This is a genomic window from Sphingobium sp. B10D7B (genome assembly GCF_025961955.1).
In the GTDB taxonomy this organism is placed as follows: domain Bacteria; phylum Pseudomonadota; class Alphaproteobacteria; order Sphingomonadales; family Sphingomonadaceae; genus Sphingobium.
On sequence record NZ_JAOQOQ010000001.1, the window covers coordinates 3,230,961 to 3,457,542 of the forward strand.

Genomic DNA, 226,582 nt, shown 5'->3' on the forward strand with positions numbered 1-226,582 from the left:
GCTCCGCCGTGGCGGGCTGGGTTGGGAGCGCTGCGGCCTGAGGCTTTTGCGTGGAGGGCGGCGGGGAAAGCGCCTGTCCGCTTTGCGATGTCGAACCCGCCAGCGACGAGGCAGGCTTGGCGCTGCCGGACAGTCGCTCGAGCGTCTGGGCGAGCCGGCGGACTTCCTCGCTCAGTCTCTCCAGCCGAACGCCCTCCCCGTCCCCGGCGATATCGCGCATCGTCGCAGGCCCGGACGTCATTGGGCGCAGCCCGGCTGAGACGAGCATCGTGACGATGTCCGCAAGGCTGGGATCGCACAAGACCTCGGCCTCGACGCCTTCGAGAAGCGCAAAAGCGCGCTCGAGGGAAGCCAGATCGACGAGCACACAGACCCGGCGCCCCTTCAGCATGACTTGTGGCGCCAAGGAATGCTCCAGCCAGTCGTGGGCCTCCTCACCCCTTAGATCGAGCAGCAGCAGGTCGGGCACGGTCGAGACCGCCGACCAAAGAAGGGCTGTCAGGCTTGTAGACCCGATGCATTGCAGTCCCGCCCGCTCTGCAGCCCGCGACAAAAAGTCATTTGCCGGGCGATCCCCTCCCAACAGAATCGTCGGCTGCCCCAACGCTTCGCACAGCATCTGGTCGAGCCGGGGCGCAAAGCTTGCATCATAACGCGGGTTGTCATCGAAGCCTGTTAACATTTGGAGCCTCAATTGCTTGATCTGACACCAATATGCGCCATTCGATTAACCTTTTGAACCAGTTTTGTTCCATTTTGGATGAATTGGTTGTCCCGCCACCAATCCAGTTCTATCCGCACCGAGCCGGGGCGCCACGTCCGCGCTCTGATTGGCCCGGCCCGCGCTCGCGCTCCCGTTGACAGGTCGCATTGAACCGTTATGGCCCAACCGATCAAAACGCCCTGCGCTGCGACCGCACTGAACGGCTAGAACCATGCGGAGTGCCAGCCACTGATATTTTTCGAGGAGACCCGCTGATGACCGCGATCGGACAGGATACGCTTGGCACGCGCGACACACTGGATGTCGGTGGCAAGCGCTATGGCTATTACTCGCTGGCGAAGGCCGCCGCGAAGCTCGGCGATTGCTCGCGCCTTCCCTTCTCGATGAAGGTGCTGCTGGAGAACATGCTCCGCTTCGAGGATGGCGTCACCGTCACCACCAGCGATGCGCAGGCGGTCATCGACTGGCTCAAGAACCCCACGGCCTCCAGCAACGAGATCCAGTATCGCCCCGCGCGCGTGCTGATGCAGGATTTCACCGGCGTGCCCTGCGTGGTCGACCTCGCCGCGATGCGCGACGCGATGAACGCGCTCGGCGCGGACGCCAGCAAGATCAACCCGCAGGTGCCTGTCCACCTCGTCATCGATCACTCGGTGATGGTCGACGAGTTCGGCACGCCCAAGGCGTTCGAGGACAATGTCGCGCTGGAATATCAGCGCAACGCCGAGCGCTATGACTTCCTCAAATGGGGCTCGAAGAGCCTCGACAACTTCAAGGTCGTTCCTCCCGGCACCGGCATCTGCCACCAGGTCAATCTGGAGCATGTCGCACAGGCCGTGTGGACCTCGGTCGACGCCAATGGCGAAACGGTGGCCTATCCGGACACCTGCGTCGGCACAGACAGCCACACGACGATGATCAATGGCCTGGGCGTGCTCGGCTGGGGCGTCGGCGGCATTGAGGCCGAGGCCGCGATGCTCGGCCAGCCGGTTTCCATGCTCATCCCTGAGGTCGTCGGCTTCAAGCTGACCGGCACGCTGGCCGAAGGCATCACCGCCACCGACCTCGTGCTCACAGTCACGCAGATGCTGCGCGCCAAGGGCGTGGTGGGCCGCTTCGTCGAGTTCTACGGTCCCGGCGTTTCGGCGCTCAGCCTCGCCGACCGTGCGACCATCGCCAACATGGCGCCGGAATATGGCGCGACCTGTGGCTTCTTCCCGATCGACGGCAAGACGCTCGATTACATGCGCCTCACCGGCCGTGACGAAGACCAGATCGCGCTGGTCGAGGCCTATGCCAAGGTGCAGGGCTTCTGGCTCGACCCCGAAGCTGCCGACCCCATCTTCACCGACACGCTGGAGCTGGACATGGGCTCGGTCGTGCCCAGCCTCGCCGGCCCCAAGCGCCCGCAGGACAAGGTGATCCTCACGCAGGTGGACGAGGTGTTCAACGCCGACCTCGCCAAGGTCTACAAGAAGGATGCCGCCGTGCGCGTGCCCGTCGAGGGCGCGGCGCATGACATTGGTGACGGCGACGTTGTGATCGCCGCGATCACCAGCTGCACCAACACCTCCAACCCGAGCGTACTCGTCGCCGCCGGTCTGGTCGCCAAGAAGGCCACCGAAAAGGGCCTCAAGCCCAAGCCATGGGTGAAGACCAGCCTCGCCCCCGGCTCGCAGGTGGTCACCGACTATCTCGAGAAGGCGGGTCTCCAGACCTATCTGGATGCCGTCGGCTTCAATCTCGTCGGCTATGGCTGCACGACCTGTATAGGCAACAGCGGACCGCTCGCCGATCCGATCAGCAAGGCGATCAACGGCAACGACATCGTCGCGGCGTCGGTCCTCTCGGGCAACCGCAACTTCGAAGGCCGCGTGAGCCCGGATGTGCGCGCCAACTTCCTGGCCTCCCCGCCCCTCGTGGTAGCCTATGCGCTCAAGGGCACGGTCACGACCGATTTCGTCGAGACGCCGATCGGCCAGGGCAGCGATGGCACGGATGTCTATCTCAAGGACATCTGGCCCTCGAACGAGGAAGTCCGCTCGGTAATGGAAGGCGCGCTCACCCGCGACATGTTCCAGAGCCGCTATGCCGCCGTCTTCACCGGTGATGAGCGCTGGCAGGCGATCGACGTGACCGGCTCGGACACCTATGCGTGGCGCGCCGGCAGCACCTATGTCGCCAACCCGCCCTATTTCGAGGGCATGGAGATGACGCCCGCGCCGGTCGCAGACATCATCGACGCCAAGCCGCTCGCCATCTTCGGCGATTCGATCACCACCGACCACATCTCTCCGGCCGGCTCGATCAAGGCGGCCAGCCCGGCCGGCCAGTGGCTGCAGGAACGGCAGGTCGCCCCTGCCGACTTCAACAGCTACGGCTCGCGTCGCGGCCATCATGAGGTGATGATGCGCGGCACCTTCGCCAACATCCGCATCAAGAACCTGATGCTGGACGGCGTGGAAGGCGGCATGACCAGCTATGCCGGCGAAGTGATGCCGATCTATGACGCAGCCATGAAGCATGAGGCCGACGGCACGCCGCTCGTCGTCATCGCCGGCAAGGAATATGGCACCGGCTCCTCGCGTGACTGGGCGGCCAAGGGTACGCGCCTGCTCGGCGTGCGTGCGGTCGTCGCCGAGAGCTTCGAGCGCATCCACCGCTCCAACCTTGTCGGCATGGGCGTGCTGCCGCTGCAGTTCCCCGAGGGCACGAACCGCGAGACGCTGGGCCTCAAGGGCGACGAGAGCTTCACCATCCGCAACGTCGCCGGCCTCAAGCCGCGCCAGACGGTGACGGTGGAAGCGCGCCGCGCGGACGGCACCAGCTTCACCTTCGAGGCGCTGTGCCGCATCGATACGGTGAACGAGCTGGATTACTTCCTCAACGGCGGCATCCTGCCCTACGTGCTGCGCAAGCTCGCTGCCTGAGGTTCAAGGGACCGGGCACGCTGACCCGATCGATATCGAGAAGGGGGCGATGGACGGTGGTCTGTCGCCCCTTCTTCATGTGCCAGAGGCGGCGGTAGACCGCCCTCGCCGGGGTTGTGCTCCCCCTCCCCTCCGCTACATTCGTCGCAATCAGGAGAGACCATGACCCGCACCCTCAGAATAGACTTCGTATCCGATATCGCCTGCCCCTGGTGCGTGCTGGGCCTGCTCGGACTTGAAGAGGCGATCGGTCGCCTGGCAGGGGACGTCGATGTCGATCTGCATTTCCAACCGTTCGAGCTCAGCCCAGATATGGCGCCGGAGGGACGCACTGTCGTCGATCATCTTGCGCAGGCTTATGGATCAACGCCCGACGAGATCCTCCAGCGCCGCGCCGTGGTGAGCGATCGCGCCGCCGCTTTGGGCTTCGACATGAAGACCTCGCTGGAGACGCGCGTCTACAACAGCTTCAACGCCCACCGCCTGATGCATTGGGCAGGGCTGCAGGGCCGGCAGCCGGCCCTCGCGCGCGCCTTGTTCGAGGCTTATCACAGCCGCAACGAGAATATCGCGACCGCTGACGTGCTCCTCGACGCCGCCGAGCAAGCCGGGCTGGACCGGGATTCAGCAAGCGCGGTTCTCGGCTCGGACCAATATGCCAATGATGTGCGCCAGGCCGAATATCTCTGGCAGACCCGCGGCGTGACAGGCGTGCCGGCAGCGATCATCGACGGTCGCTACCTGATCTCCGGCGCGCAGCCCGCCGAGGCCTATGAGCAGGCGTTACGCCAGATCGCCGCACAGCCGCAATCGGACGGCAACCCGCCCGCCCCCGCGTAAAAGCGCAGGGCCGAGCCGCTTAGCCGGGCTTGCGGAACCGCAACGTCATGCGGTCGCTTTCACCCACCGCCAGATATTTGTCCCGATCGACCGCGCCATTGCGCAGCGTCGGCGGCAGCGTCCAGACGCCGGTGGCCCAATCGGCCGTGTCGCGCGGATTGGCGTTCACGTCGGAACTTGCCTCCAGAACGAAGCCGGCATCTTCAGCCAACTTGCGGACCGTCGAGACTTTCAGATAGCCGCTCGTCTTCTCGGCCGCGGTGTCGCGGTCTTCGGGCAGGCGATGATCGACCACGCCCAGCACGCCACCGGGCTTGAGCATCCGGAAGAACTGGCCGAAAATCTCGCCACCATTGCCGCGCATGACCATATTGTGGACATTGCGGAAGGTGAGCACAGTATCCGCCGCGCCATCTGGCACCTCGGTCAGCTCGACCAGCTTCACCCCGCCATAGAGCGCGGAATTGGATGCGATCAGCTTCTCTGTGGACTGGCGCCCCTGCCCGCCGGGCTGGACGCCATAATAGGTGCCGCCGCCCTTGGCCGCCAGAGGCGCAAGAATCTCAAGATACCAGCCACCGGAGGGGAAATATTCAACGACGGTCTGATTACCGCTCACGCCGAAGAAGCTCAGCGTCTCCGCCGGATGACGATATTTGTCGCGCGCGACATTGCTGGCTGTGCGGGTCGGCGCAGCCACGGCAGCGGCGATGTCCGGCTTGATGGCGACGGCTGCCTCGGTAGCCGCCAGTACCGGAGCGGTGGCGACGGCACCGCCAGCGAGCAGAAACGCACCGGCGAGCATGAGGGATGTCCTGAAAGGCATGGCGTGTCTCTCCGTGAGGGGGCGTTATGCGGCAAGATGTCGCAAGGCCGGACGGAGCGCAACCCAATGACGGACGAACGCGCTGCCCTTAGAGGCAGGCTTCCAGCAGCGCCTGATCGAAGCCGAAGCCCCGCGCCTTCTCCAGCGTATAGGGGCGCAGGCCCATCGAGCGATATTCGCCGATGATCCGCCCGTCCGCATCTTCATCCAGATACTCGAACTTGAACAGCTCCTGGGTGACGATCACGTCGCCTTCCATGCCGATCACCTCGGTGACGTTCGTGACGCGCCGCGAGCCGTCGCGCAGGCGCTTCACCTGCACGATCAGGTCCACCGAATCGGCGATCTGCTTGGAGATCGCTTCCTTGGGGATCTTGATGTCCCCCATCAATATCATGTTCTCCATGCGGCCCAGGCACTCGCGCGGGCTGTTGGAGTGGAGCGTACACATGGAGCCATCATGGCCGGTGTTCATCGCCGCGAGCAGATCGAAGCATTCCGCGCCACGAATTTCGCCCAGGATGATGCGGTCCGGCCGCATACGCAGGGCGTTCTTGACCAGGTCGCCGATAGTGATCGCCCCCTGCCCTTCCAGATTCGGTGGCCGGGTTTCGAGCGGCAGCCAATGCGGCTGCTGGAGACGCAGTTCCGCCGCGTCCTCGATGGTGATCACGCGCTCGCCCGGATCGATCATCTTGGAGAGCGCGTTGAGCATCGTCGTCTTGCCCGATCCGGTGCCGCCCGAAATGACGATGTTGAACCGGCAGGCCCCGGCGATCTTGAGCGCCGTCGCCATCTTGTCGGACATCGAGTCGCCCCGCGCCATGATGTCCAGCGTGATCGGCTTGGCGGCGAACTTACGAATCGAGATCGCCGTACCGCGCAACGAGAGCGGCGGCACGATCACGTTGACGCGGCTGCCATCCGGCAGGCGGGCGTCGGCCAGCGGCGTGGTCTGATCGACCCGGCGGCCGACCTGATTCACGATGCGCTGGGCGATCTGAAACAGATGCTCCTCATCGCGGAAATGAATCTGCGCGAGCTGCAGCTTGCCCTTCTTCTCGATGTAGGTCTGCGCCGGACCGTTGACCATGATGTCGCTGATATCCGGGTCCGCCAGCAATTCCTCGAGCGGCCCGAACCCGAGCAGCTCATCAACCAGCACCTTCTCCAGGGCAAACTGCTCGCGCCGGTTGAGCGTGAGCTTGAGCTGCGCCAGCACCTCCATGATGATCGGCCGGAATTCCTCGGCCAGCTCATCCTTGGTCAGCGTCGCGGCCGCTTCCGGGTCCACCCGCTCCAACAAGCGCGGCAGCACCTGCTCCTTGATGCGATGGACGTTGGCCTCGAATCCCTGCGAATGATCGGTCTGCGCATGCTCCGAATTCATCCGCTCATTGAGGCGCCCGAGGGCATCGGCGTGACGATCGGGGGTGGGGTTGGCCGGAAGATCGGGGGCAATAGGCTCCGCTGCTGGAGATGGACTTGTCGGGGCTGCTCCCGGTCCATGCATCGGCCGCGCCACCCCGAAGGATGGCTTGCCGCCCAAACCGTTCTTTCGTCCAAATGCGTTCATCATCGAACCACAGAATTGCGTAGAATCACCGCAACCACTTAGCCGCCATAGGTTGCGAAAGATTAAAGTCGGAACATCGCCGAGGCACTTCGCCTATCCGACGGTAAGCAGCAAACAGGCGGGTGCCTGCCTCCTCTCGATAATGAGCCCTGAGAAAGGCGGCGATGGATTGGTCAGATGCAAAGAAGGACTGGACGTTGAAGTACCGTCTGGGAACCCCGTAGCTGTGTTCCATTCGCTCGACGAGGATTAACGCTGGCGGACGACAGCGCAAATCGCGATCGGTTTGAAGCAATATCGTGGCGGCCAAAGAACGGATCAGCCCAGGATCAGACGGATGTACCGCGACATTCCCGATCGCAGGGAGCATCCAATAAGAATAGAGGTGAAGCGGCCACTCCAACCCTAGCCGCTCAATTGCAGGCCATTGGAACATTGGGTCGGCGGCCAAAACCGCCACTGGTTGTCCTTTTGGAACACTGCCAAGCAGCGCGCCCGTCTCTCGTTCCAACCAGTTTTGATAAGGCCCCTGCGCAATCCCGATATAGACAGCAAACCCGATAACAGCCGCGCCGAGTGGATAACGAGGGACTGCCCAAACGCCTTGAGACGTAATGCGAACGGCTACGGCAGCAAGCAAAGCGCCAGTAACCGGCAGAGCATGATATTGCCATCCTTTGAGTTGTACGAAATAGGCGAAACCGAATCCTACGGCAACGAGAGCAAATGCTGTGTCTATTGGTTTATCGGGGTCAGCAAGCCTTCTGTTCATCACGAAGGCCAGCCCACCGATCAGCCACACGATTTGCGCAGGCTCATCTATCATCAGCAAGAATGGAACTTCGTAGCCGTGATAGGCAGCGCGTACCATTGGCACCATGCGCGTCAGGAAGTCAGGCGCCAGCACTATGACCGCCGCAGCGTAGAGCCCTGCCATGACCGCTAGCACTGCTGTTTCGGGTCGCACGGGTGACCACCGGCGGCGCAACGAAAGGAAGAGCCAAGCCTCCAAAAGAACTGGAATAGCCAGGAAATAGTGCTTTAACGCGAAGCCGTAGGAGGCTGCCAGACCAATAGCGACTGCCAAACATGGCACAACTTCGTGCCCCGACTGTCGCCTAGATATCAGAGCAGCATAAGGCAGCGCGCAGATCAAAGCGAGCTGCTCGCGTTGTCCGAAATCGAACAGCGGCAACGGGACCATGAACCAGTAGCAAAAAAGCATGACTGCACAGCGGCGCGGAGCGGTTCCGAAGTCGCCGAGAGCACCGATCGCAAGCGCAGATGCCGTTCCCATAGCAACAACGGTGGCCACGAGCAGGTAGCGTGGGGCAACGCCAATTATATCTGAGAACTGTACGATGGGGATGGCAGACCAGAACCAAATCGGGGGGTTTAGCTCCCAGATATCCTTGTAAAGTACCGCCCCTTGGATAATTTGCCGGGCGATCCAGATCTGCCAAACAACGTCATGGGTTAGGGGAATTGTTGTGAGGACAATTGCAGTTATGGCACCTGCAAAGCAAATGCTGATTTCCGGCCACCAAGAGCGCATCGCATATTTCGCTGCGGAGAAATCAAATTCTTCGCGGAATACGTAAAATCGTGACATAATGAAAAATACCGTCGTGTATAACACCATGCCAGGTATTTGCAGTATAATCCCATTAAACTGGCCAGCCGCGCGCAGGGATAGTAGAATGCAGACGTTAGTGCTGTATGCGACTGCGAACGCGAATAGGAAGCGAAGCCCTTCCTGCAGCGCAGCTTCCCCCGTCCGACGAAACGTCCAAACACGGTTAGCAAAAAACGAGAATGAAAGGCCGCCTGCATAACCCACGACGTTCGCTGTCAGGTCACTACAACCTGCCGCGAGCATAGCTGCGATAATCAGGAGACTGAGCGCAGTGTTGACGGCGCCCACGGTTCCAAACCGAGCAGCTGACGAAAGGAGTTCGCTCATGCTACGTCCGAGAGGCGGGCCCGCAAACCTTGGTCAATATTGTGCACCGGATTAGCCGACGGCACCGGCAAAGCGACTATCTCTTTGATAAGAAAGAGAGGACGGCGCTTGGTTTCCATGTACATTCTGCCCAGATATTCTCCGAACACTCCTAAAATAAGGAGCTGAATGCTTCCGAGCACTAGGATCAGAGCGGCGAGACTTGTCCAGCCCGCGACCGTTCCTGACACAGCATAAGCATACCCCACCCAGCCGAGCGCAAGCACGCCGGCGAGAGCAAATAACAGGCCCAAGTAGGAAGCAAAACGGAGGGGCAACACGGAGAAGCTCGTCGCAGCGTCAAGGGCAAACGCAATCATCTTTCGCAGGGGGTAGTGGGTAGACCCAGCGAATCGCGGATCACGCTCATATGGGAGCGCACATTGATTGTAACCAAGCCAGCTCACCATTCCGCGAACAAACCTATAGCGTTCTGGCATTGCATTGAGGTGGGCAAGCACCTGCCGTGTCATTAACCGGAAATCGCCAGTGTCGGCCGGGATGTCAACTTCAACGATTTTACCCATCAAACGGTAGAAAATGCTGGCCGTTACCTTTTTGAATACGCCCTCGCCATGACGCGCAACCCGCTGGCCGTAGACGACGTCATAACCATCCCTTATCCGTTTGAGCATATCTGGGAGGAGTTCAGGCGGATCCTGTAGGTCTGCGTCCAGAATGAAGATCAACTCACCTCGACTCTGGTGTAGCCCGGCTGTTAGCGCAAGTTGATGGCCGTGGTTGCGCGCCAAATTCACACCGGTGACACGCCGACCCGCATTGACCGCCTTCATGATTTCTGACCACGTGGCGTCGGTCGATCCGTCGTTGACTAGGATGATCTCATAGCTACTCTCAAACGCAGCCTCGCAGACAACCGTCACCCGCCGGACCAGCTCCTCTATTCCGCCGTCCTCATTGTAGCAGGGTACGACTACCGATAGAGCGACTGACCCTATCTCGATCGCGTGTTCGCCAACCATCTGCTGCCCCTTCCAATCTGGAGCCGCACATAAAGGCCAGGCGTTGAGATTCTATAAAGGCTATTTTCCGAAGGCTCCTCGGCCCTCAGCCAGCCTTCTCAGCAAGCACCGTCAGGCCAGCTTCGCTCACTTCCGCAAAGCCCCCTTCGACCATGATCACGCGTGGCTCAGCGCCGTCGCGGTCGTAGACCTTGAGGGCGCCGTCCTTGACGGTGGACATGAAGGGCGCGTGGCCTTCCAGCACGCCGAATTCGCCCTCGGTGCCGGGCACGACGACCATGTGGACGTCCTGCGAGAGGACGAGCTTCTCAGGGGTCACGAGTTCGAAGTGCAGTGCCATGGTCTTCTCTCCCCCCTCACATCGGAGGGGTAAAGGGTGGAATGGTCGCGCCGGCTGAACATGCCCGGCGCCGACCCTGTTTCGATTACACCCCGCGAAAGGGTGCCGGCGCCTCCCGCCATCGGCGAAAGGCGCTTCAAGCCGTCAGATCAGGCTGCTTCCGCTGCCAGCTTCTTGCCCTTCTCGATGGCTTCGTCGATGCCGCCGACCATGTAGAAGGCAGCCTCGGGCAGATGGTCGTATTCACCATCGACGACGGCCTTGAAGCTCTTCACCGTGTCTTCGATCTGGACGAACTTGCCCGGAATGCCGGTGAACACCTCGGCGACGTGGAAGGGCTGCGAGAGGAAGCGCTGGATCTTGCGCGCACGGGCAACGGTCAGCTTATCCTCTTCCGACAGTTCGTCCATGCCCAGGATCGCGATGATGTCCTGCAGCGACTTGTACTTCTGCAGCGTCTCCTGAACGCGGCGGGCCGTGTCGTAATGCTCCTGGCCCACGACGGCGGCGGTCAGCACGCGGCTGGTCGAGTCGAGCGGGTCCACGGCCGGGTAGATGCCCAGCTCCGAGATCGCGCGGTTAAGCACGGTCGTGGCGTCAAGGTGCGCGAAGCTGGTCGCCGGTGCCGGGTCGGTCAAGTCGTCTGCCGGCACGTAAATGGCCTGCACCGAGGTGATCGAACCCTTGTTGGTGGAGGTGATGCGCTCCTGCAGCGCGCCCATGTCGGTCGCGAGCGTCGGCTGATAGCCCACGGCCGAAGGAATACGTCCGAGCAGAGCGGACACTTCCGAGCCGGCCTGGGTGAAGCGGAAGATGTTATCGACGAAGAAGAGCACGTCCTGCCCTTCCTGGTCGCGGAAATATTCGGCGATCGTCAGGCCGGAAAGCGCAACGCGCGCGCGGGCGCCCGGCGGCTCGTTCATCTGGCCGAACACCAGCGCCACCTTGGAGCCTTCCGGCGTCGGGTTGCCGTCGGCATCCTTGGCGATAACGCCGGCATCCAGGAACTCGTGATAGAGATCGTTGCCCTCACGAGTCCGCTCGCCAACGCCAGCGAACACCGAGGTGCCGCCATGGCCCTTCGCGATGTTGTTGATCAGCTCCTGAATGAGCACGGTCTTGCCCACGCCGGCACCGCCGAACAAGCCGATCTTGCCGCCCTTGGCATAAGGCGCGAGCAGATCGATGACCTTGATGCCCGTCGCCAGAATGCTGGTCTCGGTCGACTGGTCGACGAACTCCGGAGCCTTCGCGTGGATCGGCGCGGTGGTCGCGGCATTCACCGGGCCACGCTCGTCGATCGGCTCGCCAATCACGTTGAGAATGCGGCCGAGCGTCATCGGGCCGACCGGCACCGAGATCTGCGCGCCGGTGTCGACCACGTCCTGACCGCGGGTCAGACCGTCGGTGGCGTCCATGGCAATCGTGCGCACGGTGTTCTCGCCCAGATGCTGCGCCACTTCGAGCACCAGCCGCTGGCCGTTATTGTCCGTCTCGAGCGCCGAGAGAATCGCCGGGAGCCGATCCTCGAAGATCACGTCGACGACGGCGCCGATCACCTGGCTGATCTTGCCGACATTGTTGGTGGCTGCCATGTCTCTGCTTCCTTGCCTGCTTGTCCGTTAAAGCGCTTCTGCGCCCGAAATGATTTCCACCAGCTCGGTGGTGATCGCGGCCTGACGGCTGCGGTTGTACTCGATCGTCAGACGATTGATGAGATCGCCAGCGTTGCGCGTCGCATTGTCCATCGCGGTCATCGATGCGCCCTGCTCGCTGGCCATGTTCTCCAGCAGCGCCTTGAAGATCTGGATGGTAATATTGCGCGGCAGAAGATCCGCGAGAATCGCTTCCTCATCCGGCTCATATTCGACTGCGGCGCCTGAAGAGGCAGGCGCGTCCGCCGGCACAGCGACCGGAATGATCTGCTGCTCGGTTGGCGTCTGCACCAGCGGCGAGCGGAACGCGGCATAGAAGAGATGTGCCACGTCGAACTCGCCGGCGAAGAAGCGCTCTGAGATGTCCTGCGCCACGGCCTGTGCTTCGTCGAAACCGGGCGTGCGAACGTCCGTCGTATCGAACTGACCGGCGATGAGGCCGGGGAAGGTGCGCGCGATCACCGCGCGACCCTTGCGGCCGATGAGGTAGAACTTCACCGTCTTGCCCTGTGCGATCAGCACCCGCGCCTTGGCGACAGCCGCCTTGACGATGTTGGCGTTGAAGGCACCCGCCAGACCCTTGTCGCCATTGGCCACAACGAGCAGATGCACGTCGTCCTTGCCCGTGCCCGCAAGCAGACGCGGTGCGCTGTCGCCGGTCACCTTGCCGGCAAGACTGGCAACGACCTTCTCGAGCCGCTGGGCATAGGGGCGCCCGGCTTCGGCCGCCGCCTGCGCCTTGCGCAGCTTGGCCGCAGCGACCATCTGCTTGGCCTTGGTGATCTTCTGGGTCGACTTGACCGAGGCGATCCGACCCTTGAGTTCCTTGAGCGAAGCCACTGGCTCAACCTACCTTTTCATCGTCGTGCCGGTCATGCCGGCATCAGGTCCCCACCGGCTAGGCCGATGGGGATGCGAACCATCTCAGGCGAACGTCTTGCCGAACGCGTCCAGCACGTCCTTGACCTTGGCCTTCACGTCGTCGCCGAGGTCACGGCTGTCGCGAATCGCGGCCAGGATATCGGCATGGTGGGCGCGCATATGGGCCAGCATCGCCGCCTCGTAGCGGGTGACGTCGCTGGTCGCGATGCCATCGAGATAGCCATTGGTGCCGGCGAAGATCGACACGGTCTGCTCCTCGAAGGGCAGCGGCGAGAACTGCGGCTGCTTGAGCAGCTCAGTCAGGCGCGCGCCGCGGTTCAGCAGCTTCTGCGTCGAGGCGTCGAGGTCCGAGCCGAACTGGGCGAACGCCGCCATTTCGCGATACTGGGCCAGCTCCAGCTTGATCGAGCCGGACACCTTCTTCATCGCCTTGGTCTGCGCCGCCGAACCCACGCGAGACACCGAGAGACCCACGTTAATGGCAGGACGGATGCCCTGATAGAACAGGTTCGTTTCGAGGAAGATCTGACCGTCGGTGATCGAAATCACATTGGTCGGAATGTAGGCGGACACGTCGCCGGCCTGCGTCTCGATGATCGGCAGCGCGGTGAGCGAACCGGCGCCATTGGCGTCGTTCATCTTGGCGGCACGCTCGAGCAGACGGCTGTGCAGATAGAACACGTCGCCCGGATAGGCTTCGCGGCCCGGAGGACGACGCAGCAGCAGCGACATCTGGCGATAGGCGACGGCCTGCTTGGAAAGGTCGTCGAACACGATCACGGCGTGCATGCCATTGTCGCGGAAATACTCGCCCATCGCGGCGCCGGTATAGGGCGCGAGGAACTGCAGCGGCGCCGGCTCGGAAGCAGTCGCGGCAATGACGATGGAATATTCCATTGCGCCATTCTCTTCGAGCTGACGGACGATCTGCGCAACGGTCGAGCGCTTCTGGCCGACGGCGACATAGATGCAATAGAGCTTCTTGCTCTCGTCGGTGCCGGCGTTCGGGCCCTTCTGGTTGATGAAGGTATCGATCGCGACAGCGGTCTTGCCGGTCTGACGGTCACCAATGATCAGCTCGCGCTGACCACGGCCGATCGGCACCAGCGCGTCAATGGCCTTGAGGCCGGTCTGCACCGGCTCATGCACCGACTTGCGGGGAATGATGCCCGGCGCCTTCACCTCGACGCGCGAACGCAGGTCCGACTGGATCGGGCCCTTGCCGTCAATGGGGTTGCCGAGGCCGTCGACCACGCGGCCGAGCAAGCCCTTGCCGACCGGAACGTCCACGATGGTGCCGGTCCGCTTGACGACGTCACCTTCCTTGATCTCGGCGTCCGAGCCGAAGATCACGACGCCGACATTGTCGGCTTCCAGGTTGAGGGCCATGCCCTGCACGCCGTTGGAGAACTCGACCATCTCACCGGCCTGAACCTTGTCGAGGCCGTGGATGCGCGCGATGCCGTCACCGACGCTGAGCACGGTGCCGACTTCGCTGACTTCCGCTTCGGCGCCGAAGTTGGCGATCTGGTCCTTGATGACCTTGGAGATTTCTGCGGCGTTGATATCCATGTTCAGCCTTTCATCGGATTCTTTGGCGCGTTAGCCGCGCATCGCCTGGGCGAGCTTGTTCAGTCGGGTACGGAGCGAGCTGTCGATCATCTGGCTGCCCATCTTGACGACGAGGCCACCCATGATTTCGGGATCGACGGTAAGATCAAGAGCCATGTCGCGGCCCGTGCGCGCCTTGAGCTGCCTGGCCAGCGCATTCTGCTGGTCCTGGGTCAGCGGGAAGGCGGAGGTCACTTCTGCACGCGTCTCGCCACGATGGGCAGAGAGCAGCGTGGAGAATGCCCGAATCACGGCAGGAATCTTCGAGAGGCGGCGATTCTGCGCCAGTACGCCCAGCGTCCGCTCCGTCAGCGAATCGAGCCCGAGGCTCTGCGCCACGGCCTTGATCGCCTTGGCGGCATTGTCGCGGCCGACCAGCGGGCTCTGCGTCAACGCCTTGAGATCGTTCGACTCGGCCAGCGCGGCCTTGAGAGTCTCGAGGCTTGCCGCCACCGAATCGAGCGCCCCCTTGTCCCGCGCCAGCTCAAAAAGCGCGAGCGCATAACGCCCCGCCAAGCTAGCCTGAATACCGCTGGAATGCTCCACGCGCGCCTTGCCTCTTGTCCGAATTGAATCGCGCCAGAAAAGGGGAGGTACGGCTGCACCCCCCTTGACACGGGGGGGCGGTTAGCAGGGGTCGCCCTGCGATGCAAGTCGGGAGGGACAGGCCGGGCACGGATGCGCCGGAAGGCGTGGCGTCAGTGCAAAATGCGGTACAAACGCGCGCCCGGCAGTTGCAGGCGATCGTCGGGGACAAGCCAGGCCGGCACCTGCCCATGCGTCAGACTGGCAGCAAGGCCGTGAGGCGCGGCCTTGAGATAATTGCGCGCCTCCGGCGCGGTCGGACACAGCAGCAGATATTGGGCAGGAGTCGCCAGGACGATCGCGCGCGCCTCGTCCGGCTCGGCCGTGAAGGCGCGAATGACTGTCGCCATCGCGGCGCTGTTCCGATGATAGCCCGCTGCGACGATCGAGAGATTGGTGCGATAGAGAATCAGCGGCCCCATATCGATCGGAGCGAAGATCTGGTCCGCACCCAGAGCCTTGAACATCGGGCTGTCGATGGCGGTCGGGCAGTCGCCATCCGTCCGCGCGTCGGTGCTGCCGTCATCTGGCGGGAACAGCATCTGGCCGAGCCCATAGGCCGGGAGTGCCGTCGAGAGGAGGAGGGTGCCCGCCATGGTGAGGCTCCAGCCGATTCGCGGCCGAAAACGATGGCGCTGGCCGGCGAGCAGCATGATGGCGGCGGCCATGCCGGGCAGCGCATAAAGCTCTGCCACCGCTGTGGCCCGCATCACGGTCATGCCGAGCAGCCAGGCGAAGGCGGCCGCCAGCGCCAAGCCCAGCCACATCATCGCATGGGGCAACCTGCGACAAGCCCAAGCCCGCAAAATGGCGGCGATGACGCCGGGGAGAGGGGCCAGAATCATCAAGGTCGCGAACGCGCCGCCCTGTCGCCAGAAGGGCAGGCCCTCGCGGACGCTATAATACCAGTAATCGCGCACCAGAGGATCCAGCCCGGCAAATGGCCCCGCGAGACAAGCGGGCGCGATCAGCGCGACCGCGGCCGCAGCACCAGCCCCACCGACAATGAGCGGGACGAGGCGCATCGTTGGATTGGCAGGACGAAGCAGGCGGTCGACCAGGAAGAGCATTGCGCCCGCAATGAACAGCGCGGCGATGTAGGGCGCGGAGATCGCGTCGCAATGGCTCTCCACAATCAGGCCAGCGCCGCGGGTGCCGAGAATCAGCAACAGGCTCGCGCCGATCAGCGCCGCCATGAACAGATGGATGCGCCGATCGCCGGTGCGCACAAACGCCAGCGCATAGAGGCCGGCGAACAGCGCCGCATAAGGCAGGCCCTCAATGGATACATGCATCCAGACCGCACAAGCCAGCGCACATCCAACCGCAGCCCAGCGGCCGGGCCGGGTCCACGCCAGCAGGGCGCACGCCGCCATCAGCAATTGCCAGCCATGATGATCGACCCGCATCGGCGCGAACTGCAGCCCGACCATGAGGCAGGCGGGCAACAGGGCGAGCATCAGCAACGCGACCTCCCGCCCGGCGATATCCCGGAGCAGCCGGCCCATGACGAGCATCAGGGCGAGACAGAGCAGGGCCGGCACCGCCACCAATGCGACGACTTCGGCCATGGGCTGGCCGACAAGGGGCCGAAGCAGCACGATCATCAAAGCGATCGGCAGGTCCACCAGCCGGGACCAGTGCAGGTCCCCACCGGTCGGCAGATTCATGCGATATTGCGTGACGTCACTCCACGCCTGGCCGTTCAGCCAGTCGCGCACTTGGACCATGCGCATGTAATTGTCCGGATCGCCGAGCGAACCCGCCCTTGTCTCGGTCCAATTGGGTATGGCGAGAAGGGCCATGGCGAAGAGCCAGATGAGCGGCACGTAACGGTAAAAGGGCTGGGTGCGTCCCATGCGCTGGCCCGAGACATCCCCGGCAGTCATGCGAAAACGATCGCCTTGCGCAGCATATAGGTCGCCTGGAAACTGACAGCGACCGCCAGCGCCTTGGCGAGCAGGGGCATCAGCCCGAGCATCGCGCCGAGCGCGACGATACCGGTCGTCAGCGCCAGACCGATCAGCGCAGACCCCACGAACAGCGCCTTCTGACGAACGCGATCCGCGCCGCTCGCAGCGACGCCTTGCGCGAAGACCACACGCGAGGAGATCAGCCAGTGCATGAGGATTCCGGCCACATAGCCAAAAGCCGCCGCGGCGGCAGGGGCCATGCCTAAGTGCAGGCCAGCCATGAATAGCCCGACGTCGCCAGCCAGCGCGACGAGGCTGGCAAGACCATAACGCAGATAGGTGTGGCCGAGCAGCCCGGCCAGGAACGCGCTCATCACCCGATCATGCCACCATGCGGTGCCCGGCGGGCACGGCGCGCTGGCTCTCCAGCGCCGCACGCTCTCCCGCGCTCAGGGCACCCTCATGGCCCGCTTCATGATATTCGGCATCCTCATTGACGCCCCAAATATCGAACACCCGCTTGCCGGCGATGATGTTGCGCACGGTCAGCATGGCCGTCATCATCGCGTGATCCTGATTGTTATAGCGATGCATCCCATTGCGCCCGATCAGGTGCAGCGTGGGATATTTGTCTTCCAGCTCGGCGCGAATGGCCGCGACATTCGCCGCATAAGCCTCGTCATAGACGGGATAGGCTTTCTCCTGACGCACCACAGCGCCGCCGACAACCTGATCGGCGCTGATGAGGCCCATCAGAACCATCTCCTCGGTCGCCAGCGCGATCAGCTCGTCATCGCTGGATGACCAGAGCCCGTCGCCCTCGAAGCAGAAATATTCCAGGCCCACGCAAGCGATATCGGGATCGGGCACCATTTCGGGCGACCAGCTGCGGAAATTCTGCACCCGGCCCACCTTCACGCGCGGATCGTGGATGTAGATCCAGTTGTCCGGAAACAGGTCCTCCGAGCGGATCATCAGCGCGACCGTCAGAAAATCGCGATAGTTGAGCGCCAGTGCGTGCCCGAGCGTGTTGGGTACCGGATGGATGCGACTCGCCAGCTCGCGCATCGGCGCGGAGCTGATCACATGGTCGGCACTGATCGCGACCGTATCGCCGGCCGCCCGCGTCGCGGTAACGCGCCACCGGCCTGTAACCTGATCGCGGTGAATCTGCTTAAGGGCATGGCCCATCAGCACATGATTGCCGCCTTCGACCACGCGATCGCGCGCCGCATCCCACATCATCCCGGGCCCGAGGCGCGGGTAGCGGAAATTCTCGAGCAGGGTCTTGGCACCCATGCCGTTGTTTGGCTTTTTGTTGAGGCCAAGGCTGCGCTTGAGGCCGTCCAGCACCGCCTTGCCCAGGCTCAGGCCCTTGATGCGCTGCGCCGCCCAGTCGGCGGACATGGTATCGCACGGCATCCCCCACACCTTCTCGGTGTAGGTCTTGAAGAAGATGGAATAGAGCTTGCGACCGAACTGGTTGACCACCCAGTCCTCGAAGCTGCGCACCGGCTTGATCGGCGCGATCTTGGCCTTGGCGTAGCTCAGCATGCAAAGGGTCGAGCGGATGATGCCGAGATTGCGCAGCGCCTCGAAGGCACGCAGCGGATAGCTGTAGAAGCGGCCCTGATAATAGATGCGGCTCATGCGGGGCCGCTCGATGAAATCGTGGGGCAGAATCTCGTTCCACAGATCGACCACCTCCTGCGATTTCGAGAAGAAGCGGTGGCCGCCGATATCGAAGCGGAATCCCTCATGCTCGACCGTGCGGCTGATGCCACCGACCTGCGCGGTATCCTTCTCGATCACCGTCACCCGCAGCCCCGCCTTGGTCAGCAGATAGGCAGCGGTCAGCCCGGCCGGGCCAGCACCAATGATGGCCACATCAACGGAATGGGCGGAATTCGACATTCAGGCAGGTCCCCGGAACCGAACAGGTCGACTCCGGGAGTGAAGGATCTTGCCTAATATTCCATTAATCCACGCCGCTCGGTACCTCAGCGCGCCGGGCGCTGCCGGTTGGCGACGAGATGATCCACCACGGCCGGGTCTGCCAGCGTGGAGGTGTCGCCAAGCTGATCCACCGCGTCCTCGGCAATCTTGCGAAGAATCCTGCGCATGATCTTGCCCGAGCGGGTCTTAGGCAGGGCAGGGGCGAACTGGATCGCATCGGGCGTGGCGATCGGGCCGATCTCGTGGCGCACCCATTGCACCAGCGCCTTGCGCAGGTCGTTATCGCCCTCAATGCCGACATTCAGTGTGACATAGGCGTAGATGCCCTGTCCCTTGATGTCATGCGGCATGCCTACCACGGCCGCCTCGGCCACCTTGGCATGCGCAACCAGTGCCGATTCGATCTCGGCCGTACCCATGCGGTGGCCCGAGACGTTGATGACGTCATCGACCCGGCCCGTGATCCAGTAATAGCCGTCCTCATCGCGCCGGCAGCCATCGCCGGTGAAATATTTGCCGGGATAGGTGCTGAAATAGGTTTGGAAGAAGCGCTCATGATCGCCCCACACGGTGCGCATCTGGCCCGGCCAGCTCTCGGCAATCACCAGATTGCCCTCGCACGGGCCTTCGAGGATCTTGCCTTCGGTATCGACGATCTGCGGCACCACGCCGAAGAACGGCTTGGTGGCACTGCCGGGCTTGAGGTCGATCGCGCCGGGAAGGGGCGTGATCATGTGGCCGCCGGTTTCGGTCTGCCACCAGGTGTCCATGATCGGGCAGCGCCCGTCGCCGACGACGCGGTGATACCAGTCCCACGCCTCGGGGTTGATCGGCTCCCCGACTGAACCGAGGATGCGCAGGCTCTTGCGGCTGGTCTTTTCCACCCAGGCATCGCCCTCGCGCATCAAGGCGCGGATCGCGGTCGGCGCGGCATAGAAGGTGCTCACGTTGAACTGATCGACCACCTGCCAGAACCGGCTGAAATCGGGATAATGCGGCACGCCCTCGAACATCACCGTCGTCGCGCCGTTGGCGAGCGGGCCGTAGACGATATAGCTGTGGCCGGTGACCCAGCCGATATCGGCGGCGCACCAATAGATATCGCCGGGGCGGTAATCGAACACATAATGATGCGTCATCGCCGCCCAGAGCAGATAGCCTGCGCTGGTGTGCAGCACGCCCTTGGGCTTGCCGGTGGAGCCGGAGGTGTAGAGGATGAACAGCGGATCCTCGGCGCCGATTTCCTCGGCCGGGCAATCGTCCGAGACGCTGTCGCGCAGCACGTCATACCAATGATCGCGGCCGTCTGTCATCGTAACGGCATTGCCGGTCCGGCGCACCACAATCACGGATTCCACGCAGGTGCAGTCGTCCAGCGCTTCATCCACATTGGCCTTGAGCGGGATGGTCTTGCCCCCGCGCACGCCCTCGTCGGCCGTGATCACCACCGAGGAATCGCAATCGGTGATGCGCCCCGCGAGACTGTCGGGCGAGAAGCCACCGAACACCACCGAGTGGATGGCGCCGATGCGGGCACAGGCGAGCATCGCCATCGCCGCTTCCGGGATCATCGGCATGTAGATGGTGACCCGGTCGCCCTTGCGGACGCCCTGCGCCTTCAGCACATTTGCAAAGCGGCAAACTTCCCCGTGCAATTCGCGATAGGTGATCGTGCGGCTCTCATCGGGATTGTCACCAGCCCAGAGGATCGCCGGGACATCGCCACGCTCCGCCAGATGCCGGTCGAGGCAATTGGCCGCGATGTTGAGCGTGCCGTCCGCAAACCATCTGATACCAAAATTGGCTTCATGGAAGCTGGCGTCCTTGACCTGGGTGAAGTCCTTGATCCAGTCGAGCCGCGCCGCCTCCTTGCGCCAGAAGCTGTCCGGCTCTGCAATCGATTGCGTATAAAGGCGTGAATAATCGTCACCGGTCACATAGGCGCGCTCGCGCCAATTCGCAGGCACAGGGTAGAGGGGCTGGCTCACGCACTTCTCCAAAGACTGTTATGCGCCAACCTTAGCCGTTTTGCCGGCCATGCCAAGTCCATCGCGAACGGCACGGAACGGCGGTCCCAGAAGCCGGGACCAGTCTCAGGCGTCGTTGCTCCACAGCAATTGGCCGTCCGGATCGGTGATCTGGGTCAGCCGGCGCGCCGCCCGGCGTGCAAGCCGCTGCACTTCGACCTTGCGCCGCGCGGGCGCCAGAGGCTCGCTGGGCGCGGGGCGAAGGATCTCGGCATCATATTGGTCGGCGACGATAAGGCCCGTGCGCCCTGGCCACAGCGCCTCGGACTCGAACAGCGTCAAATCAAAGCCGGCAGGCACGGCCCAGAAATAGCGATCGCAATAATCGAAATAGTCCGGCCATTTGCCGTCCCCGAGCAGGTCGGCACGGCTGCATTTGATTTCCACGGCAATGATCTGGCCGCGGGCATCCACGGCCATGATGTCCAGCCGCCGACCATTGGGGAGCGGCACTTCGGAAATGCCGAAAATATCGTGGCGCGCAAAGAGACGCAGCACTCCTCGCGTGACGGCCAGCGCCGTTCCATCGGTCAATGCAGGATCGCAGGCGATCACAGGTTCAGGCGCAGGTTCAGGATGTGAGGCCATGTGGCGGGATTAGAACACAATGGGAACAACTGCAAGCCAAGCTCAAACGAGACGGGCCGGCCCAGCGCTCTGCTGGCCCGGCCCGGCTGGTGACTGATTGGTTGGCTCAGCGGTAGAAGATATGACCGCCAATGCGCGTGAGGCGATCATGCTTCCAGTTCGGCGACACGCGCGCGGAATGGAAGAACAGGGCGCCTTCGACCGGGTTGTCCCAGCTTCCATCCAGAGCGATCTGGGCGATTGCGCGCGCCGTGCGCCACTGACCGGCATGGGTCGGCGTAGGCAGCTGGCCCTGACGAACGAAACTGAACTGACCCGGCTGCGTGACGACGCCGCACAGGCTGGTGGGGAAACGCCCGGACCGCGCCCGCTCAAGCACGACATTGGCGACGGCGAGCTGGCCGGTCAGGCTCTCGCTGCGCGCTTCATAGTAAATGGTGGTGGCGAGACATTTCGCATCAGCGTCGGAAATCTCTTCGACATTGGCCTGCTGGACCAATTCGGCCAGCGAATCGACAGAGTCGGCAGAAGCGGCTTCGTTCGGAGCCGTCTCGGCATCGGGTTCAACCGTTGCGGGAGTCGTCAGGCTTGCAGCGACGACGGCGGGAACCTCGAGCATGGTCGAGAAACCTTGGCGGGCTGTCCCCTCAGGAGCAGCAGCCAGAGCGATTGTGGACGAGAGAAGTCCAACGGTCGCCACGATGGCGACCACGACACGATTGGGCATTCATTCTCAGTACTGTGCGGTGGGTCGGAGATCGGAATGCAGGTCGCATCTATCGTGCGACGCTCAGCGCTCCGGTCCGCCCCCCGTCTGCGTGTTTGCGATGACCTGTCCCCATGACGGCCACACGCAACCTGCGCGAGTTGGTGGGGCCTTTGGCCGCTCAGCCGGGAACTGTCAACTCGTGCACAGTATCTCAACGGCGAGCCGTTCCCCGTCTGCGACATCCAGTTCCACGAACCAGATATCGGGGTCCACCCGGGTTCTTCTGTCTATATATTGTGATATTTCAGAGTCTTGGGTTAAATCCCGTGGTCCGCAGGGCGTAAGAGAAAGAGTCCCGTCAAGGGACGTAACACGCTCAAAAAGCCCGATTGTCCGGCCGCGATCCACCGCCTGCACGACGATGGTTCCGCTCAACGGCTCCCCCTTGTGAAGCACGGTGCCATGCCCCCCTTGCGCTTGGACACGGCGCAACAGAACCCCGATGAGGATCTGACTCGTCAGACGCGCGGTCACTGGTCTCCTGCTTCCGGGCGCACATAACCCGGCAGGCCAACCAGCGGGATGGTGGAGCGCATGAACGTGCCAGTACCGCGACCGACTTCCTCACCCTCGGCATCAATAAGGCGCGCCTCGGCGACAAAAACGCGCCGCTTGCCGCTCAGCCATTTCCCTTCCGCTACGATCGGCCCAGCCTTGAACGGGCGGGTGAACAGCAGGTTGAATGCGGTGGTGAGGAGGAAGCGATCCGTGACGAGGCTGTTGGCGGCATAAAAAGCCGCATCGTCCAGCATCTTGAAATACAGCGTGCCATGGGTGGCGCCTGCGGCATGGAAATAGTCCGGCGTCACGTCGATGACGATGCGCGCCTCGCCGGGGGCCGAGATATCTAGCCTTGAGGGGAATAATCCGTTGATCGGCGCCGAGGCATAGAGCCGTTCGAGCGCCCGGAAATGCGCGGCCTCGCCGGATGGCGGCGTGCCGTCAGGCTGCGTCACGCGACTCGCCGCCGGCGAGCAGGGCATAGAGCGCGGCGTCCGAGCCGACGCCCCGAATGCGCGCAAGATGGCGCTCGTTGCGCAGCAGGCGCGAGACGCGGGCCAGGGTCTTGAGATGCTCGGCGCCGCTATCCTGCGGAGAGAGCAGCATGAATACGACATCCACGGGCACATCATCGATCGCATCGAACGGGATCGGCTCGGCCAGCAGCACCACGGCGCCGTGGACGCTCTCAAGGCCTTCCAGCTTGGCGTGTGGAATCGCGATTCCGCCACCAAAGCCCGTCGAGCCAAGGCGTTCCCGCTCGGTGATGCGCTCGACAACCTCGGCGGCATCGAGCCCATAGGCATCGGCCGCCAACTGACCCAGCTTCAGGAAAAGCTGTTTCTTGTTAGGAAGGGCCACCGCGGACGAAACAGCGTTCGCCGCGAGCAAGTCGCTGAAATTATCCATGTTCAACCCGTGTCCTGCGGCCGACCTGGGGATTTCTGCGCCGGGGTGAAGTCCACCCATCATGGCCGCCTGGAAAAAACTTGGCCGGCTGATAGGCGCAAAGGCCATTCGGGTCAACCGGTTGCCGGGGACGGGGTGGGGAAGGGGAGGGGGAGGGCTGCGCATCGCGCGCAGCCCTCGAGCGCATTCAGGCGCGGGGCGGCTCTACCCAGCCGATGGTCCCGTCAGTGCGACGATAGACCATGTTGAAGGTGGCCGTGCTGCTGTTGAGGAACATGAGCGCATTGGTATTGCGCAGATCGAGCATCATCACCGCATCGGATACGCTGGCGCGCGGAATATCCACGCGCATCTCCGCGATCACCACCGGTGCGTCGACATCCACTTCCTCTTCCGCTTCGCTGGATTGGAAGACCACATAATTGGCATCGTCGATGCCCGGCGCGTCACGCTGCGCTTCGGCGGCGAGCGCCTGGCTGTGGCGATCCTTCAGCCGCCGCATGTACCGGCGCAGCTGCTTTTCGATACGTTCCGCGGCCTGATCGAAGCAGACATGGGCATCATGGGCCTCGCCCGCGCCCTTGAGGATCAGCCCTGCCATCACATGGCAGACGATGTCGCAGCGAAAGGCGCCATGAGGCGCGTTGCTGAACGTCACGCTGGAGGAGATGGTGCGCGAGAAATACTTGTCGGCGATCGCCTGCATCCGCTCGGCAACATGCGCCTGAAGCGCCTCGCCAGTGTCGACCTGATGACCCGATACGCGGATTTCCATCTGATTTCTCCTTCTTGTTGGACCTGATGGTCTATGAACGTGGCGCGCCCCCTAGTGAGGATAATCCTCAGACCGGGCGATCGAGCCACAAAGGGTGATCGATCTTTTCCAGAAACGCGGCATGACGCGCCAGTTCCTGCGGGCTCGGCGAAAACAGACGGGCCGGGCGGAACGGACGGGCAGCCGGAATGGCCATGGATTGTGTGGTCGTCACGGTGACGGTGATCTGTTCTTCCGCCATCAAGGTGAGGCCGATCTGACGCCCGCCGGTCAGTTCGATATAGAGCTGCGCCAGCAATTCCGCGTCCAGCAACGCGCCATGCTTGATGCGGTGGCTACGGTCGATCCCGTAGCGGCTGCACAGGGCATCAAGACTGTGCTTGGCACCGGGATGAAGAGTCCGGGCAATCGTCAGGCTGTCGATCATCCGCCCCATGTCGACGGTGGGATGGCCGCACCGCTCCAGCTCGGCATTGAGAAAGCCGAAATCGAACCGCGCATTGTGCGCGACCAGCATGGAATCGCCGAGAAACTCGAGCAACTCTGCGGCCTTACTGCCGAACAAAGGCTTGTCGGAGAGAAAGCGCGCGGACAGCCCGTGAACCGCCTCGGCCGAGGCCGGCATATCGCGCTGGGGATTGAAATAGGCGTGGTAGGTGTCGCCGGTCGGGATGCGATTGATCAGCTCGACACAGCCGATTTCGACAAGACGGTCACCGCTGAGCGGATCGAAGCCGGTGGTTTCAGTATCGAAGACGATTTCACGCATCGTGGCATTTCACTCGTTGGGGAGGCATTATCGGACCAGCGCCGTGCGAAGGCAAGCAACGAGACGAAAAATCCGCGCTCTCATCCGCCATTTTGGCTGTGCCGTATCCAGCACCAGGTCGGCATGGCGTCGCTTGAGGTGATCGGGAAGCTGACTGGCCTTGATGGCTTCAAACCGCTTTACCGTCATGCCGGGCCGGCGAAGCACGCGCCGCCGCTGGAGAGACGGCGCGGCGGAAACAACGACGACCATGTCCATTTGCCGCTCGCCCCGCGTTTCGAACAGCAGCGGGATATCGAGAACGACCATCGGCCGGCTGCGGTGGCGGCGCAGAAAGGCGGCGCGTGCCCCGGCAACGGCGGGATGCACGATCCGTTCCAGGGCCCGCATTTCCTCCGGCTGGCCGATCACCCAGGCACCAAGCATCCGGCGATCGACGCCGGCAGCGCTGGTGGTGCCGGGAAAGCGCGCTTCAATCGCGCCAAGCAAGGCGCCGCCCGGCCCCTGCAATTGATGGACTGCGGCATCGGCATCGAACACCGACACGCCCGCTGCGCGAAACATGGCGGCGGCGGTCGATTTGCCCATGCCGATCGATCCGGTCAGTCCGATGCGGAATGGACGATGTCTCACGCGCAGACCCGACAAGCGGCGGTCAGGCAGGCACGAGCAGGCGTTCGCGCAGCTGCGCATCCAGCTCGCGCGGCGGCTGGGCATCGAAGAAGATGTCAAAGGCAAGCGCAGCCTGGCCGATCAGCATCTCCAGCCCGTCAATACACATGAGGTCGCGCTTGCGCGCTTGCGCCAGCAGCGGCGTTTCCAGCGGGGCATAGACGATGTCGTAGACCATTGCCTTATCCGGCAACGGTGACAGATCGGGCGTCCATGCCGGCTGCCCGACCATTCCGAGCGAGGTGGAATTGGCCAGCAGATCAGCTGCCGGCAGTGCCGCATCGAAGCCCTGCACGCGGCCAGCCAAACCCAGTCGATCCAGCAAAGCCTTCCCCTTGGCGGCATCGCGTGCCACGATCGTCAGGTCGGTCACGCCCACAGAGCGCAGGGCGAAGCCGATTGCCTGCGCCGCACCGCCGGTTCCGGCAAGAATCGCGCTGGTGCCGCTCCAGCCGCGTGCCAGCAAGGGTTGCAGAAAACCGCCCGCGTCGGTGTTGGTGCCGATCAGCGGCCCGCCGGTTTCGCAGGCCACCGTGTTGATGGCGCCGATGCGATCGCGCACGCCGCCGGGATCATCGACATAATCCAGCGCCGCGATCTTGTGCGGAATAGTGATGTTGCAGCCCAGCCAGTCCGGATCGGCCCGGCGCCTGAGGAAATAGCCGGCCAGTTCCTCCGGCGCGACCCGGGTCTTGCGATACTCCGCGTCGATGCCCAGCTCTTCCAGCCAGAAATTGTGGATGACCGGCGACTTGCTGTGCGCGATGGGGTCGCCGATCACCTCGGCATATGGTTTTCCCTGACTCATGCCGGCAAGATAGAGCGCACGCGCAAATAGTCGAGCAAAGGAAGCAGGGGCAGGCCCTGCACGGCAAAGAGGCTGCCGGAAATGCGCGAGAAAAGCTGCGCGCCCGGCCCCTCGATCCGATAGCAGCCGACACACCAGCGGCACTGCTCCCAGTCGAGGTCCAGATAATGGTCGATGAAAGCCGCGCTGAGCGGACGCATCTGGAGCGTGACGCTCTCGATCTGGCGCCATTGCGCCTGCCCGGCCTGCGCGATCACGGCCGCGCTGTGGAGCTTGTGCGCCCGGCCGCTCATCCGCGCGAGCAGATCGGCCGCGGCTTCCCGTGTCTCAACCTTGTCGATCAGGCTGCCATCATCCAGCTCCAGCGTCTGGTCGCAGCCCAGCACGAACGCGTCCGGATGTCGCATCGACGGGCGACGGCATTTCCATTCCGCCAGTGCGTCTGCCAGATCGCGGGCGTTCAGGCCTTCGCCGACCAGACTGGCCTTGATCGCATCCTCGTCGACACCGGCTGGAACCGTCTCAAATGGCACGGCAGCGTCGGCGAGCAGCCGCCGGCGACTCTCGCTTTGCGAGGCGAGCAGGAGCGGGGGCGTGGTCATACCGGCCCAAGCCCCGGCAGGCCGCTGCTGCTCTTCAGTCGTTCCTGATACAGGTTGACGATGGCTGCGGCGGTTTCTTCGATGGAACGGCGCGTGACATCGATGACCGGCCAACCCTGATCGGCAAACATGCGGCGGGCGTGCGCCACCTCGCCATTCACGCGTTCGAGATCCACATAGGCGGTTTCCGGCGCCTGATTGAGCGAGAGCAGCCGATTGCGCCGCACCTGCACCAACCGCTCGGCGCCGGCGGTCAGGCCGACGACCATCGGATGCCGCAATTTGAACAGGCTTGGGGGAGGCGGGGATTCCAGCACCAGCGGGATATTGGCCGTCTTGTAGCCGCGATTGGCGAGATAAATGCTGGTCGGCGTCTTCGACGTGCGGGAGACGCCGGCAAGGACGATATCCGCCTCTTCCCAATTCTCCCAGCCGACCCCATCATCATGGGCTATGGTGAACTGGATGGCGTCAATTCGCGCGAAATAGGCTTCGTCCAGCACATGCTTGCGACCGGGACGATTGCGCATTTCTTGGCCCAGCAGATTGGACATGGCATCGGTCACCGGATCGAGCGGCGCGACATAGGGAATGCCGATGGCCCGGCAGCCATTTTCCAGTCGGCGACGCAAGGTGGGGTTGGCCAGGGTGAACAGCACCATGCCCGGATTGCGCGCCACTTCTTCCAAGATGCGCTCAAGATGCTGCTCGGAGCGCACCATCGGCCAGAAATGGCGGATTGTCTCGACATTCTCGAACTGGGCGAGCGCCGCCTTTCCGATATGCTCGAGCGTTTCGCCGGTGGAATCCGAAAGCAGATGCAGGTTCAGGCGGTCCATATCCACCGTTCATGTGGAACATTGCGGGATAACACAAGGGACAGAACTGTGGATAACCGCCCCTCCTCATTTCATGCGCACTCACCCTGTCGGAACCCGATCATCTATCCACAGGCCCACAGGCTTGCCCACAGGCTGTGAATCATGGGGATGAGCCTGATGACTCGTCGCGCCTTCATGGATCCGTTCAGGTCAAGCTGTTGGCAAAAGGGTGATGAGCGAATAATGCCCGTTGTCCACTCCCCAACAGAATCCAACAACCTTCTCTTTTATATAAATAGGATATTGGTCTGTGCATGACTCGTCCGTGATCGATCCCGGTGTGACGGCACCGCTGCTGAGCGTCCTGCTCGGCGCTGTCCCGGCGCGTCCGCCCCTCTGGCTGATGCGTCAGGCCGGGCGATATCTGCCGGAATATCGGGCTTTGCGCGCCGAGAAGGGCGGTTTCCTCGATCTTTGCTATGACAGCGAGTCCGCGGCCGAAGTCACCTTGCAGCCCATTCGCCGCTTCGGGTTCGATGGCGCGATCCTGTTTTCCGATATTCTGGTGGTCCCCCATGCTCTGGGTCAGGATCTCTGGTTTGAGGCCGGGGAAGGACCGCGCCTTGCCCCGCCGCTGGTCGAGGGCGAGCTGACAAGTCTCGTACCGGCACCGCAGCGGCTGGCGCCTGTCATTGACACGGTCAGGCGCGTGAGGGCCGCGCTGGCCCCGCAGACGACGTTTCTGGGCTTTGCGGGCAGTCCCTGGACGGTGGCGACCTATATGGTCGCCGGGCAGGGCAGCAAGGATCACGCGGCCGCCCGTCGCATGGCCTATCAGCAGCCGGCGAAGTTCGGCGCCATCATCGATGCCGTTATCGAAACGACGGTCGATTATCTCTCCGACCAGATCGCGGCCGGCGTGGATGCCGTGCAGCTTTTCGATAGCTGGGCCGGTTCGCTTAGCCCGGCACAGTTCCGCCAATGGGTGATCGCGCCCAACGCGCGTATCGTCAAAGCCTTGAAGCTGCGCCATCCCGATACGCCGATCATCGGCTTTCCAAAGGGGGCAGGGGCCAAACTCGTCGACTATGCGCAGGAAACCGGCGTCGATGCGCTGGGTCTCGATGAGACGCTCGATCCGGCCTGGGCGGCGCGTGAATTGCCCGCCCATCTGCCGCTGCAAGGCAATCTCGATCCGCTGGCGCTGATCGCGGGCGGCGAGACGCTGGATCGGGCGGTGGACGCCATTCTCGAGGCTCTGTCCGGCCGGCCGCACATCTTCAACCTGGGTCATGGCATCTTGCCAGACACGCCGATTGCCCATGTCGAGCAACTGGTGGCGCGCGTTCGCGGGTGATCGGCGGCTCTTGGAAAACGCAAACCAGCGCCTCGCACCCCGTTCCAATTCCTGGCTGGCTGGCCTAGAAGGCTTGGCGATCGCGCGCGGTTGTTGAAGCACGACGAAGAGGTTCAGTCTCCATGTCCATCCTGCCCGGCATCGGCTTTCTTGGCGCTGCTTATCCGTGGGTTCTTGCCGCACATGTGATCTTCGTCATCTTCCTGATGGCTAGCCTGTTCATGATCCCGCGCTACTTCATCTACCATCATCAGACCGAGCCCGGCTCGGCCGAGGATCAGGCGTGGATCGAGCGTGAGACGCGAATGAAGCGCATCATCATGAACCCCTCGATCATACTGGTCTGGGTGCTGGGCCTGCTGCTGGCCTTTCAGACGGGGGCCTGGAGCGAGGGCTGGTTCCATGCCAAGCTGCTGCTGGTGATCATCCTGTCGGGCTTTCACGGCTGGATCGTCGGCTATTCCAAGAAGCTCGCGCGAGGCTTGCGTCCCTGGCCGGAAAAGCGCCTGCGCATGATCAACGAGGTGCCGGCGCTGCTCGTGACCCTGATCGTCATTCTGGTGATCGTCCGCCCGTTCTGAACGGACCTTGCGAGCGGTGAGACGGCCATCGCTCTGCGCTTGACTTGGAATCGGCCAGTGCGTAATTCGGGGCGTTCCCTTTACAGGCGCTGACCTATGCGCCTGATTGCCCTCTCCAGGCATTCCGGCACAGTCATATTCCCTTTATTTTCACTCCCGCCGTCGGACCCAATCCATGCATCTTAAAGATTTGAAGCGCAAAGCCCCGGCCGAGCTGGTCGCCATGGCCGAGGAACTCGGCGTCGAGGGTGCCTCGACGCTGCGCAAGCAGGACCTCATGTTTGCCATCCTCAAGGAGCAGGCGGAAAATGGCGAGCAGATCATGGGTCTGGGCACCATTGAGGTGCTGGCCGATGGCTTCGGCTTCCTGCGCAGCCCTGAGGCGAATTATCTGGCCGGCCCGGACGACATCTATGTCTCGCCCAATCAGGTCCGCAAATTCGGCCTGCGCACCGGTGATACGGTGGAAGGCGAGATCCGCGCGCCCAAGGATGGCGAGCGCTATTTCGCGCTGACCAAGCTCGTCTCGGTCAACTTCGACGATCCCGATGTGGTCCGTCACCGCGTCAATTTTGACAATCTGACACCGCTTTATCCCGACGAAAAGCTGCGGCTCGACACGCTTGATCCCACGATCAAGGACAAGTCGGCCCGTGTCATCGACATTATTGCGCCGCAGGGCAAGGGCCAGCGCGCGCTCATCGTGGCGCCGCCGCGGACCGGCAAGACCGTGCTGCTGCAGAACATCGCCAAGGCGATCACCGACAATCATCCCGAGGTCTTCCTGCTGGTGCTGCTCATCGACGAGCGGCCGGAGGAAGTCACGGACATGCAGCGCAGCGTGAAGGGCGAGGTGGTTTCCTCGACCTTCGACGAGCCCGCTACGCGCCACGTTCAGGTCGCCGAGATGGTGATCGAGAAGGCCAAGCGCCTTGTCGAGCACAAGAAGGATGTCGTCATCCTGCTCGATTCCATCACGCGCTTGGGCCGCGCCTACAACACCGTCGTTCCCAGCTCCGGCAAGGTGCTGACCGGCGGTGTCGATGCCAACGCCCTGCAGCGCCCGAAGCGCTTTTTCGGCGCAGCGCGGAACATCGAGGAGGGTGGCTCGTTGTCGATCATCGCCACGGCACTCATCGATACGGGTAGCCGCATGGACGAAGTGATCTTCGAGGAGTTCAAGGGCACCGGTAACTCGGAAATCGTCCTGGATCGCAAGGTCTCGGACAAGCGCATCTTCCCGGCGCTGGATGTCGGCAAATCCGGCACCCGTAAGGAAGAGCTGCTGGTCGAGAAGGACAAGCTCTCAAAGATGTGGGTGCTGCGTCGTATTCTCATGCAGATGGGCACGATCGACGCGATGGAATTCCTGCTCGACAAGATGAAGGATTCCAAGACCAACGAAGACTTCTTCGCCACGATGAACCAGTAACGCATTTCAACAGGGGTTACGCGCTGCCATGGCTGAAATCTGGTCACATATCGTCTCGGACGTCTCCACGCTGTTCTCGGGCGATATCAGCGCCTGGTCCGCGTTCGTCAAAGTTCTGTTGATCGACGTCGTCCTGGCCGGGGACAATGCCATCGTCATCGGCGCGCTGGCGGCGGGATTGCCGGCGCATCAGCGCCGGATGGTCATCTTCATCGGTATCATTGCCGCGCTGGTGCTGCGCATCGCCTTTGCGCTCGTGGTCACGCAGCTCATGCAGATCATCGGGCTGATTTTTGCCGGCGGCATCCTGCTCCTGTGGGTATCCTGGAAGATGTACCGCGAGATCGTGCAGGGGGCAGGACACAATGCCGGCTCGCCTGAGGTCGAGGGTGACGAGCATTCCGGGCTTCGTCCCGCGAAGAGCTTCATCGGCGCGGCTTGGGCTGTGGCGGTTGCAGACGTCTCCATGAGCCTCGACAATGTGCTGGCGGTGGCCGGTGCAGCCCGCGAGCACCCCGGCATTTTGATGATCGGCCTGGTCTTCGCGGTCGCTCTGATGGGCATCGCTGCGAATATCATCGCGAAATATATCGAGCGCTATCGTTGGATTGCCTGGATCGGATTGCTGGTCATTCTCTATGTGGCCGCGACGATGATCTACACCGGCATCACAGACAAGGATATCGGGCTGCTCCAGCTCTTCGCCTGAGCCGAGAGGCAAATCGCTAAACAGGAACCGGCAGCGCTCAGCAAAAGGAGCGCTGCCGGTTTCCTTGTTTCTGGCTCACCAGTGCCGGGAGATAATCGCCGGCCGAGGGCAATTTGCTAGCGAAATGAGCTCCGATGCGGCATGTCAGACCCACCCTATCTGGCGCGGAGCTCTGCCATCATGAAGTTCAAGGTCGATGTTGAGTGCACCCCGGAAGAGGCACGGTCGTTTCTCGGTCTGCCTGATCTGAAGCCGATCCATGATCTTTATATTCAGGCGGTACTCGATACGATGAGCGGCCAGACCAACCTTGAGCAGATGGAGCGGATGTTCCGCAGCATGTCGCCGCTGGGTGATGCAGGCATGAAATTGTTTTCCAGCCTCATGGATATTGGCATGGGCGCGGCGGGCGCTGGCTCTCCTTCAAAATCCAAGAATGACGGCTGAGTTTTCCACGTGGTTTGACGGTCGATGACGGATCGGGATACGATTTTTGCGCTCTCCAGCGGGCAGCTGCCCGCGGCAATTGCGATCATCCGGGTATCTGGGCCTCTTGCTCTTGAAGCTGCTCACGCCATAACTGGCCGGGACGCACCAGCGGCTCGGCAAGCGACGTTGCGGCGATTTTTCGATCCGGCGAATGGCGACTTGCTCGATGAAGGTTTGCTGATTTGCTTTCCCGGGCCAAATACAGAGACCGGCGAAGACATGGCCGAATTCCAATGCCATGGCTCCCATGCGGTGGTGCGGGCGTTGGAAGCCGCTCTGGCTGCCATGCCGGGCTTTCGGCGGGCAGAGGCGGGCGAGTTTACCCGGCGCGCCTTTCTGAGCGGCAAGATGGATCTCGCCGGCATCGAAGGTCTGGGCGATCTGATTGCGGCCGAGACGGCGCTGCAACGTCGCGCTGCCATGGCGATGATGGGCGGAGCGTTCTCGCGCAAGATCGAATCCTGGACGACAGACCTTCGACTGCTCGCCGCACAGATCGAGGCTCAGCTCGATTTTTCCGATGAAGGGGACGTATCGGGCGCGGACCTCGCGCGCATCGCAGCCGCAGCGATTGAGATCAGCGCAGACATGCGTAAGGAACTGCAGCGTCCCTCCGCGGACCGATTACGCGATGGTATTCGCGTCGCCATCAGCGGTCCGCCCAATGCTGGCAAGTCGTCCCTGTTCAACCAGCTGGTTGGACGCGATGCTGCGATTGTCTCCCCTCATGCGGGAACGACCCGCGATGTGATCGAGGCGTCAGTCGCCCTCAATGGCATCGCATTCGTGTTGTCTGACTCGGCGGGGCTGCGCGAAGCCGGTGACGAGATCGAGCAGATCGGCATCGGCCGCGCGGAAGCCCTTTTGGCCGAGGCCGACATCGTGCTGTGGCTAGGGCGGCCTGAACAGGCGCCCCCAGGTCGAGGGGAATTGGTACAGGTCGCACCGAAAGCCGATCTTGCTCTCGCAGATCGCGAGGCATCGAGCCTGCACGTGTCGAGCGTGACAGGGGAGGGGATTGATTCTCTCGTTGAGGAACTGTGTGCGCTGGCCGGCAGCATGCTGCCGGCGCCCGGCGATTATGCGCTGTCACAGCGGCAACGAGCTGTCATAAAACGAGCGGGTGATGCTTTGGATGCCTGCACAGGTGAGCCAGACGAAATCCTGGTTGCAGAAAATCTTCGTCAGGTGCTGGCCGCTCTGGATGAATTGACCGGACGCACCACGACTGAGCTTGTACTGGACGAGGTGTTTCGCGGCTTCTGCATCGGCAAATAGGGGGTGTTTGTTCCACGTGGAACATCGGCCGGCCCCGCAATGCTTTGACGCTCTTTGATGTGGCCGCTAGGGGCTGGGACATGAGCAAGCATGCGCAAGCCATGTTCAATGTCATCGTTGTCGGCGGTGGCCATGCCGGCACGGAAGCTGCGGCCGCTGCCGCGCGCCGAGGCGCGCGTGTCGCTCTGGTAACGGCCGATCCGATCCGCATCGGGGAAATGTCCTGCAATCCTTCCATCGGCGGGTTGGGCAAGGGCCACCTCGTACGTGAAGTGGATGCATTGGATGGGTTGATGGCGCGCGCCGCAGACAGCGCCGCGATCCATCGCCGAATGCTCAATGCCAGCAAGGGCGCCGCTGTTCGCGGCCCGCGTGTCCAGGCCGACCGCCGGAAGTACCGCGCAGCCATTCAGAGTATGATTGCGGCGCAACCGGGCCTCTCGGTCATTGGCGGTGAAGTGGCGGCATTGGATGTCGGTTCTGCCGGGGCTTTGAGCGGGGTTGTGCTCGCGGATGGACAGAAGCTGGGCGGACAGGCCGTTGTCCTCACGACCGGAACATTTCTGGGCGGCCTGATGTTCAGGGGCGCGGAGCGAGTTGTCGGTGGGCGGATCGGTGAGCATGCCGCGAGTGCCTTGGCTCAGCAGTTGCGAGACCTCGATCTACCAATGGGCCGCCTCAAGACGGGGACACCGGCCCGTCTGAATGGACGCACGATTGATTGGGCCCGGCTGGAAGAGCAGCCGTCAGATCTCGACGCCTGGTCGATGTCCTATTTAGGTCTGGTTGAACGCGAACAGCTGCCGCAACTTCGCTGCGCCATCACCCGGACCAACGGCGAAACGCATCGCATCATTCGCGATAACCTCGGCCTCTCACCCTTGTTCTCTGGCGATATTGAGGGGAGGGGACCACGCTATTGTCCCTCAATCGAGGACAAGATTGTCCGCTTCGGAGACCGGGAGGGCCATCAGGTCTTCCTCGAGCCCGAGGGTCTGGATGATCATCTTGTCTATCCCAATGGCCTGAGCTCGTCCCTGCCGACGGATGTGCAGATTGCATTCCTCCGGTCCATGGAAGGGCTGGAGCAAGTCGAGGTCGCCGTTCCCGGCTACGCGGTCGAGTATGACCATATCGACCCGCGCGCCTTGGATCGGACCCTTTCGCTCCGTGAGATGCCTGCGCTCTTTCTGGCCGGTCAGATCAATGGCACCACCGGCTATGAGGAGGCTGCGGCACAGGGGCTTGTGGCTGGCGCGAACGCTGCCGCTCATGCCTTGGGTCTTGATCCTTTACTGCTTGACCGGGCAGAAAGCTATATTGGCGTTCTTATTGACGATCTCTGCCTGCAGGGGATCACCGAACCCTACCGAATGCTGACCGCGCGCGCCGAGTTCCGGCTGCGACTGCGTGCGGACAACGCTGCAACGCGCCTCACGCCGACGGCCGTTCGGCTTGGCTTGGCAAGCGCTACCCGAATGACTTGTTGGCACGAGCGGGAGGAAGCACGCGCGGCGCTCGCTAACGTGTTGGAGAAGCAAGTGTCCGGCACTGATTTACGCGCGGCAGGGGCAAATGTTCGCGACGACGGTGTCCGCAGATCCCTCGCTGAGTGGGCTCGTTTCCCGGCAGTGGCGCGCGGGCATCTCGCCAAATATGCGCCGGCCCTGGAAACGGGAGAAGACGGCCTTGTCGAAGAGCTTTTGCAGGACGCGATCTATGCGCCTTACGTCGAAAGGCAGGACGCGGAAGTGAGGGCCCTCCGCGCCAATGACGCCATTGCGCTGCCCGCCGACCTCGATTTTTCTGCGGTCGGCGGTTTGAGCACAGAGATGGTCGAACGGTTGACCCTTGCGCGCCCCGAGACGCTTGGTGGTGCCGCCCGGATCAGGGGAATTACGCCGGCAGCTTTGGCCGCGCTGCTCGTCGCAGCGCGGACGGGCCGCGCCGCATGACGGAGGAAGAGGCGCAAGCGTGGCTCTCCGATCAAGGCTGGTGGGATGGTCCAACCGGGGATAGGCTGCGGACTTTTGTGGACCTCGTACTGGAAGAGGCCGGCCGGCAGAACCTCATTTCTGTTGGGACCAAGGCATCCATTTGGGCGCGGCATATTGTAGACTCCGCCCAGTTGCTAACTCATGCGGTATCCGATCAAACGCCCGCCGATGGACTGTGGCTGGACCTCGGAACCGGCGCTGGGTTTCCGGGCCTGGTTATCGGCTGCTTGCGCGAGGCGCCGATTCGTCTCGTAGAGGTCCGTCCCTTACGAGTCGCTTTCCTCAAACGCTGTGCCGAAGCTCTCGATCTTGGTCACGTGGAGGTGGTTCAATCCAAGGTGGAATCGGCCGGATTTGATCGGCCCGCCGCGGTGATCAGTGCTCGCGCTTATGCGCCTTTGGATCGACTGCTCGCCACAGCGCATCATTTGGCGGACGAAAACACAATCTGGCTGCTTCCCAAGGGCCGGAGCAGTGAGAAGGAACTGGAAATTGTCCAACCGGACTGGCAAGCTGTGTTTCACGTGGAACAAAGCGTCACGGACGCCGAAAGCGCCATTCTAACAGTCCGCCAGCTGAAAAAACGTGTCCCGGTCAGAGCGACCGATAAAAAGCCGGTCAGTTCGAGACGGAATGGCAAGAGGCGCAAAGCGGCAGCGACGTCGGCGAGGCCAAAAGGACAGTCATGATCAGCATTGCAATCGCGAACCAGAAAGGCGGCGTTGGCAAAACCACCACGGCGATCAATCTCGCTACTGGCTTGGCTGCCACTGGTCACCGCACCCTGCTGATCGATCTTGATCCGCAGGGCAATGCCTCCACGGGGATGGGGGTCACGACGAAGGATCGCGCGCGGTCGAGCTACGATCTTCTGATGGGGGACTGTGAGCTTGACGATGCGGTGATTCGCACGGTCGTGCCGGGCCTAGACCTCATTCCTGCCACACAGGATCTCTCTGGGGCTGAGATCGAACTGATCGATGTCGAGCAAAGGACCCATCGTCTTGCCAACGCTTTAAACAATACGGAGGCCGGTCGTTGGGAGGTCTGCCTGATTGACTGCCCGCCGTCGCTAGGGCTGTTGACGGTCAATGCCATGGTCGCGGTGCAGTCGATCCTTGTGCCGCTGCAATGCGAGTTCTTTGCCCTTGAGGGCCTGTCGCAGCTGCTGCAGACCTTCGAGCGCATTCGGGCGCGGTTCAATCCGGACCTGTCAATCCTCGGCGTGGCGCTAACGATGTACGATCGCCGGAATCGGCTGACCGATCAGGTCGCGGACGATGTGCGGGCCTGTCTCGGCGACCTCGTGTTCAAGACGGTCATCCCGCGCAACGTGCGCCTCTCGGAAGCCCCCAGCCACGGGCTGCCCGCCCTTATCTACGACATGCGCTGTGCCGGATCGGAAGCCTATATGGCGCTCGCGCGCGAACTGATCGAGAAGCTTCCCAAGGAGACCGTAGCGGCATGAGCGACGCAGATGTATCCGGCAAGCCGCGTCGTTTGGGGCGTGGTCTTTCTGCCCTGCTCGGTGAAGCCGAACGCGACGTATCGGTTTCCGAGGAGGGCCGGGCTGGGGCGGATAGCGGGACAAGCGATGCGGACCGGCCCAAGGCCGTGCGCTTCCTTGAAATCGTGCGCGTGTCGCCTCATCCCGATCAGCCGCGGCGACATTTTGATGAAGGTGCGCTCTCTGAACTCGCAGACAGCATCCGCGAGCGGGGAATCATCCAGCCCATCGTTGTGCGACCGCTTGGGAATGATCGCTATCAGATCGTCGCGGGTGAGCGGCGCTGGCGGGCCGCGCAGAAGGCGCAGCTTCACCAGATCCCCGCGATCGTCCGCGACTTCACCGAGGCGGAGACGCTTGAGATCGCGCTGGTTGAGAACATCCAGCGCGAGGAGCTGAATCCGATCGAGGAGGCGCAGGCCTATCAGCGCCTGATCAATCAGTTTCACCACACCCAGGACGCGCTGGCCCGGATCGTCGGCAAGTCGCGCAGCCATATTGCGAACCTGATCAGGTTGCTGGATCTGCCGGAGCCTGTTCAGGAGTTGGTGATGACCGGGGCCCTGTCCATGGGGCACGGGCGCGCCCTTATCGGCTCCGCCGATTGCGCGGACCTGGCGAAAGATGTTGCGTCAAAGGGCCTTTCCGTCCGCGAAACCGAGCGCTTAGTTCGCTTGGCACGTGAAGGAAAATCGGCGCCACGTGCTGAGGCGCGGCCCGCGTTGGGCCGTGATCCCGATCTGATCGCCATGGAACAGCATCTGTCTGATCTGCTCGGCCTGCGCGTCGGCATCAATCATGAGGGCGGGAAAGGCACGCTGACCCTGCAATATTCCAGCCTCGAACAGCTGGACATGATCTGCCAGAAGCTGACCGGCGGCGGCTTCTAATCGCTTCCTTCGGGCGTCAGCGCCGCTTGGCCAGCGCGTCGAACGCCTGAAGGTCGCGCAGAAGCGCTGGCAGGTCGCGCAACGGCACCATGTTCGGGCCGTCGCTCGGCGCGCGGTCAGGGTCTTCATGCGTTTCGATGAATATGGCCGCGACGCCGATTGCAACCGCAGCGCGCGCCAGCACGGGCACGAAGCGTCGTTCGCCGCCTGAGCTTTCTCCTCGTCCGCCCGGCTGCTGGACACTGTGGGTGGCATCGAACACGACCGGGCAGCCGGTTTCTGCCAGAAGGGGGAGCGCCCGCATGTCGCTGACCAATGTGTTATAGCCAAAGCTCGCGCCGCGTTCGGTCAGCATGACCAGATCGTTTCCGGCACTGCGCAGCTTGCGCACGACATTCGCCATGTCCCAAGGGGCCAGAAACTGCCCCTTCTTGACGTTGACGACGCGGCCGGTTGCGGCAGCAGCCAGCAAGAGATCGGTCTGGCGGCAGAGGAAGGCCGGAATCTGGAGGACATCCACCACCTCAGCGACTGGCGCGCATTGCGCCGCATCATGCACATCAGTGATCACCGGGCAGCCGAACTGCGCTTTCACCTCTGCAAACACATCCAGCGCTTGGGCTAGGCCGATGCCGCGCGGCGCATCCACGGAGGTGCGGTTCGCCTTGTCGAAGCTGCTCTTGTAGATGAGCGGCATTCCAAGCGCGCTGGTCATCTCGACAAGGGCCTGCGCCGTCTCCAGCGCATGCGCCCGCGATTCCATCGCGCATGGCCCGGCGATCAAGGCGAGAGGGCGGTCATTTGCGATGCGCATCTGCCCTATGGTGATGCTGCGCGGTGCTGTCTGTGTCATGCATTCCGCATAGCTGGACTGCGCGATCCCGCAAAGCCTGCGCAGCGCCCACGCATCACAGGGGAGGCTGGCCGTTTATCCCTTCTGCTCCCAGACAGGCGGCGAGACCCCTGCGATAATCTGGAAACCGCGGCTCCCAGCCGAGCAGGCGTTTCGCCTTGCCATTCGCGACACGCCGGTTCTCGCTATAGAAAGCCCGTGCGGCCGGAGACAGGCCCGCATCTTCCAAAGATTGCATGGGCGGGACAGGAAGGCCGAGGAGGGCACAGCCGAACACAATGACGTCATTCTGCGAACAGGGCATGTCGTCGGCGAGATTATAAACGCCTGAGCGCCCGGCCATGCCGGCCAATATGCCAGACACGATATCCTCCACGTGGATTCGGCTAAATATCTGATCAGGGAGATCTATTTTGCGGGCCCGGCCCTCGCGAACACGATCCAGGGCACTGCGCCCCGGGCCGTAAATGCCGGGCAACCGAAACACCCGAACGCGCGCGCCAAGATTCTGCCACGCTAGATCAGCAGCGGCTCGAGCATTGCGCCGGCCTTTGCCGACGGGTGCACTTTCATCCACCCATGCGCCGCCGGTATCCCCATAGACCCCGGTCGACGACAGATAGCCGATCCAACCGGCAGGTGCTTCTTCCAGCAAGGCACCATAGTGCTGCAGCACTGGATCGCCTTCGTCCGTTGGAGGAACAGAGGACAGGATGTGGGTCGCCCGGCGCATGGCGTTTGTAACCGCCGCGTCGTCATCGAATGCGATCGTGCCGGCACGCCCGGTCGCCTCGACCGTCCAACCGCGCGATCGGAGCGCCTCGGCGAGCCGTGTAGCGGTGTAACCAAGTCCAAAGATCAGCATGTGGGGCATCAGGTCGAGTTCCGCATATGGCTGCCCCTAATGGGCAGCCCCCCAGCTCGATCCGGTGCCAATTTCCACGCCAAGCGGCACGGTGAGCGTAACGAGTGGCTCTGCGGCGCTGGCCATGACAGACCGGATGATCGGCGTGGCGGCCGCCACATCGTCTTCCGGCAGCTCAAACACCAGCTCGTCATGGACCTGCAGCAGCATCTTCACCCGGTCCAGCCCGGCATCCCGAAGAGCCGGACCCATGCGCACCATTGCGCGCTTGATGATGTCCGCGCTGGTTCCCTGAATAGGGGCGTTGATCGCGGCGCGCTCCGCCCCCTGACGGACGTGCTGCACCGGCGACTTGATCTGGTTGAACCAGGTCTTGCGGCCGAACAGCGTGGTCGTGTGCCCCGTGGAACGCACCTTCTCCAGTGTCTCGTTGATATAGGCCGAGATGCCGGGGAAGCGGTCGAAATAGCGGCTGATCATGGCCTGGGCTTCGTCCGCGTCGATCTCCAGACGGGCCGCCAACCCCCAGCGTGAGATGCCGTAGAGAATGGCGAAGTTGATCGTTTTGGCCCGCGCACGCGTCTCGCGGGTCATCTCGCCGAACAGCTCCTGGGCGGTCGCGGCATGAATATCCTCGCCGCGCAGGAAGGCGTCCCGCAACTGGGGCACGTCGGCCATGTGCGCCGCAAGGCGAAGCTCGATCTGGCTGTAGTCCGCAGCCAAGATCACATTGCCCTGTTCGGCAATGAAGGCATCGCGAATCTGGCGACCGGTTTCGGTGCGGATGGGGATGTTTTGCAGGTTTGGGTCGGTCGAGGAGAGGCGGCCGGTCTGCGCGCCGGTCAGCGAGTAGCTGGTGTGGACACGTCCGGTATCGCGGTTGATCTGGGCCTGCAGGGCGTCGGTATACGTCGATTTGAGCTTCGAAAGCTGGCGCCAGTCCAGCACCAGGCCGGCGATCTTGACGCCATCCGCCTTCATCCGCTCGAGCACGGTCACGTCCGTGGAATAAGCGCCGGACTTGCCTTTCTTGCCGCCCTTGAGGCCCATTTTCTCGAACAGGATCGCGCCCAGCTGCTGGGTCGATCCGATGGCGAAGGGCTGGCCGGCCTCAGCGTGAATCTCTTCTTCCAGCCGTGCCATTTCCTGCGCGAACCGGCCGGAGAGCCGGGAGAGATGATCGCGATCCACCTTGATGCCGCTGCGCTCCATGCCGGCGACCACCGGAATGAGCGGGCGGTCCACCAGCTCATAGACCCGGGTCGCGCCTTCTTGGGCGAGGCGGGGCTTGAACCGCGTCCACAGCCGCCAGGTCACGTCCGCATCCTCGCCGCCATAGCGTGTGGCGGCATCGAGCGGCACCTGCGCAAAGCTGATCGCCTTCTTGCCGGTGCCGGTGACGTCCTTGAAGCTGATGCACGTATGCTCAAGCACCGCGTGCGCAACCTCATCCATGCCGTGGCCGGCAAGGGACTGCCCGGCATCGAGATCGAAGCTCATCACCAGCGTGTCGTCGAAGGGCGTGACAGACAGCCCATGCCGCGCCAGCACGTTGAGATCATATTTGATGTTGTGGCCGATCTTCAGCACGCTCGCGTCGGCAAACAACGGGCGAAGGCGGGCGATGGCGTCCGCCATGGGAATCTGTGGCGGCGCTTCGGCGAACATGTCGTCGCCGCTGCGGTGGTCCAGCGGAATATAACAGGCCGTGCCGGGGGCGGTGGCGAGGCAGATGCCCACCAGATTGGCAGCCATGCTGTCGAGGGAATCCGTCTCCGTGTCGATGGCGATGATGCCGCTGGCGTAGGACTGCGCAATCCACGCATCCAGCCGCTCCAGCGTCGTCACCGTCTCGTAGCTCTCGCAGTTGATCGGGGGCAGGGGGATGAAATCCGGCGTCGTCGGGTCGAGCGCGGCGTCCACGACCGCCTCGGCGACGGGATCCGCCGTCTGCCGGCCCGGCGCATGGCTGGCCATGCGGGCCAGCAGCGCCTTGAAGCCCTGATCCTCAAGAAAGGCGCGCAGCGGCTCGGCGGGGATGCCATCCAGCTTGAGATCATCGAGCGCGTGCGGCAGCGGCACTTCGCAGTGGAGCGTAACCAGTTCGCGCGAGAGGCGGGCGAGCTCGGCATGCTCGATCAGCCGTTCCTTGAGCTTGGATGGCTTCATGTCCGGCGCTGCGGCGAGCACCGCATCCAGGTCGCCATATTCCCCGATGAGCTTCGCAGCGGTCTTCGCGCCGACGCCGGGCACGCCGGGGACATTGTCGACGCTGTCGCCCATCAGGGCCAGCACATCGCGCAACTGCTCGGGCGCGACGCCGAACTTGTCCTGCACATAATCCGGCCCGCGCCGCTCGTTCTTCATGGTGTCGAGCATGTCCACGCCGGGCTGGATGAGCTGGGCCAGATCCTTGTCGGAGGAGACGATCGTCACGTCCCAGCCCTGCGCCACCGCCTGGCAGGTGTAGGTGGCGATGATATCGTCGGCTTCGAATCCGGCTTCCTCGATGCAGGGCAGCGAAAAGGCGCGGGTCGCCTCGCGGATCAGCGGAAACTGCGGGATCAGGTCTTCCGGCGGCGGCGGCCGGTGGGCCTTGTACTGATCGTAAAGATCGTTGCGGAAGGTGTGCGAGCCCTTGTCCAAAATCACTGCGAGATGGGTCGGCCCCTCCTCCTTGTCCAGCGCGTCGGCGAGCTTCCATAGCATCGCCGTATAACCATATACCGCGCCGGCGGGTGTGCCATGGCGGTTGGTGAGCGGTGGAAGCTGGTGATAGGCGCGAAAGATGTAACTCGAGCCATCGACGAGATAGAGATGATTGCGGGAAGCCATGCGGAGCGGGATAGCGCGGCCACGGGCGGGAGGCCAGCGCCGATCAGGCTCCATCCACGGCGAGGCGCCCCAGAGCCGGGTCATCGGTGAAGAAGCCATCCACCCCAAGCGACAGGTAGCGCCGGATCTCTGCCACCGAGCCGCCCTCATGTCGGGCATTCTCGCCACCGGGACCGCGCAGATCGCTGGGCAAGAAGCGGTTCTCGGGCCGGAAGGTGTACAGATAGACGCGCAGCCCGGCGGCATGGGCATCGGCCACAAGGCGGGTCGGCTGGGCGAGGCGGCCTTCGGCGTCCAGCGGCATGACCGAGCGCGAGGAGGGGCCGACGGCATCGGCATAGCCGGCAATGGCGGCGAGCCCGGCTGGCGATGCCATATCGCCATAAGTTGTCTTCAGCCCGGCGAGGGCGGCATCGGCGGGCTGGCGATCGAATGTCTCGAACAACTGGAGCAGCTGGATGTTCGTCGGCCGACCGATTTTCTGCCGAATGGCGCGCAGATTGGTGGTTTCGAACGACTGAATCACGATCGGGCAGCGGCGCGTATAATCGTGGCCGGCCAGCGCCCTGAGCAGGACGTCTTCAGGCGGCAGGCCGATGCTGGCGAAGTATGTGGAGTGCTTGATTTCCGGAATCAGGCCGATCGTCCTGCCTTGCGTGCCCGCCTGCGCCGCGACGAAGGCGATGATCTCGTCCAGCGTCGGGATGGGGAACTGGCCGTCGTAGCTTTGGCTTTCCGGGCGGATGGCACCCAATCGCTCCACGGCACGCAGGGTCTTGAGTTCCGCGAGCGAAAAATCCTCGGTGAACCAGCCGGTGACCGCCTCGCCATCGATCTGCTTTGTGGTCCGGCGGTCTGCAAATTCTGGGCGCTTTGCCACATCGGTGGTGCCGCCGATCTCGTTTTCATGTCGCGCAACGAGCACGCCGTCGCGCGTCATCACCAGGTCCGGCTCGATGAGATCCGCGCCGTCCGCAATGGCCCGGCCATAAGATTCCAGCGTATGCTCGGGCCGCAGGGCGCTCGCGCCGCGGTGAGCGAATACGAGAGGCTGGTTGCCGTCGAGCGTCTGAGCGCGCCCCGTCTCTCCGCCGAGAGCAGGGGTCGCCAAGGCCGCGACGCCCAGACCGATGGCATCCCTTCGGGTCAACATTCCACCTCCATCGCGAGAGTCAGGACGGGCACGAGCCTATGCGTCGTGCTGGCGCATCTTCGTGACAGGACGATGGCGCTCATTTTGCCTCCTGCCCTCGCGCCCGTTGCCTGATTGGACTTGCCGCGATAGGAGGCCCCCAAGAAAAATCCGGATCACATAATCGAAGGAGCCGGCCGTGGCAGGCCATAGCAAATTCAAGAACATCATGCACCGCAAGGGCGCGCAGGACAAGAAGCGCTCGGCCATGTTCTCCAAGCTCTCGCGCGAGATCACCGTCGCGGCCAAGATGGGCGCGCCGGACCCGGACATGAATCCGCGTCTGCGTCTGGCCATCAACGCGGCCAAGGCGCAGTCCATGCCCAAGGACAACATCCAGCGCGCGATCGACAAGGCGAGCAAGGGTGACGCGGAGAATTACGAGGAAGTGCGCTATGAGGGTTACGGCCCGGGTGGCGTCGCGATCATCGTCGAGGCGCTGACCGACAACCGCAATCGCACCGCAACCAACGTTCGCACGGCTTTCTCCAAAAATGGCGGCAATCTGGGCGCGTCCGGCGCGGTGAGCCACGGGTTCGATCGCATGGGCCTGATCACCTATCCGGCCTCCGTCGGCGATCCGGACGCGATCTTCGAGGCTGCGCTGGAAGCGGGTGCGGACGATGTGTCGTCAAACGACGATGAACACGAGATCTGGACGGCCATGGATGCCCTGCACGAGGTCGCCAAGGCGCTGGAGGACAAGCTCGGCGCCGCAGCGAGCGCCAACCTCGCGTGGAAACCGCAGACCACTGTGGAACTGGACGAGAGCAATGCCGGCACGCTGCTCAAGCTCGTCGACGCGCTGGATGATGACGATGACGTTCAGACCGTCTGGGGCAATTACGAGGTTCCCGACGACGTGATGGAAAAGCTGGGGTGATCGCCCGCATCTTGCGGTCATGATCATTCTGGGTCTCGACCCCGGTCTCGGGACCACGGGCTGGGGCCTGATCCGTGCGCAGGGCAATCGCCTGTCTCATATTGCCAATGGCCAGATCCGCACGGCGGCGAGCGACGCCTTGCCTGCCCGGCTGGTCGCGCTGGATGCGGCGCTGGCGGCCCTCATCGCGGAACATCGGCCGGCGGAAGCGGCGGTCGAAGAGGTGTTCATCAACACCAACCCGCAATCGACGCTCAAGCTGGGGCAGGCGCGGGGCGTTATTTTGCTCGGCGCCGCGCGCACCGGCATACCGGTCGGCGAATATGCAGCCCGGCTCGTCAAAAAAGCCATTGTGGGCGTCGGCAATGCAAGCAAGGATCAGATCCACGCCATGGTGATGCGATTGCTGCCGGGAACGAGCGTGGTCGGTCCTGATGCAGCGGATGCACTTGCCGTCGCCATCACCCATGCGCATCTTCGCGCCAGTCGGCGGCTCGAACGAGGCGAGTGAGGTCGGGAAGCGGTCCCCGTGCGGGACGGGCGTCCGGTCGTTTTAGAAGGAGTTGGGCATGAAGTCGGCCCTCAGGCTTGGCGCAATGGCGATGATAGCGAGCGGCGTTGCGGCTGCACCCGCAGCGGCCGAACTGCCGCCATCGGTCAAGGCCATGCTGGATGCCGCCATCGCAAGCGGGGATGCCGGGGCGCTCGCCACCGTCGCGCGCTTTGCCAAGCAGACGCATCCCGACAATGCCGCGGAGATCGACGAGAAGATTCAGGCGCACAAGGCCGCCATTGATGCCGAGCGGGAAGCCCGGCTGAGGCAGGCGAGCTTCTTTCACGCCTGGTCAGGCAGTGGCGAACTGGGTGGCTTTATCACCACCGGCAATACCGAAAGCTCCGGCATCAGCGCAGGTCTCTCGCTTGAACGGCGTGGGATCGATTGGCTGCACAAGTTCCGCGCCAATGTCGACTATCAGCGCAGCGATGGCGTCACGACGCGCAACCAGTGGCTGGCAAGTTATGAGCCCAACTTCACCCTGAACGACGCGATCTACGCTTATGGGCTCGCGACATACGAGAAAGACCGGTTCCAGGGTTTTTCGGACCGCACCACGGCCTCGGGCGGCGTCGGTGTGCGGCTGGTGCGGCAGGCCGATTTCAGTCTGGACATCAAGGGCGGGCCGGCTTGGCGGCACACCGTCGGGATCGACGAGCCCGACACGACTGAACTGAACACGCTGGCCGCCGCCGATCTGCGCTGGCAGATTTCACGCGCCTTCGAGCTCAAAAACAATGCCCAGGCGGTGTGGAGCTCCGGCAATAGCAGCTATGCGAACACCACTGGCCTCACCGGCAAGCTCAACGGTTCGCTCTCCGCGCGCCTCTCTTATGCGGTGCGCCATGAGACGTCACCGCCCGCAGGCTCGGAGATGACGGATACGATTACGCGCGCGACGCTGGTCTACGATTTCTGACGCGCGCCCGGCGTCTACAGCGTCAGGCCTTGCCCCAGAACATGAAGACGACGGCGCCAATGAGGCAGGCCAGCGCGCCGAAATGGCGCCAGTGGAGCGGTTCACCCAGAAAGGTGACCATGAAGACGCCGAAAACGGTTAGCGCGATGACTTCCTGCGTGATCTTGAGCTGGCCCGCGCTCCAGCCGCTGGCGTAGCCGATGCGATTGGCTGGCACCGCAAAGCAATATTCGAAAAAGGCGATGCCCCAGCTGATCAGGATGACCAGGGTGAGCGGTTTGCTCATGCCGCCCTTGAGATGCCAGTACCAGGCCGTGGTCATCAGGATGTTGGATGCGAGCAGCAGCGCGATTGTGGGCATGAAGCTCAAATGGCAGGTTCGCCGCGGGAAGGCGATGGGGAAAATACGCCGCTCGACGGCGTGATTTTCCCCGGTGCGATTAGCGGGCGACCATCGTGCTGCGCGCGATCCGAACGACCAGCGGGACCATGCCGGGATAGTTGGCCCGATCATAGGTCGATCCCGCGCCCAGATGCTGCGCGATCCGGCGATGGGCCTCGCCCAGCGCATGATAGGGCACGCTCGGCAGCAAATGGTGGAGCGCGTGGTAGCGCAGGCCCACCGGCGCCCACAGCGCAGCCAGCGGTGCGGGCGGGGGGACGTTGACGGAATCGAGGAACTGGCCGGTCACCGTCATCGTCTCGCCCTCATTCTCCCAGAGGTGCGCGACCAGCGTGCGGAGCTGATTGGCCACCATCGCAACCGAGAGAATCGCAAGATAGGTGAGCAACGGGCGCCAGCCGAGCAGCGGCACGCTGGCGATGAGCGCCATCGACCACAGGCTGGTGCCGGCCTCCTGCCAGGCCCACATCCGCGCAAAATCACCCTCCGGTGCGCGGCGCCGATAATCGGGATTGATGGAGAGCGCCGAGTAGCGCGCGACGATGAAGCGGCGCAGCGGCGGAATGACGAGGCTGAGCGGTGCCAGCACGCCGAAGCGCACGATGAACGCCACCGGGGCCAAGGCGGCCACGAGGATGAACAGTGGCAGGCTCCACGGCTTCATCAGCGCAAGCGGCAGATATTCCGGGTCATCGATGGTGCCGTAGCGCGTCTTTGCATGATGCTGGGTGTGCACGCCTTCATAGAGGAAGGAGGGGAACAGCAAGGGAATGCCGATCAGCAGGTTCCACGTGAAACGAAAGCCCGGCAGCGCACCTGCCCGGATGTGCGTCAGTTCGTGAATGAAGCTCGTCGCTCGATACAGTGCCAGGGCGGAAATCAAGCCAGCGAGGGCCACCACCCAACCTTGCGAGGCCAGCATGGCGAGCGCCATAGCCGCGTAGCCGATCAGCGCGGAGGCCAGGAAATCGGGCCAGTAGATGCCGGGCCGCGCGGTCGCCAGATCGCGCGTCAAATCCACGGCGGCGCGGAGCATCGCCATGTCATCGGGCGTGGTTGCCAGCGCAGGGCCCGCTGCGGCGGGGGCCTTGCCGGCTGGCGCGGACGGCGCTGCGTCCAGTCTCTGGTCGATTGCGGTCATGCAAAGGGGTCCTATCGGTCGAATGAGCACAGATCATGGCAGCAATGTGATTTTGTTCTGCCGCCACGGCGCGCGGCTTGACAAATCCGCCGCCAGTTCCGCAGTGCTGTGCCCTCTCAGCAGCGCCTCATGGTCGAAGCGCGGGACAGGGGTATCGCCGTGACGTCAGCCGATTTAGTGATCACTCCCGTCTCCGGCAAGGCCGACATGGCGGCGTTCATCGATTTGGCATGGACCATCTATGCCGATGATCCCCATTGGGTGCCGCCGCTGAAGAGCGAAGTGCGCGGCCTGCTGACACCGGGCAAGAACCCGTTTCACGAACATGCCGAGCATCAGTATTTCCTCGCGCGGCGCGGTGGCAAGGTCGTCGGGCGCATCAGCGCGCATATCGATCATCTCGCCATTTCCATGCCTGCCGAGCAGGGCATGGGGCCGGGGACAGGCAATTTCGGCATGTTCGAAGCCATGGATGAAGCAACCGCGCACGCGCTGATCGCGACGGCGGAAGGCTGGCTGCGCGAGCGGGGGATGACCCGGGTGCTCGGCCCGATCTCGCTCTCCATCTGGGAGGAGCCGGGCCTTCTCGTGAAGGGCTTCGACCATTCCCCTACGGTGATGATGGGCCACAACAGGCCGGAATATCGCGCCTGGATCGAATCGGCTGGCTATGCCCATGCCAAGCAGCTCGATACTTATGAGCTCGACATCACGCAGGAATTTCCGCCGCTGATCCAGCGGATCGTCCAATCCGGCGAGCGTAACGAGCGCATTCGCATTCGCCATGTCGACAAGAGCGAGTTCGACCGGGATGCGGCAATCATCCTGCACATTCTCAACGATGCCTGGGGCCGCAACTGGGGCTTTGTGCCGATTACCGACCATGAGGTTGCGCATTTCGGCAAGGCGCTCAAGCCGCTGGTGTTCGAGGATCTGATTCGCATCGCTGAGCTGGATGGCGAGCCGGTGGCCTTCATGATGACGCTGCCGGACATGAACGAAGCGCTCGCCCGCCTTAACGGCACGCTCTTCCCCTTCGGCTGGGCAAAGCTGCTCTGGTGGCTGCGCAAGCCCAAGGTCCGCACCATGCGCGTGCCGCTGATGGGCGTGGTCCAGCGGCTCCAATCCTCGCGCATGGCGAGCCAGCTGGCCTTCATGATGATCGAATATATCCGCCGCGACGCCATCACCCATTATGGCGCGACGCGCGGGGAGATCGGCTGGATCCTCGATGATAATCAGGGCATGAAAGCCATTGCCCAGGCGATCGAGAGCCGCATCAACCGCAGCTATGTGATCTACCAGAAGGCGCTTTGACCACTTCGCAAATCCGTACCGGCAACCCCTCTCTTGCGCGCAGGGGACTGCCGGGCCTAGGGACGGGCAAGGCCCTTATCGGAGACGCGCCATGTTGCGGCAACTGACCCCATCCCTATTCGTCGCCCCGCAGATCGATGCGGATGTCGTGGCGCAGGCTGCGGCGATGGGCATCTCGCTCATCGTGAACAACCGACCCGAGGGTGAGTCCGCAGACCAGACCTCCGGCGACACGATCGAGGCGGCGGCGCGGGAGGCGGGGCTCGATTATGTCGCCATTCCCGTCTCGCATAGCGGCTTTGCGCCCTGGCAGCTCGATGCGCTGGATGAGGCACTCGCGAAGAATGGCGAGGGCAAGGCGCTCTGTTATTGCCGCTCCGGCACCCGCAGCACGCTGCTTTGGGCCTTGGCGCGGGCGCGGGCGGGCGATTCGCCCGATGTCCTGGCCGAGCAGGCGGCCGCGGCGGGCTATGATCTCTCGCCTATTCGCGAGATGATGCACGCACTGGCCAACCAGAGGGGCTGACGGCCCCCGCCAGCACTCCTGTTCAGAACGCGAGGCGTAGCGCCGGCCAGAGCAGCATCAGCACGCCGATCATGCTGATGCCGAATACCATCGTCCGCACCACGGGAACCCCTGCAGCATAAAGCGGCAGATACACGATGCGCGCGCCGAGCCAGAGCGCGGCGCCAATGGCCGTCCACCGATCGAACAGGCCGAGCTGCGCATCGATGAGGATGGCGATGGCGACGATCGGAAAGGTCTCGAAATAATTTGCCTGCGCTCGCGCCAGCCGCCCGACGAGGGGCTTGGGCTCGGGCAGCGACTGATCGCGCGCGCCGACATTCCAGGCGGTGCCATATTGCGCGGTCTTGGCCCGCACGGCAGCGAAGATGTGAACGAGGGCCAGCAGGCAGCCCCAGGCCAGAATGATCAGTTCAATCGGCATCGTTCAGTCTCCTCATCGGGCGTCTTTCGCCGGATGAGGAATAGGACGGTCAGGCACGAAATGGAATTGCCGTGTCCGGGAAGGCAATCGTCACCTTGCGGGAGCCCGAAAAAAAGGCCGGCGCTTTCACGCCGGCCCAGGGATGTTCGCAGGAGGAACAACGGACGGCGGGGACCTTTCGCCCCCGCCGAATTCGGATCAGTTGTAAGCGCGCTCGCCGTGCTCGCCGAGGTCGAGGCCTTCCTGCTCGACTTCGGTGCTCACCCGCAGGCCGGTGAGGGCCTTGGCGATGAACATGGCGATGACGGTGCCCACGGTGGCGATGACGATCGTGGCAAGCACGGCCGTGATCTGCGTGACCAGCTGGCCGCCCATCGCATAGTCGGCGCCACCAGGGCCGCCGAGCGAGGGCGAATAGACCACTGCGGTGCCGATGGCGCCGATGATGCCGCCCACGCCGTGGATGCCGAAGGCGTCCAGCGAGTCGTCATAACCCAGCGCCGGCTTCACCTTCGCGACGAAGAAGTAGCAGACGATGGAGGCAACGGCACCGAGAACGATGGCACCGAACGGACCGGAGTTGCCCGCAGCGGGTGTCACGGCGACGAGGCCGGCGATGATGCCCGAGCAGAAGCCGAGAGCCGAACCCTTGTGGCCCATCACGCGCTCGGTGAGCATCCAGAAGAGACCGGCCGAGGCGGTGGCGACGAAGGTGTTGATCATGGCGAGAGCCGCAGAGCCATTGGCCTCAAGCGCCGAACCGGCGTTGAAGCCGAACCAGCCGACCCACAGCAGGCCGGTGCCGACCATGGTCAGCGTCAGGCTGTGCGGGGGCATCGGCTCGCTGGGGAAGCCCTTGCGCTTGCCGAGGATGAGGGCGGCGACCAGTGCGGAAACGCCCGCATTGATGTGCACGACCGTACCGCCGGCGAAGTCCAGAGCACCCATGGCGAAGAACACGCCGCGCGCTTCCCAGACCATGTGGGCGACCGGGAAGTAGACGATGGTCAGCCAGACGATGGCAAAGACCATGATGGCCGAGAACTTCATGCGCTCGACGATGCCACCAAGCACGAGGGCGATGGTGATCGCGGCGAAGGTCATCTGGAAGCTGACGAACACATATTCCGAGATCACTTCAGACGTGAAGGTCGCGGCCGTCGAATCCGGCGTGATGCCAGCAAGGAAGAACTTGCCCCAGCTGATGAACTGATTGCCTTCAGGACCGAAGGCGAGGCCGTAGCCGTACATCACCCAGATGAGCATCGCGAGCGCCGCAACGGCGCCGATCTGCGTCATGGTGGCGATCATGTTCTTGGAGCGCGTCAGGCCGCCGTAGAACAGGGCGAGGCCGGGCAGGATCATGAGGAGAACGAGGACGGTGGACGTCATCATCCATGCGTTGTTACCCGGATTGGGAACGGCAGGCGCGGCTTCCGCTGCGGCCTCCTGCGCCCATGCGGGCAAGGCGGCGAAGAGCGAAAGGCCCAGAGCCCCCGCCGCGCCGCAGAATGTCTTGAAAGGTGTCATGCGTTACCCCCTTTAACTTACAGCGCGGTTTCGCCGGTTTCGCCGGTGCGGATGCGGATGGCCTGTCCCACGTCGAGGACGAAGATCTTGCCATCGCCGATGGCGCCGCTGTTGGCGGCCTGCTGCACGGCTTCCACAACACGCGGCGCGAGGGCATCGTCACAGACGACCTCGACCTTGATCTTCGGAACCATGTTGGTGGAATATTCCGCACCGCGGTAGATTTCGGTCTGGCCCTTCTGGCGGCCAAAACCCTTCACTTCACTTACTGTCATGCCAGCCACGCCCAGCGCAGAGAGAGCTTCACGCACCTCGTCCAGCTTGAACGGCTTGATGATTGCCATAATGAGTTTCATCTCTTGCGCCCCCATTGGTTGCAGGGGAATGCCAAGCAAGAGCTGTGCCAAATCATAAACGAGGCGTTAAAGCGGTTGGCAGTCGAGCCTCGTTGAGGCGATTGCCTCAAATTGAGGCGGCACGTGTGGGCAGTGCTTAAAAAGTACGCACAGATCGTTGGCAGTTATCAGGTAGATAGGGCATCGAGGCCCAGCGACGTCAGATCGAGCGGGAGCGGCCCTGCGGATAACTGCCCAGCAGACGGACCCATTTGCTGTGGAACGCGAGTTCCTCCAAAGCGCGATCAACAGCGGGGTCGCCGGGCATCCCCTCGATATCGGCGTAGAATTCCGTCGCCGAGAAGCTGGCGCCGCGCTGATAGCTCTCCAGCTTGGTCATATTGACCCCGTTGGTCGCAAAGCCGCCCATTGCCTTATAGAGCGCGGCGGGGATGTTTTTCACCTCGAAGAGGAAGCTCGTCATCACCGGCCCGTCGCGCGAGGGCATGATCGCATCGCGGCCCAGCACGACGAAGCGCGTCATGTTGTCGCTGCTGTCCTCAATCTTCTCATCATGGATCGTGAGGCCATAGAGTCGCGCGGCGAGCGAGGGCGCAATCGCCGCTGCGCCGGGCTCGCGGACCTCGGCGACCAGCGCGGCCGCGCCGGCGGTGTCGGCATAGACGATCGGGCGGATGCCACGGCTGCGCAGATATTTCCGGCACTGCCCCAGCGCCTGCACATGGCTGAGCGCGCTGACCGGCGGCGTCTCGTCCGCGCTCATCAGGCTGTGGTGGATCGGGAGGAAATATTCGTCGATGATCGACAGGCCGGATTCGGGCAGCAGAAAGTGCATGTCCGCAACCCGCCCATGCAGCGAATTCTCGATGGGAATCATCGCGCGGTCGGCACGGCCATCGCGCACGGCATCCAGCGCGTCTTCGAAGCTGAAGCAGGGCAGGGGCAGGCCGTCCGGCGCAAAATCCATCACCGCCAGATGCGAATTGGCGCCCGGCGCGCCCTGAAAGCTTATCGCACGCTCAGGCGCGCGCGCGGCGGCGTCCGTCATCTCGGCGACAAGGCGCTGCGCGGGGAGCGGGTAAGTGTCCATGATGGCCGCTGCGCTTAGGGCTTTGGGCCTTGCCGCGCAAGGCGCCGGCGCCTGTGTCGCGACACAGGCCTTCCGACAGGCTTGCACCCGCGCAATGCAGTCATTAAGGGGAGCGCCGACGGGCACCGGCAGCGCCGCGATTGAGGAGGTCGCGCGTCGGGTAGATTTCTGGAGATTGAGGGCGCATGAGCGATCGTTTCAATACCATTGCAGGCTGGGCACTGTTTGGCGGCATCATTGCGCTTGGCAGCGGCATTGTGAGCAGCAAGCTGTTTCACGCCGAGCGTCCCGAGCCGATGGGCTACGCGATCGAGGGCGTTGAGGCGGAAGGCGAGGGCGGTGCGTCAGGTCCTTCGCTGAACACGCTGCTCGCCTCGGCGGACGTGGCGGCTGGTGAGAAGGTCTTCGCCAAGTGCGTGGCCTGCCACACGGTCAATCAGGGGGGCGCCAATGGCATCGGCCCCAACCTCTGGGCCATCGTTGGCGACCCGATCGGCCATGGCCGTGGCGGCTTCGCTTTCTCGGATGCGCTCAAGAAGGTGGGCGGCAACTGGACCTTCGAGCAGCTGGATCACTGGCTGACCTCGCCGCGTTCGTTCGCCAACGGCACAAAGATGAGTTTCGCCGGTCTCAGCAAGCCTGAAGATCGCGCCAATCTGATCGCCTATCTCAACACGCAGGGCTCGAACCTGCCTCTCCCGGCTGCCGATGCACCGGCCGAGGCCCCTGCGGCAGAAGGTGGCGCCGACAATGCGGCTGCTGCAGACAATGCGGCGGAAGCGGGCGCCGAGGGCGCTGCCGCCAACGCTGCGACGCCGCACGAATAATCTCATTAGCCAGAGCCCAGGCTTGGGTTCGGTCAAATATTCAAGCAGGCGCGGGGCAACCCGCGCCGCTTTTGTTATCGGACCCGCTGGTATCAGCGAGCCGGACGGGCGCGGACCTCAGCAGCCCGGCTGGCTATCCGCATAAAAGCTCTCGACCACGGCCCAGCCTTCTTCAGCCGTTTCGACCCAGCTGATCAGATCGAGATCGCGTGGGCTGATCACGCCTTCCTCGGCCAACGCCTCGAAATTCACGACGCGTGTCCAGAAGTCCTTGCCGAACAGCAGGATGGGGATGCGCTTCATCTTGCCGGTCTGCACCAGGGTTAGCAGCTCGAAAAATTCGTCGAACGTGCCGAAACCACCGGGGAACACTGCGAGCGCGCGAGCGCGCAGGGTGAAGTGCATCTTGCGCAGCGCGAAATAGTGGAACTGGAAGGATAAATCGGGCGTCACATAGGGGTTGGGCGCCTGTTCGTGCGGCAGCACGATATTGAGCCCGATGGTTTGCGCGCCGACGTCCGCCGCGCCCCGATTGGCCGCCTCCATGATAGAGGGGCCGCCGCCCGAACACACGACGAAGTGATGGCAGCCAGCTTCGTTCGGCGGACATTGCGCCGCGATTCGCGCCAGCTTGCGGGCTTCCTCATAATAACGCGCCTTTTCGGCGAGACGCTCGGCGACTTTCCGGGCGCGCTCGTCGGGCGCGGCATCGATCAGCGCCTGCGTGGCCTCTGGCTCAGGAATGCGCGCCGAGCCATAGAAGACGAAGGTCGAGGCGATCTTCGCTTCATCGAGCAGCAGCTCGGGCTTCATCAACTCGAGCTGGAAGCGGACCGGCCGCAGGTCTTCCCGCAGCAGAAACTCGTTGTCCTGGAAGGCCAGCTTGTAGGATTTGCTTTCTGTCTGCGGGGTGGGGATGATCCGCTTGGCATCGATGGCTTCTTCGCGGGCACGGCGAAACTTGCTTTCGCGCACTGTAGGCTGGTCTGTCATCCAGTGGCGCTAGACGATTTCGGCGGAGAAGAAAACCGGCGGGTTCAGCGGCAAAAACTGCCCCGTCCGCCCATGTCGAAATGGAAATGGTCGCGGTGGGCGCTGTTATAGTCCGGGCCGAGCACTGTGCGGAATCGCTTGCACGCGCTCTGGTGGAGGACCCGCAGGAACTGGGCGTGGGTGCTCTCGCCCTGCCAATCGTTCACCAGGCTGATTCGGCGCCCGTCGGCCAGCACGAAGGCGGAAATGTCCACGGCATTGGCGTGCGCATGTTCGCTACGCTTGCCGGCGATGGTCCCGCCGGTGCCACGGACATCGCGGCAGGCATAAGTGCCGAAGGTCTCGACGCGCACCACTTCGCTGCGCAGATAGAGTCGCGCGGCGGGGCGCACCGCATATTGCACCCAGGCCGCGAAATTGGCGGCGAGGGGGCAGGTCATCGGCCCCAGATTGGCCACCGGCGTGCCGATCTCCAGCAGGCGGATGGTATCGATTGTCGTGCAGCCGCCGCCGCGATCCTGATTGGGCAGCGGCTCGAAGCGGACCTTCGCGGTCGAGAGGCGCGCCGCGCACATGCGATAGCTCTCGCTGTTCGGCATTGTGCGTTGTGCCGGCGCGGCAGCCACCGGCGCCCTTGCACCGGTGCGCGGGCTGGGGCGGTCGGCGCAGGCGGCAAGACTGGTGACCAGCAACAGGCCGACCAGCCTGCGCATTCCTGCCCCAAATCCCACCGATGACGCCCAATGGATCATGGCGCCGTTTATCACGCATCGCAGCTGAACAAAACCTAGACAGTGCAAGGGGATGCCTCGACCGCCGCGCGCGGTCTGGCGCATGTCCGCCCAAGGTCCGTTCAGCCCGGGCGAGGCACGCCGGCCCCGATCTTAGCCCGATCTTACATTGACACCCGTCTGCAAATCTCTATGGCCGCCGGCGGGCCACGCGGTCCCAACGCCGCGCGTGCTCTCTGCAAGGAGACGCATACCATGATTGACGTTACGAAGCCGGCGACCACGCCGGCCCGCCCCCATTTCTCGTCCGGCCCCTGCGCCAAGCCGCCCGGCTATGATCCGGCGAAGCTGGCCACCGAAGTGCTCGGACGCTCCCACCGCTCAAAGCTCGGCAAGGATCGCCTCGCTTATTGCATCGCCCTGATGCGCGAGCTGCTGAACCTGCCCGAGACGCACCGCATTGGCATCGTGCCCGGCTCCGACACTGGCGCCTTCGAGATGGCAATGTGGACGATGCTGGGCGCGCGCCCCGTGACGACGCTCGCTTGGGAGAGCTTCGGTGAAGGTTGGGTCACCGATGCCGCCAAGCAGCTCAAGCTCGATCCGACGGTTCTGCGCGCCGACTACGGGCAGATCCCTGGTCTGAATGCGGTCGACTGGTCGAATGACGTGCTCTTCACCTGGAATGGCACCACCTCGGGCGTGCGCGTGCCCAATGGCGACTGGATCGCGGACGACCGCGAGGGCCTCTCCTTCGCGGACGCGACCAGCGCCGTGTTCGCCTACGACCTGCCGTGGGACAAGATCGACGTCGCCACCTTCTCCTGGCAGAAGGTGCTGGGCGGTGAGGGCGGCCATGGCGTGCTGATCCTCGGCCCGCGTGCCGTCGAACGGCTTGAGCAGTACACGCCGAGCTGGCCGCTGCCCAAGGTGTTCCGCCTGATGTCCAAGGGCAAGCTCGCTGAGGGCGTGTTCAAGGGCGAGACGATCAACACGCCGTCCATGCTGGCGGTCGAAGATGCGATCTTCGCGCTCGAATGGTCCAAGACCATCGGTGGCGCCAAGGGCCTCATCGCCCGCGCGCAGGCCAATGCCGATGCGCTCAATGCCATTGTGGAATCGCGCGACTGGCTCGGGCATCTTGCCGCCGATCCGGCGACCCGCTCGATCACCAGCGTGTGCCTCACCGTCGAGGGCGCCGACGCCGACTTCATCAAGAAGATGGCCTCGCTGCTCGAGAAGGCGGATGCCGCCTATGACGTCGCGGGTTACCGCGACGCTCCGGCAGGCCTGCGCATCTGGTGCGGCGCCACGGTCGACACCGCGGACATCGAGGCGCTCGGCCCCTGGCTCGACTGGGCCTATGCCGAGACCAAGGCCGCGCTGAGCGCGACTGCCGCCTGACCCCGCTTCCGGTGCTCCTGTGAAAACAGGAGCCCAGGGCCCAGCAGCATTGCCATCCCGCCCTGGGCCCCTGCTTTCGCAGGGGCACTGTCTCTCTTTGAAGGACAGTAAAATGACCAAGCCCAAAGTTCTCATTTCCGACAAGATGGACCCGCAGGCCGCGCAGATTTTCCGCGAGCGCGGGTGCGAGGTGGACGAAATCACCGGACTGAAGCCCGACGAGCTCAAGGAAATCATCGGCAAATATGATGGTCTGGCGATCCGCTCGGCCACCAAGGTCACCAAGGAAATCATCGACGCCGCGACCAATCTCAAGGTCATCGGCCGCGCCGGCATCGGCGTCGACAATGTCGATATTCCTTACGCTTCGGCCAAGGGCATTGTGGTGATGAACACGCCCTTCGGCAACTCGATCACCACCGCCGAACACGCCATCGCCCTCATGTTCGCCCTCGCCCGCCAGCTGCCGGAGGCCGATGCCTCCACGCAGGCCGGCAAGTGGGAGAAGAACCGCTTCATGGGTGTCGAGGTCACCGGCAAGACGCTCGGCCTGATCGGTGCCGGCAATATCGGCTCCATCGTCGCCAGCCGCGCGCTGGGCCTCAAGATGAAGGTCGTCGCCTTCGACCCGTTCCTGACTCCTGAGCGCGCCATCGAAATGGGCGTGGAGAAGGCGGATCTGGACACGCTGCTGGCCAAGGCGGATTTCATCACGCTGCACACGCCGCTGACCGACCAGACCCGCAACATCCTCTCGGCCGAGAATCTGGCCAAGACCAAGAAGGGCGTGCGCATCATCAACTGTGCGCGCGGCGGCCTGGTCGACGAGGCGGCGCTGAAGGCCGGTCTCGACAGCGGGCACATCGGCGGCGCGGCGCTGGACGTGTTCCAGACCGAGCCGGCGACGGACAGCCCGCTGTTCGGCACGCCCAACTTCATCTCGACCCCGCACCTCGGCGCGTCCACCAGCGAAGCGCAGGTGAACGTGGCGCTGCAGGTCGCCGAGCAGCTCAGCGACTATCTGCTGAGCGGCGGCGTCACCAACGCGCTCAACATGCCGAGCCTGTCGGCTGAGGAAGCGCCCAAGCTCAAGCCCTATATGGCGCTGGCCGAGAAGCTGGGCAGCCTGGTTGGCCAGCTTTCGCGTGACGTCATCCCCCGGATCTCGATCCACAGCGAGGGCGCGGCGGCCGAACTCAACCAGAAACCGATCGTCTCGGCCGTTCTCGCCGGTTTCCTGCGCACGCAGACGGACACGGTGAACATGGTCAACGCGCCCTTCCTCGCCCGCGAGCGCGGCATCGAGGTGCGCGAGATCAAGACCGAGCGCGAGGGCGACTACAGCACCCTGATCCGCGTCTCGGTGAAGACCTCGCAGGGCGAGCGCTCGGTGGCCGGCACGCTGTTCGGCAACGGCGCGCCGCGTCTGGTCGAGCTGTTCGGCATCAAGGTCGAGGCCGATCTCGATGGCACCATGCTCTACATCGCCAATGTCGATGCGCCGGGCTTCATCGGTGGCGTCGGTGGCATTCTTGGCGAGGCCAAGATCAACATCGGCACCTTCCACCTTGGCCGTCGCGAGGCTGGTGGCGAGGCGATCCTGCTGCTCTCGGTCGACGAGACCGTGCCGCAGACGCTGGTCGACAAGATCTGCGCCCTGCCGAACGTGCATCGGGTCTGCCCGCTCAAGTTCTAAATCACGGCCTGGCCCGGCGTGTCATCACGTCGGGCCGGTCACGCTTGTAATTTATCCTCGCTTGGCGAGCGGAATCGGCTAAATGCCGCGCCATGACTGAAGCCATCGCTCCCGGATTGCTGCCCGAAGGGCTTGCCGATCGTCTGCCGCCCAAGGCGGAGGCCTCCGCCCGCCTCGTGCGCGAAGTGCTCGATACCGTCGCATCGCATGGTTATCGGCGCGTGATGCCGGCCCTGGCCGAGTTCGAGGAAACGCTGGTCGCGCGCCTGCAGTCGGCCCGCGCCGAAGATCTGCTCCGCGCCGTCGATCCGCTCTCCCAGCGCAGCCTGGCGATCCGTCCGGACATGACCGCCCAGATCGGCCGCATCGCCGCGACCCGCATGGCCGCGACCCCGCGTCCGCTGCGCCTGTGCTATGGCGGGCCGGTGATGAAGCTGCGGGCCGACCAGTTGCGGCCCGAGCGCGAGCGGATGCAGGTCGGCGCCGAGATCATCGGCACGGACAGCGTCGCGGCGGCAGTCGAGATCGTCAACGTAGCGATCGAAGCGCTGCAGCGCGCCGGCGTCAGCGGCATCACCATTGACTTCACCTTGCCCGATCTCGTGACGATGCTGGCCGATGGCCCGATGCCGCTCCCCCAGGGCGACGTCGAGGCGGTCCGTGACAGTCTCGACGCAAAGGATGCGGGCTCGCTGACAGCGCTGGGCGCAGCGGCGAAGCCCTATATGGCGCTTATAGAGGCGACAGGGCCTTTCCACCCCGCAATGGAACGGCTCGAGGCATTTGACGCGGGTCCGGCCAAAGGTGCGCTTCGCGAATTGATCGGCGCCTTGCGCGCGATTGCCAAGCCCATTGGCTGGGACATCACGCTGACGCTGGATCCGACCGAGCGCCACGGTTTCGAATATCAAAGCTGGTTCGGCTTCTCGGTTTTTGCCGAGGGCTTCATTGGCGAGATCGGGCGCGGGGGCAGCTACGCGGTCGCCCGCGCAGATGGCGGCAGCGAGCCGGCCATGGGCTTCTCGCTCTACCCTGATCCGCTCATCGACGCCGGGTTCGGCACCACCGCCGCGCAGCGGGCGTTCTTGCCGATCGGCCATGATGGTGCCCGGGCTGCGGCGCTCCGGGCGGAAGGCTGGGTGACCATCGCCGCGCTGGACGAGGCCGACGACCCGCTGGCGCTGGGTTGCGAAGCGATTCTGGACGGCACCGAGCTTCGGCGATTGTAAGGTCCCGGCTCGTCCGCATGGGCAGCGGACTGGAAACACAGCGATTTTCCCTGCTAGGGCGTCAATGGAATGACGCACGTGGCAGAGGAGCCGATCGCTTGACCAACAAGACCTACGCGGTTTCGCGCAACCCCCTCTGGGTCAGCTGGCGGGAACGCTCGATTGCGACGGTGGATCACGACGCAATCCTGCGGAGGATCGTCGAGGAATCCGGCTGGTCGCCGCGCTACGTCTTCATGACGGTCATATCCGCCGGTATCGCCATTCTCGGGCTGCTGCTGCCGTCCAGCGCGGTCCTCATCGGCGCCATGCTGCTGTCTCCGTTGATGATGCCGATCATAGGCCTGGGCTTTGCGCTTGCAACGCTGGATTTTGCCGAAATGCGCGCATCCGGCTTCGCGTTGGCGGTCGGCGCGGTGATTGCGATCGCGTTCACCGCGCTGTTCGTCCTGGTTTCACCGGTGCAGACCGTGACGACGGAAATCGCGGCCCGCACGCGGCCCAATCTCTTCGATCTTCTCGTCGCTTTCTTCTCGGCACTCGCGGGTGGTTATGCGCTTATTCGCGGGCGGGGCGAGACGGTCGTGGGCGTCGCCATCGCCATCGCCCTCATGCCGCCGCTCGCCGCCGTCGGCTTCGGCATCGCCACATGGAACTGGACCATCGCGGGCGGTGCTTTCCTGCTCTTCATGACCAACACGGTCACGATCACGCTCACGGCCGCATTCATGGCGCGGCTCTACGGCTTTGGCTCCCACCTCACGCCGGCGCATACCCGGCTGCAAAGCATCGTCATGGTGGTCTGCATGACGGCGCTCTCGGTGCCGCTGGCGCTCACCTTGCGACATATCGCCTGGGAGACGTTGGCCGCCCGCCAGGTGCGGGACGTGATCCAGCGCCAATTCCCTCAGACGGCACGCATCAGCGATCTGGAAACGGATTTCAATCGCCAGCCCATGCGGGTCGTCGCCACCGTGCTTACGCCCACTTATGCGAAGGATGCCGAGCGGGACACCGCGACCAGCCTGCGCGATGCGCTGCAGCGGGACCTGGATGTCACCATCGACCAGATCCAGGTGGGGGCGGGCAATAGCGAGGCGGCTCAGGTGGCCGCCGCCCAATCTCGCGAGCGCACGCAGAGCCTTGAGCGCTTTGCGACGACGGCGGTGGACCGACTGGCCCTCGTCGCTGGCGTGTCCAGCGATGCGGTGCTGGTGGACCGGGGTCGGCGCCAGGCCACCGTTGCAGCCGAGCCGCTGTCCGGCGCATCGCTCGATCTCTACCGCCAGCTGGAACGGCGCGCATCCGCCGGCCTCGATGGCTGGACGCTGGTTCTGACGCCGCCGCCCGCCCCGCTGCCGGTCATCGGCTTTTCGGGCGAGGCATTGACGCAGCAGGGCGCTGCCGATCTCGATCTGGCCGTGTGGGCGGCGCGGCGGGTGCCTTTGGGCATCACCATCACGGGGCAGGCCGCACGCGCCGAGATGGTGCGGGAGATCCTGCGCGCCCAACAAATTCCGGACCAGCGCCTGCTGATCGCGCCAAATGGCGATGCAGATGTCCGCCTGACTTGGCGCCTGCCGGACTGATGCCGATCCGCTGCGAGCGGCGGTGGGTTACCAGTCGCTGCCCTCCGCCACCGCCTCTTGCTCCTCGGGCCGGGTTTCCCGTCCAAGCGCCGCATTGCGATGCGGGAAGCGGCCGAAGCGGGCGATGATCTCGCGGTGGGCCTTGGCGAATTTCAGATTATGCTCGAAGCCCGGCGCGCTGAACAACGCCACGCACAAGTCCTGATCGGACAGGTCCTCGCTGTGCATGAACGGCATGTAGAAGAAGGCGCGGGCGCCCTCGACGAATGCTTTGTCGAAGCCACGCTGCAATGCCGTGCGGGCGATTTCGCGGGCGAGCGGATCGGTCGCGAAGGCGCGAGCCTCGCCCCGGAACATGTTGCGCGGAAACTGGTCGAACAGGATTAGCGCCGCCAGCGCCGTGTCGGCATCGGCCACGAACATATCGGCAGGCTTGTCGCGCTGCGCTTCCCAGAGCGAACGGAAGAGATGCGTCAGTCGCACATCCTCTTCCTCGCTCGAATCGAACCAGCCCTCCGGGCCGATCTCATTGAGCCAGTGATTGAGCACCGCCGGCACCCAGTCGGGATCGACATGCACCTGCGCCGGCTTGCGCTCGGGGAAATGGTCCTGCACGCGCAGCGGCAGGCCATCGATGCTTTGCGTCCGGGTTGAGATGCGCGCCAGCCGTTCCGGCGTTTCGTTCTGCTCATGATAACGAGAGAGCGTGTCGCGATCCTTCTCGTGCCGCATGAAGGGCACGCCCCAGCCGCAACTCTCCTGCACGCTCTCCACCGCGATCATGAAGATCTGCCTTGTACCGGGCAGGATTGTGAAGGGCCGCGAGGCGAAATCCCATTCATCATCCTGAGGCAGCACTGCCTTGCCGCGCCCATAGAGTCGCAGGATCAGCGGGGGCTGGTCGAACGCACAGAACATGATGGTGATGCGCCCGTCCGCTGAAAGATGGGCCTGGGTCTCGTTGCCGGATCCCCCCACATCCAGATAGCCGACCAGATTGGGCCCCAGCACGCGGAAGCTGTCCATGCCCTTGGGACTGAGGTTGATCCGCGCGCCGTCCGCAGCGGTGGCGACAAAGAAGACCGGCTGTTTCTCGATGAAACTGCGTTGCTTGTCGGAAATGGCAGTGAAGAATTCAGACATGGGCCTCAGGTCTTGCTGGTCGGATGCGCACATTGACGCGCATGGTTCATGCGCATAGCTTGCGCATATGAAGCTTGATCCTATCGCGTCCGGCAAGCGCAAGCCAGTCAATCTCTCGCTCGATACTGGCGTGGTGGAGGCCGCGCGGGAGGCCGGGATCAATCTCTCCCAGACTTGCGAAGCGGCCCTGCGCGCGGCGGCGAAGGCAGAGCGCGAGCGGCGCTGGCAGGAGGAGAACAAGGAGTGGGTCGAAGCCCACAACGCGTGGGTTGAGAAGAACGGCCTTCCCCTTGCCCGTTACCGCATGTTTTAATGGCCCAATATGATGTCGTTCGGCTGAGGTCGGGGCAGTATGTCGTAGACTGTCAGGCTGAGGTGCTGTCGGGCATCAACACACGGTTTGTCGTTCCGCTGGCTTACCCAAACGACGCGCCGCCGCCCCGGCCGGGCCTCAATCCCCGCTTTCGTATGCAGGGCGAAGACTGGGTGCTTGTCACCCAGTTTGCAGGTGCAGTGTCCGTGTCGGAAATCCAAGAAATCGCCGGCTCCCTCGCGCAAGAAGAATACCGGATCAAGAACGCGCTCGACATGCTGCTGACCGGGGTGTGAGGGCGTCGGCTGGTCGTTCCGACCGGCGCCTCAACCCCCGGTGCCGCCGACCGTCAGCCCTTCGAGCAGCAGCGTCGGCTGGCCCACGCCAGCGGGCACGCCTTGTCCCGCCTTGCCGCACATGCCGATGCCTTCATCGAGCGCGAGGTCGTTGCCGATGCCGACGATGCGGTGCAGCGCGGCGGGGCCATCGCCGATCAGCGTTGCGCCCTTGATCGGGTCGCCGATCCTGCCATTCTCCACCTTGTACGCCTCGGTGCAGGAGAAGACAAACTTGCCCGAGACGATGTCCACCTGCCCACCGCCAAAGCTGCGCGCGAAGATGCCGGTCTTCACGCGGCTGAGCAGCTCGGCGGGATCGTCGTTGCCCGCGCGCGCATAAGTGTTGGTCATGCGTGGCATCGGCGCATGGGCATAGCTTTCGCGCCGGCCGTTGCCAGTGGGTGCCACGCCCATCAGCCGCGCGTTGAGCCGGTCCTGCATGTAGCCGCGCAGAATGCCATCCTCGATCAGCACATTCACCTGCGTCGGGGTGCCTTCATCATCGATGCTGAGCGACCCGCGTCGCGCGTCCATCGCGCCATTGTCGACCACCGTCACGCCCGGCGCCGCCACGCGCTCGCCAATCTTGCCCGAGAAGGCGCTGGTGCCCTTGCGGTTGAAATCGCCTTCCAGGCCATGACCGACCGCCTCGTGCAGCATCACGCCCGGCCAGCCGGGGCCAAGCAGCACGGTCATCTCGCCCACCGGCGCGGGCACCGAGCGGAGGTTGACCTGCGCCTGTTTAAGCGCCTCGTCGATCGCGCGCTGCCAGGTCGCCTCCTCGAACAGAGAATCGTAGAGATAGCGCCCGCCAATGCCAAAATAGCCGGTTTCGCGCCGCCCATCCTCTTCCATGATGATCGAGACGTTGAGGCGGACGAGGGGACGCACGTCGGTTGCCACGAAGCCGTCCGGCCGCACGATCTCAACCACCGACCAACTACCGGCCAGCACCGCAGAGACCTGCACCACGCGCGGATCGCGGGCCCGCGCTGCTGCGTCGATCTTGGCCATCAGGTCCACCTTCTGCGCGAAGGGGACGAGATCGAGCGGATTGGCGTCGGTATAAAGATGCCGGTTGGTGCGCTGTGGCGCCGTTGTCATCGGCTGCCGCGCCGGGTCGAGCAGCTGGAGCGTCTGCGCTGCCTTGCGGATCGCCCGCTCGCTGATGTCATTGGCGTGCGCGAAGCCGGTCATCTCGCCAGAGACGCCGCGCAGGCCAAATCCGGCATCGGTGGAATAATCCGCTGTCTTCAGCCGCCCATCATCGAAGCCGAAGCTCTCGGTCGCGACATATTGCAAGTAAAGCTCGCCATCCTCGCAGCCGGTAAGCGCCTCGGCGGTGAGCCGGCGGGCGCTATCCGGGTCGAGAGACCCATCGCGATACAGGAAGGAACGCACGTCTGTGGTCTGGGGAGCAGCATCTGTCATGGCCATGATATAGGTCCTTTGGGGCACATCGCAAAGCCGCGCTGGAACCGGGACGTGCCGGTCGCCATTTAGAGGCCATGGCCGACTTCTCCTGGATTCGCGCAGAGGCGCATGGGCTGCATGTCGTGCCGGCCAAGGCGTGGGTCGATCCGGCCGATCCGGTGGAGACAGCCCTCGTCACGCACGGCCATGCCGATCATGCCCGGGGCGGCCATGGCCGCTGCATCGCGACGCCGGAGACGCTGGCCATCATGGACCTGCGGTACGGTCCGCCCGGCGCCGCGCAACCGGTGGCCTACGGCGAGACGATCAGCCTGCCGGGGAGCGTGCAGGCGACCTTCCTGCCGGCTGGGCATGTGCTCGGGTCCGCGCAGATCCTGTTTGAACATGCCGGCGAGCGGGTGATCGTCACTGGTGACTATAAGCGCCGGGCCGATCCGACATGCCCGCCTTTTCAGGTTACGCCCTGCGATGTCTTCATCACCGAAGCCACGTTCGGCCTGCCGGTCTTCCGTCACCCGGCCATCGGCGAGGAGATCGGCAAGCTGCTCAAGGCGCGCGAGGCCAATCCGGATCGCTGCATCCTTGTAGGCGCCTATGCGCTGGGCAAGGCGCAGCGCGTCATCGCCGAGCTGCGCCGGGAAGGCTATGCCGCGCCGATCTATCTGCACGGGGCGCTGGAGCGGATGTGCCGGCTGTATGAGGAGCTGGGCGTCGATCTTGGCGAGCTGCGATTGATCGCGGGGATGCCCAAGGGTGCGCTGGCCGGGCAGATCATCCTCTGCCCGCCTTCGGCCCTCAACGATCGCTGGAGCCGTCGCCTGCCCGATCCGGTCACGGCCATGGCAAGCGGTTGGATGAGGGTGCGGCAGCGCGCGCGGCAGCGCAATGTTGAGCTGCCCCTGGTGATCTCGGATCATGCCGACTGGGCGGAACTGACGACCACGATCGCGGAGGTGAATCCGGCGCAGACCTGGATCACTCATGGCCGGGAAGATGCGTTGCTGCGCTGGTGCGAGCTGCACCAGCGCCGTGCCCGCGCGCTCGCCCTTGTCGGCTATGAGGATGAGGACGACTGATGGAGGCCTTCGCCGCCCTGCTGGATGCGCTCGTCTACACCCGCTCGCGCAACGGCAAGCTTGCCCTTATCGCCGCCTATCTGCGCGAGACCCCCGACCCTGACCGGGGCTGGGCGCTGGCTGCGCTGACGGACGGCCTCGATTTTCCGGCGGTGAAGGCCGGCACGATCCGTGCCTTGCTGATGGACCGTGTGGACCCGGTTCTGTTCAAGCTCAGCCGGGATTTCGTCGGCGATACGGCGGAGACGGCAAGCCTGCTCTGGCCGGAAAATCCCGCCGCGCTCGATCCGCCGAGCCTGAGCGAAACGGTGGCCGCGCTGTCCGCCATGACCCGCCAATCCGTGGCGCCCGCGCTGGCAAACCTCATGGATCGGCTCGATGTGAATGGCCGCTATGCGCTCATCAAGATGGCGACGGGTGCGATGCGCATCGGCATTTCGGCGCGGCTCGCCAAGGTTGCCTTCGCGCAGGCGTTCGATGTGCCGGTGGACGATGTCGAGGAATATTGGCACGGCCAGACGCCGCCTTATGGCGCGCTGTTCGATTGGGCCGCCAAGGGTGGCCCTCCGCCGCGCGTCGACCATATCCCCACCTTCCGTCCCTTCATGCTGGCGCATCCGCTGGAGGATGATGTCATCGCGCGCGAAACGCTCGATATGGCCGACTATGGCGCCGAGTGGAAATGGGACGGCATCCGCGTGCAGATCGTCCATGTGCCGGAGTCGGATGGCGCGGGGCCGGGCGGGGACACGCGGCTCTTCTCACGCACCGGGGACGACATCACCGGCAGCTTCCCGGATATCGCGGCGGCATTTCGCGAGCCCGGCGTGCTCGATGGCGAACTGCTGGTGCGGGGCAGCCATCAGGGCGGCGAAGAGGGCGGCGCGGCGAGCTTCAACGCCTTGCAGCAGCGGCTGGGGCGCAAGACCGTCTCAAAGGCGATGCTCACCGATTTTCCCGCCTTCGTCCGCCTCTACGACGTCTTGCTCTCCGACGGCGAGGATCACCGCGCGCTCAGTTGGGAGCAGCGCCGCGCCGTGCTGGAGGCGCTGCTCCCCCGGCTCGACCCCACCCGCTTCGACATTTCGCCGCTGATCGAGGCTGCAAGCCTTGCCGATCTTGCCGCCATTCGCGAGCGCGCACGCGATGATGCCATTGAGGGCGTGATGCTCAAGCGGCGGGATAGCCCTTATGTCGCCGGCCGCCGCACGGGCCTGTGGTACAAGTGGAAGCGCGATCCCCTGCTCGCCGATTGCGTGCTGATGTATGCCCAGCGCGGCAGCGGCAAGCGCTCCTCCTTCTACAGCGATTTCACTTTCGGTTGTTGGGATGGCGATCCCGATGCCGGCGCCGAGCTGCTGCCTGTCGGCAAGGCCTATTTCGGCTTTACCGACGAGGAGCTGAAGTGGCTCGATTCTCATGTCCGCCGCCACACCCTCCATCGCTTCGGACCGGTGCGGGAGACGGATAAGAGCCTGGTCTTCGAAGTCGCGTTCGATTCGATCCATGAGAGCAAGCGCCACAAATCCGGCCTCGCCATGCGCTTCCCGCGCATCAGCCGCATCCGCAATGACAAGCCCGCCCATGAGGCCGACCGGATCGAAAGCTTGCGGGCGATGATCTCCGGCTAGGGGAGTCGGGAGGGCTTACCCGCCAATTTCGGCGATCAGTTTCTGCCCATCTTCCTCATCCCACTCCAGCGCACCGACGATGCGGGCGACTTCCTTGCCCGCGCCATCGTAGAGAATGGTCGTCGGCAGCGTGCCGGTGCCATAATGGAAGCCGAGCGCATTCTCCCGGTCCAGCCAGGTTTGCAGGGTGGAGAGCTTGCGCGCCGACCAGAAGGCGGGAACGCCATCCGGCTCCATGTCCTGAGAAACGGCGATCACTTTAACGCCCTTGCCCTCCGCAGCCTTGGCGGCGCGGTCGAGGGCAGGCAGTTCGGCCACGCAAGGCGCGCACCAGGTCGCCCAAAGATTGACCAGCATCGGCTTGCCCTGCGCAATGGCCTTGAGCGTCGTCGGTTTGCCCTCGATGGTGGTGAAGGGCTTGTCCGGCATCGCCTCGCCCTTGTGGCTGCGGTCAATGACATGGGAGAAGGTCTTGCCCGCGCTCCCCGGTGCGGCTTCGTCCGGGCTCACTTCATCGGGGGAGAGGGCATTGCCCACCGCGGCGGCGTTGCCGGCGCCTTGCGCGTTTTGAGCGGATTGCCTATCGCAGCCGCTCGCGGCCAGTGAGAGGCCGATCAGCATAGCAAGGGCAGAAATAGAGCGCATGGCAGACTCCGCAAGCAAGGGCGCGAACAGCATGTGGGGCGGTCGCTTCGCGGCCGGGCCGGCCGCCGTCATGCGCGAGATAAATGCCTCGCTTCCGTTCGACAAGCGCTTGTGGCGGCAGGACATTGCCGGCTCCATCGCGCACGCCCGGATGCTTGGCGCGCAAGGCATCCTTGCGCAGGACGAGGCGGCGACGATCATTGGCGGGCTGGAGGCGATCCAGGCCGAGTATGAAGCCGGTGATCTGCCCGAGGATCTCGACCTTGAGGACATTCATATGGCCACCGAGGCGCGGCTGGCCGAGAAGATCGGGCCGGTGGCGGGGCGGCTGCACACCGCACGTTCGCGCAACGATCAGGTGGCGACCGATTTCCGCCTCTTCGTGCGCGATGCCATTGATGAGGTCGATGCCAGCCTCAAGGCGCTGCAACGCGCGCTGATCGGTCGGGCGGGCGAGCATGCGCAGAGCGTCATGCCCGGGTTCACCCATTTGCAGAGCGCCCAGCCGGTGACGCTCGGCCATCACCTCATGGCCTATTATGAGATGATCGCGCGGGATCGTTCGCGCTTTGCCGATGCGCGCGCGCGGCTCAATCTCTCGCCACTCGGTGCGGCGGCGCTGGCGGGCACGGGCTTTCCGACCGATCGGCATATGACCGCGCAAGCGCTCGGCTTCGACGGGCCGACGCGCAACAGCCTCGACAGCGTTTCCGACCGGGATTTCGCGCTCGATTATCTCATGGCCGCCACCCAGTGCAGCCTGCACCTCTCGCGGCTGGCGGAAGAGTTCGTGATCTGGGCAAGCCAGCCCTTCGGCTTCATTTCGCTGCCCGATGCCTATTCCACCGGCAGCTCGATCATGCCGCAAAAGCGCAATCCCGATGCCGCCGAGCTGGTGCGCGGCCATGCCGGGCGGATCATGGGCTGCATGACGTCGCTGTGCGTCACCATGAAGGGCCTGCCGCTGGCTTATTCCAAGGACATGCAGGACGATAAGCCGCCTTTGTTCGAGGCGCATGATCTGCTCGGCCTCTCCATCACCGCGATGACCGGCATGGTGGAGACGACGACCTTCCGCACCGAACGGATGCGGGCGCTGGCCGAAAGCGGCTTCGCAACCGCAACCGACCTTGCCGACTGGCTGGTGCGGGAAGGCAATGTGCCGTTTCGCGAGGCGCATCACATCACCGGGCGTGCGGTCAAGGCAGCGGAAGAGGCGGGCGTGCAGCTTGCCGCGCTGCCGATCGAGACGCTCAAGGCTATCGACGCGCGGATCGACGAGCGCGTCTATGCGGTGCTGACGGTGGATGCCTCTGTCGCCAGTCGCAAGAGCTATGGGGGCACCGCACCCGATCAGGTGCGCGCGCGGATTGCCGAAGCGCAAGCCGCGCTGGATGGAGAGACTGGTCGATGAAAGCGATGAATCACAAGATGATCGCGCGCGCCGCTCTGACGCTGCTCGTGGCGGCTGGTCTTGCGGGCTGCGGCTCGGTGAAGGATCTGCGCCCCAAGGAGGGCATGGGCCAGGTGCCCAAGGCCGCCGCCGCGCCTGAGCGGGAGACGCCCAAGCAGCTCATGACGCCATCCACCCAGGCAAAGCCCGACCGGCAGGCAGATCTGCTCGACCGATCCATGGAGCGCGCGGAGGACCCGTTCGATTTGCCGCCCGGGCCGAACAACGGGCGGAGTGGGGACTAAATAGATTGCTGGTGCTCCGTTCGTGTCGAGCGAAGTCGAGACACCAAGGACAGCGCTAACGTGTCTCGACTTCGCTCGACACGAACGGGAACGTGGTGGTGGAGTTCTGGCCATCGGCGGCTTCCCCCGCTTGTGCCCCGCCTGATGCGGGCATAGGACTGGGACATGGATATTCAGACCACCCAAGCCGCCGCCACGCCGCCTGTCATCCGCCGCGAGGATTATCGTCCGCCGCTCTGGCAGGTGACGCAGATCGGCCTCGACTTCGATCTCGATGCCCGCGCCACCCGCGTCAAGGCTCGGCTTGAGGTCACCCGCGGCGGCGATCATGCCCAGCCGCTGCGACTGGATGGCGACGGACTGACGCCGCTGCGGGTCGCCGTGGATGGCCGCACGCTCGACTCCTCCGACTGGCGGCAGGAAGATGGCGCCCTGCTGATCCCACTGACCGGCGAGAGCCACGTCGTCGAGACCGAGGTCGAGATCAATCCTGCGGCCAATACGCAGTTGATGGGGCTCTACGCCTCTGGCGGCCTGCTCTGCACCCAGTGCGAGCCGGAGGGCTTCCGTCGCATCACCTTCTTCCCCGACCGGCCGGATGTGCTCTCGCGCTATGATGTGACGCTGCGCGCCGACAAGGCGACCTATCCCGTGCTGCTCGCCAATGGCGATCCGGTGGAGGCGGGCGATCTGGAGGACGGGCGGCATTGGGCGCGCTGGACCGATCCGTTCCCCAAGCCGAGCTACCTGTTCGCGCTGGTCGCGGGCAATCTCGCCTGCAATGCGGACAGTTTCACGACCATGAGCGGCCGGCCGGTGAAGCTCGGCATCTGGGTGGCGGAAAGCGATTTGCCTCGCACGGATCATGCCATGAAGGCGCTCAAGGATTCGATGGCGTGGGACGAGCGCGTCTATGGCCGCGAATATGATCTCGACGTTTTCAACATCGTGGCCGTGGCGGATTTCAACTTCGGCGCGATGGAGAACAAGGGCCTCAACATCTTCAACACGCGCTACATTCTGGCGGACCCGGAAACGGCGACCGACCCGGATTATGACGCCATTGAAGCGGTGGTGGCGCACGAATATTTCCACAACTGGTCCGGCGACCGGGTGACCTGCCGGGACTGGTTCCAGCTCTCCCTCAAGGAAGGCTTCACCGTCTACCGCGATCAGGAATTCTCTGCCGACATGGGCTCTGCGGCAGTCAAACGGATCGAGGATGTTCGGGTGCTGCGCGCGGCCCAGTTCCAGGAGGATGGCGGTCCGCTCGCCCATCCGGTGCGGCCAGAATCCTATATGGAGATCAGCAACTTCTACACGGCGACCGTCTATAACAAGGGCGCCGAGCTGATCCGCATGATGGCCCGGTTGCTGGGGCCGGAGCGGTTCCGCAAGGGCTCCGATCTCTATTTTGAGCGGCATGACGGGCAGGCGGCGACCTGCGAAGATTTCGTGCGGGCGATGGAAGATGGCGGCGGGATCGATCTTGCGCAGTTCCGGCTCTGGTACAGCCAGGCCGGCACCCCGCGCGTAACGGTCGAGGCTGCGCATGATGCGACAAGCGGCACGGTGACGCTCACCTTGCGCCAGACCGTGCCGCCGACGCCGGGGCAGGGCGAGAAGCAGCCCATGGCGATCCCATTCCTCTTCGCCTTGTTCGACCGGGAAAGGGGCGCCCATGCCGGCGAGGAGTTGGAGGTGCTGACGCAGGCGGAGACGGTCATCACGCGCACCGGCTTCGCGCAGCCGCCGGTGCTTTCGCTCAATCGCAGCTTCTCCGCGCCAATCGTGGTGGAAGCCGAGCAGAGCGCCCAGGATCTGGCCTTTCTCGCCGCGCGCGATGACGATGCGTTCAGCCGCTATGAGGCGCTGCAGCAGCTCATGATCAATGGCCTGCTCAGCCACATTGCGGGCGGACCGCTGGAGAGCGGCGTGATCATCGACTCGATCCGCCGGACGATCAGCGACGACACGCTGGACCGGGCGCTGATCGCCGAAGCGGTGAAGCTGCCAAGCGAGGCCTATCTCGGCGACCAGATGCAGGTCGTCGATCCCGACGCCATCCATGCGGCGCGCGAGGCGCTGCAGCACGAGATCGGCGCGCAACTGGAGCAGGACTGGCGCCGGCTCCATGCCGATTGCGCGCGCAATGGCTTCTCGCTCTCGGCGGACGCACGGGCGGCGCGCAAGCTGCGTGGGGTTGCGTTGAGCTATCTGGTCGCATCAGGCGCATCGGATGGCCCGGCGCTTGCCTTCGCCCAGTTCGAGCAGGCGGATAATATGACCGAGCGCCAGGCCGCGCTGGCTGTTCTCGCCAATGGCATGGCGGCAGAGCGGGACGCAGCACTGGCGGCGTTCCACGCGCGCTATGCGGGCAATGCGCTGGTCATCGACAAGTGGTTCCAGACCCAGGCTTTGGCCTTCCATCCGGAGACGGTCGATAATGTCGCGGCGCTGAGCAGCCACCCCGACTTTACCCTGGCCAACCCCAACCGCGCCCGCGCGCTTTATGGCGCGTTTGCCGCCAATCAATGGGCGTTCCACCGGGCGGACGGCAAGGGCTATGACATGGTGGCAGGCGCCATCATCGCGCTCGACAAGCTCAATCCGCAGACCGCCGCGCGGCTCGTGCCGCCACTTGGTCGCTGGCGCCGGTTCGATGCGCAGCGGGGTGCCGCGATGCGTGCGGCGCTGGAGCGGATCATCGCCGAACCCGGCCTCTCGCGGGACGTAATGGAGCAGGCGACGAAGAGCCTCGCCTGAGCGGGATAGGACTTCAGCCGGACGTCAGGTCCGGCTGGAGACCCAGGTCGCCACGGCATTGGCGACATCGTTGGCGGCAGCGCTGATCGCCGGGGCGACGCCATCTGCGTCGATGCGGCTCACCGGCGCGGAGGCGGTGAACCGCTGGCGCGTCACCGTCAGGCCGTCGGGCGAGAGCATGGTCGCATCGAACGTGACGACCGCTTCCCGGCGCGTCGCATCGATGCCGAATTCGACCAGATCGCCATTGAGGATGTAGCCAGTGCGGGCGAGATACTGGCCGGGGTCGAGCACGAGGATATTGCTGCGCGACCGGATCGTCTCGGACAGCAGCGACTGGAATTGCCGGGCCGGCGTGTCGACCCAGATCGCGTCTTTCACATAGGCAAAGCTCGTGCTGTTCTCGCGCACCGCCACGCGCGGAGTCGCGAGGGCTTTGGGCACGTTCGGCACGTCGATGAACAGGGCGGATTCACTGGCACTAGACGCCGATACCCCGGCCGGCACCGTCGCCGTGCTGGCAATGGCGAGCAGCCGGTCGGGCGGCTCGGCACCGAACTTCACGCACCCGGCCGCCGAGATTAGCAGACCCGTGATCAGGGCCGCCCGCGCTGCCTTGCGTATCGCTGCTCCGCTGGTCGCCGGGGTGGTCTGCACGTTCGCTCTGCTGTTCGTCATGGCTTGTAATCCGGCAATTTGGGCGAGCCGATCAAGGCGCCTGCACCCTGTTGTTCAACGGTATCCGTCACAGCCTGAAGCGAACGGGAGACCTGACGCAGATCGCGGACCAGCAGGCCGATTTGCGGCATGGTGTCGCGGGTAAAGGTCCGCATGCCCGGCTGTGCCTCCTTCAGGGTCGCATCCAGCGTTTCCAGCGTCGCGCCGGCATTGCGGATCGTTGTGCGCAGATCGCGGATGAGGGGACGACCCTCTTCGTTCACCAGCGCATTGGTGTTGTTCGCTGCCTGGGCGAGCGATTCGGCAGCCTTGGAGGCATTTTCGAGCGTCAGCTTGGCTTGTGTGATGGTATCAGCCAGTTCCGGCCCGCGCGCGGCGATGTCACCGGTCAGCTTGTCGAGATTCTGCAGGATGCCGGCAATATGCTTCTGGTTGCGATCATCCAGCAACTCAGTCAGGCGCTCGGTGAGCGTCGTCAGCCGCTCCAGCAGCATGGGTGCGCTGTTGAGAAGTTCGCCGAGGGCACCGGGCTTGGTCGGGATGACAGGCACGCCTTCCGGGCAGACCGACTGCGCATTGCGCTCCGGGCAGACGATCGGCGGTGCGCCGCGCACCGCGCCCTCAAGCTGAATTTCCGAGACGCCGGTAAAGCCCACGCCATTGATCGTCGCGGTCGTGCCCTGCAGGACGGGCGTCGTCCGGCTGACGACGATGCGCACGCGCACGAACTGGGGGTCGCGCTCCCAAAGCTCGATCGACTGGACCTGCCCCGAGGGCACGCCAGCATAAGTCACCGCCGATCCACGGGCGATGCCGCTCACCGACTGCTTGAAGAAGATGTCGTATTCCTTGCGATCGGATTCGCCGATGCGTGAGAACCAGAAGGCTGCCCCGACCGTCAAGGCCATCAGGAGCAGGACGACCGCGCCCACGAACACATTGTTGGATCGTGTTTCCATCTATTTCCTGCTTTCCCCCAACGGCTTTATGGCGCCGTGGTTCCACCCTGTCCATGTCTGCGGCCGATTGTGCATCACGCGCCTCTCTTCTTGGCGCTCTGGCCATGGGCAACGCGCCCGCGCGGCCCGTTGAAATATTCCTGGATCCAGGGATGATCGAGCGCAAGCAACTCGTCGATCGTGCCGACTGCGATGACCTTTTGATCGGCGAGCACGGCAACGCGGTCGCAAATGGCGTGGAGCGTGTCGAGATCATGGGTGATCAGGAACACGGTGAGGCCGAGCGTCTCCTGCAAGGCCCGCGTCTGCTCGTCGAATGCCGCAGCACCGATGGGGTCGAGCCCTGCAGTCGGCTCATCGAGGAATAGCAAGGCGGGATCGAGGGCCAGTGCGCGGGCGAGGCCGGCGCGCTTGCGCATCCCGCCGGAGAGCTCGGATGGGAATTTCGGCCCCGCATTATCCGGAAGGCCGGTCATCAGAATCTTGTAGGCGGCGATTTCCTCGCGCAGCTGAACCGGCAGATCGGGATAATATTCGCGCAGCGGCACCTGCACATTCTCGGAGACGGTCAGCGTGGAGAACAGCGCGCCGTTCTGGAACAGGATGCCCCAGCGCTTGCGGATTGCCAGCAATTCCGGGTCCGCAGGGTCGCGGTCCAGCATCTGTTCGCCGAACACCTCGATGGAGCCGTCATAAGGGCTTTGCAGTCCGATGATCGAGCGCATCAGCACCGACTTGCCGGTGCCTGATCCACCCACGACGCCGAGAATCTCGCCGCGCCGCACGTCGAGGTCCAGCCCGTCATGCACGGTCTGGTCGCCGAAGCGATTGGCCAGTCCGCGGATGGAGATGACCGGATCGTCGCTAGCGCTCATTTCCACCCCAGCCAGGTGAAGAACACCGCGAAGATGGCATCGAGCACGATGACGATGAAGATCGCCTGCACCACAGCGGCCGTGGTACGCAGGCCGACTTCCTCGGCATTGCCGCGCACCTGCAGGCCCTGGAAGCAGCCTGCGATCGCGATGATGAGGCCAAAGACCGGCGCCTTGATGAGGCCGATGTAAAGGTCGGTCAGCGGCACGACTTCACGCAGCCGCTGGAAGAAGGTGACGGGCGGAATGTCGAGCGAGACCGCGCACAGGAAGGCACCGCCGATCACCGCCATGACCGAGGCATAGAAGCCGAGCAGCGGCATCATGATGACCGCGGCCATGATGCGCGGCATGACCAGCGCTTCCATGGGCGAGACGCCGATGGTGCGCATCGCGTCCACTTCTTCATTGAGCTGCATAGTGCCGATCTGCGCGGCAAAGGCCGATCCCGAGCGGCCGGCGACCATGATGGCCGTCATCAGCACGCCCAGTTCGCGGAACGTCAGGCGCCCAACGAGATTGACGGTCAGCACTTCCATGCCGAACTGCTCGAGCTGCACCGATCCTTGCTGCGCGATCACGATGCCGACGAGGAAGCTCATCAGCCCGATGATGAAGAGCGCCGAAATACCGACGACCTCGATACGCTGGACGACCGCGATCAGACGGATGCGGGAGGGATGCCGCAGAAGCATGAACGATGTGATGACGACGGCGCCCAGAAAGCCGAGCAGGCCGATCATCGTGTTGAAGGTCATCCGGGTTGCAACACCCACTTCCTCAAGAATGCGCACGATCGGATGGGGCGGCACATTGCGCGTTTCCAGCGGTTGATCGTTGCGCGAGACGACGTCGATCAGGCGCATTGCGTCGTCACTGGCGCCGGTGATTTCCGCCTGCGTGCGTTTGGCGAGGCTGTGGACGATCCACGCGCCGATTGTGTCGATCTGGGTGACCTGCGTGAGGTCGATCCGGACGACATCGCCCTCTATCGCATCTGTGCGATTGGGCAGATCGCCGATCTGGGCGAGCGCAAGGCTGCCGGTGAAGGCAACCGTCCGGCCTGTTGCATCGTTGCTCTCGATGAGGTCGGCAGATTGCGTCATCTGAGCCACAGTGGGCCAGTTTGCGTTGCACGGCAAGCCGAATTGGACCATCTGGCGGGCCGCAGCCCGAGAGTACAGGGAGACATAGAGCGGTGCAGAGGATCGCGATCTACGACATGGACCGCACGATCACCGTGCGCGGCACCTATGCGGCGTTTCTCACGCACATGGCTCTCTCGCTGGCGCCGTGGCGGCTGATTTTCCTGCCTTTGGCGGGAATCGTCATGCTCGGTTACGTGCTGCGGCTGGTCGATCGTGGCCGGGCGAAGGAACTCAATCAGGCGCTGCTGATCGGGCGACGGGTCAATCGCGAGAGGATCCGCCCGGCCGTGGAGGCCTATGCCGACAAGGTGATTGCGCGCAACATCCGTGCCGGCGCGCTGGCCCAGATCGCGCAGGATCGCGCCTCCGGCTGCCGGTTGGTGATCGCTTCGGCATCCTTCCGGCTTTATGTCGAGCCGATTGCGAAGAGGCTGGGCTTCGATGATGTGATTGCTACCGATCATTTCAGCCAGGGTGTCGACTACATCCGGGCACGCATTGCAGGAGAGAACTGCTATGACGTCGCAAAGTTGCGGATGATCGAGGCGTGGATGTCCCGCGAAGGGATTGCCCGGGCCGATGCGCACGTCCGCGCCTATAGCGATCACGTCACCGATGCACCGCTGTTGGGCTTTGCGGACGAGGGCTATGCGGCCAATCCCCATCGCGCCTTGGCGTCACTGGCGGCGGAAGAGGGCTGGCCGGTTCTGCACTGGTGAAGTTGCGCGGCGCGACACAAGGCCGCGCTTAAGCCGGCAATCCGATCAGCGAAATCTGCCGCCCATAGCCGGGTTCTCCGGCATGGCAGGCGCGACGGTAGGAGAAGAAGCGCGCGGGCTGGCTGTACGTGTCCTCATCCAGCAAGGTGACCGTGCCGATGCCCGCCTGCGCCAGTCGCGCTCCGACATAGCCGGAGATGTCGAACTGCAGATGGCCAGAGCGGCCCTCGGCGAAAAAGCGCTCGTCATCCGGATCGCGTTCCAGGAACGGGCGCTCGAAACTGGCGCTTACCTCATAGCTCGCCTTGCCGATGCATGGGCCAATGGCGCAGGCGATGCTGGTGCGTGTCGCGCCCAAGGACGTCATGGCGTCAATGGTCGCTTCCGCCACGCCGTGGAGCGCGCCTTTCCACCCCGCATGGGCCGCCCCCACGACGCCATGGGTGGGATCGGCAAAGAGGATCGGCACGCAATCGGCGGTGAGGACGCCGAGCAGCAGCCCGGGGCGTGCCGTCACCAGCGCATCGGCTTCCGGTCGGGCGTCGAGCGGAAAGGCGTTGTCCGCAATGACGACGCGGGCGGAATGGACCTGATGAAGCGTTACCAGCTTCGATTCCGGCAGTACGGCTTCGCGCGCCAGATCGCGATTTGTCAGGACGGCATCGCGTTCGTCATCCGAACCCAAGCCGACATTCAATCCGGCGTGAATGCCGGTTGAGACGCCGCCCGTCCGTCCGAGAAAGCCATGGGGCACGTCGCCCAGCGCGCCGGCGCGCAGCACTTCGATGCTCATGCGAACCCCGCCGATGCCGGCCAGTCCGGGTGACGCAGGGCGAGGGCCTTGAACAGCGTACCCATCTGAGCGGGCTCAACCAGCCGGTCGCGCGCGGCGCGCAGATCCTCGGCACGCGCAGGATTTGCGCGGGTAAGCGTGGCTGCGCGCGCATCGATGCCCAGCGCCGTGAGCAGGGCGCCCTGCCCGATGCATGGTTGCGGCCGCAACCCGTGCGCCCGGCCGACGGCGGCAATCATGCCGAAGTCGACATGGGCGGTCAGGTCGCGGGTGCCCGGCGCATCAAGCGGATCGGCAAAGCGGTGCTGGCTCATCGCTTGCAGCGTATCGCCCGATGCCGGTCCCTCATAGCCATAATCGATGGTCAGCAGCGCACCGCCCTGTCGGCAGAACCGCTCTGCGAGATCGGCGACGATGGCTTCGGCCGCAAAATTGCGCTCGACCATGGATCCCAAAGGCGCATCGCCGAGCGCAAGGGGAATGTGCTGGCCGCAATCCTCACCGCCAAGGATGAAAGCAGCGGGCTCGCGCTGCACGAAGCGTTCGCGCCAGCCCGCGCCGGCGCGCTGGAACTGGCGGATCGGCAGGGCATCGAAAAACTCGTTGGCGATGACGATGAGCGGACGATCATCGGGCAGTGTCGCCACGCTGTCATGCCAGATCGCCCCCGGCACCGCAGCCTGCTGGTGTGCGCGCAGTGTGGGGCTGGTCTCGACGAGATGAACCGGCGGCGAGAGCCTGGCCTGGCCCATTGCTCGCAGGGCGTCGGCCGCGAGCGTACCGCGACCCGGTCCCAGCTCGACATAGGCGAACGAAGGGCCGACACCGGCGCGCAAGGCAAGATCGGCCATCCAAAGCCCGATCAGCTCGCCGAACATCTGGCTGATCTCCGGCGCGGTGATGAAGTCCCCGCGTGCGCCCAAGGGATCGCGCCCGGCATAATAAGCGGCATTGGCTGCCGCCATGAACTCGTGGAGCGAGAGGGTGTTGCGGCCCTGCCAGATGTCAGGCGACACTGTCCTGCCCGGCAATCGGCTCGACGCGGGTCCGGCGGCCCTTCGCGGTCACCACCAGATAAAGGCCCAGCACCAGCATCGGCAGGGTCAGCCACTGGCCCATATGAAGGCCGGTGCGTTCCGCGAACTCCATCAACTGGGAATCCGCCTCGCGGTAGAACTCGACGAAGAAGCGGGCGGCGCCGTAGCAGAGCGCGGCAATGCCGAACAGCTTGCCGGGTTCGTAGCGGGCTTTGGTTTTCCAGAAGAAGAAGGCGAGGATCGCGAACATCAGCGGCCCTTCCAGCAGCGCTTCATAAAGCTGGCTGGGATGCCGGGGCATGTCGCCTCCGCCGGGGAAAACGATACCCCATGGCACGGTGGTGACCTTGCCCCACAGTTCGCCATTCACGAAGTTGGCGAGACGGCCGAAGAACAACCCGAACGGCACGACGCAGGCGATATAGTCCGCCACCCGCAGGAAGGAGAGCTTCTCGCGCCGGGCCATCCACCAGATCGCGGCGATGACGCCTATGGTGCCGCCATGCAGCGACATGCCGCCTTCCCACAGCTTGAAGATGTCGATGGGGTTCTGGAGGATCGACGGCTGATAGAAGAGAATATAGCCGAGCCGTCCGCCCACGATGATGCCGAGCGTGGCATTGAAGATGAAATCGTCGGCATGGCGCCGTGCCATGGGCGCGCCGGGCTGGCGGAGCAGCACCGTCAGATACCAATAACCGATCAGGATGCCGGCGAGATAGGCCAGGCTATACCATTTGATCGCGAAGAAGCCGAGATCGAGGGCGACCGGATCGAGCCCGAGATTCTGGAAATAGATGGGCTGAGCAGCGGCCAGGACAGCAAGCGTCAAGTGTTTTCCCCGTCAGTTTTGCGCTGCATAGTGCAAGACGTCAGCAACACCAAGGCCGGAGAATGACAGGCCGCTGCAAGCCATATCCTCGGCAGGGAAAGCAGCCCTGGCGGCGAGAGCCTTCTACCGGCCCCGGGCATCGCGGATGCGGCCTGTATCCATGCCAGCGAGTTGTCGCTTGAGGTCTTCCGGCGCCGGCGCGATCAGGAAGCCGAAGCTCACATTGCCCTCGCGCGTTTCCACCACATGATGCAGGCGATGCGCTTGCACGATGCGCTTCATGTAAGGCGAGCGGGCCACGTAACGATGCTTCACCCGCTGGTGAACGATGATGTCGTGGAAGCCGAGGTAGATGGCGCCATAAGCGGCGATCCCGGCGCCGACGGCGGTCGCCCAGTTGCCCCAGCCCCATTGCACGCCGCCGAGCAACATCAGGATCGAGGGCAGGGCGAAGATCACGAAATAGAGATCGTTGAGCTCCCAATTGCCCTTTCGCGGCCGATGATGGCTGGCATGCAGAAACCAGCCGGGGCCGTGCATCACCCAGCGGTGCATCACATAGGCAAAGCCCTCCATCAGCGCGACGGTGAGGATGAAGAGAGCGACGAGTCTGAGGAACGACATGGTGCTCCCGCCTATAGGCTTGCGGGGACAGGCTGTGAAGCGAAAGGGCTGCCTTGTCTTGCGGGGAGAGCGCGGGTTAGCATGGCGTCATGATGATCCTCTCACGCCTTCGCCGGCTGACGATGCCCGTCGCCCTGGCCACCCTCTCGGCAACGGCGCTTGCCCCGGCCCACGCCCAGCGATCCGAAGCCGAGATTCAGGCGAAGATCGATGCCGAGCTGGAAGCGATCAACCGTGCCGAGGCCGCCGCGCGGGCGGCCGAAGCGGCCGCGGTCCAACGCAAGGCTGAGGAGGAGGCTGCCAAGGCGCGGGAGGTGGTCGAGACGCAGGTCTTTGAGACCGTGCCCGTCGTCCTGACGACCAGCGCCGGCGCCGTCACCCTTGCGATCGAGACAGAGCGTGCACCCGTGACTGCAGCCAATTTCCTCGCCTATGTCGATGGGAAGCGGCTCGATGGCACGTTCTTCTATCGCGCCTTCAAATGGGAGGACGGCACGCCCGGTGGATTCATCCAGGGCGGAACGCAGAACGATCCAAAGCGCATCCTGAAACCCGTGCCGCATGAGCCGACCAGCAAGACCGGGCTGAGCCATATCGAAGGCGTCATTTCCATGGCGCAAGGTGCGCCAGGGACGGCGACGGGCGATTTCTTTATCATCGTCGGCGACATGCGTGGCTTCGACGCGACGCAGGATCAGCCGGGTTTTGCCGCTTTCGGCCGGGTGATCGACGGCATGGATGTCATTCGCAGCATCTGGAACGCCCCGCGCAGCGCGACGAAGGGTGAAGGCGTGATGAAGGGGCAGATGCTCGAGCCTGCCATTCGCATCATCACGGCCCGGCGGGCCAAGGCCGACTGACCTGGTTCGAGGTCGGGTTGTAAGAGCGCGGCCGCTCCCTCGTCGCCCATAATAAAAAGGGGCCGCGACGGATGTCGCGACCCCTTTGTTCAGCCGTCTCCCCCCGGTGACGGCCGCACTTTATTCGATCAGAACGCTGCGCCGACCGAGAACACGACCGCTGCGTCGCTGCCGCGGATCTGGCCGGGCTCGTCGGTGTCGACATAGCGCACGCCGAAGGTCAGCTGCTTCCAGCTGGCGCTCACGCCAGCCGACCAGTCGAACACTTCGCCGTCAACGCCGCCGAGGAAGCTATCGCTCGTTGCGTAGCCGATGCTGCCGTCAACAGTGAACGGCGTGCCAGGGATGGCGAGCGACGGAGCGGCCTTGATGTAGAAGGCATCGTTCTTGCCGAGCGCGTCCTGCTTCCAGGCGTAGTTCGCCGTGACTGCCAGGCCGACCGGGCCAAGCGTGGTCTTGAGCGTCACATAAGGCTCGAAAAAGTCGGTCGCGACGTCGGTGACCGTGTCCTTCGGGTACAGATAATAGAGCAGACCGGCGTCGACCGTCACGCCCGGAGCCAGCTCCGTGGAGTAGCCGGCGAAGAAGTCGAGCTCAGCGGTCGCGCCATTGCCAGCGCCGTCGAGATCCGGGAAGTCGACGTTCGAACCCCAGGTGCCGAAGTAGAAACCGCTGTCGTGCGTGACGGTGATGCCGGCCTGGATGGCAGCATTCTGCTTCGTCTGCGAGAAGCCGCGGAAGCGGTAATCGGACACAACGGTGGCGGAGCCGGAAACCGTCAGGCCGCTGTCATCGTCCTGCGCGAGGGCAGGGGTGGCAGTAGCAAAAATAGCGAGGGCCGAGAGGCCCAGAATGGACTTACGCATGGGATTCCCCTTAACGAGATAAAAATGCGATCGTCCCTGCCTGCAGCGCCGGGCGATCGCTTCATTTTGGATCCGCATTTTGCTGCGGTTGAGCGGACTTGCCGGCAAGCCGCGATCCTGATGCCTCTGTCTTGTGCGACGCACAAGACAGAAACTGCACATATGTGTTGCGAACTCATGAAGTGTTGCAGCCGCGCCACGCTGGCTATTGACCGAAACCGTAGGGGAAGCAGGCGCATCTGGAGGTTTCGCCAGACTTGTTCAGGTGCGAAGTGCCCCCATCGGCGTTCAGCCAGGGTGCAGTGCAAGCAGCGGGCGACTCAAGGAGCGGCGTGGTGCTCCATCGCAAGGTGCCAACGCTGAAGCCCCTCTTCGAGGTCCGCGATGAGATCGTCAGGCTCTTCCAGCCCGACATTGATCCGCACCAGCAAACCCTTGGCCTCCCACTGTCGCGCCGTGCGCAGGCTGGCGGGATCGACCGGCAGGGCAAGGCTCTCGAACCCGCCCCAGCTATAGCCGATACCGAACAGCGTCAGCGCGTCGATTAAAGCCGCGCGGGCCGAGTCGTCGTTGCTCGCCAGTTCGAAAGCAAACAGGCCGGCGCTCCCGGCGAAATCGCGGCGCCACGCTTCATGACCGGGGCAGGATGCCAAAGCCGGGTGCAGCACGCGCGCGACCTCTGGCCGCGCTTCCAGCCAGCGGGCCAGCGCCAGCCCGCTTTCGCCCTGATGCTTGAGGCGCACGGCCAGCGTCCGCATGCCGCGCAGCACCAGCCAGGCATCGTCCGGGCTGACGGTCTGGCCCAGCATGTGGCCGCGCTTGTGGATGGCCGGCCACAGCGCCGCATTGGCGGTGACCGACCCCATCATGACGTCACTATGGCCGCAAAGATACTTTGTGCAGGCGAGGATCGACACATCAACCCCCAGGCTGAGGGCCGGCAGCAGCAAGGGTGTCGCCCAGGTGTTGTCGATCAGCGTGATGATCCCGCGCGCCTTTGCCACTGCGACAATGGCGGGCACGTCCTGCACCTCGAAGGTCAGGCTGCCGGGGCTTTCGAGGAAGATGGCTCGGGTATGCTCGGTGCAAAGCGCGGCGATATCGGCGCCGATGAGCGGATCATAATACATCGTCCGCACGCCGAACTCGCGCAGCATTCCATCGCACATCGCGCGAGTCGGGCCGTAGACGCTGTCGACCATCAGCAGTTCGTCGCCGGGCTTCAGCACTGCGAGCAAAGCGCCGGCAATGGCGGCGACGCCCGAGGGGTAGAGCATCGTGGCGGCCGCTTCCGGCTCCAACTGGGTGATGGCCTCAGTCAGCGACCAGCTCGTGGGCGCGCCACGCCGGCCATAATAGAGGCGGTGCGGATCGGCGGTCGTGGCGCTGCGCAGATGCGCTACATCCTCATACAATATGGTGGAAGCGCGCCAGACGGGTGGGTTGACGATCCCGCCGGGTTGCCCGGGCATCCCGGTCCATTCCGGGCGGCGACCAGCCTGGACCAGTCTTGTGCCCAGGCCAAGAGGTTTGCCGGTCTTTCCGTCGTCGCTGGTGCCGCTCATGCCGGACCGACCGCCTTGGGTGTCGCGGGATCGGCCCCCCATTCAGACCAGCTCCCGTCGTAGATTCGTACGTCCTCCTTGCCCAGTAGTGCCGCGCCGAACAGCAGATTGCAGGCGGTGACGCCGCTGCCACAGCTCATGATCAGGGGCTTGTCGAGGTCGACGCCTGCATCGTCAAAGGCTTGGCGCAGCTCATCGCCCTGCTTCCAGCGTCCCTGTTCGTCCAGCAACAGGTTCGACGGCAGATTGGCGGAACCTGGAATATGGCCTTCCGCCATGCCGGGGCGCGGCTCGGCGGCGTCACCCCGAAACCGGTCGGCGCTGCGGGCATCCACGACTTGCGCGGCGCAACTCTTCAAATTGGCGAGCACATCGGCCTTGCTGGCAATCGCGCTGTCGTCGCAGGCGGCGGTGAAGGCACCGTTGTTCGACCTGGCTGCCTCGCCTGCTTCGGTCGGGCGGCCTTCTGCCGTCCAGCGCGCCAACCCGCCATCCAAAATAGCAACCTGACGTGCGCCAAAGATGCGTAGCAGCCACCACGCCCGGCCCGCGCTGCTCAGCGGACTATTGTCGTAGATGACGATGCGGTCGTCCTGCCCGATGCCGAGGGCCGCCATCCGCTCGGCGAACTGGGCGTTGGTCGGCACCATCGCGGGGCGTGGATCGCTCGCGTCGTTGAGCGTCGAGAGATCGAGGAACAAAGCGCCGGGAATATGCTGCGCCAGATATTCCGCCTTGGGGTCACGCGGGGTGCCCGGCAAGAAGGCCGTGGCATCGAGGACCTTGAGGTCCGGCGCGCCGAGCGCCTTTGCGAGCCAATCGGTAGAAACCAGCATATCCATGGCGAAGCGTATCCTTGAGGTGGGATGGTTGGCGCAAGGGGTTCGCGCCGGCCACGAATCATATTAAGGCGCGTGGCATGACACTCAAGCATCTCGGTCAGACAAGCGGCCTTCCGGCAAGCCCGGAGGAGGCCGTTCTCGATTATGTGCCCAATCCCCGCAAGGGCCGGCCCTATCTGGTGCGCTTCACCGCGCCGGAGTTCACATCGCTTTGCCCCGTCACCGGCCAGCCCGATTTCGCGCATCTGGTCATCGATTATGTGCCGGGCGAGACGATTGTGGAATCCAAGTCGCTCAAGCTCTTCCTCGGCAGTTTCCGCAATCATGCCGGTTTCCACGAGGATTGCACGGTCGGCATCGGTGAACGGCTGACGGCCGAAATGCAGCCGCTCTGGCTGCGCATCGGCGGCTATTGGTATCCGCGTGGTGGCATTCCCATCGATGTATTCTGGCAGTCCGGTCCGCCCCTGGATGGCGTATGGCTCCCGGTTCAGGATGTCCCCGGCTATCGCGGCCGGGGCTAAGCGGGCGCCCGAGCGAACCGTTATTTGAGCAGTCCGCCCAACACGCCGCGCACGAGACGCCCGACCAGCCCGCCGCTGCTCTTGCGACTCGATCCACCGAGAATCGCCTTGCCGATCTCATTGGCGACCTGCCGGCCCACCGAAGAAGCGGCCGAGCGCGTCGCGGACTGGATGGCGCGGTCGAGATTGCTCGGCTTGGAAGCTTCCCGCGCCTGAGCGCGCGCTTCTGCCTCGCGCTGTTTGGCTTCCAACCTGGCCTGCTGCGCGGCTGCCTTGTCCGCCTCGGCCTGTGCCTTGGCTGCATCTGCGGCCGCGGCTGCGGCCTGCGTGCGGGCCAGCAGGATCTCCTCGGCTGATTCGCGGTTGATCGCCTCGTCATATTTGCCGTCGCAGGGCGAAATGGACTGGATGATCGCGCGCTCCTTCGCGTCCAGCACGCCCAGCCGCGAGCGGGGTGGCGCGATCAGCGTGCGCTGGACCATCGATGGCGCGCCATCTTCCTGCAGCAGGGAGACGAGTGCCTCGCCCACGCGCAGTTCGATGATCGCGGTTTCGACGTTCAGAGCGGGATTGGCGCGGAACGTCTCGGCGGCGGCCTTGATCGCCTTCTGCTCACGCGGGGTGAAGGCGCGCAGGGCATGTTGCACTCGGTTGCCGAGTTGCCCCGCCACATCCTCCGGCACGTCGATAGGGTTCTGCGTCACGAAATACACGCCCACGCCCTTGGAGCGGATCAGGCGCACGACCTGCTCGATCTTGTCGACCAGCGCCTTGGGGGCGTCGTCGAAAAGCAGATGCGCTTCATCGAAAAAGAAGACGAGCACGGGCTTTGCAGGGTCGCCGACTTCCGGCAGCGTTTCGAAGAGCTCGGACAGCAGCCAGAGCAGGAAGGTCGCATACAGCTTCGGGCTGCGCATCAGCTTGTCGGCGGCGAGGATGTTGATGAACCCGCGGCCCTTCTCATCGGTGCGGATCAGGTCGCTGATCTCCAGCGCGGGCTCGCCGAAGAATTTGTCGCCACCCTGCGATTCGAGCTGCAAAAGCTGGCGCTGGATGGCGCCCACGCTGGCCTTGGTCACATTTCCATAGCGGCTGGTGAGCATGTCGGCATTGTCAGCGCAATAAGCCAGCATCGCCTGCAGATCGCCCAGGTCGAGCAGGAGCAGCCCTTCATCATCCGCATAGCGGAAGGCGATGGTCAGCACGCCTTCCTGCGTTTCGTTCAGCCCCATCAGCCGGGCGAGCAGCAACGGCCCCATTTCGGAAATGGTGGCGCGGACCGGATGGCCCTGTTCGCCATAAAGATCCCAGAAGATCGCCGGATTATCCGAGAAGGCATAGTCAGCCATGCCGATTTCCTGCGCGCGGGCGATCAGCTTGTCGGCGTTCTTTGCCGTCGGCGAGCCAGCCATGGCGATGCCGGACAGATCGCCCTTCACATCGGCAAGAAAGACCGGAACGCCCTGCGCCGAAAAGCTCTCGGCCAGCCCCTGCAGTGTCACCGTCTTGCCGGTTCCGGTCGCGCCGGCAATCAGGCCGTGCCGGTTGGCGCGACGCAGGACCAGACGCTGCGGTTCGCCGTCGAGACTTTGGCCAATGAAGATGCTCGTGTCGTCGCTCATGCCCGTTCTCCAACCACGGGCCAGAGGTAGCTTGGCAAGGGGAGCAAGAAAAGCGGCACAAACAGAAAAGGGCGCGAGGTCATCGCGCCCTTTCACTCCGTCGGGGATGCCCGCTTTTACATGCCGCGCAGGCGGATGGGCACGAACGCCGGCGGCGATCCGCGGCGGACCACCTGCAGGAGCACGGCATTGCGGCCGGCATCCTTGGCGGCCTGCGCGGCCTTGCCCAGTTCTGCCTCGCTGGTGACCGGTTGGCCATTGGCCGTGGTAATGACGAAGCCGCGGCGCAGCCCCTTCTGTCCGGCATCGGTCGCGGGGTCGACAGCCGTCACCACCACGCCGCGCGTATCCGCCGGCACGCCGAGCTGGCGGGCGATGGCGGGCGTCAACGACTGGACGGCGATGCCGAGCAATTGCTGCGAGGCTTCCTTGGTGGCCTGGGCATCCTGGTCCGAGAAATCGTCCTCGGCCGGCTGGCTGAAGTTGGCGAGTTCCTCTTCTGCCGGACGCTCCTCGATCGTCGCGCGAATGGTCATGCGCTTGCCATTGCGAATCAGCTCGATCGGCACGCTGGAGCCGACTGGCAGATTGGCGACGATGTAGGACAGCGTCTCGTCCGGATTCACCTCGCGATTGTTAACCTTCACGATGACATCGCCAGCCTTGATGCCAGCCTTGTCGGCGGCGCGACCCGGCTCGACGCCATGCACAAACTCGCCGCGGTTGCGGGGCAGGCCAAGCGAATCGGCCATGTCTTCGGAAAGCTGGCCGATCTGGATGCCAAGATAGCCGCGCGTGATGGTCTGGCCCTTGCGCAGCGTCTCGATGATCGGGACAGCCTGCTCGGCCGGGATCGCGAAGCCGATGCCGATGTTGCCGCCGGTGGGCGAAAGGATCTGGCTGTTGATCCCGATCACATTGCCGTTCATGTCGAACATCGGGCCGCCGCTATTGCCCTGGTTGATCGAAGCGTCGGTCTGGATGAAGCGCTCGCCGCCACCGGTGTTGCGGTGGAGCGCCGAGATGATCCCGGCGGTGACCGTGCTGCCGATGCCGAAGGGATTGCCGATCGCGATCACCCAGTCACCCACGCGCGCCTGTGTCGAATCGCCGAACTTCACGAAGGGCAGCGGCTTGGTGGTGGAGATCTTGAGCACGGCAAGGTCAGAGCGCGGATCGGTGCCGATCAGCTTGGCCTCATATTCCGTGCGGTCGGGCAGGGTGACGGTGATCGAGTCGACCCGCGCGCCCCGCGCACCCGGCGCGATCACATGATTGTTGGTGACCACATAACCATCTGCCGAGATGATGAAGCCCGAGCCGAGCGACTGCGCCTGGCGGGTCTGCGGCTGGTCGCCCGAGCCGAACAGGGCGCCGAACGGCGTCCCCGCAAACGGGTTCTGCACCTGCACGCGCTGGCGGGTGGAAATATTCACCACGGCCGGCTGCAGGCGCTGCGCCATGTCGGCGAAGCTCATTGGCGCGCCGCGCGGCGCGGCTGCGGCCATATTCTCGTTCTGCGCGGTCTGCGCGACGACGGTGGATGAATTGGATGTCAGGGCAATGGCGGTGCCGCCGAGGAGGAGGGCTGCGGTAATAGCATAAGCGTAGCGCACGAAGATGTTCCTCTTCTCTTCATCTTTCGCCGGGTGTTCCGGAAGGGAAGGCCCGGAGCCGGGGAGTGACCCACCGGCCATGGAATCGCCCGGATGAACGGGCATTGAATGGTCAACGCGCGACGTAAAAACGCCGCGCCCTCAATCAGCCTTAGCGCCCCCGGAACTGGCGGAGATAGTCGTTGTCCGTGGACAGGACGGCGCTTGTCTCGCCCGGTGCGGTTTCGGCGAAGGTCGTCCGGTAGGACTGCATGGCGCGATAGAAATCGTAGAACTGCGCATCCTTGCCGAAGCTGGCCGCATACACCTTTGCTGCGGCGGCATCGGCATCGGCGCGGATCAGCTGGGCGCGCCGGGCGCCCTCTGCGCGGATGGTCAGCGCCTCCTGCTCGCGCGCGGTGCGCATCCGCTGGAACGCGCTCTGCAGCGGCGTGCCGTCGGGCAGGTCAGCGCGCATGATCCGCACGTCGATGATCTCCGCGCCATATTGCCGCGCGACCCGGTTCAGGCTGTTGGTGATGTTGTTCATCACCTCGCTGCGCTCGGGGCTGAGCAACAGGTCGAAGCGGCGGCGGCCCAGCTCGTTGCGCAGGGCCGAACCCAGGATGGGGCGCAGCGCGTCCTCGACCCGGGTTTCGCTACCGGCCGAGATGAACATGCGCCGGGGGTCGACGATGCGATAGCGCGCAAAAGCATCCACCTGAAGGCGCAGCTGATCGGTGGAGAGCACCTGCTGGCGCTCCATGGCGACCGACTGCACGCGCTTGTCGATCCAAACGACCTGGTCGACGAAGGGCAGCCGGACCTTGAGGCCGGCACCGGTGTTCCCGAACACCTCATTGGGTTTGTAGGCATTGTAGATGCGGACCGGTTCGCCGAAGCGCAGCACGACGGCCTGCTTGGTTTCCGGCACGATGGAGAAGGTGCTGGCCAGCAGGATCAGGCCGACTGTCGCCAGAACGGCCAGCAGGATGGGGTTGCGCAAGGAGAGGTTCATTGTGCGCCTCCCTGCTGCTGGGCTTGCGGCTGTGCAGGCGTCTCCACGCTCACATTCGCGCGGGGGCGAAGGGCTGGGAGCGGCAGATAGGGCGTCACACCGGGGGTTTCGACAATGGTCTTGTTCACGCCGGAGAGCACACTTTCCATGGTTTCATAATACATGCGGCGACGCGTCACGTCGGGTGCGAGGCGATACTCCTCATACACCTTGTCGAACGCGGCGGCCTCACCCTGCGAGCGGGCAGAGAGCTGCTGCGCATAAGCGCGGGCCTGATTGAGATAGGTTTCGGCAGCCTGCTGCGCAGCGCTGACTTCCTTGAATGCATCGTTCACGGCGGCTGGCGGATCGGCCTGCTTGATGGCGACGCCCTGAATGCGCACGCCCGCGCCGTAGCTGTCGAGAATCTGCTGCATCCGCTCCTGCACCTGCGCCTCGATCGCATTACGTCCGGCGCCGAGTGCGTCGGTCAGCGAGACCGTCGCCACCACTGCGCGCATGGCGGATTCGGAAACGGCGGTGATCGTTTCCTCAGGATTGGCGATCTGGAAGAGATATTGCTGCGGGTCGCGGATATTCCAGCGGACAGAATAGCCCAGATTGATGATGTTCTGGTCCCCGGTGAGCACCAGCTTCTCTGACTCATCGCCCGCCGAGCCGAGATCGACGGTGCGGATCTCTTCGACGTCGAGGATGGTCACATTTTCGAGCGGCGCCGGCAGCGACCAGTTGATGCCGGGGCCAAGGGTGCGGCTGTAGCTGCCCAGGATGGAGACGATGCCGCGCTCTTGCGGGCCGATCCTGTGAATGCTGGTGGTGGCAATCCACAGCACGACGATGGCGATGGCGGCATAGAACCAGATCGCGCGCCCACCGGGGCTGCGCGGCGTGCCGCCGCCCTGGCCGCCGAAGCTGTCCCGCGCGCGGCGCATCAACTCATCGATTGCGCTCGGGCCGCGCGAATCCGCGCCACCTCGGTCATCCCGGGGCGGTGGGGTCCACGGGTTGCGCGGACCTTCCTTGCCTTTGCCGGAAGACGGCTCCTCGCCCTGCGTGCCCCAAGGACCACCTTCGCTCATTGGCAAAGTCTGGCCGGGATTTTCCATCAATTCCTTACTCATGCCGTGGTTATAGGGACGGTCTTTGCGGAAATACAGGGCCGTGCTGCGATAATTGCCCCTTAGTGAGGGCGTATTCGGGCGCTCTTCGATTCACAAAACAGTCGGCATGTTCTAGAGCGCCCGCATGACTGACTCTCCGATCGATGATGCGTCCGCCCTTCCTCCCGCTCTGACCGCCCGGATCGAAGGCTTGGCTGCGGGCCGCGCCGGGGGACTTCGCCTGCGCGACAATGTCCTTAGCCTGGTGCTGGATGTGAGCGGAATGGACGCAGAGCAGCGTGATTCCCTTGCTGCGCAACTCGTTGCCGCGGGGACCAGCGAATTCGGTCTGGAGGATGTCCGGGTCGCGATGACGGCGGAACGCGCCGCGCGCCCTACGATCATCGCGGTGGGGTCGGGCAAGGGCGGGGTCGGCAAGTCGACGCTTTCGGTCAACCTCGCCGTTGCCCTCAAGGCGCTCGGCAAGCGTGTCGGCATGGTGGACGCGGACATTTATGGCCCCTCTCTGCCCCGTTTGCTGGATAGCGAGGATGCCAAACCCAAGGCGGAAGGCAACCGGCTGTTCCCGGTTCAGAACGCTTATGGCATCCCGATGCTCTCCATGGGCCACCTCGCCAAAAAGGGGCAGGCGATTGCCTGGCGTGGTCCGATGGCCGGCAATGCACTCGGGCAATTGCTGGATGCGGACTGGCAGGGCATCGACCTTCTGGTGGTCGATTTGCCGCCGGGCACAGGCGACGTGCAGCTCACCATGATCCAGCGCTACAAGCCGGCCGGGGCGGTGATCATCTCCACGCCGCAGGATCTGGCGCTGATCGATGCAACGCGCGCGGTCAGCTTCTTCGATCAGGCGAAGGTGCCGGTCATCGGCATGGTGGAGAATATGGCAGGCTATGTCTGCCCGCATTGCGGCGAGGTATCCGATCCGTTCGGGTCCGGCGGAGCAGAAGCGAGCGCCGCGCAAATGGGTCTACCGTTCCTCGGGCGCGTGCCGCTGGATATCGCAGTCCGCACCGCATCGGATGCCGGCAAACCGCCCGCTGCGGATGAGGGCGTGGCTGGCCAGCCGTTCCGCGCCATTGCCGAGCGCGTCGCCCGCTGGCTCGATCGAAACGGGTCGGGCGCTACGGCCGGTTGATGCGGACGCCGCGCAACAGGATGGGCAGCGGCGGCGGCGCAGAGAAGTCCGGCAAGGGGGTTCGTTCATCCATAAACCGCCGAACGCTCCTGATCGGGGCTGCGGCAGGCGGCGGACTGGCCCTGGCCTGGGGGCTCTGGCCGCGCGACTACGCGCAAACCGCGGATGCAACGGAGAGCGAGACCGCGTTCGGCGCGTTCCTGAAGATCGACCGGAATGGGCAGGTCATCGTCATGGTGCCGCAAGCGGAGCTGGGGCAGGGCGTCTTCACGCTGTTCGCGCAACTCGTTGCGGATGAACTCGGCGCTGACTGGCGCACCGTCGCGGTCCAGCCCGCCCCGCCCGGACCGCTTTACGCCAATCCCACGCTCCTGCGGCACTGGTTCTCCGGGCCGGTCACCGAGCAGTTCGGGGATCTGAGCGATCGGGCGATCGAGGAATATGCGCGTCGGTATAATCTGGTCCTGACGGGTGGGGCGACCTCGGTTGCCAATTTCCGCGACGCCTTGCGCGAGGCCGGTGCAACCGCGCGGGTGCTGCTCTGCATGGCGGCGGCCGATCGCTGGGGCGTCGGCTGGGAAAGCTGCGACATTGTCGCGGGGATTGTCAGCGATGGGACGAACAAGGCGCGGATCGGCGCGCTAGCCGAGGAGGCCGCCGCTTTCACGCCGCCCGAGCCGCTGCCCTTCCGGCCAGAAGGGCGCGAGGATGCCTTGATCGGCACCGAAGCGCCCCGGTTGGATGTGCCGGCGAAGATCGACGGATCGGCCAACTACGCGGCCGACATTCGGTTGCCGGACATGATCTACGCCTCGATTCGGCAGGGGCCAGTCAATGCCATCGCGCTCGAATCAATCAACGAGGCGGCGGCGCGCGCGGTGCCTGGCATGATCGACATCGTGCGGGAGGCAGGCTGGGTCGCGGTGACCGGCCGCACCTGGTGGGCGGCGAATCAGGCGTTGAGCCGGCTCGATCCCGTGTTCCGGCTCGATGGGCCGGAGCTGGACGATGCAGTCATCGATACCGCGCTGGAAGCCGCGTTCGAGAGCGGCCAGGGCGGGCGCTATTTCCACCGTGGCGATCTGGAGCCGGTCTTTGCCGGTGCGCAGGTCGTCAGCGCCACCTACGATGTGGCGCCGGCGCTGCATCTCGCGCTCGAACCCATGGCGGCGACCGCGCGCGTGCGGCCGGAGGGCGTGGAGCTTTGGATGCCTACCCAGGCCCCGACGCTGGCTCGCGATGCCGTGGCCAAGGCACTGGGCGTGTTAGCCCGGGACGTTACCATTTATCCCTTGTTCGCGGGCGGCTCCTTCGGGCTTAAGATGGAGGTCGATGCCGGCGTCCAGGCAGCGCTCATCGCCCGTGCCGCCAATGCCCCGGTGCAGCTCATGTGGTCCCGCGCGGAGGACATCATCCGCGATTATCCGCGGCCGCCGGCCCGCGCGCGGATGGTCGCCAAGCTGGGGCCGACCGGGCTGATCGAGGGCTGGTCCGCGAAGGTGGCTGCACCCGCCACGCTGGCCCAGCAGTGGCGGCGGATCGCGCATGGCCGCACTCGGGAGGAGGCGCGGGCCGACACGGCAGGCAAGGCCGATGCTCTGGCCGTCTCCGGCATGGACCTGCCCTATACGATCCCCAATTTCGCGGTGGATCATTTCCCTGCCGATCTCGCGCTGGCGACGGGTCGCTGGCGGGGCAATGCGGACAGCTATGGCTGCTTCTTTTCCGAGAGCTTCATCGACGAGCTGGCGGTGGTGTCGCAGATCGAGCCGCTCTCCTTCCGGATGCAGTTGCTCGGCAACAATCCCCGTCTGGCGCAATGCCTCACCGCCGTCACCGCGCTTGGCGATTGGCAGGGCGGCGTGCTGGGCAGCGGTCAGGGCATCGCCTGCCACAGCATGGCTGGCGGCCACATCGCGGTGCTGGTGGAGGCCGGCTTGTCGCAGGGACGGGTCGCGGTGAAGAAAATCTGCGCGGTCGCCGATTGCGGGAAGCTGATCAATCCGGGGATCGCCCGTCAGCAGATCGAAGGGGGACTGATCTTCGGCCTCGCCATGGCGCTCGGTGGCGCGCCGGCCTATGCCGGATCGTTGCCAGCCGGTCTGCAGCTTGGCGATTATGCCCTGCCACGCATGGCGGATGTGGGGGAGGTGAGCGTGGAATTCATCGACAGCAGCGCGGCCCAGTCCGGCCTTGGGGAAATCGGCGTGCCGGCGGTTGCGCCAGCGCTCGCCAGTGCGTTGGCGACGGTCACGGGGCGACGTTACCGTCGCTTGCCGGTCATGGGAGAGGATGGATGAACGAATCGCAGATGACGGGCGGCGCCATGGGCGCTCAAGGGGGCCGAGTGGCCGTGCTGGTCGTCAATCTCGGCACCCCTGATGCACCGACGCCGGCAGCGGTGAAGCGCTATCTGCGCGAGTTCCTGTCCGATCCCCGCGTCGTCGAGATTCCGCAGGCAGTCTGGCAGCCGATCTTGCGCGGTGTCGTGCTCAATGTGCGTCCGCGCAAGTCGGCGCATGCCTATCAGCAGGTGTGGACGGACGATGGCTCCCCACTGGCGATGCACACGCGGGATACGGCGCGGGGCCTGCGGGTCATCTGGGGGGATGCGATCACAGTCGATTGGGCGATGCGCTATGGCGCGCCATCCATCGCCGACCGTCTGACCGCGCTGAAAGAGAGCGGCCACGAGCGCATTCTCATCGCCCCGCTCTATCCCCAATATTGTGGCGCCACGACGGCGAGCGTGATGGATGCAGTCGGTCAGGCGTTGGAAGCGATGCGGTGGCAGCCCGCCATCCGCACCCTGCCGCCCTATTTTGACGATCCTGCCTATATCGAGGCATTGCGCGCCCGCATGCAAAGCCAGTTGGCGGCCCTGCCCTTCGCCCCGGATCGCCTGCTGGTGAGCTTCCACGGCATGCCCAAGCGCACCCGCGAACTGGGCGATCCTTATTATGCGCAGTGCGTGCAGACGGCCCGCCTGCTCGGCGAGGCGCTCGGGCGTGAGATCATCGTCACCTTCCAGTCCCGCTTCGGCCCCGCCAAATGGCTGGAGCCGGCGACGGACACCGTGCTTGAGGGACTGCCCGGCCAGGGCGTGCGCTCGGTCGCGGTGATGACGCCCGGCTTCTCGGCGGACTGCCTGGAGACGCTTGAGGAAATCGCCCTGCGCGGCAAGGAGAGCTTCGTCGCCGCGGGTGGCGAGCATTTCGCCTTTTTGCCCTGTCTTAACGCTCAGGCGGACGCTATTGCCATGTATCGGCAGCTTCTCGGGCGAGAACTTGCCGGCTGGGTGGAGCCGTCCAGCATTTGACCGAACCCTTGATGACGCGCAGGAGAGGCATTGAATGAGCAGAGTAGCGATCGTGACCGGCGGAACCCGCGGCATCGGCGAAGCAATCAGTCTGGCACTGCGCGAGAAGGGGTTTGAGGTCGCTGCCAACTATGCGGGCAATAGCGAGCGCGCCAAGGCCTTCACGGACAAGACCGGCATTCGGTCCTACGCGTGGGACGTGGGTGATCATCAGGCCTGCCTCGATGGCTGCGCCCAGGTCGCGTCCGACCTTGGTCCGATCGACGTTGTCGTGAACAACGCCGGCATCACGCGAGACGGCGTGCTCATGAAGATGAGCTTCGAGGACTGGAACGAGGTGATGCGCATCAACCTCGGCGGCTGCTTCAACATGGCCAAGGCCACCTTCCCCGGCATGCGCGAGCGGGGCTGGGGTCGCATCGTCAATATCGGGTCGATCAATGGGCAGGCCGGCCAATATGGCCAAGTGAACTATGCCGCCGCCAAGTCGGGCATCCACGGCTTCACCAAGGCGCTGGCTCAGGAAGGCGCCAAATATGGCGTCACCGTCAACGCGATCGCGCCGGGCTATATCGATACCGACATGGTCGCGGCCGTGCCGGCCGCAGTGCTGGAGAAGATCGTGGCGCGCATTCCCGTCGGGCGTCTGGGCCATGCGGAAGAAATCGCGCGCGGCGTGGCCTTCCTGTGCAGCGAGGATGCCGGGTTCGTGACCGGATCGACCCTGTCGATCAACGGCGGCCAGCACATGTATTGAGTCGGGCGGTGGAAGAGACGCCACCGCTTTATGCCGGCCCGGTCAAGCGCAGCATGACCATTGCCGGCCATACCACCTCGATCAGCCTGGAGCCCGTCTTCTGGCGGGCGCTGGAAAACAGCGCTCGCGCAGTGGACCTGCCGCTGAGCGCGCTCGTCGCCCGCATCGATGCCGAGCGGATTCAACAGAGCGAGCCGCCCAATCTCGCCAGCGCGATCCGGTGCTGGTTGCTGGTGCGCGCAGGATAAGCGCCGGGTGTTCCGGCGCCTGCCAAGCCTCAGGCGAGCAGCGCGCCGGCAAGTTCCTTGAGATCGGCCTCGGGCCGCGCGCCATAATGTGAGATGACCTCTGCAGCGGCGATGGCGCCGAGCGTGAGGCAGGTCGTCGGGTCCTGCCCACCCACATGGCCGGTCAGGAAGCCAGCGGCGAAGAGATCGCCCGCTCCGGTCGTGTCGATCACCCGCTCGACGGGCGCTGCCGCCACTTCATAGCGCGTGCCGTTCTGGATGGCGATGGCGCCCTTCTCGCTGCGGGTGACGATCAGCGTCGGCAGCTTGTCCGCAAAGCGTGCAATGGCCTTTTCGCAGTCCTGCGTTTGCGCCAGCGAGCAGATCTCGGTTTCGTTGGAGAAGAGGATGTCGATCATGCCGCCGTCGATCAGGTTGATGAAATCCTCGCGATGGCGCTCGATGACGAACGCGTCGGACAGCGTGAAGGCCACCTCGCGGCCCGCCTCGCGCGCGGCGGCGATGGCATCGCGCATGGCGGCGCGGGGCTGCTCGGGGTCCCACAGATAGCCCTCAAGATAGAGGATGCGGGCCGAGCGAATCATGTCGAGATCGAGCGCGGCCGCGGGCAGGAACTGGGATGCGCCAAGGAAGGTGTTCATCGTGCGCTGAGCGTCGGGCGTCACCATGATGAGGCAGCGCGCGGTGGGCGGGCCATCGCTCGCCACCTCGGTGTCATAGCGGATGCCCAGCGCGCGAATGTCGTGCGCGAAGATGCGGCCGAGCTGATCGTCGGCGACCTGGCCGATGAACCCGCATTTGCTGCCCAGTGCGGCCATGCCGGCCAGTGTATTGGCTGCCGACCCGCCGGAAATCTCAAGGCCGCTCGCCATATCGGCGTAGAGCGCCTCGGCCTGGTCGGCATCGATAAGCTGCATCCCGCCCTTGGTGAGCGCGCGGCTGGCGATGAAGGCATCGTTTTCCTGGGAAATCACATCGACAATGGCATTGCCGATGGCGACGACATCAAGAACAGCTTCGGACAAGAGGCATTCCTTCATGAAGGATGAGGCAGGGCAGGAGAAAGCCCGTCCTTATCCGCCTGATCTCGCCCCGGCAAGCAGCGTGGGGCAGGGCATGAGGAACGCCGGCCGCTTGACCGCCGCGCGTGCTCGGGCAAAATCTGTCCCATGGTGTTTCCCGCCTTGCTGCGCGCCCTCCCGCAAATCCTGTTGCCCGGCATTCGCGCGGTGCTCTGGCAGAGTCTCGCCATCACCGTGGCGATCTTTGCACTTATCGGCGCGGGCGTCTGGTTTGGATTGCGCCTGCTGCTGACCCGGACCGGCTGGCTGGATGCAGACGGTTTCGCCGGCGCAGCGCTCGCCGTCGCAATCGCGCTGGTCATCGGCTGGCTGCTGTTTCGCGCCGTGGCCATCGCCATCGTTGGACTCTATGCGGATCGCATCGTGGCGGTGGTCGAGCAGACGGACTATCCCACACGCCATGCGCAGGCGGCGGCCGTGCCTTTCGCCACCGAAATGCGGATCGCCTTGCGCTCGGCCGGCCGCGCGGTCGGCTGGAATCTGGCGGTGCTGCCGCTCTATGTAGCGCTGCTGGTCACAGGCGTCGGCGCGCCGATCCTGTTCCTCGTGCTCAATGCCTATCTGCTCGGCCGCGACCTTGCCGAACTCATCGAGGGGCGGCATCCCGGTCTTGCGGCGTTCACCGCTGGCCAGCGCTGGCAGCTGGGCCTCGTTTCGGCGCTTCTATTCCTGCCACCCGTCGTGAACCTGTTGGCGCCGATCTGGAGCGTGGCTATGGCCGCGCACATGTTCCACGCGCGGCGGAAGACCTGAACAGATGCTCTTGCGCTTTGGCTTTCCCCTGCTTGCCCTGTTCCTCTCCGGCTGCGGCGCGTCGCTGGTCCCGCAGACTGGCGGCCAGGCGCCCGCGGTCGGCTATGCGCCGGCCAAACGGCCCCAGCCGGGCGGCATCGTCGGGGCGGATGCGCGGGGCCTGCAACGGCTCTTCGGGGAGCCTCGGCTGGACATTCGCGATCCTGCGGTGCGCAAGCTGCAGTTCGCCAACGCCCAGTGCGTGCTGGATGCCTATCTCTATCCCCCGGCCGCGAATCGGGAGCCGGTTGTGACGCATGTCGATGCACGCAACAGCACGGGCGATGACATGGACGCCGCTGCCTGCGCGGGCCTGCTCCGCAGGCGCTAGGATGGCGCGCCGGGGCGCGTCGATTGACTTCCCGATCAGGCAATGACAGCTTGCAGCCATGACTGAGCATGTTGGCCAGCCTCGTTGCCCGTCGGGCAACCGATCTTATCGAGGTCAGATCCTCACGGGACGATAGCCCCGGGAGTCGGCGCGTCTCGCCCCGACTGTCGGGGTGAATTCGCGCATCTTGCCCAGCGTCCCCCAACAGGTGGCGCTGGCCCTCCATCTTGAAAGATCCTTCCATGACCAACACACAGGCGGGCCGCAGGCCGGCCATCCATATGATCGACACCGAAGCCGATCGCCTGACCGAACTGGCGCTCGGCGCCGAAGACCGGTTTCCCGAGGTCAGCGCCTTGTTGCTCGACGAAATCGGGCGCGCGACAGTGAAGACCGCCAGCCAGATCGGCCCCGATGTTGTGAGGATGCAATCCACGGTGTCGTTCATCGACGAAGAAAGCGGCGCCGAACGGTCTGTCCAACTCGTCTATCCCGGCGAGGCGGACATCAATGCCGGGCGCGTCTCCATCCTCACCCTGATCGGCGCGGCGCTGATCGGCCTGCGCGAGGGTCAGTCGATCAACTGGCCGGATCGCAGCGGCAAGCGGCGGCGGCTGCGCATCCAGTCCGTCAGCCACTGAAGCGCCATGTGGGCAGGCCGGGCGTCGGGACTTAGGGCGCTGTGCCTGGTCCCGCCGTCTACGGCACCTGTCGCTCGCAGTGATAGACGAGGCGCTCGTTCGGGCTGGATGGCAGACGCGCCTCGATCTCGCCCTGAATCTGCATCAGCTTGGCGAGCCGCTCTGGGTCGCTCGAGCAGCCGGACCAGCCGATCTTGTCCCGCAGCGCGCGCATCTCGGCGGCGCTCTGTGCGCTCACGAGATAGTTATCGGTGCGGTAGCGGCCGATAGCGGGGTCGAAGCGCCGCACCGAAACAGCGGCCTCGTCAGCCGGCACGAGGGCGCGGGACCAACCGGTCGCGCCGTTCTGGAACTGGGTGCGCCCGTCAAGGCACCCCTGCTGCGTCCAAGTAAAGCTCAGGTCCGCCGTTTCCGAGACGGTCACCCGGCTCAGCCCCGGTTCGAGCCGGCATAGCCAGCGACCGCTTTCGGCCGACGCCGCGCCGTCCGTCTCGTTGCCGACCGCATTGCCGGCATCCGGCAGCGGCTCGGCCGGTGCGTCGGCGCTGTCGAAACTCGGGCGCAGCGCAAAGGTCAGCACTGCAGCCAGCAGCAGCACGCCTGCCGCCCCACCAAAGCGCCGGGCGTGGCGGATGTTGCCGCGCGACTGGCCCAGTACGGCGGCACCACCGGTGAGAGCGGCAGCGGCGAGAAGCAGCGCGGCGATGGCGATCATGTTCTCGCGCCGGGCGATGACCTGCTGCTGGGCCTGCTCGCGCGCGGCGATGGCGCGTTCGCGGTCCTTCAGGGCGGCTTCGTTCTGCCGCCGCGCCGCCTCGGCCCGAGCGCGCTCGTCGGCGGCCTGCTGGGCGGCATCGATTTCCGCCATGGATCGGCAGGTTTCGCTGGATCGGCGTACCTGAACATTGGCCTGCCGCAGAAAGCTCGCAATCTCGCGCGTCGATACCGCAAAACCATATTCAGCATCGCTGCCGTCCGAGAGCGAGCCAAAGCTGTTGATGCCGATGACGCGGCCGCAATCGTCCACCAGCGGCCCGCCACTGTTTCCCGCCGCCAGTGGGGCGGTGTGCAGCACGGTGTCGAACTGGCGGGAGGCGCGCCCTGCCGAGACATTGCCAGAGGTGCGCACGGCGCTCATCGGGCGAATGATATCCTCAATGCTCATGCCCTGCGCGCGATCGACCGAGCCGGGATAGCCAATGGCGGTCACCCGCGTGCCGTCTTCCACCGGGCCGGCCAGAAAGGTCGCGATGGGGATCGACGGTGCATCGTCGACCGCCAGCAACGCCAGATCATTGCCCGGCGAATAGGCCAGGATGCGGCCGCCATAACTGTTCGTTCCCTCGGAGGGGATGATGCCGATGACGATGTTGGACTCGCTGCGGGCGAGTTCGACGACATGCGCATTGGTGAGAACGCGCCCCGGCGCGATCATGACGCCGCTGCCATGGCCCACGAAATAGGCATTCTGGCCGTCCGTTGCCACCAGCGCCACCCGCACGACGCTGCGCGAGGCGGCGGCGATGTCCTGCACATCTGCCCGTGCCGGCGTCAGGGCAAGAGGTAGCAGCAGCGCAAGGGCGAGATGGAGGACCGCTTTGAAGGAGCCGAACAGTCCGGTGCGAGGCTTGATCATGGGGAACCTTTAACGCGCCCTTCGAGCTCTCGACAGAGGTTTTCACGGTCCACGCGCTTTGAACGCAATTTACGGGAAGCTTACCGGCATTGCCGGTGCGACAAGGACCTGCGGCTGACCCCGCGCCTTGCGTGAGCACGACCGGCCCGCTTACATCGGATAGCCCGCGCTCGATTTCGGAAGAGACAGGAAAAACCGTTATGCCCGCCACCGCGCCGGCCATTGATGAAGAGACGGCATGGGCGGCCTTCGCGGCGCGCGACCGCCGTATGGACGGGCGTTTCGTCGTCGCGGTCAAGACGACCGGCATCTATTGCCGCCCGAGTTGCCCGGCGCGCCGTCCCCGGCCAGACCATGTCGCGATCCTGCCGGATGGCATGGCGGCGCGAGCGGCGGGTTATCGGGCATGTCTCCGCTGCCGGCCGGACGATGTCGCGCCGGATCGCGCTGCCATCACACGAGCGCTGGCATTGCTGGAAGCTGGTGACGTCATGCCGCCTCTGGCCGAATTGGCACGCGCCGTCGGCTATGCGCCCCACCATTTCCAGCGCCTGTTCAAGCGGGCCGTCGGAGTCTCGCCCGCGGCCTACTGGCGCGGTTTGCGGGCGGAGCGGCTGACGCGCGCGCTCCACAAGACTGAAAGGATCACAGATGCGATCTACGATGCCGGCTATGAAGCACCCAGCCGCGCTTATGCCGACGCGCGCGCGCGACTTGGCATGACACCGTCCGCCTGGCGCAACGGCGGCGCGGACGTGACGATTCGCTTCACGGTCACGGCGACCTCTCTGGGCGACATGCTGGTCGCGGCGACCGACAAGGGCCTGTGCCGGATCAGCTTCGATGAGGAGGAAAGCGACCTTCGGCGGCATTTCCCGCGCGCGACGATCGTCGCTGGTGATAACGATTTTGCAGCATTGGTGGCGCAGGTCGTGGCTTTGGTGGATGATCCCTCACGGGCGGTGGATCTGCCGGTCGATGTCGCCGGCACAGCATTCCAGCAGGCGGTATGGGCGGCCTTGCGGGCGATCCCCATCGGTGAAACGCGCACCTACACGCAGATCGCGGCTGCGGTCGGCAAGCCGGCTGCCGTCCGCGCGGCGGGGTCGGCCTGTGGTGATAACAAGCTGGCGGTGCTCATTCCCTGCCACCGGGTTCTGCGCAGCGATGGCGGATTGGGTGGTTATGCCTATGGGACGGATCGCAAGACGGTCCTGCTGGAGAAGGAAAAACGGCAGAAGTAGGACTTTACTGCGGGAACATGAGGATAGCGTCGGCCCCCAATAGATCAGTGGCGAAAAAACAACGAAAACTCATTAGCTTACGCGCCGGCCGCCAAGTAAATTTTGCGTTCAACTTGTCGCCATTGCCTAACAACTGGCCGGATTCAGCCGGGGGACGCGAAACCAGCAGGCATGTTCGGCGGTTTTTTCCTCACTATGACACGTAACCATGAAACCCCTCGTACAGCGCTGACCGCGATTGCCGCCGTCTTGGCGCTTGGCTCCACCTCGGCTCTGGCGCAGGAGGCCGGAACCGCTTCACCCGCGGTCGATCCCGCTGGTAGTGAGATCGTGATTCCGGATGCGCAGCGTGCGCCTACGGCGGTCCCGCTCCCGACAACCGCGCCGCCGCTGACGACCGTGGCTCCGATCGTCACGCAGAGCCCGGCAGCGCCTTCATCGAGCGCCTTAACGACCGCCCCCATCGTTGCTCCGGAAGCCACAACCGCGGGTACTGCTGATACCCCTTCCCAAGCGCGTCAGGCTGCCCCGACATCCTCGGAAACGACCTCAGCGCCTGCCGAGCGCACATCGAGTGCCCGCGCGGAATCGACGCGTCCGACTGCGGCGCGTGAACCTGCTCCGCAGCCGGTCGCCAGCGATACTGTTGCGCCGGCTGAAGCCCAGCCCCAGGCGGTTGAGGCAGCCCCTGCGACTACGGCGCCGATGGTCAGTGAGACGCCGCAACCCGCGCCGCTTGAAAACACCGGTGAGGCTGCTTCTAGCGATAACACCGCGATCATCATCGGTGGTGCTGGTGCGCTCGTGCTTCTCGGGGCCGGCTTCATGGCCTTCCGTCGCCGCAAAACCTATGATCGTGAGATGGAAGCAGATGCGATGGAGCGGGAGGTGATCCGTGAACCCGTCATCACGCCGAAGCAGGATGCGGTCGTGAGCCCAGCCTATGCACCTGCTGGAGCGGCGCGTGCCCCGGTTGATTCTTCTGCTCCGATCATGCAGCGCTCCACTGTGGTCCGCGAGGGCGATCTGGAACAACAGGTGGCGGCGGCGCCGTCGCGGGAAAACCCGTTTCTTACCCGCAAGAATCGTCTGCGTCGCGCCAACTTCCTGATGCGCCAAGGCGCTCTGCCTGAGGCTGCGCCGGCGACGATGGACCGCCAGACCGCGGAAGCGCCCGCAACCCAGCCGCAAGCCCCTGCGCGTCAGACGGTTTATAGCTTCGGCGGGACGACCGTCCGCCCGACCCAAAAGCCGCGCACGACCTGATCTCCCGGTCAGTAGATTCAGATGCAGCCGCTCTTCGTAACGAGGAGCGGCTGTTTCATTACAGCGCCGTTCGCAATCAGACGAAGCTGTAGGGATCGATATCCACGCTCACCCGCGTCGTAGACTTCCAATCGATCTGGCCCAGCCATTTGCGGACGATGGCCTGCAGATCCACCCCGCGCCGGGCGTGGACGAGCAGTCGGAAGCGGTGTCGACCGCGCAGCACGGCCAGAGGCGCTTCGGCCGGACCATAAACGTCCAGACCATCCTGATGGGGCGCGATCTTCCCGATTCGATGGGCCGTCTCACGGGCCAGTGCTCCGTCGGTATCGCTGACGATGATTGCCGCGAAGCGCCCGAACGGCGGCGCGTTGGCGATTCGTCGGCTTTCCGTCTCCATCGCGTAGAAACGCGCGCCATCGCCATCGAGCAGGGCGCGGATCACCGGTGCCTCCGCAGCGCGGGTCTGGATGAAGACCCGTCCAGGCTTCTCGCCGCGCCCCGCGCGCCCCGAGACCTGCATGATCTGTTGATAGGTACGTTCAGCGGCGCGCAGGTCGCCGCCATCCAGCCCGAGATCGGCATCGACTACGCCGACGAGCGTCAATTCGGGAAAGTGATAGCCCTTGGTGACCAATTGCGTGCCGATGATGATATCCACGGCCCCGCCGGCCACGTCCCGCACAAAAGCAGCCGCCCGAGCCGGAGACCATAAGGTGTCGGAGGTGACGATGGCGGTGCGTGCCTGCGGGAAGAGAAGCTTCACCTCGTCCGCGATGCGCTCGACGCCGGGGCCGCAGGCGACCAGTGCATCGCTTTCATGGCATTCCGGGCAGGCGTCGGGCGTGGGGATGCTGTGGCCGCAATGATGGCAGGCGAGGCGCCGGGTCAGGCGATGCTCGACCATCCACGCCGTACAGTGCGGGCATTGGAAGCGATGGCCGCAATGGCGGCACAGGGTGAGCGGGGCATAGCCGCGCCGGTTGAGGAACAGCAAGGATTGCTCGCCACGCTCCAGCGTCTCCGCCATGGCCTTGACCAGCGGCGGCGCGAGCCATCGGCCCCGGTCGGGCGGGTCGCGCGTCAGGTCGAGGCCGATGATCTCCGGCAGTTCGGCGCCGCCGAACCGGCTGGGCAGGGCAATCTCTTCATAGCGCCCCAGCGCGACCTGATGGCGCGTCTCGATGGCCGGCGTCGCCGAGGCGAGGATGATCGGGCAGCTCTCGAACATGCCGCGCATCACCGCAACGTCCCGCGCGTGGTAGCGCACGCCTTCTTCCTGCTTGAAGCTGGTTTCATGAGCCTCATCCACGATGATGAGGCCGAGCTTCGGATAAGGCAGGAACAGCGCCGAGCGCGCGCCCACCACCACCTGCGCCTCACCGCGCGAGATCGCCCGCCAGGCGCGACGCCGGTCGGATTGCTTGAGGCCGGAATGCCAGGGCACCGGCTCACAGCCAAAGCGGGCGGTGAACCGGTCGAGAAACGGCTCAGTCAGCGCGATCTCGGGGAGCAGCACCAGCGCCTGCTTGCCCTGCCGCAGAGTCTCGGCCAGCGCCTCGAAATACACCTCCGTCTTGCCCGATCCGGTGACGCCATCGAGCAGCACGGTCTGGAAGGCATGGGCGCGAACATGCTCTGTCAGCCTGTCGGCCGCGGCCTGCTGGTCGGCGCTGAGCGTGACGGTCACGAAGTCGGGATCTGGATCGGGATAGGGCTGATCGGTGGAGACCTCCACGGCCTCCAGCGCGCCCTGCTTCACCAGCCCGCGAATCACCGCGTCGCTGACTTCGCCAATGGCGGCGAGTTCACGCACCAGCCCCTGTCGCTCGCCGATGCGTTCCAGCGCCTGCGCGCGCTGGGGCGTCAGGCGATCCGGCACGGCGCCGGTTGGACGATATTCCACCACCGTCTTCTCGCCATCCAGTGCGGACATGGAGGCGAGCGCCATGCGCAGCACGGCAGCGGGCGGAGCCAGATAATAATCGGCGGTCCACTCGATGAGGCGGCGCAGCGAAGCGGGCAAAGGTGGCGCATCCAGCACGCCGGTAATGGGGCGCAGACGATTGTCGCCGACCGGCGCGACGTCCGGAAAGCGGTCCGCTTCCCACACCACGCCGATCATCGGGCGCGGACCCAGCGGGGCGACGACGATCTGCCCGGGCTCCACGCTCATGCCATGCGGCACCCGGTAGTCGAGCGGGCCGAGCGCTGCGTTGAGCAGAATGATCCGGGCGCGGGTCATGCCCCGGCCTTAGAGACTGTGTGGCTCGGAGGAAATGGCATCGTCGGCCTCGCTTGCGCCTCCGCACGGCAGGCGGGCCTTACATCCGGGGGCGTGCGGCGCTATAGGCGGCGCCAATCTCTCCACAACCGGGAACCTCTGGCCATGAAATTCTTCGTCGATACCGCCGACACTGCCGACATTCGCGAGCTTGCCGCCACTGGCCTGCTAGACGGCGTGACGACCAATCCCAGCCTCATCCACAAATCGGGCCGCAAGTTCCTTGAAGTGGTGGAAGAGATTTGCGGGCTGGTCGATGGCCCCGTCTCGGCGGAGGTCGTGGCGCTCGATCATGAGACGATGATGAAGGAAGCCGCTGTGCTCCGGAAGATCGCCGAGAATGTCTGCATAAAGGTGCCGCTCACCATCGATGGCTTGAAGACCTGCAAGGCGCTCACGCAGGATGGCTGCCAGGTCAATGTCACGCTGTGCTTCTCGGCCAATCAGGCCCTGCTCGCGGCCAAGGCCGGCGCGACGTTCATCTCGCCCTTCGTGGGACGGCACGATGACAATGGCTTCGACGGCATGCGGCTGATCGAGGACATCCGGCTGATCTACGACAATTACGCCTTCGAGACTGAAATTCTGGCGGCTTCGCTGCGTCACCCTATCCATGTGCTCGAATGCGCGAAGATCGGCGCGGACGTGATCACGGCGCCGCCGGCGGTCATCAAGTCGCTGGTCAACCATGTGCTGACCGACAAGGGCCTCGCCGCTTTCGCTTCGGACTGGGAGAAGACGGGTCAGTCGATCCTCTAAGTCCTACTGCAGTCCAATAAGAAGGGCCGCTGTCTCCCGGGAGGCAGCGGCCTTTTTCTTCGGCTCAAAGGCTGGTGCGATCTACCGCCCGAAACCTTTCGGCGCGGCATCTACCACAGTCGATCCGCTCGGGCCGACCTGTTGGACTTCCAGTGCGCGCTCCGCGATCCCATCCCGGCCGAAGCGGAAGGCGCCATCGATGCCAGCGAAGCCCTCGGCGTCGCGAAGCCGCGCTGCCGGGAAGGCCGTGCCCGGCTTCCAGTCCTGCGCGATCCGCACGGTGAGCAGCACCGAATCATAGCCTAGCGACGCCAGGCGGTAAGGCGCCGTGCCGTAGGATGAGCGATATTTGGTGGCGAGCGTACGATAGAGACCATCGGATACGCCAGCATACCAGGCGCCGCGCAGCGCCGTGCTGGCGGAAAGACCGGATTCGGTCGCCCATAGCTCGGTGCCGAGAATACGCGCGTCCTTGGCGCCGGCGGTGCGCACCAGCGGCGCGGCCTGCAACGCGATGCGACCGACATCGGCGATCAGCAGCGCATCATAGCTGGAACTGGCCGACAGGCGCTGGACCGCCGACTGCACCGAATTGGCGGAACGATCGAATGTCTCCATCGCCACGACCGTGCCGCCGGCGGCTTTCACCTCGCTGAGAAACGCCTTGCCGGCCCGCTCGCCATATACGCCGCGCGGCACGAGCGCCGCGAAATCGCTGAGGCCCCGCGCCCTTGCAAAGCGCACGACGCGCGAGACCGACTGCTCCGGGCTGTAACCGAGCAGATAGACGCCGTTGCCGGCGACGCTCTCGTCATTGGAATAGCTCAGCACCGGGATGTTGGCTGCGCGTGCGATCGGCGCGACAGCGCGCACCTCGTCCGCCGTCAGCGGGCCGAGGATGAGCTTGTTGCCCTCCGCCACGGCCTTTCGCGCCGCCTCGGCCGCGTTGCGCCCGGTATCATATGTGGTGACGCGCAGCCGCTCGGTCTTGGTATCCAGCAGCGCCATGGTGGTGGCATTGGCCAGCGAGCGCCCGACGCCGGCATTTGTGCCACTCATCGGCACGAGCAGGGCAATGCGGTGACGCTCCGTATCGGTCGGCAGGCCCTGCGTCACATCCGGCTGCTGTGTCTTGGGTGGCGGAGCAGGCTGCTGCGCCGGTGGCACCACGCGGGTACAGGCCGCCAGCAGCATGGCGCCGATCAGCACAATGCCCTGCAGAATGCGACGGGGCGTCGGGGTGCCTCCAGCCGCGATGTCGAACCTCACTTGCCCCGCAAGGCTCCTCTCTGCCATGGCACACCTCATGTCCGCTTCACTTGAGCCTGGCCTATATATCGTTGCGGGACCGATCGGCAACTTGTCCGACCTGTCGCCCCGCGCTGCCGCGGTCCTCCAAGGCGCGGATGTGGTGGCCGTGGAGGACAGCCGGGTCAGTGCTAAATTGCTGCGCCACGCCGGGTCCGACCGGCCCATGATTCCCTACCATGACCACAGCGATGAGCGGGTTCGCGCCCGTCTGGTCGAGCGCATGGCGAGCGAAGCGGTGGCGCTGTTATCCGACGCGGGAACGCCGCTCATCTCCGATCCGGGATACAAGCTGGTGCGAGACGCCCGTGCGGCAGGCCGATCCGTGAATACGGTCCCCGGTCCCTGCGCGGCGATTGCGGCGATCACGCTCTCCGGCCTCCCCAGCGACCGCTTTCTGTTCATGGGCTTCCTGCCGCCCAAGATCAAGGCGCGAACCGACGCGTTGGCGGAGGTGGCGGGTCTGCGCGCGACGCTGGTTTTCTATGAGAGCGGGCCACGTTGTGCGGCGTCGCTGGCCGCTATGGCGACCGTGCTGGGCGATCGCCCGGCTGCGCTCTGTCGAGAGATCAGCAAGGCTTATGAGGAAAGCCTGACCGGCACGCTGACCGAGCTCTCGGCGGCCTGCGCGCACAAGGAGCCGCGGGGCGAGATTGTGCTGGTGGTCGGCCCGCCGGGAGAGCGCGCCGCGCCGGAAGCCGACGAGATCGATGCGGCGCTGCGCGACGCGCTGGAGCGGCTGACCGTCTCGCAAGCGGCGGGCGAAGTCGCCCGCGCATTGGGGGCGGACCGCAAGGCGCTCTACGCGCGCGCCATGGAGCTCAAGGGGAAGTGAAAGGCAGCCCGCCCACGCCGGCGCGGCTCGTCGCCGAGAAGCGCGGCCGGCAGGGCGAGCGGATCGCGGGCTGGTGGTTGCGGCTCAAGGGCTGGACGATCCTCGCGCGGCGGGTGCGCACCCGCGCCGGCGAGATCGACCTGATTGCCCGGCGCGGCAAGATCGTCGCCTTCGTCGAGGTGAAGACGCGGGCCAGCGAGGCGCTGCTCGATGAAGCGATCGATGAGCGGCGGCTGGCGCGCGTCGCGGCGGCGGCGGAAGCGGTCGCCCATAACTGGCTGGGGCCGGATGATGACATGCGCATCGACGTGATGCTGCTTGCGCCGGGTCATCGGCCACGCCATCTGGAAAATGTCTGGCACGGCGGCTAGCGCCTGCGGTCCCGGTTGCGTCGCGTGTCAGCGTCTCGGTTCAGAACAAGAACAGGGCTTGAAGCAGCCCGAACGGTGGAAGGTAAGAACGGATGTCGCTCAAGGTCGCTCTGCAGATGGACCCGATGGAGTCGCTGAACATTGCCGGCGATTCGACCTTCCACATCATGATCGCGGCTCAGGCGCGGGGGCACCGGCTCTATCATTATCGCACGGATGATCTGAGCTGGCGCGGCGGACGGCTCTATGCGCAGGCGCGCGAAGTGACGGTGCAGCGCGTCGAGGGCGATCATTATCGCTTCGGTGAGACGGTCCGACTGGACCTTGGCCGTGATATCGATGTGGTCTGGATGCGGCAGGATCCGCCGTTCGACCTCAATTATATCACCGCCACACATCTGCTGGAGCGAATCACAGGCGAGACGCTGGTCGTCAACGATCCGGCGGCCGTGCGCAACGCGCCGGAAAAGCTGTTCGTGCTGGATTTCGCGCGCTTCATGCCGCCGACGATGATCACGCGCAGCCTTGAGGAAACGCGCGACTTCCTTGCCGAACATGGCGAGATCGTCGTGAAGCCGCTGTACGGCAATGCCGGCTCGGCCGTCTTTCGCGTCGGCGCAGATGGCGCCAATCTCGCCGCTCTGGTGGAACTTTTCGGCGAGATGTGGGTCGAAAGCTTCATGGTGCAGGCTTTCCTCAAGGACGTGGCGCAAGGCGACAAGCGGATCGTCCTCGTCGATGGTGAAGTGGCCGGCGCGATCAATCGCATTCCGGGTAAGGGCGAGATCCGCTCGAACCTGGCCGCCGGCGGCACCGCCGCCAAGACCGAGCTGACGGCGGAGGAGCAGGAGATCTGCGCCGCCCTGGGGCCGGAACTCAAGAAGCGCGGCCTGCTGTTCGTCGGCATCGACGTCATTGGCGGTAAATGGCTGACCGAAATCAATGTGACCTCACCGACCGGTATTGTCGCTATCGATGCCTTCAACGGCACGGATACCGGCGGCATGATCTGGGATGCGGTCGAGCGCCGGCTGGCGGAGCGGGCGGCCTGAGGCTGCTGCAACAACCAGATGATTGATAAGCCGATGATGGGTGACGACAGATGAGCGATTGGGTCGTTCATCTGATCGATGCCGGCGGATATTGGGGCATCGCCCTGCTGATGGTGCTGGAAAATGTGTTTCCGCCCATTCCGTCCGAGTTGATCATGGGCATTGGCGGCATTCGCGTCGGCCAGGGGAAGATGGATGTGGTGCCGCTGCTGGCAGCGGGGACCATCGGCACCACCATCGGCAATCTCTTCTGGTATTATCTGGGGCTCTGCCTCGGCTATGCGCGCCTGAGACCCTTGGTCGAGCGCTATGGCCGCTGGGCGACGTTGCGGTGGCGGGAGGTCGAGTGGCTGGAGCGGATCTTCCTGCGCCATGGCGACAAGATCGTGTTCATCTTCCGCTTCATGCCGGTGTTCCGCACGATCGTCTCGCTCCCGGCCGGGCTGTTCGCCATGCCGTTCTGGCGCTTCGTCATCTGGACGACCGGTGGCGCGCTGATCTGGAACGTCGTCTTGGTCGGGGCCGGCTATTATCTTGGCGTGCGGTTCGAGCGCATCGATGATTATCTCGGCCCGCTGACCAATATCGCAGTGGCGTTTCTTGTCGTCGGCTATCTCTGGCGGCTGTTCACCTGGAAGAGCGAGCCGCGCGACCGGCCGTAATCATGTCTTATCCTTCCGCGCGGGGGTGCGCGTTGCGATAGACATCGAGCAGATGCGCCGCATCGACCTGCGTGTAGATTTGCGTCGAGGACAGGCTGGCATGACCGAGCAGTTCCTGCAGGGAGCGCAGGTCCGCGCCGCGCCCGAGCAGATGGGTGGCGAAGCTGTGGCGCAGTGCATGCGGCGTCGTGCGATCATGCAGACCGAGGCGCCCGCGCGCACCTTGCACGGCGCGGCGAATCAGCGCAGGGGAGAGCGGCCCCCCGCGTGCGCCCCGGAACAGCGGCGCGTCCTTGCCCGTGGGATAGGGGCAGAGGGCGATATAATCCTCGATGGCGCTGCGCACTTGCGGCAGCAACGGCACCACCCGTGTCTTGCCCCGCTTGCCGAGCACCCGCAGCGTCTCGCCCAGCGGCAGGGCATCGCCCGTCAGTCCCAAGGCTTCGCTGATGCGCAGGCCCGCGCCGTAGAGCAGCATCAGCACGGCCCAGTCGCGCGCGCCGATCCATCCATCGCGCGCGGTTTCGGCAATGTCCTCAGCGAGCGCGACGGCTTCATCCGGGCTGATCGGTCGCGGCACGCCGGGCTTGACGCGCGGCCCGCGCATTACCGGAATCGTGGCGCCCTCGCCGCCCACGAACCGCAGAAAGGCGCGCAGGGCCGAGAGCTCCCGCGCCGCCGAACTGTTGCCGATGCCTTCCGCCCGGCGCGCCGCCAGATAGGCGCGCAAATCGCTTGTCGTCAGCTTGGTGAGGGCCGCCGATGTGGGCGGGCGGCCGTCCATGTCCGCCATCCAGTCGAGCAGGCGTTCGGCGGTGGAGACATAGGCGCGCACGGTGTGAAGCGAGCGCCGCCGGCCTTCCGCCAGATGCGCGCGCCAGCCTTCCAGCAGCCCTGCCCGCGTTTCGCCGGTCATGACGGCACGGTGCCGGCGAGCAGCTCCTGCCAGATGTCCAGCAGATCGACCGGATACCAGGCCTCGTCATGGGCGGCCAGCTCCTGTGGCGTCCACCAGCGGTGCGAGAGCATGACGGCCTTTTCGAGATCGGTATGGCCTGCCGTATCGATTCGCGCCTCCGCGACGGGGACCGCGTAAAAGCGCTCCTCGGCATCGACGGGAATGCCCTCGAGCGTGACGAAGGTGACATGGCGCACCGCCACGAGCGGACCGGGTTCGAGGTCGAGCCCGGTCTCCTCGCGTAGTTCGCGCCGCGCGGCCTGCTCAAAGGTTTCGCCCCGATCGACCGCGCCGCCGGGCGTCACCCAAAAAGGCCGGCGATCATCGGGCGTGAAGCGGAAGAGCAGCAGCCGTCCTTGCGGATCGGTGACCAGCAGACGGGCCGCCGGACGTTTCGCGCGACGGGTCACGCCCCGCTCATTCACCTGCTCATTCACCCGGCGCGCGGGCTCGAATGGCGAGGGCATGCACCTTCTCACGCAGCAGATCGGCGAGCGCCGCGTTGACCATGCGCTGCCGCGCAACGCGCGATTGGCCGGTGAAGGAGTCGGCGACGATCTCCACGGTGAAGTGGCTTTCGCCGCTGCCATCATCGCCCATATGGCCGCGATGCTTGGCGCTGTCATTGATGACGGCGAGCTGTTGCGGGGACAGGGCATTTTCCAGCCGCTGTGCGATCTCTTGCCCGACCGGGCCTAGCGAAGCGTCAACCATGCGCCCTATATAGGCGTTTTGGGTCACGCAGCCACAGGGAAGAGACAGTCGTGTCAGGGTCGGGGTTCAATCAGGGTGCATCGCGCCGCCACACGCGCTTTCACGGCCGCGTGGAAGGTGAGGCGCGCCGCTGCTCGCATCCCGGCTGCATGGAAGCAGGTGAGTTCCGCGCGCCGCCCGAGGAAAAGCGCGGCGCACCCGATGGTCCGCCGCAATGGCGCTGGTTCTGCCTGGAGCACATCCGCGCGTTCAACACCGAGTATAATTACTTCAAGGGGATGAGCCCGGAGGAGATCACGCAGGCGCAGCGCCCTTATGGCGGCTGGGAGCGGGAGACGCGGGCCTTTTCGTCGGCCGCGGCCAGTGGCACGCCGCCGCCGCGCTGGGCCGATTTCTCCGATCCGCTCGATGCCATCGGCGCCCGCTTCAAGATGCGGGCAGCGGAAACCGCGCAACGGCAGGATGGCAAGCCGCTGTCCGGCGCGGATCGGTCTGCCCTTAAGACGCTTGGCCTTTCGACCGATGCCGACCGGCGCGCCTTGCGCACTCGCTATACCGAGTTGGTCCGCCGCTTTCATCCGGACCATAATGGCGGCGACCGCGCGCATGAGAAAGCGCTGCAAGACGTGATCGCGGCCTATTCCCATCTCCGCAAGGCGCCGGCCTTCGCCTGACGGACCTTGCCGCGCCGGGTCTACGCTGCCATAGGCGCCGGCCCGCTTTCAGGAAGGTGATTGATATGGCGACCGGCACGCCGGCCCGCGCGATGGGCTTCGACTTCGGCACCACCAATAGCGTGGCCGCGATTGCCCAAGACGGCACGTCGCATATGCTGGAGTTCTCGGGCGACAAGGCGACGGGCGCTGTCTTCCGGTCCGCGCTCTGCTTCTGGGAAGAGGGCGATCGCCGGTCGGCGCTGGCGCGCGAGGCAGGGCCATGGGCTATCGCTGAGTATCTGGAATTTCCGCAGGGTTCGCGCTTCATCCAGTCGTTCAAGTCGGTCGCCGCCAGCCCGCTGTTCGATCATGCCAGCATCTTCGACCAGCGCATGACCTTCGAGCAGTTGGGCGAGGCCTTTCTGGAGCGCATGGTCGCCCATGCCGGTGGCGCGCTGGGCTCCGGGCCGGATGAGCGGCCCGAACGGATCATCGTCGGTCGACCGGTGCGCTATGCTGGCTCGCGACCGGATGAGGCGCTGGCCCGCACCCGCTACGATGCCATGTTCCGCACCTTCGGCACCGATATCCATTATGTCTACGAACCGCTCGGCGCGGCGTTCAGCTTCGCCAGCCGTCTGTCGGAGCCAGCGACGGTTCTGGTCGCGGACTTCGGCGGCGGCACGAGCGATTTCTCCATCGTGCGGATGCGTCCCGCCGGCGACGGGCGGCGCTGCGAGCCGCTCGGCCATGCCGGCATCGGCATTGCGGGCGACCGGTTCGATTACCGCATCGTCGATCATCTCGTGCTTCCCATGCTTGGCAAGGGCAGCAGCTATCGCTCCTTCGACAAGGTTCTGGAAATTCCCCGCAGCCATTTCGCGGACTTTGCCGACTGGTCCCGACTCGCGCTGATGCGCAACCGGCGGACCCTGGAAGAGCTGGCGCGGCTGCAGCGCGCCGCCGTCGATCCCGCCGCCATCGGGCGCATGATCGCCATCATCGAGCGGGAGCTCGGCTATGCGCTGTACGATGCGGTCGGCCAGCTCAAGCGTGCGCTGTCGAGCGAGGATGAAGCGCATTTCCGCTTCGAAAGCGATGATCTGGTGATCGATGCCGATGTGACGCGCGCCCAGTTCGAGCGCTGGATCGCGCCGGATGTCGCGCGGATCGAGGAGACGGTCGATCAGGCCCTGGCAGACGCCGCATTGGACGCCGGCGCCATCGACCGCGTGTTCCTCACAGGCGGATCGTCGCTCATCCCCGCGATTCGCGCCATATTCGAACGCCGGTTCGGTGCCGAGCGGATCGCGACCGGCGGAGAACTGACGTCCATCGCGCACGGTCTCGCGCTGATCGGGCTGGAGCACGATCCGGCGGAATGGGCGGTCTGCTCCGCCTGATGGAACCCTACCTTCTATCGACAGGGCGCGCGGCAATCGGTTAGGGGCTGTGTGACTCGCAGGAAGATGATGACTATGACCGATCTGCCCAACACCAATTCCGACATGCGCAGCGAGGTGCTGCTCGATGCGCCCGATCGCGTCGTGAGCGCGCGCGAGGTGTTCGGGGTCGATATCGACATGGAGATCCCCGCCTTTTCCGAAGCGGACGAGCGCGTGCCGGATACGGACCCCGCCTATGTGTTCGATCCGGACACGACGCTCGCGATCCTGGCCGGCTATGCCTATAATCGCCGGGTGATGGTGCAGGGCTATCACGGCACCGGCAAGTCGACTCACATCGAGCAGATCGCGGCGCGGCTCAACTGGCCCTGCATTCGCATCAACCTCGATGCGCATATCAGCCGCATCGATCTCGTCGGGCGTGACACCATCGTCCTCAAGGACGGTCAGCAGGTCACCGAGTTCAAGGAAGGCCTGCTGCCCTGGGCCTTGCAACGCCCGGTGGCGTTGGTGTTCGACGAATATGACGCCGGCCGTCCGGACGTGATGTTCGTCATCCAGCGCGTGCTGGAAGCGGACGGCAAGATGACCCTGCTCGACCAGAACCGGGTGATTCGTCCGAGCCCGTGGTTCCGCATGTTCGCCACCGCCAACACGGTCGGCCTGGGTGACACCACGGGCCTCTATCATGGCACCCAGCAGATCAACCAGGGCCAGATGGACCGCTGGAATCTGGTGGTGACGCTGAACTATCTACCGGCCGAGACCGAGGCGCAGATCGTTCTCGCCAAGTCCGGCGAATATGATCATCCCGGCGGGCGCGAGGAAGTCGCGAAGATGATCCGCGTCGCGGAACTGACCCGTCAGGGCTTCATCAACGGGGATATTTCCACCGTGATGAGCCCGCGCACGGTGATCTCCTGGGCGCAGAACACGCTGATTTTCAAGGATGTCGGCTTCGCCTTCCGCCTGTCATTCCTCAACAAGTGCGACGAGGCGGAGCGGGCGCTGGTGGCGGAATATTACCAGCGCGTGTTCGGCAAGGATCTGCCGGAAAGCGTCGTCGGCAAGAGCGCCTGACGCGGCAAGGCGGCCCGAGCGCGGGCCGCCTTCGCGAATGGGTGATCAGGCGATGCGCGTGCGGGTCACCCGGTAGCGCAGGGCGACGCCGGCCAGCGCGAAACCGGCAATCATCATGGCCCACGTCGCCGGCTCGGGAATGGCGGGCGGCGGTGCCATCATCGCGCGCATCAGCGGGCCGGCGGTCTCCGTGTGCGACTCTGCCTGCGGCTCCGCGGCTTCGTCGAAATAGCTGCCCAGCACCGAATGGGTGAACTTGTAGGGCGCGCCCTCGAACACGGTTGGCGTCGGCTCAGTCACGGTCGCCATCGGCGTGGCGGGTGCCGGGCTGGTGAAATAGCTGTCGAGTACGGAGTGGGTGAACTTGTACTGGCCGCCCTCGAAAACGCCTTGCGAATCCGCATAATGGCCCAGCCAATTGTTGAGCTGGGCATAATTGTTGAAGTTGCGCACGCCATCCAGGCCCTTGAAGACCATCTGCTGGCTGCCGCCGCTGTTGATCGCAAAGCTGAAATCGCGCTGCGAGAAGCTGGCCTCGGTGTGCAGAATGCTGGTCAGCAGGGCGATGCGCGCATTGAGATTGACCGCCGCGCTGACGCTCTGGATCGGCAGGAGTGCGCCGCTCGTCAGCATCGCGGCAAGGCAGGCAGTCCGGATCATGGGCAATCGTCCTATCACAAAAAGCTGCGCGGCCTGGCCGCTCCAGCACCGTCCCTTGGGGACGCTGATAGGCAGGCAGGCCGCGTTCGAAAATGGATTTAACCAAGAAATCCTAATAATTTGGGTGCTGTTCCACAGCGGCACAGCTGCACGCGCAAAGGTTGACGGGCTGAGATGGGCAGCTCTGCCAAAGGGCAGGAGGGTTGACAGGATCGGGGCACTGGACCAGCCCATTGTACATCATGGCTGACCGTTCCCCCCTCGACCGCTTCAAGGAAGTTCTCACCGGCGCCTCGCGCGCTGTCGCACATGATGCCGAGGTTGAGCTCGGCTTCACGCCCGATGCACCGCACCTCGCCGGCAAGCAGATCAAGGTGCCCACGCCGACGCGCAATCTGCCGGCGGATCAGGTCGCGCTCGCGCGCGGCTTTGCAGACAGCTTCGCGCTCAAGCTTCGCCACCATGATGCGCGACTCCATTCCGCGCGGGCGCCGAGCGAGCCCGCTGCGCGCGCCGTCTATGATGCCGTCGAGATGGTCCGTTATGAGGCGCTGGGCTCCAAGAACTACGCCGGCATGCGGGCCAATCTCGCCGCCGCGCTGGACATGCGCACCCATTCCGACCCGATCACGCGTGCGCAATCGGCCGATGAAGTGCCGGTGCAGGGTGCGGTCGCCTTGCTGCTGCGCGAGAAGCTGACCGGGGAAGCGCCGCCGCCTGAATCGCTCAAGGGTATCGAATTTCTGCGCGAGTGGATCGACGAGAAGGCCGCTGACGACTTTGAAGGGCTGTCTTTGTGCCTCGACGATCAGCAGGCCTTTCAGGACAAGGTGCTCTCGATGCTCCAGCATCTCGAGCTGGTGCGCGCCGAGATTCCCCCCGAATCGCCCGACGAGGATGACGAGGACCAGGACGAGCAATCCGAGCAGCAGGACGAGGACAAGGAAGAAGACGAGGGCGAGGAGGACGATCAGTCCCGCGCCGACACGCGCGGCGAGGATAAGGGCGAGCCGGGTGAGGAGATGTCCGAAGAGCGCGAGGAGCAGGACGGCGACTCGGACGAGGATGGCGATGGCGACGCGCAGGATGACGATGGCGCCATGCCCGTGCGCCCCAATCGGCCCCTCTCGGACCTGCCGCCGGACTTCGACTACCACGCCTATACGACGAAGTTCGACGAGGTGGTGACGGCGCTCGACCTGTGTGACGCTGACGAGCTGGTGCGCTTGCGTGGATTTCTTGACCAGCAGCTCGCCCCGTTCCAGGGCGCGGTCTCAAAGCTGGCGCACCGTCTGCAGCGGCGCCTGCAGGCCCAGCAGAACCGCAGCTGGGATTTCGATCAGGAAGAAGGCATGCTCGATGCCGCGCGACTGGCGCGCGTCGTCGTCAATCCCGCGCATTCGCTCTCCTACAAGATGGAGCGGGACACCGATTTCCGCGATACGGTGGTGACGCTGCTGATCGACAATAGCGGCTCGATGCGGGGGCGGCCCATCGGCATCGCAGCGATCAGCGCGGACATCATGGCCCGCACCCTGGAGCGCTGCGGCGTGAAGACTGAAGTGCTGGGCTTCACCACCCGCGCCTGGAAAGGCGGGCAGAGTCGCGAACAATGGCTGGCCGCCGGGCGTCCGCCCCGGCCCGGTCGTCTCAACGATCTGCGCCACATCATCTACAAGAAGGCGGATGAGCCCTGGCGCCGTGCCAAGGCCAGCCTCGGCCTGATGATGCGCGAGGGGCTGCTCAAGGAGAATATCGACGGGGAAGCGCTGCTCTGGGCGCACAACCGCCTGCTCGCCCGCTCCGAGGAGCGGCGCATCCTCATGGTGATCTCCGATGGGGCGCCGGTCGACGATTCGACGCTGTCGGTGAACAACGGCACCTATCTGGAACGGCACCTGCGGCAAGTGATTGGCTGGATCGAAGGGCGCTCACCGGTCGAGCTGATTGCCATCGGCATCGGCCACGACGTCACCCGCTATTACAAGCGCGCCGTCACGATCATGGATGCCGAGCAATTGGGCGGGGCGATGGTGGAGCAACTCGCTGCGCTGTTCGACAAGGACTAGTTGGACGAGCCTTGCGTCGGGGAGCATTTCTTCGCCTGGGGAAGCTCCGATCATGACGCCGAAGCGGTCTTCGCCGATCTTCACCGTCCGTGCTGAGTAGGCTCTGAGGAGCGCCGCAGGCGCATATCGAAGAGCCCTATCGAAGCATCGCAGCGCACGGGCCGGTCCTTCGATACGCTGCTTCGACAGGCTCAGCAGCTACTCAGGACGAACGGAGGGCTGCTCGAAGAGTTATCCGTGCCGACGCCAGTAATAGCGCCCGTCAGGCGGCGCTGGAGGCAGGCCGGCCCGGCGTTCCCGCTCAGGCCGGCCTGTCCTTTATCACTTCAGCGCGGCGCAGGCTTCCTGGATGCGCGTGCAGGCCTTGCGCAGGATTTCTTCCGAGGTCGCGTAGCTCACGCGGAAGGCCGGGGCGAGGCCGAAGGCGCCGCCGTGGACGGCTGCGACGCCCTTGCTCTCGAGGAAATAGGTGATGAGGTCCTCGTCCGTGGCAATGGTCTTGCCCTCGGGCGTGGTCTTGCCGATGCAGCCGGCGGCATCGGGATAGACGTAGAAGGCGCCTTCCGGCGTCGGGCAATTGAGGCCCGGCGCATCGTTCAGCATGGCCACCACCAGATCGCGGCGCTTGCGGAATGCCTCGTTGCGCTCGATGAGGAAGCTCTGGTCGCCATTCAGTGCGGCCGTCGCCGCGGCCTGGCTGATCGAGCAGGGGTTGGAGGTCGACTGAGACTGCAGCTTGGCCATCGCTTTGATGATCCACTGCGGACCACCGGCATAGCCGATGCGCCATCCGGTCATCGAATAAGCCTTGGACACGCCGTTCACCGTCAGCGTGCGCTCGTAGAGATCCGGGCAGACCTGCGCGATCGTCTTAAACGGGGTCGGCGCATACCAGACATGCTCGTACATGTCGTCGGTGAGGATCAGCACATGCGGGTGCTTGCGCAGCACCTCACCGAGCGCCATCAACTCCTCGCCGGAATAGGCCGCGCCCGTCGGGTTAGAGGGCGAGTTGAGCAGCACCCAGCGCGTCTTGGGCGTGATCGCGGCGTCGAGCTGGGCCGGCGTGATCTTGTAGAGCTGGTCGGCACCGGCCGCGATGATCACCGGCGTGCCTCCGGCAAAGTTCACGATGTCGGGATAGCTCACCCAATAAGGCGCCGGGATGATGACCTCGTCGCCGGCTTCCACCGTCGCGACCAGCGCGTTGAACAGGGTGTGCTTGCCGCCCGAGTTCACGCTGATCTCGCTCGTCTTGTAGGAGAGCTCGTTATCGCGCTTGAACTTGGCGGCGATGGCTTCCTTCAGCTCGGCGGTGCCGTCGACATTGGTATATTTGGTCTGGCCACCGCGGATCGCGGCGATGGCGGCATCCTTCACGAAATCGGGCGTGTCGAAGTCCGGCTCGCCGGCGGAAAGGCCGATGATGTCCTTGCCTTCCCGCTTGAGGGCAATGACCTTGTCGGTCATCGCGAGCGTGGCGCTGGGCTGAATACGGCCGAGGGCGGCGGAAGTCCGGGACATGGAAAGCTCCTGACAGTCAGGGATGATGCGCGTGGCGCCCGGGACGCTCCCGGACGGCGCGGTGCATAGTGCGCTCAGCCTTGCGGCGCAACCAGCCTCGCAGCCATCAGCCCGCGCGCGGCATTACCGATGAGGAAACCGTCTGCCAGATCCTCGGGCCGGAGGTCGGCCTCCTGCGCCTTGCCCTGGTCGATCAGGCTCTGGCGCAGCACGCCCGGCAGCAGGCCGCGCGCAAGGGGAGGCGTCAGCAGGGTCTCGCCCCGCTGGAGGAACAGGTTGGTGAAGCAACCCTCCGTCAGATAGCCGGCCTCGTCGGTCAGCAGCACTTCGAACGTGCCCGATTGCCGCAGGGGCACTTCATAATGGCGCCGGTCCGTGGTCTTGTGCCGCACGCGAATATCGTCTCCGCCGAGCAGGCGGGGCGCGATGCTCACCGACGCCGGTCCCTCCGGCAAGGGCGGCATTTCGCGAACCTCGATACTGAGCGTGCCGATCCGGCCGAGCAGGATGCGCACGCGCCTCGGCTCGACAAAGCCGAAGGTCGCGGCCTGCAGCTCGTTGCGCAGCTCATGCCGGTCGAGAATGAAGCCGAGTTCGTGCGCGCTGCGTTCGAGTCGCCGGATGTGGAGGTCGAGAAGCGGCAGGCCGATCTCGGGATCGAAGGCCATGGTTTCGATGAGGTCGAAATGATGGGCCTTTGCGATCAAAGCACGTTCTCCCCAACGGCCAGAAACCGTCCCTTGTCGAGGCATTCCTGCCATTCTGCTTCCGGCTGGCTGTCCGCAACGATGCCGGAGCCCAGCCCGACGATGCCCGTCCGGGCGTCCTTCTCCAGCACGATGGTGCGGATGGCGACGTTGAACCGTGCGGTGCCGTCCGGTGCAATATGGCCAATGCTGCCCGTGTAGAGTCCGCGCCCGAACCGTTCGACTTCGCGGATGATCTCCATGGCGCGCAGCTTGGGCGCCCCGGTGATCGATCCGCAAGGGAAGAGGGCGCGCAGCACGTCCGCCGGCCCGAGTTGCGATTGCAGCCGGCCCACGACGACGGAGATCATCTGATGGACCGTGGGATAATGCTCGACATGGAAGAGAGCGGGCACCGCGACGCTGCCCGCCTGCGTCACGCGCGAGATGTCGTTGCGCAAAAGGTCAACGATCATCAGATTTTCGGCGCGCTGCTTGGGGTCGCTGGCGAGGTCACGCGCCGCGGCGGCATCGCGGGCTGGGTCGGCATCGCGCCGCGCGGTGCCTTTCATCGGCCGGGTCGTCACCATGCCATCGTCCAGCGTGAAGAAGCTCTCGGGCGAGAAAGACAGGACATGCCGGCCGTCATGGCGCAGCAAGGCGCCGTGGCCGGCGGCGGCGCGTGGCCGGATGGCGCGATAGGCGGCGAGGGGATCGCCATCGATGGCGACGCGCGCGGGGAAGGTCAGGTTCGCCTGATAGATGTCGCCGGCGCGGATATAGTCCAGCACCGTCCCGATGGCGCGGCCATAGTCCGCGCGCGAGATCATCGGCTCGATCGGGCCGATCGTGACGGGCGTCTCCGGCAACAGCGCATCCACGGCATCCGCCGCGATGAGCTGGGGCGCGTCGAACAAGCCGAACCAGAGCAAGGGCCCGGCATCGCCCTCGCGCGGCGCATAGCCGTTCAGCCGCGCCTCGAAGGCGTGGCCCGCCGCATAAGAGAGGTAGCCGGCGGCGTGGAGGCCGGTTTTGACGGCAGCGTCCACCCGCGCCAGCGCAGGCAACACATCGACCAGCCGATCGGCGCGGATGATCTCGACCGGGTCGCGGAATAGCATTGCGCTGCCCGATCCGTCTGCCCGCGCATCATCGAGCAGCACAAAGGGTGCGTCGGACGATATGGGCAGGGCGGGGCGAGTCATGGCGCCCTATTGGCAGCGTGATGGCATCAAGGCCAGCGTTTCAGCACCGTCAGACTCGGTGTAGAAGCTGGACAGGCGGCAGCGTCCAGGAGGTACGTCTCATGCAGGCTTTGATACATCTGGCTCTGGCGATGGGGAGCTTCGTCGGCACGCACCTTCTCCTGTCCCATCCCCTTCGTGCGCCTCTGGTGGCGCGGCTGGGCGAGCGGGGCTTTCTTGGCCTCTATACCCTCACCGCCTTTGCCACGCTGGGCTGGACGATCCTCGCTTTCCGGGCCGCGCCCGCAGCGCCGCTGCTGTGGATGGCGCCCATCGGCCTGTGGCACCTCGGCGGGCTAGTTATGGCGCTCGCCGGCGTCATGCTGGTCGGCTCGCTCATCGGCAATCCGGCGATGGTCGATCCCACCGGGCAGATGACCGCGCCCGAGCGCGCCCGGGGTGTCTATGCCGTGACGCGCCACCCGATGATGTGGAGCTTCATTCTCTGGGCGCTGGTTCACGCCACGCTCTGGCCATCCGGACGGACGCTGATCCTGAGTGGCGGCATCGCCCTGCTCGCCTGTGTGGGTGCGCTGGGGCAGGACCGGAAGAAGGCTCGGCTCCTGGGTGCGCCATGGCGCCAGTGGCAGGCGCGCACGAGCTTTGTGCCATTCGCCGCGCTCCTGTCCGGGAAGGCGGAGTGGCACGCGCTGTGGCCGGGCGTCGTTCCGGTGCTCGGCGGCGTCATCCTCTGGCTCGGTGCCACCTGGGCGCATCTCTTGCTGGGCGGACCGTTCGTGCCGCCTTGGCTGTGGATTGGATGACACAGTCTCTCCCAAAATCGACGCGCCACCCCGGTTTGGGCCGGCCGGCATCGTCAATGTCGTGGATTGTCAGCCGCTGTTCGGCGCATGGGCGAATCCGTGTCATCGGCTATCGCGGGAGCGGAAGGCGTATCATGTTCGGGTTTGGCAGGATCGCAGGCGCAATAGTGGCTATGCTCGCGGCGCTGGGCCTTGCGCTGTTGCTGCGTTCCGCGCCCGAGGCGGCGCGCTGGTCGCTGATGATCTGCGTGATGGGCTTTGTCGGCGCCACCATGCGCCTGCGCCGACTCGACGCCGGTTTCTGATCTGCGGCCGGGGTCAGCTGCCCCGGCGCCCGATCAGTCGAACAGCGAGCTGACCGAGCTTTCGTCCGCGATGCGGCGGATCGCTTCACCGAGCAGCGGCGCAATCGGCAGTTGCCGGATCTTGGTCGAGGCCGCGACGGAGGGCGTGGCGAGAATCGAGTCGGTGATGACCAGCTCGCGCAGGGCGGAGCCTTCCACCCGCGCGACTGCGCCACCCGAGAGCACGCCATGCGTCACATAAGCCACGACGTCGGTCGCGCCGGCATTCTTGAGCGCGGCGGCTGCGTTGCAGAGCGTGCCCGCCGAATCGACGATGTCGTCGATCAGGATGCAGAAGCGGCCCTTCACGTCGCCGATGATGTTCATCACTTCCGATTCGCCGGCGCGCTCGCGGCGCTTGTCGACGATGGCGAGCGGGGCATTGTCGAGCCGCTTGGCCAGCGCGCGAGCACGGACCACGCCGCCGACGTCCGGCGAGACGACCATCAGATTCTCATTCGGGAAACGGGCCTGAATGTCTGCGGACATCACGGGCGCGCCGAACAGATTGTCGGTCGGGATATCGAAGAAGCCCTGGATCTGTCCGGCATGGAGGTCGACCGAGAGGACGCGATTGGCGCCGGCGGTGGTGATGAGGTTCGCCACCAGCTTGGCCGAGATCGGCGTGCGCGGGCCGGGCTTGCGGTCCTGCCGGGCGTAGCCGAAATAAGGGACTACCGCCGTGATGCGCCGCGCCGAGGCGCGCTTGAGCGCATCGATCATGATCAGCAGTTCCATGAGATTGTCGTTGGCCGGATAGCTGGTCGACTGCACAACGAACACATCCTCGCCGCGCACATTCTCGTGAATCTCGACGAAGATTTCCTCGTCCGCAAAACGCCGCACGCTCGCATCGGTGAGCGGGAGCTCCACATAATCGGCAATCGCCTGGGCGAGCGGCATGTTGCCGTTGCCAGAGATGATCTTCATGTCGGGGTCCCCATGGCTGCGGTTGTCGCGGCCCCTCTAGCGAGCAGGTGCCCCGCTGAAAAGGCGCTTGTGACGGTTCGGGGACAAGGGGTTGCGGTCAATGGTGCGGCAAGGCCGCATATCCGGCTCGGCGACGCCCTTGCTCCCGCCCCCGCCCGCCCATAAAGCGGCGCTATGACAGCCTCTCTCCGGATCGCCATGGCCCAGCTCAATCAGAGCATGGGCGATATCACGGGTAATGCAGAGGCCATGCTGGCCTGCCGGGAAAAGGCGCGCGAGCAGGGCGCGGATCTGATCGTGTACCCCGAGTTGCAGCTCATCGGCTATCCGCCCGAGGATCTGGTGCTCAAGCCCGCGCTGGCCGCGCGCGCGGAGACGGCGCTGCACCAGCTCGCCGAGGCGACGTCGGATGGTGGCCCGGCGATGCTTGTCGGCACGGTCATCGCCAACAAAGGCCTGCTGTTCAATTGCGCGGCGCTGCTCGATGGCGGCAAGGTGGTCGCGATCCGCCAGAAGCGCGAGCTGCCCAATTACGGCACCTTTGACGAGAAGCGGCTGTTCGCGCCCGGGCCGCTGCCCGACCCGGTCGAGTTTCGGGGCGTGAAGCTGGGTCTGCCGATCTGCGAGGACATCTGGTTCCCCTTCGTCACCGGGCATCTGGCGGAAAAGGGCGCGGAGCTGCTCATCTCGATCAACGGCAGCCCCTATGAGGTGGCCAAGGACGATTTTCGCGTCCGGGGCGTGTGCATGGAGCGCGTCAACGAAACGGGCTTGCCGCTCCTGTATCTCAACCGGGTCGGCGGGCAGGACGAGCTGGTGTTCGACGGGGCTTCCTTCGTGCTGAATGCGGACGGCGATATCGCCCATATGCTGCCGGACTGGGAAGAAGCGCTGGTCATCACGCAGTGGGACCGGGGAGACGATGGCCGCTGGTTCTGCAAGCCGGGCGAGGTGCACGCGCTGGATGCGCACCCGGCGGATATCTATCACGCGATGGTCGTGGGGCTACGCGACTATGTGAACCGCAATCGCTTCCCCGGCGTGGTGCTCGGGCTTTCGGGCGGTATCGACAGCGCGCTTTCCGCAGCTGTGGCGGTGGATGCGCTGGGTGCGGATCGCGTCTGGTGCGTGATGATGCCGTCGCGCTTCACCGGCCAGGAAAGTCTGGACGATGCGGCGGAGTGCGCGCGTCTGCTCGGCTGCCGGCTCGATACCATCCCGATTTCCCCCGCCGTCGGCGCGTTCGAAGCCATGTTGGCGGAGGCGTTCACCGGGCGGACCGCGGATCTGACCGAGGAAAACATCCAGTCGCGCATTCGCGGCGTGACGCTGATGGCGCTCTCCAACAAGTTCGGCCACATGCTGCTCACCACCGGCAACAAGAGCGAGATGAGCGTGGGCTATGCCACCATTTATGGCGACATGGCGGGCGGCTATTCGGTGCTCAAGGATGCCTATAAGACGACCGTATTCGATCTCTCGCGGTGGCGCAATGCGGAGAAGCCGGCGCTTGGGCTAGGGCCGGACGGGCCGGTGATGCCGGAACGCGTCATCACCAAGCCGCCCACCGCCGAATTGCGCGAGGACCAGAAGGATTCGGACAGCCTGCCGCCTTATGAGGTGTTGGACCCCATTCTCTACGGCCTGGTCGAACAGGAAAAGTCGGTCGATCAGCTTGCCGCCATGGGTTTCGATCGTGCGACCGTCGCCCGCATCGAGCGGCTGCTGTACGTGGCCGAATATAAGCGCCGGCAGGCGCCTCCGGGGGTGAAGCTGGGCGGCCGCAATTTCGGTCGCGACCGGCGTTATCCCATCACCAATGCTTTCCGGACCGCCTGAACCATGACCGTCATTACCCGTTTCGCGCCGTCGCCGACCGGCCATCTGCATGTCGGCAACATCCGCGCGGCGCTCCACAACTGGCTGTGGGCGCGCAAGATGGGCGGGCAGTGCCTGCTTCGCATCGATGACACCGATACCGCGCGCAGCGAGGAGCGCTTTGTCGAGGGCATCCGGGCCGATCTCGCCTGGCTCGGCCTCGCCATGGACGGTGAGGTGCGCCAGTCCGCGCGGTTCGACCTCTATGAGGAGAAGTTTGCGGCGCTGCGGGCCGCCGGGCGGGTCTATCCCTGCTTTGAGTCGGCGCAGGAGCTGGACTTGCGGCGCAAGATCCTGCTCGGGCGCGGTCTGCCCCCGGTCTATGATCGCGCCGCGCTGGCGCTAAGCGCGGACGAGATTGCGGCGAAGCAGGCGGCCGGCGAGCAGCCGCACTGGCGGTTCAAGCTGGATCATGATGCGCCGATCGAATGGGTCGACCTGATCCGGGGCGACCAGCATTTCGACCCCAAACTGCTCTCCGACCCGGTGATTCGCCGGGCGGACGGGAGCTGGCTCTATATGCTGCCCTCGGTGATCGACGATATCGACATGGGCGTCACCCATGTGTTGCGTGGCGAGGATCATGTCTCCAACACGGCGACGCAGTTGCAGATGTTTGTAGCCCTCGGCGCATCGCTGCCGCAGTTTGCCCATATGGCCCTGCTCATCGGTGCGGAAGGCAAGCTCTCCAAGCGACTCGGCGCGGTCGGCGTCGGCGATCTGCGGGAAGCGGGGGTCGAGGCGATCACCATCAGCGCGCTGCTGGCCCGGCTCGGCACCAGCGACCCGGTGGAGCCGGTCATCGACATGGCCCCGCTGATCGAGCGCTTCGATTTCGCGCATTTCGGGCGAGCGCCCGCCCGCTTCTCGGATGAAGAGCTGCTCGGCCTCAACGCCAAGATCGTCCACATGCTGCCCTATGAGGCGGTCGCCGATCGCCTCCCGGCGCAAATCGACGCTGCCGCGTGGCCGGTCGTGCAACCCAATCTCGAGACGGTGGCGGGGGCAGCGGACTGGGTTGCGGTGCTCAGCGGCGAGATCGCGCGGCCCGATCTCGATGCCGAAGACCACGCGTTCCTCGCTCAGGCTGCCGAGGTTGCAGCGAATATCGACTTTGCCGCCGATCCCTGGCGGGCGCTGACGAGCGCGCTCAAGCAGAGCAGTGGGCGCAAGGGCAAGGCGCTGTTCCTGCCGTTGCGCCTCGCCCTGACCGGCGTGGATCACGGCCCGGACATGGCCGCGCTGCTACCGCTGATCGGGCGGGATTGCGCGCTCGCCCGGCTGCGTGCTGCCGCCACCAGCTGAGCGATACTCGGCGCCGGTAACGCCCACCGGCGGCCGACCCATACGCACTCTGACACCCTATAAAAACCGCTTCGCCTGACCTCTATTTAGTCATAGTATAACATCACAAATAAAATCAGGAGAGGTGTCATGTCCCTTGTGTCGTCTCAATCATCCTATGCCCCCCAGAGCGGCTATGCGGCCCGGCGGTCACCGGGCGCGCTGGCAGCGGCCATTGCCTTTAATGGCGGGCTCATCGGGCTGTTGATCGCCTTGCCGGCCACACATTATTTGAGGCCCGCACCGACCCCTCCCATTGATGTGCGGTTCGTGCCGACCGCTCCGTTGCCGCCGCCCGTCACACCGGAGCCGGAGGCGAAAGTGGAGACTCAGCCGGCTCGCCCGCTCGATACGCCACGCGACCCGGTGAGGGTCGATCCGCAAATCAACCTCGGCACCATGACCGATTTGACGACGAAGCCCTACCCGCCTTTGCCTGACCCGGATGCCGGCAAGACCATCGTCACGCCGCCCGCTGCGCCAGTCATCGTGCCCGCTCAGCCCGATGCGCGGTTTGCTGACCGGTTTCGCCCGCCTTATCCCCCCGCCATGCAGCGCGAAGGGCGCGAGGGCAGCGTCACGGTGCGGGTCAGCATCGACGAGCGTGGACGGGTGACCGCGGTCGAGCAGGTCCGCGCGAGCGATCCGGCCTTCTTCGAGGCGGCCCAGCGCCACGCGCTGCGGGCTTGGCGTTTCCGCCCGGCCACGCGGGATGGCGTGCCGGTCGCGTCCGAGCAGGTGCTCACCTTGCGCTTCGAACTGGAGCGTTAAGCGGGGCGTCACGATGACGCGCTGCTTTTCAAGGCCATGGTGCCTCCCTATGTAGGCGCCATGGCCATTTTTCCCCGCCCGGTTTCTCCACGGAGTGCTGCGTCCGATCTGCGCGAGATGTTCGCGCCCGATCGCCCGCACCGCTGGAGCATTCTTGCGCTCTCGGTGACGCTGACTGGCGTTCTGCTCTGGGGGTTCGCGATCGACTCGCGCAAGCCGGAGCAGGAACGGCAGATCATCTACATCGAGAATTGGGAGGCCAACCGGCCGGACAGTGCGATCATCCAGCGCCAGATTGAGGATTTCGCGCGGTATCGGGTGGCGCTTGAGAGCAAGCAGGGCGAGTTTCAGCGCCTCGCCGATAGTCTCGGTATCGACTGGCGCGAAGATGCCGCGCGCACCAAGCGCGAGCGCGAAGAACTGTTCGATGCGAAGGAAAAGGAGTTGCAGCAGAAGCTTGCTGCGGCTCTGGCCAAGGAAGGCGGCGTAGCGGGCAATACCGCGACGGCAACGCCCTGACTCTTCCGGGCGACAGCGCCTGGCTGATGGCAGCCATCGCCTTGTCCCACCGCTCGCGCGGTCGCACCGCGCCCAATCCCAATGTCGGATGCATAATGCTCGATGCCGCAGGCCGCGTCGTCGGGCGGGGCTGGACTCAGCCTGGCGGCCGCCCTCATGCCGAGGCGATGGCGCTGGCCATGGCGGGCGCATCGGCGCGGGGCGGCACGGCCTATGTCAGCCTGGAGCCCTGCGCGCACCAATCCGCGCGCGGCCCCTGCTGTTCCAATCTGCTGGTGGAGGCAGGCGTGCGCCGCGTCGTCGTGGCGGCAGGCGATCCCGATCCACGGACCAACGGTCGCGGCATCGCGCGCTTGCGGGACGCGGGGCTGATCGTCGATACTCTGCCAGAACTAGCGCCCGGAGCGCGCGAAGCGATGGCTGGCTTCTTCACGCGCCAGCGGGCGGGGCGACCTCACGTCACGCTCAAGCTCGCCACTTCGCTCGATGGCTGCATTGCGCTGGAAGACGGGACGAGCCAGTGGATTACCGGTCCGGCGGCGCGGGCGCATACCCATCTGGAGCGGGCACGACACGAGCTGATCCTGGTTGGGCGCGGCACGCTCACGCAGGATCAGCCCCGGCTGGACGTGCGCCTGCCCGGGCTGGAGTCGCGTTCGCCCGTCCGGGTGCTCCTAAGTCACAGCGGTGCGGCGCCGGATGGTTGGCTTGCGATCCAGACTCCGGCTCAAATCGCGGGCCTTCCCGGCGATCATCTGATGGTCGAGGGCGGCGCGCAAACGGCTGGCGCCTTTCTCGCGGCGGACCTGGTGGATCGCCTTTTGCTCTACCGCGCGCCGATCCTCATCGGGTGCGGTAAGGCAGCACTGGGCGATATCGGCCTCGATCATCTGGCCGAGGCGCATGGTCGCTGGCGTCTGGTTGACGCGCGCAATTTCGCGCCGGACCGGCTGGAGGTTTACGAACGCGTGCGGCCCGCATAGAGCAGCAGGCATGTTTACCGGCATCATCACCGACATCGGCACCATCCAGAGCGCGCAGCAGCGCGGCGATCTGCGTCTGGTCATCGGCTGCCATTACGACATGGAGGGCGTGGATATCGGCGCTTCCATCGCCTGTTCCGGCGTGTGCCTCACCGTGGTGGACAAGGGCGCCGACTGGTTCGCGGTCGATCTGTCTGCCGAGACCGTCTCGCGCACCGCGCAGGGCGCCTGGGCAGAAGGGCGGTTGCTCAATCTGGAGCGCGCGCTCAAGCTCGGGGATGAGCTGGGCGGGCACATCGTCACGGGTCATGTCGATGGCATCGGCGAAGTCGCCGGCATCACAGCCGAAGGTGATTCGCACCGGGTCACCGTGCGGCTTCCGGCCGATCTTGCCCCCTATGTCGCGGCCAAGGGGTCGATCACGGTCGATGGCGTGTCGCTGACCGTGAATGCGGTGGAAGACGGCCCGGAGGGCTCGACTTTCGGCCTCAACATCATCCCGCACACCTGGTCGGTGACAACCTTCGGCCAGCTCGCGCCGGGCCAGCCAGTGAATCTGGAAATCGACGTGCTGGCCCGTTATCTCGCGCGCATGAAGGATCATCAGGCCCGCAGCTAAGGCGAAGCTGCAGGAAGCATTGGCAATCACATTACAATGTGATATTTGCCCATCATGAGCAGCGAATTGATTGAAAACGTCCGTAAGCTGGTGCGCGATGGCATTCTGTCCCGCTCAGGTCTCGCCCGTGCCGCCGGGCTCCACGCCAACAGCCTGCGCCGGTTGGATGAAGCCGACTGGAATCCCACCGCCGACACGCTGGGCAAGCTGGAAAGCTATCTGCTCGCCCGCGCGCACGGGACGGCCTTGGCTAGCGCCGAGGAGATCATCAACGAGGCGCGCAATGGCCGGATGTTCATTCTGGTCGACGACGAAGATCGCGAGAATGAGGGCGATCTTGTCATCCCCGCGCAGATGGCGACCCCGGATGCGATCAACTTCATGGCCACGCACGGCCGCGGCCTCATTTGTCTGGCGCTGACCCGTCAGCGCGTCGAAACGCTGGGCCTCAACCTGATGAGCGCCAGCAACGGCACCCGGCATGAGACGGCTTTCACGGTATCGATCGAGGCCCGCGAGGGCGTGACCACCGGGATCTCCGCAGCCGATCGTGCACGGACCGTCGCGGTCGCCATCGATGCCTCCAAGGGTCGCGAGTCTATCGTGACGCCGGGCCATGTCTTCCCGCTGATCGCACGCGATGGCGGGGTGCTCGTGCGCACCGGCCATACTGAGGCGGCGGTGGACGTCGCGCGGCTGGCGGGTCTCAATCCCTCCGGCGTGATCTGCGAGATTATGAAGGACGACGGGACCATGGCCCGCCTCGATGATCTCATTCCCTTCGCGCAGAAGCATCGCCTCAAGATCGGCACCATTCGCGATCTCATCGCCTATCGCCGCCGCAACGATCATATGCTGGAGCGGCGCGCAGAAGCCACGTTCACCAGCCGCTGGGGCGGCGAGTGGCGCGCGGTGACCTTCTTCAATCGCGCGACCGAGTCCGAACAGGTCGCGCTCATCAAGGGGCATGTCACGCCCGAGCAGCCGACGCTCGTGCGCATGCATCAGGTGTCCGTCTTCACCGATATTTTCGGGGAAGAAGGGCCGCGCGCCAGCCTGCTCTCCCGCGCGATGGAAATGATCGCCGAGGCAGGGGCCGGCGTCATCGTCGTCATCAATCGCCCGAGCGAAGACCGGTTCAGCCGGCAGATGAAGATCCGTACCGGTGAGGCGAGCCCTGCCGGCATGGACGAGCTGCGCGATTATGGCGTCGGCGCGCAGATCCTGGCCGATCTCGGCGTGCATGACATGATCCTGCTCACCAACAGCCACCACAATCTGATCGCTCTGGATGGCTATGATCTGGCGGTTGTCGAGGAGCGGGCGATCACGGGCGTCTGACCATGGCGGGCGGAAGCGCTGCGGCAGTTCTGACCGGCCTTCTGCTGGCTTTGTTCTCGGCGCTCGCCTCGGCGGCGGCGCACGCGCTGCTCAAATCGGGCGAGAACAAGCTGGCGGTGCTGGCCTGGATTCGCTGCGTCGAATTCGTGCTCGCCCTGCCATTCGTGCTGTGGATCGGCCTGCCACCGGCGGTGCTCTGGCCCTGGCTGCTTGCTGCCGTCGTGGTTCATGCCATCTACCAGCTCGTCCTTTCCTGGTCCTATTCGGTCAGCGATTTCAATGCGGCCTATCCTATCGCTCGCGGCTTCGTGCCGGTGTTCACCGCCTTGCTCGGCATGGCACTGCTGGGGGACCGGCTGGACGGTTTTGTCCTGACTGGGATCGCGGTCGTGAGCGCCGGCATATTGGTGCTGGCGAGCGGCCGCTCCATTTCGCCAGCCGGCTTTGCCGCCGCCGCCATCGCCGGGCTGCTCACCACCTGTTACACGCTGGTCGATGCCAAGGGCGTGCGCGCCGCGCCGGATTCGCTGACTTTCATCGCCTGGTTCTTCCTGCTCGGCTCATTCCCCATGCCGGCGGCTCTGGCAGTGCGCCACGGTCGCAACGCCTTGTCCCTCATGATCCGCGACCGGGTCGCCGGGCTTCGGGCGGGGGTGATGGCCGTGGTTGCGTTTGCCCCGGCGCTGTTCGCGCTTGGTCTGGCGCCAGTCGGCGCGGTGGCGGCGGTGCGCGAATCGAGCATCGTCTTCGGGCTTGTGCTTGGCGCGTGGATGCTCAAGGAGAAGCTCGGCTGGCGCCGCCTGACGGGCGGTCTGCTGGTGATGGCGGGCACGCTCGCGGTGATTGCCGGCACGGCGTTCAAATAAGCTCACGAACATATGTCTTGAAAGGAACCGACATGGCCAAGTTTCTGATCGTCGAAGCACGCTTCTATGACCACCTCAATGATATGCTCATCGCCGGCGCGCGGGCGGCGCTGGAGGCGGCGGGGCATCTGGTCGACGTACTCACCGTGCCCGGCGCGCTGGAGATTCCGGCTGCCGTGTCGCTGGCCGCGGAGAGCGGGCGCTATGAGGGCTTCGTCGCCATCGGCGTCGTGATCCGTGGCGAAACCTATCATTTCGAGATTGTCTCCAACGAGAGCGCGCGTGGACTGATGGCGCTCACCATGGATGGCATCCCGATCGGCAATGGCATTCTGACCGTGGAAAACGAGGCGCAGGCGCTCGAACGTGCCGATCCGGCCCGCAAGAACAAGGGTGGCGAGGCCGCCGTTGCTGCGATCCGCATGCTGGAGATCGCCGAAGAGTATCGCTGAGACGGTCATGGCGATGGCGGCAGCGATTTCCTCGCGCGTGAAAATGCCGTAGAGCAGAGGCATGACCCTCGCGCCCTCCACCGCCGCGCCGCAGACCGCCGGTCTGCTGGCTGATGAGACCCTGGACGACCTGCGACTGCGGCTCGCGCCGTTGATCGCGGCCAATGCCGCCTTCGATGGCTGGTCCGACGCGGCGCTCGCGGTCGCAGCCGACACCGCTGGTGTGGATCGGGACGTGGCGGCGCTGGCTTTCTCCGGCGGCGCTCTGACCATGATCGATGCGTGGTTCGCCAGCGTCGATCAGGCCATGCTCGATGCCCTGCCGGCAGACCGTCTGGCCGCGATGAAAATTCGCGAGCGGATTACGGCACTGGTCGAGGCCCGGCTTGCGGTGCTGGCGCCCAATCGCGAGGCGTTGCGCCGCGCTCAGGCCGTGCTGGCGATGCCGCTCAACCTGCCGCGGGCGACCCGGCTGGGATGGCGCGCCGCCGATGCGATGTGGCGCGCCGCCGGGGACCGCGCGGTAGATTATAATCATTATTCCAAGCGCACCACGCTGGCAGGGGTCTATGCCGCGACCCTGCTCGTCTTCGTCAATGACGAGAGCACGGATTATGTCGACACCCGTGCCTTTCTGGCGCGGCGGATCGAAGGGATCATGCGGTTCGAGAAGGCCAAGGGCCGGCTGACTGGGCAGACCGACCAGCATTTCAGCATGGCGCGCTTCCTGGGCAGGCTGCGCTACCGGGGGCGCTAAACATCTGGCGTCCTGCCGATAAGCCACGGCCGCGCCAGCATCGCCTTGCTTCTATCGGGCGATATTGATAGTCGTTCGCAAAACCACCAGAGATCGATATTGCGTTGCGCCTGACCTCCCTAGAACCCAATCGCCCCGCCTATGTCGACAGTGTCGACTGGAACGCCATATCCGAGATGGACGGTCGCCGCTTGCGTGAGCTCGGCCTGCATGAGGGCGCCAGCGTCGAACTGCTCCATCGCGCCGGATTCACAGGTCGCGGGGCTCATGCCTGCCGCATCGGGCGCATGATCGTCGCCATGCGGGCGGCGCATGCCGATGCCATCCACGTCCGTACTGCGGCTGATGCGGGTGAGGCAGCGGCGTGATGGATGATCGCTTCACCATCGCGCTGGTCGGCAATCCCAATGCCGGCAAGAGCGCGCTCTTCAATGCGCTGACCGGCGCGCACCAGAAGGTCGGCAATTATCCGGGCGTCACCGTTGAGCGCAAGCTCGGAAGGCTGGTGCTGCCGGATGGGCGGACAGCCGATCTCGTCGATCTTCCCGGCACCTATAGTCTCGATGCGAAGAGCCCGGACGAGCAGGTGACCCGCAACGTCGTGTTCGGCCATCAGGAAGGCGAACGGCGGCCGGACCTCCTCGTCATCGTCGTCGATGCCGCCAATCTCGACAATCACCTGCGCTTCGCGCTGGAATTGATCGCGCTCGGCTCGCCCTGCGTTCTGGCGCTGAACATGGTCGATCTGGCGACCCGCGACGGGCTCGAACTGGATGCGACGCAGCTTGCGACCGACCTCGGCGTACCGGTCATCCCGACCGTCGCCGTGCGCCGGCGCGGGCTGGATGATCTGAAGGCGGCCATGGTGGCGGCAGTGCCGGCCCATGCCCCCGCGCCCGCCGTCCTCGCAACGCACGCAGCGCGGGACGCCGATGATCTGCGTCGCGAAGCGCGCCGAATCGCCCAGCGTGCCATCGTCGCCGAAACGCCGACCCGCCGGATCACGGCACAGATCGACCGGATCGTGCTCCACCCGCTCCTGGGTCCGCTCATCCTGCTGGCGCTGCTGTTCGTTATCTTCCAGGCCGTATTCGCCTGGTCCGAGGCGCCGATCGCAATGATCGAGGAAGCGTTCGCCTCTCTGCAGGCAGCGATGGAAGCGATCCTGCCCGAAGGTTTCGTGCGCGATCTCATCGTGCAGGGCGTCATCAACGGCGTGGGGTCAGTGGTGGTCTTCCTGCCGCAGATCCTCATTCTCTTCTTCTTCATCCTGATGCTGGAGGCGACGGGCTACATGACCCGCGCCGCCTTCCTGATGGATGGTCTGATGGCGCGGGTCGGCCTGTCCGGTCGCGCGTTCATTCCGCTGCTCTCCAGCTTTGCCTGCGCCATTCCCGGCATCATGGCCACACGGACCATCTCGGACCCCAAGGATCGCCTCACGACCATCCTCATTGCGCCGCTGATGACCTGCTCGGCGCGCCTGCCGGTCTATACGCTGATCATCGCCGCCTTCATTCCCTCGACCACGGTCTGGGGCGGGGTTGGCCTGCAGGGTCTGGTGCTGTTTGCGCTTTATGTCTCCGGCATCATCGGCGCGGTCATCGTCGCGATGCTGCTGCGTATGGGTGTCATCAAGGGGCCCGGCGGCAGCTTCCTGATGGAGTTGCCGAAATATCAGATGCCGATGCTGCGCGACGTCATCATCGGCCTGTGGCAGCGTGCGTGGATCTTCCTGCGCCGCGCCGGCACGATCATCTTCGGCACCACCATTGTCCTGTGGCTGCTGCTCTCCTTCCCCAAGCCGCCGGCGGGCAGTTCGGCCAGCCTGGTCGAGTATAGCGCGGCGGGGCGCATCGCGAGCGTGATCGAGCCGGTGCTGCGGCCGGTGGGGTTCAACCATGAAATCGCACTGGCGCTGATCCCGGCCATGGCAGCGCGTGAGGTCGCCGTGTCGGCGCTCGCGACGGCCAACGCCATCGAAGCGAGCGAGGATGAGGACGAGACCGCCCGCACACTTGGCGAACGCCTGCAGGGGCGCTGGTCGCTGCCGACGGCGCTGGCCTTCCTCGCCTGGTTCGTGTTCGCTCCGCAATGCCTGTCGACCATCGCGGTTGCCCGGCGGGAGACCAATGGCTGGCGCTGGCCGCTTTTCATGACGGCCTATCTGTTCGGGCTGGCCTGGCTGGCCGCGGGCGCGACCTATTGGACGGCGGTCGCCTTCGGCCTTTAATCGACGCGAGGCGGATGCAGAGCGGTATTGCGATCTGGACGAGACGCCGTTCAGCTTTATAAGCAGCCGTTCGATTTCCTATCCTCGTCGCGTTTTTCGGAGAGCTCCATGGCAGGCAGCGTCAACAAGGTCATTCTGGTCGGCAATCTCGGTGCCGATCCTGAAGTGAAGAGCTTCAGCAATGGCGGACGCATCTGCAATCTGCGCATCGCGACGTCGGAAAACTGGACCGATCGCGCCTCCGGTGAGCGCCGTGAGCGGACTGAATGGCACAGCGTCGTGATCCGCTCGGATGGCCTGATCGGCATTGCCGAAAAATATCTGCGCAAGGGCAAGAAGGTCTATCTCGAAGGCTCGCTGCAGACCCGCAAATGGCAGGACCAGAACGGGCAGGACCGCTATTCCACCGAGATCGTGCTCTCCGGCCCCGGCGCTGTGATGACGATGCTCGATGGCGGCCAGGGCGGCGGCGGTGGCGGCGGTCAGGGCGGTGGTGGCGGCAGCCGCAACGATAGCTGGGGCGGCGGTAATGACGACTTCGGCGGTGGTCGCTCCTCGTCTGGCGGCAGTGGCGCGCGCTCGAGCAGCAGCGCGTTCGACGACGGGCTGGACGACGACGAAATTCCGTTCTGACGGTCGCCCGGCGCACAAGGCGCGCGGGTTCCTTTCAGCGATAAAGCTAGCCGCCAGTCTGAATGGACGCGCGGAGCGCTTCTGTGCGTGGGTCTGTCCGCGCCTGCGGCGTAAGCAGTTGGCCGCCGAAGGGGCGGCCACGCCGCCGCCAATTATAGTGAGCATGTCCAAATCCCAGGGCGCGCAGTTAAATAGAGTTTAACTATAGTCTTCAGCGTAATCCCGCAGAGCAATTACGACGCGCGATTGGCGACGTTGCGATGCCATAAGACAATTCGCGTCGATTATCTTGGTGACTGCCCGGATTATTCCGGAATCTACGAAATTTTCACGCGAACGTGGGCCAGCGTGAAATTTCTATTAATCCTTCATCTTTGCAATCGGCTCTCATTAACCTTGACGGGCTCGATTAACTATGCCCATTAACAGACCGATGAGATCGCTTTGATCTCGAAAGGGCAAACCGTCGGTAACGGCGGGACGCAAAGCCTCCGGTCCTGAGCCTTCAGGATAGCGGGGTTGCCGAAAGGTCGAACATGATACCGCGTGATCTTCCGGGCTCCCCCAGGAGCCTTCGAAAGCCGCCATGCTCCGTAGCGGAGATATGCGGGTTTTCCTTTGAATATCTTGAAAACAGGCGCGTTTTCGCGCGCCAAATGTGGCGCGCGCGATGGCGAGGCTTGGCGTCTCTCACATTCTTGTCACCGCAGAATGAGCGGGCCGGCACGGTGAGGCGGCCCTGCGGCGCCCTGCGATCACGGGCTTTGCAGCAAGAGCAAGAGGCGGGTCGGGCTTCAGCCGGTCAGGGACTTGGCCGCCAGCCTGTCACGGTTACCGACCGCCGCGCGACAACCGCTCTCGTTAAAGATTTCAGAGCCGCCTGACGGCGCTCGCACACCGCGATGCAGGGGGCTGCATCGTGGCGCTCAATCACTTTCCGATGGGGAACAAGGGGATCGGAATGACCATGACGACTCGTAGCTTATTGCTGGCCGCCATCGCGCTGGCGGGCACATCCGCGCATGCGCAGCAGACTGTCGATCCCGGAAGGGTCGACGAGCGTCTGCGCGGGCAGCCGGCCATGCCCTCGGTCTCGCCGGTGGAACTCCCGCAGGCGCCCACATCGGAGGTTGCGCCGGAGAGCACGGCGCCGCTCCGCCTCTCCCTCATCCGGTTCGAGGGAGCGACCGCGGTGCCGCTCGACGTTCTGAACGCTCTGGCCCAACCCTATCTCAACCGCGACATCACCCTGGCTGACCTTTTCCGGCTCGCGGAAGCGGTGACGACGGAATATCGGCGCCGGGGTTTCGTGCTGTCCCGCGCGGTGGTCGCGCCGCAGCGTATCAAAAACGGCGTTGCGACGATCAACATCGTCGAGGGCTTCATCGGTGACGTGCGCGTCGAGGGCGATCCCGGCGGCTATCGCCCGCTCCTCGAAGGCTATTTCGCGCCGGTGCAGGCCGAGCGGCCGACATCGGGCGATGATCTCGCACGTGCGCTGCTGCTCGCGCGCGACCTCAAAGGCGCCAGCGTGCGTGCCGTGCTGACCCCGTCGAGCGACGAAGGTGCCGCCGATCTCTCTCTCCTCGTCGCGCGCCAACCGATCGAGGCCTTCGTCGCGGTGGATAATCGCGGATCGCGCTGGCTCGGGCCGGTGCAGCTCTTTGGGGGGCTGGTCTTCAACGATCTCGCGCAGCTGGGCGGACGCCTCGCCCTCACCGCCGTTGCCGCGCCGGATGAAAGCGGTGAACTGGCCTTCGTGTCTGGTGCCTATGATCAGCCGCTCGGCGGTTCCGGGCTGCGGATGAGCGGCTTTGCCAGCTTTGCGCGCACCAAGCCGGGCGACGAGCTGCGAGTGCTGGCCGTGAAGGGCAAAAGCTTCAGCTGGGGCCTTGCTCTTCAATACCCCATGTTGCGCAGCCGGCAGACCAACGTTCTCGGGCGGTTCTCCTGGCAATCGCGGGAGAGCAGTTCCCGCAATCGCCTGATCGATCCGGTTTTCGATGACCGCATTCGGACCGTCACGGCCGAATTGCTGGCTAATCATGCCGACCGGATGGGCGGCCAGACGACGCTGCGCGCCTCCGTGACGCAGGGGCTCAACGTTTTCGATGCGACAAGGCTGGGCGACCCCGCGAAATCACGGGGTACCGCATCGGCCATGTTCACCCGTCTCAATGGCGAAGTGACGCGGGTGCAGCCTCTCTATCGCGGATTGCATCTTCTGCTTGGCGCCACAGGTCAGTGGTCGACCGAAAGCCTGCTGGCCTCCGAGGAGTTCGGCTTGGGGGGCGCCCAATATGGCCGTGCCTATGATCCCTCCGAAATCACCGGCGACAAGGGCATGGCCGGCAAGGTGGAGCTTTTCTACACCATCGCCGCGCGCGGCATGGGGACGGTCGAACCCTATGTCTATTATGAAGGCGGCCGTGTCTGGCAGAACGATCTGCTGCCAGGCGAGCGCCCGCGCGCCGGATTGCGATCCTATGGCGCCGGCCTGCGGGCTGGCATTGCCGACCGTTTCAGCCTCTCGATGGAATACGCCAAGCCCGTCCGCCGCGCCGTCAGCGCAGAGGGCAACCGGGATGGCCGCATCTTCGTGTCCCTGAGCGCCGCTTACTGAGCCGGCGCGACCCTCGTCGCGCCGATCGTTCCGATTTCGTGGAGACCTGATATGAGCACGTCCACTCTCGCAGCACAGCCCGCCCTCTCACCCCTTCGCGGCCGCCGGACCGCGCTTCTGCTCTCGGCAGCCATTCTCGCGCTGGCCAGTGCACGCCCCGCTCTCGCGCAGGACGCAAATACTCTGCCGACGGGCGGCGTCGTGGTCGGCGGCAGCGCCACCATTGGCGCGCCTGCTTCCTCCAGCCTCGCCATCACCCAGACGAGCGATCGGGCGCTGATCGAGTGGAACAGCTTCGACATCGGGTCGAACGCGCAGGTCACCTTTTCGCAGCCAAGCGCCAGCGCCATTGCGCTGAACCGCGTCGTCGGGGGCACCGCGCCATCGCAGATTGCCGGGTCGCTCAATGCCAACGGGATCGTCGGGGTGATCAACAGCAATGGTGTGATGTTTGCCGGCACGGCGGACGTGAACGTCGGCGGTTTGATCGCAAGCAGCGCCAATGTGGTGGATGCCGATTTTATGAACGGCGGCCCGCTCGCCTTCACCGGTATGCAGGGATCGACAGCCGAGATCGTGGTCAGCGCCGGCGCCAATATCAGCATTGCCGATCAGGGCCTTGCCGCGTTTTTTGCGCCGAGCGTGCGCAATCAGGGCGTGATTTCGGCCCGGCTGGGGCGCGTCGTGCTCGCCTCGGGTAGCAGCGCTACGCTGGATCTGGATGGCACCGGCTTTCTGGAGATCGGCCTCGGCGCGGACAATGCGCTGGTCGAGAACAGCGGCACGATTGCCGCGCGGGGCGGCCAGATCCTGCTCACCGCCCGGACAGCCGGAGCCCTGATCGATCAGGTGGTCAATAGCGGCACGCTCACGGCGTCCGGCATGACCTCCGAACCCGACGGAACGGTCGTGCTGTTCGCCCAAAGTGGCGATCTTGCGATGAGCGGAACCATCGATGCCGGTGCGGACGGTCTGGCCGGCGCCAGAGCGGCCGGTGGGATCGACGTCACCTCGGCGCTGTCCGTGTCTGGCGATATGCTCGTGGAGGGCGCCCGCATCGGCGGTGCCGGGCAGATCAATGTGGCGGACGGGGCGCTGGCGATGTCGCTCAATGTCGGCGGTGCCGATGTGAGCGGCAATGGCGATGTGATCGGGGATGCGCTCGGCGTGATCGGCACCGTCGCCGGTGGCACGCTGCTGAATCTGGGCGAGGGCATCTACGCCGCCGGTGCGACCATTTCACGCGACAATGTGACCATCAATGGTGGCGGTCTGGCGACCATCCGGCTTCCGCTGACGGGCGGCGCAATCAACGGGCTGACCGTCAATGCCGATGACGTGACGATTACCGGCATGCGGTTCATCGGTACGCTGCCCGAGGGCGCGACCGCATCGGGTTTCGATTGGGGAGGCTCGGTTACGCGTGGCATCGCGCTGCTCAATGGCGCGGACAATGCGACGATCGCCGGCAACAGCATCATCGGCGTGCGCAACGGCATTCTCGTCGACGGCCGCAATGTCGCCGATCTGCGGATCACCGGCAATCTGATCGACAATACAAAGAGCGGCATTTCCCTCCAATATGTCGATGGGTCCGCTCCAGGGTTGGTGATCAGCGGCAACAGCGCGGGTGCTTTCGGCAACGAGTGGGGCATCAACCTGCATCTGAACGGGGTGTGGAACGGCACCACGACCGCGTCCGGAAACGGTCTGCTCGGCGCCAATATCTCCGTGGACGAGCAAGCGCGACTGCTAGCGCTGAGCGGTGCCAATGGCGGCATGTCCGTGTTCAACCAGGCCTATACCGCCTCGAACCGGACGCATGTCACGGTCGCAACGAACGGTTCCGGAAGTGCTCAGGGATCAGCGGCGACACCTCTGTTGTCTGTGCAGGATGGCGTGAACGCCGTCGTGTCCGGGGGCACGGTGGAGGTGCGGGACGGCACCTACGATCTTGGCAGTTCGCAACTCGTCATCCGCAAGACACTGACCCTGACCGGCCAGTCTGAGAGCGGCGTGATCCTCGATGGGCGCGCGGTCAGCGGCAACGGGCTGGGGACGATCTCGGTCCTTGCCGATAATGTGTCTCTGTCGAATTTCACGCTATATGGCAGCACGCTCGCCGGCGGTAATTACGGCATCAAGGTCCAGCCCAATCCGGCAGGGCATGTCAGCACGCCGGGCGGAACGAGCGAGCGGGTCCATGACTTTGCGATCAGTAATGTGACGGTGCGCGGCTCGCGGCGAGCGGAGCTGGACCTTAATGGTGTGGTCGGCGCCCGCATCACCAACTTCACCGCCGATGGCCGCAGCGTCGCCGACGACGCAATTCTCACGGAAGGGGCCGGTGTGCAGATCACCGATAGTGCCAATGTGGTGCTGGAGGGCGTGCATACCTTTGGCAATGATTGGGGCGGCGTCGCGCTGTATCAGAGCAACAAGAGCAGCGGCTATAATGGGCAGACGACGAACATCACCATCGATGCTGCTCTCAACAGCTTCGAAGAACAGCTGGGTCTGTTCAGCCAGCTTGAATCGACCACGCAGCAGTTCGGCCAGCTCAACCTCACCGGCTTCGATTATGCGGTGCGCAACAGCGATCATCGCAGCGATGATCTCGACCGGCAGTTCATTTTCTATCGCACCGACCTGGCGGATGCGCTCAGTTTCGCGCGGGACGTGGGCAATGCTGCGGCCAGTTCGATCGAGGGATACGGCCCGGGCGGCCTGACCAACATCTTCACCGTGGCCGAAGGCCTGTCGATCAACACCGCGATCGGCGATGCGCGGTCCGGCGCGACGGTGAATGTCGCCGCCGGCACCTATGAAGAGACCGCGGCCGTCACCAAGGCGCTGACCCTGAGTGGCGCGGGCATGGATGAGACGATCATCACCGGCGGCATGACGATCAGCGGCAGCCCGAGCGGACTGACCCTGCGGAACTTCGCGGTGCGGGGCTCGGCCGGCTCCGCCGTAATCAGCAACAGCGGGACGATCACCGGGCTAACCCTGAGCGGCGTGCGGATCGACGGCGAAAATGCCGCGGGCCGCCACGGCTTCATCGGCGGGCAGATTGGTGGCGATATCGCGATCACCGGCTCGGAATTCCTCAATATCCGTGGCTGGGCAGCATTCGATACGCGCAGCGGCGCCGGCGGCGCCAATGACGGCGCACAGATTGGTAGTGTCGTGTTCAGCGGCAATCTGCTCGACCACACGGCAGGGCACATCGCCTTCCGGCAGCAGAGCGGCGACTTCGATTATCCGGATGTGACGATCGCTCAGAATATCGTGCGCAATGGCGGCGATTCGGACCTCTCGTTCGGCGCGATCTTCAAGGCGTTCCGCGCCGGAACCGTCAATTTCGTCGGCAACAGCGTCAGCGATGTCGGCATGAGCAGCTGGACGCCTAGCGGCGAAGCCACCTACGGCGCCGTGCTGATGATGCGCGGCGTGGAGGCGCTGAACCTCACCGACAACATTTTCACCAACAACAATCAGGTTCTGGCTGTCGAGCCCGGCTTTGGCTTGCCGACGGCGACGACCATCACCGGCAACAGCTTCATCAACAATCGCTATGATTTCTACCTGCCGACCAATGTCGCCGGCGCGGGGACACTCAGCTTCGGCAGCGGCAACAATTTCGTCGCGGGTGACGCCACCGTGCAGCATATTGTGTGGCGCAGCGCGAATGATCTCGATCTGACCGGAGTCAGCTTCAACGGCGTGCTGGCAAGCGCACTGACGCTGGACCAGCTCTTCGCTGTCGAAGATCGGATTACCCATGGCGTCGACGTGGCTGGCGCGGGTCTCGCCCATGTGGTGGCCGGCCAGCTCTTCGTCACCACCGCGTCCGGCCCGGATGCCGTGCGGCGGGCCCTGGGGCTGGGCCAAGATGGCGACAGGCTGAACCTGTCGGCAGGCACCCACAGTCTCACCGACACGCTGTTTATTACCAAGGATATCGATGTGGTTGGCCAGGGCTCCGGGCTGACCGTGATCGATGCCAGCGGGCACGGCCATTACGGCATAAGGGTGAATGCCGACGATGTCGCCTTGAGCGGCTTTGCGTTGGTCGGCTCCCAGGCGAACACCAGCTCCACCTATGGGATCAAGGTTGAAAAGCGCGGCGATGCCGACTCCCGCAACACCGGCTTTGCGATTACTGATGTGGCGATCAGCGGATCGCACAAAACCGGTCTCGACCTGAACGCCGTCGTCGGCGCGACCATCGATGAGGTGTCGGTCAGCGGCGTCGTGGCCGGCAACGGCATTTCGATCACCGACAGCGCCAATGTCACTGTGCGCAACAGCCAGACGGCCGGCAATGCCTGGGGCGGGCTGGCGCTCTATCAGGCCAACAACATCGACGGTGGTGGCAGTACCCAGCAACTCACCAATATCACGATCGAGGCGAGCAACAGCTTCGGTGAATCGAACGGCCTCTACCTGCAGAATTCGTCCACGATGACGGCGCCCGGTGCGATCAATATCCTGGGCTACGACTATATCGTCCGGAATGCGGAGCACCGGCAGGACGGCGCGCAGTTCACCTTCTTCCAGAAGAGCCGGCAGGACGCCTTCGATTATGCCGTCGACCTTGCAGCGGCGAACGCGAGCCTTGTTCAGGGCTGGTCTGGCACGGCGAGCAGCGGCACCTATTATGTCGGCGAGGGGCAGCTCGATGCTGGGGGGACGGCGATGCTCTCGCTCCAGTCGGCGCTCGACGGCTCCAGCATGGGTGATGCGATCTTCGTCGGCGCCGGCCGCTATAGCGAAGCGGCCAGCCTGTCCGGCTTGCGCGCGCTCATCTTCGAGGGCGCGACTTTGGACGGGATGACACTTGGCGGCGGCGCGGCTGGCAGCAGTGTCAGGGGCTCGGTGACGGTGGGACAGGGCGGCTTTACCGCCGCCGGTCTCCTCACCCTCTCCGGGGATATGGCGATTGGAGCACCGGCGGGCACCATCAGCCTCGCCTCGGTCGACGGAAACTATGGGCTGAGCCTGAGTGGCAACACTGTAGCCATCGGAAGCGCGGCAATCGGTCGTCTGGATGCCATGGGTACGATGCTCTCGGCCTCCAACATCGCCACGACCGCCGGCCAGACCTATACCGGCGCGACCAGTCTCTCCGGCACGTTCAGCACAGGCGGCAGCGCCTTCCGCGTGGATGGCGCGACCACGCTTGGTGGCGCAACCACGCTGGTGACGAACGGTGGGGCTGTCCGTCTGGGTGTCGTCAGCGGACCCCAGACGCTGGCCGTGGACGCCGGGCAAGGCCCGATCGAGCTGGGGTCGGTGAACGTCAGCAGCATCACGGCGACCGGGGGTCAGATCATGACCTCGGGCGCTGTCACGACGGGAGCGCAGAGCTACACCGGCGCGACGACGCTGGCCGGCACGTACAGCGCAACCAGCTTCTCCGTGAACGGCGCCACGACGCTGGCCGGCGCCACCACGGTCGATGCGCTGACGGTGGCCAGTTTCCTCGCCATCAACGGGAGTGCAGGCGGTGGCCAGACGTTTACGCTGAATGCGAGCACGGCGGCTCTGGGCAATATCGGCCAGATCACCCGGCTTGGCGCAACGCGCGTGACCGGCAATCAGGTCGTGCTGAACGGCAGCAGCTACACGGCGAGCGGGCTGGCGTTCAGCGGAACGGCGAACGGATCAACGCTGCGCCTGACACAGGCGCTCACCCAGTTCGATGCGCGTCCCGGCGGGTCGATCGCGATCAGCCCCAATCTGATCGGCACCGCCAATGCCGCGCAAAGCGTGGCGTTCCTCACTGGCACCGGTCTTGCGGGTGCCACAGGGGATGGTGACGTCAGCCTCGGCAATCTGGGCAGCGAAAGCGTGCGGCTGGGCAGCCTGTCCGTCACGGGCGGGAACTTCTCCGCCGCAACCGTCAAGCTGGCGGGCGACTTCACCTCGCAATTGAGTGGCAACCAGCTGTTCAGCGCGAACACGCTGGATACGCTCGGCAATGTCAGCGCGTCGGTGACTGGCAGCGAAAGCGGCCCCATCGTGGCGGGTGGCTCCGTGGCGGTGAGCGCGGGCGGTTCGGGCACGGGCTCGATCATCGCGGGCGGCCCGGTGCAGCTTGCCTACACCAGCAATGTCTCGCGCGACGTCAGTTCGCAGAGCAGCGTCTCGCTCACCTCGAGCGGCAGCGTGGGTGGCTCCATCCAGGCGGCCGGGCCGGTGGCGCTGAGCGCGACGGGGCCGGTCAGCTCGTCCGTCACCTCCGGTGGCTCTGCGTCCATCGCCTCGCAATCGGGTATATCGAGCACGGTCAATGCCGGCGGGGGCGTGAGCGTCTCGGCGGGGTCCGGCAATGTCAGCGGATCGATCAAGGCGACCGGGCCGGTCACCGTGCTGGCCAGTGCCGGGTCGATCAGCTCGCAGATCGTCACGGCGGGCAGCGCCTCGGTCACCTCGGGCACGGGCAGCATTTCCAGCGCGATCAACGCCGGTGGCGCCGTGTCGGTGGCGGCGCCCGGTGCGGTGACCAGCACCATCAGCTCGGGCGGCACGATCTCGCTGCAGTCGAACACGCCGCTCAACGTGCAGGTCAATGGCGGCGCGCTCGTCGTCGATGCGCCCGGCGGCACCATCGAGGGTGTGTTCAAGGAGATCAGCAGCAATGGCGACGGGTCGTTCGTGGTCAACGATCAGCCCGTGGTGGCTGGCGGCAAGATCAACCCGAACCAGATTATCACGGACACGTTCATCACGCCCGTCGGTGGCCAGGTGACCGGCACGGGCGAGATCATCCTGCCCGCCCATCTCACGCTGGGCGTAATCGCGCCCGCCAGCGCTTTGGCTGGGCCAGCGCGGCCTCCGATCGTCGTCAACACGGTCCAGCGGCTGGGCGAGCTGCTGCGGCAGGGCTACAGGGCGATCATCATCCAGATTGACGAGGGCCAGCAGGAGGTGGAGCGGGAGCTGGAATTGGCCAGCGCGCGCTAAGGATCAGCCTCGCCGCCGCTTGCCTAGATTTCCGCGATCTGCGCGCAGATCCGGTCGAGCGAGGCGGCCTCCCGCTCGACTTCCCGCAGGCCGATTTCCAGCGGGCAATTCTTGATATCCCGGCAATTCAGGATTTTGCCGGATGCGCCCTGTGCGCCGTCGATGATCAGCTGGCGGAACTGGGCGGTGCGCTGGAGGCTGCCATCGATGGTGGCGATCACCGCCAGCGCATCCTGATCGTGGCGGTCGCGCATGGCGACTAGCGCGCGCAGTTCGGCGAGCAGCTTTTGCAGCGTGGGGCGGGTTCGGCCACCCACGGAGCGCACATCGCCGAACGACTCGCGCATGGTGGAAACCTTGTCGGCGGTTGTGCGCTCAAGCTGGCCCCAGGCGAGAATCAGGCGTCCGACCGCCTGCAGCAGCGCGGCATCGCCATCGGCAGGCGCAGTCGCAGGTCGTGCGCCGGGGAAAAGATCGGGCTGGTCTTCTGAAAGTGGTTCGCCGGTCGGCGTGGGAGAACCGACCGGCGTTCCTTGCTCGACACCGGCATTGTTACCGGGCGAAGCAGAAGTTCGGTGGGAATCGGACACGTTGCTCATCCGTCAGGCAACAGCGCGCATCGGCATGATGGTGGGATCATCACAGCAGACACAATGGCATCTCGCCCCAAGACCAGCGAACCGACTCTTCGTCCCACTCTCTTTGCGGAGTGTTAAGTGTACTATATGCGGCCGATAGTGCATCCGAAAATTGCGTTGAACCAAGGCGAACGCCAAAAAAATGCAACGTTGCGTGCAGGGGGCGGTGCTCAGAAATCAACGGCGATGCCCTTGCGCTCCCAATCGCCGAAGCGCGTCGGGTCCAGTCCTTCGTCAGAAGGGCGCGGCTGCGCCGGGGCTTCCTCGGGCTGGGGCGCCGGCGGGCTTTTCGAAAGGTAGCTCGGCGGCTTGAGATGATCGGGGCGTTTTCCCACGCTTTAGTGCTCCGTTTTCGTGCCAATGGCACGCGGTTCGTGACCTGATGATGCCATAAGCGGCATTTCCCGGCCACGTATCGACTTTAGCTGTTATAGGGCCAAGCCATGTCCCGCCCAACCGCCAAATCGCAGCACGTCCCTCAAAATGCCCAACCTGCCGGTCTCCCTGCCCGGCGAGCGGCGCTCAGCCTGCTCGATGCCGTGATCCGGCGGGGGCAGCCGCTCGAACAGGCGCTGGGGGCCGCGGCCCGCAACATCAGCCATCCGCCAGACCGCGCCTTGGCGCATGGCATCGCGGCCGGGGTGCTGCGTTACATGACGGAACTGGATGCGCTGATCGACAGCGCAACCGCCCGTCCGCTGCCCGTGGACGCGAAGGCGCGCATGGTGCTGCGGCTGGCGCTGGCGCAGGCGCTCATCCTCGAAACACCCCCTCATGCCGTGATTGCGACGTCCCTGCCGCTGGTCGATGGCGGGCCGCGCAAGCTCGTTCATGGCGTTCTGGGCACCTTGTTCCGGCGCCAGCTGGCCCTCCCCGAGGCGCCACGCCTGCCGGACGAAGTCGAGGCGCGCTGGGGCGCGTCGTGGGGCGAAGAGGTCGTCGGCGCGGCGCGGCAGCTGATCGCGCACCGCCCCCCGCTCGATCTCACATTGCGCGATGCCGCGGCGACGGAAGAATGGACGAAGCGGCTTGGCGGCGTATCGCTCATGCCCGGTCACGTCCGTTTGCCGGCGGATAGCGAGGTAACAGCCCTGCCCGGCTATGCTGAGGGGCAATGGTGGGTGCAGGATCTCGCCGCCTCGCTGCCGGCCCGGCTGCTCGGGGCGGGGGAAGGTCGTTCCGTGCTCGATCTGTGCGCGGCGCCGGGCGGCAAGACTATGCAGCTTGCGGCTGCGGGTTGGACTGTCACCGCTGTCGACCAGTCCCAGCGCCGGCTGGAGCGGATGCAGGCCAATCTCGCGCGTACCGGGCTTGAGGCAGCTGTGCTGCGCGCCGACCTCACCAACTGGGCGCCGGACGCGCCGGTGGACGCGATCCTGCTCGATGCGCCTTGTAGCGCGACCGGCATTTTCCGGCGCCACCCGGACGTGCTGCACCGCGTTGGCCCGCGACAGATTGCCGAGATGGCCGAAATCCAGGCGGCGCTCGTCGCGCGCGTGTCGGGCTGGCTGAAGCCCGGCGGGGTGCTGGTCTACGCCACCTGTTCGCTGGAGCCGGAGGAAGGCGAGGCGCAGATGGACACCCTGCGCGCGAACCATCCCGAGATGCTGCCACGGCCGATCGACACGGCCTTGCTGCCCGAGGGGCTCGTGGCGGACGGGCATGTGCTGCGCCTTTTCCCCGGTGCGTTGATGCCGGCGGGCGGGCTGGATGGATTCTTCATCGCGAGCCTGTCCCGCTCTGACTCGGTTTAGGGCGCGCGCGGCGCAATCCATCCACAACTTTCGGCCTGTGGCAGTTGCACTGTCCGAATCGCAGGGTTAAGCGAAATTCATGATGCCATCCGTGCGTATTTCCCCGTCGATCCTCTCCGCTGACTTCGCGCGCCTGGGCGAGGAGGTCCGCGCGGTCGACGAGGCAGGTGCCGACTGGATCCATGTCGATGTGATGGACGGGCATTTCGTGCCCAACATCACCATCGGCCCGATGGTCGTGAAGGCGCTGCGGCCGCACACCCAGAAGCCGCTCGACGTGCATCTGATGATCTCGCCGGTGGACAGCTTCCTCGATGCGTTTGCGGAGGCCGGCGCGGATATCCTGACCGTGCATCCCGAGGCCGGGCCGCACATTCACCGCACGGTTCAGCGCATCAAGGCGCTGGGCAAGAAGGCGGGCGTCTCGCTCAATCCCGGCACGCCGGCCAAGATGCTGGACTATCTGCTCGAGGATCTCGATCTGGTCCTCATCATGAGCGTCAACCCCGGCTTTGGCGGGCAGAGCTTCATCGACAGCCAGCTTCGCAAGATCGAGGCCGTGCGCAAGGCGATCGACAAGACCGGCAAGGACATCGCGCTGGAAGTGGATGGCGGCGTTGATGCCGTCACCGCGCCGCGCGTCATTGCGGCGGGCGCCGATGTGCTGGTGGCGGGCACCGCGACCTTCCGGGGTGGCCCTGCATCCTACGCCGACAACATCCGGATGCTGAGGGGCGGATGAGCGCCCGGCCGCTCCCCACGCCCACGCCGCCCCCGGAACCGCCGGTGGAAGACGGTATTGAGCGGGGCAAGCGGCTGATTCGCGTCTCCGATGACCGCGGCGTGTCGCTGACCGAGCGGCTGGCCAATCACTTCTATCGCCTGAGCTGGGCGACGCCGTTCCACAATATGCGGCTCAAGGGCAAATATCCGCTCAAGCTGCTCGCCGTGCCGGATGACGGGATTCCGGGCGACGCGCGGGCGGGCAAGGCGCTGCGGGCGGGCTATTTCCTGTTTCGCGGCCTCAAGCAGCCCGTGGCCACGCTGGACTGGCGTCGCATCGAGCAGCCGGCGGAGTTCGTGGATTATCTCCACAGTTTCCGCTGGATGCGCGATCTGGCGGCCGCCACCACGCGGGACAATGCGGTGCCCGTCGCCGAGGCACAGATGCGGGCCTGGCTGACCGCCCATGCCGAAAAGCCGACCGACCCTGCCTGGCGCGCCGATAATGCCGGCTGGCGCATCCTCTACTGGACGGCCTATTCGCCGTTGATCCTCTCGAGCAACGATCTCGTCTACCGCAGCCTGGTGCTCAACAGCATCGCGCGCACGGCGCGTCATCTCGATCGGGGCGCGGACAAGGCGCCGCTCGGCCTGCCGCGCGTGATCGCGTGGACCGGCATCGTTGCTGCCGGCCTGTTGCTACCCGGTGGCGATCCGCGCAGGATATTTGGCGAGGCCGGGCTACGGCGGGCGCTGGAGACGGGCTTTTCGAGCGATGGCGGCATCATTTCCCGCTCGCCGCTGGAGCAGGTCGAGGCGATCACGCTGCTGGCGATGCTGCGCGCCGTCTACGACGTCCGCCGCGCCGACCTGCCGGCCTGGCTGGCTGAAACGATGGAGCGCATCGTCGCGGCCCTGCTCGGCATATTGCATGGCGATGGCGCGCCCGGAAGCTGGCAAGGCGGGGCGCCGCTCGATCCCGCACGGATTACCGCTATCGTCGCGGCCTCCGGCATTCGCGCCCGGCCGCTGCGGCAGGCACGCGACTGGGGCTATCAGCGGCTGAGCGGCGGCACGACTGTCGTTCAGGTCGATGCGGCCCCGCCACCGGTGGCCCGGCTGGCCTCCAATGGCTGCGCTTCGACAACGGCGCTGGAAGTCTCGGACGGGCCGGTGCGGCTCATCGTCAATTGCGGCGGCGCGGCACTGGCGGGCGCTTCTCTCCCGGCTGATCTGACCCAGGGTCTGCGCACAACGGCGGCGCATTCGACGCTGGTGCTGGACGATACCAATTCCACCGCGATCCTCCCCGATGGCGCGCTCGGCAAGGGCGTGAGCGAAGTCGAGCTGGATCGGCAGGAGCATGAGCAGGGCAGCCGGCTCGAAATTGCGCATGATGGCTATGCGCGGCGCCTTGGCCATTTGCATCGGCGCACGCTGGTTCTCACGCATGAAGGGCGGGAACTGCGCGGCGAGGACGTGCTGCTGCCCGGCAGCCGCCGCCGCAAGCCGGTCAGCTGCCCGCTCGCCATCCGCTTCCATCTCGGCCCCGATATCGAGCCGACATTGACCGCTGACCGGCAGGGCGCGTTGCTGCGTCTGCCCAGCGGTGCCTTGTGGCAGTTCCGGGTCGGCGCCGGGGAACTCGCAGTGGAAGAAAGCCTCTGGGTGGACGGCGAAGGCAGGCCCCACCCCACGCAGCAACTCGTGGTGAGCGCCACCACGGGGCCGGGCGGAACAAGCATCGGCTGGCTGCTCAAGAAATCGGGATAAGGACAAGACAGATGCAGGATGTGACGATCCGGCGGGCACTCCTTTCGGTGTCCGACAAGACCGGGCTATTCGAGCTGGGCGCCGCGCTGGCGCGCCATGGCGTGGAGCTGGTTTCCACCGGCGGCACGGCCAAGGCGCTGCGCGAGGCGGGGCTCGAGGTGCAGGATATTTCGGACCTCACCGGTTTTCCCGAGATGATGGACGGGCGCGTCAAGACGCTGCACCCCAAGGTGCATGGCGGCCTGCTCGCGGTGCGCGACAATGCCGAGCATGTCGCGGCGATGGAGGCGCATGAGATTGGCGCGATCGATCTCGTCGTGGTCAATCTCTATCCCTTCGCCGCCACCGTCGCCAAGGGCGCGGACCGCGACGAGGTGATCGAGAATATCGATATTGGCGGCCCTTCGATGGTCCGCTCGGCGGCCAAGAACCACGCCAGCGTGACGATCCTGACCGATCCGGCCGATTATGCGCGCCTGATGGACGAGATGGACGAGAAGGGCGGCGCGACCAGCTATGATTTCCGGCGGCTCTGCGCGGCCAAGGCCTATGCCGCGACCGCGGAATATGACGCCATGATCGCAAGCTGGTTCGCCACGGTGGATCAGGGCGAGCCGTTCGCGCCGCGCATGGCGGTGCCGCTGCGGCTCGGCCAGTCGCTGCGTTATGGTGAAAACCCGCACCAGCAGGCCGCGCTGTATCTGCCGGCCTTCGCGCCCCAGGGCGGCCTTGCCGATCACCGGCAGGTGCAGGGCAAGGAGCTGAGCTACAATAATCTGGCCGATGCCGATGCGGCGATGGAGCTGGTCAGCGAGTTCCGCGACGGGCCGCCCACGGTGGTCATCATCAAGCACGCCAATCCCTGCGGCGTCGCCACCGGCGAGACGCTGATCGACGCCTATCGCGCCGCCTTCCAATGCGACACAGTGTCGGCCTTTGGCGGCATCATTGCAGTCAACCGGCCGCTCGACGGGCCGACCGCAGAAGCGATCACCGAGATCTTCACCGAAGTCGTCTGCGCGCCGGATGCCGATGATGCGGCGCGGGCCGTGTTCGCGAAGAAGAAGAATTTGCGGCTCATCCTCACCGGCCCGCTGCCCGATCCGGCGCGCGCGGGCATGACGATGAAGTCCATTGCGGGCGGCATGTTGGTGCAGACGCGCGACAATGGCCGCATCAGCCGCGATGACCTCAAGGTGGTGACCAAGCGGGCGCCGACCGATCAGGAACTGACCGACTGCCTGTTCGCCTGGACCGTCGCCAAGCATGTCCGCTCCAATGCCATCGTCTATGCTAAGAATGGTGTGACGGCGGGCATCGGTGCCGGGCAGATGAACCGGCGCGATTCCTCCCGCATCGCGGCCATCCGCGCGCGCGAGGCGGCCGAGGCTGCGGGCTGGAGCGAGCCGCGCACCGTCGGTAGCGCCGTAGCGTCCGATGCCTTCTTCCCCTTCTCCGACGGCCTGCTCGCAGCGGCCGAGGCTGGCGCACGCGCGGTGATCCAGCCGGGCGGGTCGCTGGGCGACGACGCGGTGATCGCGGCGGCGGATGAGGCCGGGCTGGCGATGGTCTTCACCGGGATGCGTCACTTCCGCCACTAAGCTGTGCCGGCAGAAGTAGGCCTGCAGCCGGAGCGCGCCTCGGTCCGCCCGGTTCTGCGCGCCGGCGGGTTGATGCCGGGCGCCGCGATGTGACATGGTGCGGCTTCGCCCGCCCTGCCACTGCCCGGATCGATGCTCTTGTTTCTTCAGCCTGTCCCCGTCCTGCGCCTGAACCTCATCTTCCTCGCTCTCTTCTCCCTGCTGCTGGTTGCGGTGCCCGGGCCGCTGCTTGCGCAAAGCGCGACCAAGCCGACGCCCGGCTTCATCCGCGTGCGGCTGGAGACGGACATGGGCAACATCGTGCTCGCTTTGAACGCCCGTCGCGCGCCCAAGACGGTCGCCAATTTCATGATCTATGTGGATGATGGCCGGCTGGACGGGACGAGCTTCTACCGCGCCTTCCGCCGCAAGAACGATCCCAAGTCGGGCTTCGTCCAGGGCGGCATCGATACCGAGGCGCGGCGGGTCTACTTCCCCACCGTAGAGCTGGAGCCGACTGACCAGACCGGCCTCAAACATCTGGATGGCACCATTTCCATGGCGCGCCACAAGGAGCCGAATTCGGGCACCGGCAACTTCTCCATTCAGGTCGGCGCCAATCCCACGCTCGATGCGAGGCCGGGCTATGCCGGCTATGCCGCCTTCGGCCAGGTGGTCGCGGGCATGGATGTGGTCAAGCGCATCATGGCGCGCGACACCTGCTGCGGGCGCGGCGTGATGTTCGGCCAGATGATCAAGGACCGCGTCACGATCAAGCGCGCCGTGCGGCTCGATGGCACGCCCAAGCCGAGCGGCGTGGTGAAGCCCTGGCTGGTGAGCCCGCGCGGCGCGGTTCGCTAGCGGCTGAGCAGCGTCCGGGCCTGTCCGGTCAGTTCCGCGACCATGGCGGCGGAAGGCGCAGGGGCCTGCCGGGCGCGCGCAATGAAGTCCGTGAACTTCTCCACCGCAACCTTGTTCTCCGCGAGCCAGCGATCGAGATGCTCCTCGCTCGTCTTCGCGTCGGCGCGGGCCAGGAAGCCGAGCCGCATCTGCTGCAATTCCCGCGCGCTGCCGGCAACCAGCAAGCGTTCCCACGGGTCGCTCGGCGTCATCTGGGCGGCGAGGGCCTGAAGCCAGTCGATGCCGAGCAGGCTGCCCAGCCGCGTGAAGGCGGCAGCAACGCTCAGCGCGTCCTGCGACCCCTTCTGCGCGAGCAGGGCAAGGCCGATGGCGCCATCCATCTTCACCAGCATCACGGTCCGTTCGGCCAGTGCTTCCGGCACGCCGAGGCTGGTGAGCATAGCTCTCATGGCTTCGGCGGCCTTGAGCGGCTCGGGCTGCAGCAGGCTGTCGACCTTGGTCTTGAGCGTGTCGATGGCGCCATCGAGCATCGCCATGGCTTTGTGCGGCGCGATGCCGGTCGGCAAGGAGCGGTGCGCATCGCCGATATGGCCTGCCATCGCATTGGCGACGCTGCGGTAGAGGGCGAGCCGCGCCTGCTCGGAGAGATCGGCGCTGTCGATATCGTCCCAGAGCTGCCGCACGCCGAACAGACGCTCGGCGATCACGAAGGCATGGGCAATTTCATCGAGCGAGCAACTGGCTTCCTCGGTGAGGGCAAAAGGCAGGATTACGCCGAGGCGGTTGACGATGCGGTTGGCGATCTTGGTGGCAATGATCTCGTCGCGCAGCTGGTGGGCGGCAATCGCATCCCCCTCGCGCTGCCGCATCAGGGGCGGGAAGGCACCGATCAGGTCGCTTTCAAGCGCGGGATCGCGGGCAAGGTCGCTCTTCTCGATGGCGTCCTGCAGCGTCAGCTTCGCGGTCGAGAAGAGCACGGCCAGTTCCGGCCTTGTCAGCCCCAACCCTTCGCTGGCGCGGCGCATCAGTTCCTCGTCCGGGGCAAGACCCTCCACCTTGCGGTCAAGATGCCCGCCATCCTCCAGCGTGTGGATCAGGTGGACATAGGAGGCGAGGTCTGCGCTCCCCCCCTGCTCCGCAATGGAGAGGCCGAGCGCCTGCAGGCGGTTGTCTTCCAGAACGATGGCGGCGACCTCATCGGTCATGGCCCGCAGCAGGTCATTGCGCGCCTCCTGCGCAAGCCGCCCTTCGGCGACCTCCTTGTTGAGCGCGATCTTGATGTTCACTTCATTATCGGAGCAATCGACGCCCGCGCTATTGTCGATGAAGTCGGTATTGATCCGGCCGCCCTTGAGCGCATAGGCGATGCGCCCGGCCTGGGTGACGCCCAGATTGGCGCCCTCACCGATCACCTTGGCGCGCACGTCCTCGCCATCCACACGAAGACGGTCGTTTGCGGTGTCGCCGACCTCGGCGTTGTTCTGGTTGGCAGCCTTGATATAGGTGCCGATGCCGCCGAACCAGAGCAGATCGGTCTCCGCGCGCAGCAGCGCCGAAATCAGCGCCGCCGGCTCCATGGCCGTCTGGTCGGTGCCGACCAGCGCTTGCATCTGCGGGCTGAGCGGGATGCTCTTTTCGCTGCGGGCGAATATGCCGCCGCCTTCGCTGATCAGGCTTTCCTTGTAATCCGCCCAGCTTGAGCGCGGCAGCTTGAACAGGCGCTGGCGCTCCTTCCAACTGGCGGATGCATCGGGGTCGGGATCGATAAAGATATGGCGATGATCGAACGCCGCGACCAGGCGGATGCTCTTGCTGAGCAGCATGCCGTTGCCGAACACATCGCCGGACATGTCGCCCACGCCGATCACCCGCACCGGGTCCTTCTGCACATCGACGCCCATTTCAGCGAAGTGGCGCTGCACGCTGATCCAAGCCCCGCGCGCGGTGATGCCCATCGCCTTGTGGTCATAGCCGTTGGAGCCGCCGCTGGCGAACGCATCGCCCAGCCAGAAGTCATGATCGATGGCGATGGCATTGGCGACGTCCGAGAAAGTCGCCGTGCCCTTGTCGGCCGCCACCACGAAATAGGGGTCGGCGCCGTCGCGGATGACCATGCCCTTTGGGTGCACGGTCTTGCCCTTGACGATATTGTCGGTGACGGAGAGCAGCGCCCGAATAAACACGCGATAGCTCTCGGTGCCTTCGGCCAGCCACGCATCGCGGTCGCTTGCCGGGTTGGGCAGCATCTTGGGGTAGAAGCCGCCCTTGGCGCCAGTCGGCACGATCACCGCATTCTTCACCCGCTGGGCTTTCATCAGCCCCAGGATTTCGGTGCGGAAGTCGTCGCGCCGGTCGGACCAGCGCAGCCCGCCGCGGGCGATGCGCCCGGTGCGCAGGTGGATGCCTTCGACGCGCGGCGAATAGACCCAGATCTCGCGCCAAGGCAGCGGTTTAGGCAGGCCGGGCACCAGCGCGCTATCCAGCTTGAAGGCCAGCGCCTCCTGCGCGGCCGGGGTGAAGGCATTGGTCCGCAGCGTGGCGTTGACCACCGCACGGTAGAGCCGCAGGATGCGGTCTTCATCGAGGCCCTTGACGCCTTCGAGTGCGGTGTCGATCGCAGCATTGATTGTCGCGGCGTCGTCAGCATCCTTGCCGCGCGCGGGATCGTGCAGCGCGAAGAACAGGTCCACGATCTGGCGGGCGATATGCGCCTCGCGCCGCAGCGTTTCGACGACGGTCAAAAGGCCGTAGGCAAGCCCGGTCTGGCGCAGATAGCGGAAGATGGCGCGCAAGAAGACGATGTCGCGCGGCCCCAGCTGCGCCGTGACGATCAGTTCGGCAAAGCGATCATTTTCCGCCCTGCCTTCCAGCACGGCATCGAGCGCCTCGCTGACAATTGCCGCGCGGTCGAGCACCTCGGCCGCGGGGCCGCCATCCTGCCGCTCGAGGGTGAAGCGCTGGATATGGCCGAGCGAACCCTCCGCGCCCGCGCTGGTGCTGCGTTCCTCCAGCACCCGGAAGCCGAAATTCTCGAACGCCGGCACCGCCTCGGACAGCACGAGCGGTTCGAGCGAATAGATCTTCACCCGCAGCTGGTGGTCGCCATCCTGCGCGATGCGGTAGAAGCGCACGCTGCGATCATCGGGGCCGGTGAGTTGGTGCAGCGCCAGCACGTCCCGGGCGGCTTCGTCCGGCCCCGCGCTTTCCCGGTAGGACATCGGGAAGGTGGGCGCATAACGCTGGGCGAGCACGGCGGCGCGTGAGCTTTCGCCAAGCTCGATCAGGCCCTGTTCCACGGCCGGGGTCCAGCCGCGCAGCAACTGCGCGATCTGCAGGTCCAGCGCCTCGGCATCGGGCACTTGTCCTTCATCACGCAGGTCGAAGGTGAAGCGCACCAGCGCCAGACCGCTCTCTTCCAGCGCGATGGACCAGCCGAGCAGGCTGGCGTGCGCCGCCGAGGCGATCAGCGCGGAGATGCCTTCGCGACGGCTGGTCGAGAGGTCGTCGCGCATCATCCAGACGAAGGCGAAGAGGTGCCGGCCCAGCACATCGCTCACCAGCTCCAGCTTGGGGCGGGGCCGGTCGGCCAGCGACATGGCGGTGAGCGTGATGCGGTCCCGGTCCTGCGCGCTAAACGCCAGCATCAGGTCGTGCGGCAGGGCGGTGAGGGCGTGCACCAGCGATTTGCCGGCATGACCGGAGGGATTGTAGCCGAACCGTGCCATTAATCCCGAAAGCGTGTCGCGCAGGATGGGCACATCCTCCGGCGCGGTGGCGAGCGCTGCGCTCGTCCACAGGCCCGCATGGATGGAAATGGCGGTGATCTTGCCCTCTTCCCGCACCGGCACGAGGAACAGGTCGATCAGCACATGGCGATGGACCTTGGCCATCATGTTGGATTTGAGAATCAGCGGCCCGGCATGGCCAGATTCGAACCAGGCCAGGGCGGCAGCGGCGGACTGGTCCGAAAGCACGGGGCTTTCGGCGGCCCGGCAAATGCCCTTGCGCCGGCTTGGCTGGGCATTCGGCGTCCAAAGCTCGTGCCCCAATTGGGTGAGATTGCCCTTGAGCAGCCAGCGCAGAAAGTCGCCGCCTTCGCCGGCGCCCAGGCGATTGGCATCGGCATTGAGCGCATCGATCATCGCCCGCCAGTCGCTCACTGCGGAGCGGACGTGGCACAGGGTTTCCTCCAGCGCCCGACAAAGCTCCCGCCGACCGCGCGCGTCTATGCGGTCGGTCTCGATATAAATCAGCGATTCGCGGACGGCGCCGTCCTCATCGCCAATGGCCAGCAACCCGCCGTCCTCGTTACGCCGCACCGGGAGAATCGGGTGAGCGAGCACGTGGATCACCAGATCGGCCTGGCTCAGGCAATTGCCGATGCTGTCGACAAGAAAGGGCATGTCGGCGTTGATGATGGCGATGCGCTGCCGCCGGCTCGCGGCGCCGGCACTGCGCTCATCGGTCAGGCTGTCGATGAGGATGGCGCTCTCGCCATCCTTGCGCATTGCGGCGGCTTCCAGCACGAAACGCGCCGCCTCGTTCCATTGGTTCGGCTGAGGCGATTGCTGCTCGCTTTCGAGCACGCCCTTGGCCAGTGCCTCCGCGATGGCTGCTGTCAGCGCGTCGTCGCGATTGGTCTTGATGGTCATGGACATCCTCTTCCACTTGTGCCGGCCCTTATCTGCCTAACGCACATCTGTGGAAGCAGTGTCGGGCCTGTGTGGTTAAACCCCGCCAGCAGGGTCCGCAACCGGACCCTTGCTCGGCCTGCTTATGCTCCGCGCCTGCTCAGGATGCCGGAATCGCCTTGGCTGCTTTCGTCAGAACCCGTTCGGCCAGCTGGTCGGCGCCGTCCAGCACTGCCACCATGGCAAGTGAGCCATCGGCCTCTCGCCGCATGATCACCACGGCCAGCCCTTCGCCGTCCATGGCCAGTTGATCGGCGGGGAGGGCAGGGGCCTGCTTCAGCACCCGGCGGGAGCGCATGATGGCCTTGTGCGGCTCTTTGGGAGCTTCGTTGCGTCGCGCCGCGCGGACCTGCGCCACCACGCCCTTGAGGCCGCCCACCGTGGCATGAAGATGCGCGATCAGGGCGCCCGGCTGCATCCGCGCATCGAGCGCGAACTGGATGGCGCAGACGAACTCGGCCAGGCGCGTCTTGTCATAGTGCGTGCCGAAGACCAGCTTCACCAGCGCGGTCAGCGGGCTGCGAGGCTGCACGGCTATGCCGGAGTCGGCGAGTAGCGCGGCATAATCCTCCGGCCGGGCGGCGGCGACCTGCGCTAGTGCATGCGCGAGCCCGACCGCGCGGTAGAGCGCGTGGCGTGTCCGCCCCTCCTGGGCATGGGCCGCCATGGCGGCGTCGCGGGCCAGGGCCAGCATGTCGGCCAGCGCCGTGTCGTGGTCTGGCAGGGTGATCGTCTCGCTGGTCAGGTCCAGCGCATCGTCGGTCGGCACGTCTTCGGCGAAATCGGTCACGGACGCAGCCGCGATCGTCTGCGCGGAGGGGCCATCGGCCCAGATGGCGGTGGCGTCGGTCGTCCTCACGCGCACCGGCGCGGCGGCCTCGGCCTGCGCGATGATGCTTTCGGTCAGCGCATCCGTCGCGACCTCCTTCCAGTTGATCACGCCATAGACGAAGTCGATCGCGTCATCGCGGGTCGAGAAGGGCATCATGATGCCGCGATACATGACCTCGACGCCACGCTGGTTGGTGAACTCCGCCTCGAACCCGATCGGCGCGGCGTTGGCCACGATCTGCAGATAATGGTCGGTCAGGCGGGAGAGAAGGGTCCGCGCCGGAACTTGGCTGGCCCGGCGCACGGAGGTGTCGATGTCGCACTGCGCCGCCAGCGCGGGGCCGATGAAGGCAATGGTCGGATCCTCGACGCCCGCCGTGAAGTCCAGCAGCACGCTGTGCGAGCCGAAATCCTGAAGTTCCTCGGGATTGAGATCCTCGATGCTCGGCAGCGAACGATCGCGCAGCAGCGAAGACCAGTAATTATAAGCGCGGATGTGCATGCGCCGCTCGTCGAAGCGGACGAGCGGAGGGGCATCCATGGCTTCGTCCAGCGTGGTGACCGCGTCGGCCTGGCTGTGATGTACGTCCATTCGAGGATTCGCCTGTGGTCGCGTGCAAGGGGCGAACCCTGCGCCATGAAGGGTAAAGGCCCGGTAAAGGCACCAAATATCGCCGCCGGCCCGCGCGATACCACAGGCGAAAACGCGATCGGCGCTTGCCATGCCCGGCACACGCTGATAAGCGCCCCGCCTGCATGATCGTGTGCCGCACTGGACACGCATCATGATGATCGCCGGTTTGCCGGCGAGCCGGAGCCGCTTTAGCTCAGCCGGTAGAGCATCGCATTCGTAATGCGAGGGTCAGGTGTTCGAGTCACCTAAGCGGCACCATTTTTCCCAACGGGTGATATCCCCAGCTGATCGCCACGCATCTGGGTCTGGCGACAGTCCGCTTGACTTGCTGGAAAATGTTCCTGAAATGTTCTCATCTCAAGGTGGAGGTGGGGCGAATGATCGAGTTATCGGAGGACGGATGGCGACATGCCCTTTCGGCATGGTTGCCCAAGGGCAAAGTGCCTTCGTTGCGGGAACACGGCGATAGAGTGTAAGTTCAATCCTTGGCATGATCCGGAAGATGGCTGGTTCACTTTTGCCGGATCAGGACATTATTATGGCGGAGAACGGCCTAGGCCAGTGTCTTGTACGCCAAGCGGCTCTTGGCAAAGTTTCCGCGTTACGCCGTCTGCGCGGAACCGTCCCTCGCCCACCTCATGAGCCGCCGCAGATCGGCTAGGTTAAGGAAAACCTCGGTCGCGGAACGCTGGCGAAGGGATATAATGATGCCGCGACGGGCGCGCGGCCCGGTCAGGCGCCCACGTTGATGCGGACGATGCCGGATGGCTCGGGACGCCGGGTCAAGTTTGATGGCGTGCAGGGCGACTATGTGATCGACCGAAAGTTCAGGGTCGTGAACCGTCCCAGGGCGCGTGCCCAGTTGTTGCGACAGTCAGAAGCACTAGCGCATAATCGCGCCATTGGAACTTGGGAAGTGCCCAATGAAGCCGAGCGAATCGCTGCGCTAAAGCTGTTTAAAGAGATGAAGATCACGAACATCAAGGTGAGGGTGGTGAAGCCATGAGTGTGCTAGGGGTGGCGCGGATCATCGCTGATTTCATATTGTTTCTCGATCTCACCGATGATGAGGTTCTTGATCCTGATGCAGCTGTCCTCATGATGGAGGATATGGCAGCGAGGCTTCAAGATTTGGACAAAGCTTTCCTTCGAGAGCTGGTCGACGCATTTCCTACGATCGCCTCAGAATATAGCGGCGAGGCCCACAAATTGGTGCTCGACATACCCTATAGCTTCTATCTTGAGGAAACGCTTGCGGCCGGCGATCCGGTGAGGCTGGCCGAACTGGAAGCGCTCCGCGACGCGAGGGATTGAACGTCCGGTTTTAGGGCGGGTTGCGCGTCACCTATGCCGACGGCTTTGTGCTTCATCGCGTGCTGAAGGGTGGCTTCCGCAGTTTAGCCTTGCCGGCGAGCGCGACCAACCACGCGAGCGATGTCAGCTTTAGGGGCAGGGTCCCCGATGTGTCGGCAAACCGGGCGATTACCCGCTATTGCGCTAGTCGGAGGCTCTAGCGCATAATCGCTCTATCGGAACCTGGGAAGTTCCAAACGAGATCAGCGTACTGCTGCACTCAAGCTGTTTAAGAAAATGAAGATACCCAACATCAGGGTAAGGGTAGTCAAGCCATGATTGTTGAACAGATCGCCAGAATAGTCGCAGATTTTTTTCTGTTCTTGAATATGACTGATGAGGAATTGTTAGATCTTGATGTGTCTGTCCTCATGATGGAGGATATGGCAGCGAGGCTTCAAGATTTGGACAAAGCTTTCCTTCGAGAGCTGGTCGATGCATTTCCTGTGATCGCCTCAGAATATAGCGGCGAGGCCCAAAAATTGGTGCTCGACATACCCTATAGCTTCTATCTTGAGGAAACGCTTGCCGCCGGCGATCCGGTGAGGCTGGCCGAACTGGAAGCGCTCCGCGACGCGAGGGATTGAACGTCTGATTTCAGGCGGCGGTCGTGTCACGCACCTTTTGAAGCCGCCCTATGACGCGCGATCAATAGAAACTTCTCGGTGATTTGAGTGCCCACCTTTTTCGTCTGTGGCACCATTTTTTCCTAACGGCGGGTCTTGTGCGGTCGTCCCGGTCTGGCGGCGGCTTCAACTTCCTTGCCTTTTTAGCGCTCGCCCTCGCCGAAGTGCTACACCGCTCCCCAACCCGCTTGCTAAGCGTCTGTCCGGCTGGCAGGTTCGGCGGCACTCTATTCGACTGGGTGTTGGGGGAACGCGACGGACATGAGCCTGCATCAATCGCCTGCGCGCTATTCGCTTGCCGCGATTATTCTGCACTGGTCGCTTGCCGCTTTGCTGCTCTTTCAGGTGTCGCTGGGATGGCGCCTGGAGGATCTGACCGGCCTGCCGCAGTTCGCGGCCTATCAGCTTCACAAGACGATCGGCATCAGCATCCTGCTGCTCAGCGTGGCGCGCCTGGTGATCCGGCTGCTGGTGCCCCGGCCCCGCCCGCTCAACACGAGCCTGCTGCTTGCTGCCCTCGCCGGCGGTGTCCATGCCCTGTTCTATGTGGTGATGATCCTCGGACCGCTCACGGGCTGGATCATCGTCTCGACCTCGGCGATCAAGGTGCCGACACTGCTGTTCGGCGTCATTCCATGGCCGCATCTGCCGGTGAGCGCTGCCCTGCACGACCCGGCGGAAGCCGTGCACAGCCTGCTTGGCTGGCTCCTGGCCGGGCTGGTGATCCTGCATGTCGCGGGAGCACTGCGGCACCACTTTTTGCGCAAGGATATTCTTGGCCGCATGGTGCCTAGCGCCTTGGGCAGACGGGGCGCGCTCAATATGGTGGCCGGTCTCGCGATCGCGGGTGCGCTGACGGCCTTTGCACTGGCCTGGGTGCTGCCGTTCGGCGGCAAGGCCCCGGCGCAAGCGGATGCCGATCTTTCGGCATCAAACGTGGCGGCCGCGGATAATGCGGGTGACCCTGCTGTCAACGCCAGCAACGCAGCCGAAGACGCGGTGGCGGTCAATCAGGCTGCGGCGCCGGCAGACGAGCCAGCCAAGGACGAGGCGCAGAAGGCCGTCGCCTGGACGGTGCAGCGCGGCGGCACGCTCAATTTCCGCACGGCCTATTCCGGCTCCGACATCGAAGGCGGCTTTTCACGCTGGGATGCCGACATTTTGTTCAGCCCGGATGATCTGCCCCGTTCGCGCATCGCCGTGACGGTCGATCTGGCGTCGGTCGACAGCGCTGACAGCCAGCGCGACGACATGCTGCGCGGCGACGAGTTCTTCGGCGTGGCGGCGCATCCGCGCGCGACCTTCCGGGCAACCCGCATCACGCATCGCGACGGCAATCGCTATCGTGCGGCGGGTACGCTCTCTCTCAATGGGAAGCAAAAGCCGGTGACGCTCGATTTCACGCTGGATATCGACGGAGCGGTTGCAAAGGCGCGCGGCTCCACGCGAATTGACCGCACGGCCTTCGGCGTCGGGACAGGCGAGTGGTCAGATACCGGCACGATTCCCGACGCCGTGACGATCAGCTTCAATTTCCAGGCAAAACGGGCGGAGTAAAGCGGGAACAGGGCGCGCTCGGGTCGCGCTCGCGTGGTCCCTACTTTTTCTTCCCGAAGTCTACCGTCACCACGTTGGAGCCGTCTTCGGCCTGTGCGACCGGCGTATCGTTCTCCGCCATCTCCATGGTTTCGACGGCCTCGCCGCTCTCCATCACCTGGAATTCCAGCGAGAAGTTGACGGCCGGGTCCACGAAGAAGCGCAGCGCCGCGAACGGAATCACCAGGTGCGCCGGCACCTGATTGAAGGTGAGGCCGACCTCGAAGCTGGTATCGGTAACCTTGAGATCCCAGAATTTATGCTGCAGCACGATGGTCATCTCGTCCGGGAAGCGCTCGGCCAGCCAGGTGGGAATGCTCACCCCCGGCGCCTGCGTCTTGAACGTGATGTAGAAATGATGATTGCCCGGCAGGACGCCCGTCAGCGCAATATCCTGCAAAACGCGCCCGGGAATCGCACGCAGCGCCTCCTGCACGATTTCGTCATAGGGAATCAGGCTGTCTGCTGGCTCTTCCGTCATGGCCACAGTCCTAGCGCGGGGGGCTCGCCGGTCAAGCACAGAGCGTTACAGCCGTTAACGGTCGAGAAGCGCATTGCATGGTCCGCCGCGCGCGTTATAGGCCGCAGCCATGCGTAGCGCGGAGATCAGGCGGAAAACCGGCGAGACCGATATCGAGGTGAGCGTCAATCTCGATGGGTCCGGCACTTATTCCATTTCGACCGGCATCGGGTTTCTCGACCATATGCTGGAGCAGCTCTCGCGCCATTCGCTCATCGATCTCACAGTGAAGGCGGTCGGCGATCTGCATATCGACCAGCACCACACCACCGAAGATACCGGCATCGCGGTCGGCGAGGCGATCGCCAAGGCGCTCGGGGACAAGCGCGGGATCGCCCGTTATGGCGAGGCGCACGCGCCGATGGACGAGACGCTGACCCGCGTCGCGCTCGACATTTCCGGTCGCCCCTGGCTGGTCTGGAAGGTGGAGATCCCCATGCACCGGCTGGGTGAGTGGGATACCGAGCTGATCGAGCACTGGTTCCAGAGCTTCGCGCAGTCGGCGGGGATCACCCTGCATGTCGAGAACCTTTATGGCAGCAACAATCACCACATCGTGGAGAGCTGCTTCAAGGCGCTCGCCCGCGCACTGCGGCAGGCGGTGGAGATCGATCCGCGCAAGAGCGATGCGATCCCCTCCACCAAGGGCACGCTGGGCGGCTGACACTCCATGACCATCGCGCTCATCGATTATGGCGCGGGGAACCTCCACTCCGTGCACAATGCGCTCCGGGCCGCCGGGGCGCAGGGCGTCGTCATCACCGCTGATGCCGAGGTGGTGCGCCGGGCCGATCGCATCGTGCTGCCGGGCGTGGGCGCTTTCCGCGCCTGCATCGAGCCGTTGCGCGCGCTGCCGGGCATGATCGAGGCGATGCACGAGGCGGTGTTCGAGGTCGGGCGGCCGTTCCTCGGCATTTGCGTGGGCATGCAGTTGCTGGCCGATGCCGGCGAGGAGTTTGGGCGGCATGAGGGGCTGGGCTGGATTCCGGGCACGGTGCGACGCATCGAGCGCGACGATCCGGCGATCAAGATCCCGCATATGGGCTGGAATGATGTGGTCGGCGCGTGCGCCCATCCGCTGGTGGAGCCGGGCGAGGCCTATTTTCTGCACAGCTATCATTTCGAGGCGGCGGAGGCAGCGCATGTCGTCGCCACTACCGACCATGGCGGACCGCTGGTGGCGGCGGTCGGCAAGGACAATATTTTGGGCGTCCAGTTCCATCCGGAAAAGAGCCAGGCCTATGGCCTCGCGACCCTCGCCCGTTTTCTGGAGTGGGCGCCATGAGTGAAATTCCGCCGTTCATCGTTTTTCCCGCCATTGATCTCAAGGGCGGGCAGGTCGTCCGCCTGGCCGAGGGCGATATGGATCGGGCGACCGTCTATGGCGATGATCCCGCCGCGCAGGCCTTGATCTGGGCCGAGCAAGGCTCGGATTTCCTGCATGTGGTGGATCTGGACGGCAGCTTTGCCGGCCATGCCGTCAATGGCGCAGCGATTGCGTCCATCGTCCAGGCCTTCCCCGGCCATGTCCAGCTTGGCGGCGGCATTCGCGATCCGCAGGCGGTGCAGGGCTGGTTCGCGCTCGGCGTGTCGCGCGTCGTCATCGGCACGGCGGCGCTCAAGAACCCGCAGTTCGTCAAGGATATGGCGGCGGACTATCCCGGCGGCATCGTCGTCGCGGTGGACGCGCGTGACGGCATGATCGCGACCGATGGCTGGGCCGAGAAGTCTGACATGCCGGTGGTCGATCTCGCCCGCCGCTTCGAGGATGCCGGGGTTGCTTCGCTGCTGTTCACCGATGTGGGCCGCGATGGCCTGCTCAAGGGTGTCAACATCGATGCGACGGTCGAGCTGGCGCGGGCCGTGGACATTCCCGTGATCGCCAGTGGGGGCGTGGCGGATATCTCGGACATTCGGGTGCTCAGCCTCCATGCTGGCGATGGCATCGAGGGCGTGGTGACCGGCCGGGCGCTTTACGACGGTCGTCTCGATCTGCGCGCCGCCATTGCGGTGGCGAATGCGGGATGATGATTGCGCTTCCACACCCCGTTCGTGTCGAGCGAAGTCGAGACACGTCCCGCACTGTCCTCGCGCGTCTCGACTTCGCTCGACGCGAACGGGTGTAGGGGCGTAAATCCATGACCGTCCGCACCCGCATCATCCCCTGTCTCGATGTTGCCAATGGCCGTGTGGTCAAGGGCGTGAACTTCGTCGATCTGCGCGATGCCGGTGATCCGGTGGAGCAGGCGAAGGTCTATGATGCTGCCGGCGCGGACGAATTGTGCTTCCTTGATATCACCGCCAGCCATGAGGATCGCGGCACGCTGCTCGATATCGTCGCGTGCACGGCGGAAGTCTGCTTCATGCCGCTCACCGTCGGTGGTGGCGTGCGCAGCGCCGAGGATGCACGCGCGCTCCTGCTCGCTGGTGCGGACAAGGTCGCCGTGAACAGCGCCGCGGTGTCGCGTCCCGAGGTGGTGAGCGAGATTGCGGATCGGTTCGGCAGCCAGTGCATCGTGGCCTCCGTCGATGCGCGGCGGGTCGGTGAGGGCCGCTGGGAAATCTTCACCCATGGCGGCCGTCGCGCCACCGGCATCGACGCGCTGGCTCATGCCGCGCGGCTTGCGGAGCTTGGCGCGGGCGAATTGCTCGTCACCTCCATGGATGGCGATGGCACGAAGCAGGGCTATGACCTTGCGCTGACCCGCGCCATTGCCGATGCGGTCACCGTGCCGGTCATCGCCAGCGGTGGCGTCGGCACGCTCGATCATCTGGTCGAGGGCGTGACGCAGGGCCATGCCAGCGCGGTGCTCGCGGCCTCCATCTTCCATTTCGGCCAGCACAGCGTGCGTGAGGCGCGGGCAGCATTGGCCGCTGCGGGCATTCCCGTCCGCCATCTCTGAGCGCGGCGTCAGCGGGAAAAGCCATTGACGCCCGGCGACGCAGCGGCAAGGACAAGCGCCATGGACAGCCTCTTCCGCCTCGAACAGACCATCCTCGCCCGGCGCGAGGCCGATCCCGACAGCTCCTATGTTGCCCGCCTGCGCGCCAAGGGGCTGGGCAAGATGGCGCAGAAATTCGGCGAGGAAGCCGTCGAGACGGTGATTGCCGCGCTGAGTGAGGACAAGGCGGCCCTGACCGGCGAAGCGGCCGACCTCTTGTTCCACCTGCTCGTCCTGCTCGCCGATCGTGGCGTTACGCTCGCCGATGTCTGCGCCGAGCTGGACCGGCGCGAGGGCGTCTCGGGGCTGGATGAAAAGGCGAACCGCCCGAAATGACTGTCTTTACGGAGTGAGCCATGGCGATCGACCCGACCCTTCCCTATGACGAAAGCAACATCTTCGCGAAGATCCTGCGCGGAGACATCCCCTGCAACAAGGTGTTCGAGGACGATCACGTCCTCGCCTTTCACGACATCGCCCCGCAGGCGCCGACGCACATTCTCGTGATTCCCAAGGGCGCCTATGTGAGCTGGGATGATTTCTCGGCCCGTGCAAGTGAGGGCGAGATCGCGGCATTCGTGCGCGCGGTCGGCGTGATTGCCCGCGAGGCGGGGCTGGTGGAGCCGGGCTATCGCCTGCTCGCCAATGTCGGCGCGCATGGCGGGCAGGAAGTGCCGCATCTGCACGTTCATCTGTTCGGCGGACGCGCGCTGGGGCCGATGCTGGCGCGCTGAGCGCGGTTTGCCTCCTTCCCCTGTCGCAAGCCCCTTGCGCGTCGCCGATAAGCCTATAGGCTTATCGGTCAGTTCAGGGGGAGCGGCTGCGGCCGCGCTGTATAGAGAGACGCGCATGATCTTTGGCCGCATCAAGCCACTCGACGCCATTCTCGCCACTGCCGAAAAGAAATCACTGCACCGATCGCTCGGGGCCTTCCAGCTCACCATGCTGGGTGTGGGCGCCGTGATCGGCACCGGCATTTTCGTGCTGACGGCGGAAGCGGCGCAGAAGGCGGGGCCGGGCATGATGCTCTCCTTCGTCATCGCCGGCTTCGTCTGCGCCGTGGCGGCGCTCTGCTATTCGGAAATGGCCTCGATGGTCCCGGTTTCGGGATCGGCCTATACCTATAGCTATGCGGTGATGGGCGAGCTGATCGCCTGGATGGTCGGCTGGGCCTTGATCCTCGAATATGCCGTGGCGGCGGGGGCCGTCTCGGTCGGCTGGTCCGGCTATGTCGTCGGCCTGCTCGAGCATGCGCTGGGCATCGACATTCCCAACATGCTGGTGCGCGGGCCGTTCGATGGCGGTCTGGTCAATTTGCCCGCCATGGGAATCGCCCTGCTGGTCACCTGGCTGCTCGTCATCGGCACGCGTGAGAGCGCGATGGTCAATGCCGTGCTCGTGGTGATCAAGGTCGCGGCACTCACTCTGTTCATCGTGCTGGCGCTGCCGGTGATGAACATGGAGCAGTTCTCGCCCTTCGCGCCTTTGGGCTTCGGCGGCATCGGCGCGGCGGCGGCGTCGATCTTCTTTGCTTATGTGGGCTTCGATGCGGTCTCCACGGCGGCAGAGGAAACCAAGAACCCGCAGCGCAACATGCCGATTGGCCTCATTGGCTCGCTGACCATCTGCACGGTCTTCTATCTGCTGGTTGCAGCCGGCGTCATCGGCACCGTCGGCGCCGAACCTTTGCGCGACGCGGCCGGGGCAGGCCTGTCGCCCGGCAGCACGGAACTGTCCAATGCCTGTCGCGCCATCGGCGATCAGGCCGTGGTCTGCTCGAAAGAAGCGCTGGCCTGGACCATGCGTGAGATCGGCTGGCCGCAGATCGGCAACCTCATCGGCCTGGCCGCTGGTCTTGCCCTTCCGTCGGTCATCCTCATGATGATGTTCGGCCAGACGCGCATCTTCTTCGTCATGAGCCGGGACGGGCTGCTGCCGGCGGTGTTCTCGAAGGTTCACCCCAAGTTCCACACGCCGCATGTCATCACGATCATCACCGGCGTTTTCGTGGCCCTGTTCGCGGCCTTCTTCCCGGTCGGCATTCTCGCCGACATTTCCAATTCCGGCACGCTGTTCGCCTTTGCCGCCGTCTCCATCGCCGTGCTCGTGCTGAGGCGGACGGACCCGACGCGCAAGCGGCCGTTCCGCACGCCGGCCATCGCGATCACCGCGCCGGTCGCGATCCTCGGCTGCATCTACCTCTTCTTCAAACTCGGTATCGAGACGAAGCTGATGTTCGTGGCCTGGGCTGTAGTCGGTCTCGTCGTCTATTTCGCCTATAGCCGCTCGCGCAGCCATGTCGGGCGCGGCACCGTCGAGGTGCATGAGGCCGATCCCGACGCGCCGCCGCAGCCCGTGCCGCCCATCGACTGACGGCACCGGTCAGCCGGGCTGCATCGATCATCTCAGGATTTGTTGCGCAGCCCCAGATCGTGCGCGAGAACATCCAGATTGGCGCCGGGGTGGATGATCAGCCATCGGTCCGGCTTGCTGGTGTCGACCACGGTCACGGCGCGCTTTGGGCAGATATCGAGGCAGCCGACCTCCAGAATGCCTGCGCCGGCCTTGCGACCCTTGCCGAGCTGCAGATGTTTGCGCAGAGCCTTGCCGAGGGTCTTGTTCCCCTCCGGCCCGAAACCGCCGCCCTTGATCTTCTTCTCGCATTTGCGACAGACCAGCACCGCGTTAGACCAGCGACTGCGAACCTGACGGGCGCTCATGGCGCGGGCTTCCAGCTCTTGCGCTCCTCGGCCACGCGCAGCACGTCATAAGCGGCTTGGATGGCCTGAAAGCGCGTGGCGGCGTCGGCATCGCCGGGCCGCACATCGGGGTGGCATTCCTTGGCAAGTGCGCGCCAGCTCCGCTTCACCGCCTCGAAATCGGCATCGCTCTCCAGCCCCAGCACATCGAGCGCGCGCATCTCGTCGCGCGAGCGGGTGCCATCGCCGGGGCCGGCCCATTGATTATGAGCGCTGGTCCGATAGCCGGAGGCGTCGCGCTGCTCATTGTGCATGCGCTCGTTGCGCTCTTCCTCGTCCAGCCCTGCGAAATAATCCCAGCCCTTGTTATACTCTGCGGCATGAGCCTGGCAGAAATACCAGCGGTCCGGGCTGTTGGGCGATTTGGGCGCGGGGCAGTTGCCGGGCTGGTCGCAGCCATGCCGGTCGCACAGCCGAACGGCCTGCGCTTCCCGCGCGGAGCCATAGCTGCGCCAGCGGGGAAAGCCCCAGTCATTGTTCCGTCCGCTTCTGGCCATCCGATCTCACTTAGTGCGGGTTCGTGGTGAAATCCACCGTAGCGCGGTGAAAATGCCGGCACCGCGACGGCCGCGCCATTGTCCTGCAGGCGATCAGCAAAAATGCCAGGCGGTCTGTAAGCCGGGTTCTGTCCACCGCCGCCGTATCCCGTAAAGGGACGCGCATGCGGATGGGCGACCATTCCTCTAGGGCCATGCTCTTCGCAGGGCCTCAAGCAACCAACCCGGGCGATCTCGGCCGAAACAAGCCTAGCAGGCCCGAAGACCTGCGCGCCGCCCCTATTCGGTCTTGCTCCCGGTGGGGTTTACCGTGCCGTCCGCCGTTGCCGGGGACGCGGTGCGCTCTTACCGCACCCTTTCACTGTTCACGCGGCCGAAGCCCAAGCCCGAAGGCGAACGTGACCTGCTCTCTGTTGCACTGTCCCTAACTCCCGCGAGGAGAGCCGCCGGACGTTATCCGGCACCGTTGTTTCGTGGAGCCCGGACTTTCCTCGCCGGACGCAAGCGCCCGCCGCGGCCGCCCGACCGCCTAGCGAACGGGGCTATAGGCGCAGGCGGGCGGAGAGTCATCAGTTCAGTTCACCTTCGCCCACTAAACTCAGGAAAAGAAAATTTTAAATTGGCGCAGACTGCCATCTGCGGAGTCACGTTAGAAAGGGCTAGGTTTTGTCGGCATGAGATGTCACTTCAGGATCTGGTGTTGGGACGAGAGGGGGAAGGGACAAATATGTCTATAGTTGTTGGACTGGCGCTGTTTACCGCTGCTGCCAGCACTGAAACAGCTGAGGCGGCTCAGGCACTTGCTACAATTCGGGAGCAGACCGCCCGCCTCGATCTTACGGCAGCGGCCAAAACAATGAACGCCGCAATCAGCGAGCGACTTCCGTCACCTGACTCCAAACAGCCCGATAGCATCCTCGACCGCATGACCATCGAGGCTGCTGCCGCTCAAAAGATTTTGCCGGCCGTCCGGACGATCATAGATCGGACGGTCAAAATCCCCTTGGCAGACGATGGCGCCCGTTATCGATTGATGCAGGCGCGTGCATCCGAAGTGAATGGCGACTTTAAGGGCGCCGAAGCGCTTTTTCGGGCGGTTGCCGACGAGACATCGGGCGACCTAGACGAACGGTGGCAGGCCCGCCTGGGCGTCGCGCGGCAGCTACTCATTACTGATCCGGCCGCTGCAATCACTTATCTGAAATCTTTTCAGCGGAGTGACTTACCGGCCAAATATCGTTGGGAGGCCGACCTGATCGAAGGCCGATCAGAAGCTATTGTTCACAGTGATGCGGTATCCGCAGACATCCTTCGACGAGCGTGGATTGGAGCCGTTGATGCGGCGCCCACAAGCGCTGCTCCAGCCCGCATTGCCGGGGACTTGGCCTTCTTGGCCGCTCGTTCGGCAAACCGCTCCAGCTACCTCGCGATGCTCGCGGTCGGGCATTCGCAAGTTACTTATGGATCCCCGCAAAATGCTGTTTTGGGCAACCTGCCAGTCTGTGGGGAAGCAGGCCTACGGCCGGAAGATGTGGTGATTGTCGAGCTTCTCCGGCAGCAACCGCAATTCAGAACGGATGTGGGGCTCGTATGGGCTAGCAGAGCAGGGATTGCGCAGCCATTTCTGGCGGCGTTGCTGCAAGCCGAATCCATAGACAGTCCGGCCCGTCAGATCAGCCATCTCGCCCTCCGGTGCAGGAGCTTGCCTGCCGCCTCGTATAAGGCGGGCAGAACTTTGGTAGATGAAATAGTTGCCTGGATGTCCGGCGCAGGCGTCTATTTACCGTGGGGGCAAACCGAGCAAGAGGATCTCCTGGAGAACCTGACGGAGCTTGGTCGAAGAGAGGCGAAATATGGCGCGACTTCGATCATGCTACTTCCCCCTTTGATTAATATTGAGATCGCCAGCGAACCTGCCTTCTTCACCGCGGACAAGAACGCTCAATTGCGCTTGCTGGAACTGTCGCAACGCACCCTGTCCATCCTTGATAACAACGACGCGCCCAAATCCTTCATAATGGCCTATCGACTGAAAATTCTAGGAATGTCAGTGGCTGCGCAAACTCGAACAGTTGAGCAGGCCGAGGTCGAGCTTTCCAGTATAATGGACGCCGCGGCCGCCGATTCCACCCTGCCCCTCGATTTGCTGTACGGGATGGCGGTGTCTCTAGACGATGCCCCCAACCTGTCGAGCACTATGAAGCGAGAGCTGCTGACCTCTACGCTCGCGGTGCTGCGGCGGCGCGTCGCGCCGACTGACCCGCGACGGCGAGCAGTCATTCTCCGCCTCGCTGGGCGAGAAAGAGAGCGGGGGGACATGAAAGCCGCGGCCACACTCTACGATGCGTTGAAGATCGCGCCGAGTGCCTGCTTGAGACCTGACACTCGGCCGACGTTCGTGTCAGCGAACATTCAGTCGGAGGACTATCCATCCGACCTCACCTTTTCCGGGATCGTCGGCAATACAACGGTCGAATTCGACCTAAGCAGTGCCGGCCAACTTGAAAATCCCCGCATCCTCATGGCCGATCCCCCCTTTGCTTTCGACCATGTGGCAGCGGCACGGGTGCCAACGATCCGTTACGATATGCAAGGCGGCTCATCCTGCCGGTTCCAAGTTCAAGACGTTCGGTGGCAATTGCCCTACTGAGCATCCTGTGTCGCCCCACGCTCGCTGCGGTGCCGCGGTAAGAAAGCAAATATGGAGGGCGACACTGCAGTCGTTCTCGTCGGAATTGCAGATCCCCAAGCCATTTCGTGGTGGGGACCCCCTACTGCAGCGGCCAGGTCCAGATGATGAGCGGGGTACCGATGAGCACCACCAGCAGCGAGAGCGGTGCGCCCAGGCGGGCATAGTCGCCGAAGCGGTAGCCGCCGGGGCCAAGGACCAGCGTGTTGCACTGATGGCCGATGGGCGTGAGGAAGTCGCAGCCCGCGCCCACGGCGGTGGCGATGAGGAAGGCTTCTGGTCGGTAGCCGAGGTCATGCGCGAAGACGCCGGCGATGGGGGCCATCACCAGCACCGTCGCGGCATTGTTGAGGAACGGCGTCACGGCCATGGCCGCGACCAGAATGAGCGCGACGGCGCCCCAGGGGGGCAGGGCGGCGGCGACATGAGCGAGATTGGTGGCGATGACATCAGACGCGCCGGTGCTCCGGATGCTGTCGCTGACCGGGATGAGCGCGGCGAGCATGATGAGGATGGGCCACTCGACCGCATCATAGGCTTCCCGCACCGGCAGCGCGCCGCTGATGACTGTGAGCGCGGCGGCAGCGAAGAAGGCGATGGCCACCGGCACATAGCCGCTCGCCGTGGCGGTCATCGCAACCGCGAGGATGAGCAGCGGCAGCCAGCCGCGATGTGACTTGCCCAGCTTGACGCCCCGCTCCGCCAGCGGCAGCGCGCCGAGATCGCGCAGCCGCGCCGGCAGCAGGCCGAGGGGCCCCTGCAGCACGATGACATCGCCCGCACGCAGGCTGATCTCGCCCAGCTTGCGCCCGAGCATCTGCCCGGCGCGCGAGACGGCGATGAGATTGACGCCATAGCGCTGCTGGAGGAGCAGCCGCTCCGCGCTCTGCCCGACCAGCGGGGACTCGGCCGTCACGACTGCCTCGGTGACGCCGATCTCGTCCCCTTCGCTGCCTTCGGGCAAATCGCGCGTCTCGCCGTCCAGCTCCAGCGCGTCGCGGGCGATGACCCGCTCCAGCGCATCCGGCTCGCCGTAGAGAATCAGCACGTCGCCTTCCTGCAACCGCGCATTGCCCTGCGTCGAGAGCGGACGCCGGCCGCGCAGACGGCTGGTGATCTGCACCTCATGGTCGTGGCGCTTGAGGAAGGCGGCGATCGTCTCGCCGTCGGGCGGCGTGTCCTCGCGCACGGTTGCTTCGGTGACATAGCCGGAGATGTCCATGGCATCGCCCATGGTCGCCGCGCCGCGACGATCGCGCGGGAGCAGCCGGTAGCCGAAACGCAGGAACAGCAGGCCCACGATAAACAGGCCAAACCCGGTCGGGAAATAATCGAACATGCCAAAGGGCTCGCCGGTCATCTCCGTGCGCACGCGGCTGACGATGATGTTCGGCGAGGTGCCGACCAGCGTCATCAGCCCGCCCAGCAGCGAGGCGAAGGCCATGGGCATGAGGAAGACCGAGGGACTGGCGTTGTTGCGCTTGGCCATCTGGAAGGCGGCGGGCATCAGCATGGCAAGCGCGCCGACATTCTTGACCAGCGCCGAGGCCGTGCCGACCGTGGCGGTAAGCAGCAGCAGTTGCGAGCGGACATGGCGCACGCGACCCGCGACGAATTTCAACCCCACCTCGATCGCGCCGGAGCGCTGCACGGCGGCCGAAAGCACCAGCGCCGAGCCGACGATGATGACGATATCGTCCGAGAAGCCGGAGAAGGCGTCGGCCGGATCGACAATGCCGATCAGGACCGCGAAGAGCAGAACGATGACGGCCGTGACGTCATAGCGGAAGCGCCCCCAGAGGAAGAGCACCATCATGCCGGCAAGCGTAGCGATAGAGAGCCATTGCGGCCCGGTCATCGCGTTCTCCCCCCAAGCCCGTTGCGGCGCTGTGCGACCACCCTCGCTGTCATCATCCCCGCCAAACGCCCGAAATAGATTTCAGTGTGCAGGCACTGAAAAATATTCCGGTCCGTACTGTCCGATCACCCTCAGTCGTCGCCGCGGGGCCTAGGCAGCAGCAGAGCGAGCAGGATGGCGCGGCATTCCCCGTCGATCACGCCGTCGATCAATTCCGGGCGGAAGCGGCGCTGGAATGCTGTCACCGCGGCTTCCGGCTCGGCGATATCATAGCCGAATCGCTCGAGCGCGAGCATGAAGGCGCCGTCGCTCCAGAGCGGGTCCATGAGATTGCGGGTCGGGCGCGGCAGGGCGAGGCGCAGCCGGGCGAGCTTGCTCCACGGGAACAGCTCGCCGGGGTCCTGCTTGCGTGCGGGCGCCACGTCGCTGTGACCCACGACATTGCCGCGCGTGATGCGGTGGCGCTGCATGATGTCGTGGACGAGCGGGATCAGCGCATCGATCTGGGCCTGTGGGAAGGGCCGATAGCCCCATTCATGGCCAGGATTGACGATCTCGATGCCGATGCTCGCGGAATTGACGTCGGTGATGCCGCGCCACCACGCCCGTCCGGCATGCCAGGCGCGCTTGGCCTCCTCGACCATGCGGACCACCTTGCCCTCCTCAGTGACGACATAATGTGCGGAGACCTTGCTATCCGGATTGGCCATCCAGTTGATCGCGCTCTGGGCGTCCGGCATCCCCGTATAGTGCAGGACGAGGATGGAAACCGGGAGCGTTCGGTCGTCAAAATTGGGTGACGGCGTCTCGATCATGCAGAACTGGGCCACTTTCCTTGCGCATGCCGGCATGTTGCCGGGCGGTGCGGTCAGCCCTGTCCTAGCTCAATGGCGGGTGCGGAGGAAGCGCCGCCTGCAGGCAGCATCATGCGCGGTTGATCGGGCCGGGCTTCACGGGCCTGATACAGGCAGCTGAGGCCCCGGCAGGCCGAAAAGCCGGACTCGGCACAGGCCATTTCGCCCGCCCCGAGCGCGAGATAGCCGCCGGGCCGAACCCGGCCCGACAGCGTTTTCCACGCGCGGCGGCGCCTCTCTTCGGAAAAGTAAAAGAGCACGTTGCGGCACAGGATGAGATCGAACGGCCCTGCGCCATGAACGGGGTCGAGCAGATTGTCCTGCTGGAAAACGATCATCTGCTGAAGCTCGCCGGCAATCTGCCATTCGTTGTCGACGGGATGGAACCAGCGCAGCAATTCGCTGATCGGCAGGCCGCGCTGCATGTCCATCTGCGAAAACCGACCGCGCTTTGCCTTGGCGATCGCGAGGGCCGATACGTCCGTGGCGTGGATGCTGACCGTGCAATCGGCCAGCGCGGCCGAGCGGTGGACGATCATGGCCAGCGAATAGGCTTCCTGCCCGGTCGAGCACCCGCCGCACCAGATGCGCAGTCGCCGATCCGCGCGCGTCCGGGCGAGTGCGGGCAGGACGCTGTTTTCGATCGCGTGAAAGACACTGACATCCCGGAAGAACGAGCTTTCGTGATTGAGCAGGGCGTCAATCACTTCGGCCTGCAGGAGCCCGTGAGGCGCCCGATCAATCGCGTTCACGAGCTCTTCCAGAGTACGCAGCCCGTGTGCGCGGAGCAGCGGTCGCAGCGACGTTTCGATACGCCATCGCCGTGCTTCCGAGAGCGTCTGCCCGGTCTCCCGGTGGAGCAATTCGGCGAGGCGACAGGCGGCGTTGGAAACTGGCTGCATGGTCATGCGCCTGCCTGCCATTGCTGCATGATCAGCTCGGCGATCTGAGCGGGCGGCAGAATGGCACTGGCGAGACCTCCCTTCACGACCGAACCGGGCATGCCCCATACCGCGCTCGACTGGTGGTCCTGCGCGATCACCCAGCCGTCCGCGCCGACAATGGCTTGCGCGCCGGCCAGTCCGTCGCGCCCCATGCCGGAAAGGATGACGCCGCAGGCGCCGCGTCCATAATGGCGCGCCAGGGCGGTGAACATCGGGTCGACCGCCGGGAAGCTCTCATGCAGGCAGCGCTGGGTGCTCAATCGCACCAGTATTTGCCCGCGCGCTCCTTTGCCGAGCGAAAGATGGGCAGTGCCGGGTGCCAGATGGATGGTGCCCGGCTGCACCGGCATGGCCTGTTCCGCCAGAACCACGGGCAGATGTGTGGCGCGGCGGAGCTGTTCTGCCAGCAGCGGCTGGAAGCTGGCAGGCAGATGCTGGGTAATGAAGATGGGAAAGGCCGGGTTGTCCTCAAGGCCCTTGATGACGGAGAGAATCGCGCTGATCCCGCCGGTCGATCCGCCGATGGCCACGGCGCGCACGAGCGTGCCTGGTGGCCGCAGGCGTGCGCTCGCCTCATCGAATCGTTCCGGCGTGCGGCTTCGTTCTGCCGCCGGCGCCAGATGGGCCAGGCGATCGAGCAGATGCTCCACGAATTGCGGGCTGAAATGGCCGGCGCTGGGCTTGGCGACGACATCACCGGCACCCAAAGCCAACGCCTGCAAGGCGACCTCGCTGCCCTCGCTGCATGAACCGCTGAGCAGCACCACCTGCCGGCGCTGATCGGAGCCAAGCAGATGAGGAAGCACCTGCAAGCCGTCCAGCTCGGGCATGTCGATATCGAGCAGCACCAGGTCCACCGACCTTCTGGCCACGAAAGTCAGAGCCTGCTTTCCGCTGGCGACCGTGCCAACGACGCGGAAGCGCGGATCTTCGCCGAACACCCGGCCCAGCACGCGGCGGACGACCAGCGAATCATCGACGATCAGCACATCGATGCGCGAACCATCGGTTCCGGAGCTGGCATCGGACAGGAGGGCAGCGCACGCCATTCCCGGCGCTCCCGAGCTCTTAGAGAACCCCGACGATCTGGAGCTTGCTCTCCAGCGTGTCGCGATCGAAGGGCTTCATGACATATTCGTCGGCACCGGCATCGACGGCGGCGCGGATATGGTCCACGCCATTCTCGGTGGTGCAGAAGATCACCTTGGGCGGATGGGCGAAATTGCGGCGGGAGAGTTCCTTGAGGAATTCCAGGCCGCTCATCACCGGCATGTTCCAGTCGAGCAGCACCACGTCCGGCACCTGCCCTTCGCACATGTCGAGCGCTTCACGTCCGTCCTGCGCTTCGTGAACGTCGAGATCGAGGGATTCGAGAATGTGGCGCGCCACCTTTCGGATCACCTTGGAGTCATCGACAATGAGGCAGTTCGGCATGAGTCGCGACCCCTGATACTTGCTTGGCTACGTAACCTACGGGCAGAGCGTGTCATTTTGGTAAATTCGTTAAATATTTCAGGCGGCCAGCGCGCCAGACGGGGCGTTGGTGAAATCGGCGAGTGTGAGCAGAAGATGGCTGTGGCCATCATAATCGACGAGGCCGGAAACGAACGGCCGCCAGGCAGGATCGATGCGGCCGCGCAATGGCTGCACGCCACCCTGCGCCTGGCAGATATCGGTCACGGCATCGATGAGGAAGCCATAGCTGTGCCCGGCAATGTCTGCGACGATCGCCAGCGGTGCGGTCTGTGCATCCGCCGCCGTGCCAAAGATGCGCGATTGCAGATCGATCACGGTGAGCACCCGGCTGCGCAGCGCCGCCAGCCCGCGCACATGCACAGGCGCCAATGGCACGGGTACGATGTCCCCCAGCCGCACCACGGCTTCGATGGCACAGGCACGCACGGTAATCGGGGCGCCCGCGATGGACGCGAACAGGAACAGCGAGTCGGTCATGCGGCCTTCCGTGCGAAGCTGGAGATCGCCGCCATCAGCCCGGCGCGGTCATAGCGGTAGATGGAGGGCGGCGCGTCGGGGTCGGCGGGCAGTTGCGGCTGTTCCCGCAGGGCAAGCACCGGAACGCCCATGGGCGCTGGGGCGTGGCCGCTGCCACATAGTACGACATCGGGCGGCGCGTCGCCTGCGGCGCCCAGAACGACGTCATAGCCGGCCTGAACGAGCAGCGGCGCCAGGATGTTGCGCATCCACGGGTCCTCGACATCGGCGATCATGCAGCGCACGGCCTGCGCGGCGGCGTCAGAGGCCGGGCGGGCCGCGACCTCCTCGAACAGCGTGAACGGATCGACCAGTTCCAGTTGCTGCTCGCCAACCAGCACCAGGCCGGCGATCCGTCCCCGGCCGATCGGCACGTCCAGCCGGGCGGGGATTTCTAGAATGTCCAGCACCTCTTCGATGAGGAAGATGAGCAGATCGCGCCCATCATGCAGGCGCATGGCCTTGAGCACACCGGTCTCATCCGGGCGGACGTTGAGCGCCGGCAGCAGGCGCTCCTCGATTCGCGCGAATGCGCGCCCCTCCGAGCGGCCGATCTGCGCACAGTCCAGTTCCTCGACGCGCTCGACGATGGGCAGCGGCATCAGCCGTTCCACGCCATCCCGGTCGCGATAGAAGAGCACCTGCAAGGTATCGATGGCCTCGGTCGGTTCCTGGCTGTGATGATCCCTGCGCGCCTTGTCGGCATCGACCACGGGCAATTGCGCGATCTGGAAGAGCCCGGTAGCGTCGAGCAGCAGCATTGGCTGGCCGTTGTCGGGGAGCGTCATACCCGCAAAAGCGCCGGCGGATGCGATCACCGGTGAGGCCGGGCGAATGACCAGTTCCTCATTGCTGTCGACGGTTTCGACACCCAGCACATAATTTTGGCCGGCCGAGGAGCGAATGACCATCAAGGTCCGCGGCCCGTTCGCTTCGGCCTGAGGGGCAAGGCCCAGCACGTCCTCAAGCGCCACAACCGGATGACGCTCGCCGCGAATGGTCGCGATGCGTCCGCCGGCGACCTCCTCGACCGAGACCATGGCGCTGTTTTCGTGGATCAGCTCGACGACATTGCCACGCGGCATGGCGAAGGTCTGGCCGCCGCACCGCACGATCAGGCCGGGAATGATGGTCAGTGTCAGCGGCACGCGCATGGTGATCACGGTGCCGTCGCCGGGCGCGGTCGTGATGTCGATCACGCCGCCGATCTGCTCGATATTGGCCCGCACGACATCCATGCCGACTCCACGCCCGGAGATGGAGGTCACCTCCCGCGCCGTGCTGAGGCCGGGCAGGAAGATCAGGTTCAGCTTTTCGGCGTCGCTCATCCCGGCCGCCTCGGCAGCGGTGACAAGCCCGGCCGCGACCGCCCGATCGACCAGGGCCGCCCGGTCCATGCCGCGCCCGTCGTCGGCCACCTCGATGACGATTTGGTTGCCCGATTGACGGGCGACGATGTTCAGGCGCCCGACGTCCGGCTTGCGGGCGGCGATACGATCTGCCGGCAGCTCAAGGCCGTGATCGAGGGCGTTGCGGACGATGTGGGTGAGCGGGTCGGCGACCATCTCGATCATTTCGCGGTCCATCTCGACATCGCCGCCGTCGAGAGTCACGGTGACCTTCTTGCCCAGTTCGCGGCTGAGGTCCCGCACCATGCGCGGGATGGCCGCATACAGGCGGTCGACCCGCTGCATGCGCGTCTTGCTGATCATGTCGCGCAGGTCCGCGACATTGGTCGACATCCGCTCGAAGCTGCTCTCCACATCCGGCGCGACGCCATGGTCGCGCATCCGGCGCGCCAGATCGTTGCGGGCGAGCACCATGTCGGAGATGCCGTTCATCAGCTGATCGATGAGCGCCAGCGGTAGTCGAATCGTGCGCGGCGCTTTGTCCCGCGGTGGGGCGGTCGGTCGCTCCGGGCTGGGCGTTGGGGGAGCGGGTGCTTCTACTGAGTCGGCGCGCGGTGCGGGCGGTTCGCGGGGCGGGGCCGGCATCGCTGCGGCAGGCGCGATCGGGTGAAAGAGCTCAAAGCCGCCAGACCGGAGTGACAGGGCATCCAGCAGCCCGTCATCATCGGCTTCATCCGGGACGGGCTCGCCGCCCAAGCCCCGCGCCAGCGCGCCGATTCGGTCCATAACCGCCAGCACGGCCGTGACGGTGGCGGGATCGGCCAGCCGTTCGCCGCGCCTGATGGCTGCCAGCACGTCCTCGGCGCCATGCGCCAGCCGCTCGAAACGGGGGAGGTTCAGGAAGCCGCAGCTTCCCTTGACGGTGTGAAAAAACCGGAAAAACGCGTCGAGGCGGGACTTGTCGGTCGGGTCCGCTTCCCACGCGACGACTTCGCCGGAGAGGACCTCCAGCGTTTCAAGAGTTTCCGCAATGAACTCCCCGATGATCTCGTCCATGCCGCCGCCTGTGGTTAACGCGGCGACACCTTTGGGGCCAAGTCGTGAAAGCCCGGTTAAGACCTGCCGGTCGGGCTCTCACACAGGCGGAATCAAGCCGGCAGGCGCGCGCCGAACAGCAGGTGGGGCTCATCAGCGCCCGAGATCATCAGCTCGCCGCCCGCTTCGGTCGCCACCGTGCGGATCATCACGGCTGCGGCCGTGCGGGTGGTCAGATCGCCATGCCCTTCCAGCCCGGCGCGAATGGCGGGGTCGAAGGTGATGCGCGTGCCTTCGCCGCGCACCGCGATCTCGGTCGATCCGCCCTGCTGTTCCGCGCCGATGGCGATCACGCCGCCGCGCGGCAGGGCTTCGCCGGTCAACAGCACCAGATTGAGCAAAAGCTTGGCGGCCGGCTTGGAAAGGCTGTCCCCGGCGATCATCCAGTCGAGCGAGATCTTGCCGCCGGGCGGAAACATGCCTTCCACGGCAGAACGGATCTCGTGCACGGGAATGGCCTCGCCATATCCGCCCCCGGCACCGAAGGCCAAGCGGAAGAATTTGAGCTTGCCCGCCGTCGTCCGGGCGCTGTCCGCCAGCAGCGTGAGGCATTGCTCGCGCATCCGCGGGTCGGTCTCATCGGCAAGCAGCTCGATGCCGTTGTTCAGCGCGCCGACGGGGCTGAGCAGATCATGGCACAGGCGAGAGCAGAGCAGGCTGGCGAAATCGATGGAGTCGGACGCGGTGGATTTGACCAAGACGGGGATATCCTCTCTTCAGGCGATGGCCGTGCCCTCATGGCGCTGCGGGCGCGCGGGTGCAAGCCGCCCATGCGGCGAACCGACCAGTTCGACGGGATCGAAAACGCCATGGATGCGGCCTGACGCAACAACTTGCCAGGCCAGAAGGTCGCCGCGCGCGTCGACGAGCAGCCAGATCTCGCCCGCCGCCCCCGCCATGGCCGCATCGATCGCCGAGGGGACGGCCTCGCCATGGGGATGCGAATGATAATGGCCGACAATGGCCGGCCCGCCCTGGCGCGCCTCGCGATGCGCGGCGATGAGTACGGCCGGATCGACCTCGAAGCGGTGCTCGGGCTGCTCCGCGACATTGGCGGCAGCGCGAAGTTCGGCGATGGCGATGTCGGTCGTCCCGCCGTCCGCGCCAGCCAGGCGCTGGCCCAGGAGGAGGCCGCAGCATTCCAGCGGGGCGGCGGCCTTCGCCTGCGCGCGGATCGCATCGCGCAGCGGTCTTGATATGTGCACGGCCATCCCCAGATATTAGGCCGTGGAAACGGGGGTTACCAGCATTACGGCGCTGATCACGCAGGCCGAGCACGGCATGAGACTGGATCGCGCGCTTGCGAGCGTGCTGCCAGCCCTGTCGCGCGAGCGCGTGAAGGCGCTGATCTTGGCAGGGCAGGTGACCGGGCCGGACGGCCGCCCGGCGGCTGATCCGGCCTACAAGGTGAAGGCCGACATGGCCTTTGCCGTGGAGATCCCGGAGGCGACGCCCGCCGAGGCGCAGCCGCAGGCGATCGATCTGGTGATCGCCCATGAGGATGCGCATCTGATCGTGGTGGACAAGCCGGCGGGCATGGTGGTGCATCCCGCTGCCGGCAATCCGGATGGCACGCTGGTCAATGCCTTGCTCCACCATTGCGCCGGGCAGCTTTCCGGCATTGGCGGGGTCGCGCGGCCCGGCATCGTCCACCGCATCGACAAGGATACCTCCGGTCTGCTCGTCGTCGCCAAGACCGATCAGGCACATGAGGGGCTGGCCCGCCAGTTCAAGGATCACAGCATCGACCGGCGCTATCTCGCCATCGTGCAGGGGCGACCTACGCCGCCTTCCGGCACGGTCAATCAATGGATCGGCCGTTCGGATGCGGATCGAAAGAAGATGGCGGTGCAGCGCGAGGGGCGCGGCAAGCACGCCATCACCCATTATCGCACGCTCGAGCGACTGGATCGGGCGGCGCTGATCGAATGCCGGCTGGAGACGGGGCGGACCCATCAGGTGCGCGTGCACATGGCCCATCTCGGTCACCCGCTGCTGGGCGATCCTGTCTATGCCCGCGGCGGCATCCACAAGGCGCTGCTCGCCGAACTTGGCTTCCATCGTCAGGCGCTTCATGCGGCCCGGCTCGGCTTCATCCACCCGGTCACAAGCCAGCCTCTCAGCTTTGAAAGCCCGATTACGGATGACATGCAGCAACTGTTCAGCCATCTTTGCGTATAAGGATGAGCGCGATGCCCCTTCTTGTTTGCGCGCTCCAGAAGGATGAAGTTTCGTGAGTAACGGCAGTAATCTCCCTGCAACGATCCCTGCGCTTGGCGGCGATGCAAGCCTGAACCGCTATCTGTCGGAGATTCGCAAGTTCCCGCTCCTCAAGCCCGAGGAGGAGTATATGCTCGCCAAGCGCTATCAGGAGCATGGCGATCCGGAGGCTGCGGCGCGGCTGGTGACGAGCCATCTGCGACTCGTGGCGAAGATCGCCATGGGCTATCGCGGCTATGGTCTGCCCGTCTCCGAGCTGATCTCCGAGGGCAATATCGGCCTGATGCAGGGCGTGAAGAAATTCGAACCGGACCGGGGCTTCCGCCTCGCGACCTATGCGATGTGGTGGATTCGCGCGTCGATCCAGGAATTCATCCTGCGCTCGTGGAGCCTTGTGAAGATCGGCACCACGGCGGCGCAGAAGAAGCTGTTCTTCAACCTCCGCCGCATGAAGAACCAGATCGAAGCCTTCGAGGATGGCGATCTGCGCCCCGAGGATGTGACGAAGATCGCGACCGATCTCGGCGTCTCGGAAGATGATGTCATCTCGATGAACCGCCGCATGGCCATGGGCGGCGACACCTCCCTTAACGTCTCGATGAACGATGACGGCGAAGGGCAGTGGCAGGACTGGCTGGCGGATGAAGGGCCTTTGCAGGATGAGCGGATTGCCGACGCGCAGGAAAGCGACGTGCGGCACGACATGCTGCTCGATGCGATGGACGACCTCAATGACCGCGAACGGCATATCCTGCAGGAGCGGCGCCTCGCGGAGGAGCCCAAGACGCTCGAGGAGCTGAGCCAGGTCTATGGCGTCAGCCGCGAGCGCGTGCGCCAGATCGAGGTTCGGGCGTTCGAGAAACTGCAGCGCGCCATGTTGCGGATCGCCGGCGAAAAGCGCTTGATGACGGTAGCCGGCTGACGAGTCTGCGGATTGCGCTCGTCGCCTAGGCGAAGGGGCAGTCGTAACGAATAGGGGACGCGATGCAGCGCAAGCGTGCCTCTGGCTCGTGGATGGGATTGGCAGGCCGTAGCCCGCGGCAGCAGGTCTGGCGCGTTCTGGCGATCCTCTTCGTCCTGTTCGTCCTGCCGGTGCTCATCGGCGCGGTGCTGTTCACCAGCGGGGCGCCCCTTGCCGACGCCCGCCCCACGCCAACGCCTCTGCAGGTCGGTGCCGGTCGGGCCGCAATCGAGCAGTTGCAGGCCAGCAGGCAGCGGCCCGGCGGTGTCAGCCTGCTTACGCTCACGCCCACCCACCTCGATGGCTTGAGTGCGCTCGCAACTCATGGCTTCCGCCCTGACCGGCTCGATCTCTATCTCCACGATGAGCGGCTTCATGTCGCCGCGAGCCATGCCCTGCCGCTCGGGCGCTGGCTGAATGTCGGTCTGGTCGTAAGCGGCCCGAGTAACGGATTTCCCGAAGTAGAGGCGCGCATCGGCGCGGTCTCGTTGCCGGCATATCCGACTCGGCTGCTGCTGGAGGGGTTGCGTCAGCTGCTGCGTCTGCGCGGCGCCGTGATCCCGCCGCTCGACACGGTCGTGCAGCGCTTCTCCATCCGCAATGGCGCGGTGATGGCGGCGGTGCAGTTGCCGCCAAAGACCGGCCTGCTCGATCAGTTTACCGGCGGTGACGCGATCGACGGCGCGCAGGTGCTCGATCGCTATTGCGCACTGGTGGCGCTGCAGGCGCGCGATCCGCAAAGCGACTTTGCCATACAGGTCCGCCGCGCTTTCCCCCCGGGCCGAGCCGCGACGACGGAAACGAATCGCGCGGGCTTTGTCGCGCTTGCGATGCTGGTGGTCGATCCGCGCGCCGGGCAACTGGCCGGGCTGGAGCCGAGCGCCACGCGCCGCTGTCCGCCGCCTGCGACGGCAATCACGCTCCATGGCCGGGACGACCTCCCCAAGCATTGGGCGCTGTCCGCCGCGCTGGCTGCGCAGACCGGTGTGCAGTTCTCATCCGCGATGGGCGAATGGAAGGAACTGGCGGACAGCCTGTCTGCCGCGTCGGCGTTCCAGACCGGCACCGCCTCGGGCTTCTCCTTCGTCGATCTGGCTGCGGACCGCTCCGGCTTCCAGATCGCGCAGGCCGCTGGCGATCCGCACCGGTCGCAGGACGTGGCGCAACGCCTGGCGGCCGTGACGCAGGAACGCCTGCTGCCGCCTGCCCTGCTTCAGAACGACGAGGGGCTGAGCGATGCCGCCTTCGCCGCGGGCTACGGCAGTGTCGAAGACCCCCGCTACACAAGGCTCGTTGCCGAGATCGACCGGACACTGGCTCGGGATGGATTGCTGGCGCCATCCGACTGAGCAGGCTGGCCACCAAGGCTTCGCCAGCGAACGCCCATTTGCCTGTTGCGCAAAAGCGGCTAGGGCATGGACCATGCTCAATACAGTTCTCGTGATGATCGGCGGCGCCATCGGCGCGGCCCTGCGCTACCAGTTGGGACGCGCGAGCCTGCGCATCATGGGGCCGGGCTATCCCTGGGGCACGCTCGCCGCCAACGTGCTGGGCGGGCTGGCCATGGGCCTCGTCGCGGGCTGGCTGGCCGCGCGCTATCAGGGCCAGCAGGGCGAGCAAATCCGGCTGCTCGTGGCAGTCGGCCTGCTCGGCGGCTTCACGACCTTCTCCGCCTTCAGCCTGGAGACGATGCTGATGATCGAGCGCGGCGAAGCGTTGAATGCGCTAGGCTATGTGCTGCTCTCCGTCGCCGCCTCCATCGGCGCGCTGGCGCTGGGCCTCACCCTCATGCGGAGTGCCACGGCATGAGCAAGACCGACCTCGCTGGCGTACGCCAGTTCACCGTACGTGCCGAGGATGATGGCATCCGCCTCGACCGCTGGTTCAAGCGCCACATGCCGGAAGCCAGCTTCGCCGTCGTTTCGCGTTGGGCGCGGACCGGCCAATTGCGCGTCGACGGCGCCCGCGCGACGCCGGGCGACCGCATTGCCGAGGGGCAGACCTTGCGCGTGCCCCCGCTCGATGTCGCTGCGGCAAAGGAAGCGGGCAAGGCACCACGCCCGCGCCCCATCCTGACCGAGGATCAGATCAACTTTGCCGAGGGTTTGGTCATCCACCGCGACGCGCAGGCCATCGTGATCAACAAGCCGCCGGGCCTTGCCACGCAGGGCGGCACCAAGACGCACGAGCATGTCGATGGACTGCTCGATGCTTTGATGTTCGAGCGCGACGACCGGCCGCGCCTCGTCCACCGGCTGGACAAGGACACCAGCGGGGCGCTGCTGCTCGCTCGCACCTCGCGCAGCGCGGCGCATTTCGCCAAGAGCTTCTCCTCGCGCACCGCACGAAAGGTCTATTGGGCCATCGTCATGGGCGTGCCCTCCGTATCGGACGGCTTCATCGACCTGCCGCTCGCCAAGCAGCCGGGCACCGGCGGCGAGAAGATGCATGTCGATGAGAAGGACGGCCTGCCCGCCCGCACGCGCTACCGGGTGATCGAGCGCGCCGGCAACCGCGCCGCCTGGGTGGAGCTGCAGCCGCACACCGGCCGCACCCATCAGCTGCGCGTCCATATGGCCGAAATCGGCCACCCGATCGTGGGCGACGGCAAATATGGCGGCAAGGAGGCGTTCCTCAGCGGATCGATCAGCCGCAAGATGCACCTGCACGCCCGGCGTATCCGCATCGATCATCCCGATGGCTCCCCGCTCGATGTGAAGGCCGAGCCGCCCTTCCATTTCGCTGAAACGCTGGCGAGCCTGGGCTTTGACGTGAACGAGGGCGATCTGCCGCTGGAGATCGACATCCAGCCGACCGCCTCCGACCGCAAGGCCGCCGACAAGCGTGCGTCCACCGCCCACGCCAAGGACATGCGCAAGGCTCGCCGTGGGGAACGCCGCTCCCGCAGCGCCCCGGACAAGCCCGAGCGCTTCAAGGGCCCGCCGAAGCCGCGCGGCAAGGGGGCCAAGCCGGCCGGGCCAGCCGCGCGCCCGGGTGCCAAGCGGCCCACCGGCGGCGCACGGCCGCGAAAGCCGGAGCGGGATTAAAGACAAAAGGCGCCGCGGAATGACACCGCCTGCTCCCCTCCTCTTCAGAGGAGGGGCTTGCGTATCCTTTTGAAGGCGAGGTGTTCTCATTCGATTTTGCGCTGCAGGCAGGGCCAATGCGCACGTCCGACAGCATCACCCCGCTTGATTTCGCAGGCGCACAATGACAAGGGCCTCTGCCATTGGAAAGGCGCAGGCCTTCCATTACATTCTTCATTCGACCGATCGAAAGGTCCGCCATGCGCACTCGCCTTTATCCGCTCAGCGAGCTGGAAGATATTCCCGGCACGACCGTGTTCAACGCCCGCCGCTCGCGTGAGGCCTATCACCTGCACAAATTCTGCATGTCGCTGATGGAAGCCGGCAACCGCGCCGAGTTCAAGGACCATGAGCGCGCCTATCTCGACAAGTTCAAGATGAGTGAGGAGCAGAAGCGCGCCGTGCAGGATCGCGATTTCAGCAAGCTCATCGATCTGGGCGGCAACATCTACTTCCTCGTCAAGCTCTCCAATACCGATGGCTGGAGCACGCAGCGTGCCGTGAGCTCGATGACCAACATGACGCCCGACGAATATGCCGCGATGATGCGGTCCGGCGGTCGCTCGCCGACTGGCCAGCGCTCCAAGCGGGAGGGCAACTGACATGGCGCGGATCACCGCCGGCATTGCCACCAGCCACGTCCCCGCTATCGGCGCGGCCTTCGACACCGGGCGCTCGACGGACGATTACTGGAAGCCGATCTTCGATGGCTATGAGTGGGTGAAGACCTTCGAGCAGGAGGAAAAGCCTGACGTGGTCATCCTGTGCTACAACGATCATGCGTCTGCTATGATGCTGGACGTGGTGCCGACTTTCGCGCTCGGCATGGCCGAGGAATTCGAGCCGGCCGACGAAGGCTGGGGCAAGCGCGAGGTTCCGGTTGTCGAGGGACATATCGAGCTGGCCGCGCACATGGCCGAGCAACTCGTCATCGACGAGTTCGACATGACCCTGATGAACAATATGGATGTGGACCATGGCTGCACGGTTCCGCTCAGCCTGATGTTCGGCAAGGTCGACAAATGGCCGTGCAAGGTCATTCCGCTTGCGGTGAACGTGACGCAGTTCCCGACGCCCTCGGGCGCGCGCTGCTGGGCGCTGGGCGAGGCGATACGCTATGCCGTCGAAACCTATCCCGAGGATCTCAACGTGCAGATCTGGGGCACTGGCGGCATGAGCCATCAGTTGCAGGGGCCGCGCGCCGGGCTGATCAATCCCGAGTTCGACAATGCCTTTCTGGACAAGCTCGTCGGCGAGACCGATGAGCTGCGCGCCATCACGCGGCTGGAATATCTGCGCGAGGCGGGCACTGAGGGCATCGAGCTCATCATGTGGCTCATCATGCGCGCCGCGCTCGGCACCGAGGTGGAGGCGTTGCATCGTTTCTATCATGTTCCGGCCTCCAACACCGCCGTCGGCCACATCGTGCTGCGGCCCAAGGAGATCGCGGAAGCGCCTGCGAAGGCGCGCGCCTGAGCGGCTTGGCCCTCTTCGCAGCATCCCAGGAAAGCCCGGCCTTGCGCCGGGCTTTTTCGTTTGTCGGCTCAGCGTGTCGGTTTGTCACATAAAGCTTCCTATATATAAAGAATCCTTTATATGATGATTTCGTACGGCGTGCGTTGCGCCGGTTGGAGCTGGAGACTGCCATGACGTCCAAACCCCCTTTCCGCGCCGACCATGTCGGCAGCTTCCTGCGCCCGCAGGCGCTTATCGAGGCCCGACACGATCATGCCGCCGGCAAGATCGACGCTGCCGCTCTGCGCGCGATCGAGGACAAGGCCATTGCCGATGTCGTGGCGTTCCAGGAGAGCGTCGGCGTCAAGGCGGTGACGGACGGCGAGTTCCGCCGCAAATTCTTCCACACCGACTTTCTGCTGCAGCTCGACGGCATCGAGGAGCACGGCGGCATGGAAGTGCAGTTCCAGAATGCCATCGGCAAGGACGTGCATTTCGCGCCGCCCAAAATGGTGGTGACCGGCAAGATCGCCCACGCCAAGCCGATCCAGCGCGCGGATTACGAATATCTCGCCAGCGTGGTGAGCGAGACGCCCAAGGTCACCATTCCTTCGCCGACCATGCTGCATTTCCGCGCCGGGCGCGAAGGGATCAGCGAGGCGGTCTACCCGGACATGGCCGATTTCTTTGCGGACGTGGCATCGGCCTATCAGGAGGAAGTCGCCGATCTCGCCGATGCCGGCTGCCGCTATCTGCAGCTCGACGATACCAATCTGGCCTATCTGTGCGATGACAAGCAGCGCGAAAATGCCCGCAAGCGGGGCCTCGATCCCGATGATCTGCCGCGCCATTATGCCAAGATGATCAACGATGCGCTGGCCACCGCGCCGGATGACATGTTCACGGCGATGCACCTGTGCCGGGGCAACTTCCGCTCCAGCTGGGCTGCCGAGGGTGGCTATGAGCCGGTCGCCGAGATCATGTTCAACGAGGTCGATATCGACTCCTTCCTCCTCGAATATGACGATGCGCGCTCGGGCGACTTCGCGCCGCTGCGCTTCCTGCCGAAGGGCAAGATCGTCGTGCTCGGCCTGATCACCACCAAGCTGGGTGAACTGGAGACCAAGGACGAGGTGAAGCGCCGGATTGACGACGCGACGAAATATGCCTCGCTCGACCAGCTTGCCCTGTCGCCGCAATGCGGCTTCGCCTCGACCGTCCACGGCAATGACATCGCCTTCGACCAGCAGAAGGCGAAGATGGAGCTGGTCGCCGAGGTGGCCCAGGAGGTCTGGGGCTGACGAGGACTAGACGCGCTCCTTCCCACCGCGCCGCGCGGGGGAGGGAGCGTCGCTCCTAAAGCGCCCGATCTGGCGGTAGCACCGCCGGGCCGGGCTCACGCAGATGCGGGTCCGGGTTCATGTGCAGGCGCGGTCCTTCGTCATCCCAGATGAAGCGCAGGTTGCGCACGCGGATCAGATAGCTGAGGCCAATCGCTGCGGAGAGAAAGCCGGCCGCGCCGCCCACGCCCATCGCAGCCCGCGCGCCATAGGTGTCGGCGACCCAGCCGATCAGCGGCGCACCGAGCGGCAGGCCGCCCAATGTGATCGCGACATAGATGGCCATCACCCGCCCGCGCATCGCCCGGTCCGTCGCCAACTGGACGAAGCCGTTGGATGAGGTGAGCGAAGTCTGGGCTGCCAGCCCCACGCCGATCAGCACCAGTCCGAACAGGATGTAGCTCGGCGAGAGCGCGGCGGCTGTCATGAAACAGCCGAACAGGAAGGTGCCGATAACGGCATGATGCATCCGCGGCCGGTCGCGCCGGGCGGTCAGTAAGGCGCCGGTGACCGAGCCGATTGCCATGATGGAGGTCAGCAAGCCATATTCGCTGGCACCCTGCTGATAGACGGTAGCAGCCATCACGCTGATGAAAATGCCGAAGTTCATGCCCAGCGTGCCGAAGAAGAACAGCATCAGGAACACGGTGCGAATGTCCGGTCGCCCGGCCACATAGCGAAAGCCATCGAGCAGCCGGCTCACCCCGCGCGGCTGCGCCGCCGCATGGGCATGCCGCGTCACCCGCACATTGAGCAGGCCGGTGGTGACGATCAGGTAGGAGAGCCCGTTGATCACGAACACCCAGCCCGTGCCGACCAGCGCGATGCACAGGCCTGCCAGTGCCGGGCCGATCATGCGGGCGGTCTGGAAGGCCGTGCTGTTCATGGCCACCGCGTTGCCGATGATCTCGTCCCCCACCAGATCAGAGACGAAGCTGTGCCGCGCCGGCGCCTCGAACGCCATGCAGCACCCGAGCGCAAAGCCGAAGATGTAGACGTGCCAGAGTTCCGCCAGCCCCGAAATGATGAGCGCGCCAAGGCTGAGCGCCAGCAGGGTCTGGAAGCACTGGATCGTGATGAGCAGCTTGCGCCGGTCGACATGGTCAGCAACCGATCCGGTCACCGCCACAAGCAGCACTTGCGGCAGGAACTGCAGCGCGGTGAGAATGCCGACCGCGCCGGCGCTATGATCGGTCAGTTCGGTGAGCACCAGCCATGTCTGGGCCGTGCCCTGCATCCAGGTGCCGATGTTGGAAAAGAGATTGGTGCTGACCCACAGCCGGAAGTTGCGGTTGGAGAGGGAGCGAAACATGCCATTGCCGCCTGACCTCATGCCGCCTCCTCTATCCTGTTCCGGCACAACGCCCGACGCGGCGTCTGGTCGCATGTCCATGCGGGTGAGCGACGCTGCTTGCCCGCGCAGTGGCAGGCCAGATCGCGCTAGTCCCCTTGTGCGGTCCGGGTCAACCGCACAACCGTCTTTATGGCGCCTGCCGGCCCTTGAACCCCTGCGCGACGACGAACCACTCCACCGACCCTTTGCGGCTGGATGGCGGCTTGGCGTGCTTGACGGTGCGAAAGGCTGCCTTGAGCTGGCGCAGCAGGCCATCATCCGTCCCGCCGGCAAAGACCTTTGCGACGAAGGCGCCGCCGGGCCGCAGGGTCTGCATCGCGAAATCGGCGGCCGCCTCGACCAGGCCCATGGTGCGCAGATGGTCCGTCTGCTGGTGGCCGACCGTGTTGGCCGCCATGTCCGACAGGACGAGATCCGGCGCGGCGCCCAGCTCCGCGATCAGTTGATCGGGCGCTTCGTCTGCCATGAAGTCCATCTGGAGCAGCGTCACATCGGGCAGCGGCTCGATGGGCAAGAGGTCGATGCCCACCACCTTCGCTTTGGGCAGCACCTTTCGCACCACCTGCGTCCAGCCGCCAGGCGCTGCGCCCAGATCGACGACATGGCGGACATCCTTGAGCAGGCCGAACTTCTCGTCCAGCTCCAGCAGCTTGTAGGCGGCGCGGCTGCGATAGCCCTCCGCCTTGGCCCGCTTCACATAGGGGTCGTTCAGCTGGCGTTGCAGCCAGCGCGTCGATTGGGCCGTGCGCCCGCGTGCCGTGCGCACGCGCGTGCCGACAGATTTGTCACCTCTGGCCATTATCCCAGGTCCCGGCTTGAGGCGCTGTCCGTCAGCGCACGGAGAATCCCTTCGCGAATACCGCGATCGGCGACGCCCAGCCGGTCTGCCGGCCAGATGTCGAGAATGCTTTCCAAGATGGCGCAGCCCGCCACCACCAGATCGGCGCGCTCGTCGCCGATGCAGGGCTGGGCGATGCGCTCCGCTATGCTCATGGTGGAGAGGCGCCCAGCAATATCCCGCATGGCATCGGCCGGCACGGTCAGCCCGTCGATCGCCTTGCGATCATAGCGCGGCAGGCCCAGGTGAACGCTGGCGAGCGTGGTGACGGTGCCGGACGTACCGAGCAGGCGCACCGGCACGTCCCTGGGCAGCCGCTCGGCAAAGGCGGCAAAAGCCTCGCGCATCCGCCGGAGCATTTCGGCATAGGCGGCGGCTCGCTCGCTGGCGGTGTCGCCATGGCCCGCCACAGCTTCCGCCAGCGACACGACGCCATGCGGCGCGCTGTGCCAATCGACGATGCGCAACTGATCGCCATCGCCATCGAGCAGCACCAGCTCGGTCGAGCCTCCGCCGATGTCGAAGATGAGCGCCGGGCCTTCGCCACGTTCCAGCAGCGCCTTGCAGCCGAGGACCGCAAGCCGCGCTTCCTCGCGGGGCGAAATGATGTCGAGCATGATCCCGGTTTCGCGCTGCACCCGGTCGACAAAGGCGCGCCCGTTCTCGGCCTGCCGGCAGGCTTCGGTCGCGACAGAGCGCGCCAGGACCACGCGGCGGCGGCGCAGCTTCTCGGCGCAGACGGAGAGGGCGGACAAGGTGCGGTCGATCGCGGCGTCCGACAGGCGCCCGGTGGCGGAAAGGCCTTCGCCAAGGCGCACGATACGGGAAAAGGCGTCCACGATCACGAAGCGGTCGCCATCCGGCCGCGCAATGAGCAGGCGGCAATTGTTGGTGCCGAGGTCGAGCGCAGCGAGATTGCCGCGCGGCAGCGGACGATTGAAGGATCGCGCCTTCTGTTTCGCGCTCCCGGCGGACACTAGTGTGCCGGGCTCCTGCCCCATGCGCGGCGCGGGCGTCGCCTTATGCGCCATGACTTCTTGACCTTCTCTTCCGGCGGGACTTCCGCCGGGACTTGCTACCACGCTAGACGTGCGTGGCGGGCGACGCAAGGTGGCTGCCATGCTCCGAACGATGAGGGTGGAAAATCGCCTTGACCGCAGGCAGTCCGCGCCCTATCTGCGCCCGCTCTTGCCCCGTCGTCTAAAGGTAAGACTACGGACTCTGACTCCGTCAATCGAGGTTCGAATCCTCGCGGGGCATCCAGCTTTTCAGATCATCGCGACCGCGTCCGCCCCTTTCGGGGCGGCGCGGCCGGTCGCCGGTTTCGCGGCCGGATCAGCGCGGGCCGCGGGTTCCGCGCGGGTCGCGCCAGCGGAAGGCCGAATCGGCAATGGGCGCGCCATATTTGAGGTTACTCAGGCGGATGTTGGTGCGGTTGCCCTGCGCATCCAGCGCCACCCAGCCATAGAGCGAGAGCCCGCCCGGCACGCCTGCCTTGCGCGTGAAGATGAGCGTGATGACGCCATATTCGGGGTGCTGGGGGTCACGCACTTCCACTGAGACGACGCGCGGATCGCCGGTATCGACGATCTTGCCATAGCGGGTGATGTCGCGCTTGGGGTCGAGCAATGCGCCGAGCGGTGAATTGCGGATCGGCCAGCGCTGCACCTGCGCAACCTGATAGTCGATCATGTAGAGCGAGCTGCCGTCGGCAACGATGAGCAGATCGCCGGCGCCATAATCGAACCGGATCTTGCCCGGCTGCTTCCAGAGCAGCTTACCATTCTGCACCTGCCCGTTGCGGTCGGTCTGGGTGAAGTCGCCACTCAATGTGGTGATGCCGCGAACCGCCGTGCTGACGCTCGCCAGATCGCTCGACCGCGCGGCCTGCGCAGCAACCGGGCTCGCCGGCACCAAGGCCGGTGCCGCGAGCGCGCTGAGCATCAGAGAGAGCATGGCGGAACGCCGAGTGAATTTGGGAAGTCTGATCATCGCGCCCGGATAGGTCCCTGCCGTTGAATATCCACTGAATGCCGCGCGCCGCAGCGCGTTCCCGCGCCCGGGGGCGGGGCAACGGACCGCTCTTATTTGGGATTGCCCATTTCGTCGCGCAGCACTTCCCGGCGGCCGACATGGTTGGGCGCGCCGACCATGCCTTCATTTTCCATCCGCTCAATGAGGCGCGCCGCGCTGTTATAGCCGATCCGCATCTGGCGCTGGAGCCAGCTGGTCGAGGCCTTCTGGTTCTCGAACACGAGCTGGCAGGCCTTGCGGAACAGCTTGGCATCGGCGCTGTCATCCCCGAGATCGACGCCATCGAGCGCGAAGCTGCCATCTTCTGGCTCCTCGGTGACGGCGGAGATGTAATCCGGCTGGCCCTTGGAGCGCCAATGGTCGGCGACGCCGCGCACCTCATCATCGCTCACGAACGGCCCGTGGACGCGCATCAGGCCCTTGCCGCTCGCCATGTAGAGCATGTCGCCCTTGCCCAGCAGCTGCTCGGCGCCCTGCTCGCCCAGGATGGTGCGGCTGTCGATCTTCGAGGTGACGAAGAAGCTGATGCGGGTCGGCAGGTTCGCCTTGATGACGCCAGTGATGACGTCGACCGAGGGGCGCTGGGTCGCGAGGATGAGGTGGATGCCGGCGGCGCGCGCCTTCTGCGCGAGGCGCTGGATCAGGAATTCGACTTCCTTGCCGGCCGTCATCATCAGGTCGGCCAGCTCGTCGACCACCACCACGATCTGCGGCAGGGGCTGATAATCCAGCTCCTCCTCCTCGTAGATCGGCTGGCGGGTCTGTTCATCGAAACCGATTTGCACGCGGCGGCCCAGCGACTTGCCCTTGGCACGGGCGCCGCGGACTTTCTCATTATAGCCGGCGAGGTTGCGCACGCCGATGGAGGCCATCATGCGATAGCGATCCTCCATCTGCTCGACCGCCCATTTGAGCGCGCGGATGGCCTTGGCCGGCTCGGTGACGACCGGGGAGAGCAGATGCGGAATGTTGTCGTAGATGCTCAGTTCCAGCATCTTCGGGTCGATCATGATCAGGCGCAGATCGTCCGGCGTCATCCGGTAGAGCAGCGAGAGCAGCATGGTGTTGAGGCCGACCGACTTGCCCGAGCCGGTCGTACCCGCGACGAGCAGATGCGGCATGCCGGCGAGGTCGGCGATCACCGGCTCACCGAAGATGTTCTTGCCGAGGATGATGGGCAGGCCGCCCTTCTGCTCGGCGAACTGCTGGCTGGTGATGAGCTGGTGCAGCACCACGGATTCGCGGTCCGCATTGGGCAGCTCGATGCCGATCACCGTCCGCCCCGGAATGGTGGCGACGCGCGCCGAGAGCGCGGACATGTTGCGGGCGATGTCGTCGGCGAGCTGGATGACGCGGCTGGCCTTGATGCCGGGGGCTGGCTCAAGCTCATACATGGTGACGACGGGGCCGGGGCGCACCTCGGTGATCGCGCCCTTGACGTGGAAGTCATCGAGCACGCTTTCCAGCAGTCGCGCATTGCGCTCCAGGCCCGGCCGGTCGATCTTGCTGACCGCGCTGGCGGGCGCGGGCGACAGCAGGTCGGGAGAGGGCAGCGCGCCATTGCCGAACAGATCTTCCTGTCCTGAGACGGGGCCGAACGCCTTGGGAATGGCGGCGCTGCTCGGCGACTGGATGGTGATCGGCTGGCGGGGTGTGGTGTCCACCGGGCGGCGTGGTTCCGCCTCGCGTTCGGGGTGCGGGTCGCGTTCGGGCTCGGCGACATCCAGGCTGCCAGCTTTCGCCGTTCGCAAGGAGCCAAGGCTGGAGAGCAGCGGCAGGGCGGGGCGGGCGAGATGCCAAAGCGGCTTTTCGAGCGCGAGGCTGCGGACCCACAGCCACAGGCCGGACGCAATGAACGCCGCCAGCAGTAGCCATTGCAGAATGAGGTCGGTGGTTTCGCCGAGGCGCGCGGTCAGGGCCGTGAGGCCGTGGGCGAACAGGAAGCCGATGACGCCGCCCCAGCGGGCCGGCAGCCCGACCAGCGGTTCGGGCTGGGCGATCCACAGGCCCGTGCCGATGAGCAGCAGGCCACCGAGGCATTTAGCGATCTGCCCCTGCCAGCCGCTCATGTCCGCATCGGCCCACAGGCGCCGCGCGAAGACGAGGATGAAGGGCAGCAACAGCAAGGCGGGCAGGCCGGCAAAGGTGAAGAGAATGTCTGCCGCCCAGGCGCCGGCGACGCCCATCAGGTTGCGCGTCTCCGGCCCGGCAGCGGTGTTCAGCGCCTGGTCGCTCACCTTGTAGCTGAGCAGTGCCAGCAGCAGAAACAGCGCCAGCGCGTACAGCCCGACCGAGCCAGCAAAGGTGCCGATGCGGATGAGGCTCCGGCGCAGCATCGCCTGCCATTCGGGGGTCCGATTCATCGGTGCCCGACTTGCCATTGCCACTCACTCCTTCGTCCGGCGCGGCGGGGTCACGCACGCGCCGTGCCCGAAATGTTCCGCGCGGCGACAATCCTCTTTCAGGGACTCGGCGTCAAGAGTCCCCGGTTTTTCGGCATGCTGGGGGCGCTACGGCCGACGCCGAGACTGCGAGCCTCACCGGCGAGGCGTCTCCCCGGTGCGAATGGCATTTCCGATTTCCAGCGTGTCGATCCGCAGCCGGCTGATCCGGGCCTGGCCAATGCGCAGCCGCCCGATGGCGAGCGTGCCGATCGCAATCGCGCCCATGGCCAAGGCACCCAATGCGAAAGCGCCGACCGCAATTGCGCCGGTCGCGGAGGCCCCCGTTGCCGTCGCACCGGTTGCTACCGCACCCGTGGCGCTGGCGCCGGTGACGCGCGAGGCAGCCTGCGTCTGCGGAGCGCGCAGATCACGGCTCGGCGCGGAGGGGGCCATGTCGGGCCGGTCGGTCATTCGGCCGCCACGGCGCTGGCATTGCCAGCATCGCTCATTTCGGCCTCAAGCTTGGCCGCTTCGATCTCGGCCGCCTTGGCTTCCACCAGCGCGACGATGTGCTCGATCATCTGGGCATCGTTGATGTGGTGATCGGTCACGCCGGAGAGGTAGACCATATGCTTGCCATTGCCGCCGCCGGTGAGGCCGATGTCCGTCTCCCGCGCTTCGCCGGGGCCATTGACCACGCAGCCCAGCACGGAAAGCGAGATTGGCGTATTGATGTGCTGAAGGCGGCTCTCCAGTGCCTCGACCGTGCGGATCACATCGAAGCCCTGCCTTGCGCAGCTTGGACAGGAGACGACACGGACACCGCGCGTGCGGATGCCGAGCGACTTGAGGATCTCATAGCCGACACGCACTTCCTCTTCCGGCTCGGCCGAGAGCGAGACGCGGATCGTGTCGCCGATGCCAGCCCAGAGCAGGTTGCCGATGCCGATCGCGCTCTTCACCGTGCCGCCGATCAGCCCGCCGGCTTCGGTGATGCCAAGGTGCAGTGGGCAGTCCACCGCGTCGGCAAGCTGCATATAGGCCGCGACGGCCAGGAACACGTCGCTCGCCTTCACCGCCACCTTATAGTCGTGGAAGTCTTGGTCCTGCAGCAGCTTGATATGGTCGAGCGCGCTCTCCACCAGCGCCTCGGGACAGGGCTCGCCATATTTTTCCAGCAGATCCTTTTCGAGGCTGCCGGCATTCACGCCGATGCGGATCGCACAGCCATTGGCCTTGGCGGCATCCACCACTTCCTTCACGCGCGCGGCAGAGCCGATATTGCCGGGGTTGATGCGCAGGCAGGCCGCGCCCGCATCGGCGGCTTCCAGCGCGCGTTTATAGTGGAAATGAATGTCCGCGATGATCGGCACCTTGGCCGCGCGGACGATCTGCTTCATCGCCGCCGTGCTCTCCACGTCCGGGCAGGAAACCCGGATGAGGTCGACACCGGCCTCCTCGCAGCGGCGGATCTGGTCGATCGTCGCCTTCGCATCGTGGGTCGGCGTGTTGGTCATCGTCTGCACGGTCACCGGCGCGCCGCCGCCGACCGGCACGTTGCCGACCATGATCTGGCGGCATTTGCGCCGCGCAATGTCGCGCCACGGGCGCAGGCCGGGATTATGCTCTGACATGATTGTCCTTGGAGAAGGGGCGTGTCCGGGGGTCGGTCATCATCCCGGCGCTTATAGCCCCGCTCTAGGGCAGAGGCGAGGGGGGATTGCGCGGATCGACCCGCTGTCGGGGGCAAGGGTCGCACCCCGTCGCAGGTCGCGATCAGGCGCGCGCGGGAAATCGTCCCGACAAGAGACAGGATGCGCCGAGCCGTTGGCATAGGCAGGAACCCGCGAACGCGCGGGACGTTTTCATCGCCGGAAGGATCGTGACATGGCGCATTCACCTGTGCAGGCTTTGAGCTCTGCCGTTCGTCACCCGGGCATTCACGTCAAACCATTCGATGGCACGGCCATTGGCGCGCGCTACGAGCCAGGCAAGCTCAATCACTGTCCCGATTGCGCCAGCACCCAATGGTATGTCGGACGGCTCAGCGCCCAGTGCGCCGTATGCGAAACGGCGCTGCCGCTCGCACAGGCCTGCTACCCGACCAGCCCACCGGTGTTCGTGACCCGCTTCGCCAAGCGAGCCAACAAAGCCTAGGCTTAGCCGCCGAAGGGCGGCTCGGGCAGACCCGGCACATCGACGGGGAAGCGGAAAATCGCGCCCGCATGCGGCTCGCGCGCCAGTGCCGTCTCGTCCAGCCCTGCCCGCGCCGTGGTGACATAAGCGGTGCACAGATCATCACCCCCAAATGCGATCATGGTCGGTCGGCTGACCGGCAGTGTCACCGTCTGCAGCAACTCGCCTTCGGGTGAAAGCCGCACCACCCGGCCACCCTCGAACAGGGCGCTCCAGTAACAACCCTCCGCATCGAACGATCCGCCATCGGGGCGCCCGGTGCCGTGCTCGAACTGGTGAAGGATGCGGCGGTTGGAGAGCGTGCCGCTCGCCGGATCGGCATCATAGGCGCGCAGGGCGTGGCTGGGGGTATCCGCGTGGCAGAAGGTCGTTCCCGACGCATTGAAGGCGGCGGCGTTGCAGGTGAGCATGCCGCTTTCGATCAGGTCGATCGTCCCGTTCGTGCCGACGCGATAGAGCGCGGCGTCATGTGCGCTCTTGGCCATGTTGACGCTGCCCACCCAGAACCGCCCGGCCGAATCCGTCCGCCCATCATTGAAGCGCAGGTCCGGCTTGTCCGAGAGAATCTGATCGCCAAAGGGCTGCGGCTCGGAGCTCCAGTCGGCCAGAATGGTGAGGCCGTCCTTCATCGCCAGCAGCAAGCCGCCGGCTGCGCGGAAGGCGAAGCAGCCGACCGGCTGGGCGAAGGCGCGCATTTCGTCGGCGCCCGTTTCGGGGTCGAAGCGGTGCAGTTCATTGCGCAGGATATCCACCCAATAAAGCCGGCGCTCGGCTGCGTGCCAGCGTGGCCCTTCGCCAAGTGCGGCGCGGGCATCGAGCGCGACCGATACGGCGGGCGAGGCTGCGGGGGCGGAGGGATGTGACGTCATGAACGATCTCCTGAGCCGGTATTCCCGGCGCTGACGGCGGAAAGGCCTATCAATCCTCGGCCGGGACGAGCCAGACGGTCAGCCCCGGCAGTTCGGGCGGGGCTTCTTCCGCGCTGAGCGGCAGGCGTTCCGCGTCGGCGCGGGCGCGGGCAAGAATGGCGGGCGGGGTGTCGGGGGCGAACAGGATGCGGTCTGCCTGGCCCAGCGTGCGGGCTTCCCGAACCGTCAGGTCATCCGGGTCGTCCGAGCGCAAGGCGATGACATGTACGGCGCGGGAGGCCGGCGCGATGCGTGCTTCCAGCCACGGGTCCACCGCAGGCGTGCCGAAGGGGTCGAGCATGCCGCCCGGCGCCAGCGCCTCGCCAAGCGCGCGGCGGCGGTCGCGGGCATCGGGCCAGGCCTCCCGCATTGCGACCTTGGCGGCATTGAGCGCGCTGGCGAGGGCGCCGAGCCGGGCCGGGAGGATCGTCTCCAGCCGCTGGCGCAAGGCTGCGGCCAGCCCCGAGGAGGCGCCGCCTGTGGAAACGGCGATCAATACCGGATCGCGGTCGACAATGGCGGGCGTGGTGAAATCGCACAGCGCCGGCCGGTCGACGACATTGACCAGCAGTCCGCGTGCCTTGAGCCGGTCTGCGGCGGCTTGAGCGGCTGTTTCATCCTCCAGCGCCACGAAGGCAATGCGGGCAGTGGCATTCTCGTCCGCAACCGGCACGCCGCCGGCCCGCTCGATCAGCCGGCGCTTGGCGTCGGCGGCCTCCCCGGTGCCAAGCAGGATGACCGGCTGGCCCGACAGCGTGACGAAGAGCGGAAGGCTGTGCATGGCGCTCTCCTAGCCGGTCCTGGCCCGTCCGTCTGCCCCTTGCGGCCGATGCTCAGTCCTTGAGAAAATCCGGCAGGCGCTCGGCGGCGATGATCGCCTCGGGCATGATGCGGTCGGCAACGACGGCGAACTGGTCGCCATCCACCATCACTTCGGGCACCAGCGCGCGCGAATTGTAGGTGCTCGCCATCGTTGCGCCATAGGCACCGGCGGTGCGGAAGATGCCGAGGTCGCCGGCCTTCACCACGTCGATATCGCGGGCCATGGCGAAGGTGTCGCCGCTCTCGCAGACCGGGCCAGCAATGTTGGCCACGATCCGCTCGCCGGTCGGCGCGACAGCCTCGAAATCGTGGAAGGCATCGTACATGGCCGGCCGGGCGAGGTCGTTCATGGCCGCATCGACGATCACATAGGGGCGAATGACGCCGGGCTTCACCCAGATGACGCGGGTGAGCAGCACGCCGGCATTGCCGACGATCACGCGGCCCGGCTCGAAATAGAGCGTGACGTCCCAGTCCTTTGTCGCCCGTTCCACCATCGCGCCATAATCGGCGGGCGTCGGGGGCACCTTTGTACGCTCATAGGGCACGCCGAGGCCGCCGCCCAGATCGATACGGTCGATGGTGTGGCCGGCCTCGCGGAGTTCGCCCATCAGCGCGCCGATCTTGCCATAGGCGGCTTCAAGGGGGGCGAGGTCGAACAACTGGCTGCCGATATGCGTGGCGATGCCGCGCAGGTTGAGGCCGGGCAGGGCGCAGAGCCGCTCGAAGATGCCGCCCGCCTGATCGATGGCGACGCCGAACTTGTTTTCCTTCATGCCGGTGGAAATTTTCGCGTGCGTGCCGGCATCGACATCCGGGTTGACGCGCAGCACGGCATCGGCGGTCTTGCCCATCGCGGCCGCGATCTCGGCGAGAACGGCGCCTTCCTCCTCCAGCTCGATGTTGAACTGGCCGATCCCGGCTTCCAGCGCCGCGCTCAGCTCGGCGCGGGTCTTGCCAACGCCGGAGAAGACGATGTCCTTGGCCGGCATCCCCGCCGCCAGCGCGCGCTGCATCTCGCCGCCCGAGACGATATCCGCGCCATAACCCTCGCGCGCCAGTACGCGCAGCACGGAGAGATTGGGGTTGGCCTTGATGGCAAAGGCGATGTGCTTGCGGGGCAGGCCGGCCAGCGCCTCGCGGAACACGCGGGCATGGCGCTCCAGCGTGGCGCGCGAATAGATGTAGACCGGTGTCCCGACGGCCTCGGCAATCGCCGCCATCGGCACGTCCTCGGCGTGCAGCACGCCATCCTTGTAAGCGAAATGATCCATGATCTGCGCCCCTAGAGGCTGGTGCGGCGGATGGAAACCGGCTTTTGCGTCTGGCGGGAGGGGTTATTGCCCCTTCGGCCATGGGCATGTTCATTGCACATGCAGGCAAGGGCAGGCATTGTTCCGGCTCTGGGGGCAGGAGAGTCTTGCCATGCTTATCCGTCAATCTGCCGACCTGACCGAAAACGACGTCACCGATGAAGCGCTGTATCTGCGCCGGCGCGAGTTCATTGCCGGGATGGCCGGCATCGGCGCCGCCGGACTGATCGCGCCGGCGGCGATGGCGGCGGATGCGCCCGCGACGGTAAAGTTCTCGCCCAACAAGATGAAGATCGACGAGACGCTGACGCCCTTTGCGGACGTCTCAACCTACAATAATTTCTACGAGTTCGGCACCGACAAGAGCGACCCGGCGGCGAATGCCGGCAGCCTGCGAATCGCGCCCTGGACCGTCACCGTGGATGGCCTGTGCCAGAAGCCGCGCAAGTTCGATATTTCGGACATCGTGCGCCGCTTTCCGTTGGAAGAGCGCATCTACCGGATGCGCTGCGTCGAGGCCTGGTCGATGGTCATTCCATGGATCGGCTTTCCGCTCTCGGCACTGCTGCGCGAGGTGGAGCCGCTCGGTAGCGCTAAATATGTGGCTTTCCAGACCCTCAACGATCCCAAGCAGATGCCCGGCCAGCGCCGGAACGTGATCGACTGGCCCTATCGTGAAGGCTTGCGGCTGGATGAGGCGATGAATCCTCTCACGCTGCTTTCGGTGGGCCTCTACGGCCGCCTGCTGCCCCGCCAGAACGGCGCGCCCATTCGCTTGGTCGTGCCGTGGAAATATGGCTTCAAGGGCATCAAGTCGATCGTGCGGATCACGCTAACCGACCGCCAGCCGCGCACCAGCTGGCAGATGCTCGCGCCTGACGAATATGGCTTTTACGGCAATGTGAACCCAGATGTGGATCATCCTCGCTGGTCGCAGGCGCGTGAGCGGCGCATCGGCGAGCTGCTGCGCCGCAAGACGCTGCCGTTCAATGGCTATGGCGATCAGGTTGCGAGTCTCTATCGCGGCATGAACCCCAAGAAGCTTTACTGACGGCATGACCAGGAAGACGCGCGATCGCCTGATCTCGGCGCTGATCTGGCTGCTGTGCGTGGCGCCCCTACTGCTGTTCGTCTGGCAGGGCCTGACCGATGGGCTGACGGCCAATCCCATCGAATATGTGTTGCGCGAGCTGGGTCTGTGGGGCCTGCGCTTTCTGTGCGTCACATTGGCGATCAGTCCGCTCGCCAAGCTGCTTAAGATGCCGGCGCTACTCCGTTATCGCCGCCGCATTGGCCTGTGGGCCTTTGCCTATGTGGCGCTGCATCTGATCATGTATGTGGCGGTGGACCAGCAGTTCGGCTGGTCGTTCATCGTCGCGGATATCGTCAAGCGGCCCTATATCACCATCGGCATGGCGGCCTTCGTGCTGCTGGTCCCGTTGGCGATCACCTCCGCCAATCGCATCCGGCGCAAGATGCGCGTGCGCGCATGGCGGCGCTTGCACCAGCTTGTCTACCTCATCGCCATCATGGGCGTGGTGCACTATTTCCTGCTGGTGAAGGCCGATACGCGCTCGCCGCTGATTTATGGGGGGATCGTGGCGGCACTGCTCGGCTGGCGAGCGGTCATGCGGCTGCGCGCAGGGCCTGCGCGGCCGGCTCCCGCAGCATCCTAGCTGGACCAGCCTGCCCCGAGCCTTTAGCGTCAGGCCCGTCATCAGGGGGATGGGCGCGACATGCCGTTTCGGTTCAGATCGTCCGGTACATCCGTGGAGGAGGGTTTCCGCCGGATCGCCTGCGAGCGGCTGGATGAAGCGCTCGCTCTCATTCGCGGCGTTGAGGAGCCGCCCGCGCGGATCGTTCATCAGCTGCGGCGGACCTGCAAGGCGATGCGCGGCCTGCTGCGGCTCGTCCGCCCCGCCTTTCCAGCCTATCAAACCGAAAATGCCGCCTTCCGGGATATCGCAGCAATGCTTTCCGGCGCGCGGGACAGCGAGGTGCTGATCGAGACGCTGGATAGCCTGATCGATGCGGACGAGGCGCGCCAGGACTGGGCGATGCTGCGCTCACATTGGGCAGCGCCGGGGCATGGTGCTGCCGGGGCTATGGCCGAGCAGATCGAGTCATGTCGGGCGCCGTTGCTCGCAGCCCGCGTCCGCGCGCCGACATGGGCGCTCACCGCGCGGGGCGAGGACGCGATCCTGCCGGGCTTGCGCAAGACGTATCGGCAGGCCCGGCAAGCGATGCGCGCGCTCGAGGCCGTCAGCGGAACGCCCGCTGCTGCGCAAGCCAGTCATGCATGGCGCAAGCACGTCAAATATCACGGCCAGCATATCCGCCTTCTGAGCCGGTTGAACCCGGACCTCGCGAAGCGGCGCCTCGCCAGGACCGACCGTCTCGGCGACCTACTGGGCGACCGGCACGATCTCGACATGCTGATCGCGCGCCTGCGTCAGGATGATGGATTGCTGTCCGACCCCGCTGCGGCGGCGCAACTCGCAGCCCTGGCGCACCAACGCGCCGAGGCTCTTGCCCGCAAGGCCGCCCGGCTGGGCGAGGCGTTGTTGGCGGAGAAACCCTCAGACTTCGCCGCGAACTGGGCTACCCCGCCGCGCCGGCGCTGAACCGCTCAGCTGTCGCCGCGGATGTCCGACAGCTTGCGCTCCCATGCCAGCGCGTGATCGACAATGGTGTTGAGATCCGCATAAGCGGGTTGCCAGGGCAGGGTGGCCTTGATGCGGCTGTTGTCGGAGATGAGCGCCGGCGGATCGCCAGCGCGGCGGCCTTCGATGCGGCGCTCGACCTTTCGGTTTGTGACCCGGTCCACGGCGTCGAGCACGTCGAGCACCGAGAAGCCGCGACCATAGCCGCAGTTCATCGTCAGATTGCGCTCCGGCTCGGCCATGAGCGCTTCAAGCGCCAGCACATGCGCGGCAGCCAGATCGCTCACATGGATATAATCGCGCACCCCGGTGCCATCCGGCGTGTCGAAATCCGTGCCGAACACTGCGACGCTCTCGCGTTTGCCCAGCGCCGCTTCCACCGCGACCTTGATGAGGTGGGTCGCACCCGCCGTCGACTGGCCGGACCGCCCCTGCGGGTCCGCGCCGGCGACGTTGAAATAGCGCAGCGCGCAGAAATTGAGCGGATGGGCCGCGGCGACGTCCGCCAGCATGATCTCGGTCATCAGCTTGGACATGCCATAGGGATTGATCGGCTGCTTTGGGCTGTCCTCGCGCACCGGGCTTTCCTTGGGAATACCGTAGGTTGCGGCGGTGGAGGAAAAGATGAAGTGCCGCACGCCGGCCTGCACCGCGGCCTCGAGGAGGGCGCGGCTGTTGGCGGTGTTGTTGCGATAATATTTGAGCGGATTCTCGACGGATTCAGGGACGATGATGGAGCCGGCGAAGTGCATGATGCCTTTGACGCCGTGCTGCCGCAGCACGCCTTCCATGAACGCGGCGTCGCCGATATCGCATTCCACGAACGCGGCTTTCTCATGCACGGCCCAGCGGAAGCCGGTGGTGAGATTATCGACCACGACGACCGGCCATCCCCCATCAACCAGCGCCAGCACGGCGTGGCTGCCGATATAGCCGGCGCCGCCGGTGACGAGGATGGTGGGCTTGTCGGTCATCGGATTGTCCTTGCTGCGTGGGGCCGCCTTGCCACGAGCGTGTTGCGCTTGGAAGTGCCCTTTGCCGCTCTACACGAACTGCGCGACAACCGGCAGGACGATCATCAACGCCAAGACGATCAGCAGTGCCCGCAGCCAGTGAGGGCGGGCGCGATTCATGACCGCCCCGACCGCTCGCTCAGCGCCGCGACAGCCTTGCGGACCTCCTGAGAGCGCCCGCGCGGGAGGATGACGATCTCGTCGCCCGACGCGATGACGATCAGGTCCTCCGCGCCGACCACGGTCACCGCCGGGCCATCGCTGCGGATCAGGCAGCCCTTGGCATCAATGGCATAGGCGGCGCCCTGCAGGGCATTGTCCGCCTCATCCTTGTCGGCAAGGTCGTAAAGCGCATCCCAGCTCCCCACGTCCGACCAGCCCATGCTGACCGGGACGCAGGCGACCTTGTCTGCCCGTTCCATGACGGCATAATCGATCGAGTCGGACGGGCATTGCGCGAAGGCTGCGGCATCCGGCAGGATCGCGGCGCCCTGGCGGGTGGCTGCCGCCATCGCCGCGCGCGCAGCGGCCAGCATCGCGGGCTGGTGCGTCGCCAGTGCGGCCAGAAAGTCACGGGCGCCGAACAGGAAGATGCCGGCGTTCCATACGTGCCCGCCCTGTGCGAGCATCTGCGCGGCGCGCGTCGCGTCAGGCTTTTCGACAAAGCGGCTGACCGTGTTGACGCCCGCAGCCAGTTCGTCCCCGAGCGCGATATAGCCAAAACCGGTTTCCGGTGCGGTCGGCTCGATACCGAAGGTCACGAGCCAGCCATCGGCGACCAGCGGCCGGGCGCGCTCGATGGCGGCGTGAAAAGCCGGGACGTCGGTAATCACATGGTCGCTCGGCATCACCAGCATGGCGCTGTCGCTCTCTTCCAGAGCCAACGCGGCCAGCGCGATGGCGGGCGCCGTGTTGCGGGCGCTCGGCTCGAGGATCAGCGTCAGCTCGGGTCCCGCCTGCTTGCGGATGATCTCGGCATGGGCCGCGTTCGCAACGACGATCGGCGGCGCGCTGCGTTCCAGACCGGCCACCCGGCCCAGCGTCAGCTCGAACATGGTTTCCGGCGCCGTGAGAGCGATGAATTGCTTGGGATGCTCGCTGCGGCTGACCGGCCAGAGCCGCGTGCCCGATCCTCCCGAGAGGATGACCGGCGTGATGATCTGAGCGGGCAATGACGGTCTCCTGATAGTCCGTGCCGAATGGCGATTCTGGCCCTAGTGGCGCAGGGACGGCCTGACCGCAAGGCGGCCCGCGATGTAACCTGAGGTTACAGCAACGCTTTCTTGATGGAGCAGGCTGCCGGGCCAAGAATGACGACGAACAGCGTCGGCAGGATGAACAGGATCAGCGGGATGGTCATGATCGCCGGCAGGCGCGCCGCCTTTTCCTCGGCGCGCATCATGCGCTCATGACGGAATTCGGCGGAGAGGATGCGCAGCGCAGAGGCCAGCGGCGTGCCGTATTTCTCGGTCTGGATCATCGTGGTGACGACACCCTTGAGCGCCTCGACATCCACCCGCTCGGCCAGATTCTCGAAGGCCATGCGCCGCTCGGTGAGGAAGGAGAGCTCGATGGAGGTGAGCTGAAATTCCTCGCCCAGTTCGGGATAGGCCGAGCCCAGTTCGCGGGCGACGCGCGCGAAGGCGGCGTCTACGGTCAGGCCGGCCTCGGCGCAGATCACCAGCAGATCGAGCGCATCGGGAATACCCTTGCGGATCGCATCGGAGCGCTTGGTGACCTTGTTGCCGACATAGAGGTCCGGCGCCTTGTAGCTGAGCAGCAGGGCCCCGGCGAAGGCGCCGAACTTCTTGAGCGGCCCCCAGTGCGGCCAGAGGTCAAGACCGTAGATCAGCAGAGCCGCCGAGCCGCCCACGGCGATCGGCAGCACCAGCCGCGCGAAGATGACCGCGATAGCATATTCCTTGGAGCGGATGCCGGCTTGGGCGAGCTTCTTCTGCGCATCCCGCAACTGATCGTCCTGCAGCACCTTGAGCGAGGACAGGAAGCGCTGCATCCAGTCCGTCGTGTCGCTCTGGTGGACGATCTTGGTCCGCCGCTTGGACGGGGCAACGATGATGCCGGCCTTGAGCTGCTCGCGGCGATCGTTCAGCGCCCGCAGTCGCCGACCCATCGGGTTGCGCACGGTCGTAGCGGCGTAGAGCGCGACCAGCACGGCGAAGGTCGCCATGGCGGCAAGCAAGGTGCCGAGATCGGCTGCGGTGAGGCCAAAGAGCGTGGCGCCGGTGGATTGCATGATCGCGCGCTCCCCTCAGATCTCGAAGCTGATCATCTTGGCCATGATGAACACACCGATGCTCATCCACATCATCGCGCCGATGGCGATGACCTGCATCAGGCTGAGGCCGAACACGCCATTGGGATCGCCGATGAAAAAGGCCGACATATATTTGAAGTTGATCCAGCTGATCAGCCCGAAGACGATGAAGGGCAGAGCGCCGATGATGTAGGCCGATGCCTTGGATTCGGACGACATGGCGCGAATCTTCAGCTTCATCTGCGCGCGCTGGCGCAGAACGTTGCTGAGGTTGGCGAGCGTTTCGGCCAGATTGCCGCCCGTCTCGCGCTGGATGTTGATGGTGATGCAGAAGAACTTGAATTCCGCCGTGCCGAGGCGGGCGGCGGTTTCCTGCAGCGCCTGGTCCATCGACTGGCCGATCTTGATCCGCTCGGTGATGAGCTTGAATTCCTCACCCACCGGCCCGGGGATTTCCTGGCTGACGACCATCATTGTCTCGCCCACCGGCAAGCCAGAACGCAGGCCGCGCACGAGCAGGTCGAGCGCGTCAGGGAAATTGGTAGTGAACTTGTTGACCCGCCGCGCAATCAGCTGACCGACGACGAAATGCGGAATCCCGAAGCCGATCGCGGTCGCGACGAGCACCGATAGAAGAAACGAATAATCGCGCAGCACCATGATGGCGAGCACGGCAATCGCCAGCGCGACGGACGTCGTGACATATTGGCTGAGCGTCCATTTCTTGCCCGTCATGCGTAGCCGAGTGGCGAGCAATTCCGGGTTGGGAATCAGCGATGTGAACAGATGCCCCTGATCGAGCCCCCGCGCGGCAATCGCCTTGCGCATCCGCGCTTCGATCTGGTTGCTCTCGCTGCTCGCATGGCGCCCACGAATGGCGGCGATCCGGCGGCTCCCGACACGGTCGGCGGACGGCCCGGAGAGGGCCATGACCAGCAAGGCGATCGCCATCGCCGCGAGCAGGATCAGCAGGAGAAGCTGGCTATTCATCAGGGTCTCATCCAGTTACGTCTTGCTCGCAGGCGCTGGCATCGCGTCAGTCGTTGCCCGGGACAGAATCGGCATCCATCTTCTTTTTCGCCTTGCCCGGAATCTTCACCTCCAGCAGCCGGCCGATCAGCGATCCGCCGCTCTTGCCTTTGGCACCCGTCTCGGCGAGGTCGGCCGAGTTCAGTCGGTTGCTCAGATCGAGCAAGGCCTGGCCCAGCTTGCTGGAGCGGCCGCTTTCCGCTGCCGTCTTGCCCAGCTTGGCCGCCTGGGCGGTGACCTTGGCGTCATAGGGCAGCACCACGTCGATGGCCCGCTCGATGCTCTGCTCGAAGTCCTTGCGGGTGATCTCCGCGACGCCGACCTGCACCTTGTTTGCGGCCACGATTACCTGCGATTGCGGGGCGTTCGTCTTGAGCCAGGAGAGGATGCGGATGGTATCGCGGGCCGCCGCGAGCGTGAAGTCGGTGACCAGCACGATGGCGCTGGATTCATGGATCAAATGCGGGTGCTGGACCAACATGCCACGCGGCATATCCACGAACGTCCATTCGAAAGCAGACCGCAGCTCTTCCTCCAGCTGGAAATAAGCCGATCCATCGGTCAGCAATGGCTGGCTGATCGGCGCTTCGGCCGAGAGCACGGCCAGCGTTTCGCTGGCGCGGACCATCGCGCGCTCGATGAAGAGCCCGTCGATGCGGCTGGGATTTTCCACGGCATCAGTGAGGCCGCGCCCCGGTTCGAGATCGAGCGCGAGGGCGCCGGTGCCGAAATGCACGTCGAGATCGAGCAGGGCCGTCGAGCGCTTGCCGCGCGCGCTGGTGAGATAAGCGAGTGACGTGGCGACAGTGGAGGCGCCGACGCCCCCGCGCGCGCCAACGACAGACACCATCATGTGCGCCCGCTCGCTCGCCACCTCGGCCTTGGGCGTCAGGAAGACCGCCTGAGCGCCGGTGAGAATGTCGCGCATGGTGTCGACGGCGAGCGGCTTGAGTAGATAGTCCTGCAGGCCGCTGGCGACGAGATCGCGGTACAGGCGCACGTCGTTCACCTGCCCCGAGGCAATCACCACCGTGCCCGGCTCGCAGACCTCCGCCAGACTGTTGATGTCGGTGAGCGGGTCGGCCGATTCGGAGAGGTCGACGAAGAGAATGTTGGGGCTTGCGGACATCGAGAGCGACTGCACGGCATTGCGCAGCCCGCCCTTGTAGAGCTTCTCGGTGGGCCAGCCCATCTCCTGCACCGCTGTCCGCAGAACCTCAAGGCTATGATCGTCGCAGACATAGGCGTGAAACGCATCGCGGCCATGCGGTCCGCCGGCTTTCCAGGGTGCGTTCATCTCACTTGCCTCCCACCGACATGCCCTGCAGGCCGCCGGCGCCCGTCGGGGCCGTCTCCTGATAGGTCTTGATGGCTTTGCTGTTCACGACGTTGGTGACGTCCAGGCCGCCCTCGCGCCCTTCCACCAGATCGCGCGGATCGGCGACCATGGCTGCGAGGTTGGTGGCCATGGCACAACCATAGTTGTCGCTCAGGCCGCCACTCAAATTGGCTTCCGCCTTGTCCCGCCATGTCGGACAGCCCGGCACGCTGGCGACCGAGCGGCTGACCACGACGCGCAGGCCGCCGATGGGCGGTGCGCCTGCCGTCAGTGGCGCCTCGCCATCCACCAGCAGGCCGAAGCGCCCCACGACCTGCGTCACGCCATCGCGCAGTGCCAGCGAGCCGCTGGTATCGCCGGCGAGCGTCACATGGTCGCCATAGCCAAGGCCAAGCGCGTTAAACCAGACGGTCAACCGGCGCTCGTCCATGCGGCTGAGCGTGCCTGCGCCGTCCGGGTTCAGGTCGAAGACGAAATCGGTGCGCTCGACGACCGGTTGATGCACTGGCTCGACCCCGCGATTGACCTCGCGGGAGCGGGCATCGGCGGACTGGCCAATGAGGGCCAGCGCCAGCAGGGTTGTGGTGCCGGCTGTGCGGAAGAAGCTTGTCTTGATCATCTCTCGTCCTTCCACCTCAGAAGCTGAAGCCGGGTGCGGCATTGCCCGAGCGCGCGGCGACGCTGCCCTGCTCGACCGTCTTGGGGGGCAGGGCTTGCGGCGTGGGCCGGGCGTCGCCGGATCTGCCGTCCTGGATCTGCCCGCCCAGAATGCGTTGCGCGTCATCGGCATTGCGATAACCGTCAGTCGGCAGCGCGATCTGGCGCGCGTCGACCGGGCGCACGAGATAGGGCGTGACGATGATCACCAGCTCGGTTTCCTGACGCCGGTAGCTCTGCGACTTGAACAGATTGCCAAGAATGGGGATGTCGCCCAGGAACGGCGTCTTCTCGATCGTGTTGCCGCTCGCCGTGGAGAGCAGGCCGCCGATCATGAAGCTCTGGCCCGAGCCGAGTTCCACGGTCGTCTCCGCGCGGCGGGTCTGGATGCCGGGAATGTCGAACCCACTCACGCGCACCGCGGAGCTGCTGTCGAGCTGCGAGACCTCGGGCCGCACGCGCATCGAGATGCGGCCATTGGCGAGCACCGTGGGGGTGAATGCCAGACTGACGCCATATTGCTTATATTCGACGCTGACCTGCTGCTGGGTTGCGATGGCGATCGGCACCTCGCCGCCCGCGAGGAAACTCGCCGTCTCGCCGGAGAGCGCCGTCAGGTTCGGATTGGCCAGCGTCACCGCCAGGCCCTGATTTTCAGCCAGATCAAGCGTGCTGAGCACATTGAGGCCGAGCAGATTGCCCGCGAAGGCCATGGACGTGCCATTCTCGATGACGTTGAACTGGCCCGTCGCCAGCGAGCCGGGGTTGCCCCGGCCGATGCCGAACTGGAAGCCGCCTGTCGTATCCTGCGTCAGGATGTTGAAGCCGAGCGATTTCGTGAAGTTCTTGTTCACTTCCGCAATGCGGACCTGCAGGTTGACCTGCAGCGGCGTCGCGGTGCGCAGCCGGCTGACGACATTGGTGTCGGCGCCCGAGAAGGCCTGGACGAGCCGCTGGACCTCCGCTGCGTCTTCCGGCGCCGCAACGGTGCCGGTGAGCAGCACCATGCCATTCATGGTGTTCACCTGCACATCCGATTCGGGCATGGCGAGGCGGAGCATCTGGTCGATGCTGGTGATGTTGTTCCCCACCCGCACGGCATTGGCGTAGAGCATCTTGCCATCACGCGCGGTGATGAACACGTTGGTTTCGCCCGATGCCTTGGCGATCAGATAGACCTGCCGCTGCGAGCGGACATGCACATCCACCACATTGGGGTTGGCGATCACCACATCGGTGAGATTGGCCGGCAGGTTGATGACCCGGCTTTCGCCAACGGCCAGCAGCAGCGTGCCGTCCGTCTTGGGCGCCATGGTCGCCTGGGCATGAAGGGCGGGCGCAACGGTAGCGCTGACGGTCAGGGCGAGCGCGGTGGCAAGAACGCCGGTCGCGGTGCGCGCCATACGGAGCCTGGACGGGCTGTTCATCTCACTTGCTCCCCAGCTCGACATTGGTGACGGCCGTCCCCCGCGCCACGCGCACCATCGGACCATTGCCGGACGGCGCGCCCGAGGGGTCGATGGGTTTGGCGGGAACGGTGCTGCGCTGGTAGCGCGACACGTCGGCACCGGTGGAATAGGTGGAGCGGCCATCGACCGGCCGCGCGGCGGTGATCAGCGTGTTGCCGCCATTCTCGGCATCCACCGCATCGATGTCGCCGGAGGCCAGCGCGGCTTCCAACTCCTGCGTGTTGTCCGCCAGCGAGCGCAGGGCCAGCGACAGAGCGCCAACGGTCTGGGCGACGCTGATCTTTTCGGCCATGCGCGGCGTGACTTCCATGGTCACGTTGGAGAATGTCCGCACCACCGGATTGCCCGATTCGTCGAGTGCGTTGGTGCGTTGATCGGTCGCCAGCACGCGCAGGTTACGCAGGATGGTCTCTGAGACCTTGAGGGGCGGGCCGTCGCCGCCGCCGGGCACGCTCTGCGTGAGCACCAGGTCGACGCGGTCACCGGGGAAAACAAAACCGGCAACGCTGCTCTGCACGGAGACAGGCACTGTCACGGCGCGCATGCCGGGGCTGAGGGCTGCGGCGAGGAAGCCGCGGTCGCCCGGCTTGATCAGCGATCCCTGCGTGACCGGCTGGCCTGCCGCGATGGCGGTGCGCACGACCGCGCCGACCATCTGGGCCTCGTCGGCTTTCCCCTGAATATAATAGGCGTCCTCGACCAGTTCCTTCGGCCAAGGCTGGAAGCGATAGGCATCCGGCCCGACGATCGTCCCGACCGGCAGCGGCTTGGTGGCCACCAGCACATGCGGCATCTGCGCGGTATCCGGCATGGCCGATGCCGTTGCCTGTGGCGATCCCCCGCCGCTGGTGAACATGGATCGGGCGAGAAACGCCGCCGCCACCGCTATGATCAACGCGCCAGCAAGCAGCGCGATCTTCTTCGGTTCCATTTCGAAACTCGCCTCCAGTCGGCGGAGCCACCCCCGGCCCCAATTCGCGTGATCATTAAGTCAAATGGTTAAGATAGCGTTCGCCGAGAACCCAAAGGCCCGCGAGCGCGATGGCGACGCCATAGGGGATCTCCGGCTGGCCGATTCGGCGCGTCGTCCGGTGGTGGACGACGGTCACGATGGTGACGAGGCCGCCGATCAGCGCCATGACGATGATGAGGGTCGACATTGCCGCCAGCGGAAGCCACAAGGCCAGCGCGCCAAGCATCTTGACGTCGCCCCCGCCCATCATGCCGAGCGCGAACAAGCCCGTGAACAGCAGGAAAACTGCGGCGGCCAGGCCGATTTGCAGCAGAACGTCAGGATAGAAGGACAGGCCATTGGCCCACCACCAGCAGGGCGCGAGCAGCGCGATGGCCAGATTGAGTCGGTTGGATATGATTCGGCTGCGCAGGTCCGTCGTCGCTCCCCATATGAGAAGCAAAGCCAGCATGGCGCTGAGCGCTGTCGATATCCAGACACCCGACATGATGGGGCACGACTAGAGTGTACGCCTTACCAAAGCGTAACCACTATCTGGCGCGCATTCCCTGGCTTTGTCGCGCTGCCACCGATTCGGAGCGGTGCCGATGACCTCGGTCGATATCCTAATCGTCGGCGGCGGTATCGCCGGGTTCAGTCTGGCCGCTGGCATTGCTGGCAACGCTCGGGTCATGCTCATCGAGCAGGAAGATCAGCCCGGCTATCACGCTTCCGGGCGGTCGGTGGCGTTCTGGGAAGAAACCTATGGCGGCCCCGGCGTGCAGCCGTTGACCAGTGCGAGCGGGCCGATGCTGGCGCGGCCGGAACCGTCATTTTCCGAGCATGGCTTTCTCTCGCCGCGCGGCGCCATCCATCTCGGCCGTCATGATCAACAGGTGCTAGCCGACCGCTTGATTGCCGATTTCGCGAGCAGCGACGTCCAGTTCACGCGACTCGGGCGGGAGGCGCTTGCCGAGGCTGTGCCGGGCATCCGCGACGAATGGACGATCGGTGTCGCGGCCCCCTCCTGTGCGGACATCGATACCGGCGGGCTTCTCGCTGCCTATCGGCGGGCCGCACGACGCGGCGGCGCGGAAGAGCGGCTGACGAATCGGCTGCTTTCAGCGCGGCGGGAGGGCGCTGGCTGGGCTGTGGAGACCAGCGACGGGCCGCTGGTGTGCGGCATCATCGTCGATGCAGCCGGCGCCTGGGCCGATGATGTCGCCCGGCGTTGCGGCGTCGTGCCGCTGGGCATCACGCCCCTGCGCCGGACGGTCGTGCAACTGCGCTGCCCAACGGCGCCCGCGCATGTCCCGCTGGTCATCGCGCTCGATGGAAGCTTCTACTTCAAGTCGGAAGGGCAGGGGCGCTTGTGGGTGACCCCGCATGACGAAACGCCGGACGATGCACGCGACGTGGTGCCGGAAGAGCTGGATGTCGCGCGCGCGGTCGATCGGTTTATGCAGGTCACCGACTGGCCGGTCGCGGCCGTGGAGCATAAATGGGCAGGACTCCGCAGCTTCGCGCCCGACCGGCTGCCGGTCTACGGCTATGACCCGGTTGTGCCCGGCTTTTTCTGGTTCGCGGGGCAGGGCGGTTTCGGCATGCAGACGGCGCCTGCCGCAGCACAGATCGGCGCGGCCACGTTGCTCGGCGAGGCGCTGCCGACGGCGGTCCGGCACATCGATGCATCCATCTATGCGCCGGATCGGTTCGGGTCGTCCCGCTGAAGCCGGACCTCATGGGCTCGGCTTCAGCCTGGCGGCTTATTTCAGGGTCTGGAGATAGGCGATGACGTCGGCGCGCTTGGCATCGTCGGCAATGCCCGCAAACGCCATCTTGGTGCCCGGCATCGCCTTCATCGGCGAGCGCAGATAGGTATTCAGCGCAGATGCCGACCAGGTAATGCCGCTCCCCTTGACGGCCGGCGAGTAATTGAACCCGGCGAGCGTTCCGGCCTTGCGGCCGACCACGCCGTGAAGCGAGGGGCCAAGACCATTTTTGTCAGGCTCGACAGAGTGGCACACGCGGCATTGTGCGAACAGCTTGGCGCCATTGGCGGCATCGCCCTCCGGCGCGGCGGCTGGGGCACTGGCGGGCGCCGAGGTTGCGACCTTCGCGGGGGCCGGTGTGGCCGCTGCGGTTTCCTTGGGTGCTGCAGTTTCGGCGGCAGGCTTTGTCGCTGCAGCCTCTGTCGCCTCGGCAGCCGGCGCGGGTGTGGTCGCCGCCTGATTGCCGGCTTCATTTGTGACAGGCACCGCCGCCGCGTTCACGGCGTTTTCCTGCACATTGTCAGGTTCGGAAACATTGTTCTGGGCCGGTTCGGCACTGCCGCCACAGGCCGAAAGCACGGCAAGGCAAGGCAGGATCAGGGCAGCGTGAGCGCGAGTCGACAGCGCGCGAAGGGTGGACATTGCAGCAACTCCCAACAATCTTATCTGTCGTCCTCTCCAACCCTCGCGGGCTTGTGCCCAAGCATCTGGCGTGGCGGACGGGCAGCGTCAACACTCAATTGTGCATTGCGATACGCTGGCCCGGCTAGGCGGCAATCCGGCCGGGGGTCAGCTCTCGGGTTGACAGGGGGCAAATGATCGGGCCTTTGGAACGACTTGCAATCAGGCGCGCCGGCCACGTGGGGGTTACTATTGGCTGAGAATTCTGAGGAACCGGCAGCCATCGTCCTGCCGACGATCACCGGCGGGAGCCGGCTGGATCGCGAATATGGGTTCACCTATCGCATGATCCTCGTCGCTCGCCGTTATCGCGCGATGCTGGACGAGCGCTTGCGTCCGCTGGGCTATGGCTCGGCCCGCATGGAAGCGCTCTCGACGATCGCCCGGTCGCCGGAACCGAGTGCTCAGATTGCCATCGCCAAGCGGATCGGCATTGAAGGGCCGACCCTGACGCGGATGCTCGATACACTGGAAGCCGATGGGCTGGTGGTGCGGTTGCAGGACCCCAGCGACCGGCGCACCAAGCTGATCCAGCTCACGCCGGCGGGGCAGGAAGCGCTGGATGAAATCATGGCGGTTGCCCACGCCTTCCGTGCGTCCGTACTGGAAGGGCTGAGCGACAAGGAGATCGATCAGGTCAATGTCGTCACCGACAAGCTTATGAGATTGCTGTACGAATCTCCAATGGGCTGATTGCCTTTCGGGGCCGCTGCATCAGGCGCTGGACTTGGCCTGCCGCGCTAGATAGTTGCATTGCGAACGATCTAGGGAGAGCGATCCGCATGGCAACGGGCACGAACGAGCAGGCAGCGCACGGCGCGCCGCGCATTGTGCATCTCGACAAGATAACGATGGGCGGGTTCGAGATTCCCCGGCCCGATATCGCGCATGAGTGGATCGAGCATGATTTCACCGAGCCGCAGGATGTGGCGGCTCGCCTCGCCGGCGCGCAGGTGGCGATCATCAACAAGGTGCGGCTGGACGCCGCCATGCTTGCCGCGCTGCCGGACCTCAAGCTCATTGCCGTGACGGCGACCGGGACGGACGTGGTCGACAGCGTCGCGGCCAAGGCCCGGGGCATCGAAGTGCGCAATGTGGTGGGTTACGCCGGCACATCCGTCGCCGAGCATGTGATGATGCTGATTCTCGCGCTCGCTCGCGGGCTGGTGCCGTTCCGCAATTCGGTTGTCGATGGCCAATGGGAGAATGGCCAGGCCTTTTGCGTCTTCGCTGCACCCGTGCGGGATCTTGCCGGGCAGCGGCTCGGCCTGTTCGGCAGCGGCGCGATTGCGCAGGCCGTCGCCAGCCGCGCGCAGGCGATGGGCATGGATGTTGTGTTCGCCGGGCGCCAGGGGCAGCCGGCCGGTGAGGGACGTATGGCCTTCGAGGAGGTGCTGGCGACCAGCGACATCATCAGCCTGCATTGCCCGCTGACGGACGACACGCGGCACATGCTCAACGCGCAGACGCTGGCCGGCATGAAGGCCGGTGCCGTCATCATCAACACCGCGCGCGGCGCCCTGATCGATCTCGATGCGCTGGAGGACGCGCTGGCGTCAGGCCATATCGGCGGCGCCGGAATCGATGTGGCGCCGGTCGAGCCGCCGCCACCGGGCAGCCCCATTCTGCGCCTTGCTCAACGCGACAATGTGATCGTCACGCCGCACTCGGCATGGCTGAGCGCTCAGGCGGTGACGGAAGTGGCGCGGCGCACCGGCGAGAATGTCGCAACCTTCCTGGCGGCCCGCTAAATGGCGATGAACCGGCGCGCTTTGCTGGAGGAGGCTTTTGCCGTCGCTGTGGCGGCGTGCAAGCGGCCCGAGACGATCATTGCGGCCCTGCCGCCCCGGCCCGAGGGGCGCGTGCTCGTCATCGCCGCAGGCAAGGGCGCCGTGCCGATGGCGCAGGCGGTGGAGCAGCACTGGTCGGATGCCACCGGCCTCGCCGTGACCCGCACTGGCTATGGCGGCCCGCTCACCCGCATCGAGCTGGTCGAAGCCAGCCATCCCGTGCCGGATGCCGCAGGTCTTGCGGCGGCAGAGCGCTGTCTTGCGCTCGCTGAGAGTGCGGAGGAAGGCGATCTGCTGCTGGTGCTGCTTTCGGGTGGGGCCTCGGCCCTGCTCGCAGCGCCATCCCCGCCGCTCGATCTCGCGGCCAAGCAGGCGGTGACCCGCGCGCTGGTGCGCTCCGGCGCGTCGATCGGCGAGATCAACATGGTGCGGCGCCACCTGTCGCGCATCAAGGGCGGACGCCTCGCGGTGGCCGCCTGGCCGGCGCAGGTCGTGACCCTTGCCGTCTCGGATGTGGTCGGCGATGTGCCGCAGGACATCGGCTCCGGCCCGACCGTGGGCGATGAAAGCACGGTGGCACAGGCGCAGGCCGTGCTGGCGCGCTATGGCATCGGCGATCCGGGTGGCTGGAGCGAATCGATCAAGCCGGATGATCCCCGCCTAGCGCGAAGCCGGTTCGACGTGGTCGTCCGCCCCGATGACGCGCTGGATGCCGCCGCCGCATTTTTGCAGGCGCAGGGTTACGAACCGGTCATTCTCGATCGGGAGGCCCATGGCGATGCGCGCGAAGTCGCGCGCCGTCATGCCCAGGCCGCGATCCTGGCGCACAATCGCGCCCAACGCTGCGCACTGCTCTCGGGTGGCGAATTGACGGTGACGGTTACCGGCCATGGGGTCGGTGGCCCCAATCAGGAATATGCGCTGGAGCTGGCCGGGCAGATCGCCGACCATCCCGGCGTGGCGGCGCTGGCTGCCGATACGGACGGGGTGGACGGCAACCGGGATGTCGCGGGCGCCTATGTCGATGGGGAGACCGGCTTTGCGCTGGACGAGGCCGGCATCGATGTTGAGGCGGTGCAGGCCGCCAACGATGCCGGGGGCGCGCTGGGTCAAGTGGGTGCACTGTTCACGCCCGGGCCGACGCTCACCAACGTCAACGACTTGCGGATCATCCTGGTCGATCCTTGACGGCTCGGCATCGCAAGCATTGAATTTGCAAATCATTTGAATCGGAATTAATAGAAGCTGCACAAACAGGTGAGACGGGAGAGGTGCTATGGACGTCAGGAGGCTGCATCCGATTTTTGGCGCCGAATTGTCCGGCCCCGACCTGTCGCAAGTCCCAGACCAAGCGCTGATCGATCTCATCGAACGCCTGATGGAAGAGCACGTCGTGCTGTGCATCCGCGGCCAGGGGCATATCACGGATGAGGAGCATCTGCGCTTTGCCCGTGCCTTCGGCCCGCTCGAACTGCCTGGCATGTATCGCCCGGACGAGCCGCGCCGGATGGCTTATGGCCTCTACGATGCCTCCAATCTCGACGTGAACGGCGAGATCGTGGACCGCGAATCGCTGCGGGCCAAGTTCGCCAAGGGCAATGAGATTTTCCACGCGGACAGCAGCTTCAACGACATGCCGAGCAAATGGTCGATGCTGCGCGGTGTGATCGTCCCGCCGGAGCGCGGCGACACCGAATTCGTGGATCTGCGCCATGTCTACGATGAACTTCCCCAGGCGATGAAGAACCGCATCGAGACTCTTGTTGCCGAGCACAGCTTTGCGGCCAGCCGCATCAAGGGCGGCGCCAGCCCCGAGGAAGCTGCCCGTATCCGCGAGATCATGCCGGGTGCGATGCAGCCGATGGTGCGAATCAGCCCGTCGGGTCGCAAGAGCCTGTTCGTGGGCAGCCATGCGTTCCGCGTCGAGGGGCTGAGCGATGCCGAGGGCACGGCCCTGATCGACGAATTGATCGCCTTCGCTAGTCAGGAGAAGTTTATCTACGCGCACAAATGGCGCCAGGGCGACCTGCTGATCTGGGACAATCGCTATGCGCTGCACCGCGGGACTGCGTTCGATTATGTGCGTTACAAGCGCGATTTGCGCCGCGCCAACGTCAATGAATATGGCGAGGAGCGCAGCGCGATCACCGCGCCGTTACGCGCCATTTCCAATTGAGGAGCGCCGGCCGGGTTGAACCGAAGGGCAAAGGCGACGGAAATGCTTGCATTGCTCCATGAAAAGCTGCAAGATAGTTAGGTAGCTAATTACATTGCTGAGGACCGAAGGCTGTCGGCACAAAGCCGTCCTCGTTTCATTCGGTCTTCAGGCGAGAGGAGCAGGCCCATGGATTATCCGCTGATCAGTTGTGACGATCACCTCGATCTCAATCAACTTCCCACCGATCTCTGGACGAGCCGGCTGCCCGACCATCTGAAGGATCGCGGCCCCAAGGTCGAGATGGTCGATGGCCGCGCCACCTGGATGAGCGACGGCAAGAGCCTGGGCGGCTGGTCCGGTGCGCCGAGCACGATGACCGGTCCCAAGCCGATCTTCACCGCCCTGGATCGCGGTGGCATTGTCGATCAGACCGAGCGTCGCCCTGCGGTCGCCGAACTGCGACTGGCCGACATGAATCGGGATGGCGTGTATGCGCATGTCATCTTCGGCCCGGTCACCTCACTCGATTTCGACGACAAGGAACTGCGCGACGCCTGCTACGGCGCCTATAATGAATGGCTCAAGGAGTTCTGCTCCGCCGCTCCTGACCGGCTGATCGGCGTGCCGATGCTGCCGCCCGAGCCGGAGGCGGCGGTCGCGATGCTGCAGAAGATCGTCGATCTGGGCGGCTTCAAGCAGGCCAATCTGCAGATCGCCATGGCCCAGCCGCGCCTTGAGGACGAGCGCTGGGAGCCGCTGTGGACCATGCTGGAGGAGAATAACATCATTCTCTCCTTCCACGTGACTGTGTTCCCGAGCGTCAGCCGCGCGTTCGACAAGTATAAGGGCAGCCCGGGCGCCACCTTCCTGCACGTGAAGATGTTCATCGAGCAGTTCATGGACCCGTTTGTGGACCTCTTTGCTTGGGGCATTCTCGAGCGTCACCCCGGCCTCAAGATCGTCATCGCAGAGAGCGGCATCGGCTGGCTGCCCTGGGTGATCGAGGAACTGGATTATCGCCACTGGCGCCTGTGGGAAGCCGAAGAATTCTGGAACGCGCGCGGCGGCATTCCGCACAAGATGAAGCCGTCCGAGCTGTTCAAGCGGCAGGTTTATGGCACGTTCCAGCAGAGCCCCACGGCAATCGCGCTGCACAAGTTCTATGGTGAGGACAAGCTGCTGTGGGCGACGGACTATCCGCACCCGGACAGCATCTGGCCGAACAGCCGCAAGGTGCTGGCCGAGTTCACCGAGGGCGCCGATCCGGCGCTGGTGCGCAAGATTGCCTATGAGAATGCCGCCAAGCTCTATGGGCTGGACATTCCGGCCCGCGTCGACGCGATTGCCGCTGAGTAAGCGCGCAATTCGCTGTGAGATAGGAAAAGGGAGGGCGCGCGCTCTCCCTTTTTTCATGGCCAGCCTGAGGCAGCGTTAGGTAGGCTGCGGCACTACGCGCGCGATGAACCGCGCAACCTCGCGCTCGATTTCCCTGTTCTCCGGCACCTCACCCCAGCCGAACCCGGCGTGCGGCATCGCTTCCCACACATGTAATTCGGCATCGACGCCCGCTTCTCGCAACTTGCGGTGGAAGAGCACGGAATTGGAGAGGAAGAGGTCGCGCGTTCCGGTCTGCACCAGTGTCGGCGGAAAGCTCCTGGTGAAGTCGCCGAAGAGCGGGGAAAGATAGGCCTGCGTGAGGTCATGGCCGCTGGCGTAGAGCGCGTTGCACTCCGGCAGCTCGCGCTTGAGCACCACATCCAGCCCTTCATTGGTGAGGAAGCTGTCGCCCGATTCGGTCAGATCGACTTCCGGCGTCAGCAGCACGAGACCGGCGGGGAGCGGCAGGCCCTGATCGCGAATCATCAGCGTCACAGCCGCGGCGAGATTGCCGCCGGCGGAACTGCCGCCAATTACGATGCGGCGCGGATCGGTCCCGGCCAGCAACGCCCGATATACCGCAAGGCAATCCTCCGGCGCAGCGGGGTAAGGGTGGTCGGGCGGCATACGATAATCCACCGAGACGACCCGGCAGCCCAGCGCCGCTGCCTGCCGGGCACCGGTCGCCTTGGCGAATGCGCCACCGCCGAAAACAAACGCGCCGCCATGAATGAAGAGATAGACCGGACCATCATCAGCTGTTCCGGCGTGCGGCACGCAATCATGGCAGGTCACGCCGGCGATCTGCACGGTGTCGATGGTCACTGGTAGCGTGGCGAGCATGGCTTGCGCCATTGGCTCCCACATGGCGTTGCTGGCCGCCAGCCGTTCCCGCCAGCCTGCCAGATCGGTCGCGGCAGGCCAGTTCGTCGCCGGCGTGGCGGCGCCCTCGATCAGTGCTTGCCGGGCTTGCGGGCTGATCGTCCGTGGCGGCGGGATGTCCCGCGCCGGGAGCTTCACGCTGGTCTGGCCGCCCTCTTCGTTCGTCATATTCTCTGCCCCCTAGTGACGCCTGCCGTCGGGCTCAGACGGTCACAACGATCTTCCCGATTTGCTGGTTCGATTCCAGATAGCGATTGGCTTCCACGATCTCGCTGAACGGGAAGGTGCGCGCGATCACCGGTTTGAGCTTGCCCAGCTTCAATCCCAGCAGGATGTGCTCCTGCGCGCGCTTGTACCGCTCGGGGTGGTTCCAGATTTCCGAGGCGACCCAGCCGCGCATTGACAGGCCTTTGAACGCCATATTCCAGTGGGGATAGGGGGTCGGCTGTTCGGACAGGCCGCCATAGATGAACAGAATGCCGCGCTCGGCCATCGCGCTGGTGAGCGTCTGCACATAGGGCCCCTGCACCGGGTCGAACACCAATCGCGCGCCTTTGCCGTCGGTGATCTGCATCACGGCCTCAACCAGATCCGTCTCCCCGGTCGCGATGACATGGGCGGCCCCGTGCGCTTTGAGCGTCTCGGCCTTGTCACTGGTGCGCGTGGCCGCAATCGAGATGGCGCCGGCCCAGTTGGCGAGCTGGATCGCAGCGAGACCGACACTGCTGGAGGCGGCGGGGATGATCACATAATCGCCGATGCCGGCCTTGCCGACCTCGATGATCGCATAGGCCGTCATATACTGCATCCACACCGCTGCAGCCTGCGCGGCGCTGAGCCCGGGTGGTGCGTGCAGCAGGCAGCGGGCCGGCACGATCGCCTGCTCGGCCCAGACGCCATACTGGCCGAGCGGATACATAGGCAGGGCGCAGACCCGATCACCGACGGCGAAGCCGGACACGCCATCGCCCAGAGCTTCGATGATGCCGCAGGCCTCATAGCCGATCAGCGTCGGCAATGTCGGCTTGGTGGGATAGCGCCCTGCCCGAAACATCGCTTCGGAGCGGTTGAGACCAATGGCTTCAACCCTGATTCGCACCTCACCAGGGCCGGGCGCGCCGACCGCGATCTCGTCGAAACGGAGCACGTCAGGCGGGCCCAGTTCATGCACGCGGACGACCTTTGCCATCTGTTCTCTCCTGTTGCGGTCAGCTCCGCCGTCTCAAAGCGGTTCGTCGAGCGGCTGCTGCTCGTCGTAGATCGGGTTGTACATGAGCGTTCCGAACTGGGCGACGAGATTGGCGCGGGCCTCGTTCGGCGCTTCCACCGGAATGGCACGGACCAGCGCCTTGCTGCGCGCTTCGATCCCGCGCTGGAACTCCGGGTGGGTCATGATGAACAGGTCGCGGCGGCGAATGCCGCGCAGCACGCGCTCACCCACTTCCTCGCTGGACATGAACAGGCTTGGGTCGAAGCCGGGTGCCGGCCGCGCATCCTTCTTCGCGCCGACGGCCTCGGGGGCCGGGGGCGGCGCATCGTTGCGCAGATGCTCGGGGCGGGTGGCGTTGGTTGTGCTGCCGAGCTGGGTCTGCACCGGGCCGGGGAAGAAGACCGAGGCGCCAAGCGCGGTGCCGCGCAGATCGGTGGCGAGGCTTTCGAACATGCCGGCCACGCAGAACTTGGCAGCGCAATACAGGCCGGCATTGCCGACTGCAGAAAAGCCGCCGGTCGAGGATGTGACGACGATCTGCCCTTCTTCGCCATGCTTGAGCATCCGCGGCAGCATGGTAACGAGCCCGTTGACGACGCCGCCGACGTTGACGGACATGTTGAAGTCCCAGTCCTTGTAGGTCGCCGTCAGCATCGAGCCGGTGACGCCCACGCCGGCGTTGAGCGCCAGCACATGGATATTGCCGAACTGCGCCTCGGCTTCATCGGCGGCGCGGGCCCAGCCATCGCGGTCTGCGACATCCAGCTTGATAGCGTGAACGGCCAGATTGGTCTTGGCAAAGCCTTCCATCGCCTGATCGAGCGCGTCCTGACGGATATCGGCGATGATGACCCGCATCCCCGCTTCGCCGAAGGCCTTTGCCATGCCCCAGCCCATGCCGCTCGCGCCGCCGGTGATGAAGGCCGTCTTGCCACTCACGTTCAACATCAGATCACCTCTCCTCAATCCGCCTGCTCATGCGGGATGGCACGGCCCTATCGAGATCAGAATGACTAAGTCCACAAAAAAGCGGCGGCGCGTGCTTGGCGTGGCTGCGGCACGCAACGGGCGGATGTCCAATAAGCCGGCGGTAGGCGCGGGGCCGATCCTGCTCGCAGCAAGCCGGCGGTTTGTTGATTAGGTCCTTCCGCCGGATGCCGCGCGCGATCAGCGCACGCGGTTCACGCGCACAGCTGCCTGCCGCCCGACTTGCATCAGATAGCTGCCGAGCGCGCCCTTGCGGATGGTGACCGAGTCCTGGGGGGCGGGCGGCTGGAAGGCGGTCATCCGCTCGGTCATCCGCCAGACGGCCCCGTCTGCGAGCGTGACCTGCCACAGCCCCGGGCCGATCTCGCGCACGCTTGCCAGGGTGGCGCTCGTTTCCTTGTCCTCCTGCGATGCGCGCGGCTGGCGCGTGGCGCGCTCCACCTGCTCGGCGCCGAAGCCGCTCGTTGCGGCCGGAGCGGGCGGGGCAGCCGGTGCGGGCGTAGGTGTGCGGCTCGCATTGCCGGAGCCGGCCGCGCCCGGCACAGGCGCGGGCGCAGAGGTGCCGCCTTGCGGCTGATTATACTGCGCCACCGAATCGTAGCAGGCGAGGCGGGCTTCCGTGGACCCAATTCTCGCGCAGGTCGCCAACTGGTCGTTCAGGCTGCCCTGCGCTTGGGCCACGCCGCTCAGTCCGGCTGCGACGATGATGAAGGCGCTGACTGCCGCCACGGATTTGCTGATCACCGGTCCTCTCGCTCCCACATATCTTTTCTTCTCGTGACGCGGTCGTCCGCGTGGCGAAAATCTTACTACGCCATCTATTGCGGGTCTAACGATTTTACGAATCGCTCGGGGATGACGATCATGTCTGATTATTTTGCATAAACATTGACCGCTGCTCGAAAATGCGATGAATCTGGCCGAATCACGCGAAAGGTGGGTCTTTGGGGATCGGTCATCATGAATAAGGGGCGCGCGGCGCTCGGTTCGGTCCGGGCGCGCATCAGCAGGGCTTCGATTATCAGCGCCGGGCTGGCCCTGTTGGGCCGGTCGGGCCTGGACGGCTGCACTCTGCAGGCCGTCGCTGCCGACCTTGAAGCCGATCCGGCCGAAATCGAAGAGCATTTCGCGAGCGACGATCAACTTCTGACGGCGTTGGCGCAGGACATGGTGCGTGCTGCCGAGGGCGGCGCGGCAGGCCCGGGCTGGCGCGGTCGCCTTGCCTTGCGCGCGCAGACCAGCCGGGTCGCTATGCTCTCCAGTCGCGATGGCGCCAGGCTGTTCGCGCATGTCGCCTCGCGCTTTCCTCTCGCGGTGGGGACGCCGGACGCGGTCGCACCCTTGTGCGAGGTCGGCCTCGCACTCGATGAAGCCCGCGTGATCGCGCAGGCGCTCGAGCATTTCGTGATCGGGTGGACGCTGGTCGAGCAGGCCCGTGCCGAACCATCGGGACCGGACAGTTCCTTCGATCGCCAGCTGGATGTCCTGCTCGACGGCATCGACGTCGACGCCCCGTCGCCGGCGCCCGGCCCGCGGGACGAGCGTCAGGCCCGGTTCCAGTCCAAGCTCTGGGTCTTTCTGCGCAATGCCCGCGAGAGCGCGAATATCTCCTTCGCCCGCACCGCGCATATCAACGAGCTGGACCGGCGGATCCTGCTGCTCCTTCATGTCCAAGGGGGCATGACCCTCGCGCAGATTTCCCTGGCCTGCGGTGTCGACAAGGCGCAGATCAGCCGTGCCATCAAGCGCATGGGCGAGGTCGCCCTGCTGCTGCGCAGCGGCATCCGCAGCCCCATCCGGCTCAGCCCGAGCGGCAAGCAGCTGGCGGATCGGCTGCAGCGCCATGCCGAGCTGCGCAATCGGGAGCTCACCTTCGGCATCAGCGATGAGGAACTTCAGACGCTCTCCGGAGTGCTGGACATGCTGCTGACCCGCGCCATTGCCCTGTTCGAGCAGGAGCGCAAGCAGGCGGCGAGCAATCAGCGGCCCGAGACCGTGGCATTTCAGGATCTCGTCGATGAAGGCCTGCCGGACGAAAACGGTGTGGCGGCGGACCGCTCACGCGTGTTGCCGCCGTTCGTCACTCTGTGCTCCTACATGCTGCGCGGCGGTGCCCTTGCCCATAAGCGCCAGACCAGCCTGTCGAATTTCGAGACCTGGGTCATGGCGGAAATCTGCCGCAATCCGCCGATCAGCTGGCCCCAGCTGGTGCTGGCATTGGCGCGCGACCAGAGCCAGGCGGGCCGCACCGTCAATCATCTCATCGAGATCGGCCTGATCGAGCGGACCGGACGCCCGGGACGCCGCCACGGCTTCTTCGGTCCGACCGAGAAGGGACGCGCGGTGAGCCAGATCATTGAGGAGACAGCGGTTCGGCGCAGCGAGTTCCTGTTTCAGGGCATCCCTGCCGACCAGCTCGACAGCTTCATGACGACATTCGATGCGCTGACGCACAATGCCGAAGTCCAGCTCGATCGGGAGCGGGCGATCCAGGAAATGGATCGGGATTGAAGGCCTCCGCCCGGCCTGAAATCGTTCAGGCCTAGTCGGGCAGCGGAATGAACTCGCGCTCGCCGGGCACGATGTCGAACCGGCCCTGTCGCCAGTCGTCCTTGGCCTGTTCGATGCGATCGCGGGAGCTGGACACGAAGTTCCAGTAGATGTGCCGTGGCCCATCCAATGGCTCGCCGCCGACCAGCATGATGCGGGTCGGGCCATTGGCGCGCAGGACGGTCTCGCTGTCCGGCTTGAAGATCACCAGTTCGCCGGCGTTGAAACCGCCGCTCTGGCCTTCCACCGCCAGCCCGCCCGAGATGACATAGACCGCGCGTTCGATATGGTCGGTGCCCAGCCGGTAGCGCGCGCCGTCCTGGAGCGTGACGTCGGCGTAGAGCATGTCCGAGAAGGCCTGCACCGGCGAGGTCAGCCCGTCGCTGCTCCCAGCGACGACGCGGATGCGCACGCCCTCTGCCTCCGTTTCGGGAATCGTGTCGGCGGGGTGATGGAAGAAAGCCGGATCGACCTCCTCCTTCGCTTGCGGCAGCGCGACCCAGGTCTGAAGGCCGAACAACGGCCCGCCTGCGGCGCGGGTATCATCGGCGCTGCGCTCGGAATGGACGATGCCGCGCCCTGCCGTCATCCAGTTGACGGCGCCGGGGCGCACCGGCTGGACCTTGCCCAGCGAATCGCGGTGGAGGATTTCGCCCTCCAGCACATAGGTCACCGTGGCGAGGCCGATGTGCGGATGGGGGCGGACGTCCAGGCCCTCGCCGGCCGAGAAGGTCGTCGGGCCGAACTGATCGAAGAACACGAAGGGGCCGACCATCCGGCGATGGGCCGATGGCAGCGCGCGCCGGACCTGAAAGCCATCGCCCAGATCGCGCACGGGCGGCAGGATGATCATGTCGACACTGTCGATGCCGGTCTGGCGCAAGGTCATCGGGACTGCTCCTTCAGATTGACTGCTTCATATCCTTTTACCGAATGACCAGCTCGGCTTGCCAACCGGCTTAGGCCAGTCTGGTCATCCAGCCATGCTCGTCCGGCTTCTGGCCGAGCTGCACGCCGACCAGTGCCTCGCGCAGCGCGCGGGCCACCTCGCCGCCGTCGCCATTGCCGATGACGAAATTGCCTTGGGTCGAGCGCACTTCGCCGATGGGCGTGATGACCGCAGCGGTTCCGCAGGCGAAGGCTTCCTTCAGCTTGCCGATCTTGGCGTCGGC

At 65.0% G+C, this 226,582-nt stretch carries 212 protein-coding genes, 2 tRNA genes, 1 other RNA gene, 1 pseudogene and 1 riboswitch (2 of these 217 only partly in view); of the genes and pseudogenes, 106 read left to right on the plus strand and 110 right to left on the minus strand.

Translation table 11 applies throughout. From position 1 onward, the window contains the following. Positions 1-682 carry the 5' portion of a hypothetical protein gene (locus tag M2331_RS15170; protein ID WP_181561049.1) on the minus strand. It extends 374 nt beyond the left edge of the window, so 682 of the gene's 1,056 nt are visible here — the first part of the coding sequence; it begins with the start codon at positions 680-682; the stop codon falls past the left edge of the window. A gap of 296 nt (positions 683-978) precedes the next feature. Here M2331_RS15170 and acnA point away from each other — a divergent pair, with 296 nt between their 5' ends. Beyond that, positions 979-3,654, plus strand: a complete 2,676-nt coding sequence (gene acnA / locus M2331_RS15175; protein WP_181561050.1) for an aconitate hydratase AcnA — start codon at positions 979-981, stop codon at positions 3,652-3,654. A 162-nt stretch (positions 3,655-3,816) separates the two neighbouring features. Then, entirely contained in the window at positions 3,817-4,494 is a 678-nt protein-coding gene (locus M2331_RS15180; protein WP_181561051.1) for a DsbA family oxidoreductase, read from the plus strand. Positions 4,495-4,513: 19 nt separating this feature from the next. On the opposite strand, the gene M2331_RS15185 is transcribed toward M2331_RS15180, so the two are convergent. From M2331_RS15185 to M2331_RS15300, 24 genes are all read right to left on the minus strand, one after another. Next, positions 4,514-5,320 carry a class I SAM-dependent methyltransferase gene (locus M2331_RS15185; protein WP_181561052.1) on the minus strand — a complete coding sequence of 269 codons (807 nt, stop codon included), beginning with the start codon at positions 5,318-5,320 and terminating at the stop codon, positions 4,514-4,516. An 88-nt stretch (positions 5,321-5,408) separates the two neighbouring features. Beyond that, positions 5,409-6,896, minus strand: a complete 1,488-nt coding sequence (locus M2331_RS15190) for a CpaF family protein (protein ID WP_181561570.1) — start codon at positions 6,894-6,896, stop codon at positions 5,409-5,411. 25 nt (positions 6,897-6,921) lie between these two features. Beyond that, the gene (locus tag M2331_RS15195; RefSeq protein WP_181561053.1) at positions 6,922-8,859 is read right to left on the minus strand and encodes a GtrA family protein; all 1,938 of its coding nucleotides are present in this window, start codon (positions 8,857-8,859) and stop codon (positions 6,922-6,924) included. After that, positions 8,856-9,881 carry a glycosyltransferase family 2 protein gene (locus M2331_RS15200; RefSeq protein ID WP_181561054.1) on the minus strand — a complete coding sequence of 342 codons (1,026 nt, stop codon included), beginning with the start codon at positions 9,879-9,881 and terminating at the stop codon, positions 8,856-8,858. The genes M2331_RS15195 and M2331_RS15200 overlap by 4 nt, the downstream gene beginning before the upstream one ends. 85 nt (positions 9,882-9,966) lie before the next feature. Beyond that, positions 9,967-10,221, minus strand: a complete 255-nt coding sequence (locus M2331_RS15205; protein WP_181561055.1) for an ATP synthase F1 subunit epsilon — start codon at positions 10,219-10,221, stop codon at positions 9,967-9,969. 149 nt (positions 10,222-10,370) lie between these two features. After that, positions 10,371-11,816 (minus strand): F0F1 ATP synthase subunit beta, encoded by a 1,446-nt coding sequence (gene atpD / locus M2331_RS15210; RefSeq protein ID WP_181561056.1) that lies wholly within the window; start codon positions 11,814-11,816, stop codon positions 10,371-10,373. A 27-nt stretch (positions 11,817-11,843) separates the two neighbouring features. Next, positions 11,844-12,716, minus strand: a complete 873-nt coding sequence (locus M2331_RS15215; protein WP_181561057.1) for a F0F1 ATP synthase subunit gamma — start codon at positions 12,714-12,716, stop codon at positions 11,844-11,846. Positions 12,717-12,800: 84 nt separating this feature from the next. Further along, on the minus strand, positions 12,801-14,330 hold the full coding sequence (gene atpA, locus M2331_RS15220; RefSeq protein WP_181561058.1) for a F0F1 ATP synthase subunit alpha: 1,530 nt from the start codon (positions 14,328-14,330) through the stop codon (positions 12,801-12,803). Positions 14,331-14,360: 30 nt separating this feature from the next. Continuing rightward, positions 14,361-14,915, minus strand: a complete 555-nt coding sequence (locus M2331_RS15225) for a F0F1 ATP synthase subunit delta (protein WP_181561059.1) — start codon at positions 14,913-14,915, stop codon at positions 14,361-14,363. A gap of 152 nt (positions 14,916-15,067) precedes the next feature. Beyond that, positions 15,068-16,843: a hypothetical protein gene (locus M2331_RS15230; protein WP_181561060.1), complete on the minus strand. Its 1,776-nt coding sequence runs from the start codon at positions 16,841-16,843 to the stop codon at positions 15,068-15,070. Continuing rightward, positions 16,840-17,241 (minus strand): GtrA family protein, encoded by a 402-nt coding sequence (locus tag M2331_RS15235; protein WP_181561061.1) that lies wholly within the window; start codon positions 17,239-17,241, stop codon positions 16,840-16,842. The genes M2331_RS15230 and M2331_RS15235 overlap by 4 nt, the downstream gene beginning before the upstream one ends. 7 nt (positions 17,242-17,248) lie before the next feature. Beyond that, positions 17,249-18,781: an NAD(P)/FAD-dependent oxidoreductase gene (locus M2331_RS15240; RefSeq protein WP_181561062.1), complete on the minus strand. Its 1,533-nt coding sequence runs from the start codon at positions 18,779-18,781 to the stop codon at positions 17,249-17,251. 86 nt (positions 18,782-18,867) lie between these two features. Beyond that, entirely contained in the window at positions 18,868-20,811 is a 1,944-nt protein-coding gene (gene acs / locus M2331_RS15245; protein WP_181561063.1) for an acetate--CoA ligase, read from the minus strand. A gap of 105 nt (positions 20,812-20,916) precedes the next feature. Continuing rightward, entirely contained in the window at positions 20,917-21,438 is a 522-nt protein-coding gene (locus M2331_RS15250; protein WP_181561064.1) for an MmcB family DNA repair protein, read from the minus strand. Between the two features lie 106 nt (positions 21,439-21,544). Next, the gene (locus M2331_RS15255; RefSeq protein WP_181561065.1) at positions 21,545-22,165 is read right to left on the minus strand and encodes a cell wall hydrolase; all 621 of its coding nucleotides are present in this window, start codon (positions 22,163-22,165) and stop codon (positions 21,545-21,547) included. Positions 22,166-22,339: 174 nt separating this feature from the next. Beyond that, positions 22,340-22,681 carry a DUF1491 family protein gene (locus M2331_RS15260; protein WP_181561066.1) on the minus strand — a complete coding sequence of 114 codons (342 nt, stop codon included), beginning with the start codon at positions 22,679-22,681 and terminating at the stop codon, positions 22,340-22,342. Beyond that, positions 22,678-23,190, minus strand: coding sequence for a PaaI family thioesterase (locus M2331_RS15265; RefSeq protein ID WP_181561067.1), 513 nt, complete (start codon positions 23,188-23,190; stop codon positions 22,678-22,680). Before M2331_RS15265 ends, M2331_RS15260 begins: the two co-directional genes overlap by 4 nt. Beyond that, complete coding sequence (locus M2331_RS15270; protein WP_181561068.1) at positions 23,150-23,617, minus strand: PTS sugar transporter subunit IIA; 468 nt, start codon at positions 23,615-23,617, stop codon at positions 23,150-23,152. Before M2331_RS15270 ends, M2331_RS15265 begins: the two co-directional genes overlap by 41 nt. A 187-nt stretch (positions 23,618-23,804) precedes the next feature. Beyond that, positions 23,805-24,392 carry a ribosome hibernation-promoting factor, HPF/YfiA family gene (hpf, locus tag M2331_RS15275; protein WP_181561069.1) on the minus strand — a complete coding sequence of 196 codons (588 nt, stop codon included), beginning with the start codon at positions 24,390-24,392 and terminating at the stop codon, positions 23,805-23,807. 67 nt (positions 24,393-24,459) lie between these two features. After that, entirely contained in the window at positions 24,460-25,161 is a 702-nt protein-coding gene (gene dnaQ / locus M2331_RS15280; protein ID WP_181561070.1) for a DNA polymerase III subunit epsilon, read from the minus strand. Positions 25,162-25,188: 27 nt separating this feature from the next. Then, positions 25,189-25,794, minus strand: coding sequence for a dephospho-CoA kinase (gene coaE / locus M2331_RS15285; protein WP_264592421.1), 606 nt, complete (start codon positions 25,792-25,794; stop codon positions 25,189-25,191). A gap of 22 nt (positions 25,795-25,816) precedes the next feature. After that, positions 25,817-26,641, minus strand: a complete 825-nt coding sequence (locus M2331_RS15290; protein WP_181561071.1) for a shikimate dehydrogenase family protein — start codon at positions 26,639-26,641, stop codon at positions 25,817-25,819. Continuing rightward, positions 26,638-27,243 (minus strand): Maf family protein, encoded by a 606-nt coding sequence (locus tag M2331_RS15295; protein WP_181561072.1) that lies wholly within the window; start codon positions 27,241-27,243, stop codon positions 26,638-26,640. Before M2331_RS15295 ends, M2331_RS15290 begins: the two co-directional genes overlap by 4 nt. After that, positions 27,240-28,082 carry a pyruvate, water dikinase regulatory protein gene (locus M2331_RS15300; RefSeq protein WP_181561073.1) on the minus strand — a complete coding sequence of 281 codons (843 nt, stop codon included), beginning with the start codon at positions 28,080-28,082 and terminating at the stop codon, positions 27,240-27,242. Before M2331_RS15300 ends, M2331_RS15295 begins: the two co-directional genes overlap by 4 nt. A 292-nt stretch (positions 28,083-28,374) precedes the next feature. On the opposite strand from M2331_RS15300, the gene hemE reads away from it, so the two are divergent. The 10 genes from hemE to M2331_RS15350 all read left to right on the plus strand — a co-directional run bounded on the left by hemE (position 28,375) and on the right by M2331_RS15350 (position 38,304). Beyond that, positions 28,375-29,421, plus strand: a complete 1,047-nt coding sequence (gene hemE, locus M2331_RS15305; protein ID WP_413716075.1) for a uroporphyrinogen decarboxylase — start codon at positions 28,375-28,377, stop codon at positions 29,419-29,421. A gap of 140 nt (positions 29,422-29,561) precedes the next feature. After that, positions 29,562-30,002, plus strand: coding sequence for a CopD family protein (locus tag M2331_RS15310; protein WP_181561573.1), 441 nt, complete (start codon positions 29,562-29,564; stop codon positions 30,000-30,002). 175 nt (positions 30,003-30,177) lie between these two features. Beyond that, entirely contained in the window at positions 30,178-31,434 is a 1,257-nt protein-coding gene (rho, locus tag M2331_RS15315) for a transcription termination factor Rho (protein ID WP_181561074.1), read from the plus strand. A gap of 28 nt (positions 31,435-31,462) precedes the next feature. Further along, the gene (locus tag M2331_RS15320; protein ID WP_181561075.1) at positions 31,463-32,143 is read left to right on the plus strand and encodes a YjbE family putative metal transport protein; all 681 of its coding nucleotides are present in this window, start codon (positions 31,463-31,465) and stop codon (positions 32,141-32,143) included. 180 nt (positions 32,144-32,323) lie between these two features. Next, the gene (locus M2331_RS15325; RefSeq protein WP_181561076.1) at positions 32,324-32,590 is read left to right on the plus strand and encodes a DUF6489 family protein; all 267 of its coding nucleotides are present in this window, start codon (positions 32,324-32,326) and stop codon (positions 32,588-32,590) included. A gap of 24 nt (positions 32,591-32,614) precedes the next feature. Further along, positions 32,615-33,910, plus strand: a complete 1,296-nt coding sequence (mnmE, locus tag M2331_RS15330; protein WP_181561077.1) for a tRNA uridine-5-carboxymethylaminomethyl(34) synthesis GTPase MnmE — start codon at positions 32,615-32,617, stop codon at positions 33,908-33,910. 80 nt (positions 33,911-33,990) lie between these two features. Continuing rightward, positions 33,991-35,865 (plus strand): tRNA uridine-5-carboxymethylaminomethyl(34) synthesis enzyme MnmG, encoded by a 1,875-nt coding sequence (mnmG, locus tag M2331_RS15335; protein WP_264592422.1) that lies wholly within the window; start codon positions 33,991-33,993, stop codon positions 35,863-35,865. After that, entirely contained in the window at positions 35,862-36,596 is a 735-nt protein-coding gene (gene rsmG, locus M2331_RS15340; RefSeq protein ID WP_181561078.1) for a 16S rRNA (guanine(527)-N(7))-methyltransferase RsmG, read from the plus strand. Before mnmG ends, rsmG begins: the two co-directional genes overlap by 4 nt. After that, positions 36,593-37,375, plus strand: a complete 783-nt coding sequence (locus M2331_RS15345) for a ParA family protein (RefSeq protein WP_181561079.1) — start codon at positions 36,593-36,595, stop codon at positions 37,373-37,375. Before rsmG ends, M2331_RS15345 begins: the two co-directional genes overlap by 4 nt. Next, positions 37,372-38,304: a ParB/RepB/Spo0J family partition protein gene (locus M2331_RS15350; RefSeq protein WP_181561080.1), complete on the plus strand. Its 933-nt coding sequence runs from the start codon at positions 37,372-37,374 to the stop codon at positions 38,302-38,304. The genes M2331_RS15345 and M2331_RS15350 overlap by 4 nt, the downstream gene beginning before the upstream one ends. Before the next feature lie 16 nt (positions 38,305-38,320). Here the strand turns inward: M2331_RS15350 and kdsA are convergent, their stop codons facing one another. From kdsA to M2331_RS15370, 4 genes are read right to left on the minus strand one after another with little or no spacing between them, the layout of a single operon-like run. After that, a complete protein-coding gene (gene kdsA, locus M2331_RS15355) occupies positions 38,321-39,157 on the minus strand; it encodes a 3-deoxy-8-phosphooctulonate synthase (RefSeq protein WP_181561081.1) in 837 nt (278 codons plus the stop codon). Positions 39,158-39,212: 55 nt separating this feature from the next. Then, positions 39,213-40,031: an SDR family NAD(P)-dependent oxidoreductase gene (locus tag M2331_RS15360; protein WP_181561082.1), complete on the minus strand. Its 819-nt coding sequence runs from the start codon at positions 40,029-40,031 to the stop codon at positions 39,213-39,215. Between the two features lie 27 nt (positions 40,032-40,058). After that, positions 40,059-42,857, minus strand: coding sequence for a DNA polymerase I (gene polA, locus M2331_RS15365; RefSeq protein WP_181561575.1), 2,799 nt, complete (start codon positions 42,855-42,857; stop codon positions 40,059-40,061). Positions 42,858-42,900: 43 nt separating this feature from the next. Continuing rightward, complete coding sequence (locus M2331_RS15370; protein ID WP_181561083.1) at positions 42,901-44,010, minus strand: glycerophosphodiester phosphodiesterase; 1,110 nt, start codon at positions 44,008-44,010, stop codon at positions 42,901-42,903. 178 nt (positions 44,011-44,188) lie between these two features. Here M2331_RS15370 and M2331_RS15375 point away from each other — a divergent pair, with 178 nt between their 5' ends. The 3 genes from M2331_RS15375 to M2331_RS15385 are packed head-to-tail and all read left to right on the plus strand — an operon-like array spanning position 44,189 to position 46,407. After that, positions 44,189-44,932 carry a YebC/PmpR family DNA-binding transcriptional regulator gene (locus tag M2331_RS15375; RefSeq protein WP_181561084.1) on the plus strand — a complete coding sequence of 248 codons (744 nt, stop codon included), beginning with the start codon at positions 44,189-44,191 and terminating at the stop codon, positions 44,930-44,932. 19 nt (positions 44,933-44,951) lie between these two features. Beyond that, positions 44,952-45,443 (plus strand): crossover junction endodeoxyribonuclease RuvC, encoded by a 492-nt coding sequence (gene ruvC, locus M2331_RS15380; protein WP_181561085.1) that lies wholly within the window; start codon positions 44,952-44,954, stop codon positions 45,441-45,443. Positions 45,444-45,501: 58 nt separating this feature from the next. Then, the gene (locus M2331_RS15385; protein ID WP_181561086.1) at positions 45,502-46,407 is read left to right on the plus strand and encodes a YdiY family protein; all 906 of its coding nucleotides are present in this window, start codon (positions 45,502-45,504) and stop codon (positions 46,405-46,407) included. 22 nt (positions 46,408-46,429) lie between these two features. Here the strand turns inward: M2331_RS15385 and M2331_RS15390 are convergent, their stop codons facing one another. Together M2331_RS15390 and M2331_RS15395 are read right to left on the minus strand one after the other, a co-directional pair. After that, entirely contained in the window at positions 46,430-46,768 is a 339-nt protein-coding gene (locus M2331_RS15390) for a DMT family protein (RefSeq protein ID WP_181561087.1), read from the minus strand. Positions 46,769-46,847: 79 nt separating this feature from the next. Next, positions 46,848-47,951: a fatty acid desaturase gene (locus M2331_RS15395; protein ID WP_181561088.1), complete on the minus strand. Its 1,104-nt coding sequence runs from the start codon at positions 47,949-47,951 to the stop codon at positions 46,848-46,850. Positions 47,952-48,110: 159 nt separating this feature from the next. Here M2331_RS15395 and M2331_RS15400 point away from each other — a divergent pair, with 159 nt between their 5' ends. Both M2331_RS15400 and M2331_RS15405 read left to right on the plus strand, forming a co-directional pair. Then, on the plus strand, positions 48,111-49,268 hold the full coding sequence (locus M2331_RS15400) for a GNAT family N-acetyltransferase (protein WP_181561089.1): 1,158 nt from the start codon (positions 48,111-48,113) through the stop codon (positions 49,266-49,268). Between the two features lie 91 nt (positions 49,269-49,359). Continuing rightward, entirely contained in the window at positions 49,360-49,794 is a 435-nt protein-coding gene (locus M2331_RS15405) for a TIGR01244 family sulfur transferase (RefSeq protein WP_181561090.1), read from the plus strand. A gap of 22 nt (positions 49,795-49,816) precedes the next feature. Here M2331_RS15405 and M2331_RS15410 read toward each other — a convergent pair whose 3' ends face one another. From M2331_RS15410 to M2331_RS15425, 4 genes are all read right to left on the minus strand, one after another. Next, a complete protein-coding gene (locus M2331_RS15410) occupies positions 49,817-50,218 on the minus strand; it encodes an MAPEG family protein (protein ID WP_181561091.1) in 402 nt (133 codons plus the stop codon). A gap of 198 nt (positions 50,219-50,416) precedes the next feature. Further along, entirely contained in the window at positions 50,417-51,748 is a 1,332-nt protein-coding gene (locus M2331_RS15415) for an ammonium transporter (protein WP_181561092.1), read from the minus strand. Between the two features lie 17 nt (positions 51,749-51,765). After that, the gene (locus tag M2331_RS15420) at positions 51,766-52,104 is read right to left on the minus strand and encodes a P-II family nitrogen regulator (RefSeq protein WP_181561093.1); all 339 of its coding nucleotides are present in this window, start codon (positions 52,102-52,104) and stop codon (positions 51,766-51,768) included. A gap of 199 nt (positions 52,105-52,303) precedes the next feature. Continuing rightward, a complete protein-coding gene (locus M2331_RS15425) occupies positions 52,304-53,194 on the minus strand; it encodes a prephenate dehydratase (RefSeq protein ID WP_181561094.1) in 891 nt (296 codons plus the stop codon). Positions 53,195-53,379: 185 nt separating this feature from the next. Between M2331_RS15425 and M2331_RS15430 the strand changes: the two genes are divergently transcribed. Further along, entirely contained in the window at positions 53,380-54,021 is a 642-nt protein-coding gene (locus M2331_RS15430; protein ID WP_181561095.1) for a c-type cytochrome, read from the plus strand. Positions 54,022-54,138: 117 nt separating this feature from the next. Here the strand turns inward: M2331_RS15430 and M2331_RS15435 are convergent, their stop codons facing one another. Then, a complete protein-coding gene (locus M2331_RS15435) occupies positions 54,139-55,014 on the minus strand; it encodes an LOG family protein (RefSeq protein ID WP_181561096.1) in 876 nt (291 codons plus the stop codon). 44 nt (positions 55,015-55,058) lie between these two features. Beyond that, the gene (locus M2331_RS15440) at positions 55,059-55,727 is read right to left on the minus strand and encodes an extensin family protein (RefSeq protein WP_264592423.1); all 669 of its coding nucleotides are present in this window, start codon (positions 55,725-55,727) and stop codon (positions 55,059-55,061) included. A 273-nt stretch (positions 55,728-56,000) separates the two neighbouring features. On the opposite strand from M2331_RS15440, the gene M2331_RS15445 reads away from it, so the two are divergent. The 4 genes from M2331_RS15445 (at position 56,001) to M2331_RS15460 (ending at position 61,663) form a co-directional block, all read left to right on the plus strand. Beyond that, positions 56,001-57,149, plus strand: a complete 1,149-nt coding sequence (locus M2331_RS15445) for a phosphoserine transaminase (RefSeq protein ID WP_181561098.1) — start codon at positions 56,001-56,003, stop codon at positions 57,147-57,149. Positions 57,150-57,261: 112 nt separating this feature from the next. Beyond that, complete coding sequence (serA, locus tag M2331_RS15450) at positions 57,262-58,845, plus strand: phosphoglycerate dehydrogenase (protein WP_181561099.1); 1,584 nt, start codon at positions 57,262-57,264, stop codon at positions 58,843-58,845. A 92-nt stretch (positions 58,846-58,937) separates the two neighbouring features. After that, complete coding sequence (locus M2331_RS15455; protein ID WP_181561100.1) at positions 58,938-60,074, plus strand: ATP phosphoribosyltransferase regulatory subunit; 1,137 nt, start codon at positions 58,938-58,940, stop codon at positions 60,072-60,074. A gap of 98 nt (positions 60,075-60,172) precedes the next feature. Next, the gene (locus M2331_RS15460) at positions 60,173-61,663 is read left to right on the plus strand and encodes a DUF389 domain-containing protein (protein WP_181561101.1); all 1,491 of its coding nucleotides are present in this window, start codon (positions 60,173-60,175) and stop codon (positions 61,661-61,663) included. Positions 61,664-61,690: 27 nt separating this feature from the next. Here the strand turns inward: M2331_RS15460 and M2331_RS16600 are convergent, their stop codons facing one another. Then, a complete protein-coding gene (locus M2331_RS16600) occupies positions 61,691-62,806 on the minus strand; it encodes a DUF924 family protein (protein WP_319800993.1) in 1,116 nt (371 codons plus the stop codon). Between the two features lie 67 nt (positions 62,807-62,873). Between M2331_RS16600 and M2331_RS15475 the strand changes: the two genes are divergently transcribed. Next, positions 62,874-63,119, plus strand: a complete 246-nt coding sequence (locus M2331_RS15475) for a type II toxin-antitoxin system CcdA family antitoxin (RefSeq protein WP_181561102.1) — start codon at positions 62,874-62,876, stop codon at positions 63,117-63,119. Then, on the plus strand, positions 63,119-63,415 hold the full coding sequence (locus M2331_RS15480; RefSeq protein ID WP_181561103.1) for a CcdB family protein: 297 nt from the start codon (positions 63,119-63,121) through the stop codon (positions 63,413-63,415). The genes M2331_RS15475 and M2331_RS15480 overlap by 1 nt, the downstream gene beginning before the upstream one ends. 30 nt (positions 63,416-63,445) lie before the next feature. On the opposite strand, the gene tldD is transcribed toward M2331_RS15480, so the two are convergent. Then, entirely contained in the window at positions 63,446-64,888 is a 1,443-nt protein-coding gene (gene tldD / locus M2331_RS15485; protein WP_181561577.1) for a metalloprotease TldD, read from the minus strand. Positions 64,889-64,965: 77 nt separating this feature from the next. Here tldD and M2331_RS15490 point away from each other — a divergent pair, with 77 nt between their 5' ends. Together M2331_RS15490 and M2331_RS15495 are read left to right on the plus strand one after the other, a co-directional pair. Further along, the gene (locus tag M2331_RS15490) at positions 64,966-65,967 is read left to right on the plus strand and encodes a ligase-associated DNA damage response exonuclease (protein ID WP_181561104.1); all 1,002 of its coding nucleotides are present in this window, start codon (positions 64,966-64,968) and stop codon (positions 65,965-65,967) included. Next, positions 65,967-67,598 (plus strand): cisplatin damage response ATP-dependent DNA ligase, encoded by a 1,632-nt coding sequence (locus M2331_RS15495; RefSeq protein ID WP_181561105.1) that lies wholly within the window; start codon positions 65,967-65,969, stop codon positions 67,596-67,598. Before M2331_RS15490 ends, M2331_RS15495 begins: the two co-directional genes overlap by 1 nt. A gap of 15 nt (positions 67,599-67,613) precedes the next feature. Here the strand turns inward: M2331_RS15495 and M2331_RS15500 are convergent, their stop codons facing one another. Beyond that, complete coding sequence (locus M2331_RS15500) at positions 67,614-68,243, minus strand: TlpA family protein disulfide reductase (protein WP_181561106.1); 630 nt, start codon at positions 68,241-68,243, stop codon at positions 67,614-67,616. A gap of 31 nt (positions 68,244-68,274) precedes the next feature. On the opposite strand from M2331_RS15500, the gene argH reads away from it, so the two are divergent. The 3 genes from argH (at position 68,275) to pepN (ending at position 72,707) form a co-directional block, all read left to right on the plus strand. Continuing rightward, entirely contained in the window at positions 68,275-69,657 is a 1,383-nt protein-coding gene (argH, locus tag M2331_RS15505; protein WP_181561578.1) for an argininosuccinate lyase, read from the plus strand. Beyond that, complete coding sequence (locus M2331_RS15510) at positions 69,654-69,941, plus strand: hypothetical protein (protein ID WP_181561107.1); 288 nt, start codon at positions 69,654-69,656, stop codon at positions 69,939-69,941. Before argH ends, M2331_RS15510 begins: the two co-directional genes overlap by 4 nt. Positions 69,942-70,106: 165 nt before the next feature. Next, positions 70,107-72,707 carry an aminopeptidase N gene (gene pepN / locus M2331_RS15515; RefSeq protein WP_181561108.1) on the plus strand — a complete coding sequence of 867 codons (2,601 nt, stop codon included), beginning with the start codon at positions 70,107-70,109 and terminating at the stop codon, positions 72,705-72,707. A gap of 24 nt (positions 72,708-72,731) precedes the next feature. Here pepN and M2331_RS15520 read toward each other — a convergent pair whose 3' ends face one another. The 4 genes from M2331_RS15520 to M2331_RS15535 form a co-directional block, all read right to left on the minus strand. Beyond that, a complete protein-coding gene (locus tag M2331_RS15520) occupies positions 72,732-73,385 on the minus strand; it encodes an ABC-type transport auxiliary lipoprotein family protein (protein ID WP_181561109.1) in 654 nt (217 codons plus the stop codon). Then, the gene (locus M2331_RS15525; RefSeq protein WP_181561110.1) at positions 73,382-74,344 is read right to left on the minus strand and encodes an MlaD family protein; all 963 of its coding nucleotides are present in this window, start codon (positions 74,342-74,344) and stop codon (positions 73,382-73,384) included. Before M2331_RS15525 ends, M2331_RS15520 begins: the two co-directional genes overlap by 4 nt. A 74-nt stretch (positions 74,345-74,418) precedes the next feature. Continuing rightward, positions 74,419-75,219: an ABC transporter ATP-binding protein gene (locus M2331_RS15530; protein ID WP_181561111.1), complete on the minus strand. Its 801-nt coding sequence runs from the start codon at positions 75,217-75,219 to the stop codon at positions 74,419-74,421. Next, complete coding sequence (locus tag M2331_RS15535; RefSeq protein WP_181561112.1) at positions 75,216-76,325, minus strand: ABC transporter permease; 1,110 nt, start codon at positions 76,323-76,325, stop codon at positions 75,216-75,218. Before M2331_RS15535 ends, M2331_RS15530 begins: the two co-directional genes overlap by 4 nt. A gap of 116 nt (positions 76,326-76,441) precedes the next feature. Between M2331_RS15535 and M2331_RS15540 the strand changes: the two genes are divergently transcribed. Next, on the plus strand, positions 76,442-77,086 hold the full coding sequence (locus tag M2331_RS15540) for an HAD family hydrolase (RefSeq protein ID WP_181561579.1): 645 nt from the start codon (positions 76,442-76,444) through the stop codon (positions 77,084-77,086). A 28-nt stretch (positions 77,087-77,114) separates the two neighbouring features. Here M2331_RS15540 and pgeF read toward each other — a convergent pair whose 3' ends face one another. From pgeF to M2331_RS15560, 4 genes are all read right to left on the minus strand, one after another. Further along, positions 77,115-77,879 (minus strand): peptidoglycan editing factor PgeF, encoded by a 765-nt coding sequence (gene pgeF, locus M2331_RS15545; protein WP_181561113.1) that lies wholly within the window; start codon positions 77,877-77,879, stop codon positions 77,115-77,117. Further along, positions 77,876-78,895, minus strand: a complete 1,020-nt coding sequence (locus M2331_RS15550; RefSeq protein ID WP_319800994.1) for a class I SAM-dependent methyltransferase — start codon at positions 78,893-78,895, stop codon at positions 77,876-77,878. Before M2331_RS15550 ends, pgeF begins: the two co-directional genes overlap by 4 nt. Further along, positions 78,885-79,748 (minus strand): prolipoprotein diacylglyceryl transferase, encoded by an 864-nt coding sequence (gene lgt, locus M2331_RS15555; protein ID WP_181561114.1) that lies wholly within the window; start codon positions 79,746-79,748, stop codon positions 78,885-78,887. Before lgt ends, M2331_RS15550 begins: the two co-directional genes overlap by 11 nt. Before the next feature lie 123 nt (positions 79,749-79,871). Next, the gene (locus M2331_RS15560; protein WP_181561115.1) at positions 79,872-80,372 is read right to left on the minus strand and encodes a sterol desaturase family protein; all 501 of its coding nucleotides are present in this window, start codon (positions 80,370-80,372) and stop codon (positions 79,872-79,874) included. Positions 80,373-80,686: 314 nt separating this feature from the next. Here M2331_RS15560 and M2331_RS15565 point away from each other — a divergent pair, with 314 nt between their 5' ends. Beyond that, complete coding sequence (locus tag M2331_RS15565) at positions 80,687-81,232, plus strand: peptidylprolyl isomerase (RefSeq protein ID WP_264592461.1); 546 nt, start codon at positions 80,687-80,689, stop codon at positions 81,230-81,232. A 128-nt stretch (positions 81,233-81,360) separates the two neighbouring features. Here M2331_RS15565 and M2331_RS15570 read toward each other — a convergent pair whose 3' ends face one another. The 3 genes from M2331_RS15570 to sseA form a co-directional block, all read right to left on the minus strand. Beyond that, positions 81,361-82,098 (minus strand): TorF family putative porin, encoded by a 738-nt coding sequence (locus M2331_RS15570; protein ID WP_181561116.1) that lies wholly within the window; start codon positions 82,096-82,098, stop codon positions 81,361-81,363. Positions 82,099-82,418: 320 nt separating this feature from the next. Next, positions 82,419-83,663: a cystathionine beta-lyase gene (gene metC / locus M2331_RS15575; RefSeq protein ID WP_181561117.1), complete on the minus strand. Its 1,245-nt coding sequence runs from the start codon at positions 83,661-83,663 to the stop codon at positions 82,419-82,421. Then, the gene (gene sseA, locus M2331_RS15580) at positions 83,660-84,505 is read right to left on the minus strand and encodes a 3-mercaptopyruvate sulfurtransferase (protein WP_181561118.1); all 846 of its coding nucleotides are present in this window, start codon (positions 84,503-84,505) and stop codon (positions 83,660-83,662) included. Before sseA ends, metC begins: the two co-directional genes overlap by 4 nt. A 77-nt stretch (positions 84,506-84,582) precedes the next feature. Here sseA and queF point away from each other — a divergent pair, with 77 nt between their 5' ends. Then, on the plus strand, positions 84,583-85,029 hold the full coding sequence (gene queF, locus M2331_RS15585) for a preQ(1) synthase (RefSeq protein WP_181561119.1): 447 nt from the start codon (positions 84,583-84,585) through the stop codon (positions 85,027-85,029). Positions 85,030-85,049: 20 nt separating this feature from the next. Here queF and M2331_RS15590 read toward each other — a convergent pair whose 3' ends face one another. The 4 genes from M2331_RS15590 to hflK all read right to left on the minus strand — a co-directional run bounded on the left by M2331_RS15590 (position 85,050) and on the right by hflK (position 90,385). Continuing rightward, positions 85,050-86,651 carry a helicase HerA-like domain-containing protein gene (locus M2331_RS15590; RefSeq protein WP_181561120.1) on the minus strand — a complete coding sequence of 534 codons (1,602 nt, stop codon included), beginning with the start codon at positions 86,649-86,651 and terminating at the stop codon, positions 85,050-85,052. Positions 86,652-86,767: 116 nt separating this feature from the next. Then, positions 86,768-88,267, minus strand: coding sequence for a DegQ family serine endoprotease (locus tag M2331_RS15595; protein ID WP_181561121.1), 1,500 nt, complete (start codon positions 88,265-88,267; stop codon positions 86,768-86,770). A 151-nt stretch (positions 88,268-88,418) separates the two neighbouring features. After that, the gene (gene hflC, locus M2331_RS15600; RefSeq protein ID WP_181561122.1) at positions 88,419-89,264 is read right to left on the minus strand and encodes a protease modulator HflC; all 846 of its coding nucleotides are present in this window, start codon (positions 89,262-89,264) and stop codon (positions 88,419-88,421) included. Continuing rightward, on the minus strand, positions 89,261-90,385 hold the full coding sequence (gene hflK, locus M2331_RS15605) for an FtsH protease activity modulator HflK (protein WP_181561123.1): 1,125 nt from the start codon (positions 90,383-90,385) through the stop codon (positions 89,261-89,263). Before hflK ends, hflC begins: the two co-directional genes overlap by 4 nt. Positions 90,386-90,509: 124 nt before the next feature. Here hflK and M2331_RS15610 point away from each other — a divergent pair, with 124 nt between their 5' ends. The 5 genes from M2331_RS15610 to M2331_RS15630 are packed head-to-tail and all read left to right on the plus strand — an operon-like array spanning position 90,510 to position 95,847. Continuing rightward, complete coding sequence (locus M2331_RS15610) at positions 90,510-91,523, plus strand: Mrp/NBP35 family ATP-binding protein (protein WP_181561124.1); 1,014 nt, start codon at positions 90,510-90,512, stop codon at positions 91,521-91,523. A gap of 20 nt (positions 91,524-91,543) precedes the next feature. Beyond that, on the plus strand, positions 91,544-93,823 hold the full coding sequence (locus M2331_RS15615) for a xanthine dehydrogenase family protein molybdopterin-binding subunit (RefSeq protein ID WP_181561582.1): 2,280 nt from the start codon (positions 91,544-91,546) through the stop codon (positions 93,821-93,823). Then, on the plus strand, positions 93,820-94,842 hold the full coding sequence (hemH, locus tag M2331_RS15620) for a ferrochelatase (protein ID WP_264592424.1): 1,023 nt from the start codon (positions 93,820-93,822) through the stop codon (positions 94,840-94,842). Before M2331_RS15615 ends, hemH begins: the two co-directional genes overlap by 4 nt. Before the next feature lie 34 nt (positions 94,843-94,876). After that, positions 94,877-95,599 (plus strand): acetoacetyl-CoA reductase, encoded by a 723-nt coding sequence (gene phbB, locus M2331_RS15625; protein WP_181561125.1) that lies wholly within the window; start codon positions 94,877-94,879, stop codon positions 95,597-95,599. 8 nt (positions 95,600-95,607) lie between these two features. After that, the gene (locus M2331_RS15630) at positions 95,608-95,847 is read left to right on the plus strand and encodes a ribbon-helix-helix domain-containing protein (protein ID WP_264583839.1); all 240 of its coding nucleotides are present in this window, start codon (positions 95,608-95,610) and stop codon (positions 95,845-95,847) included. 29 nt (positions 95,848-95,876) lie between these two features. Here M2331_RS15630 and M2331_RS15635 read toward each other — a convergent pair whose 3' ends face one another. Beyond that, the gene (locus tag M2331_RS15635; protein ID WP_181561126.1) at positions 95,877-96,887 is read right to left on the minus strand and encodes an adenosine kinase; all 1,011 of its coding nucleotides are present in this window, start codon (positions 96,885-96,887) and stop codon (positions 95,877-95,879) included. 129 nt (positions 96,888-97,016) lie between these two features. Between M2331_RS15635 and M2331_RS15640 the strand changes: the two genes are divergently transcribed. From M2331_RS15640 to rnk, 3 genes are all read left to right on the plus strand, one after another. Beyond that, positions 97,017-97,682 carry an EI24 domain-containing protein gene (locus M2331_RS15640; RefSeq protein WP_181561127.1) on the plus strand — a complete coding sequence of 222 codons (666 nt, stop codon included), beginning with the start codon at positions 97,017-97,019 and terminating at the stop codon, positions 97,680-97,682. Between the two features lie 4 nt (positions 97,683-97,686). Next, positions 97,687-98,052, plus strand: a complete 366-nt coding sequence (locus tag M2331_RS15645; protein ID WP_181561128.1) for a hypothetical protein — start codon at positions 97,687-97,689, stop codon at positions 98,050-98,052. Positions 98,053-98,294: 242 nt separating this feature from the next. Continuing rightward, a complete protein-coding gene (gene rnk / locus M2331_RS15650) occupies positions 98,295-98,693 on the plus strand; it encodes a nucleoside diphosphate kinase regulator (protein ID WP_181561129.1) in 399 nt (132 codons plus the stop codon). A gap of 58 nt (positions 98,694-98,751) precedes the next feature. On the opposite strand, the gene M2331_RS15655 is transcribed toward rnk, so the two are convergent. Beyond that, positions 98,752-100,329: a S1C family serine protease gene (locus tag M2331_RS15655; protein WP_181561130.1), complete on the minus strand. Its 1,578-nt coding sequence runs from the start codon at positions 100,327-100,329 to the stop codon at positions 98,752-98,754. 200 nt (positions 100,330-100,529) lie between these two features. Between M2331_RS15655 and ada the strand changes: the two genes are divergently transcribed. Further along, complete coding sequence (gene ada / locus M2331_RS15660) at positions 100,530-101,573, plus strand: bifunctional DNA-binding transcriptional regulator/O6-methylguanine-DNA methyltransferase Ada (protein WP_181561131.1); 1,044 nt, start codon at positions 100,530-100,532, stop codon at positions 101,571-101,573. Between the two features lie 705 nt (positions 101,574-102,278). After that, the gene (locus tag M2331_RS15665) at positions 102,279-102,839 is read left to right on the plus strand and encodes an LPXTG cell wall anchor domain-containing protein (protein WP_181561132.1); all 561 of its coding nucleotides are present in this window, start codon (positions 102,279-102,281) and stop codon (positions 102,837-102,839) included. A 76-nt stretch (positions 102,840-102,915) separates the two neighbouring features. Here M2331_RS15665 and M2331_RS15670 read toward each other — a convergent pair whose 3' ends face one another. After that, the gene (locus M2331_RS15670; RefSeq protein ID WP_181561133.1) at positions 102,916-105,084 is read right to left on the minus strand and encodes a primosomal protein N'; all 2,169 of its coding nucleotides are present in this window, start codon (positions 105,082-105,084) and stop codon (positions 102,916-102,918) included. Positions 105,085-105,228: 144 nt separating this feature from the next. Here M2331_RS15670 and fsa point away from each other — a divergent pair, with 144 nt between their 5' ends. Continuing rightward, entirely contained in the window at positions 105,229-105,882 is a 654-nt protein-coding gene (fsa, locus tag M2331_RS15675) for a fructose-6-phosphate aldolase (RefSeq protein ID WP_181561134.1), read from the plus strand. Between the two features lie 81 nt (positions 105,883-105,963). On the opposite strand, the gene M2331_RS15680 is transcribed toward fsa, so the two are convergent. After that, the gene (locus tag M2331_RS15680) at positions 105,964-107,178 is read right to left on the minus strand and encodes a penicillin-binding protein activator (protein WP_181561135.1); all 1,215 of its coding nucleotides are present in this window, start codon (positions 107,176-107,178) and stop codon (positions 105,964-105,966) included. Positions 107,179-107,188: 10 nt separating this feature from the next. On the opposite strand from M2331_RS15680, the gene rsmI reads away from it, so the two are divergent. The 4 genes from rsmI (at position 107,189) to M2331_RS15700 (ending at position 110,110) form a co-directional block, all read left to right on the plus strand. Next, on the plus strand, positions 107,189-108,025 hold the full coding sequence (rsmI, locus tag M2331_RS15685; RefSeq protein ID WP_220128587.1) for a 16S rRNA (cytidine(1402)-2'-O)-methyltransferase: 837 nt from the start codon (positions 107,189-107,191) through the stop codon (positions 108,023-108,025). Beyond that, a complete protein-coding gene (locus M2331_RS15690; RefSeq protein WP_181561137.1) occupies positions 108,022-108,396 on the plus strand; it encodes a YraN family protein in 375 nt (124 codons plus the stop codon). The genes rsmI and M2331_RS15690 overlap by 4 nt, the downstream gene beginning before the upstream one ends. Positions 108,397-108,488: 92 nt before the next feature. Further along, positions 108,489-109,448, plus strand: coding sequence for a glutathione synthase (gshB, locus tag M2331_RS15695; RefSeq protein ID WP_181561138.1), 960 nt, complete (start codon positions 108,489-108,491; stop codon positions 109,446-109,448). A 50-nt stretch (positions 109,449-109,498) separates the two neighbouring features. Further along, positions 109,499-110,110 carry a DedA family protein gene (locus tag M2331_RS15700; RefSeq protein ID WP_181561139.1) on the plus strand — a complete coding sequence of 204 codons (612 nt, stop codon included), beginning with the start codon at positions 109,499-109,501 and terminating at the stop codon, positions 110,108-110,110. A 7-nt stretch (positions 110,111-110,117) separates the two neighbouring features. On the opposite strand, the gene M2331_RS15705 is transcribed toward M2331_RS15700, so the two are convergent. The 3 genes from M2331_RS15705 to M2331_RS15715 are packed head-to-tail and all read right to left on the minus strand — an operon-like array spanning position 110,118 to position 111,782. Then, on the minus strand, positions 110,118-111,026 hold the full coding sequence (locus M2331_RS15705) for a tyrosine recombinase XerC (protein ID WP_181561140.1): 909 nt from the start codon (positions 111,024-111,026) through the stop codon (positions 110,118-110,120). Further along, positions 111,023-111,535 carry an NUDIX hydrolase gene (locus M2331_RS15710; RefSeq protein ID WP_220128588.1) on the minus strand — a complete coding sequence of 171 codons (513 nt, stop codon included), beginning with the start codon at positions 111,533-111,535 and terminating at the stop codon, positions 111,023-111,025. Before M2331_RS15710 ends, M2331_RS15705 begins: the two co-directional genes overlap by 4 nt. After that, complete coding sequence (locus M2331_RS15715) at positions 111,498-111,782, minus strand: BolA family protein (protein ID WP_181561141.1); 285 nt, start codon at positions 111,780-111,782, stop codon at positions 111,498-111,500. Before M2331_RS15715 ends, M2331_RS15710 begins: the two co-directional genes overlap by 38 nt. A gap of 50 nt (positions 111,783-111,832) precedes the next feature. On the opposite strand from M2331_RS15715, the gene M2331_RS15720 reads away from it, so the two are divergent. The 3 genes from M2331_RS15720 to cobS all read left to right on the plus strand — a co-directional run bounded on the left by M2331_RS15720 (position 111,833) and on the right by cobS (position 114,924). Next, positions 111,833-112,456 (plus strand): J domain-containing protein, encoded by a 624-nt coding sequence (locus M2331_RS15720; RefSeq protein ID WP_181561142.1) that lies wholly within the window; start codon positions 111,833-111,835, stop codon positions 112,454-112,456. Between the two features lie 65 nt (positions 112,457-112,521). Continuing rightward, positions 112,522-113,841 (plus strand): Hsp70 family protein, encoded by a 1,320-nt coding sequence (locus M2331_RS15725; RefSeq protein ID WP_181561143.1) that lies wholly within the window; start codon positions 112,522-112,524, stop codon positions 113,839-113,841. Positions 113,842-113,916: 75 nt separating this feature from the next. After that, positions 113,917-114,924, plus strand: a complete 1,008-nt coding sequence (gene cobS / locus M2331_RS15730; RefSeq protein ID WP_181561144.1) for a cobaltochelatase subunit CobS — start codon at positions 113,917-113,919, stop codon at positions 114,922-114,924. Positions 114,925-114,969: 45 nt separating this feature from the next. On the opposite strand, the pseudogene M2331_RS16645 reads toward cobS, so the two are convergent. Then, positions 114,970-115,077 (minus strand): annotated as a pseudogene (locus M2331_RS16645) (PEPxxWA-CTERM sorting domain-containing protein); the annotation flags it as partial. A gap of 749 nt (positions 115,078-115,826) precedes the next feature. On the opposite strand from M2331_RS16645, the gene cobT reads away from it, so the two are divergent. Continuing rightward, positions 115,827-117,653 carry a cobaltochelatase subunit CobT gene (gene cobT, locus M2331_RS15740; RefSeq protein ID WP_181561145.1) on the plus strand — a complete coding sequence of 609 codons (1,827 nt, stop codon included), beginning with the start codon at positions 115,827-115,829 and terminating at the stop codon, positions 117,651-117,653. Between the two features lie 321 nt (positions 117,654-117,974). Here cobT and M2331_RS15745 read toward each other — a convergent pair whose 3' ends face one another. The 3 genes from M2331_RS15745 to M2331_RS15755 all read right to left on the minus strand — a co-directional run bounded on the left by M2331_RS15745 (position 117,975) and on the right by M2331_RS15755 (position 121,068). Then, entirely contained in the window at positions 117,975-119,177 is a 1,203-nt protein-coding gene (locus M2331_RS15745) for a pyridoxal phosphate-dependent aminotransferase (RefSeq protein ID WP_181561146.1), read from the minus strand. Between the two features lie 74 nt (positions 119,178-119,251). Beyond that, positions 119,252-119,845 (minus strand): aminotransferase class IV, encoded by a 594-nt coding sequence (locus M2331_RS15750; protein ID WP_181561587.1) that lies wholly within the window; start codon positions 119,843-119,845, stop codon positions 119,252-119,254. A 35-nt stretch (positions 119,846-119,880) separates the two neighbouring features. Further along, entirely contained in the window at positions 119,881-121,068 is a 1,188-nt protein-coding gene (locus M2331_RS15755) for an aminodeoxychorismate synthase component I (RefSeq protein ID WP_181561147.1), read from the minus strand. A gap of 101 nt (positions 121,069-121,169) precedes the next feature. Here M2331_RS15755 and M2331_RS15760 point away from each other — a divergent pair, with 101 nt between their 5' ends. Further along, entirely contained in the window at positions 121,170-121,871 is a 702-nt protein-coding gene (locus M2331_RS15760; RefSeq protein ID WP_181561148.1) for an NnrU family protein, read from the plus strand. A 173-nt stretch (positions 121,872-122,044) separates the two neighbouring features. After that, a complete protein-coding gene (locus M2331_RS15765) occupies positions 122,045-122,176 on the plus strand; it encodes a hypothetical protein (protein WP_264592426.1) in 132 nt (43 codons plus the stop codon). Between the two features lie 33 nt (positions 122,177-122,209). Here the strand turns inward: M2331_RS15765 and M2331_RS15770 are convergent, their stop codons facing one another. Beyond that, positions 122,210-123,145 (minus strand): ribose-phosphate pyrophosphokinase, encoded by a 936-nt coding sequence (locus M2331_RS15770; protein ID WP_181561149.1) that lies wholly within the window; start codon positions 123,143-123,145, stop codon positions 122,210-122,212. A gap of 174 nt (positions 123,146-123,319) precedes the next feature. On the opposite strand from M2331_RS15770, the gene M2331_RS15775 reads away from it, so the two are divergent. The 15 genes from M2331_RS15775 to M2331_RS15845 all read left to right on the plus strand — a co-directional run bounded on the left by M2331_RS15775 (position 123,320) and on the right by M2331_RS15845 (position 145,136). Next, positions 123,320-124,984 (plus strand): NAD+ synthase, encoded by a 1,665-nt coding sequence (locus M2331_RS15775; RefSeq protein ID WP_181561150.1) that lies wholly within the window; start codon positions 123,320-123,322, stop codon positions 124,982-124,984. Positions 124,985-124,987: 3 nt separating this feature from the next. After that, on the plus strand, positions 124,988-126,328 hold the full coding sequence (gene gltX, locus M2331_RS15780; protein WP_181561151.1) for a glutamate--tRNA ligase: 1,341 nt from the start codon (positions 124,988-124,990) through the stop codon (positions 126,326-126,328). A gap of 129 nt (positions 126,329-126,457) precedes the next feature. Beyond that, on the plus strand, positions 126,458-127,138 hold the full coding sequence (locus M2331_RS15785; RefSeq protein WP_181561152.1) for an energy transducer TonB: 681 nt from the start codon (positions 126,458-126,460) through the stop codon (positions 127,136-127,138). A gap of 60 nt (positions 127,139-127,198) precedes the next feature. Beyond that, the gene (locus tag M2331_RS15790) at positions 127,199-127,657 is read left to right on the plus strand and encodes an OmpH family outer membrane protein (RefSeq protein WP_181561153.1); all 459 of its coding nucleotides are present in this window, start codon (positions 127,199-127,201) and stop codon (positions 127,655-127,657) included. 26 nt (positions 127,658-127,683) lie between these two features. Further along, the gene (gene ribD, locus M2331_RS15795) at positions 127,684-128,640 is read left to right on the plus strand and encodes a bifunctional diaminohydroxyphosphoribosylaminopyrimidine deaminase/5-amino-6-(5-phosphoribosylamino)uracil reductase RibD (RefSeq protein WP_181561154.1); all 957 of its coding nucleotides are present in this window, start codon (positions 127,684-127,686) and stop codon (positions 128,638-128,640) included. Positions 128,641-128,650: 10 nt separating this feature from the next. Beyond that, positions 128,651-129,259: a riboflavin synthase gene (locus M2331_RS15800; protein WP_181561155.1), complete on the plus strand. Its 609-nt coding sequence runs from the start codon at positions 128,651-128,653 to the stop codon at positions 129,257-129,259. A 54-nt stretch (positions 129,260-129,313) separates the two neighbouring features. Continuing rightward, positions 129,314-130,600, plus strand: coding sequence for a 3,4-dihydroxy-2-butanone-4-phosphate synthase (gene ribB / locus M2331_RS15805; RefSeq protein ID WP_181561156.1), 1,287 nt, complete (start codon positions 129,314-129,316; stop codon positions 130,598-130,600). Positions 130,601-130,602: 2 nt separating this feature from the next. Further along, positions 130,603-131,466, plus strand: coding sequence for a DMT family transporter (locus tag M2331_RS15810; protein WP_181561157.1), 864 nt, complete (start codon positions 130,603-130,605; stop codon positions 131,464-131,466). A 32-nt stretch (positions 131,467-131,498) separates the two neighbouring features. Beyond that, entirely contained in the window at positions 131,499-131,918 is a 420-nt protein-coding gene (gene ribH / locus M2331_RS15815; protein ID WP_181561158.1) for a 6,7-dimethyl-8-ribityllumazine synthase, read from the plus strand. A 61-nt stretch (positions 131,919-131,979) separates the two neighbouring features. Beyond that, positions 131,980-132,675, plus strand: coding sequence for a COQ9 family protein (locus M2331_RS15820; protein WP_181561159.1), 696 nt, complete (start codon positions 131,980-131,982; stop codon positions 132,673-132,675). Between the two features lie 104 nt (positions 132,676-132,779). Then, positions 132,780-133,043, plus strand: coding sequence for a FeoA family protein (locus tag M2331_RS15825; protein ID WP_181561160.1), 264 nt, complete (start codon positions 132,780-132,782; stop codon positions 133,041-133,043). Further along, on the plus strand, positions 133,043-134,908 hold the full coding sequence (gene feoB / locus M2331_RS15830) for a ferrous iron transporter B (RefSeq protein ID WP_181561161.1): 1,866 nt from the start codon (positions 133,043-133,045) through the stop codon (positions 134,906-134,908). The genes M2331_RS15825 and feoB overlap by 1 nt, the downstream gene beginning before the upstream one ends. Positions 134,909-135,016: 108 nt before the next feature. Beyond that, positions 135,017-135,541, plus strand: coding sequence for a single-stranded DNA-binding protein (gene ssb / locus M2331_RS15835; protein WP_181561162.1), 525 nt, complete (start codon positions 135,017-135,019; stop codon positions 135,539-135,541). Between the two features lie 447 nt (positions 135,542-135,988). Next, positions 135,989-136,068: riboswitch (cyclic di-GMP riboswitch) on the plus strand. A 434-nt stretch (positions 136,069-136,502) separates the two neighbouring features. Beyond that, on the plus strand, positions 136,503-138,164 hold the full coding sequence (locus tag M2331_RS15840) for a ShlB/FhaC/HecB family hemolysin secretion/activation protein (RefSeq protein ID WP_181561163.1): 1,662 nt from the start codon (positions 136,503-136,505) through the stop codon (positions 138,162-138,164). Positions 138,165-138,215: 51 nt separating this feature from the next. After that, the gene (locus M2331_RS15845) at positions 138,216-145,136 is read left to right on the plus strand and encodes a filamentous hemagglutinin N-terminal domain-containing protein (RefSeq protein ID WP_181561164.1); all 6,921 of its coding nucleotides are present in this window, start codon (positions 138,216-138,218) and stop codon (positions 145,134-145,136) included. Positions 145,137-145,159: 23 nt separating this feature from the next. On the opposite strand, the gene M2331_RS15850 is transcribed toward M2331_RS15845, so the two are convergent. Both M2331_RS15850 and M2331_RS15855 read right to left on the minus strand, forming a co-directional pair. Continuing rightward, positions 145,160-145,726, minus strand: coding sequence for a hypothetical protein (locus tag M2331_RS15850; protein WP_181561165.1), 567 nt, complete (start codon positions 145,724-145,726; stop codon positions 145,160-145,162). Between the two features lie 218 nt (positions 145,727-145,944). Further along, on the minus strand, positions 145,945-146,109 hold the full coding sequence (locus M2331_RS15855; RefSeq protein WP_181561166.1) for a DUF1674 domain-containing protein: 165 nt from the start codon (positions 146,107-146,109) through the stop codon (positions 145,945-145,947). Between the two features lie 108 nt (positions 146,110-146,217). On the opposite strand from M2331_RS15855, the gene M2331_RS15860 reads away from it, so the two are divergent. The 5 genes from M2331_RS15860 (at position 146,218) to M2331_RS15880 (ending at position 152,465) form a co-directional block, all read left to right on the plus strand. Continuing rightward, positions 146,218-147,528 (plus strand): RsmB/NOP family class I SAM-dependent RNA methyltransferase, encoded by a 1,311-nt coding sequence (locus tag M2331_RS15860; RefSeq protein WP_181561167.1) that lies wholly within the window; start codon positions 146,218-146,220, stop codon positions 147,526-147,528. 79 nt (positions 147,529-147,607) lie between these two features. After that, a complete protein-coding gene (gene rpe, locus M2331_RS15865; protein WP_181561168.1) occupies positions 147,608-148,270 on the plus strand; it encodes a ribulose-phosphate 3-epimerase in 663 nt (220 codons plus the stop codon). Beyond that, positions 148,267-150,024, plus strand: a complete 1,758-nt coding sequence (locus tag M2331_RS15870) for a heparinase II/III family protein (RefSeq protein WP_181561169.1) — start codon at positions 148,267-148,269, stop codon at positions 150,022-150,024. Before rpe ends, M2331_RS15870 begins: the two co-directional genes overlap by 4 nt. An 11-nt stretch (positions 150,025-150,035) precedes the next feature. Next, the gene (purH, locus tag M2331_RS15875) at positions 150,036-151,625 is read left to right on the plus strand and encodes a bifunctional phosphoribosylaminoimidazolecarboxamide formyltransferase/IMP cyclohydrolase (RefSeq protein ID WP_181561170.1); all 1,590 of its coding nucleotides are present in this window, start codon (positions 150,036-150,038) and stop codon (positions 151,623-151,625) included. Positions 151,626-151,757: 132 nt separating this feature from the next. Beyond that, positions 151,758-152,465 carry a peptidylprolyl isomerase gene (locus tag M2331_RS15880; RefSeq protein WP_181561171.1) on the plus strand — a complete coding sequence of 236 codons (708 nt, stop codon included), beginning with the start codon at positions 151,758-151,760 and terminating at the stop codon, positions 152,463-152,465. Here the strand turns inward: M2331_RS15880 and M2331_RS15885 are convergent. Further along, positions 152,462-157,117 carry an NAD-glutamate dehydrogenase gene (locus tag M2331_RS15885; RefSeq protein WP_413716076.1) on the minus strand — a complete coding sequence of 1,552 codons (4,656 nt, stop codon included), beginning with the start codon at positions 157,115-157,117 and terminating at the stop codon, positions 152,462-152,464. The genes M2331_RS15880 and M2331_RS15885 overlap by 4 nt on opposite strands. 139 nt (positions 157,118-157,256) lie before the next feature. Continuing rightward, complete coding sequence (locus tag M2331_RS15890) at positions 157,257-158,579, minus strand: hypothetical protein (RefSeq protein ID WP_181561173.1); 1,323 nt, start codon at positions 158,577-158,579, stop codon at positions 157,257-157,259. A gap of 224 nt (positions 158,580-158,803) precedes the next feature. On the opposite strand from M2331_RS15890, the gene M2331_RS15895 reads away from it, so the two are divergent. The 5 genes from M2331_RS15895 (at position 158,804) to M2331_RS15915 (ending at position 162,157) form a co-directional block, all read left to right on the plus strand. After that, positions 158,804-158,879, plus strand: a tRNA-Thr gene (locus tag M2331_RS15895). A 490-nt stretch (positions 158,880-159,369) separates the two neighbouring features. After that, a complete protein-coding gene (locus M2331_RS15900) occupies positions 159,370-159,627 on the plus strand; it encodes a hypothetical protein (RefSeq protein WP_181561174.1) in 258 nt (85 codons plus the stop codon). A gap of 11 nt (positions 159,628-159,638) precedes the next feature. Continuing rightward, positions 159,639-159,935, plus strand: coding sequence for a hypothetical protein (locus tag M2331_RS15905; protein ID WP_181561175.1), 297 nt, complete (start codon positions 159,639-159,641; stop codon positions 159,933-159,935). Positions 159,936-160,249: 314 nt separating this feature from the next. Further along, complete coding sequence (locus M2331_RS15910) at positions 160,250-160,561, plus strand: hypothetical protein (RefSeq protein ID WP_220128590.1); 312 nt, start codon at positions 160,250-160,252, stop codon at positions 160,559-160,561. A 300-nt stretch (positions 160,562-160,861) separates the two neighbouring features. Next, positions 160,862-162,157, plus strand: coding sequence for a YceI family protein (locus tag M2331_RS15915; protein WP_181561176.1), 1,296 nt, complete (start codon positions 160,862-160,864; stop codon positions 162,155-162,157). 40 nt (positions 162,158-162,197) lie between these two features. Here the strand turns inward: M2331_RS15915 and M2331_RS15920 are convergent, their stop codons facing one another. Beyond that, entirely contained in the window at positions 162,198-162,677 is a 480-nt protein-coding gene (locus M2331_RS15920; RefSeq protein ID WP_181561177.1) for an SspB family protein, read from the minus strand. Between the two features lie 109 nt (positions 162,678-162,786). Between M2331_RS15920 and hisB the strand changes: the two genes are divergently transcribed. The 7 genes from hisB (at position 162,787) to M2331_RS15955 (ending at position 168,031) form a co-directional block, all read left to right on the plus strand. Further along, positions 162,787-163,380 carry an imidazoleglycerol-phosphate dehydratase HisB gene (hisB, locus tag M2331_RS15925; RefSeq protein WP_181561178.1) on the plus strand — a complete coding sequence of 198 codons (594 nt, stop codon included), beginning with the start codon at positions 162,787-162,789 and terminating at the stop codon, positions 163,378-163,380. Positions 163,381-163,386: 6 nt separating this feature from the next. Then, positions 163,387-164,001, plus strand: a complete 615-nt coding sequence (gene hisH, locus M2331_RS15930; protein ID WP_181561179.1) for an imidazole glycerol phosphate synthase subunit HisH — start codon at positions 163,387-163,389, stop codon at positions 163,999-164,001. Then, positions 163,998-164,744 (plus strand): 1-(5-phosphoribosyl)-5-[(5-phosphoribosylamino)methylideneamino]imidazole-4-carboxamide isomerase, encoded by a 747-nt coding sequence (gene hisA, locus M2331_RS15935; RefSeq protein ID WP_181561180.1) that lies wholly within the window; start codon positions 163,998-164,000, stop codon positions 164,742-164,744. Before hisH ends, hisA begins: the two co-directional genes overlap by 4 nt. A 110-nt stretch (positions 164,745-164,854) precedes the next feature. After that, positions 164,855-165,619 carry an imidazole glycerol phosphate synthase subunit HisF gene (gene hisF / locus M2331_RS15940; protein WP_181561181.1) on the plus strand — a complete coding sequence of 255 codons (765 nt, stop codon included), beginning with the start codon at positions 164,855-164,857 and terminating at the stop codon, positions 165,617-165,619. Positions 165,620-165,679: 60 nt separating this feature from the next. Next, complete coding sequence (locus M2331_RS15945) at positions 165,680-165,994, plus strand: phosphoribosyl-ATP diphosphatase (protein WP_181561182.1); 315 nt, start codon at positions 165,680-165,682, stop codon at positions 165,992-165,994. Between the two features lie 20 nt (positions 165,995-166,014). Continuing rightward, positions 166,015-166,392 carry a histidine triad nucleotide-binding protein gene (locus M2331_RS15950; RefSeq protein ID WP_181561183.1) on the plus strand — a complete coding sequence of 126 codons (378 nt, stop codon included), beginning with the start codon at positions 166,015-166,017 and terminating at the stop codon, positions 166,390-166,392. A gap of 115 nt (positions 166,393-166,507) precedes the next feature. Further along, positions 166,508-168,031, plus strand: coding sequence for an amino acid permease (locus M2331_RS15955; protein ID WP_181561184.1), 1,524 nt, complete (start codon positions 166,508-166,510; stop codon positions 168,029-168,031). 32 nt (positions 168,032-168,063) lie between these two features. Here M2331_RS15955 and M2331_RS15960 read toward each other — a convergent pair whose 3' ends face one another. From M2331_RS15960 to rnpB, 3 genes are all read right to left on the minus strand, one after another. Further along, positions 168,064-168,378, minus strand: a complete 315-nt coding sequence (locus M2331_RS15960; RefSeq protein ID WP_181561185.1) for a (2Fe-2S) ferredoxin domain-containing protein — start codon at positions 168,376-168,378, stop codon at positions 168,064-168,066. Then, a complete protein-coding gene (locus M2331_RS15965) occupies positions 168,375-168,914 on the minus strand; it encodes a J domain-containing protein (RefSeq protein WP_181561186.1) in 540 nt (179 codons plus the stop codon). The genes M2331_RS15960 and M2331_RS15965 overlap by 4 nt, the downstream gene beginning before the upstream one ends. Positions 168,915-169,015: 101 nt before the next feature. Next, an RNA gene (gene rnpB, locus M2331_RS15970) (RNase P RNA component class A) lies at positions 169,016-169,447 on the minus strand. 146 nt (positions 169,448-169,593) lie between these two features. Between rnpB and M2331_RS15975 the strand changes: the two genes are divergently transcribed. Further along, complete coding sequence (locus M2331_RS15975; protein WP_181561187.1) at positions 169,594-171,564, plus strand: hypothetical protein; 1,971 nt, start codon at positions 169,594-169,596, stop codon at positions 171,562-171,564. A gap of 121 nt (positions 171,565-171,685) precedes the next feature. On the opposite strand, the gene M2331_RS15980 is transcribed toward M2331_RS15975, so the two are convergent. From M2331_RS15980 to M2331_RS16020, 9 genes are all read right to left on the minus strand, one after another. Then, on the minus strand, positions 171,686-173,461 hold the full coding sequence (locus M2331_RS15980; RefSeq protein ID WP_181561188.1) for an SLC13 family permease: 1,776 nt from the start codon (positions 173,459-173,461) through the stop codon (positions 171,686-171,688). 131 nt (positions 173,462-173,592) lie between these two features. Beyond that, positions 173,593-174,276, minus strand: coding sequence for an N-acetylmuramoyl-L-alanine amidase (locus M2331_RS15985; protein WP_181561589.1), 684 nt, complete (start codon positions 174,274-174,276; stop codon positions 173,593-173,595). Between the two features lie 53 nt (positions 174,277-174,329). Continuing rightward, positions 174,330-175,223: a CheR family methyltransferase gene (locus M2331_RS15990; RefSeq protein ID WP_181561189.1), complete on the minus strand. Its 894-nt coding sequence runs from the start codon at positions 175,221-175,223 to the stop codon at positions 174,330-174,332. Further along, positions 175,220-176,308, minus strand: coding sequence for a chemotaxis protein CheB (locus M2331_RS15995; protein WP_181561190.1), 1,089 nt, complete (start codon positions 176,306-176,308; stop codon positions 175,220-175,222). Before M2331_RS15995 ends, M2331_RS15990 begins: the two co-directional genes overlap by 4 nt. A 19-nt stretch (positions 176,309-176,327) precedes the next feature. Continuing rightward, positions 176,328-176,693, minus strand: a complete 366-nt coding sequence (locus M2331_RS16000) for a response regulator (protein WP_181561191.1) — start codon at positions 176,691-176,693, stop codon at positions 176,328-176,330. Between the two features lie 78 nt (positions 176,694-176,771). Further along, positions 176,772-177,212, minus strand: a complete 441-nt coding sequence (locus M2331_RS16005; protein WP_181561192.1) for a chemotaxis protein CheW — start codon at positions 177,210-177,212, stop codon at positions 176,772-176,774. After that, positions 177,209-179,656, minus strand: a complete 2,448-nt coding sequence (locus M2331_RS16010) for a chemotaxis protein CheA (protein WP_181561193.1) — start codon at positions 179,654-179,656, stop codon at positions 177,209-177,211. The genes M2331_RS16005 and M2331_RS16010 overlap by 4 nt, the downstream gene beginning before the upstream one ends. Positions 179,657-179,748: 92 nt before the next feature. Continuing rightward, complete coding sequence (locus M2331_RS16015) at positions 179,749-180,402, minus strand: histidine phosphotransferase family protein (protein WP_181561590.1); 654 nt, start codon at positions 180,400-180,402, stop codon at positions 179,749-179,751. A gap of 9 nt (positions 180,403-180,411) precedes the next feature. Then, positions 180,412-180,906, minus strand: coding sequence for a M67 family metallopeptidase (locus M2331_RS16020; RefSeq protein ID WP_181561194.1), 495 nt, complete (start codon positions 180,904-180,906; stop codon positions 180,412-180,414). A gap of 70 nt (positions 180,907-180,976) precedes the next feature. Between M2331_RS16020 and M2331_RS16025 the strand changes: the two genes are divergently transcribed. The 8 genes from M2331_RS16025 to M2331_RS16060 all read left to right on the plus strand — a co-directional run bounded on the left by M2331_RS16025 (position 180,977) and on the right by M2331_RS16060 (position 188,718). Beyond that, a complete protein-coding gene (locus tag M2331_RS16025) occupies positions 180,977-181,876 on the plus strand; it encodes an RluA family pseudouridine synthase (protein WP_220128718.1) in 900 nt (299 codons plus the stop codon). Between the two features lie 52 nt (positions 181,877-181,928). Beyond that, a complete protein-coding gene (gene rpoH / locus M2331_RS16030) occupies positions 181,929-182,837 on the plus strand; it encodes an RNA polymerase sigma factor RpoH (RefSeq protein WP_181561196.1) in 909 nt (302 codons plus the stop codon). A 62-nt stretch (positions 182,838-182,899) separates the two neighbouring features. After that, positions 182,900-184,225, plus strand: a complete 1,326-nt coding sequence (locus M2331_RS16035) for a hypothetical protein (protein WP_181561197.1) — start codon at positions 182,900-182,902, stop codon at positions 184,223-184,225. 73 nt (positions 184,226-184,298) lie between these two features. Continuing rightward, on the plus strand, positions 184,299-184,685 hold the full coding sequence (gene crcB, locus M2331_RS16040; protein WP_181561198.1) for a fluoride efflux transporter CrcB: 387 nt from the start codon (positions 184,299-184,301) through the stop codon (positions 184,683-184,685). Continuing rightward, positions 184,682-185,923, plus strand: coding sequence for an RluA family pseudouridine synthase (locus M2331_RS16045; RefSeq protein ID WP_181561199.1), 1,242 nt, complete (start codon positions 184,682-184,684; stop codon positions 185,921-185,923). Before crcB ends, M2331_RS16045 begins: the two co-directional genes overlap by 4 nt. Before the next feature lie 239 nt (positions 185,924-186,162). Continuing rightward, on the plus strand, positions 186,163-186,564 hold the full coding sequence (gene ligA / locus M2331_RS16050) for a protocatechuate 4,5-dioxygenase subunit alpha (protein WP_181561200.1): 402 nt from the start codon (positions 186,163-186,165) through the stop codon (positions 186,562-186,564). Position 186,565: 1 nt separating this feature from the next. Further along, positions 186,566-187,438, plus strand: a complete 873-nt coding sequence (locus M2331_RS16055) for a class III extradiol dioxygenase subunit beta (protein ID WP_181561201.1) — start codon at positions 186,566-186,568, stop codon at positions 187,436-187,438. Positions 187,439-187,608: 170 nt separating this feature from the next. Further along, complete coding sequence (locus tag M2331_RS16060) at positions 187,609-188,718, plus strand: 5-methyltetrahydropteroyltriglutamate--homocysteine S-methyltransferase (RefSeq protein WP_181561202.1); 1,110 nt, start codon at positions 187,609-187,611, stop codon at positions 188,716-188,718. A gap of 55 nt (positions 188,719-188,773) precedes the next feature. Here M2331_RS16060 and M2331_RS16065 read toward each other — a convergent pair whose 3' ends face one another. The 3 genes from M2331_RS16065 to M2331_RS16075 all read right to left on the minus strand — a co-directional run bounded on the left by M2331_RS16065 (position 188,774) and on the right by M2331_RS16075 (position 191,980). Then, positions 188,774-190,090, minus strand: a complete 1,317-nt coding sequence (locus tag M2331_RS16065) for an MFS transporter (RefSeq protein ID WP_181561203.1) — start codon at positions 190,088-190,090, stop codon at positions 188,774-188,776. A 148-nt stretch (positions 190,091-190,238) separates the two neighbouring features. Continuing rightward, positions 190,239-190,910 carry an RlmE family RNA methyltransferase gene (locus M2331_RS16070; RefSeq protein ID WP_181561204.1) on the minus strand — a complete coding sequence of 224 codons (672 nt, stop codon included), beginning with the start codon at positions 190,908-190,910 and terminating at the stop codon, positions 190,239-190,241. Further along, entirely contained in the window at positions 190,910-191,980 is a 1,071-nt protein-coding gene (locus tag M2331_RS16075) for a Ppx/GppA phosphatase family protein (RefSeq protein WP_181561205.1), read from the minus strand. The genes M2331_RS16070 and M2331_RS16075 overlap by 1 nt, the downstream gene beginning before the upstream one ends. 158 nt (positions 191,981-192,138) lie before the next feature. Between M2331_RS16075 and M2331_RS16080 the strand changes: the two genes are divergently transcribed. Beyond that, positions 192,139-192,212 (plus strand) — tRNA-Gln (locus tag M2331_RS16080). 72 nt (positions 192,213-192,284) lie between these two features. Here the strand turns inward: M2331_RS16080 and M2331_RS16085 are convergent. The 4 genes from M2331_RS16085 to ispG all read right to left on the minus strand — a co-directional run bounded on the left by M2331_RS16085 (position 192,285) and on the right by ispG (position 197,001). Further along, entirely contained in the window at positions 192,285-192,893 is a 609-nt protein-coding gene (locus M2331_RS16085) for a LolA family protein (RefSeq protein WP_264573888.1), read from the minus strand. Between the two features lie 140 nt (positions 192,894-193,033). After that, a complete protein-coding gene (locus tag M2331_RS16090; RefSeq protein WP_181561207.1) occupies positions 193,034-195,364 on the minus strand; it encodes an FtsK/SpoIIIE family DNA translocase in 2,331 nt (776 codons plus the stop codon). Between the two features lie 156 nt (positions 195,365-195,520). Beyond that, positions 195,521-195,838: a hypothetical protein gene (locus tag M2331_RS16095; protein WP_264592427.1), complete on the minus strand. Its 318-nt coding sequence runs from the start codon at positions 195,836-195,838 to the stop codon at positions 195,521-195,523. Beyond that, complete coding sequence (ispG, locus tag M2331_RS16100; protein ID WP_181561208.1) at positions 195,835-197,001, minus strand: flavodoxin-dependent (E)-4-hydroxy-3-methylbut-2-enyl-diphosphate synthase; 1,167 nt, start codon at positions 196,999-197,001, stop codon at positions 195,835-195,837. Before ispG ends, M2331_RS16095 begins: the two co-directional genes overlap by 4 nt. 253 nt (positions 197,002-197,254) lie before the next feature. On the opposite strand from ispG, the gene M2331_RS16105 reads away from it, so the two are divergent. Beyond that, a complete protein-coding gene (locus tag M2331_RS16105) occupies positions 197,255-197,524 on the plus strand; it encodes a hypothetical protein (RefSeq protein ID WP_181561209.1) in 270 nt (89 codons plus the stop codon). Between the two features lie 2 nt (positions 197,525-197,526). Here the strand turns inward: M2331_RS16105 and M2331_RS16110 are convergent, their stop codons facing one another. The 3 genes from M2331_RS16110 to lysA are packed head-to-tail and all read right to left on the minus strand — an operon-like array spanning position 197,527 to position 200,567. Further along, entirely contained in the window at positions 197,527-198,432 is a 906-nt protein-coding gene (locus M2331_RS16110) for an SMP-30/gluconolactonase/LRE family protein (protein ID WP_181561210.1), read from the minus strand. A gap of 49 nt (positions 198,433-198,481) precedes the next feature. Then, entirely contained in the window at positions 198,482-199,252 is a 771-nt protein-coding gene (locus tag M2331_RS16115) for a siroheme synthase (protein WP_181561211.1), read from the minus strand. A 52-nt stretch (positions 199,253-199,304) separates the two neighbouring features. After that, entirely contained in the window at positions 199,305-200,567 is a 1,263-nt protein-coding gene (lysA, locus tag M2331_RS16120; protein WP_181561212.1) for a diaminopimelate decarboxylase, read from the minus strand. 151 nt (positions 200,568-200,718) lie between these two features. Between lysA and msrP the strand changes: the two genes are divergently transcribed. The 3 genes from msrP to M2331_RS16135 are packed head-to-tail and all read left to right on the plus strand — an operon-like array spanning position 200,719 to position 203,230. After that, complete coding sequence (msrP, locus tag M2331_RS16125; RefSeq protein WP_181561213.1) at positions 200,719-201,657, plus strand: protein-methionine-sulfoxide reductase catalytic subunit MsrP; 939 nt, start codon at positions 200,719-200,721, stop codon at positions 201,655-201,657. 4 nt (positions 201,658-201,661) lie between these two features. Then, on the plus strand, positions 201,662-202,282 hold the full coding sequence (locus M2331_RS16130) for a sulfite oxidase heme-binding subunit YedZ (protein WP_181561214.1): 621 nt from the start codon (positions 201,662-201,664) through the stop codon (positions 202,280-202,282). 60 nt (positions 202,283-202,342) lie between these two features. Next, positions 202,343-203,230 carry a CHAD domain-containing protein gene (locus M2331_RS16135; RefSeq protein WP_181561215.1) on the plus strand — a complete coding sequence of 296 codons (888 nt, stop codon included), beginning with the start codon at positions 202,343-202,345 and terminating at the stop codon, positions 203,228-203,230. 5 nt (positions 203,231-203,235) lie between these two features. Here the strand turns inward: M2331_RS16135 and galE are convergent, their stop codons facing one another. From galE to M2331_RS16180, 9 genes are all read right to left on the minus strand, one after another. After that, entirely contained in the window at positions 203,236-204,243 is a 1,008-nt protein-coding gene (gene galE, locus M2331_RS16140; RefSeq protein ID WP_181561216.1) for a UDP-glucose 4-epimerase GalE, read from the minus strand. Between the two features lie 155 nt (positions 204,244-204,398). Beyond that, positions 204,399-205,454 (minus strand): mannose-1-phosphate guanylyltransferase/mannose-6-phosphate isomerase, encoded by a 1,056-nt coding sequence (locus M2331_RS16145; RefSeq protein ID WP_181561217.1) that lies wholly within the window; start codon positions 205,452-205,454, stop codon positions 204,399-204,401. Positions 205,455-205,549: 95 nt separating this feature from the next. Next, positions 205,550-206,536 (minus strand): type II secretion system F family protein, encoded by a 987-nt coding sequence (locus M2331_RS16150; RefSeq protein ID WP_181561218.1) that lies wholly within the window; start codon positions 206,534-206,536, stop codon positions 205,550-205,552. Between the two features lie 15 nt (positions 206,537-206,551). Next, positions 206,552-207,547, minus strand: coding sequence for a type II secretion system F family protein (locus M2331_RS16155; RefSeq protein WP_181561219.1), 996 nt, complete (start codon positions 207,545-207,547; stop codon positions 206,552-206,554). Between the two features lie 46 nt (positions 207,548-207,593). Further along, positions 207,594-208,883 (minus strand): AAA family ATPase, encoded by a 1,290-nt coding sequence (locus M2331_RS16160; RefSeq protein ID WP_181561220.1) that lies wholly within the window; start codon positions 208,881-208,883, stop codon positions 207,594-207,596. Position 208,884: 1 nt separating this feature from the next. Then, positions 208,885-209,544 (minus strand): CpaD family pilus assembly lipoprotein, encoded by a 660-nt coding sequence (locus M2331_RS16165; RefSeq protein ID WP_181561221.1) that lies wholly within the window; start codon positions 209,542-209,544, stop codon positions 208,885-208,887. 16 nt (positions 209,545-209,560) lie between these two features. Further along, a complete protein-coding gene (locus M2331_RS16170) occupies positions 209,561-211,009 on the minus strand; it encodes a type II and III secretion system protein family protein (protein WP_264592428.1) in 1,449 nt (482 codons plus the stop codon). 1 nt (position 211,010) lies between these two features. Next, a complete protein-coding gene (gene cpaB / locus M2331_RS16175; RefSeq protein ID WP_181561222.1) occupies positions 211,011-211,982 on the minus strand; it encodes a Flp pilus assembly protein CpaB in 972 nt (323 codons plus the stop codon). 55 nt (positions 211,983-212,037) lie between these two features. Beyond that, a complete protein-coding gene (locus M2331_RS16180) occupies positions 212,038-212,511 on the minus strand; it encodes a prepilin peptidase (RefSeq protein WP_181561223.1) in 474 nt (157 codons plus the stop codon). 100 nt (positions 212,512-212,611) lie between these two features. Here M2331_RS16180 and M2331_RS16185 point away from each other — a divergent pair, with 100 nt between their 5' ends. Next, positions 212,612-213,733: an NAD(P)/FAD-dependent oxidoreductase gene (locus M2331_RS16185; protein WP_181561224.1), complete on the plus strand. Its 1,122-nt coding sequence runs from the start codon at positions 212,612-212,614 to the stop codon at positions 213,731-213,733. A gap of 36 nt (positions 213,734-213,769) precedes the next feature. Here M2331_RS16185 and M2331_RS16190 read toward each other — a convergent pair whose 3' ends face one another. Next, complete coding sequence (locus M2331_RS16190; protein WP_181561225.1) at positions 213,770-214,417, minus strand: c-type cytochrome; 648 nt, start codon at positions 214,415-214,417, stop codon at positions 213,770-213,772. A gap of 231 nt (positions 214,418-214,648) precedes the next feature. Here M2331_RS16190 and M2331_RS16195 point away from each other — a divergent pair, with 231 nt between their 5' ends. The 5 genes from M2331_RS16195 (at position 214,649) to M2331_RS16215 (ending at position 219,760) form a co-directional block, all read left to right on the plus strand. Then, complete coding sequence (locus M2331_RS16195) at positions 214,649-215,149, plus strand: MarR family winged helix-turn-helix transcriptional regulator (protein WP_181561226.1); 501 nt, start codon at positions 214,649-214,651, stop codon at positions 215,147-215,149. 89 nt (positions 215,150-215,238) lie between these two features. Beyond that, positions 215,239-216,207 carry an NAD(P)-dependent oxidoreductase gene (locus M2331_RS16200; RefSeq protein WP_181561227.1) on the plus strand — a complete coding sequence of 323 codons (969 nt, stop codon included), beginning with the start codon at positions 215,239-215,241 and terminating at the stop codon, positions 216,205-216,207. Between the two features lie 6 nt (positions 216,208-216,213). Continuing rightward, positions 216,214-217,434: a glycerate kinase gene (locus M2331_RS16205; protein ID WP_221270798.1), complete on the plus strand. Its 1,221-nt coding sequence runs from the start codon at positions 216,214-216,216 to the stop codon at positions 217,432-217,434. A gap of 88 nt (positions 217,435-217,522) precedes the next feature. After that, positions 217,523-218,422, plus strand: coding sequence for a TauD/TfdA dioxygenase family protein (locus M2331_RS16210; RefSeq protein ID WP_181561229.1), 900 nt, complete (start codon positions 217,523-217,525; stop codon positions 218,420-218,422). Positions 218,423-218,590: 168 nt separating this feature from the next. Further along, on the plus strand, positions 218,591-219,760 hold the full coding sequence (locus tag M2331_RS16215) for an amidohydrolase family protein (RefSeq protein WP_181561230.1): 1,170 nt from the start codon (positions 218,591-218,593) through the stop codon (positions 219,758-219,760). A gap of 75 nt (positions 219,761-219,835) precedes the next feature. Here the strand turns inward: M2331_RS16215 and M2331_RS16220 are convergent, their stop codons facing one another. The 4 genes from M2331_RS16220 to M2331_RS16235 form a co-directional block, all read right to left on the minus strand. Next, entirely contained in the window at positions 219,836-220,831 is a 996-nt protein-coding gene (locus M2331_RS16220; RefSeq protein WP_181561231.1) for an alpha/beta hydrolase, read from the minus strand. Positions 220,832-220,865: 34 nt separating this feature from the next. Continuing rightward, a complete protein-coding gene (locus M2331_RS16225; RefSeq protein WP_181561232.1) occupies positions 220,866-221,852 on the minus strand; it encodes a zinc-dependent alcohol dehydrogenase family protein in 987 nt (328 codons plus the stop codon). A gap of 33 nt (positions 221,853-221,885) precedes the next feature. After that, complete coding sequence (locus M2331_RS16230) at positions 221,886-222,821, minus strand: SDR family NAD(P)-dependent oxidoreductase (RefSeq protein WP_181561233.1); 936 nt, start codon at positions 222,819-222,821, stop codon at positions 221,886-221,888. Positions 222,822-223,040: 219 nt separating this feature from the next. After that, positions 223,041-223,604, minus strand: a complete 564-nt coding sequence (locus M2331_RS16235) for a hypothetical protein (protein ID WP_181561234.1) — start codon at positions 223,602-223,604, stop codon at positions 223,041-223,043. A 216-nt stretch (positions 223,605-223,820) separates the two neighbouring features. On the opposite strand from M2331_RS16235, the gene M2331_RS16240 reads away from it, so the two are divergent. Then, positions 223,821-225,371: a winged helix-turn-helix transcriptional regulator gene (locus M2331_RS16240; protein WP_181561235.1), complete on the plus strand. Its 1,551-nt coding sequence runs from the start codon at positions 223,821-223,823 to the stop codon at positions 225,369-225,371. Positions 225,372-225,402: 31 nt separating this feature from the next. Here M2331_RS16240 and M2331_RS16245 read toward each other — a convergent pair whose 3' ends face one another. Beyond that, on the minus strand, positions 225,403-226,299 hold the full coding sequence (locus tag M2331_RS16245; RefSeq protein WP_181561236.1) for a pirin family protein: 897 nt from the start codon (positions 226,297-226,299) through the stop codon (positions 225,403-225,405). 70 nt (positions 226,300-226,369) lie between these two features. After that, positions 226,370-226,582, minus strand: partial view of a branched-chain amino acid aminotransferase gene (locus M2331_RS16250; protein WP_413715952.1) — the end only. Its footprint extends 885 nt past the window's final position; the window shows 213 of its 1,098 coding nt (coding positions 886-1,098); its start codon lies off the right edge, out of view; it ends in the stop codon at positions 226,370-226,372.

Excerpts from the sequence above, each read along its gene's own strand:
- acnA (WP_181561050.1), top strand. The coding sequence starts at position 979 with ATGACCGCGATCGGACAGGATACGCTTGGCACGCGCGACACACTGGAT.
- M2331_RS15180 (WP_181561051.1), top strand. The coding sequence starts at position 3,817 with ATGACCCGCACCCTCAGAATAGACTTCGTATCCGATATCGCCTGCCCC.
- M2331_RS15185 (WP_181561052.1), bottom strand. The coding sequence starts at position 5,320 with ATGCCTTTCAGGACATCCCTCATGCTCGCCGGTGCGTTTCTGCTCGCT.
- M2331_RS15190 (WP_181561570.1), bottom strand. The coding sequence starts at position 6,896 with ATGAACGCATTTGGACGAAAGAACGGTTTGGGCGGCAAGCCATCCTTC.
- M2331_RS15195 (WP_181561053.1), bottom strand. The coding sequence starts at position 8,859 with ATGAGCGAACTCCTTTCGTCAGCTGCTCGGTTTGGAACCGTGGGCGCC.
- M2331_RS15200 (WP_181561054.1), bottom strand. The coding sequence starts at position 9,881 with ATGGTTGGCGAACACGCGATCGAGATAGGGTCAGTCGCTCTATCGGTA.
- M2331_RS15205 (WP_181561055.1), bottom strand. The coding sequence starts at position 10,221 with ATGGCACTGCACTTCGAACTCGTGACCCCTGAGAAGCTCGTCCTCTCG.
- atpD (WP_181561056.1), bottom strand. The coding sequence starts at position 11,816 with ATGGCAGCCACCAACAATGTCGGCAAGATCAGCCAGGTGATCGGCGCC.
- atpA (WP_181561058.1), bottom strand. The coding sequence starts at position 14,330 with ATGGATATCAACGCCGCAGAAATCTCCAAGGTCATCAAGGACCAGATC.
- M2331_RS15230 (WP_181561060.1), bottom strand. The coding sequence starts at position 16,843 with ATGACTGCCGGGGATGTCTCGGGCCAGCGCATGGGACGCACCCAGCCC.
- M2331_RS15235 (WP_181561061.1), bottom strand. The coding sequence starts at position 17,241 with ATGAGCGCGTTCCTGGCCGGGCTGCTCGGCCACACCTATCTGCGTTAT.
- M2331_RS15240 (WP_181561062.1), bottom strand. The coding sequence starts at position 18,781 with ATGTCGAATTCCGCCCATTCCGTTGATGTGGCCATCATTGGTGCTGGC.
- M2331_RS15250 (WP_181561064.1), bottom strand. The coding sequence starts at position 21,438 with ATGGCCTCACATCCTGAACCTGCGCCTGAACCTGTGATCGCCTGCGAT.
- M2331_RS15255 (WP_181561065.1), bottom strand. The coding sequence starts at position 22,165 with ATGCCCAATCGTGTCGTGGTCGCCATCGTGGCGACCGTTGGACTTCTC.
- M2331_RS15265 (WP_181561067.1), bottom strand. The coding sequence starts at position 23,190 with ATGCCCTGCTCGCCGGCGGCGAGTCGCGTGACGCAGCCTGACGGCACG.
- M2331_RS15270 (WP_181561068.1), bottom strand. The coding sequence starts at position 23,617 with ATGGATAATTTCAGCGACTTGCTCGCGGCGAACGCTGTTTCGTCCGCG.
- hpf (WP_181561069.1), bottom strand. The coding sequence starts at position 24,392 with ATGGAAATCCGCGTATCGGGTCATCAGGTCGACACTGGCGAGGCGCTT.
- dnaQ (WP_181561070.1), bottom strand. The coding sequence starts at position 25,161 with ATGCGTGAAATCGTCTTCGATACTGAAACCACCGGCTTCGATCCGCTC.
- M2331_RS15290 (WP_181561071.1), bottom strand. The coding sequence starts at position 26,641 with ATGAGTCAGGGAAAACCATATGCCGAGGTGATCGGCGACCCCATCGCG.
- M2331_RS15295 (WP_181561072.1), bottom strand. The coding sequence starts at position 27,243 with ATGACCACGCCCCCGCTCCTGCTCGCCTCGCAAAGCGAGAGTCGCCGG.
- M2331_RS15300 (WP_181561073.1), bottom strand. The coding sequence starts at position 28,082 with ATGGACCGCCTGAACCTGCATCTGCTTTCGGATTCCACCGGCGAAACG.
- rho (WP_181561074.1), top strand. The coding sequence starts at position 30,178 with ATGCATCTTAAAGATTTGAAGCGCAAAGCCCCGGCCGAGCTGGTCGCC.
- M2331_RS15320 (WP_181561075.1), top strand. The coding sequence starts at position 31,463 with ATGGCTGAAATCTGGTCACATATCGTCTCGGACGTCTCCACGCTGTTC.
- M2331_RS15325 (WP_181561076.1), top strand. The coding sequence starts at position 32,324 with ATGAAGTTCAAGGTCGATGTTGAGTGCACCCCGGAAGAGGCACGGTCG.
- mnmE (WP_181561077.1), top strand. The coding sequence starts at position 32,615 with ATGACGGATCGGGATACGATTTTTGCGCTCTCCAGCGGGCAGCTGCCC.
- mnmG (WP_264592422.1), top strand. The coding sequence starts at position 33,991 with ATGAGCAAGCATGCGCAAGCCATGTTCAATGTCATCGTTGTCGGCGGT.
- rsmG (WP_181561078.1), top strand. The coding sequence starts at position 35,862 with ATGACGGAGGAAGAGGCGCAAGCGTGGCTCTCCGATCAAGGCTGGTGG.
- M2331_RS15345 (WP_181561079.1), top strand. The coding sequence starts at position 36,593 with ATGATCAGCATTGCAATCGCGAACCAGAAAGGCGGCGTTGGCAAAACC.
- M2331_RS15350 (WP_181561080.1), top strand. The coding sequence starts at position 37,372 with ATGAGCGACGCAGATGTATCCGGCAAGCCGCGTCGTTTGGGGCGTGGT.
- kdsA (WP_181561081.1), bottom strand. The coding sequence starts at position 39,157 with ATGACACAGACAGCACCGCGCAGCATCACCATAGGGCAGATGCGCATC.
- M2331_RS15360 (WP_181561082.1), bottom strand. The coding sequence starts at position 40,031 with ATGCCCCACATGCTGATCTTTGGACTTGGTTACACCGCTACACGGCTC.
- polA (WP_181561575.1), bottom strand. The coding sequence starts at position 42,857 with ATGGCTTCCCGCAATCATCTCTATCTCGTCGATGGCTCGAGTTACATC.
- M2331_RS15370 (WP_181561083.1), bottom strand. The coding sequence starts at position 44,010 with ATGTTGACCCGAAGGGATGCCATCGGTCTGGGCGTCGCGGCCTTGGCG.
- ruvC (WP_181561085.1), top strand. The coding sequence starts at position 44,952 with ATGATCATTCTGGGTCTCGACCCCGGTCTCGGGACCACGGGCTGGGGC.
- M2331_RS15385 (WP_181561086.1), top strand. The coding sequence starts at position 45,502 with ATGAAGTCGGCCCTCAGGCTTGGCGCAATGGCGATGATAGCGAGCGGC.
- M2331_RS15390 (WP_181561087.1), bottom strand. The coding sequence starts at position 46,768 with ATGCCCACAATCGCGCTGCTGCTCGCATCCAACATCCTGATGACCACG.
- M2331_RS15395 (WP_181561088.1), bottom strand. The coding sequence starts at position 47,951 with ATGACCGCAATCGACCAGAGACTGGACGCAGCGCCGTCCGCGCCAGCC.
- M2331_RS15405 (WP_181561090.1), top strand. The coding sequence starts at position 49,360 with ATGTTGCGGCAACTGACCCCATCCCTATTCGTCGCCCCGCAGATCGAT.
- M2331_RS15410 (WP_181561091.1), bottom strand. The coding sequence starts at position 50,218 with ATGCCGATTGAACTGATCATTCTGGCCTGGGGCTGCCTGCTGGCCCTC.
- M2331_RS15415 (WP_181561092.1), bottom strand. The coding sequence starts at position 51,748 with ATGACACCTTTCAAGACATTCTGCGGCGCGGCGGGGGCTCTGGGCCTT.
- M2331_RS15420 (WP_181561093.1), bottom strand. The coding sequence starts at position 52,104 with ATGAAACTCATTATGGCAATCATCAAGCCGTTCAAGCTGGACGAGGTG.
- M2331_RS15425 (WP_181561094.1), bottom strand. The coding sequence starts at position 53,194 with ATGGACACTTACCCGCTCCCCGCGCAGCGCCTTGTCGCCGAGATGACG.
- M2331_RS15430 (WP_181561095.1), top strand. The coding sequence starts at position 53,380 with ATGAGCGATCGTTTCAATACCATTGCAGGCTGGGCACTGTTTGGCGGC.
- M2331_RS15435 (WP_181561096.1), bottom strand. The coding sequence starts at position 55,014 with ATGACAGACCAGCCTACAGTGCGCGAAAGCAAGTTTCGCCGTGCCCGC.
- M2331_RS15440 (WP_264592423.1), bottom strand. The coding sequence starts at position 55,727 with ATGCGCAGGCTGGTCGGCCTGTTGCTGGTCACCAGTCTTGCCGCCTGC.
- M2331_RS15445 (WP_181561098.1), top strand. The coding sequence starts at position 56,001 with ATGATTGACGTTACGAAGCCGGCGACCACGCCGGCCCGCCCCCATTTC.
- serA (WP_181561099.1), top strand. The coding sequence starts at position 57,262 with ATGACCAAGCCCAAAGTTCTCATTTCCGACAAGATGGACCCGCAGGCC.
- M2331_RS15455 (WP_181561100.1), top strand. The coding sequence starts at position 58,938 with ATGACTGAAGCCATCGCTCCCGGATTGCTGCCCGAAGGGCTTGCCGAT.
- M2331_RS16600 (WP_319800993.1), bottom strand. The coding sequence starts at position 62,806 with ATGTCTGAATTCTTCACTGCCATTTCCGACAAGCAACGCAGTTTCATC.
- M2331_RS15475 (WP_181561102.1), top strand. The coding sequence starts at position 62,874 with ATGAAGCTTGATCCTATCGCGTCCGGCAAGCGCAAGCCAGTCAATCTC.
- M2331_RS15480 (WP_181561103.1), top strand. The coding sequence starts at position 63,119 with ATGGCCCAATATGATGTCGTTCGGCTGAGGTCGGGGCAGTATGTCGTA.
- tldD (WP_181561577.1), bottom strand. The coding sequence starts at position 64,888 with ATGACAGATGCTGCTCCCCAGACCACAGACGTGCGTTCCTTCCTGTAT.
- M2331_RS15490 (WP_181561104.1), top strand. The coding sequence starts at position 64,966 with ATGGCCGACTTCTCCTGGATTCGCGCAGAGGCGCATGGGCTGCATGTC.
- M2331_RS15495 (WP_181561105.1), top strand. The coding sequence starts at position 65,967 with ATGGAGGCCTTCGCCGCCCTGCTGGATGCGCTCGTCTACACCCGCTCG.
- M2331_RS15500 (WP_181561106.1), bottom strand. The coding sequence starts at position 68,243 with ATGCGCTCTATTTCTGCCCTTGCTATGCTGATCGGCCTCTCACTGGCC.
- argH (WP_181561578.1), top strand. The coding sequence starts at position 68,275 with ATGTGGGGCGGTCGCTTCGCGGCCGGGCCGGCCGCCGTCATGCGCGAG.
- M2331_RS15510 (WP_181561107.1), top strand. The coding sequence starts at position 69,654 with ATGAAAGCGATGAATCACAAGATGATCGCGCGCGCCGCTCTGACGCTG.
- pepN (WP_181561108.1), top strand. The coding sequence starts at position 70,107 with ATGGATATTCAGACCACCCAAGCCGCCGCCACGCCGCCTGTCATCCGC.
- M2331_RS15520 (WP_181561109.1), bottom strand. The coding sequence starts at position 73,385 with ATGACGAACAGCAGAGCGAACGTGCAGACCACCCCGGCGACCAGCGGA.
- M2331_RS15525 (WP_181561110.1), bottom strand. The coding sequence starts at position 74,344 with ATGGAAACACGATCCAACAATGTGTTCGTGGGCGCGGTCGTCCTGCTC.
- M2331_RS15530 (WP_181561111.1), bottom strand. The coding sequence starts at position 75,219 with ATGAGCGCTAGCGACGATCCGGTCATCTCCATCCGCGGACTGGCCAAT.
- M2331_RS15535 (WP_181561112.1), bottom strand. The coding sequence starts at position 76,325 with ATGACGCAATCTGCCGACCTCATCGAGAGCAACGATGCAACAGGCCGG.
- M2331_RS15540 (WP_181561579.1), top strand. The coding sequence starts at position 76,442 with ATGGACCGCACGATCACCGTGCGCGGCACCTATGCGGCGTTTCTCACG.
- pgeF (WP_181561113.1), bottom strand. The coding sequence starts at position 77,879 with ATGAGCATCGAAGTGCTGCGCGCCGGCGCGCTGGGCGACGTGCCCCAT.
- M2331_RS15560 (WP_181561115.1), bottom strand. The coding sequence starts at position 80,372 with ATGTCGTTCCTCAGACTCGTCGCTCTCTTCATCCTCACCGTCGCGCTG.
- M2331_RS15570 (WP_181561116.1), bottom strand. The coding sequence starts at position 82,098 with ATGCGTAAGTCCATTCTGGGCCTCTCGGCCCTCGCTATTTTTGCTACT.
- metC (WP_181561117.1), bottom strand. The coding sequence starts at position 83,663 with ATGAGCGGCACCAGCGACGACGGAAAGACCGGCAAACCTCTTGGCCTG.
- sseA (WP_181561118.1), bottom strand. The coding sequence starts at position 84,505 with ATGGATATGCTGGTTTCTACCGATTGGCTCGCAAAGGCGCTCGGCGCG.
- queF (WP_181561119.1), top strand. The coding sequence starts at position 84,583 with ATGACACTCAAGCATCTCGGTCAGACAAGCGGCCTTCCGGCAAGCCCG.
- M2331_RS15590 (WP_181561120.1), bottom strand. The coding sequence starts at position 86,651 with ATGAGCGACGACACGAGCATCTTCATTGGCCAAAGTCTCGACGGCGAA.
- hflC (WP_181561122.1), bottom strand. The coding sequence starts at position 89,264 with ATGAACCTCTCCTTGCGCAACCCCATCCTGCTGGCCGTTCTGGCGACA.
- hflK (WP_181561123.1), bottom strand. The coding sequence starts at position 90,385 with ATGAGTAAGGAATTGATGGAAAATCCCGGCCAGACTTTGCCAATGAGC.
- M2331_RS15610 (WP_181561124.1), top strand. The coding sequence starts at position 90,510 with ATGACTGACTCTCCGATCGATGATGCGTCCGCCCTTCCTCCCGCTCTG.
- M2331_RS15615 (WP_181561582.1), top strand. The coding sequence starts at position 91,544 with ATGGGCAGCGGCGGCGGCGCAGAGAAGTCCGGCAAGGGGGTTCGTTCA.
- hemH (WP_264592424.1), top strand. The coding sequence starts at position 93,820 with ATGAACGAATCGCAGATGACGGGCGGCGCCATGGGCGCTCAAGGGGGC.
- phbB (WP_181561125.1), top strand. The coding sequence starts at position 94,877 with ATGAGCAGAGTAGCGATCGTGACCGGCGGAACCCGCGGCATCGGCGAA.
- M2331_RS15635 (WP_181561126.1), bottom strand. The coding sequence starts at position 96,887 with ATGAAGGAATGCCTCTTGTCCGAAGCTGTTCTTGATGTCGTCGCCATC.
- M2331_RS15640 (WP_181561127.1), top strand. The coding sequence starts at position 97,017 with ATGGTGTTTCCCGCCTTGCTGCGCGCCCTCCCGCAAATCCTGTTGCCC.
- M2331_RS15645 (WP_181561128.1), top strand. The coding sequence starts at position 97,687 with ATGCTCTTGCGCTTTGGCTTTCCCCTGCTTGCCCTGTTCCTCTCCGGC.
- rnk (WP_181561129.1), top strand. The coding sequence starts at position 98,295 with ATGACCAACACACAGGCGGGCCGCAGGCCGGCCATCCATATGATCGAC.
- M2331_RS15655 (WP_181561130.1), bottom strand. The coding sequence starts at position 100,329 with ATGATCAAGCCTCGCACCGGACTGTTCGGCTCCTTCAAAGCGGTCCTC.
- ada (WP_181561131.1), top strand. The coding sequence starts at position 100,530 with ATGCCCGCCACCGCGCCGGCCATTGATGAAGAGACGGCATGGGCGGCC.
- M2331_RS15665 (WP_181561132.1), top strand. The coding sequence starts at position 102,279 with ATGGTCAGTGAGACGCCGCAACCCGCGCCGCTTGAAAACACCGGTGAG.
- M2331_RS15670 (WP_181561133.1), bottom strand. The coding sequence starts at position 105,084 with ATGACCCGCGCCCGGATCATTCTGCTCAACGCAGCGCTCGGCCCGCTC.
- fsa (WP_181561134.1), top strand. The coding sequence starts at position 105,229 with ATGAAATTCTTCGTCGATACCGCCGACACTGCCGACATTCGCGAGCTT.
- M2331_RS15680 (WP_181561135.1), bottom strand. The coding sequence starts at position 107,178 with ATGGCAGAGAGGAGCCTTGCGGGGCAAGTGAGGTTCGACATCGCGGCT.
- rsmI (WP_220128587.1), top strand. The coding sequence starts at position 107,189 with ATGTCCGCTTCACTTGAGCCTGGCCTATATATCGTTGCGGGACCGATC.
- gshB (WP_181561138.1), top strand. The coding sequence starts at position 108,489 with ATGTCGCTCAAGGTCGCTCTGCAGATGGACCCGATGGAGTCGCTGAAC.
- M2331_RS15700 (WP_181561139.1), top strand. The coding sequence starts at position 109,499 with ATGAGCGATTGGGTCGTTCATCTGATCGATGCCGGCGGATATTGGGGC.
- M2331_RS15705 (WP_181561140.1), bottom strand. The coding sequence starts at position 111,026 with ATGACCGGCGAAACGCGGGCAGGGCTGCTGGAAGGCTGGCGCGCGCAT.
- M2331_RS15710 (WP_220128588.1), bottom strand. The coding sequence starts at position 111,535 with ATGCCCTCGCCATTCGAGCCCGCGCGCCGGGTGAATGAGCAGGTGAAT.
- M2331_RS15715 (WP_181561141.1), bottom strand. The coding sequence starts at position 111,782 with ATGGTTGACGCTTCGCTAGGCCCGGTCGGGCAAGAGATCGCACAGCGG.
- M2331_RS15725 (WP_181561143.1), top strand. The coding sequence starts at position 112,522 with ATGGCGACCGGCACGCCGGCCCGCGCGATGGGCTTCGACTTCGGCACC.
- cobS (WP_181561144.1), top strand. The coding sequence starts at position 113,917 with ATGACCGATCTGCCCAACACCAATTCCGACATGCGCAGCGAGGTGCTG.
- cobT (WP_181561145.1), top strand. The coding sequence starts at position 115,827 with ATGGCTGACCGTTCCCCCCTCGACCGCTTCAAGGAAGTTCTCACCGGC.
- M2331_RS15745 (WP_181561146.1), bottom strand. The coding sequence starts at position 119,177 with ATGTCCCGGACTTCCGCCGCCCTCGGCCGTATTCAGCCCAGCGCCACG.
- M2331_RS15750 (WP_181561587.1), bottom strand. The coding sequence starts at position 119,845 with ATGGCCTTCGATCCCGAGATCGGCCTGCCGCTTCTCGACCTCCACATC.
- M2331_RS15755 (WP_181561147.1), bottom strand. The coding sequence starts at position 121,068 with ATGACTCGCCCCGCCCTGCCCATATCGTCCGACGCACCCTTTGTGCTG.
- M2331_RS15760 (WP_181561148.1), top strand. The coding sequence starts at position 121,170 with ATGCAGGCTTTGATACATCTGGCTCTGGCGATGGGGAGCTTCGTCGGC.
- M2331_RS15765 (WP_264592426.1), top strand. The coding sequence starts at position 122,045 with ATGCTCGCGGCGCTGGGCCTTGCGCTGTTGCTGCGTTCCGCGCCCGAG.
- M2331_RS15770 (WP_181561149.1), bottom strand. The coding sequence starts at position 123,145 with ATGAAGATCATCTCTGGCAACGGCAACATGCCGCTCGCCCAGGCGATT.
- M2331_RS15775 (WP_181561150.1), top strand. The coding sequence starts at position 123,320 with ATGACAGCCTCTCTCCGGATCGCCATGGCCCAGCTCAATCAGAGCATG.
- gltX (WP_181561151.1), top strand. The coding sequence starts at position 124,988 with ATGACCGTCATTACCCGTTTCGCGCCGTCGCCGACCGGCCATCTGCAT.
- M2331_RS15785 (WP_181561152.1), top strand. The coding sequence starts at position 126,458 with ATGTCCCTTGTGTCGTCTCAATCATCCTATGCCCCCCAGAGCGGCTAT.
- M2331_RS15790 (WP_181561153.1), top strand. The coding sequence starts at position 127,199 with ATGGCCATTTTTCCCCGCCCGGTTTCTCCACGGAGTGCTGCGTCCGAT.
- ribD (WP_181561154.1), top strand. The coding sequence starts at position 127,684 with ATGGCAGCCATCGCCTTGTCCCACCGCTCGCGCGGTCGCACCGCGCCC.
- M2331_RS15800 (WP_181561155.1), top strand. The coding sequence starts at position 128,651 with ATGTTTACCGGCATCATCACCGACATCGGCACCATCCAGAGCGCGCAG.
- ribB (WP_181561156.1), top strand. The coding sequence starts at position 129,314 with ATGAGCAGCGAATTGATTGAAAACGTCCGTAAGCTGGTGCGCGATGGC.
- M2331_RS15810 (WP_181561157.1), top strand. The coding sequence starts at position 130,603 with ATGGCGGGCGGAAGCGCTGCGGCAGTTCTGACCGGCCTTCTGCTGGCT.
- ribH (WP_181561158.1), top strand. The coding sequence starts at position 131,499 with ATGGCCAAGTTTCTGATCGTCGAAGCACGCTTCTATGACCACCTCAAT.
- M2331_RS15820 (WP_181561159.1), top strand. The coding sequence starts at position 131,980 with ATGACCCTCGCGCCCTCCACCGCCGCGCCGCAGACCGCCGGTCTGCTG.
- feoB (WP_181561161.1), top strand. The coding sequence starts at position 133,043 with ATGGATGATCGCTTCACCATCGCGCTGGTCGGCAATCCCAATGCCGGC.
- ssb (WP_181561162.1), top strand. The coding sequence starts at position 135,017 with ATGGCAGGCAGCGTCAACAAGGTCATTCTGGTCGGCAATCTCGGTGCC.
- M2331_RS15840 (WP_181561163.1), top strand. The coding sequence starts at position 136,503 with ATGACCATGACGACTCGTAGCTTATTGCTGGCCGCCATCGCGCTGGCG.
- M2331_RS15845 (WP_181561164.1), top strand. The coding sequence starts at position 138,216 with ATGAGCACGTCCACTCTCGCAGCACAGCCCGCCCTCTCACCCCTTCGC.
- M2331_RS15860 (WP_181561167.1), top strand. The coding sequence starts at position 146,218 with ATGTCCCGCCCAACCGCCAAATCGCAGCACGTCCCTCAAAATGCCCAA.
- rpe (WP_181561168.1), top strand. The coding sequence starts at position 147,608 with ATGATGCCATCCGTGCGTATTTCCCCGTCGATCCTCTCCGCTGACTTC.
- M2331_RS15870 (WP_181561169.1), top strand. The coding sequence starts at position 148,267 with ATGAGCGCCCGGCCGCTCCCCACGCCCACGCCGCCCCCGGAACCGCCG.
- purH (WP_181561170.1), top strand. The coding sequence starts at position 150,036 with ATGCAGGATGTGACGATCCGGCGGGCACTCCTTTCGGTGTCCGACAAG.
- M2331_RS15880 (WP_181561171.1), top strand. The coding sequence starts at position 151,758 with ATGCTCTTGTTTCTTCAGCCTGTCCCCGTCCTGCGCCTGAACCTCATC.
- M2331_RS15885 (WP_413716076.1), bottom strand. The coding sequence starts at position 157,117 with ATGACCATCAAGACCAATCGCGACGACGCGCTGACAGCAGCCATCGCG.
- M2331_RS15890 (WP_181561173.1), bottom strand. The coding sequence starts at position 158,579 with ATGGACGTACATCACAGCCAGGCCGACGCGGTCACCACGCTGGACGAA.
- M2331_RS15900 (WP_181561174.1), top strand. The coding sequence starts at position 159,370 with ATGCGGACGATGCCGGATGGCTCGGGACGCCGGGTCAAGTTTGATGGC.
- M2331_RS15910 (WP_220128590.1), top strand. The coding sequence starts at position 160,250 with ATGATTGTTGAACAGATCGCCAGAATAGTCGCAGATTTTTTTCTGTTC.
- M2331_RS15915 (WP_181561176.1), top strand. The coding sequence starts at position 160,862 with ATGAGCCTGCATCAATCGCCTGCGCGCTATTCGCTTGCCGCGATTATT.
- M2331_RS15920 (WP_181561177.1), bottom strand. The coding sequence starts at position 162,677 with ATGACGGAAGAGCCAGCAGACAGCCTGATTCCCTATGACGAAATCGTG.
- hisB (WP_181561178.1), top strand. The coding sequence starts at position 162,787 with ATGCGTAGCGCGGAGATCAGGCGGAAAACCGGCGAGACCGATATCGAG.
- hisH (WP_181561179.1), top strand. The coding sequence starts at position 163,387 with ATGACCATCGCGCTCATCGATTATGGCGCGGGGAACCTCCACTCCGTG.
- hisA (WP_181561180.1), top strand. The coding sequence starts at position 163,998 with ATGAGTGAAATTCCGCCGTTCATCGTTTTTCCCGCCATTGATCTCAAG.
- hisF (WP_181561181.1), top strand. The coding sequence starts at position 164,855 with ATGACCGTCCGCACCCGCATCATCCCCTGTCTCGATGTTGCCAATGGC.
- M2331_RS15945 (WP_181561182.1), top strand. The coding sequence starts at position 165,680 with ATGGACAGCCTCTTCCGCCTCGAACAGACCATCCTCGCCCGGCGCGAG.
- M2331_RS15950 (WP_181561183.1), top strand. The coding sequence starts at position 166,015 with ATGGCGATCGACCCGACCCTTCCCTATGACGAAAGCAACATCTTCGCG.
- M2331_RS15955 (WP_181561184.1), top strand. The coding sequence starts at position 166,508 with ATGATCTTTGGCCGCATCAAGCCACTCGACGCCATTCTCGCCACTGCC.
- M2331_RS15960 (WP_181561185.1), bottom strand. The coding sequence starts at position 168,378 with ATGAGCGCCCGTCAGGTTCGCAGTCGCTGGTCTAACGCGGTGCTGGTC.
- M2331_RS15965 (WP_181561186.1), bottom strand. The coding sequence starts at position 168,914 with ATGGCCAGAAGCGGACGGAACAATGACTGGGGCTTTCCCCGCTGGCGC.
- M2331_RS15975 (WP_181561187.1), top strand. The coding sequence starts at position 169,594 with ATGTCACTTCAGGATCTGGTGTTGGGACGAGAGGGGGAAGGGACAAAT.
- M2331_RS15980 (WP_181561188.1), bottom strand. The coding sequence starts at position 173,461 with ATGACCGGGCCGCAATGGCTCTCTATCGCTACGCTTGCCGGCATGATG.
- M2331_RS15985 (WP_181561589.1), bottom strand. The coding sequence starts at position 174,276 with ATGATCGAGACGCCGTCACCCAATTTTGACGACCGAACGCTCCCGGTT.
- M2331_RS15990 (WP_181561189.1), bottom strand. The coding sequence starts at position 175,223 with ATGACCATGCAGCCAGTTTCCAACGCCGCCTGTCGCCTCGCCGAATTG.
- M2331_RS15995 (WP_181561190.1), bottom strand. The coding sequence starts at position 176,308 with ATGGCGTGCGCTGCCCTCCTGTCCGATGCCAGCTCCGGAACCGATGGT.
- M2331_RS16000 (WP_181561191.1), bottom strand. The coding sequence starts at position 176,693 with ATGCCGAACTGCCTCATTGTCGATGACTCCAAGGTGATCCGAAAGGTG.
- M2331_RS16005 (WP_181561192.1), bottom strand. The coding sequence starts at position 177,212 with ATGACCGACTCGCTGTTCCTGTTCGCGTCCATCGCGGGCGCCCCGATT.
- M2331_RS16010 (WP_181561193.1), bottom strand. The coding sequence starts at position 179,656 with ATGGACGAGATCATCGGGGAGTTCATTGCGGAAACTCTTGAAACGCTG.
- M2331_RS16020 (WP_181561194.1), bottom strand. The coding sequence starts at position 180,906 with ATGGCCGTGCACATATCAAGACCGCTGCGCGATGCGATCCGCGCGCAG.
- M2331_RS16025 (WP_220128718.1), top strand. The coding sequence starts at position 180,977 with ATGAGACTGGATCGCGCGCTTGCGAGCGTGCTGCCAGCCCTGTCGCGC.
- M2331_RS16035 (WP_181561197.1), top strand. The coding sequence starts at position 182,900 with ATGCAGCGCAAGCGTGCCTCTGGCTCGTGGATGGGATTGGCAGGCCGT.
- crcB (WP_181561198.1), top strand. The coding sequence starts at position 184,299 with ATGCTCAATACAGTTCTCGTGATGATCGGCGGCGCCATCGGCGCGGCC.
- M2331_RS16045 (WP_181561199.1), top strand. The coding sequence starts at position 184,682 with ATGAGCAAGACCGACCTCGCTGGCGTACGCCAGTTCACCGTACGTGCC.
- ligA (WP_181561200.1), top strand. The coding sequence starts at position 186,163 with ATGCGCACTCGCCTTTATCCGCTCAGCGAGCTGGAAGATATTCCCGGC.
- M2331_RS16055 (WP_181561201.1), top strand. The coding sequence starts at position 186,566 with ATGGCGCGGATCACCGCCGGCATTGCCACCAGCCACGTCCCCGCTATC.
- M2331_RS16060 (WP_181561202.1), top strand. The coding sequence starts at position 187,609 with ATGACGTCCAAACCCCCTTTCCGCGCCGACCATGTCGGCAGCTTCCTG.
- M2331_RS16065 (WP_181561203.1), bottom strand. The coding sequence starts at position 190,090 with ATGAGGTCAGGCGGCAATGGCATGTTTCGCTCCCTCTCCAACCGCAAC.
- M2331_RS16070 (WP_181561204.1), bottom strand. The coding sequence starts at position 190,910 with ATGGCCAGAGGTGACAAATCTGTCGGCACGCGCGTGCGCACGGCACGC.
- M2331_RS16075 (WP_181561205.1), bottom strand. The coding sequence starts at position 191,980 with ATGGCGCATAAGGCGACGCCCGCGCCGCGCATGGGGCAGGAGCCCGGC.
- M2331_RS16085 (WP_264573888.1), bottom strand. The coding sequence starts at position 192,893 with ATGCTCAGCGCGCTCGCGGCACCGGCCTTGGTGCCGGCGAGCCCGGTT.
- M2331_RS16090 (WP_181561207.1), bottom strand. The coding sequence starts at position 195,364 with ATGGCAAGTCGGGCACCGATGAATCGGACCCCCGAATGGCAGGCGATG.
- M2331_RS16095 (WP_264592427.1), bottom strand. The coding sequence starts at position 195,838 with ATGACCGACCGGCCCGACATGGCCCCCTCCGCGCCGAGCCGTGATCTG.
- ispG (WP_181561208.1), bottom strand. The coding sequence starts at position 197,001 with ATGTCAGAGCATAATCCCGGCCTGCGCCCGTGGCGCGACATTGCGCGG.
- M2331_RS16105 (WP_181561209.1), top strand. The coding sequence starts at position 197,255 with ATGGCGCATTCACCTGTGCAGGCTTTGAGCTCTGCCGTTCGTCACCCG.
- M2331_RS16110 (WP_181561210.1), bottom strand. The coding sequence starts at position 198,432 with ATGACGTCACATCCCTCCGCCCCCGCAGCCTCGCCCGCCGTATCGGTC.
- M2331_RS16115 (WP_181561211.1), bottom strand. The coding sequence starts at position 199,252 with ATGCACAGCCTTCCGCTCTTCGTCACGCTGTCGGGCCAGCCGGTCATC.
- lysA (WP_181561212.1), bottom strand. The coding sequence starts at position 200,567 with ATGGATCATTTCGCTTACAAGGATGGCGTGCTGCACGCCGAGGACGTG.
- msrP (WP_181561213.1), top strand. The coding sequence starts at position 200,719 with ATGCTTATCCGTCAATCTGCCGACCTGACCGAAAACGACGTCACCGAT.
- M2331_RS16130 (WP_181561214.1), top strand. The coding sequence starts at position 201,662 with ATGACCAGGAAGACGCGCGATCGCCTGATCTCGGCGCTGATCTGGCTG.
- M2331_RS16135 (WP_181561215.1), top strand. The coding sequence starts at position 202,343 with ATGCCGTTTCGGTTCAGATCGTCCGGTACATCCGTGGAGGAGGGTTTC.
- galE (WP_181561216.1), bottom strand. The coding sequence starts at position 204,243 with ATGACCGACAAGCCCACCATCCTCGTCACCGGCGGCGCCGGCTATATC.
- M2331_RS16150 (WP_181561218.1), bottom strand. The coding sequence starts at position 206,536 with ATGCAATCCACCGGCGCCACGCTCTTTGGCCTCACCGCAGCCGATCTC.
- M2331_RS16155 (WP_181561219.1), bottom strand. The coding sequence starts at position 207,547 with ATGAATAGCCAGCTTCTCCTGCTGATCCTGCTCGCGGCGATGGCGATC.
- M2331_RS16160 (WP_181561220.1), bottom strand. The coding sequence starts at position 208,883 with ATGAACGCACCCTGGAAAGCCGGCGGACCGCATGGCCGCGATGCGTTT.
- M2331_RS16165 (WP_181561221.1), bottom strand. The coding sequence starts at position 209,544 with ATGATCAAGACAAGCTTCTTCCGCACAGCCGGCACCACAACCCTGCTG.
- M2331_RS16170 (WP_264592428.1), bottom strand. The coding sequence starts at position 211,009 with ATGAACAGCCCGTCCAGGCTCCGTATGGCGCGCACCGCGACCGGCGTT.
- cpaB (WP_181561222.1), bottom strand. The coding sequence starts at position 211,982 with ATGGAACCGAAGAAGATCGCGCTGCTTGCTGGCGCGTTGATCATAGCG.
- M2331_RS16180 (WP_181561223.1), bottom strand. The coding sequence starts at position 212,511 with ATGTCGGGTGTCTGGATATCGACAGCGCTCAGCGCCATGCTGGCTTTG.
- M2331_RS16185 (WP_181561224.1), top strand. The coding sequence starts at position 212,612 with ATGACCTCGGTCGATATCCTAATCGTCGGCGGCGGTATCGCCGGGTTC.
- M2331_RS16190 (WP_181561225.1), bottom strand. The coding sequence starts at position 214,417 with ATGTCCACCCTTCGCGCGCTGTCGACTCGCGCTCACGCTGCCCTGATC.
- M2331_RS16200 (WP_181561227.1), top strand. The coding sequence starts at position 215,239 with ATGGCAACGGGCACGAACGAGCAGGCAGCGCACGGCGCGCCGCGCATT.
- M2331_RS16205 (WP_221270798.1), top strand. The coding sequence starts at position 216,214 with ATGAACCGGCGCGCTTTGCTGGAGGAGGCTTTTGCCGTCGCTGTGGCG.
- M2331_RS16210 (WP_181561229.1), top strand. The coding sequence starts at position 217,523 with ATGGACGTCAGGAGGCTGCATCCGATTTTTGGCGCCGAATTGTCCGGC.
- M2331_RS16215 (WP_181561230.1), top strand. The coding sequence starts at position 218,591 with ATGGATTATCCGCTGATCAGTTGTGACGATCACCTCGATCTCAATCAA.
- M2331_RS16220 (WP_181561231.1), bottom strand. The coding sequence starts at position 220,831 with ATGACGAACGAAGAGGGCGGCCAGACCAGCGTGAAGCTCCCGGCGCGG.
- M2331_RS16225 (WP_181561232.1), bottom strand. The coding sequence starts at position 221,852 with ATGGCAAAGGTCGTCCGCGTGCATGAACTGGGCCCGCCTGACGTGCTC.
- M2331_RS16230 (WP_181561233.1), bottom strand. The coding sequence starts at position 222,821 with ATGTTGAACGTGAGTGGCAAGACGGCCTTCATCACCGGCGGCGCGAGC.
- M2331_RS16240 (WP_181561235.1), top strand. The coding sequence starts at position 223,821 with ATGAATAAGGGGCGCGCGGCGCTCGGTTCGGTCCGGGCGCGCATCAGC.
- M2331_RS16245 (WP_181561236.1), bottom strand. The coding sequence starts at position 226,299 with ATGACCTTGCGCCAGACCGGCATCGACAGTGTCGACATGATCATCCTG.